This is a genomic window from Sphingomonas sp. QA11, assembly GCF_028473665.1.
GTDB classification, from domain to species: Bacteria; Pseudomonadota; Alphaproteobacteria; order Sphingomonadales; family Sphingomonadaceae; genus Sphingomonas; species Sphingomonas phytovorans.
Genome location: NZ_CP098774.1, coordinates 3,112,707 through 3,338,799 on the forward strand (window position 1 = coordinate 3,112,707; position 226,093 = coordinate 3,338,799).

The 226,093-nt window shown below is 65.1% G+C and carries 216 protein-coding genes, 3 tRNA genes and 4 pseudogenes (2 of these 223 only partly in view); 126 read left to right on the forward strand and 97 right to left on the reverse strand.

Annotated features, from left to right (window positions below):
- Positions 1–3,176, reverse strand: the 5' portion of a protein-coding gene (locus NDN01_RS14370; RefSeq protein ID WP_272622271.1) for a hypothetical protein. 244 nt of this gene lie to the left of the window's left edge; only the first 3,176 of its 3,420 coding nucleotides appear in the window; the start codon lies at positions 3,174–3,176; its stop codon lies off the left edge, out of view.
- Between the two features lie 210 nt (positions 3,177–3,386).
- The gene (locus tag NDN01_RS14375; protein ID WP_272622272.1) at positions 3,387–3,710 is read right to left on the reverse strand and encodes a hypothetical protein; all 324 of its coding nucleotides are present in this window, start codon (positions 3,708–3,710) and stop codon (positions 3,387–3,389) included.
- Between the two features lie 192 nt (positions 3,711–3,902).
- Here NDN01_RS14375 and NDN01_RS14380 point away from each other — a divergent pair, with 192 nt between their 5' ends.
- Both NDN01_RS14380 and NDN01_RS14385 read left to right on the forward strand, forming a co-directional pair.
- Positions 3,903–4,619 carry a class I SAM-dependent methyltransferase gene (locus NDN01_RS14380; RefSeq protein WP_272622273.1) on the forward strand — a complete coding sequence of 239 codons (717 nt, stop codon included), beginning with the start codon at positions 3,903–3,905 and terminating at the stop codon, positions 4,617–4,619.
- Positions 4,620–4,721: 102 nt separating this feature from the next.
- Positions 4,722–5,393: a DUF4893 domain-containing protein gene (locus tag NDN01_RS14385; RefSeq protein ID WP_272622274.1), complete on the forward strand. Its 672-nt coding sequence runs from the start codon at positions 4,722–4,724 to the stop codon at positions 5,391–5,393.
- 69 nt (positions 5,394–5,462) lie between these two features.
- On the opposite strand, the gene NDN01_RS14390 is transcribed toward NDN01_RS14385, so the two are convergent.
- A complete protein-coding gene (locus NDN01_RS14390) occupies positions 5,463–6,023 on the reverse strand; it encodes an outer membrane beta-barrel protein (RefSeq protein ID WP_272622275.1) in 561 nt (186 codons plus the stop codon).
- Between the two features lie 501 nt (positions 6,024–6,524).
- Between NDN01_RS14390 and rnk the strand changes: the two genes are divergently transcribed.
- Entirely contained in the window at positions 6,525–6,941 is a 417-nt protein-coding gene (gene rnk, locus NDN01_RS14395) for a nucleoside diphosphate kinase regulator (RefSeq protein WP_272622276.1), read from the forward strand.
- Between the two features lie 3 nt (positions 6,942–6,944).
- Positions 6,945–7,166, forward strand: coding sequence for a hypothetical protein (locus NDN01_RS14400; protein ID WP_272622277.1), 222 nt, complete (start codon positions 6,945–6,947; stop codon positions 7,164–7,166).
- Between the two features lie 29 nt (positions 7,167–7,195).
- On the opposite strand, the gene NDN01_RS14405 is transcribed toward NDN01_RS14400, so the two are convergent.
- The 3 genes from NDN01_RS14405 to dxs all read right to left on the reverse strand — a co-directional run bounded on the left by NDN01_RS14405 (position 7,196) and on the right by dxs (position 10,019).
- Positions 7,196–7,603 (reverse strand): CHRD domain-containing protein, encoded by a 408-nt coding sequence (locus tag NDN01_RS14405; RefSeq protein ID WP_272622278.1) that lies wholly within the window; start codon positions 7,601–7,603, stop codon positions 7,196–7,198.
- A gap of 123 nt (positions 7,604–7,726) precedes the next feature.
- Positions 7,727–7,978, reverse strand: coding sequence for a hypothetical protein (locus NDN01_RS14410; RefSeq protein ID WP_272622279.1), 252 nt, complete (start codon positions 7,976–7,978; stop codon positions 7,727–7,729).
- Between the two features lie 115 nt (positions 7,979–8,093).
- Positions 8,094–10,019 (reverse strand): 1-deoxy-D-xylulose-5-phosphate synthase, encoded by a 1,926-nt coding sequence (gene dxs, locus NDN01_RS14415; protein WP_272628220.1) that lies wholly within the window; start codon positions 10,017–10,019, stop codon positions 8,094–8,096.
- A gap of 96 nt (positions 10,020–10,115) precedes the next feature.
- Here dxs and NDN01_RS14420 point away from each other — a divergent pair, with 96 nt between their 5' ends.
- Positions 10,116–10,655 (forward strand): GNAT family N-acetyltransferase, encoded by a 540-nt coding sequence (locus NDN01_RS14420; protein ID WP_272622280.1) that lies wholly within the window; start codon positions 10,116–10,118, stop codon positions 10,653–10,655.
- 10 nt (positions 10,656–10,665) lie between these two features.
- On the opposite strand, the gene NDN01_RS14425 is transcribed toward NDN01_RS14420, so the two are convergent.
- Positions 10,666–11,127, reverse strand: coding sequence for a Fur family transcriptional regulator (locus NDN01_RS14425; protein ID WP_272622281.1), 462 nt, complete (start codon positions 11,125–11,127; stop codon positions 10,666–10,668).
- A gap of 57 nt (positions 11,128–11,184) precedes the next feature.
- Complete coding sequence (locus NDN01_RS14430) at positions 11,185–11,580, reverse strand: MerC domain-containing protein (RefSeq protein ID WP_272622282.1); 396 nt, start codon at positions 11,578–11,580, stop codon at positions 11,185–11,187.
- Positions 11,581–11,698: 118 nt separating this feature from the next.
- Here NDN01_RS14430 and NDN01_RS14435 point away from each other — a divergent pair, with 118 nt between their 5' ends.
- From NDN01_RS14435 to rpsI, 4 genes are all read left to right on the forward strand, one after another.
- A complete protein-coding gene (locus tag NDN01_RS14435) occupies positions 11,699–12,736 on the forward strand; it encodes a COX15/CtaA family protein (protein WP_272622283.1) in 1,038 nt (345 codons plus the stop codon).
- The gene (cutA, locus tag NDN01_RS14440; RefSeq protein WP_272622285.1) at positions 12,733–13,053 is read left to right on the forward strand and encodes a divalent-cation tolerance protein CutA; all 321 of its coding nucleotides are present in this window, start codon (positions 12,733–12,735) and stop codon (positions 13,051–13,053) included. Before NDN01_RS14435 ends, cutA begins: the two co-directional genes overlap by 4 nt.
- A gap of 118 nt (positions 13,054–13,171) precedes the next feature.
- Positions 13,172–13,648: a 50S ribosomal protein L13 gene (gene rplM, locus NDN01_RS14445; RefSeq protein ID WP_272622287.1), complete on the forward strand. Its 477-nt coding sequence runs from the start codon at positions 13,172–13,174 to the stop codon at positions 13,646–13,648.
- Between the two features lie 3 nt (positions 13,649–13,651).
- Positions 13,652–14,200, forward strand: coding sequence for a 30S ribosomal protein S9 (rpsI, locus tag NDN01_RS14450; protein ID WP_272622289.1), 549 nt, complete (start codon positions 13,652–13,654; stop codon positions 14,198–14,200).
- A 58-nt stretch (positions 14,201–14,258) separates the two neighbouring features.
- Here the strand turns inward: rpsI and NDN01_RS14455 are convergent, their stop codons facing one another.
- A complete protein-coding gene (locus NDN01_RS14455) occupies positions 14,259–15,524 on the reverse strand; it encodes a dipeptidase (RefSeq protein WP_443025123.1) in 1,266 nt (421 codons plus the stop codon).
- A 141-nt stretch (positions 15,525–15,665) separates the two neighbouring features.
- Between NDN01_RS14455 and NDN01_RS14460 the strand changes: the two genes are divergently transcribed.
- Positions 15,666–16,151: a hypothetical protein gene (locus NDN01_RS14460; protein ID WP_272622291.1), complete on the forward strand. Its 486-nt coding sequence runs from the start codon at positions 15,666–15,668 to the stop codon at positions 16,149–16,151.
- Positions 16,152–16,215: 64 nt separating this feature from the next.
- Here the strand turns inward: NDN01_RS14460 and NDN01_RS14465 are convergent, their stop codons facing one another.
- A complete protein-coding gene (locus NDN01_RS14465) occupies positions 16,216–17,718 on the reverse strand; it encodes a TIGR01777 family oxidoreductase (RefSeq protein WP_272622292.1) in 1,503 nt (500 codons plus the stop codon).
- Entirely contained in the window at positions 17,715–18,398 is a 684-nt protein-coding gene (locus NDN01_RS14470; protein ID WP_272622293.1) for a DUF4166 domain-containing protein, read from the reverse strand. Before NDN01_RS14470 ends, NDN01_RS14465 begins: the two co-directional genes overlap by 4 nt.
- 242 nt (positions 18,399–18,640) lie before the next feature.
- Here NDN01_RS14470 and NDN01_RS14475 point away from each other — a divergent pair, with 242 nt between their 5' ends.
- A complete protein-coding gene (locus NDN01_RS14475; protein WP_272622294.1) occupies positions 18,641–20,407 on the forward strand; it encodes a DUF885 domain-containing protein in 1,767 nt (588 codons plus the stop codon).
- 66 nt (positions 20,408–20,473) lie between these two features.
- On the opposite strand, the gene NDN01_RS14480 is transcribed toward NDN01_RS14475, so the two are convergent.
- Complete coding sequence (locus NDN01_RS14480) at positions 20,474–21,241, reverse strand: metallophosphoesterase family protein (protein ID WP_272622296.1); 768 nt, start codon at positions 21,239–21,241, stop codon at positions 20,474–20,476.
- The gene (locus NDN01_RS14485; protein WP_272622298.1) at positions 21,238–22,068 is read right to left on the reverse strand and encodes a diacylglycerol/lipid kinase family protein; all 831 of its coding nucleotides are present in this window, start codon (positions 22,066–22,068) and stop codon (positions 21,238–21,240) included. The genes NDN01_RS14480 and NDN01_RS14485 overlap by 4 nt, the downstream gene beginning before the upstream one ends.
- Positions 22,069–22,151: 83 nt before the next feature.
- Here NDN01_RS14485 and NDN01_RS14490 point away from each other — a divergent pair, with 83 nt between their 5' ends.
- The 4 genes from NDN01_RS14490 to NDN01_RS14505 all read left to right on the forward strand — a co-directional run bounded on the left by NDN01_RS14490 (position 22,152) and on the right by NDN01_RS14505 (position 25,583).
- Positions 22,152–23,669 carry a malonate--CoA ligase gene (locus NDN01_RS14490; protein ID WP_272622300.1) on the forward strand — a complete coding sequence of 506 codons (1,518 nt, stop codon included), beginning with the start codon at positions 22,152–22,154 and terminating at the stop codon, positions 23,667–23,669.
- Positions 23,670–23,675: 6 nt separating this feature from the next.
- A complete protein-coding gene (locus NDN01_RS14495) occupies positions 23,676–24,101 on the forward strand; it encodes a polyketide cyclase (RefSeq protein ID WP_272622301.1) in 426 nt (141 codons plus the stop codon).
- Between the two features lie 70 nt (positions 24,102–24,171).
- Positions 24,172–24,245: transfer RNA gene (locus tag NDN01_RS14500), tRNA-Gly, on the forward strand.
- A 90-nt stretch (positions 24,246–24,335) separates the two neighbouring features.
- Positions 24,336–25,583 (forward strand): NAD(P)/FAD-dependent oxidoreductase, encoded by a 1,248-nt coding sequence (locus tag NDN01_RS14505; protein ID WP_272622303.1) that lies wholly within the window; start codon positions 24,336–24,338, stop codon positions 25,581–25,583.
- Positions 25,584–25,640: 57 nt separating this feature from the next.
- Here the strand turns inward: NDN01_RS14505 and NDN01_RS14510 are convergent, their stop codons facing one another.
- Complete coding sequence (locus NDN01_RS14510) at positions 25,641–27,026, reverse strand: RNB domain-containing ribonuclease (RefSeq protein WP_272622305.1); 1,386 nt, start codon at positions 27,024–27,026, stop codon at positions 25,641–25,643.
- A gap of 144 nt (positions 27,027–27,170) precedes the next feature.
- Between NDN01_RS14510 and NDN01_RS14515 the strand changes: the two genes are divergently transcribed.
- The 9 genes from NDN01_RS14515 (at position 27,171) to NDN01_RS14555 (ending at position 37,248) form a co-directional block, all read left to right on the forward strand.
- The gene (locus NDN01_RS14515; protein ID WP_272622307.1) at positions 27,171–27,515 is read left to right on the forward strand and encodes a hypothetical protein; all 345 of its coding nucleotides are present in this window, start codon (positions 27,171–27,173) and stop codon (positions 27,513–27,515) included.
- Between the two features lie 62 nt (positions 27,516–27,577).
- Positions 27,578–28,009 carry a lysozyme inhibitor LprI family protein gene (locus NDN01_RS14520; RefSeq protein WP_272622308.1) on the forward strand — a complete coding sequence of 144 codons (432 nt, stop codon included), beginning with the start codon at positions 27,578–27,580 and terminating at the stop codon, positions 28,007–28,009.
- A 5-nt stretch (positions 28,010–28,014) separates the two neighbouring features.
- Positions 28,015–28,581, forward strand: a complete 567-nt coding sequence (locus tag NDN01_RS14525; RefSeq protein WP_272622310.1) for a hypothetical protein — start codon at positions 28,015–28,017, stop codon at positions 28,579–28,581.
- A gap of 9 nt (positions 28,582–28,590) precedes the next feature.
- Positions 28,591–29,637, forward strand: coding sequence for a polysaccharide deacetylase family protein (locus NDN01_RS14530; RefSeq protein WP_272622312.1), 1,047 nt, complete (start codon positions 28,591–28,593; stop codon positions 29,635–29,637).
- An 82-nt stretch (positions 29,638–29,719) separates the two neighbouring features.
- Positions 29,720–30,733 (forward strand): efflux RND transporter periplasmic adaptor subunit, encoded by a 1,014-nt coding sequence (locus tag NDN01_RS14535; RefSeq protein WP_272622314.1) that lies wholly within the window; start codon positions 29,720–29,722, stop codon positions 30,731–30,733.
- A 1-nt stretch (position 30,734) separates the two neighbouring features.
- Positions 30,735–33,836 (forward strand): efflux RND transporter permease subunit, encoded by a 3,102-nt coding sequence (locus NDN01_RS14540; protein ID WP_272622316.1) that lies wholly within the window; start codon positions 30,735–30,737, stop codon positions 33,834–33,836.
- Positions 33,833–35,227 carry an efflux transporter outer membrane subunit gene (locus NDN01_RS14545; protein ID WP_272622318.1) on the forward strand — a complete coding sequence of 465 codons (1,395 nt, stop codon included), beginning with the start codon at positions 33,833–33,835 and terminating at the stop codon, positions 35,225–35,227. Before NDN01_RS14540 ends, NDN01_RS14545 begins: the two co-directional genes overlap by 4 nt.
- A 9-nt stretch (positions 35,228–35,236) precedes the next feature.
- Positions 35,237–35,911 (forward strand): response regulator transcription factor, encoded by a 675-nt coding sequence (locus NDN01_RS14550; protein ID WP_272628223.1) that lies wholly within the window; start codon positions 35,237–35,239, stop codon positions 35,909–35,911.
- A complete protein-coding gene (locus NDN01_RS14555; protein ID WP_272622320.1) occupies positions 35,908–37,248 on the forward strand; it encodes a sensor histidine kinase in 1,341 nt (446 codons plus the stop codon). Before NDN01_RS14550 ends, NDN01_RS14555 begins: the two co-directional genes overlap by 4 nt.
- A gap of 3 nt (positions 37,249–37,251) precedes the next feature.
- Here NDN01_RS14555 and NDN01_RS14560 read toward each other — a convergent pair whose 3' ends face one another.
- The 3 genes from NDN01_RS14560 to NDN01_RS14570 form a co-directional block, all read right to left on the reverse strand.
- Positions 37,252–38,022, reverse strand: a complete 771-nt coding sequence (locus NDN01_RS14560; protein ID WP_272622322.1) for a hypothetical protein — start codon at positions 38,020–38,022, stop codon at positions 37,252–37,254.
- Between the two features lie 91 nt (positions 38,023–38,113).
- The gene (locus NDN01_RS14565; protein ID WP_272622324.1) at positions 38,114–39,592 is read right to left on the reverse strand and encodes a S41 family peptidase; all 1,479 of its coding nucleotides are present in this window, start codon (positions 39,590–39,592) and stop codon (positions 38,114–38,116) included.
- Positions 39,593–39,776: 184 nt separating this feature from the next.
- Positions 39,777–40,532 carry a competence/damage-inducible protein A gene (locus NDN01_RS14570; protein ID WP_272622326.1) on the reverse strand — a complete coding sequence of 252 codons (756 nt, stop codon included), beginning with the start codon at positions 40,530–40,532 and terminating at the stop codon, positions 39,777–39,779.
- 65 nt (positions 40,533–40,597) lie between these two features.
- Between NDN01_RS14570 and map (NDN01_RS14575) the strand changes: the two genes are divergently transcribed.
- A complete protein-coding gene (gene map, locus NDN01_RS14575) occupies positions 40,598–41,425 on the forward strand; it encodes a type I methionyl aminopeptidase (protein ID WP_272622327.1) in 828 nt (275 codons plus the stop codon).
- Here map (NDN01_RS14575) and NDN01_RS14580 read toward each other — a convergent pair.
- The 4 genes from NDN01_RS14580 to NDN01_RS14595 all read right to left on the reverse strand — a co-directional run bounded on the left by NDN01_RS14580 (position 41,416) and on the right by NDN01_RS14595 (position 48,331).
- Positions 41,416–41,949, reverse strand: coding sequence for a helix-turn-helix domain-containing protein (locus NDN01_RS14580; RefSeq protein WP_272622329.1), 534 nt, complete (start codon positions 41,947–41,949; stop codon positions 41,416–41,418). The two genes, map (NDN01_RS14575) and NDN01_RS14580, sit on opposite strands and share 10 nt — an antisense overlap.
- A 705-nt stretch (positions 41,950–42,654) precedes the next feature.
- Positions 42,655–46,734, reverse strand: coding sequence for an RHS repeat domain-containing protein (locus tag NDN01_RS14585; RefSeq protein WP_272622331.1), 4,080 nt, complete (start codon positions 46,732–46,734; stop codon positions 42,655–42,657).
- Positions 46,735–46,789: 55 nt separating this feature from the next.
- Entirely contained in the window at positions 46,790–47,002 is a 213-nt protein-coding gene (locus NDN01_RS14590; RefSeq protein WP_272622333.1) for a hypothetical protein, read from the reverse strand.
- Between the two features lie 123 nt (positions 47,003–47,125).
- The gene (locus NDN01_RS14595) at positions 47,126–48,331 is read right to left on the reverse strand and encodes a TCR/Tet family MFS transporter (RefSeq protein ID WP_272622335.1); all 1,206 of its coding nucleotides are present in this window, start codon (positions 48,329–48,331) and stop codon (positions 47,126–47,128) included.
- 180 nt (positions 48,332–48,511) lie between these two features.
- Between NDN01_RS14595 and NDN01_RS14600 the strand changes: the two genes are divergently transcribed.
- From NDN01_RS14600 to NDN01_RS14630, 7 genes are all read left to right on the forward strand, one after another.
- A complete protein-coding gene (locus tag NDN01_RS14600; RefSeq protein WP_272622337.1) occupies positions 48,512–48,910 on the forward strand; it encodes a hypothetical protein in 399 nt (132 codons plus the stop codon).
- A 298-nt stretch (positions 48,911–49,208) separates the two neighbouring features.
- A complete protein-coding gene (gene ybaL / locus NDN01_RS14605) occupies positions 49,209–50,870 on the forward strand; it encodes a YbaL family putative K(+) efflux transporter (RefSeq protein ID WP_272622339.1) in 1,662 nt (553 codons plus the stop codon).
- Positions 50,871–50,962: 92 nt separating this feature from the next.
- Positions 50,963–51,505, forward strand: coding sequence for an RNA 2'-phosphotransferase (locus NDN01_RS14610; protein ID WP_272622340.1), 543 nt, complete (start codon positions 50,963–50,965; stop codon positions 51,503–51,505).
- 215 nt (positions 51,506–51,720) lie between these two features.
- Positions 51,721–52,059: a P-II family nitrogen regulator gene (locus NDN01_RS14615; protein WP_260598561.1), complete on the forward strand. Its 339-nt coding sequence runs from the start codon at positions 51,721–51,723 to the stop codon at positions 52,057–52,059.
- A 94-nt stretch (positions 52,060–52,153) separates the two neighbouring features.
- Positions 52,154–53,566 carry a type I glutamate--ammonia ligase gene (glnA, locus tag NDN01_RS14620; protein ID WP_272628224.1) on the forward strand — a complete coding sequence of 471 codons (1,413 nt, stop codon included), beginning with the start codon at positions 52,154–52,156 and terminating at the stop codon, positions 53,564–53,566.
- Between the two features lie 360 nt (positions 53,567–53,926).
- Positions 53,927–54,730: a uroporphyrinogen-III synthase gene (locus NDN01_RS14625; protein ID WP_272622343.1), complete on the forward strand. Its 804-nt coding sequence runs from the start codon at positions 53,927–53,929 to the stop codon at positions 54,728–54,730.
- 11 nt (positions 54,731–54,741) lie between these two features.
- Entirely contained in the window at positions 54,742–56,649 is a 1,908-nt protein-coding gene (locus NDN01_RS14630) for an AsmA family protein (protein WP_272622345.1), read from the forward strand.
- An 11-nt stretch (positions 56,650–56,660) separates the two neighbouring features.
- Here the strand turns inward: NDN01_RS14630 and NDN01_RS14635 are convergent, their stop codons facing one another.
- Both NDN01_RS14635 and NDN01_RS14640 read right to left on the reverse strand, forming a co-directional pair.
- Positions 56,661–56,987: a hypothetical protein gene (locus NDN01_RS14635; RefSeq protein WP_272622346.1), complete on the reverse strand. Its 327-nt coding sequence runs from the start codon at positions 56,985–56,987 to the stop codon at positions 56,661–56,663.
- Positions 56,988–57,022: 35 nt separating this feature from the next.
- Positions 57,023–57,997, reverse strand: coding sequence for a quinone oxidoreductase family protein (locus NDN01_RS14640; RefSeq protein WP_272622347.1), 975 nt, complete (start codon positions 57,995–57,997; stop codon positions 57,023–57,025).
- Positions 57,998–58,117: 120 nt separating this feature from the next.
- Here NDN01_RS14640 and NDN01_RS14645 point away from each other — a divergent pair, with 120 nt between their 5' ends.
- On the forward strand, positions 58,118–59,542 hold the full coding sequence (locus NDN01_RS14645; protein WP_272622349.1) for an aldehyde dehydrogenase family protein: 1,425 nt from the start codon (positions 58,118–58,120) through the stop codon (positions 59,540–59,542).
- A gap of 5 nt (positions 59,543–59,547) precedes the next feature.
- Positions 59,548–60,462 carry an ATP-grasp domain-containing protein gene (locus NDN01_RS14650; protein WP_272622351.1) on the forward strand — a complete coding sequence of 305 codons (915 nt, stop codon included), beginning with the start codon at positions 59,548–59,550 and terminating at the stop codon, positions 60,460–60,462.
- On the opposite strand, the gene NDN01_RS14655 is transcribed toward NDN01_RS14650, so the two are convergent.
- The 5 genes from NDN01_RS14655 to NDN01_RS14675 all read right to left on the reverse strand — a co-directional run bounded on the left by NDN01_RS14655 (position 60,378) and on the right by NDN01_RS14675 (position 70,638).
- Entirely contained in the window at positions 60,378–62,153 is a 1,776-nt protein-coding gene (locus NDN01_RS14655; protein WP_272622353.1) for an SLC13 family permease, read from the reverse strand. The genes NDN01_RS14650 and NDN01_RS14655 overlap by 85 nt on opposite strands.
- Positions 62,154–62,231: 78 nt before the next feature.
- Positions 62,232–64,064 (reverse strand): RiPP maturation radical SAM C-methyltransferase, encoded by a 1,833-nt coding sequence (locus NDN01_RS14660; protein WP_272622355.1) that lies wholly within the window; start codon positions 64,062–64,064, stop codon positions 62,232–62,234.
- A 123-nt stretch (positions 64,065–64,187) separates the two neighbouring features.
- The gene (locus NDN01_RS14665; protein WP_272622357.1) at positions 64,188–68,342 is read right to left on the reverse strand and encodes a translocation/assembly module TamB domain-containing protein; all 4,155 of its coding nucleotides are present in this window, start codon (positions 68,340–68,342) and stop codon (positions 64,188–64,190) included.
- On the reverse strand, positions 68,339–70,372 hold the full coding sequence (locus tag NDN01_RS14670; RefSeq protein WP_443025124.1) for an autotransporter assembly complex protein TamA: 2,034 nt from the start codon (positions 70,370–70,372) through the stop codon (positions 68,339–68,341). Before NDN01_RS14670 ends, NDN01_RS14665 begins: the two co-directional genes overlap by 4 nt.
- 53 nt (positions 70,373–70,425) lie before the next feature.
- Positions 70,426–70,638, reverse strand: a complete 213-nt coding sequence (locus NDN01_RS14675; protein WP_272622361.1) for a hypothetical protein — start codon at positions 70,636–70,638, stop codon at positions 70,426–70,428.
- Between the two features lie 166 nt (positions 70,639–70,804).
- On the opposite strand from NDN01_RS14675, the gene NDN01_RS14680 reads away from it, so the two are divergent.
- Positions 70,805–70,984 carry a hypothetical protein gene (locus NDN01_RS14680; protein WP_272622363.1) on the forward strand — a complete coding sequence of 60 codons (180 nt, stop codon included), beginning with the start codon at positions 70,805–70,807 and terminating at the stop codon, positions 70,982–70,984.
- A 45-nt stretch (positions 70,985–71,029) separates the two neighbouring features.
- Here the strand turns inward: NDN01_RS14680 and NDN01_RS14685 are convergent, their stop codons facing one another.
- Positions 71,030–71,665 (reverse strand): S24 family peptidase, encoded by a 636-nt coding sequence (locus NDN01_RS14685; protein ID WP_272622365.1) that lies wholly within the window; start codon positions 71,663–71,665, stop codon positions 71,030–71,032.
- 136 nt (positions 71,666–71,801) lie between these two features.
- On the opposite strand from NDN01_RS14685, the gene NDN01_RS14690 reads away from it, so the two are divergent.
- Together NDN01_RS14690 and NDN01_RS14695 are read left to right on the forward strand one after the other, a co-directional pair.
- A complete protein-coding gene (locus tag NDN01_RS14690) occupies positions 71,802–71,936 on the forward strand; it encodes a hypothetical protein (RefSeq protein ID WP_443025125.1) in 135 nt (44 codons plus the stop codon).
- Complete coding sequence (locus NDN01_RS14695; protein WP_272622370.1) at positions 71,933–72,244, forward strand: hypothetical protein; 312 nt, start codon at positions 71,933–71,935, stop codon at positions 72,242–72,244. Before NDN01_RS14690 ends, NDN01_RS14695 begins: the two co-directional genes overlap by 4 nt.
- A gap of 3 nt (positions 72,245–72,247) precedes the next feature.
- Here NDN01_RS14695 and NDN01_RS14700 read toward each other — a convergent pair whose 3' ends face one another.
- Together NDN01_RS14700 and NDN01_RS14705 are read right to left on the reverse strand one after the other, a co-directional pair.
- Positions 72,248–73,447, reverse strand: a complete 1,200-nt coding sequence (locus NDN01_RS14700) for a hypothetical protein (RefSeq protein WP_272622372.1) — start codon at positions 73,445–73,447, stop codon at positions 72,248–72,250.
- Positions 73,417–74,658 carry a TIGR04063 family PEP-CTERM/XrtA system glycosyltransferase gene (locus NDN01_RS14705; protein ID WP_272622374.1) on the reverse strand — a complete coding sequence of 414 codons (1,242 nt, stop codon included), beginning with the start codon at positions 74,656–74,658 and terminating at the stop codon, positions 73,417–73,419. The genes NDN01_RS14700 and NDN01_RS14705 overlap by 31 nt, the downstream gene beginning before the upstream one ends.
- 102 nt (positions 74,659–74,760) lie before the next feature.
- Here NDN01_RS14705 and NDN01_RS14710 point away from each other — a divergent pair, with 102 nt between their 5' ends.
- Positions 74,761–74,922, forward strand: coding sequence for a hypothetical protein (locus tag NDN01_RS14710; protein WP_272622376.1), 162 nt, complete (start codon positions 74,761–74,763; stop codon positions 74,920–74,922).
- Complete coding sequence (locus tag NDN01_RS14715) at positions 74,915–76,282, forward strand: putative O-glycosylation ligase, exosortase A system-associated (protein WP_272622378.1); 1,368 nt, start codon at positions 74,915–74,917, stop codon at positions 76,280–76,282. Before NDN01_RS14710 ends, NDN01_RS14715 begins: the two co-directional genes overlap by 8 nt.
- 1,761 nt (positions 76,283–78,043) lie before the next feature.
- Here NDN01_RS14715 and NDN01_RS14720 read toward each other — a convergent pair.
- On the reverse strand, positions 78,044–79,051 hold the full coding sequence (locus tag NDN01_RS14720; RefSeq protein ID WP_272622380.1) for a right-handed parallel beta-helix repeat-containing protein: 1,008 nt from the start codon (positions 79,049–79,051) through the stop codon (positions 78,044–78,046).
- 98 nt (positions 79,052–79,149) lie between these two features.
- On the opposite strand from NDN01_RS14720, the gene NDN01_RS14725 reads away from it, so the two are divergent.
- Genes NDN01_RS14725 through NDN01_RS14735 form a run of 3 tightly spaced genes read left to right on the forward strand, consistent with a single transcriptional unit; the run spans position 79,150 to position 81,777 of the window.
- Positions 79,150–80,151, forward strand: coding sequence for a DNA topoisomerase IB (locus NDN01_RS14725; RefSeq protein ID WP_272622382.1), 1,002 nt, complete (start codon positions 79,150–79,152; stop codon positions 80,149–80,151).
- A 4-nt stretch (positions 80,152–80,155) separates the two neighbouring features.
- Positions 80,156–81,409: a mechanosensitive ion channel family protein gene (locus NDN01_RS14730; protein ID WP_272622384.1), complete on the forward strand. Its 1,254-nt coding sequence runs from the start codon at positions 80,156–80,158 to the stop codon at positions 81,407–81,409.
- Positions 81,406–81,777, forward strand: a complete 372-nt coding sequence (locus tag NDN01_RS14735) for a nuclear transport factor 2 family protein (RefSeq protein WP_272622386.1) — start codon at positions 81,406–81,408, stop codon at positions 81,775–81,777. Before NDN01_RS14730 ends, NDN01_RS14735 begins: the two co-directional genes overlap by 4 nt.
- A gap of 34 nt (positions 81,778–81,811) precedes the next feature.
- On the opposite strand, the gene NDN01_RS14740 is transcribed toward NDN01_RS14735, so the two are convergent.
- A complete protein-coding gene (locus NDN01_RS14740) occupies positions 81,812–82,306 on the reverse strand; it encodes a hypothetical protein (protein WP_272622388.1) in 495 nt (164 codons plus the stop codon).
- 298 nt (positions 82,307–82,604) lie between these two features.
- Between NDN01_RS14740 and NDN01_RS14745 the strand changes: the two genes are divergently transcribed.
- The 3 genes from NDN01_RS14745 to NDN01_RS14755 all read left to right on the forward strand — a co-directional run bounded on the left by NDN01_RS14745 (position 82,605) and on the right by NDN01_RS14755 (position 85,416).
- Positions 82,605–83,063, forward strand: a complete 459-nt coding sequence (locus tag NDN01_RS14745) for a MaoC family dehydratase (protein ID WP_272622390.1) — start codon at positions 82,605–82,607, stop codon at positions 83,061–83,063.
- Between the two features lie 53 nt (positions 83,064–83,116).
- Positions 83,117–84,295, forward strand: a complete 1,179-nt coding sequence (locus tag NDN01_RS14750; RefSeq protein ID WP_272622392.1) for an acetyl-CoA C-acyltransferase — start codon at positions 83,117–83,119, stop codon at positions 84,293–84,295.
- A gap of 164 nt (positions 84,296–84,459) precedes the next feature.
- On the forward strand, positions 84,460–85,416 hold the full coding sequence (locus tag NDN01_RS14755) for a glucokinase (protein WP_272622394.1): 957 nt from the start codon (positions 84,460–84,462) through the stop codon (positions 85,414–85,416).
- A gap of 6 nt (positions 85,417–85,422) precedes the next feature.
- On the opposite strand, the gene NDN01_RS14760 is transcribed toward NDN01_RS14755, so the two are convergent.
- Entirely contained in the window at positions 85,423–85,569 is a 147-nt protein-coding gene (locus NDN01_RS14760) for a hypothetical protein (RefSeq protein ID WP_272622396.1), read from the reverse strand.
- A 221-nt stretch (positions 85,570–85,790) separates the two neighbouring features.
- On the opposite strand from NDN01_RS14760, the gene NDN01_RS14765 reads away from it, so the two are divergent.
- Positions 85,791–86,570 carry a hypothetical protein gene (locus NDN01_RS14765; RefSeq protein WP_272622397.1) on the forward strand — a complete coding sequence of 260 codons (780 nt, stop codon included), beginning with the start codon at positions 85,791–85,793 and terminating at the stop codon, positions 86,568–86,570.
- A 125-nt stretch (positions 86,571–86,695) separates the two neighbouring features.
- On the opposite strand, the gene NDN01_RS14770 is transcribed toward NDN01_RS14765, so the two are convergent.
- Entirely contained in the window at positions 86,696–87,910 is a 1,215-nt protein-coding gene (locus NDN01_RS14770; RefSeq protein WP_272622398.1) for a polyhydroxyalkanoate depolymerase, read from the reverse strand.
- Positions 87,911–88,078: 168 nt separating this feature from the next.
- Here NDN01_RS14770 and NDN01_RS14775 point away from each other — a divergent pair, with 168 nt between their 5' ends.
- The 3 genes from NDN01_RS14775 to NDN01_RS14785 are packed head-to-tail and all read left to right on the forward strand — an operon-like array spanning position 88,079 to position 91,815.
- Positions 88,079–89,881: an ABC transporter transmembrane domain-containing protein gene (locus tag NDN01_RS14775; protein ID WP_272622400.1), complete on the forward strand. Its 1,803-nt coding sequence runs from the start codon at positions 88,079–88,081 to the stop codon at positions 89,879–89,881.
- A 1-nt stretch (position 89,882) separates the two neighbouring features.
- On the forward strand, positions 89,883–91,322 hold the full coding sequence (locus tag NDN01_RS14780; protein WP_272622403.1) for an FAD/NAD(P)-binding protein: 1,440 nt from the start codon (positions 89,883–89,885) through the stop codon (positions 91,320–91,322).
- Entirely contained in the window at positions 91,285–91,815 is a 531-nt protein-coding gene (locus NDN01_RS14785; protein WP_336298303.1) for a hypothetical protein, read from the forward strand. The genes NDN01_RS14780 and NDN01_RS14785 overlap by 38 nt, the downstream gene beginning before the upstream one ends.
- Positions 91,816–91,837: 22 nt before the next feature.
- Here NDN01_RS14785 and NDN01_RS14790 read toward each other — a convergent pair whose 3' ends face one another.
- On the reverse strand, positions 91,838–92,263 hold the full coding sequence (locus NDN01_RS14790) for a VOC family protein (RefSeq protein ID WP_272622405.1): 426 nt from the start codon (positions 92,261–92,263) through the stop codon (positions 91,838–91,840).
- Positions 92,264–92,300: 37 nt separating this feature from the next.
- Positions 92,301–92,753 (reverse strand): MarR family winged helix-turn-helix transcriptional regulator, encoded by a 453-nt coding sequence (locus NDN01_RS14795; protein WP_272622407.1) that lies wholly within the window; start codon positions 92,751–92,753, stop codon positions 92,301–92,303.
- Between the two features lie 58 nt (positions 92,754–92,811).
- Here NDN01_RS14795 and NDN01_RS14800 point away from each other — a divergent pair, with 58 nt between their 5' ends.
- Positions 92,812–93,483 (forward strand): glutathione S-transferase family protein, encoded by a 672-nt coding sequence (locus NDN01_RS14800; RefSeq protein ID WP_272622409.1) that lies wholly within the window; start codon positions 92,812–92,814, stop codon positions 93,481–93,483.
- Between the two features lie 81 nt (positions 93,484–93,564).
- Here NDN01_RS14800 and NDN01_RS14805 read toward each other — a convergent pair whose 3' ends face one another.
- On the reverse strand, positions 93,565–93,876 hold the full coding sequence (locus tag NDN01_RS14805; RefSeq protein WP_272622411.1) for a hypothetical protein: 312 nt from the start codon (positions 93,874–93,876) through the stop codon (positions 93,565–93,567).
- 344 nt (positions 93,877–94,220) lie between these two features.
- Here NDN01_RS14805 and NDN01_RS14810 point away from each other — a divergent pair, with 344 nt between their 5' ends.
- The 4 genes and pseudogenes from NDN01_RS14810 to NDN01_RS14825 all read left to right on the forward strand — a co-directional run bounded on the left by NDN01_RS14810 (position 94,221) and on the right by NDN01_RS14825 (position 97,739).
- Positions 94,221–95,384 (forward strand): saccharopine dehydrogenase family protein, encoded by a 1,164-nt coding sequence (locus tag NDN01_RS14810; protein ID WP_272622413.1) that lies wholly within the window; start codon positions 94,221–94,223, stop codon positions 95,382–95,384.
- Between the two features lie 395 nt (positions 95,385–95,779).
- Positions 95,780–95,944 (forward strand): annotated as a pseudogene (locus NDN01_RS14815) (transposase); the annotation flags it as partial.
- 156 nt (positions 95,945–96,100) lie between these two features.
- On the forward strand, positions 96,101–96,754 hold the full coding sequence (locus tag NDN01_RS14820) for a hypothetical protein (protein ID WP_272622415.1): 654 nt from the start codon (positions 96,101–96,103) through the stop codon (positions 96,752–96,754).
- Between the two features lie 160 nt (positions 96,755–96,914).
- Positions 96,915–97,739, forward strand: a pseudogene (locus tag NDN01_RS14825) (IS5 family transposase).
- Between the two features lie 675 nt (positions 97,740–98,414).
- Here NDN01_RS14825 and NDN01_RS14830 read toward each other — a convergent pair.
- The 7 genes from NDN01_RS14830 to NDN01_RS14860 form a co-directional block, all read right to left on the reverse strand.
- Positions 98,415–98,717, reverse strand: a complete 303-nt coding sequence (locus NDN01_RS14830) for a hypothetical protein (RefSeq protein ID WP_272622417.1) — start codon at positions 98,715–98,717, stop codon at positions 98,415–98,417.
- Positions 98,714–100,930 (reverse strand): ribonuclease R, encoded by a 2,217-nt coding sequence (gene rnr, locus NDN01_RS14835; protein ID WP_272622419.1) that lies wholly within the window; start codon positions 100,928–100,930, stop codon positions 98,714–98,716. Before rnr ends, NDN01_RS14830 begins: the two co-directional genes overlap by 4 nt.
- Positions 100,931–100,947: 17 nt before the next feature.
- Positions 100,948–102,267, reverse strand: coding sequence for a spinster family MFS transporter (locus tag NDN01_RS14840; protein WP_272622420.1), 1,320 nt, complete (start codon positions 102,265–102,267; stop codon positions 100,948–100,950).
- A gap of 83 nt (positions 102,268–102,350) precedes the next feature.
- The gene (locus tag NDN01_RS14845; protein ID WP_272622421.1) at positions 102,351–105,314 is read right to left on the reverse strand and encodes a TonB-dependent receptor domain-containing protein; all 2,964 of its coding nucleotides are present in this window, start codon (positions 105,312–105,314) and stop codon (positions 102,351–102,353) included.
- Between the two features lie 259 nt (positions 105,315–105,573).
- Positions 105,574–106,641 (reverse strand): acyl-CoA dehydrogenase family protein, encoded by a 1,068-nt coding sequence (locus NDN01_RS14850; protein ID WP_272622423.1) that lies wholly within the window; start codon positions 106,639–106,641, stop codon positions 105,574–105,576.
- A gap of 128 nt (positions 106,642–106,769) precedes the next feature.
- A complete protein-coding gene (locus NDN01_RS14855; RefSeq protein WP_272622425.1) occupies positions 106,770–107,987 on the reverse strand; it encodes an acyl-CoA dehydrogenase family protein in 1,218 nt (405 codons plus the stop codon).
- Positions 107,988–108,201: 214 nt separating this feature from the next.
- Entirely contained in the window at positions 108,202–109,011 is an 810-nt protein-coding gene (locus NDN01_RS14860; RefSeq protein ID WP_272622427.1) for a flagellin N-terminal helical domain-containing protein, read from the reverse strand.
- Positions 109,012–109,264: 253 nt separating this feature from the next.
- On the opposite strand from NDN01_RS14860, the gene NDN01_RS14865 reads away from it, so the two are divergent.
- Entirely contained in the window at positions 109,265–110,482 is a 1,218-nt protein-coding gene (locus NDN01_RS14865) for an MFS transporter (RefSeq protein ID WP_272622429.1), read from the forward strand.
- A 230-nt stretch (positions 110,483–110,712) separates the two neighbouring features.
- Positions 110,713–111,264, forward strand: a complete 552-nt coding sequence (locus NDN01_RS14870; protein WP_272622431.1) for a hypothetical protein — start codon at positions 110,713–110,715, stop codon at positions 111,262–111,264.
- A gap of 97 nt (positions 111,265–111,361) precedes the next feature.
- On the opposite strand, the gene NDN01_RS14875 is transcribed toward NDN01_RS14870, so the two are convergent.
- The 4 genes from NDN01_RS14875 to NDN01_RS14890 all read right to left on the reverse strand — a co-directional run bounded on the left by NDN01_RS14875 (position 111,362) and on the right by NDN01_RS14890 (position 113,697).
- Positions 111,362–111,694, reverse strand: coding sequence for a hypothetical protein (locus NDN01_RS14875; RefSeq protein WP_272622433.1), 333 nt, complete (start codon positions 111,692–111,694; stop codon positions 111,362–111,364).
- Positions 111,694–112,179 (reverse strand): hypothetical protein, encoded by a 486-nt coding sequence (locus NDN01_RS14880; RefSeq protein WP_272622435.1) that lies wholly within the window; start codon positions 112,177–112,179, stop codon positions 111,694–111,696. Before NDN01_RS14880 ends, NDN01_RS14875 begins: the two co-directional genes overlap by 1 nt.
- A gap of 100 nt (positions 112,180–112,279) precedes the next feature.
- Positions 112,280–113,074: an SDR family NAD(P)-dependent oxidoreductase gene (locus NDN01_RS14885; protein WP_272622437.1), complete on the reverse strand. Its 795-nt coding sequence runs from the start codon at positions 113,072–113,074 to the stop codon at positions 112,280–112,282.
- A gap of 8 nt (positions 113,075–113,082) precedes the next feature.
- The gene (locus NDN01_RS14890; protein WP_272622439.1) at positions 113,083–113,697 is read right to left on the reverse strand and encodes a glutathione S-transferase family protein; all 615 of its coding nucleotides are present in this window, start codon (positions 113,695–113,697) and stop codon (positions 113,083–113,085) included.
- 69 nt (positions 113,698–113,766) lie between these two features.
- On the opposite strand from NDN01_RS14890, the gene NDN01_RS14895 reads away from it, so the two are divergent.
- Both NDN01_RS14895 and NDN01_RS14900 read left to right on the forward strand, forming a co-directional pair.
- A complete protein-coding gene (locus tag NDN01_RS14895) occupies positions 113,767–115,299 on the forward strand; it encodes a class I adenylate-forming enzyme family protein (protein ID WP_272622441.1) in 1,533 nt (510 codons plus the stop codon).
- Entirely contained in the window at positions 115,296–116,072 is a 777-nt protein-coding gene (locus NDN01_RS14900; RefSeq protein WP_272622443.1) for a thioesterase family protein, read from the forward strand. The genes NDN01_RS14895 and NDN01_RS14900 overlap by 4 nt, the downstream gene beginning before the upstream one ends.
- 107 nt (positions 116,073–116,179) lie before the next feature.
- Here the strand turns inward: NDN01_RS14900 and map (NDN01_RS14905) are convergent, their stop codons facing one another.
- Together map (NDN01_RS14905) and NDN01_RS14910 are read right to left on the reverse strand one after the other, a co-directional pair.
- Positions 116,180–116,965, reverse strand: coding sequence for a type I methionyl aminopeptidase (gene map / locus NDN01_RS14905; RefSeq protein WP_272622445.1), 786 nt, complete (start codon positions 116,963–116,965; stop codon positions 116,180–116,182).
- Positions 116,962–117,174: a ParD-like family protein gene (locus tag NDN01_RS14910; protein WP_272622447.1), complete on the reverse strand. Its 213-nt coding sequence runs from the start codon at positions 117,172–117,174 to the stop codon at positions 116,962–116,964. Before NDN01_RS14910 ends, map (NDN01_RS14905) begins: the two co-directional genes overlap by 4 nt.
- Before the next feature lie 282 nt (positions 117,175–117,456).
- On the opposite strand from NDN01_RS14910, the gene NDN01_RS14915 reads away from it, so the two are divergent.
- The 5 genes from NDN01_RS14915 to NDN01_RS14935 all read left to right on the forward strand — a co-directional run bounded on the left by NDN01_RS14915 (position 117,457) and on the right by NDN01_RS14935 (position 123,221).
- A complete protein-coding gene (locus tag NDN01_RS14915; protein WP_272622449.1) occupies positions 117,457–118,170 on the forward strand; it encodes an EF-hand domain-containing protein in 714 nt (237 codons plus the stop codon).
- A gap of 93 nt (positions 118,171–118,263) precedes the next feature.
- Positions 118,264–118,983, forward strand: a complete 720-nt coding sequence (locus tag NDN01_RS14920; RefSeq protein ID WP_272628226.1) for a response regulator — start codon at positions 118,264–118,266, stop codon at positions 118,981–118,983.
- Between the two features lie 38 nt (positions 118,984–119,021).
- Positions 119,022–120,329, forward strand: coding sequence for a sensor histidine kinase (locus tag NDN01_RS14925; protein ID WP_272628229.1), 1,308 nt, complete (start codon positions 119,022–119,024; stop codon positions 120,327–120,329).
- A gap of 131 nt (positions 120,330–120,460) precedes the next feature.
- Positions 120,461–121,252, forward strand: coding sequence for an SDR family NAD(P)-dependent oxidoreductase (locus NDN01_RS14930; protein WP_272622451.1), 792 nt, complete (start codon positions 120,461–120,463; stop codon positions 121,250–121,252).
- A gap of 88 nt (positions 121,253–121,340) precedes the next feature.
- Entirely contained in the window at positions 121,341–123,221 is a 1,881-nt protein-coding gene (locus NDN01_RS14935; RefSeq protein ID WP_272622453.1) for an ABC-F family ATP-binding cassette domain-containing protein, read from the forward strand.
- Between the two features lie 242 nt (positions 123,222–123,463).
- Here the strand turns inward: NDN01_RS14935 and NDN01_RS14940 are convergent.
- Positions 123,464–123,548: transfer RNA gene (locus NDN01_RS14940), tRNA-Leu, on the reverse strand.
- A 522-nt stretch (positions 123,549–124,070) separates the two neighbouring features.
- Here NDN01_RS14940 and NDN01_RS14945 point away from each other — a divergent pair.
- Positions 124,071–124,574, forward strand: a complete 504-nt coding sequence (locus NDN01_RS14945) for a MucR family transcriptional regulator (RefSeq protein WP_272622455.1) — start codon at positions 124,071–124,073, stop codon at positions 124,572–124,574.
- A gap of 193 nt (positions 124,575–124,767) precedes the next feature.
- Here NDN01_RS14945 and NDN01_RS14950 read toward each other — a convergent pair whose 3' ends face one another.
- Positions 124,768–125,088 carry a DMT family transporter gene (locus NDN01_RS14950; protein WP_272628231.1) on the reverse strand — a complete coding sequence of 107 codons (321 nt, stop codon included), beginning with the start codon at positions 125,086–125,088 and terminating at the stop codon, positions 124,768–124,770.
- 343 nt (positions 125,089–125,431) lie between these two features.
- On the opposite strand from NDN01_RS14950, the gene NDN01_RS14955 reads away from it, so the two are divergent.
- Complete coding sequence (locus NDN01_RS14955; RefSeq protein WP_272622457.1) at positions 125,432–127,462, forward strand: hypothetical protein; 2,031 nt, start codon at positions 125,432–125,434, stop codon at positions 127,460–127,462.
- A 58-nt stretch (positions 127,463–127,520) separates the two neighbouring features.
- On the opposite strand, the gene NDN01_RS14960 is transcribed toward NDN01_RS14955, so the two are convergent.
- Complete coding sequence (locus NDN01_RS14960) at positions 127,521–129,029, reverse strand: YifB family Mg chelatase-like AAA ATPase (protein WP_272622459.1); 1,509 nt, start codon at positions 129,027–129,029, stop codon at positions 127,521–127,523.
- A 119-nt stretch (positions 129,030–129,148) separates the two neighbouring features.
- Between NDN01_RS14960 and NDN01_RS14965 the strand changes: the two genes are divergently transcribed.
- The 8 genes from NDN01_RS14965 (at position 129,149) to NDN01_RS15000 (ending at position 134,717) form a co-directional block, all read left to right on the forward strand.
- On the forward strand, positions 129,149–129,424 hold the full coding sequence (locus tag NDN01_RS14965) for a hypothetical protein (protein WP_272622461.1): 276 nt from the start codon (positions 129,149–129,151) through the stop codon (positions 129,422–129,424).
- A gap of 87 nt (positions 129,425–129,511) precedes the next feature.
- Complete coding sequence (gene rpmH / locus NDN01_RS14970) at positions 129,512–129,646, forward strand: 50S ribosomal protein L34 (RefSeq protein ID WP_010162954.1); 135 nt, start codon at positions 129,512–129,514, stop codon at positions 129,644–129,646.
- 83 nt (positions 129,647–129,729) lie between these two features.
- A complete protein-coding gene (rnpA, locus tag NDN01_RS14975; RefSeq protein WP_272622465.1) occupies positions 129,730–129,996 on the forward strand; it encodes a ribonuclease P protein component in 267 nt (88 codons plus the stop codon).
- Between the two features lie 139 nt (positions 129,997–130,135).
- Positions 130,136–130,348 carry a membrane protein insertion efficiency factor YidD gene (yidD, locus tag NDN01_RS14980; protein ID WP_272622467.1) on the forward strand — a complete coding sequence of 71 codons (213 nt, stop codon included), beginning with the start codon at positions 130,136–130,138 and terminating at the stop codon, positions 130,346–130,348.
- A 45-nt stretch (positions 130,349–130,393) separates the two neighbouring features.
- Positions 130,394–132,148, forward strand: coding sequence for a membrane protein insertase YidC (yidC, locus tag NDN01_RS14985; RefSeq protein ID WP_272622469.1), 1,755 nt, complete (start codon positions 130,394–130,396; stop codon positions 132,146–132,148).
- A 3-nt stretch (positions 132,149–132,151) separates the two neighbouring features.
- Positions 132,152–132,793 carry a ribosome biogenesis GTP-binding protein YihA/YsxC gene (yihA, locus tag NDN01_RS14990; protein ID WP_272622471.1) on the forward strand — a complete coding sequence of 214 codons (642 nt, stop codon included), beginning with the start codon at positions 132,152–132,154 and terminating at the stop codon, positions 132,791–132,793.
- A 72-nt stretch (positions 132,794–132,865) separates the two neighbouring features.
- On the forward strand, positions 132,866–133,996 hold the full coding sequence (locus NDN01_RS14995; RefSeq protein WP_272622473.1) for a zinc-binding dehydrogenase: 1,131 nt from the start codon (positions 132,866–132,868) through the stop codon (positions 133,994–133,996).
- Positions 133,997–134,051: 55 nt separating this feature from the next.
- Positions 134,052–134,717 (forward strand): glutathione S-transferase family protein, encoded by a 666-nt coding sequence (locus NDN01_RS15000; RefSeq protein WP_272622475.1) that lies wholly within the window; start codon positions 134,052–134,054, stop codon positions 134,715–134,717.
- Between the two features lie 33 nt (positions 134,718–134,750).
- Here the strand turns inward: NDN01_RS15000 and NDN01_RS15005 are convergent, their stop codons facing one another.
- Positions 134,751–135,197, reverse strand: coding sequence for a cupin domain-containing protein (locus NDN01_RS15005; protein WP_272622477.1), 447 nt, complete (start codon positions 135,195–135,197; stop codon positions 134,751–134,753).
- Positions 135,198–135,208: 11 nt separating this feature from the next.
- Here NDN01_RS15005 and dapE point away from each other — a divergent pair, with 11 nt between their 5' ends.
- Both dapE and NDN01_RS15015 read left to right on the forward strand, forming a co-directional pair.
- On the forward strand, positions 135,209–136,360 hold the full coding sequence (dapE, locus tag NDN01_RS15010; RefSeq protein WP_272622479.1) for a succinyl-diaminopimelate desuccinylase: 1,152 nt from the start codon (positions 135,209–135,211) through the stop codon (positions 136,358–136,360).
- A gap of 109 nt (positions 136,361–136,469) precedes the next feature.
- Positions 136,470–137,612 carry an SET domain-containing protein gene (locus NDN01_RS15015; protein WP_272622481.1) on the forward strand — a complete coding sequence of 381 codons (1,143 nt, stop codon included), beginning with the start codon at positions 136,470–136,472 and terminating at the stop codon, positions 137,610–137,612.
- A gap of 7 nt (positions 137,613–137,619) precedes the next feature.
- Here NDN01_RS15015 and NDN01_RS15020 read toward each other — a convergent pair whose 3' ends face one another.
- The 5 genes from NDN01_RS15020 to NDN01_RS15040 form a co-directional block, all read right to left on the reverse strand.
- Positions 137,620–140,976, reverse strand: coding sequence for a PAS domain-containing protein (locus NDN01_RS15020; RefSeq protein WP_272622482.1), 3,357 nt, complete (start codon positions 140,974–140,976; stop codon positions 137,620–137,622).
- 189 nt (positions 140,977–141,165) lie between these two features.
- Complete coding sequence (locus tag NDN01_RS15025) at positions 141,166–142,389, reverse strand: threonine synthase (protein ID WP_272622484.1); 1,224 nt, start codon at positions 142,387–142,389, stop codon at positions 141,166–141,168.
- 44 nt (positions 142,390–142,433) lie between these two features.
- A complete protein-coding gene (gene grpE, locus NDN01_RS15030; protein WP_272622486.1) occupies positions 142,434–142,985 on the reverse strand; it encodes a nucleotide exchange factor GrpE in 552 nt (183 codons plus the stop codon).
- A gap of 21 nt (positions 142,986–143,006) precedes the next feature.
- Positions 143,007–144,050: a heat-inducible transcriptional repressor HrcA gene (gene hrcA / locus NDN01_RS15035; protein ID WP_272628233.1), complete on the reverse strand. Its 1,044-nt coding sequence runs from the start codon at positions 144,048–144,050 to the stop codon at positions 143,007–143,009.
- Positions 144,051–144,109: 59 nt separating this feature from the next.
- The gene (locus NDN01_RS15040; RefSeq protein ID WP_272622488.1) at positions 144,110–144,661 is read right to left on the reverse strand and encodes a hypothetical protein; all 552 of its coding nucleotides are present in this window, start codon (positions 144,659–144,661) and stop codon (positions 144,110–144,112) included.
- 83 nt (positions 144,662–144,744) lie between these two features.
- Between NDN01_RS15040 and rph the strand changes: the two genes are divergently transcribed.
- On the forward strand, positions 144,745–145,461 hold the full coding sequence (gene rph / locus NDN01_RS15045; protein ID WP_272622490.1) for a ribonuclease PH: 717 nt from the start codon (positions 144,745–144,747) through the stop codon (positions 145,459–145,461).
- Positions 145,458–146,081, forward strand: coding sequence for an RdgB/HAM1 family non-canonical purine NTP pyrophosphatase (rdgB, locus tag NDN01_RS15050; RefSeq protein WP_272622492.1), 624 nt, complete (start codon positions 145,458–145,460; stop codon positions 146,079–146,081). The genes rph and rdgB overlap by 4 nt, the downstream gene beginning before the upstream one ends.
- A gap of 143 nt (positions 146,082–146,224) precedes the next feature.
- Here the strand turns inward: rdgB and NDN01_RS15055 are convergent, their stop codons facing one another.
- The gene (locus tag NDN01_RS15055; RefSeq protein WP_272622494.1) at positions 146,225–146,779 is read right to left on the reverse strand and encodes a CAP domain-containing protein; all 555 of its coding nucleotides are present in this window, start codon (positions 146,777–146,779) and stop codon (positions 146,225–146,227) included.
- Positions 146,780–146,817: 38 nt separating this feature from the next.
- Between NDN01_RS15055 and hemW the strand changes: the two genes are divergently transcribed.
- On the forward strand, positions 146,818–147,978 hold the full coding sequence (hemW, locus tag NDN01_RS15060; protein ID WP_272622496.1) for a radical SAM family heme chaperone HemW: 1,161 nt from the start codon (positions 146,818–146,820) through the stop codon (positions 147,976–147,978).
- Positions 147,979–148,436: 458 nt separating this feature from the next.
- On the opposite strand, the gene NDN01_RS15065 is transcribed toward hemW, so the two are convergent.
- Entirely contained in the window at positions 148,437–149,624 is a 1,188-nt protein-coding gene (locus NDN01_RS15065; protein WP_272622498.1) for a penicillin-binding protein activator, read from the reverse strand.
- 10 nt (positions 149,625–149,634) lie between these two features.
- On the opposite strand from NDN01_RS15065, the gene rsmI reads away from it, so the two are divergent.
- The 5 genes from rsmI (at position 149,635) to NDN01_RS15090 (ending at position 153,528) form a co-directional block, all read left to right on the forward strand.
- The gene (gene rsmI, locus NDN01_RS15070; protein WP_272628235.1) at positions 149,635–150,468 is read left to right on the forward strand and encodes a 16S rRNA (cytidine(1402)-2'-O)-methyltransferase; all 834 of its coding nucleotides are present in this window, start codon (positions 149,635–149,637) and stop codon (positions 150,466–150,468) included.
- 100 nt (positions 150,469–150,568) lie between these two features.
- Positions 150,569–150,973, forward strand: a complete 405-nt coding sequence (locus tag NDN01_RS15075; protein WP_272622499.1) for a YraN family protein — start codon at positions 150,569–150,571, stop codon at positions 150,971–150,973.
- Between the two features lie 58 nt (positions 150,974–151,031).
- Positions 151,032–151,982 (forward strand): glutathione synthase, encoded by a 951-nt coding sequence (gshB, locus tag NDN01_RS15080; protein WP_272622500.1) that lies wholly within the window; start codon positions 151,032–151,034, stop codon positions 151,980–151,982.
- Between the two features lie 31 nt (positions 151,983–152,013).
- On the forward strand, positions 152,014–152,613 hold the full coding sequence (locus NDN01_RS15085; RefSeq protein WP_272622502.1) for a DedA family protein: 600 nt from the start codon (positions 152,014–152,016) through the stop codon (positions 152,611–152,613).
- A 99-nt stretch (positions 152,614–152,712) separates the two neighbouring features.
- Entirely contained in the window at positions 152,713–153,528 is an 816-nt protein-coding gene (locus tag NDN01_RS15090; RefSeq protein ID WP_272622504.1) for a TonB family protein, read from the forward strand.
- A gap of 100 nt (positions 153,529–153,628) precedes the next feature.
- Here NDN01_RS15090 and NDN01_RS15095 read toward each other — a convergent pair whose 3' ends face one another.
- On the reverse strand, positions 153,629–154,507 hold the full coding sequence (locus tag NDN01_RS15095) for a tyrosine recombinase XerC (RefSeq protein WP_272622506.1): 879 nt from the start codon (positions 154,505–154,507) through the stop codon (positions 153,629–153,631).
- A gap of 64 nt (positions 154,508–154,571) precedes the next feature.
- Here NDN01_RS15095 and NDN01_RS15100 point away from each other — a divergent pair, with 64 nt between their 5' ends.
- Both NDN01_RS15100 and NDN01_RS15105 read left to right on the forward strand, forming a co-directional pair.
- Positions 154,572–156,749, forward strand: a complete 2,178-nt coding sequence (locus tag NDN01_RS15100) for a primosomal protein N' (RefSeq protein WP_272622508.1) — start codon at positions 154,572–154,574, stop codon at positions 156,747–156,749.
- Positions 156,750–156,862: 113 nt separating this feature from the next.
- Complete coding sequence (locus tag NDN01_RS15105) at positions 156,863–158,401, forward strand: S1C family serine protease (protein WP_272622510.1); 1,539 nt, start codon at positions 156,863–156,865, stop codon at positions 158,399–158,401.
- Positions 158,402–158,404: 3 nt separating this feature from the next.
- Here NDN01_RS15105 and NDN01_RS15110 read toward each other — a convergent pair whose 3' ends face one another.
- The 4 genes from NDN01_RS15110 to NDN01_RS15125 all read right to left on the reverse strand — a co-directional run bounded on the left by NDN01_RS15110 (position 158,405) and on the right by NDN01_RS15125 (position 161,719).
- A complete protein-coding gene (locus tag NDN01_RS15110) occupies positions 158,405–159,286 on the reverse strand; it encodes a CPBP family intramembrane glutamic endopeptidase (RefSeq protein WP_272622512.1) in 882 nt (293 codons plus the stop codon).
- Between the two features lie 55 nt (positions 159,287–159,341).
- Positions 159,342–159,812 carry a DUF1203 domain-containing protein gene (locus NDN01_RS15115; protein WP_272622514.1) on the reverse strand — a complete coding sequence of 157 codons (471 nt, stop codon included), beginning with the start codon at positions 159,810–159,812 and terminating at the stop codon, positions 159,342–159,344.
- Positions 159,809–160,846: a bifunctional DNA-binding transcriptional regulator/O6-methylguanine-DNA methyltransferase Ada gene (gene ada / locus NDN01_RS15120; RefSeq protein ID WP_272622516.1), complete on the reverse strand. Its 1,038-nt coding sequence runs from the start codon at positions 160,844–160,846 to the stop codon at positions 159,809–159,811. The genes NDN01_RS15115 and ada overlap by 4 nt, the downstream gene beginning before the upstream one ends.
- A gap of 69 nt (positions 160,847–160,915) precedes the next feature.
- Entirely contained in the window at positions 160,916–161,719 is an 804-nt protein-coding gene (locus NDN01_RS15125) for an alpha/beta hydrolase (protein ID WP_272622518.1), read from the reverse strand.
- Between the two features lie 224 nt (positions 161,720–161,943).
- Here NDN01_RS15125 and NDN01_RS15130 point away from each other — a divergent pair, with 224 nt between their 5' ends.
- Positions 161,944–162,450 carry a hypothetical protein gene (locus NDN01_RS15130; protein ID WP_272622520.1) on the forward strand — a complete coding sequence of 169 codons (507 nt, stop codon included), beginning with the start codon at positions 161,944–161,946 and terminating at the stop codon, positions 162,448–162,450.
- Positions 162,451–162,462: 12 nt separating this feature from the next.
- Here the strand turns inward: NDN01_RS15130 and NDN01_RS15135 are convergent, their stop codons facing one another.
- Positions 162,463–164,232 (reverse strand): methyl-accepting chemotaxis protein, encoded by a 1,770-nt coding sequence (locus NDN01_RS15135; RefSeq protein ID WP_272622522.1) that lies wholly within the window; start codon positions 164,230–164,232, stop codon positions 162,463–162,465.
- 176 nt (positions 164,233–164,408) lie between these two features.
- Between NDN01_RS15135 and NDN01_RS15140 the strand changes: the two genes are divergently transcribed.
- From NDN01_RS15140 to NDN01_RS15165, 6 genes are all read left to right on the forward strand, one after another.
- The gene (locus NDN01_RS15140) at positions 164,409–164,903 is read left to right on the forward strand and encodes a hypothetical protein (RefSeq protein ID WP_272622524.1); all 495 of its coding nucleotides are present in this window, start codon (positions 164,409–164,411) and stop codon (positions 164,901–164,903) included.
- Positions 164,904–165,053: 150 nt separating this feature from the next.
- Positions 165,054–165,608 carry a F0F1 ATP synthase subunit delta gene (locus NDN01_RS15145; protein ID WP_272622526.1) on the forward strand — a complete coding sequence of 185 codons (555 nt, stop codon included), beginning with the start codon at positions 165,054–165,056 and terminating at the stop codon, positions 165,606–165,608.
- A gap of 2 nt (positions 165,609–165,610) precedes the next feature.
- The gene (gene atpA / locus NDN01_RS15150; protein ID WP_272622528.1) at positions 165,611–167,140 is read left to right on the forward strand and encodes a F0F1 ATP synthase subunit alpha; all 1,530 of its coding nucleotides are present in this window, start codon (positions 165,611–165,613) and stop codon (positions 167,138–167,140) included.
- A gap of 132 nt (positions 167,141–167,272) precedes the next feature.
- Complete coding sequence (locus NDN01_RS15155; RefSeq protein ID WP_272622530.1) at positions 167,273–168,151, forward strand: F0F1 ATP synthase subunit gamma; 879 nt, start codon at positions 167,273–167,275, stop codon at positions 168,149–168,151.
- Between the two features lie 24 nt (positions 168,152–168,175).
- On the forward strand, positions 168,176–169,708 hold the full coding sequence (gene atpD, locus NDN01_RS15160; protein WP_272622532.1) for a F0F1 ATP synthase subunit beta: 1,533 nt from the start codon (positions 168,176–168,178) through the stop codon (positions 169,706–169,708).
- A gap of 116 nt (positions 169,709–169,824) precedes the next feature.
- Complete coding sequence (locus NDN01_RS15165) at positions 169,825–170,076, forward strand: ATP synthase F1 subunit epsilon (protein WP_272622534.1); 252 nt, start codon at positions 169,825–169,827, stop codon at positions 170,074–170,076.
- Positions 170,077–170,091: 15 nt separating this feature from the next.
- Here NDN01_RS15165 and NDN01_RS15170 read toward each other — a convergent pair whose 3' ends face one another.
- Positions 170,092–170,553 carry a DUF6265 family protein gene (locus tag NDN01_RS15170; protein WP_272622536.1) on the reverse strand — a complete coding sequence of 154 codons (462 nt, stop codon included), beginning with the start codon at positions 170,551–170,553 and terminating at the stop codon, positions 170,092–170,094.
- Between the two features lie 87 nt (positions 170,554–170,640).
- Here NDN01_RS15170 and NDN01_RS15175 point away from each other — a divergent pair, with 87 nt between their 5' ends.
- The 4 genes from NDN01_RS15175 to NDN01_RS15190 all read left to right on the forward strand — a co-directional run bounded on the left by NDN01_RS15175 (position 170,641) and on the right by NDN01_RS15190 (position 175,048).
- Positions 170,641–171,372 carry an AraC family transcriptional regulator gene (locus NDN01_RS15175; protein ID WP_272622538.1) on the forward strand — a complete coding sequence of 244 codons (732 nt, stop codon included), beginning with the start codon at positions 170,641–170,643 and terminating at the stop codon, positions 171,370–171,372.
- A 79-nt stretch (positions 171,373–171,451) separates the two neighbouring features.
- Positions 171,452–172,981: a CpaF family protein gene (locus tag NDN01_RS15180; protein WP_272622540.1), complete on the forward strand. Its 1,530-nt coding sequence runs from the start codon at positions 171,452–171,454 to the stop codon at positions 172,979–172,981.
- 319 nt (positions 172,982–173,300) lie between these two features.
- Complete coding sequence (locus NDN01_RS15185) at positions 173,301–173,816, forward strand: hypothetical protein (RefSeq protein ID WP_272622542.1); 516 nt, start codon at positions 173,301–173,303, stop codon at positions 173,814–173,816.
- A 71-nt stretch (positions 173,817–173,887) separates the two neighbouring features.
- The gene (locus NDN01_RS15190) at positions 173,888–175,048 is read left to right on the forward strand and encodes an aspartyl protease family protein (protein ID WP_272622544.1); all 1,161 of its coding nucleotides are present in this window, start codon (positions 173,888–173,890) and stop codon (positions 175,046–175,048) included.
- 4 nt (positions 175,049–175,052) lie between these two features.
- Here NDN01_RS15190 and NDN01_RS15195 read toward each other — a convergent pair whose 3' ends face one another.
- A complete protein-coding gene (locus tag NDN01_RS15195) occupies positions 175,053–175,238 on the reverse strand; it encodes a hypothetical protein (protein WP_272622546.1) in 186 nt (61 codons plus the stop codon).
- Positions 175,239–175,247: 9 nt separating this feature from the next.
- The gene (gene phaR / locus NDN01_RS15200; RefSeq protein ID WP_272622548.1) at positions 175,248–175,805 is read right to left on the reverse strand and encodes a polyhydroxyalkanoate synthesis repressor PhaR; all 558 of its coding nucleotides are present in this window, start codon (positions 175,803–175,805) and stop codon (positions 175,248–175,250) included.
- Positions 175,806–175,900: 95 nt separating this feature from the next.
- On the opposite strand from phaR, the gene NDN01_RS15205 reads away from it, so the two are divergent.
- The 5 genes from NDN01_RS15205 (at position 175,901) to NDN01_RS15225 (ending at position 179,994) form a co-directional block, all read left to right on the forward strand.
- Entirely contained in the window at positions 175,901–176,905 is a 1,005-nt protein-coding gene (locus tag NDN01_RS15205; RefSeq protein ID WP_272622550.1) for an alpha/beta hydrolase, read from the forward strand.
- Between the two features lie 32 nt (positions 176,906–176,937).
- Complete coding sequence (locus tag NDN01_RS15210; protein ID WP_272622552.1) at positions 176,938–178,110, forward strand: acetyl-CoA C-acetyltransferase; 1,173 nt, start codon at positions 176,938–176,940, stop codon at positions 178,108–178,110.
- 122 nt (positions 178,111–178,232) lie between these two features.
- Positions 178,233–178,841: a DUF2975 domain-containing protein gene (locus tag NDN01_RS15215; RefSeq protein WP_272622554.1), complete on the forward strand. Its 609-nt coding sequence runs from the start codon at positions 178,233–178,235 to the stop codon at positions 178,839–178,841.
- Positions 178,841–179,059, forward strand: coding sequence for a helix-turn-helix domain-containing protein (locus tag NDN01_RS15220; protein WP_272622557.1), 219 nt, complete (start codon positions 178,841–178,843; stop codon positions 179,057–179,059). Before NDN01_RS15215 ends, NDN01_RS15220 begins: the two co-directional genes overlap by 1 nt.
- Positions 179,060–179,109: 50 nt before the next feature.
- Complete coding sequence (locus NDN01_RS15225) at positions 179,110–179,994, forward strand: aspartyl protease family protein (protein WP_272622559.1); 885 nt, start codon at positions 179,110–179,112, stop codon at positions 179,992–179,994.
- A gap of 29 nt (positions 179,995–180,023) precedes the next feature.
- Here the strand turns inward: NDN01_RS15225 and alr are convergent, their stop codons facing one another.
- Positions 180,024–181,043 carry an alanine racemase gene (alr, locus tag NDN01_RS15230; RefSeq protein WP_272622561.1) on the reverse strand — a complete coding sequence of 340 codons (1,020 nt, stop codon included), beginning with the start codon at positions 181,041–181,043 and terminating at the stop codon, positions 180,024–180,026.
- Positions 181,044–181,512: 469 nt separating this feature from the next.
- Positions 181,513–182,265 carry a glycine zipper domain-containing protein gene (locus NDN01_RS15235; protein ID WP_272622563.1) on the reverse strand — a complete coding sequence of 251 codons (753 nt, stop codon included), beginning with the start codon at positions 182,263–182,265 and terminating at the stop codon, positions 181,513–181,515.
- Positions 182,266–182,484: 219 nt separating this feature from the next.
- Here NDN01_RS15235 and NDN01_RS15240 point away from each other — a divergent pair, with 219 nt between their 5' ends.
- Complete coding sequence (locus NDN01_RS15240; RefSeq protein ID WP_272622564.1) at positions 182,485–183,621, forward strand: pyridoxal phosphate-dependent aminotransferase; 1,137 nt, start codon at positions 182,485–182,487, stop codon at positions 183,619–183,621.
- A 264-nt stretch (positions 183,622–183,885) separates the two neighbouring features.
- A complete protein-coding gene (locus tag NDN01_RS15245) occupies positions 183,886–185,484 on the forward strand; it encodes an ABC-F family ATP-binding cassette domain-containing protein (protein WP_272622566.1) in 1,599 nt (532 codons plus the stop codon).
- A gap of 14 nt (positions 185,485–185,498) precedes the next feature.
- On the opposite strand, the gene NDN01_RS15250 is transcribed toward NDN01_RS15245, so the two are convergent.
- Genes NDN01_RS15250 through NDN01_RS15260 form a run of 3 tightly spaced genes read right to left on the reverse strand, consistent with a single transcriptional unit; the run spans position 185,499 to position 187,864 of the window.
- Positions 185,499–186,662, reverse strand: coding sequence for a glutathionylspermidine synthase family protein (locus NDN01_RS15250; RefSeq protein WP_272622568.1), 1,164 nt, complete (start codon positions 186,660–186,662; stop codon positions 185,499–185,501).
- A gap of 10 nt (positions 186,663–186,672) precedes the next feature.
- Positions 186,673–187,404: a PspA/IM30 family protein gene (locus NDN01_RS15255; RefSeq protein WP_272622570.1), complete on the reverse strand. Its 732-nt coding sequence runs from the start codon at positions 187,402–187,404 to the stop codon at positions 186,673–186,675.
- A gap of 16 nt (positions 187,405–187,420) precedes the next feature.
- Complete coding sequence (locus tag NDN01_RS15260) at positions 187,421–187,864, reverse strand: YjfI family protein (protein ID WP_272622572.1); 444 nt, start codon at positions 187,862–187,864, stop codon at positions 187,421–187,423.
- 155 nt (positions 187,865–188,019) lie between these two features.
- Between NDN01_RS15260 and NDN01_RS15265 the strand changes: the two genes are divergently transcribed.
- From NDN01_RS15265 to NDN01_RS15275, 3 genes are read left to right on the forward strand one after another with little or no spacing between them, the layout of a single operon-like run.
- A complete protein-coding gene (locus NDN01_RS15265; RefSeq protein ID WP_272622574.1) occupies positions 188,020–188,661 on the forward strand; it encodes a DUF2491 family protein in 642 nt (213 codons plus the stop codon).
- 11 nt (positions 188,662–188,672) lie between these two features.
- On the forward strand, positions 188,673–189,086 hold the full coding sequence (locus NDN01_RS15270; protein WP_272622575.1) for a DUF350 domain-containing protein: 414 nt from the start codon (positions 188,673–188,675) through the stop codon (positions 189,084–189,086).
- A gap of 11 nt (positions 189,087–189,097) precedes the next feature.
- Complete coding sequence (locus NDN01_RS15275; RefSeq protein WP_272622576.1) at positions 189,098–189,658, forward strand: DUF1190 domain-containing protein; 561 nt, start codon at positions 189,098–189,100, stop codon at positions 189,656–189,658.
- A 181-nt stretch (positions 189,659–189,839) separates the two neighbouring features.
- Here the strand turns inward: NDN01_RS15275 and NDN01_RS15280 are convergent, their stop codons facing one another.
- Complete coding sequence (locus tag NDN01_RS15280) at positions 189,840–191,462, reverse strand: MFS transporter (protein ID WP_272622577.1); 1,623 nt, start codon at positions 191,460–191,462, stop codon at positions 189,840–189,842.
- Positions 191,463–191,599: 137 nt separating this feature from the next.
- Here NDN01_RS15280 and NDN01_RS15285 point away from each other — a divergent pair, with 137 nt between their 5' ends.
- The 3 genes from NDN01_RS15285 (at position 191,600) to NDN01_RS15295 (ending at position 193,469) form a co-directional block, all read left to right on the forward strand.
- Entirely contained in the window at positions 191,600–192,184 is a 585-nt protein-coding gene (locus NDN01_RS15285) for an HD domain-containing protein (protein ID WP_272622579.1), read from the forward strand.
- A gap of 192 nt (positions 192,185–192,376) precedes the next feature.
- The gene (locus NDN01_RS15290) at positions 192,377–192,679 is read left to right on the forward strand and encodes a hypothetical protein (protein WP_272622581.1); all 303 of its coding nucleotides are present in this window, start codon (positions 192,377–192,379) and stop codon (positions 192,677–192,679) included.
- Positions 192,680–192,770: 91 nt separating this feature from the next.
- Positions 192,771–193,469, forward strand: a complete 699-nt coding sequence (locus NDN01_RS15295) for a hypothetical protein (RefSeq protein ID WP_272622583.1) — start codon at positions 192,771–192,773, stop codon at positions 193,467–193,469.
- 285 nt (positions 193,470–193,754) lie between these two features.
- Here NDN01_RS15295 and NDN01_RS15300 read toward each other — a convergent pair whose 3' ends face one another.
- Together NDN01_RS15300 and NDN01_RS15305 are read right to left on the reverse strand one after the other, a co-directional pair.
- Positions 193,755–196,034: a TonB-dependent receptor gene (locus tag NDN01_RS15300; protein ID WP_272622585.1), complete on the reverse strand. Its 2,280-nt coding sequence runs from the start codon at positions 196,032–196,034 to the stop codon at positions 193,755–193,757.
- Positions 196,035–196,238: 204 nt separating this feature from the next.
- Positions 196,239–196,559, reverse strand: a complete 321-nt coding sequence (locus NDN01_RS15305) for a hypothetical protein (protein ID WP_272622586.1) — start codon at positions 196,557–196,559, stop codon at positions 196,239–196,241.
- Positions 196,560–196,790: 231 nt separating this feature from the next.
- Between NDN01_RS15305 and NDN01_RS15310 the strand changes: the two genes are divergently transcribed.
- On the forward strand, positions 196,791–197,075 hold the full coding sequence (locus tag NDN01_RS15310) for a hypothetical protein (protein WP_272622587.1): 285 nt from the start codon (positions 196,791–196,793) through the stop codon (positions 197,073–197,075).
- Between the two features lie 42 nt (positions 197,076–197,117).
- Here NDN01_RS15310 and NDN01_RS15315 read toward each other — a convergent pair.
- Together NDN01_RS15315 and cpdR are read right to left on the reverse strand one after the other, a co-directional pair.
- Positions 197,118–197,192 (reverse strand) — tRNA-Val (locus tag NDN01_RS15315).
- A 69-nt stretch (positions 197,193–197,261) separates the two neighbouring features.
- A complete protein-coding gene (cpdR, locus tag NDN01_RS15320; RefSeq protein WP_272622588.1) occupies positions 197,262–197,639 on the reverse strand; it encodes a cell cycle two-component system response regulator CpdR in 378 nt (125 codons plus the stop codon).
- Between the two features lie 135 nt (positions 197,640–197,774).
- On the opposite strand from cpdR, the gene NDN01_RS15325 reads away from it, so the two are divergent.
- Complete coding sequence (locus tag NDN01_RS15325; protein WP_272622589.1) at positions 197,775–198,632, forward strand: N-formylglutamate amidohydrolase; 858 nt, start codon at positions 197,775–197,777, stop codon at positions 198,630–198,632.
- Between the two features lie 439 nt (positions 198,633–199,071).
- On the opposite strand, the gene NDN01_RS15330 is transcribed toward NDN01_RS15325, so the two are convergent.
- On the reverse strand, positions 199,072–199,845 hold the full coding sequence (locus tag NDN01_RS15330) for a SapC family protein (RefSeq protein ID WP_272622590.1): 774 nt from the start codon (positions 199,843–199,845) through the stop codon (positions 199,072–199,074).
- A 57-nt stretch (positions 199,846–199,902) separates the two neighbouring features.
- Complete coding sequence (locus tag NDN01_RS15335) at positions 199,903–201,366, reverse strand: FAD-binding oxidoreductase (RefSeq protein WP_272622591.1); 1,464 nt, start codon at positions 201,364–201,366, stop codon at positions 199,903–199,905.
- Between the two features lie 77 nt (positions 201,367–201,443).
- Between NDN01_RS15335 and NDN01_RS15340 the strand changes: the two genes are divergently transcribed.
- The 3 genes from NDN01_RS15340 (at position 201,444) to NDN01_RS15350 (ending at position 203,688) form a co-directional block, all read left to right on the forward strand.
- On the forward strand, positions 201,444–201,905 hold the full coding sequence (locus tag NDN01_RS15340) for a hypothetical protein (RefSeq protein WP_272622592.1): 462 nt from the start codon (positions 201,444–201,446) through the stop codon (positions 201,903–201,905).
- A gap of 121 nt (positions 201,906–202,026) precedes the next feature.
- Positions 202,027–203,481 carry a DEAD/DEAH box helicase gene (locus NDN01_RS15345; RefSeq protein WP_272622593.1) on the forward strand — a complete coding sequence of 485 codons (1,455 nt, stop codon included), beginning with the start codon at positions 202,027–202,029 and terminating at the stop codon, positions 203,479–203,481.
- A gap of 72 nt (positions 203,482–203,553) precedes the next feature.
- Complete coding sequence (locus tag NDN01_RS15350; RefSeq protein WP_443025251.1) at positions 203,554–203,688, forward strand: DUF1289 domain-containing protein; 135 nt, start codon at positions 203,554–203,556, stop codon at positions 203,686–203,688.
- A 34-nt stretch (positions 203,689–203,722) separates the two neighbouring features.
- Here the strand turns inward: NDN01_RS15350 and NDN01_RS15355 are convergent, their stop codons facing one another.
- The 8 genes from NDN01_RS15355 to NDN01_RS15390 form a co-directional block, all read right to left on the reverse strand.
- Positions 203,723–204,358 (reverse strand): glutathione S-transferase family protein, encoded by a 636-nt coding sequence (locus NDN01_RS15355; RefSeq protein WP_272622594.1) that lies wholly within the window; start codon positions 204,356–204,358, stop codon positions 203,723–203,725.
- Between the two features lie 113 nt (positions 204,359–204,471).
- Positions 204,472–204,963 carry a dienelactone hydrolase family protein gene (locus NDN01_RS15360; RefSeq protein WP_272622595.1) on the reverse strand — a complete coding sequence of 164 codons (492 nt, stop codon included), beginning with the start codon at positions 204,961–204,963 and terminating at the stop codon, positions 204,472–204,474.
- Between the two features lie 330 nt (positions 204,964–205,293).
- Positions 205,294–206,382 (reverse strand): MBL fold metallo-hydrolase, encoded by a 1,089-nt coding sequence (locus NDN01_RS15365; RefSeq protein WP_272622597.1) that lies wholly within the window; start codon positions 206,380–206,382, stop codon positions 205,294–205,296.
- 176 nt (positions 206,383–206,558) lie between these two features.
- The gene (locus NDN01_RS15370; RefSeq protein WP_272622599.1) at positions 206,559–207,239 is read right to left on the reverse strand and encodes a DUF1013 domain-containing protein; all 681 of its coding nucleotides are present in this window, start codon (positions 207,237–207,239) and stop codon (positions 206,559–206,561) included.
- Positions 207,240–207,330: 91 nt separating this feature from the next.
- On the reverse strand, positions 207,331–208,356 hold the full coding sequence (locus NDN01_RS15375) for a glycosyltransferase family 4 protein (protein ID WP_272622602.1): 1,026 nt from the start codon (positions 208,354–208,356) through the stop codon (positions 207,331–207,333).
- A gap of 5 nt (positions 208,357–208,361) precedes the next feature.
- Positions 208,362–209,237, reverse strand: coding sequence for a UDP-2,3-diacylglucosamine diphosphatase (locus NDN01_RS15380; RefSeq protein ID WP_272622604.1), 876 nt, complete (start codon positions 209,235–209,237; stop codon positions 208,362–208,364).
- A gap of 86 nt (positions 209,238–209,323) precedes the next feature.
- The gene (locus NDN01_RS15385; protein ID WP_272622606.1) at positions 209,324–209,941 is read right to left on the reverse strand and encodes a glutathione S-transferase family protein; all 618 of its coding nucleotides are present in this window, start codon (positions 209,939–209,941) and stop codon (positions 209,324–209,326) included.
- A 171-nt stretch (positions 209,942–210,112) separates the two neighbouring features.
- Positions 210,113–210,691 (reverse strand): hypothetical protein, encoded by a 579-nt coding sequence (locus NDN01_RS15390; protein WP_272622607.1) that lies wholly within the window; start codon positions 210,689–210,691, stop codon positions 210,113–210,115.
- Between NDN01_RS15390 and NDN01_RS15395 the strand changes: the two genes are divergently transcribed.
- The 5 genes from NDN01_RS15395 (at position 210,684) to NDN01_RS15415 (ending at position 214,412) form a co-directional block, all read left to right on the forward strand.
- Positions 210,684–211,025: a hypothetical protein gene (locus tag NDN01_RS15395; protein WP_272622609.1), complete on the forward strand. Its 342-nt coding sequence runs from the start codon at positions 210,684–210,686 to the stop codon at positions 211,023–211,025. The genes NDN01_RS15390 and NDN01_RS15395 overlap by 8 nt on opposite strands.
- Before the next feature lie 9 nt (positions 211,026–211,034).
- Positions 211,035–211,568 carry a hypothetical protein gene (locus NDN01_RS15400; protein WP_272622611.1) on the forward strand — a complete coding sequence of 178 codons (534 nt, stop codon included), beginning with the start codon at positions 211,035–211,037 and terminating at the stop codon, positions 211,566–211,568.
- Positions 211,569–211,771: 203 nt separating this feature from the next.
- Complete coding sequence (locus NDN01_RS15405; protein WP_272622612.1) at positions 211,772–212,650, forward strand: sigma-70 family RNA polymerase sigma factor; 879 nt, start codon at positions 211,772–211,774, stop codon at positions 212,648–212,650.
- 30 nt (positions 212,651–212,680) lie between these two features.
- On the forward strand, positions 212,681–213,289 hold the full coding sequence (locus tag NDN01_RS15410; protein WP_272622614.1) for a flavodoxin family protein: 609 nt from the start codon (positions 212,681–212,683) through the stop codon (positions 213,287–213,289).
- A 73-nt stretch (positions 213,290–213,362) separates the two neighbouring features.
- Complete coding sequence (locus NDN01_RS15415) at positions 213,363–214,412, forward strand: IS5 family transposase (protein ID WP_272622616.1); 1,050 nt, start codon at positions 213,363–213,365, stop codon at positions 214,410–214,412.
- A 159-nt stretch (positions 214,413–214,571) separates the two neighbouring features.
- On the opposite strand, the gene NDN01_RS15420 is transcribed toward NDN01_RS15415, so the two are convergent.
- Positions 214,572–215,243, reverse strand: coding sequence for a hypothetical protein (locus NDN01_RS15420; protein ID WP_272622618.1), 672 nt, complete (start codon positions 215,241–215,243; stop codon positions 214,572–214,574).
- 340 nt (positions 215,244–215,583) lie between these two features.
- On the opposite strand from NDN01_RS15420, the pseudogene NDN01_RS15425 reads away from it, so the two are divergent.
- A pseudogene (locus NDN01_RS15425) lies at positions 215,584–216,606 on the forward strand (IS256 family transposase); the annotation flags it as partial.
- Between the two features lie 131 nt (positions 216,607–216,737).
- Here NDN01_RS15425 and NDN01_RS15430 read toward each other — a convergent pair.
- On the reverse strand, positions 216,738–217,814 hold the full coding sequence (locus NDN01_RS15430) for an IS5 family transposase (RefSeq protein ID WP_272621981.1): 1,077 nt from the start codon (positions 217,812–217,814) through the stop codon (positions 216,738–216,740).
- A gap of 74 nt (positions 217,815–217,888) precedes the next feature.
- Between NDN01_RS15430 and NDN01_RS15435 the strand changes: the two are divergent.
- A pseudogene (locus NDN01_RS15435) lies at positions 217,889–218,071 on the forward strand (transposase); the annotation flags it as partial.
- Positions 218,072–218,313: 242 nt separating this feature from the next.
- Here the strand turns inward: NDN01_RS15435 and NDN01_RS15440 are convergent.
- Positions 218,314–219,018, reverse strand: a complete 705-nt coding sequence (locus tag NDN01_RS15440) for a hypothetical protein (protein WP_272622622.1) — start codon at positions 219,016–219,018, stop codon at positions 218,314–218,316.
- Between the two features lie 176 nt (positions 219,019–219,194).
- On the opposite strand from NDN01_RS15440, the gene NDN01_RS15445 reads away from it, so the two are divergent.
- Both NDN01_RS15445 and NDN01_RS15450 read left to right on the forward strand, forming a co-directional pair.
- Positions 219,195–219,527, forward strand: a complete 333-nt coding sequence (locus tag NDN01_RS15445) for a hypothetical protein (protein WP_272622624.1) — start codon at positions 219,195–219,197, stop codon at positions 219,525–219,527.
- A gap of 160 nt (positions 219,528–219,687) precedes the next feature.
- On the forward strand, positions 219,688–220,722 hold the full coding sequence (locus tag NDN01_RS15450; RefSeq protein WP_272622626.1) for a S66 peptidase family protein: 1,035 nt from the start codon (positions 219,688–219,690) through the stop codon (positions 220,720–220,722).
- 77 nt (positions 220,723–220,799) lie between these two features.
- Here the strand turns inward: NDN01_RS15450 and NDN01_RS15455 are convergent, their stop codons facing one another.
- Complete coding sequence (locus NDN01_RS15455) at positions 220,800–221,780, reverse strand: NAD(P)H-quinone oxidoreductase (RefSeq protein WP_272622628.1); 981 nt, start codon at positions 221,778–221,780, stop codon at positions 220,800–220,802.
- A 96-nt stretch (positions 221,781–221,876) separates the two neighbouring features.
- Here NDN01_RS15455 and NDN01_RS15460 point away from each other — a divergent pair, with 96 nt between their 5' ends.
- Positions 221,877–222,074, forward strand: coding sequence for a DUF1192 domain-containing protein (locus NDN01_RS15460; RefSeq protein WP_272622630.1), 198 nt, complete (start codon positions 221,877–221,879; stop codon positions 222,072–222,074).
- A 124-nt stretch (positions 222,075–222,198) separates the two neighbouring features.
- Positions 222,199–224,514 carry an ATP-dependent Clp protease ATP-binding subunit ClpA gene (clpA, locus tag NDN01_RS15465; protein WP_272622632.1) on the forward strand — a complete coding sequence of 772 codons (2,316 nt, stop codon included), beginning with the start codon at positions 222,199–222,201 and terminating at the stop codon, positions 224,512–224,514.
- Positions 224,515–224,570: 56 nt separating this feature from the next.
- On the opposite strand, the gene NDN01_RS15470 is transcribed toward clpA, so the two are convergent.
- Both NDN01_RS15470 and NDN01_RS15475 read right to left on the reverse strand, forming a co-directional pair.
- A complete protein-coding gene (locus tag NDN01_RS15470; RefSeq protein WP_272622633.1) occupies positions 224,571–225,005 on the reverse strand; it encodes a UrcA family protein in 435 nt (144 codons plus the stop codon).
- 93 nt (positions 225,006–225,098) lie between these two features.
- Entirely contained in the window at positions 225,099–225,626 is a 528-nt protein-coding gene (locus tag NDN01_RS15475) for a rhodanese-like domain-containing protein (protein ID WP_272622635.1), read from the reverse strand.
- Between the two features lie 179 nt (positions 225,627–225,805).
- On the opposite strand from NDN01_RS15475, the gene NDN01_RS15480 reads away from it, so the two are divergent.
- A protein-coding gene (locus tag NDN01_RS15480; RefSeq protein ID WP_272622637.1) for a GGDEF domain-containing protein crosses the window boundary here: on the forward strand, positions 225,806–226,093 show its 5' end (the start). 1,413 nt of this gene lie beyond the right edge of the window; the window shows 288 of its 1,701 coding nt (coding positions 1–288); its start codon is at positions 225,806–225,808; its stop codon lies off the right edge, out of view.

Consider the following 226,093-nt stretch of genomic DNA (forward strand, 5'->3'; position numbering starts at 1 on the left):
GTGGCAAGATCGAGCACTATCTGCTTCGATTTCGCCTTCACGCTGCTGACGACCATCGTCAGGTCGATCCGCTTTATCTTCGGCGCCGGTTTGTTGCCGCGCAGGTTAAACGCGGCCTTCAGGGTCAGCGTCGTCCAGGCCGAGGGCATCGCCATCTTCTGTTTGATCCGGTCGTCGGCGTCGTCGAGGATCAGGTTCATCAGGTCCTTGGCCAGCGCGCTTTGTTGCGCCTTGGTGATCGTGCCGTTGGAGAAATGATAGCGATAGGACTTCACCAGCGAGACCGGCAGCCTCAGGCCGTAAAGCTGGTCGTCGTTGCGCACGATCCCCAGCTCGCCGATCTCGATGATGATCTCGACGTCGCCCTTGTCGGGCAGGTCGGCCGGTGCCCCTTCGAACAGGATTCGGTTCAGCCTGATGTCAGCCATCATCTGCCGCTGCCAGTCGGGCTCGACCGCGCCGAGCCGGAGCGTGCTGATCTCGGCGCTCATACCCTCGTTCAGCAGCTCGATCGGATCGCCCGCGGTGTCGCCGTCGATGACCAGGTCGACATCGCGATCGACCATGTCCAGCTTTTCCACATCCTTGATCAGGCTGGCGCGAATCTCGGCCAGGTTGCTCTTGAACAGCGGCTTCAGCGTGGCGACCCGGTCGCGCACCTCCTTGTCGGTCCATTTGTGGAGCGGCTTGTCGCTGAGCAAGGTGTTGACCTGCTCGTACAGGGTATCGAGCGACCAGTTGACCTCGACCGATTTGAGCAGCGAGGATTCGAACGCCCGCACCAGATTGTACAGCGCCTCAGTCAGCGCGATCCGGGCGCGGTTGCGCATGCCAGCGATCGCGGTGAACGCATTGGCGTTGAGCATCCGGGTACGTGCCGACGCCTCCTTGTCGAACAGACCCGCCAGGCTGTCCATATTGTCGGCGAGGTCGGCATAGCCCTGCCCGACCTGCTGGCCGAGCTGGATCACTTCCTCCTGCACCGAAGCACGCTGTTCGATGACCTCCCTGATCTCCTTGGACAGCGCTTTCCACGCCTCGTCCTTGGCAGCGAGCCTGGCCAGTTGAGTCTCGATCTCCGCCTGGGGAAGCTGCATGCTTTCATAGGCTTTCTTGAGATGCGAGGCGGCGGGGGCGAGCCCCTTGCCGACCGTCGACCAGGCCGAAGGCTTGGTTTCGGACAGCTTCTTGATGTCATCGACGCTCAGCTTCTTGCCGCCTTCCGCGCCGGCCAGTTCCTTCGCCTCGTCCTTGGCCTTCTTGATGACCTCGTCGGCATCCTTCTTCGCTGCCTTATAGGCATCGACGGTATCGCCCAGCCTCGTCTTGAGCGAGGCCATCACATCCTTCGGATCCTTGTCGAGCAGGTCGGTGGCGTCCGCCGCCATCGACGCGACACCGCCCAGGATCGGCTGGCCCACCGGCACGACCTGGCACAGGGCGGCCGCGAGGTTCACGGCGAACTTGATCTGCCCCTTCTTCGCCATGTCGTTCGAGGCCTCGTTGTAGAGGCGGGTATAGGTGACGTTGAGCTTACCCTGGATCTCGTCCTGCGCCTTGGCGAGGGCAGTGATACGCTGAGTCAGCCCCGCCGACTTCGCTTCAGCGCCACCGATCTGCTCGACCAGCTTCGCATTCTCCTTGAGGATCAGCCGCGCGGCCGCCTCGCTGCTTTCGGCCCCTTCCGACTGGGAACGCTGCTTCTCCACCACCCAGCTGGTGAACATCAGCACTTCGAGCGCCATGTCGACCTCCATCCGATAGAGCTGGAAGGAGCTGGAGAGCGACAGCAGCGGCGTATAGCCCGCGGGCTTGCCGAAATAATCGAGACGGGACGCGAGACGCTGGGCGAGCGTCGCCAGTTCGGTCTGGATCGATCGCCAATAGACGCCGTCCTTGGCTTTCCAGGCCTTGTTGCCGGTCGGGAGCGGTGACAGGAACGCGTCGGCATAGAGATCGACCAGGCGCTTCGCCTCGTCGCGCTGCTCGGTCAGATAGCTTTCGCGGATATAGCCCATCGTTAGCGGCACCAGCGTCGGATGGAGCCAGATCGCGGCGTCGGCATCGATCAGTTGCTCGGCTACCGGGTCGGCATCGTTGCCGGCCTTTCCCTCGGCGTCTTTGCCGTCCTCGGTGCTGTATTCGGTGACGGAGACCTTCGCCGTCTTCGAATTGTCGTCGTCACCCCACAGATGGAATTCGTGATAATAGATGCAGTCGTAGAATACGGAAGCGCGTGGATATCCACCCTTGCCGCCCAAAGCCTTGGGCGCGCGCGGTCCCGCCTTGCCCGGCTTGCCCGACCATAGCTTCGCGATCGCCGGCTGGTTGGTGACCAGCTTCCCGGCCGCGCCACCATTGCCGGAATCGCCGGGGGCGATGCCCGGCTCGCCCTTGGTGGGCGGTACGGTCGTGCCCTCCACATTGTTGCTGCCATCGAAGAACTCGGCGACCTTCCAGATTCGCCGGATGCCCAGCACCTGCCGGTCCCCGTGCTTGTCTAGCTTGACGGCGACCGTCGTCTTCATGCCGCTGTCTGTGTAGGATCTCCTGTCGACATAGTTGTTCGAGAGATAGAGATAGCCCGAGGCGCTCTTGCCGTCCGCGCCATTCTGCCCCTTGCCACCGCCCTGGCCGTCCAGGCCATCGGTGATGATGCGTTTGCGGCTGGTGCCCTTCGGGGTGACTATTTCGTTCGCATAGATGCTGGCATCGCCGCCCGCATGGCCGTTGGCGCCGTTCGCACCGGGCGTCTTGCCGACCGAATCCTGCGCCTTGGGCGTCGCCCAGCCAGGCGGACTGGTATCGATCCGCCCGTCGCCCTCGAACTCGATCCTGCGGGCATAGATGGTGAGGTCGCATTCGGGGAGCCACCAGTCGCACCGGACGGTCAGCGTGTCGCAGATGACGGTCAGCTTCGCGACCTTCTGCCAGCCCTTTTCCCGTGCGTTGGCGGTAAGACGGGTTTCGCGCGGCACCGAGGTAATCCCGAACAGCGTCTGCTCCGGATCCTGGTCGTCCACGATGACATGCAGCCCGGTCGCGGTCTTGTGCTTCTCGTTCTGCGTGCTGTTCTGCACGGTGACGTCGTTGATCTTCGCGATCCCGCCAGATCCCGGCATCGAATGGAAAAATCGAAGCTGGTCCCGGATCGTTGACGGCGGCTTGAGACTCATGTTTCGCTTTCCCTCCCGTGGCCGGCAACATGATCGGATCAATGCGGTTCCCGCCGACAGCGATCAGCGCTGCGAGACCCGCGCCCCGTTGCCGGGCGGGAATATGCAGAAATTTGCCCGCCGGCTGGACGCTTTCGGCACCGGAATGGTGGCATTTGCCGCATCGTTTTGCCAGGTGCCTGCCGCACGAGGCGACGGCGCAGCGCTGCCTCATTCCTGTGCGCGGTCTCGCCGCTTGATCTTCCGCACTTCGGCGAGTTGCCCCTGCAGGATCGAGAGCGCATCCTGCTCGTCCGGGCTCAACCCTTTGAGCTCGACATGCTTCATCAGCACCTCAAGCGCGTCGCCGATCCGGCCGAGCTGGCGGCCATAGCTGCCGACCTCGTCGAGGATATCCTGCTCGACCTCCGGTTTCGGCGTCGCGCCGAGATCGATGTTGATGAAGCCATATTGCGCGCCCGGCTGATAGAAGGTCATCGGGTTGATCGCCTGCCACAGCTTCTCCGGCGCAAGAGAGAATTGGAACGATTTCATAGCTGCCTCCATCCCGGGGATTCGGGGCAAGGCTAGCCCGGATCCGCGCAGCGGCGACATGCCTTGCGACCAAAGACCGACCAGCGGGACCGGTGATCGATCCTGCCCGCCATTCTGGCGGCGCGAGGATAGCCCTGTGCAGCGCGCCGCACTAACGTCGCTCGCATCCGGGGGGATCGGGCAAGGAGGGGCATGATGTCCGACGGATGGACTGAATCAGCGAAAGCCTGGATCGCCGACATGGGCGAGGCCGGGGATTTCGGCCGGGCCTGGGTGCTCGACCGGCCGATGCTCGAGCGTGTGGCCGCGGGCAACTTCACGTCCGCGCTGGATGTCGGCTGCGGCGAGGGCCGCTTCTGCCGCATGCTCAGCGCGACGGGCGTTCAGACGATCGGCGTCGACCCGGTCACCGCCCTGATCGATCAGGCGCGGCGGAAAGACCCGGACGGCGACTATCGGATCGGCCGGGCCGAGATGCTCGACTTTCCCGAACGCTCGTTCGACCTGGTGGTAAGTTACCTGTCGCTGATCGATATTCCCGACATCGCCCGGGCCATATCGGAGATGGCGCGGGTGCTCCGGCCCGGCGGATCGCTGCTGATCGCAAACCTCACCAGCTTCAACACCGCCGGACAGCCGGAGGGATGGACGCGCGACGGCAAGGGGCGGCCGCGTTTCTCGATCGATCAATATCTCGAAGAACGGGTCGACTGGGTCGCCTGGCGCGGCATCCGCATCCGCAACTGGCACCGGCCGCTCGGCACCTACATGGCGTTGCTGCTGGAGCAGGGCCTGATCCTGCGACACTTCGCCGAACCCGTCCCCTATGGCGGCGACGCCGCGCACGTCGCCCGCTACCGCCGCGTCCCCTGGTTCCTGATCATGGAATGGCACAAGCCGGCCTGCTGAGAAGCACGCCGCAGCTTATTTTCCATCAACCATGGCCACGCACCCCTCCTTAAAGGCTCGGCAATCATATAAGGTGCCGGTGTTCCGTCCGGGGGAGAATTCATGCGCCGCGACGCTCGCCTTCCGATAGCGCTCCTGCTCGCCGCGGCTCTCGGCGGGTGTGCAGCCACACCCGCGCACCGCCCCTCGGCGATCGTCGAGGTGCCCGCCGTCCCCGACAAGCAATGGCAAAGGCTGATCGTGGCCGAGGATTCGGACCGGCTCGCCACGTTCGGCACGCTCTGGTCGACCGCGCTGGCCGCCGCGACACCGCGTTTCGCCGCCGCGCTGGCACGGGAGGGCGCTCTGCTCGATCCCGCCCGCGCGCTCGGCCATCCCGCGCTGCCGCCCGGTTCCTATCGTTGTCGCGTCGTGAAGCTCGGCGGGGAAGGCAGGCGCGTGCCCGCCTACCGCACCTTCCCGGCAACCTTCTGCTATATCGGCGGCGAGGGCACCGGCCAGTCCTTCACCAAGCAGACCGGCACGGAGCGCCCGTCGGGCTGGCTCTATCCGGACGACGATACCCGCTTCATCTTCCTCGGCGCCTATGCCGAGGGCAATGCCAAGGCGCCGATCTATGGCGCCGAGCGCGGCCGGAGCGCACTTGGCGTGGTCGTACGCATCGCCCCGTTCCGCTGGCGGCTGACCCTGGCGCCAGTCGACCGGTCAGCGCTGCTCACCGTTTATGAGATCACGCCGGTTCCGGCCGAACAGCAGCTCGCTGAACACGAATAGCGCCGGGCAGAAAAAGGGCGGGTGCGGCCCCTGCCGCACCCGCCCCCTTTCGTCATTGCCTCGCGTCGCTCAGAACGCCTTTACGAGGCCGGCCATCGGCCGCAGGCTGTGTGCCGCGCCGAAGGTATTCACCTCGCCGCGCACGCGGATGCCGCTCTTGGTGCCGACCTCCACGCCGGCGCCATAGGTCATGGCGTGATAGTCGCGGCTATTGTCGCCGAACTTGTCGAAATTGGCCCATTGATAGCCGACCTTGCCGTAGAACAGGCCGTTCTGGCCCGCGCGCACGCCGACCCGGCCCGCCGCGCCATATTCCCAGTCGATATCGCCCGAGACGCCCTTGATGACATTGCCTTCGATGCCGACGAACAGGGGACCCGCAACCGTTGCGTTCACGCCGACGACACCCTGCACGAGCGCGCCGTTCAAGCGGTCGTTGCGATTGGGCGATTGGGGAATGCCGGCATTGCGTTCGTTGTCGAACTGCTCCCAGCCGCCCATCACGCCGACATAGGGCTCAAGGCGGGAGGTCCGGGCGCCATCCGATGCCGCCGATCCATTGTCCTGCGCGACGGCGGGGATGGCGACGAACGCGGCCGCCGCGGCGGTCACGATGAAAAACTTGCGCATGGGTACACCTTTATCTGTTACTCCCCGGGTATCGGACGCCTCGCGCATCCCGACATCGCCGAGGTCCGTCCCAACCCATCAAGCCCCAAGCTGTTGCACTGCGGTGCAAATAAGCTCCACCGAGGCCGATATTGCGGCTTTCGGGCAACGGTTTCTGTCACCCCGATGAACGAAACATGGCCGAAATCAGCCATTTTCCGGCAACCACAGGGCGGATCTCGCCGGAACCGCTCACCCCGTTCCCGACACCGGGATATGGTGCGCAGCCGTTCCGCGATTTGACTTCCCGGCGATGGATGCCCACTCTGTCACCATGCCTGTTTCAGCGCGACAGCGGCAAAGCCGCCACCATTCGGGACAACTTCCCGCGCGTACCTAGCCCGGGCTGCCGGCGGCATTCGTCCGTCCCAGACCCGGGAAAAGCAAGCATCCCCAGGCGAGCCAGCCCGCGTCACGCGGCGAGGCCGCAGCATGATCTCCGCGAAACGAAAGCCTTTTCCCGTGACCAACCCTGCCCCTGCGCGGCCGCCCGAGCGGCCGCCGATCCATGTCATCGACAGCGAATATGACGCCATCGCAGCGCTGGCTCTCCAGGCCCGGCACCGCCAGCCCAAGGTTGCGGGATTGCTGCTGGCGGAACTCGATCGCGCCGAAGTCCATACCGCCCGCGAACTGCCGGCACGCATCGTCTCCATGCATTCGGTCGTGACCTTCCTCGACCGGGGCAGCGATGCGAGCCGCACCGTCGAGCTGGTCTATCCGCAGGAAGCCGATATCGACGCCGGCAAGGTCTCGATTCTTACACCGGTGGGCGCCGGGCTGATCGGCCTTGCGCAAGGCGATTCAATCCTGTGGCCGGATCGGGACGGCCATGAACGGTGGCTCGAAATCGTCGACGTTCGTGCGCCGGCCGCCTGAGCCATGGAGGAACTCGCACGCCACCGCTGCCATGGCGACGACGGTACGACCGTGACCGTCGTCGAATATCGCTACGTCCATATCGGCCAGTCGCAGGGCGGCACGCCACGGCGCTACCCCGGCGCGCGCCAGATTGCGCTCACCACAGGGCAAGCGGTACGCTATATCGACTCTGAAACCTTCGAGGTCGTCGGGAGTGGGGAACTGCTCGCACGAATCCGCTGAAGGATGCCGCCTCGCGCTCCCCTACCCTGTTATTTGCTGAGCTGACCGCGGATCGCACCCCGCGGAAAACTCGCGTTGTGGACATTGACATAATAATCGCCCGGGTTCGCGGCGATCGCGCCTGAAACCTCGGCCGTCACCGGCTTGCACCCTTCGGAACTGCCAGTCGTCGGCGGATCGAACGGCACCACCACAGGACCCGAGACCCCCGCCGCGCCCTTGTGGATATGCGCCATCGTCGCCGGCTCGATGCCAGAGACCTTGAGCGTGTAGCAGACTTCGTTCCTGTCAGTATCCACCGTCACGGTCGCGCTGCCCGTGCCGTCGGCGTCGGTCTCCGCACTGCCCGCAAGTGTCGCCTGAAGCTTGACGGGAACGGCGGCAAACGCGGGCGTCACCGCCATTGTCGCCGCGAGGGTGAGTAGGATCAGTCGCATCGCGTTCCTCCTAGGTCCGTGGCGCCGCCGGCATGGTGCCCACGCAGCCGCTATGACGGCCCGTTTGTGGGCTTGGCGCCATCGCGGGTCAATGAAGGAAGGCACCACCCGCATCGGCTCGTTTCACCCCTGCGGCGTGCCGGCGCCGCCTGGTGGCGCGATATCGACGCTGCTCAGCAGTCGATCATAACGGGATCGGTCGGTGGCACTCAGCCCTTCGGCGATCGCCAGGCCAGCGATCGCGCCGATCAAGGCCAGCACGCCGAGGCGCAGCCAGGGCCCATGGGAGCGCGGTGTCGGCACCGGGGGTTTGTCCCACCCCTGCCCACGCCCCTCGCGCGCCCGTGCCCGGTGCCACTGGTGATCGTACCGCATCGCCTCGCTCTTCGGGCACGCTTCTAGGCCGGATTGGTAACCCGAATGCTAAGACCGCGATATCCTCGCCAGGAAAAGCGGCCTAGCTCAATCAGTTCGTCCGATTTATCGCAGGTTACGCCCGCGCACCCTCGGCCACGCCCCCCGAGTTATGTCGGAGGGCCTTGAGGACGGTATCGACGATGGCATCGGCATCGAGACCGGCCTCGGCATATTGTTTCTCGGGCTTGTCCTGGTCCTGGAAGGTGTCGGGCAGGCGCAGGGTGCGGATCTTCAGTCCCGCATCGACCAGCCCGGTGTCGCTCGCCAGCGTCAGCACATGCGCGCCGAGCCCGCCGATGGCGCCCTCCTCGATCGTCACCGCAACCTCATGCGTGCTCAGCAGCTTGCGGATCAGCGCCTCGTCGAGCGGCTTCACGAACCGAAGATCGGCGACCGTCGTCGACAGCCCCCGCGCATCGAGCGCGTCAGCCGCCTTCAGCGCCTCGCCAAGCCGCGTGCCAAGCGACAGGATCGCCACCTTGTGCCCCGTGCGCACGATCCGCCCCTTGCCGATCTCCAGCAGTTCGGGAACCTCCGGCAGCGCCACCCCGGTCCCGTTGCCGCGCGGATAGCGCACCGCGATCGGCCCGCTGTCGTGATGGACGCAGGTATGCGTCATGTGCACCAGCTCCGCCTCGTCGGCCGCCGCCATCACCACGAAGTTCGGCAGGGTCGCCAGATAGGTCACGTCGAAGCTGCCCGCATGGGTCGCCCCGTCGGCGCCGACCAGGCCCGCACGGTCGATCGCGAACCTGACCGGCAGGTTCTGGATCGCCACGTCGTGCACCACCTGGTCGTATGCCCGCTGCAGGAACGTCGAGTAGATCGCGCAGAACGGCCGCATCCCCTGCGCGGCAAGACCCGCCGCGAACGTCACCGCATGCTGCTCGGCGATGCCGACATCGAAGAACCGGTCCGGATAGGCCGCCGCGAACTTGTCCAGCCCGGTCCCCGACGGCATCGCCGCCGTGATCGCGCAGATCCTGGCATCGCTCGCCGCTTCCGCGACCAGCGCCGCGCCGAACACATTCTGGTACGCCGGCGGCCCCGGCGGCGCCTTGGCCTGCGCGCCGGTGATCACGTCGAACTTCTGCACCCCGTGATATTTGTCCGCCGCGGCTTCCGCCGGCGCATAGCCCTTGCCCTTCTTGGTCACCACATGGACCAGGATCGGGCCTTCCTCGGCATCGCGCACATTCTCCAGCACCGGGATCAGCTGGTCCAGATTGTGCCCGTCGACCGGCCCCACATAATAAAAACCAAGCTCCTCGAACAAGGTCCCGCCCATCGCCATCCCGCGCGCGAACGAATCCGTCTTCTTCGCCGCCGAATGCAGCGGACGCGGCAGCTTGCGCGCAAAGCGACGCGCCAGCTCCCTCAGGCTCAGGAACTCACGGCTCGACACGATCCGCGACAGATACGCCGACAACCCGCCAACCGGCGGCGCGATCGACATGTCGTTGTCGTTCAGGATCACGACCAGACGGTTGCCCGCCCCTTCAGCGTTGTTCATCGCCTCATAGGCCATGCCGGCCGACATCGCCCCGTCCCCGATCACCGCGATCGCCTTGCCCGGCTCGCCCTTGATCTTGTTCGCGATCGCAAAGCCGAGCGCCGCCGAAATCGAGGTCGAGCTATGCGCCGCGCCGAACGGATCATACTCGCTCTCGCTGCGCTTCGTGAAACCGCTCAGGCCCCCGCCCGCCCGAAGCGTCCGGATCCGGTCGCGACGACCCGTCAGGATCTTGTGCGGATAGCATTGATGCCCGACATCCCAGATCAGCCGGTCACGCGGCGTCTCGAACACATAATGGATCGCCGTCGTCAGCTCCACCACGCCAAGACCAGACCCAAGGTGACCTCCCGTCACCCCCACCGCCGCTATCGTCTCCGCACGCAACTCGTCCGCCAGCTGCCGCAGCTTCGCCACAGGTAACCCGCGCAATTCCGCGGGCGTGCTCACCGTATCCAACAACGGCGTATCAGGAACGTCAGACATCATCCCCATTTAGCGAACGAGACGATGGGTGTCGATTGCTGCAACCGCTCAGATCGTTTCTTGACGAAGAGCGCACGGGATCGTGACAATAATGCAATGCATCCTCTCACCGGCCGACTCGCCATTCCGGCGGACATTCCCGCCATTCGCACCCTGATGGCGCGATCAATCGCGCAGTTGCAGCAGGGTTTTCTCAGCCCTTTGGAAATCGCCGCGAGTCGTGCCGTAATGGGCCTCGATACGCAGCTAATCGAGGACAGGACCTATTTCATCGTCGAATCCGGCGAGACGATCGCCGGTTGCGGCGGCTGGAGCGCGCGGGCGACACTCTATGGCGGAGACCACAGCGCGGCGTTGCGTGACCCGAAACCGCTCGATCCGGCGCAAGACGCGGCGCGAATCCGGGCGATGTTCACTGATCCCGATTTCGCGCGACGCGGAATCGGACGCCTGATCCTGTCCTTGTGCGAGGGGGCTGCGCGACAGGCCGGGTTCGCCCGGGCGGAAATGATGGCCACCCTGGCGGGCGAGCCGCTGTACCGGGCCTGTGGCTATGCCGAGATAGAACGCGTCACCGCACCGCCGATGGGCGGCATCGCCGTCCCACTCGTGCGCATGGGCAAACCGTTATTCTAGGGCCCTTATTCTAGTCGCAGTCGGCGCACTTACCGCGCACCTCGATCACCGGCCGCACCGGCGAGAAGCCGGCAGCCTCAGCGGCGGAGCGGACCCCGCTGGTGATTCGGTCATTGTCGAGATGAGTCGTCTGGCCGCAGGTGTCGCAGACCAGGAAGATGCAATCGTGCAGGCAATCGGGATGCGCGTTGGCGACATAGGCGTTCGAGCTTTCGACTCGCCGCGCCAGATTTGCCCCGACGAACAGGTCGAGGATACGGTACACGCTGTTGGCGGCAACCCGTCGCCCTTCAGTCTTCGATACCGCCTCGGCAATGTCATAGGCGGAGGCCGGCTTGTCGAAACCGGCAAGCGCCTCGAAGATATGGGCACGCATCGTCGTCCACTGCTCGCCCGATTTCTCGAGCGTCTCGCGCGCCACCCTGGAAAGGTCGGCGCCCTGGGGCTCGTGATGGTGATGATGTGCGGCCATGCGAGTCAATTTAGGCATTGCCGCCCTCGGCGGCAAGCACGGTGCCGGCAAATGGCGCTAGTAAGTGGCGCGGCGGTTCAGATCATGGCCCAGGGCGAGGATCGCCACGCCGATCAGCGTCCAGATCGTCTCCGTGCCGCCGTCATGCGGCATGGTAATCGCGCCCGCCATGATGCCGAGGCCAAGCGAGCCGACCACCGCCGGCATCATATAGCCATGCGCGAAGATCCCGCGCCCCAGGGCAAGCACGCCGAAGCCGATCGCGAACGTCAGGCCGATTTCGTGGAACAGCGGATTCAACAGCAACCCGCCAGCGGAAGCCGCCAGGGCAAGGAACACGGAACTGGCGAGGCAATGCACCGCACATAGCCCCGACAGTCCGATCGCGAACCGATCGAACCGCGACTCGAACCACGCAAAGGCGGGCGAGGAAGAATGGGCATGCGCTGTCATTGCGGGGCCCATGTGGCATAACCGCCCAAAAGTTACAATATATCATCGATATTTTTCGTCCGACCGCTCGTCACAATCCCGAATCGACGCGCGCGGGCGATGGGTCTAGGAGCGGGCCATGCTTCAGGCTTCCTCGCTCGCCCATCCGTCGCGGCCGCGCGCCCTCGCTGCGTGGCTCTTCTCGGTCGCCGGTCTTATCGTCCTGATGGTCGTGATCGGCGGCATTACCCGGCTTACCGAATCGGGGCTGTCGATCACTGAATGGAAGCCGATCAGCGGCATCATCCCTCCTCTCACCGATGCGGCGTGGCAGGCCGAGTTCGACAATTACAAGCGCATCCCTGAATATACCCAGATCAACCATGGCATGACGCTGGCCGGGTTCAAGTCGATCTTCTTCTGGGAATTCGTCCATCGCCTGCTCGGCCGACTGATCGGCCTTGCCTTCGCCCTGCCGCTGTTGTGGTTCGCCGTTCGGCGGCGGATTCCACCCGGCTATGGCTGGCGGCTGGTCGCCCTGCTCGCCCTTGGCGGGCTCCAGGGCGCGATCGGATGGTGGATGGTTGCCTCGGGCCTGTCGGTACGCACCGATGTCAGCCATGTCCGCCTCGCCGTCCATCTGATCACCGCGCTCGTGCTGCTGTCGGGTCTGGTGTGGACCGCGCTTGATCTGCGCGCGCTGGCGGAAAGCCGGCTCGCCGTGCCTGCCTCGCTTCGTCCGCTCGCCCTGGCCGCGCTGCTGCTGCTGTTCGGCCAGATCATGTTCGGCGCCTTCACCGCTGGACTCGACGCGGGCTATGCCTTTTCGAGCTGGCCATTGATGGGCAACACCCTCTTCCCCGCAGGGGTCGCGTTCATCGAGCCGATCTGGCGCAACGCGGTCGACAATCCGGTGGTAGTGCAATTCATCCACCGCTGGTTCGCCTTCGTCGCTGCCACCGCGCTGATCATGCTGGCGCTGCGGTCGATCAGGCAGGGTGCCGGCGTCGCCGGCCGAATGCTCATCTGGCTGGTGGTGCTGCAAATCGCGCTGGGCATCGCGACGTTGCTCAGCGGCGTGCAGATCGTGATCGCCATCGCGCACCAGGCGAACGCGGCGCTGACGCTGATCGCGGCGACGTTCGCCGCCCACAGGATAGGGCGCGCAACGCGGTGAGCAGGATCCGCCTCGTCCGCACCACCTTCGGCAACGCGGACGAGGCTGCGCGCGTCGCCCTGGCGATGATCGAGGACCGTCTCGCCGCCTGCGCGTCGCTTTCCCCGACCCACTCGATCTATCGCTGGCATGGCGAGGTAGAGGCAGGCGACGAAACGGCGGTCCTGTTCAAGACCACCCCGGATCGCGCCGCCGCGCTCGCCGCCGCGATCGAAGCGCGGCATTGCTACGATCAGCCCGTCATCGAGGCATGGGAGGCGGATGTCGACCCGGCGGTCGCGGACTGGGTCTATGCGGAAACAGCCAAGGTATCCTGATACCTGTCGTGAAAGCGGCCTTTCGCTTGACTTTTTTACCCCTTCCTCACATTAGCCCGCGATCAGCGCCGTCCCGTGGGGGCGGCGCATGTCGTTTGAACGAAAGAGGTCTGGCCCCATGAAGGCGCTGATGAAGACCACCAAGTCGGTAAAGCCGCACGAGGTGGAGAAGAAATGGCATATCGTCGATGCCGACGGCCTGGTGGTCGGTCGTGCAGCCTCGATCATCGCCAACGTCCTGCGCGGCAAGCACAAGCCGAGCTTCACCCCGCATGTCGACTGCGGTGACAATGTCATCGTCATCAACGCCGACAAGATCAAGTTCACGGGCAACAAGCTCAAGGACAAGGTCTATTACAAGCACACCGGTTATGCCGGCGGCATCAAGGGCGTGACCGCGGGCAAGGTGCTCGACGGCCGCTTCCCCGAGCGCGTGCTGGAAAAGGCCGTGGAACGCATGATCCCGCGCGGTCCGCTGGGTCGCGAGCAGATGCGCAACCTGCGCGTCTTCGCCGGTGCCGAGCATCCGCATGCAGCACAGAACCCTGAAGTCCTCGACATCGGTTCGATGAACCGCAAGAACAAGGTGGGCTAATTGATGTCCGACAATCGTCAGTCCCTTTCCGATCTCGCAAACCTGACCAGCCAGCCGGCGCCGGTCGCAGCCACCTCAACGGTTCTCGCCGGTGACGAATATGCACCTGCCGCTCCGGTCGTCGTGCGCGAGCCGATGCCGCTGCGCGAGCAGATCCTCGACAAGCAGGGCCGGGCCTATGCGACCGGCCGCCGCAAGGATGCCGTCGCCCGCGTCTGGATCAAGCCGGGTTCCGGCAAGATCACGATCAACGGTCGCGACCAGGAAGTGTATTTCGCCCGTCCGACGCTGCGCCTCGTCATCAACCAGGTGTTCGGCGTGACCGAGCGCGAGGGTGCGTATGACGTGGTCTGCACCGTCAAGGGTGGCGGGCTTTCGGGCCAGGCCGGCGCGGTCAAGCACGGCATCAGCCAGGCGCTGACCAAGTTCGAGCCGATCCTGCGCGCGCCCGTCAAGGCCGCCGGTTTCCTGACCCGCGACAGCCGCACGGTCGAGCGCAAGAAGTATGGCCGCGCCAAGGCTCGCCGCAGCTTCCAGTTCTCGAAGCGCTAAGCGTTTCTCGACTGCGCGAACAGGGGCGGTCCGGCAACGGGCCGCCCTTTTTCGTTGTCTATTTGCCTGAATCGAGCGCGGCCACGGTCCCGTTCGCGACCGCGGCATCCTTCATCGCGGCAGCGGCGCGCTCCGCACCCTCCATCGCTCGCAGGACGTTTCCGCCCGCCAGCTTGGCGATGTCGGCGTCACTCCAGCCGCGCCGCATCAGTTCGGCAAGCAGCGCCGGATAGGTAGCGACGCTTTCGAGCCCCTGGGGCAGATCCGGCACGCCGTCGAAATCCGATCCGATCCCGACATGATCGGGCCCTGCCACCTTCGCAATGTGATCGATATGGTCAGCGACCATCGCCAGCGTGACCACCGGCATGGGGTGCGCCTTGTCCCATTCGGCCAGCGCCGCCTTGGCCGCCGCCGGCTGGCCGAGATACAGGCCGCTGAACGGTGGGGCATTGTAGCTCGCGATCTCGCCCGCGCGCGCCGCATCCCAGCGCCGCCGCGCCTCGGAGATATAGCCGGGTGCGAAATTGACCATCACCACGCCGCCATTCGCCGCGACCTGGCGCAGCACGGCGTCGGAGACGTTACGCGAATGATCGCACAGGGCCCGAGCGCTGGAATGCGAGAAGATCACCGGTGCCTTCGACACGCGCAGCGCGTCGACCATCGTCGCCTCGCTGACATGGCTCAGATCGACCAGCATGCCAAGCCGGTTGAGCTCGCCCACCACTGCCTCGCCGAACTTGGTGAGACCGTCATGCTCCGGATTGTCGGTGGCCGAATCCGCCCAGGCGATCGTGCGCGAATGGGTCAGCGTCAGATAAGAGGCACCAAGCTTGCGATAGGCACGCAGCACGGCGAAGCTGCCGTCGATCTGCCCGCCGCCCTCCACGCCGAGCATCGAGGCGACCTTGCCCTGCGCCTGGATGCGCCGGACATCGGCCGCCGTGACGGCCGGCTCGAACACTTTCGGATAGCGCGCGAAGATCTGGTGCATCAGGTCGATCTGCTCAAGCGTCTCGACGACCTGCTGGGTTTCCGGCAGCCCGGCGGAGACATAGACCGACCAGAATTGGCCGCCGACATGCCCGGCACGCAGCCGGTCGATATCGGTATGATATTTCGTAGGATCGAGCCTGGTCAGGTCGATGCTCCAGCGCTCGTCCTTGGCCTGCCCCACCAATGTTTCAGCCCAGTCGTTATGACCATCGATCACCGGGCTCCGGGCGAGGACGCGGGCAATCCGCGCATCGATGTCATTGGTCTTGTCAGGAGCGGCGGCCATCAACAATGGCGCCAAGGCGAACAGAAGGGCTGGTCTCATACCGCGAGCATAGATCGCGATGCTGGCGGCGCAAGCCGCGCTTCGCAAGCTATCGCTCCATCAATCAACGCTCCCCTTTTTCGAAAGGGTCGATTAGCTTTCGAAGCAGGAAGGAGATGCGCATTGGCTTTGGAGGACCCCGTGACGGCTCGCATCGTGGCGTTCCTGGAGCGGATCGGCATCCCCGTCGAAACCGACACCGTGCCCGAAGGCTCGTTCCTTCCCGCAATGGCGATCAGGAACGGCGCCGTGGTCTATGATCCCGCACTGCTCGAATGGCCTGGCGATCTGCTGCACGAAGCGGGGCACGTCGCGGTGACCGATCCTGCGTTGCGCCCGACCCTCAGCGAGGTGCGCTCCGATCCTGCCGAGGAGATGGCCGCCATTGTCTGGTCCTATGCCGCGGCGCTCGAGATGGATCTGGATCCGGCGATCGTATTCCACGAGCATGGCTACAGAGGCGGCGGCGATTCGATCCTCGAGAATTTCACGGCCGGCCGTTATTTCGGCGTACCGATGCTGGAATATTACGGCATGACGCTGACCGAACGCTTCGCCGAGGAACGCGGGATGGCGCCCTACCCGTTCATGCTCTCCTGGCTACGCACCCGGACGAGCGCTGAATGACCGGCACGCCCGGACACCAATGGATCGCGTTGCGCATCTTCGGATCGGGGTTTCAAAACTAGCCTCAATGGAGCAGCCGGGCCTCGCGGAAGGGATGCAGCACCGCCGCTTTCCGAGGCGCCGGCCCGCCCAGGATCGCCGCCAGCGCATCGTCGATGCGGGGATAGTGGAAACGAAAGCCATGGAAGACCGCCTTCACCGGAAGCACCTTCTGTCCGCCAAGCATCAGCTCCCCGGCGAGATCGCCGAGCAACAGGCGAAGTGGCAGTGCCGGGAGCCGCAGGATCGCGGGACGCCCGAGCGCGCAACCGACAGCACGGGCGAAGTCGCCGTTGCTGACGGGATTGGGCGCGGTCGCATTGAGCGGGCCGCTGATCTCAGGATCGGCGGCCGCGGCGACGATGAGGCGCACCAGATCGTCACGATGGATCCAGCTCGTCACCTGCTTGCCTGTCCCGATCGGCCCGCCCAGCCCGAATTCGAAGATCGGCAGCAACCCGCCCAGCATCCCGCCGCTTGAAGCGAGCACCAGCCCGGTGCGCAGCAGCACGACGCGAGTACCGGCACTGGCTGCACGCATGGCCGCCGCTTCCCAGGTCGCGCAGACATCCGCCGCGAAGCCGCTGCCCCGCGCCACGGTTTCGTCCAGGATCGTGCCGTCATCGATGCCGTAGAAGCCGATCGCTGAACCGCTGACCAGAACCGCGGGACGCCGATCGAGCCGTTCGAACAACAGGCCGAGCGCTCGCGTCACCTCAAGCCGGGATTCGACGATCCGCCGCCGACGTATCGCGGTCCAGCGGCCGCCCGCAATCGGTTCTCCAGCGAGGTTGATCGCCACGTCGCAGCGAAAGTCGCCGGGCAGAGTGGCAAGATCGGCAACGATCCGCACCGGTGTCGCAAGCCCGAGCGCATTGCCCGGATTGCGGGTCAGGACAGTTACGTCGTGGCCGGCCTCGACCAGCGCGGCGACCAGACGGTTTCCGACGAAGCCGGTGCCGCCAGTCACGAGAACCGCCTGCCGCCCCGGCAAAGCGTGCGCCAGCTCAGCAGCGGGGCCATCGCCGAGCCGCTCGTTGCGGGTTGCGGCGAGCAGGTCCCGCACGCCCGAGACCGCGACGCCCGCCGCGGCGATGGTCAGCAGGATGGAGACAGCGCCATGGCCGTGGAGGACGATCGCGTCAGGCAGACTCGCCCGGCCAACCAGCACCGGCACGAGCATGGCGAGCAACACACCGTAGTTGAGCGTCAACAAGGTGTGAGTCACCCGTTCGCTCGCGGGTAGCGCGCGGATGCGATCCTCCTCGACGAAATCCCACAAGGTGATGCCCGTCTCGACCGCCAGTGCTGCCAGCAGTACCAGCGCCGGGACGCCGTGCAGTTCAGTCCAGCCCAAAGCCAGGAAGACCAGCGCGTAGATCAGGTTCCGCGCACCATGGAGTCGAAGTTCCGTCGCCTGGCCGGGTTTCCAGGGTAGCCGCAGGGTCAGTTCATGGTGATAGAGCGTGTCGAAACCGCCCATTGCGACCTGAAGCAGCAACAGTGCAACGAAGACCGGATCGTTCATCTCGCATCTCCCGGGCGGTATTCAGTGAACATGCCGCATTGATGGACCAGCGCGCCGAACCAGGGATGGTCGAGCGCCAGGGTGAAGGCGAACCAGCCATGGTCGCAATCCACATGGCCGATGCTGAGCCGGCCGGGATTGAGCCAGCGCGGCAGGCGCAATCGGAGCGGACCGAGGCGCCAGAAATAATGGTCGCTGTCGAAATACAGCGCCTCGTTCTCGACCCGAAGCCGGAGCGCGATGCCAAAACCCATGCCGAGATACTCCTCAAGCCCGGTGGGGCCGGCGAAGCGCTTGGAACTATGGATCACCTGCGGAAAGCCGGCGCGGCGGCTGTACTGGCGAGTCCAGAACTGGCCGCCCCCGCTCGCATCCTCGGTCACGCACACCGCCGCCGCGACGCTGGTGTCAGTGCTCAGCGGCAACGGCGCCCCGACCAGGCGGCAGGCCTGGGCGAACGCCCAGCCGAGACGGCTCATCCGGCATTCGACGATCTCGCCGACATAGCTGATCGTCTGCGTGGCCAGCGCCTTGCGCCCGAAGCGTGCCCGAACGGCCGGCGGCAGGTTGGCCCAGCCAGCCTCGCCAAGCAACTGGCGGAAGCGCGGATCGACCATGGTGACGCCGGTACGCGGGGCATGCTGCGGAATGGGGACCGGACGCGCTGCAAGGGTGGACATCTCTTCCTTCTGTTCCGGTTATTTCTGTTAAATCAGAAATTACAGATTTTACAAACAGAGTCAAGGACTGGTCGCACCGAGGGGTTGATTGCGAACCGATCGGCGGGTGCGTCCCAGAGAGGCCGACCATGGCGAAACCGGGCCGTTCCATCGGGCCGACCGGCCTTGCTTCGTATCGATATTGCCGTTGACGGGCGGATGATCGACAAGGTCGCATCACTTCTGATCAATGGGGGAATGCCATGCGCCGTCTGTTCCTGGCTGCTTTGATTGCCACGATACCGGTTTCGGCCGGAGCCACGCCGACGAGCGATCTCAGCTCGGTAATAACCGACCATTGGGCATGGTATCTGAAGTCCAATCCGATCTACGCGACCACGCTGGGCGTCCATGATTATGACGACCAGATCGGAGATTTCAGCCTGGCGGAAGCAGACCGCCAGGCGGCACAGGCTGGCGTCTTCCTCAAGCGGCTCGATGCGATACCGACCGCTCAGCTCTCTCTGGAGGACCAGACCAACAAGGCGATCCTGCACCGCATCCTCTCCGAGCAGATCGAAGCCAACAGCTTCGGCGAGCGGATGATCACCTTCTCGACGCTGGGAAGCTGGTTCCAGAGTTTCGCGGGACTCGCCGATGTCGTGCCGGTCCGCACCAAGGCAGATTTTGTGAGCTACACGACTCGCCTCGCCCTGTTCCCCAGGGCGAACGCCCAGGCGCTCGCGGTGACGCGGCAGGGTGTCGAGGGAGGCTATGTCCTTCCCTGCGCCGCGCTTGCCGGCTTCGAGAAGACGACCACCGGCGTCATCGCCGAGAACCCGGAGGATTCGCGGTTCTTCGCGCCGTTCAAGGGCAACCGGCCGATTGAAATGACCGAGGCCGAGTGGAATACGATGAAGGCGAAGACAAAGACGCTTATCAGCGGCACCCTCAACCCCGAATATCGCAAGATCGATGCTTATTTCCGCACCGGCTATCTGCCGAAATGCCGCGCGTCCTATGGCGTGTCGGCGCTTCCCCAGGGCCAGCAATATTACGCCTTCCAGGTTCGCCAGCAGACGACGACCGAGATGACGCCGGGCCAGATCCATGAGCTCGGCCTCGGCGAGGTGAAGCGCATCCGCGCCGAGATGGATAAGATCGCCCAAAAGGCCGGCTATGCCAGTCGCGAGGCATTCATCCAGGATCTTCGCACCAACCCGAAATACTACCCGAAGAGCGCGGGCGAACTGATGAGCGCGGCGGCGCTTCAGGCGAAGGCCAACGACGGCAAGATGCCGACGCTGTTCGCCACCCTCCCCCGCCTCCCCTATGGCGTGCGTGCCGTCCCGGCAGAAACGGCCGAAGGAACGACCACCGCTTATTATATGCCCGGCTCGCCGCAGGCCGGGATTTCCGGCACCTATTACGTCAACACCTCGAAGCTGGATCAGCGGCCCCTGTACGAACTACCGGCGCTGACCACCCATGAGGCCGTTCCCGGCCATCACAACCAGATCGCGCTCCAGCAGGAGATGAGTCTCCCCGACTTCCGCAAATATGTTGCGGGGTTCAATGCCTTTGTCGAAGGCTGGGGGCTCTATGCTGAACATCTCGGCATCGAGATGGGCATCTACGACACACCCGAAAAGGACATGGGCCGCCTGTCCTACGAAATGTGGCGCGCCTGTCGCCTGGTCGTGGATACGGGATTGCACGCGCAAGGCTGGACCAAGGAACAGGCGGTTGCCTTCATGAAGGCCAATACAGCGCTGACGGACGCGAATATCGATGCCGAGGTGAACCGCTACATCAGCAATCCTGGCCAGGCACTCGCGTACAAGCTCGGCGAGCTCAAGATCCTCGCGCTCCGGCACAAGGCGGAGTCGAAACTCGGCCCGAAATTCGACGTGCGGCGATTCCATGACGCCGTGCTTGGACAAGGCGCGGTTCCACTCGACATTCTCGAAACGCAGATCGATCGATGGATCGCAACCGAGCAGGTCGCCCCTTCAGCGCAGAAGCAATAGAGTGCCATTCCCGGTTGCCCCGGCTCGCAGAAGCGGGTCGGGGCAGCCCGTCTGGTTCGGGCAATCCTACTCAACCTTCTCCTTCGGCAGCACCATGTCGGGCTCGGGACCGAGCCGCCGGAGCACCACGTCGAAACGGCCGTTTTCGATGCGGATTTCATTGAACGACGGCGGTGTATCGCGAGTCCGTTCGGAGAGCGTCCCCGCCCCGATCATCCGGATCTTCCGGCCACCAGCTTCGCGCACCACGTCGAACGGGTCATGGACATGGCCGGTCAGCACCGCGCTCGCGCCGGCCACGGCCAGCGCCTTGAACGCCTCCGCTCCGTTACGGGTCGAGGAGCGCATCCGCTCATGCGCCCCGATCAGCGGGTGATGGCAGGCGACGAAGACCAGCGCATCCTTCGGCGCAGCCTCGACCAGCGCCAGCGCCCGTTGCAGCGCACGAGAACTTACATGCCCCTTCGACCAGTCGAGCCGCCACTGGGCGCGCGCCGTCGTGACCATCGGCACGATCGCCACGCCCGGCAGGTCGAGCGGCCGTTCGATCAGGCGCTCGATCGCCCCGATCCGGTCGTAGGGGCGAAAGAGCCGCGCCAAAGGGTTGAAATAGGGCAGGTCGTGGTTGCCGACTTCCACGGTGACCGGCACGCCCAGCCCCTGCAGCCAGGCGAGACCGGCGGCGAACTCACGACGCCGCGCATGCATCGTCAGGTCGCCGGTCATGACTACCGCATCGGGCTTCTCGGCCTGCACCAGACCATCGAACCAGGCGATCGCGGCGCGGTCCTCGCGACCGAAATGCACGTCGCTGACGTGGAACAGGCGGATCATCCCTGCGCCTTCGTCGCGATGAACATCTCCCGTCCCATGCCGCAGCGAATGACGATATCCGGATCGAGCATCACCGGCTCGCCATCGAACAGCGCCAGTGCCGGCCGGGTCCCGGCGATGCGGAACCGGGTTGCGCGGACTTGGGTCACCTCAGCCGCGGCGACCCAGTCGCCGGTCAGCCACTCCCAGCCGAGCGACGCGATCGCCCGCCAGTCGCGCGCGTCCACGGCCGCCACATCGAGATGGTCAACTTCGGGCCGCACGAACACAGCCTGCGCATGATGGCGGAACCCGGGCACGCCGGACAGGCGGATGCCCCCTGAAAAAGTGCGGCGCCACGCCGTCCTGATCGCACGGACCAAGCCGCGGACCCGGCCGGCACGCACCAGCTCGCGTGCACGTACCCAGGTCGCGGCGGGGCCCAGGATCAAGCCGACAAAGGCACGATGCGGACCGGCCTCGACCATCGGCAACGCGACGAGGCGTCCCTGCGCCCCGGCGGCACGGATGATCGCCACCGGGTCGGCCTCGCCATGCAGCAGCTTGGCCAACAGGTTCATCGTGCCGCCCGGCAGGATGAGGATCGCACCCTTCCATTCGGCCAGGGCGCAGGCAGCGGCGTTGATCGTCCCGTCCCCGGCGAACAGGACGACCGTATCGACTCCTGCCGCATCCAGTTCCGCGGCCTCTGGAAGATCGTCCGCCGGAAAGGCGGTTCGTCCGGCTAGCGCCAGATCATGCTCGGCAAACACGGCCTCGATCGCTGCCGCCTTTTCCGTCGTTGCCGTGCCGGAGGCGGTGTTGGTGATGAACCACAGTTTCTGCATGGCGATCCCAACGCGCGAGGGAGAGAATGGTGACGCATTGCCCGGGACGAGATAGGCAGCGCGCGAAAACAGCGGAGAGACTCGTGCCGAACCTGTATGACCGTTTCGTCGAATGCTTTACACCCCGGCTCGACGAGCCGTTCATCGTTCGACCCGACGGCACGTCGATCACCTACCGCGATCTCCATGCCGCGACGGGACGGATCGCTAGTTTGTTCCTGTCGCTCGGGATCGGACGGGGCGACCGGATCGCGATGCAGGTCGACAAGTCGGCTGAAGGGCTGCTGGTCTACTTAGCGACACTGCGGATCGGGGCGATCCACCTGCCGCTCAATCCGGCCTATACGCCCCGCGAGCTCGACTATTTCCTGCGCGACGCGGAGCCGACGCTGTTCGTTTGCAGCCCGGCGAACGAGCCGGTGCTCGGGCCGCTCTGCCGGGAGATCGGCGTTCCCAACGTGATGACCCTGGGCAAGGCAGGCGATGGCAGCCTGCCCGAAGCCGCCGAGGCGATGCCGACCGAGTTCGCGACCGTCGATGTGGCGAACGACGAACTGGCCGCGATCCTCTATACCTCCGGCACCACCGGGCGCTCTAAAGGCGCGATGCTGACTCACGACAATCTCGGCTCCAATGCCGAGACACTGGTAGAGCTCTGGCGCTTCACGCGCGACGACGTGCTGCTTCACGCGCTGCCGACCTTCCACACCCACGGCCTGTTCGTCGCGACCAACATCATCCTGCTCGCGGGCGCGCGGATGATCTTCCTGCCGGCGTTCGATCTCGACGCGATGATCCGGCTTCTGCCGCAGTGCACCGCGCTGATGGGCGTGCCGACCTTCTATTCGCGCCTGCTGTCCCGGCCCGATTTCACGCACGAACTGGTCAGGGATATGCGCCTGTTCGTCTCGGGTTCCGCGCCACTATCGGCCGAGGTCCACCGCGAGTTCAGCGCCCGCACCGGCCACGCCATCCTCGAACGCTATGGCATGACCGAGACCAACATGAACAGTTCCAACCCCTATGACGGAGACCGGGTGCCGGGAAGCGTCGGCTTCCCACTGCCGGGCGTGGAGATCCGCGTCACCGATGCGGAGACTGCGACGCCATTGGCGCAGGGCGCAATCGGCATGATCGAGGTACGCGGGCCAAACGTCTTCAAGGGCTATTGGCGGATGCCGGAGAAGACGGCGGAGGAGAAGCGCGCCGACGGATTCTTCATTACCGGCGATGTCGGCAGCGTCGACGAACGCGGCTATCTGTTCATCTCCGGCCGGCAGAAGGACCTGATCATCTCCGGCGGGCTCAACGTCTATCCCGCCGAGGTCGAGGCACTGATCGACGAGATGGCGGGCGTCGCCGAATGCGCGGTGATCGGGGTGCCGCATCCCGATCTTGGCGAGGGCGTGGTCGCTGTCGTCGCGGCCAAGGTGCCGGGCGCCGTGGACGCACAGGCAGTGAAGGCAGCACTGGCCGATACGCTGGCGGCGTTCAAACGACCGAAACAGATATATGTGGTCGACCAGCTGCCGCGTAATGCGATGGGCAAGATCCAGAAGGCCGAACTGCGCGGCACCTACGCTCGAACCTTTGCCGATTGAACCCAGATGACGAAGGAAACCAGGATGCTGCCGGCCCGTACCTATAGCGTTTCGATCGATCGCGACTGGCGGGCGCTGTACGACGAGATCTGGCAACCCGCCTTCTTCGCGAAATGGGCGTCGGGCCTTGCCGAATCCGATCTCCGGGCGGACGGCGATGCCTGGCTGGCCGATGGGCCGGAAGGCCCGATCCGCATCCGCTTCACCCCGCATAACGACTATGGCGTGATGGATCATTTCGTCGATCCGGGCACCGGCGGAGAAATCCACATCCCCTTGCGTGTCGTGCAGAATGGCGCGGGCGCCGAGGTGATGTTGACACTCTATCGCCAGCCGGACATGGACGACGAGCGGTTCGCGGCCGACGCGAAATGGATCAACCGCGATCTCAACACGCTGAAGGCGCTGTTCACGCCGCAGCGAGGTCGTTGACCGGGCGGGCACGAATGTGCCAGTGGGCGGCGGATCGGACGTAGGCGACGCCAGCCCCCGGACCGATCGCGCGGGTGTAGCTCAATGGCAGAGCAGAAGCTTCCCAAGCTTACGACGAGGGTTCGATTCCCTTCACCCGCTCCAGTTCTTCGGCTCTCCAGCCCGCATTCGGCACGCTGAGGCCAGGTCGACCGCGCCGTCAACGAACAGCGCAATGGGGGAGAAACGGGTTCCATGACGACGAACGCACCTCGAATCGTGATTCTCGGCGGCGGGCACGCCGGCGCAAATGCCGTCGCCTCGCTGCGCCAGGCCGGGCATGACGGCGAGATCGTGATGATCTCCGACGAATCGGTGCTGCCCTATCATCGCCCACCGCTTTCCAAGGCCTATCTCAAGGGCGGCTCGACGCTCGAGGCGCTCTATCTGCGCCCGGCCAAATTCTACGACACCAACAATATCGAAGTATTGCTCGACGCGCGCGCGACCGGGATCGACACGGCACGCAAAATCGTCACGCTGGCCGACGGGCGTGAGATCGCGTGGGAATTGCTGATCCTCGCCACAGGCTCGGTCGCGCGGCGGCTCGATGGGCCGGGCGCCGACCTTGATGGCGTGCATGTGCTGCGCGACATCAAGGACGCGGAGGCGCTTCACGCGCGGATCGGCGAAGGATCGCGGCTGGTGATCATCGGCGCTGGCTATATCGGGCTCGAGGTCGCTGCCTCAGCGCGCGACCTGGGCGCGGAGGTCACCATCCTTGAACGCGAGCCACGCATCCTCTCGCGCGTGGCGTGCGAGGAATTGTCGGGCTTCTTCCACCGCTTCCATGCCGATCGCGGCGTGGTGTTCCGCACCGGCGTGTCAGTCGCGGCGCTGCACGGGGAGAAGGGCGAGGTCTGCTCGGTCGAGCTTTCCGACGGCGAGGTGCTGCCCTGCGATGCCGTGCTGGTCGGTATCGGCGGATCGCCCTGCGACGCGCTGGCGATCGGCGCCGGCCTGAAATGCGACAATGGCGTGATCGTCGACCTGGCGGGACGCAGTTCGATCCCCGGCATCTACGCGATCGGCGACATGACTCGCCGGCCGATGCCGCATTATGGCGACCGCATGTTCAGGTTGGAAAGCGTGCCCAACGCGGTCGACCAGGCCAGAGCCGTGGCAGCCGACATCATGGGCAAGCCCCTGCCCGCGCCCGACCTGCCGTGGTTCTGGTCCGACCAGTACGAACTTAAGTTACAGATCGCGGGCGTGCCGTTCGACGCCGACCGCCAGATCGTGCGGCACACGCCGGACAAGGAGAACAGCTTCTCCATCTTCCACATGAGCGGCGACCGGGTCGTCGCGGTCGAGGCGGTGAACGCGGCCGGCGACTTCGTGGCCGGCAAGAAGCTGATCATGGCCGCGCAACCGGTGGATATCGCCAAGCTGTCCGATCCGTCGATCGCGGCGAAGACGTTGCTGGCGACGAGCGGCGACTGACGGCGGAAGGCCCGGCGCGATCACCCTTCTGCTTTACCAGCGTAGCGAGGGATCAGTTCACCCAACCCGCTCGAAGCTGACCGTCCGCTTGTCCGGATCAGCCGCGACCAGCTTGACCTGGAGCGCGTCGCCAGGCTCCACCTGATGCGCCACGACGCGTGCCACCACGGGCAGGTCGCGGAGCTGCATGCGGGCGCCGCGATCGTCCAGGTCGGTGACGACCGCCGGGAACACCTCGCCCTCGCGTCCCTGGAGCATCGTGGCCTCCGCCATGTCGATCACTGCCCGGTCGATCTGGCCGCCCAGCGCATCGGCGCGAGCCATGACGGACGGCAGTTGCGTGAACGCGGCCGTCACGACATCCGGCACCGGCTGCCCGTTGGCGATCGCCAGCGTGGCGCGCACGACATAGCGATCGGCGAGGCGACGAAGCGGCGCGGTGGCATGGGCATAGGTCGCGGCCATTGCGGCATGCCAGGGTACGACGCCTTCGCGATACGGCACATAGCTTGCCCCCTCCCCGGCGCGGCGGATCGCCAGCATGAAGGCAGCCTGTTTCGGATTTTTGGCGTCGAGCGTGCGGTCGAACTGGTCGAGCGTCGCATTCTCCGGCCATGTCAGCCCGAAGGCCCGCGCGGTGAGGCGCAACCGCTTGACCGCTCCCTCATTAGGCGCGGCCATCACGCGGAACAGGCCGGTGTGGTGGGCCTGGAGCGCATCGGCAATGGCAAGGTTGGTGGCAAGCGACATCGCCGCGTTGCGCATCTCCGATTCGAGCACCGGGCGGAACAGCAGCTTGAAGCGGCCGTCGCCGATCGAGTCGACCTCCTGCTCGGGCGGATCAACGCGCGCGGCGCCACGCCGGTCCTCGGCGGCCTGGATGCGCCGCGCGAGTTCGCCGAAATCGGCGGGGAGATCGCTGTCCCGCACGCTGTCATAGGCCAGCTTCGCCCTGCTGCGGATGACGGCACGCTCGGCACCGTCGAGATTCACCGCGCCGTCGGGCGCGACACGCACGGTGAAGATCACCGCCGGTCGGGGACCAGCCGGCAGCAGGCTGGCGGCGCCTTCGGCCAGCACGGGCGGATAGAGCCCGGCCTTTCCATCGGGAAGATATTGCGTCGCGCCGCGCCGCCATGCCTCGGCATCGAGCGGGTCGCCGTCATCGACGAACCAGGCCACATCGGCGATGGCATAATGGAGCAGCAGGTCGGCGCCGCTGCGATCGACGGCGAATGCCTGATCGAGATCAGTCGAACTGGCCGGGTCAAGCGTGACGAAGGGCTGGTCGGTACGGTCGACATGCCCGGTCGGCGCGCGCTTCGCCGCGGCCTCGGCGGCGGCAAGCACGGCGGGAGGAAAGGAGTCCGGCACCTGATACTGGGTGCGGATCGCGGCAAGGCCGGCGGCCAGCGCGTTGTTGGGATCGGCGAGCGCCTTCATCGATGCATGCGGTACACCGTGGACGGGGCGTGGGGAAGACGGATGCTGCCAGAACATCGCGAGGGAACAGGAGGCGCGCTGGTTCGCTTAGAGGAATTCCTGCCGGCCGTTCGTCCGGCTCCCCTTTGCACGGGAGCGCCGTCGTTGAAGAAGAATTCCCTTATTCTGATCATACTGGGCCTGTTGCTGCTGGCAGTGGGTACATCGATGCAGTTTGGCGGCACCGCGCCCAAGGCCGATCCCGCGCTGGTGCAGCGATGCCAGGAACAGGCCCGGGAGCGCGGCATGGATGCGGCGACGGCCGCTCAGTGCGAGAATACGGCGTTCGCGACAGCTCTTACCGCGACCGACGCCGATGCCGCGGCGCGGACGATCAGCACGGCGAACGGCAGCGAGATCGGCGGCACCATGCTCGCGATGTTCCTGATCGGTCTCGGGCTCATCCTGACGATCGGCGGCGTCATAGCGCGGCGCGCGCAGCGGCGCTGACACATCATTTCAACAGACCAGGGGCATCGGGTGGAAAGACCCGTCAACAGGAGAGGAAAAACATGCGCAATATTGCAGTGATCGGGGGCCTCGCGGCGACCATATTAGCGTTTTCCGGAGCGCCGCGCCTTACCGCGATGAGCGATGCCGCCGGTCTTCCCCAGGCGCGGAACGCAAGTTGCGACGACCCCAAGACCGCGTTCGACAATGTCTATTGCGAGCGCAAGGTCTATATGCAGGCCGACACTGACCTGAACGCCGCGTACAAGAAGCTTCGTACCCTGTTGAAGGTGGCGGATCGCACCACCTTGCTCCAGTCGCAACGGACCTGGATCAGGCAGCGGGATTCGCGCTGCGGCCTGACCGAAGGCGCTTCGATCAAGATCGACCTGGTCTGCGCCAAGGACATGACGATCGAACGCACCAACTGGCTGAACGACCGGTCGCGCGAATGCACGAGCTCCGGCTGCCGATCGAGCAAGCTGGACGAATAGGCGCGGTGCGACGCCTCCTGCCGGCGCTCAGCGCGCTGCTCCTGCTGGGCGGGTGCTGGACGGGGCTGCCATGGTTCGCCGCCTCGGAGTCGGTCACTGTCATTCCCGATGGCAGCTATCGCCTGGCAGAACCTGGCGCGCCGCCGGAGGGCGCCGATGTCCTGCACATATCCCGCCAGAAGGATCGCTCGCTGCTGATCGGCGGGGTGGATGCGCCGTTGCGCGCGATCATCGTGCCACTCGGCGGCGCCGCGGCCAATGCGAACCGCTATATCGTGCAGTTGCAGAAGCTCGATCCGCGCAGGCCACCCAAGGCGATGTTCCTGATGCTCGACAACGAGCAAGGGCGGTACCGGATCGCCGTGCTGCGATGCGGATCGGTCGCGGCGGCGGCGGCGGGAAGATCGGGAGGCTCCGTCGCGCGCGATCCGCAATCAGCATCGACCTGCATCTTCGGGGATCGGGGCACGCTCGTCACGACTCTCCGCGCAGCGGCGGAGGCTGAACCGGCGCTTGATCTAGAGCTGGTGCGGGTTGACGGGTCAGACGCGGAGAGAGCCATTCGTCGTTGAGCCAAGGCGATGAAGACCGCGCGGACCAGCATTGTCAGACCCATGCAGTCATGTAACACCAGAGCATATCGACACAGCCAGACGGGACAGGTGTCTGCCATGACCTCCAGGATTCCCGCCCTTTGCTGGCTCATCGCCATCGTCCTGCTGGCGGCGCCTGCCGAGGCGCGAACCGGCCGGGCGAAGATCGCGCTGACGTTCGACGATCTGCCCGCGCTCACCATCCTGAACGACCAGCCCTATGTGAACTACCTGAACGATACGATCCTGCGCGGATTGAAGCGGCACAGGATTCCGGCGACCGGGTTCGTGAACGAATCCAAACTCGACGAGATCGACCGGGTCCAGCAGATCGCGGTGCTCGGCAAATGGCTCGACGCATCGATGGATCTCGGAAATCACACCTTTTCGCACGAATCTCCCAATAGCCTGGGTGCGGCTGGCTATATCGCCGATATCGCCAAGGGGGAGCCGGTCACCCGCGGACTGCTGGCGGCCCGGAACCGTCGCATCGGCTGGTTCCGCCACCCCTATCTGGAAACCGGGACGCCAGAAGCGGTGAAACACGAAATCGACGACTGGTTGCGCGCGCACGGCTATCGCATCGCGCCGGTCACGATCGACGCCGATGACTGGGAATTCGCCGAACCCTATGACGATGCCATCGCCCATCGCGACGAAGCGCGTCGCAAACGGATTCGTAGCCAGTATCTCGACTATACGCACAAGATGATCCGCTGGTATCGTAGCGCTGCCCACGCGCTGTTCGGTCGGGACATCGCCTATGTCATGCTGCTGCACGCAACACGGCTTAACGCCGACTGCATCGATGACCTGGCCGCCATGCTCAGGCGCGAGAATTTGCAGCCTGTGAGTCTCGAAAACGCCATGAGGGACCCCGCCTACCGGACCCGTGACCCCTATGCCGGGAAGGACGGGATCGAATGGCTCGAACGATGGTCGATGGCGCTGCACAAGGACCTGCCCTGGGACAGTTTCACCGATATCCCCAAGGAGATCGAGGCCGATTACGACAAGGTCGATCGCGACCGCTGACGAGCGGATTTCGGCCCGACATTGGGATATGGTAATGTAGGCGACAGCGCGGCTCCAGCATCGCGGCGTACCGACCGGCGCCATGACCCGCCCGACCGCGCCCTTGCTTCGCCCGCTCCTGACCCTGTCGGGGCTTCTCTGCCTTGCCGCCTGCGGCGATCCGGCACCAAGCCCGACCGCGCCCAAGCCGGCCAAGGCGGAATCGGTCGCCCATGAATCCGAGCTGCTGAAACTGATCCTCGCCCCGGAGGCAGTGCGGCGACTGGGAATCGCGACCGAGAAAGTCGGAACGGGATCGGTAGCGCGAGTGCGGGCGACGGGCGGGGAGATCGTGGTGCCGTCCTTCGGCGCGGGCGGCGTGCCGACCAGCTCGGCCAGCAACCTTGCACAGATCGGCGCGCTACAGGCGGCGGCGGATGGGGAAATCGCGCGGACCCGGGCACAGGTGTCGATTGCGCGCATCACCTATGACCGCGCCGGCGCACTGGTCCGCGAGGAAGCCGGCAGCGTCCGTGCCCGCGACGAGGCGGCGGCCGCGCTGGCCACCGCGCAAGCGGCAGCCGGTGCCGCAACGGCGCAACGGCGATTGCTCGGGCCCTCGGTCCGGTCGATGAACAACCAGGATGCGCTCTGGGTACGTGTCCCCGTGTTCGGCACTGATGTCGGCGCGATCGCACGCAGCCGGGCTGCGATGATCAGTCCGCTGGGCGATAGCCATAGCCGCACCTCTCGCGCCGCGCATCCGGTGCAGGCCCCACCCTCCGCCAATGCGACTGCTGGCACGGTCGACCTGTTCTACGCGCTCGACAATCGCGACCGGCATTACCGCGTCGGCCAGCGTGTGTCGGTGACGTTGCCGCTCGGCGAGCACGAGGCGGGCCTTTCCATCCCCACGGCGGCGATCGTCCGCGACATCAATGGCGGCGAATGGGTCTATACCCGGATCGCGCCGCAAACCTTCCTGCGGCGCCGGATCGAGACGGTCTCGAGCGCTGACGGCCGGACGATCCTGTCGCGTGGGCTGGAGCCGGGTGCCGAGGTGGTGACCGACGGGGCCGCCGAACTGTTCGGTACCGAATTCGGGGCGGGCAAGTAGCATGCTCGCCTGGCTCGTTCGCGCCGCGCTGACCCAGCGCGTCCTGGTCCTCGCCATGGCGGGGCTGCTGATCGTCCTGGGGCTGCGCGCCTCAAGCGACGTGCCGCTCGACGTCTTCCCCGAATTCGCGCCACCGATGGTCGAGATCCAGACCGAAGCGCCCGGCCTGTCGACCGAGGAGGTCGAGAGCCTGGTGACCGTGCCGATCGAGACGGCGGTCAACGGCGTGCCCGACCTGGCGACGTTGCGCTCCAAATCGGTGCTCGGCCTGTCTTCCGTCGTCATCCTGTTCGATCGCGGCACGGACGTGATCCGCGCACGCCAGCTGGTGCAGGAACGCGTGACACAGGTGCAGGCGCGCCTGCCCGCCGCCGCGCGCCAGCCGGTGATGCTACCGCCGCTTTCCTCGACCAGCCGGGCGATGAAGATCGGCATCTCGTCGAAGAAACTCGATCAGATGCAGATTTCCGAGCTGGTGCGCTGGACGATCCGGCCACGGCTGATGGCGGTGCCCGGCGTCGCCAATGTCGCGGTATGGGGCCAGCGCGACCGGCAATTGCAGGTGCTGGTCGATCCCGACCGGCTGCGTGCGGCGGGCGTGACCCTGGCCGAGATACGCGCGGCGGCGGGCGATGCCGTGCTGGTCGGCGGGGGCGGCTTTGTCGATACGCCGACCCAGCGGCTCGCAGTGCAACAGGCCGGATCGGTGCAGACCGCCGCCGACCTGTCGGCCGCGATCGTCAAGCAGAGCGGCGATGCGCCGGTGCGGATCGGTGATGTCGCGCGCGTGATCGACGGCCATGCCGCGCCGATCGGCAATGCCATCATCGACGATGGCCCCGGCATCATGCTGATCGTCGAGAAACAGCCAACCGCCAACACGCTTGACCTGACGCGCCATGTCGAGGCGGCGATCGCCGAACTGAAGCCCGGCCTGAAGGACGTGAAGATCGACACGACGATCTTCCGCCCGGCGACCTTCATCGAACGGTCGATCGACAATCTGACGCGGGCATTGATGATCGGCTGTCTGCTGGTCGCGGTCGTGTTGTTCGTGTTCACCCGCGACTGGCGGCAAGCGACGATCAGCCTGGTCGCGATCCCACTGTCGCTGCTCGGCGCCTGGCTGACCCTGTTGTGGACGGGGGCCACGATCAACACGATGGTGATCGCGGGGCTGGTCATCGCGCTGGGCGAGGTGGTCGATGACGCGATCATCGACGTGGAGAATATCGCCCGGAGGCTGCGGCTCAACCGCGAGGCAGGCAATCCGAAATCGGCATTCGACGTGGTGTTCGGCGCCTCATTGGAGGTGCGGTCGGCGGTGGTGTTCGCCTCGCTGATCGTGATGCTGGTGTTCCTGCCGATCTTTTTCCTGGGTGGTGTCGCCGGCACCTTTTTCCGGCCGCTCGCCATCGCCTATGTGCTCGCGATCGGGGCCTCGTTGCTGGTCGCTTTGGTGGTGACGCCCGCCTTGTGCCTGTATCTGCTGCCCAACGCGCCCTTGAAAACGGAGCGCGACACACGGTTCGTCGCGGGGCTCAAGCGGCTCTATGCCGGTGCCTTGCCGGGGATCATCGCACGACCGCGACTGGCGCTGGGGGTGATTGCGGGCGGGCTGCTGTTCTCGGCGGTGGGCTATGCCGGCTTCAAGGACCAGTTCCTGCCCGATTTTCGCGAGACCGATTTCCTGATGCACTGGGTGGAGAAACCCGGCACCTCGATCGCGGCGATGGACCGGATCACCATCGCCGTCTCCAAGGAACTCCGCGCGATTCCCGGTGTACGCAATTTCGGCGCGCATATCGGCCGCGCCGAGGCCGCCGACGAGGTGGTCGGGCCGAACTTCACCGAACTGTGGATCAGCCTGGACGAGAAGGCGGGCTACGACGCCAGCGTGAAGAAGATCCAGGGGGTGATCGATGGCTATCCCGGCCTGTTCCGCGACGTGCTCACCTATCTGCGCGAGCGGATCAAGGAAGTGCTGACGGGTGCTGGCGCGACCGTGGTGGTCCGCATCTTCGGGCCTGACCAGATCGAACTGCGCGCGGCAGCGGAGCGAGTGAAGGCCAGGATCGCGCCGATCGCCAATGTCTCCGACCTGAAGGTCGAGCAGCAGGTGCTGGTGCCGCAGATCCTGATCCGTCCCCGCGCCGCCGATCTGGCGACGATGGGCCTGACCGCGGGCGAAGTGCGCCGCCAGGCACAGGCGCTCGTGGCGGGGCAAAAAGTTGGCGAGATTTATCGCGATCAGAAATCCTTCGATGTCGCGGTCTGGGGCGAACCCGGGGTGCGCGACGATCCGCATACGCTGGCTGATCTGATGATCCAGGCGCCAAGCGGGGCACCCGTGCGGCTGAAGGATGTCGCCGATATCCGGATCGTGCCCGCCCCCAACGAGATCAAGCGCGAGAATGGCCAGCGCCGCATCGACGTGACGATGAACGTCAAGGGCTCCGATCTGGGTGGTGTCGCCCGCGCGGTCGAGGCAGCGGTGGCCGGCGTGCCGTTCGCTCAGGGCTATCATCCGCAGATCCTCGGCGAATATGCCGCGCTGAAGGAATCGCGGCAGCGGCTGGCGGTCACCGGATTGCTCTGCATGATCGGCATCCTGTTGCTGGTGTGGATCGAGTTCCGCTCGCTGCGCATCACCGGGCTGGTCGCGGTTAGCCTGCCCTTCGCGCTGGTCGGCGGCGTGATCGGCGTGGCGATCACCGGGGGCGTGCTGTCGCTGGGGTCGCTGGTTGGCTTCGTGACGGTGATCGGCATCGCCGCGCGCAACGGCATCATGCTGCTGTCGCATTACAACCACCTGCGCGACGAGGAGGGCGAGGATTTCGGCCCGGCGCTGATCATCCGCGGCGCTGAGGAACGACTGGTGCCGATCCTGATGACCGCGGCCTGTGCCGCGCTCGCGCTGCTGCCGCTGGTGATCGCCGGCAACGCGCCGGGGCATGAGATCGAGCACCCGATGGCGATCGTCATCCTTGGCGGCCTCGTCTCCTCGACCGTGCTGACGCTGTTCCTGCTGCCGGCTTTGTACAGCCGCTTCGGGCGGGAGCGCCCGACCAAGGATGCGTCGATCGAAGGAGCAGTCGCATGATCCGCCGCCTGACGCCGTTCGCGCTGCTGGCGACATCGGCCTGCATGACCGCGCCGGCACCCCCGCCAACCATCGCCCCGGCGAGCGCCGCCGGGCCGTTCGAGACCCTATCGGTCGCAGCGATCTCGCCGGTGCCGGACGACTGGTGGCGGCTTTATGACGATCCGGCGCTCGACCGGCTGGTGCGCGCGAGCCTCGCCGCCAATGCCGATCTGCGCGTCGCTTTCGCCAATCTCGACGGCGCGCGCGCGGCCCTGGCCCAGGCGCGAGCCGCACGGTTGCCGCAGGTGACGATCGAGAGCAGCGCCGGCATCGACAATCCATCGGGCCAGCCGAGCGCGGCGAGCGTGGCGGCCACAGACTACGATATCGGCGCCGCCGTGAACTGGGACGTGGACCTGTTCGGGCGACTGCGCGCCGGATCGCTCGCCGCGCGGGCGGATGCCGGGGCGCAGGCGGCGGCGCTGGATGGGCTGCGCGTCGCGGTAGTGGCCGATACGGTCTCGGCCTATGTCGATTTGTGCGGGGCGAACCGCGCGATCGCGGTGGCGCGCGAGGTGCTCGCGGCGCAGGACCGGTCGACCGCACTGGTCCGCGAACAGCTTGCGGCAGGCGAGATCTCGCCGCTGGAAGTGTCGCAATCCGCGGCGCTGCTAGCCTCGGCGCGTGCCGTGTCGCCTCCCTTCGAGGCCACGCGGAAGAACGCGCTGTACCGTCTCGCCACATTGCAGGGCCTGCCGCCAGCCGAGGCGCGCGGCTTCGACCTCGGCTGCATCGCCCCGCCCCGCCTCACCCAACCGATTCCGGTCGGTGACGGCCAGGCGTTGTTGCTGCGGCGACCCGATATCCGCGAGGCGGAACGACGGCTTGCCGCCGCCGCTGCGCGGATCGGTGTGGCCCAGGCCGATCTCTATCCCAAGATCAATCTCGGCGGTGCGATCGGGCTGCTCTCGGGCGGCTTCGCCGCGACCGCCTCGCCCCTGATCTCCTGGGCATTCCCCAATCAGGGCCCCGCGCGGGCGAGGATCGCGCAGGCACGGGCGAGTGAACGCGCTGCGCTCGCGGGCTGGGATGTCACCGTGCTGCGCGCCTTGCGCGAGACCGAAGGGGCGCTGGCCGCGTACGATGCCGAGGCACGGCGCAATGCCGATCTGAAAACGGTGCTCGACCAGTCGGTGCTGTCCGCACGCCGCGCCGCCGCCCGTGTCCGGCTGGGCGATGCCGCCTATCTGGTGCAATATGATGCGGAGCGCACCCGTGCGACCGCCGCGTTGCAGCTCGCCCAGTCCGACCTTGCGCTTGCGCAGGCGCAGGTAACGCTGTTCCGCGCGCTTGGCGGCGGCTGGCGGAATGCGCCCGTTCCTCTCGCGCCCGGAGGCCCCGCGCGGTAGAGACGCATGATGCGGATTCTGATCATCGAAGATGACGCCGAAACCAGGCGCTTCGTGGCCAAGGGGCTGAGCGAGATCGGCCATCACGTCACCACCAGCGAGGATGGGCGCGACGGACTGTTCCAGGCCACCGACGGCGCCTTCGACGCAATCGTGGTCGATCGCATGATGCCCGGGCTCGACGGGCTGGCGCTGGTGCGCATGCTGCGTGCCGGCGGCACGACAACGCCGATCCTGATGCTGACCGCGATTGGCGGCATCGCTGACCGGGTCGAGGGGCTTGAGGGCGGCGCCGACGACTATCTGGTCAAGCCCTTCGCCTTTTCGGAGCTTGCCGCGCGCGTCCAGGCGCTCGGCCGGCGCCCGGCGGCGCAGGCCGAGCCCAACAGGCTCGCGGTCGGCGATATCGCGCTTAACCTCGACCGGCGCACCGTCGAGCGCGGCGGACGGCGCATCGCCTTGCAACCCCGCGAATTCGCCTTGCTCGCCGAGCTGATGCGCAACCCGCGGCGGGTGATGACCCGCACGATGCTGCTCGAACGCGTGTGGGACTTCGATTTCGACCCGAAGACCAACATCGTCGAGACTCATCTCAGCCGCCTCCGCGCCAAGCTCAACGCCGGGTTCGATACCGACGCGATCGAGACGGTGCGCGGGGCCGGCTACATGATCCGCGGCGGATGATGCGCGCGCCCTGGCGATCGACCTTCGGCCTTGCGGCCTGTGTCAGCCTCGTCTTCGCGATCATCACGCTCGGTATTGGCGGCGTGGTGTATGAGGTGACTCACGAAGCGCTCGAGGTGCAGCTCGACCATCGCATCGCGACCGAGACAGAAGCGTTGCTGGCCGAAAGCGGCCATGCCGGGATCGACCGGCTCGCCGCCGCGATCCGCCGGCGTGATGCCGCGTCGAGCACGGCGAGCCTCGGCTATATCCTCGTTGACCGGAACGGACGCCGCATAGCGGGCAAGCTCGATGCGGCCGCGCCGAAAGAAGCAGGGTTCCGCGAATTCCTCTATCACGAGCGCGGAACCAGGGTGGCACAGGCCCTGACGACATTGCTACCGGGCGGCTTTATCCTGGTGGTCGCGGCCGACCGGGCAGTGATCGACGAGATCGACGCGACCATCCTCAAGCTGTTCGGCATCGCCCTCGGCGCGATGCTGCTGCTGGGGGTGGGTGGCGCCTGGACGGTCGGCGCGGTGACGCGGGCAAGGCTGCGGCGGATCGATCGTACCGCGCTGGCGATCATCGGCGGGGACCTGACCCGGCGCATGCCCACGGACGGGTCGGGCAGCGAGTTCGACCAGGTCTCGGCCACGCTCAACCGCATGCTCGACCGGATCGCCGCGCTGCTGGAGAATCTGCGCCAGGTGTCAAGCGACGTGGCGCACGACCTCCGCACACCGCTGACCCGGCTGCACAACCGGCTGGACGAAGCGCTGGTGGACAGCGACGGTGCCACACGCCGCGAGGCAATCGAAGCGGCGGCGGCAGAATCGCGGGAGCTGCTGGAAATTTTCGCCGCACTGCTGCGCATCTCCGAAATCGAGGCGTTCGGCGTGCGTAGTGCCTTTGTCACCGTCGATATGAGCGCGCTCGTCACCGAGATGCTGGACACCTATCGTCCCGACGCGGAAACGAGCGGCCATCGCCTAAGGGGAGCGATCGAGCCGGGCCTGGCGGCACAGGGCGACCGCCGGTTGTTGCGCCAGCTGCTCGCCAACCTGCTCGACAATGCGCTCCGCCATACGCCGCGCGGTACGGAGATGGAGGTCCGGCTGACATCGACCGGTCGCACGATATCGCTATCCGTTGCCGACAATGGACCCGGCGTCGACCCGGCGGAGGCCGGTACGCTGTTCCAGCGCTTCGCGCGATCGGAGCGCAGCCGCTCAACACCCGGCCATGGCCTTGGCCTCTCCCTCGTCGAAGCGATCGCAGCGGCTCACCACGGCGAGGCGACGCTGGATATGACCGACGGCTTCCGCATCACCGTGACGCTGCCCCGGCCCGGCTGAGACCTATTTGGTCTCTTTCGCCCCGGCCTTGGTGAAATCGATCCTGATCCGCACCCAGGCGCCGATGAGCGGCTTGCCGCCGATCCGCGGCGGGCGGACGCGGAATTGCCACGCAGCAAGACGCATCGAGCGAGCCAGGCCGGAGCCCACCGGGGATTCACCGAGCTGGCGGCAATTCTCGACATGATAGTCGGCGATCGTCTTGCACGCGATCATCGCCCAGCTCCCGTACGGGACGCCGCTCGACGGGAGATAGGTCGAAAGCTCAGCATCGGTCGGCTCGCGATACCATTCAGCGTCATAGAGCCGTTCGCCGCCGGGCCCCTCGCCCGGCCCATAAGCCGAGCCGCTGTCCTTGCCGGCGCCGGTGTCGCCGGCGCCGGGCGCGTCATTGCCGCGCGTGGTCGGCAGTTTCGAGATGTCGGCGGCGTGGAACAGATCGCCTTCGTTCAGCCACGGATTGACCGGGGTCGGCTCCGGCGCGGCGGGAGGAGTCGGCGAGGGCGGTGCTGGCGAGGCGCCGCCCGCCGCCTGCTTCTTGCGCGAGACGGCGCGCGGGCTTGGGTTCTTTTTGGCCTCCAGGTTTGCGTCGGGCGCGATGCTGAAGGTCTTTTCCTTTTCCTTCGGCGCCGGTGGCGCGAGATGCGGCGAGAGAGTCAACAGGCCGATCACGACCAGTATCTCGAGCACGAGCGCCAGCAGGAAGGAGGTGGCGCGGCTGCGAATCGAAGCGCGACGCCGGTCCGGCAGATCGTGGTCGGATGCCGAATCCATCGGCGGGAACGCCTAGACGCCGTGGACGCGCGCCGCAACGACCCGGTATCGACATGACATTCTTTTTAATCGCGTGCCCGGCTTGCGCTGCTCAGAACAGCCCCGGCACCTCGCGTTGCGGCGTATCCGGCCGTTCGGGCATCAGCAGCTCGCGTTGCGGGCCGCCCCCGGCGACCGAGGTCCTGACCGATTGCGCAGCCTGCCCCGTCGATTGAGTGGCTTGTCCCACCGAAGCGACCGCGGAACAGCTACGCCCGGCAAGGAAATCGAGCGCGGAACGAGTCGAGGCCTCGAGCGGATCGCCGAGCTGGTGGTTGAGATCGTCGGTTGCCTGGCAGCTTGCCTCCATGAAGGGCGCGAGCCCATCGAAATAGGCGCCCTGGCGCGCGGCATTCTGCGTCGCGAAGGCGATCACGCGCAGCCGGTCGTCGCACGCGGTGCGATCAAGCGCGATCTGGCCGACCGGCTTGCCATAGGTGTTGGTGCCGATCAGCGCCGAGCGGTTGTGCAGGAAGGGCGTGAAGGCGTTGATGACGAGTTCGCTCGCCGAGGCGGTGCCCCCGGTGCCGATAAAGGCGAGCCGGGTCGGCGAGGTCGATTGCGGCTGCGGCGCGAACATGCGGGTCGCATTCTCGGAGGCTTTCTCCGGGCGGAAGGTGACGTAGTCGAACACCTCCGAGGTCGAACGGTTACCGCCGAGCAGATCGCCCATCAGCTCCGCGATCGAGATCAGCCCGCCGCCATTGTAGCGCAGATCGACGATGATCTCGGTGATCCCCTGCGCGCGGAACTGGGCGAAGGCGCTGCGCAGGGCCGGATCGGCGGTGGTGATGAAAGTGCGCAGATTGACATAACCGACCTTGCGCCCGCCATCGTCGATCACCCGGGCGCCGTAGCGCGACGAAACCGGCGTCAGCGTGAAATCGGCCTTTGCGACACTCACGTCGCGCGTGCCGGCCACATCAACGACCCGCAGCAGGCGAGTGGTGCCGACGGTGTTGGGGCCAAGCGCGTTGGTCACGCCCGCCGTACCCTCCGCCGCGATGATCGCGCTGACAGTACGCAGGTTCGAGCTATTGGTGCCGATCGCGAGGATCTCCGTGCCGCGATCGATGCCGGCGGCGAGGGCCGGCGCGCCTTCGAAGGATTCCGTGACGGCAATGCGGCGCGCAGCCGTATCAGCGGCCAGCCGGAAGCCGAAACCGGCGCTCGACCCGGAACTATAATAGGCACTCTCCTCGGCAATCGAGGTGAGATAGGTGAAATAGCGGTCGCGGCGCTGGCTCCGCGCGGTGGCGGTCAGGGCGTCGAGATAGTCGCTGGCGGTGGCATAGGGCGCGGGATCGAGACTGGCGGGGAGCGTCTCCGGGAAGAGATACCATTCGCGCAACTGCGCCGCGATCCAGTCCTGACGCTCGCGCAGCGAGCACCCGCTGGCCACCGGTGTCGGGGTGGGTGTCGGGGTGACGCCGACCGGCCCGCCGCCGCTGCTGGCGGTGGAGGAACCGCCCCCGCACGCGGAAAGCATCGCCACAATAGCCAGGAGCGCTGTCGCCGGCCGGTACTTCATGAGACTTCCCCCCTGACTCAAGCGAAGTACCGGGCCGAATCGGTCTTGTCAGCAGAAAGTCGAACCATCCGGCCGGGATCGTTGCACCGTGTTGGCACGGCGTTGCCCGTTCTGCCGCTCCGGGCAGCGATTGCCCGTGAGGCCGGACCGGCATGAGGAGGCGCCAGCCGCTATCGAGGACTGGCTAGATTCCGTCGGGCACCACCGCCCTGCTTTCCGCCTCGAGCCGGGCGGTGAGATCGGCGATGCACGCATCGACCACTCGCTGGTCGGTCGAGCGCACGACGAAATTGGCGCCGGTCTTCCCTTCGCGGAAAAAGGGATAGCTGCCGATCGCCACGCCTTCATGCGCGCGCTCGACCTCGCCGAGCAGCACCGCGACCTCGCTTTCCGCGACCCAGCAGCCGATCGTGCGCGAGATCACCGGCAGGCCGCCCTCGAGCGTCCCGGTCAGCGCGTCGAGCATGCCGGCGGTGATGTGCGGCACGCCCGCCATCACGAAGATGTTGGCGATGCGGATGCCCGGCGCGCCCGACATGCGGTTCTCGATCAGCTCGGCGCCCTCGGGCACGCGCGCCATGCGTTTGCGCGCCTCGGTCAGCCCGCCGCGCGTCTCGTAATAACGCTCCAGCACCGCCAGCGCCTTGGGATGATGCACCACGGGGACGCCAAGCGCCTCGGCGATCGCATCGACGGTGATGTCGTCATGAGTCGGGCCGATGCCGCCGGTGGTGAAGAGATAGTCGTTGCGGGTGCGCAGCACATTGACGGCCTCGACGATCGCCGCCGTGACGTCGGGCACCACGCGCACCTCGGCGAGGCGGATGCCCTGCACGTTGAGCCACGCCGCGACCTGCGCGACATTCTTATCCTGGGTTCGGCCGGACAGAATCTCGTCCCCGATCACCACCAGCCCGGCCGTCCAGATGCGCTCGCTCATATGGCAGCGCATAGACCCGTAACCGCGCCCTCGCAAAGTCCGCCGTTGCACGCTATATCGCCGGGATGACAGACTATGTAACCGTCACCCCGGATGCGCCCGCCGGCCGCACAGGCGCGATCAAGCTCCATGGGCGCGAGGCGTTCGATGGCATGCACAAGGCAGGCCGCCTCGCCGCCGAGACGCTCGACATGGTCGTGCCGCACATGGTGCCCGGCGTCACCACGGCCGATATCGACGACATGATCCGCCAGTTCATCGTCGATCGCGGCGGCGTGCCCGCGACGCTCGGCTATCGCGGCTATACCCATTCGAGCTGCATCTCGATCAACCATGTGGTGTGCCACGGCATTCCCAGCGAAAAGACGCTGAAGGCCGGCGACATCGTCAATGTCGACGTGACCCCGATCCTTGACGGCTGGCACGGCGATTCGAGCCGGATGTACTTGATCGGCGACGTGCCGATAAAGGCGAAGCGACTGGTCGACGTGACGTATGAATGCCTGATGCTCGGCATCGAGCAGGCCAGGCCCGGCAATCACCTGGGCGATGTCGCGAACGCGATCCAGGTCCATGCGGAGAAGCATCGGTACGGCGTGGTGCGGGATTTCTGCGGCCATGGCCTGGGCCAGCTGTTCCACGACGCGCCCGAGGTGGTGCATGTCGGCCGACCCGGCACCGGGCCGGAACTGAAGCCGGGCATGATCTTCACGATCGAGCCGATGATTAATATCGGCCGCCCCGACGTGAAGCTGCTCGACGACGGCTGGACCGCGGTGACGCGCGACCGATCGCTCTCGGCGCAGTTCGAGCATTCGATCGGCATCACCGAGGACGGCTGCGAAATCTTCACGACCAGCCCCAAGGGCCTTCACCAGCCGCCCTATTCCTGAAGGCCGCGCCGGGCGAGTTCCTCGGCGACGCGCTTTTCGACGCATTCGGCGAAGCGCGCGGCCTCCTTTGCCTCCCTTTGCGGCCGCTCTTCTTCCAGGCGCATGAACGCCTCCAGCCATCGCCGGGACATATCGGTCTCTTCCGGCTCCTTCTCGCCCGCCCAGGGACGGGGACGGCGACTGGCGAGCCATTGCTTCGCCGCGCCGACATCAGCCGGGACATGGATGGTGACGGGCACGACCACCGGCTCCTTCGCGCCGCCTGGGTTGAAGATCTTCACGTCCTGATACTCATAACCGCAGGCGCGCTCGTACAGCGCGCGTTCGACCCGGTCGTCGGCGAGTTCCTTGCCGGCCCTGAGCGCTTCGGCGAAGGCTTCGTGTTCGGCACGCCAGCGATAGAAAGTGCGCACGCAGACGCCGAGGATATCGGCGATCTCGCGATCGGTGGCGCCATTGCGACAGAGCTTGCGCGCCTGCTCGGCGAAGTCGGGGCGATAGACGCTGGGGCGGCCTTTGGACATGGCGGCGAGTTTAGCGGGGAGTGGGCGTTCATTGAATCAACCGCGCGCCGCTGGATGCCGCGAAGGGTGCGTGTGACAAAAGCCGGGGCGGATTTTCGGGCGTGGGCGAGAGGTTCACGAGGAGGAAAGCGCGAAAGAGCAGGTCGGGCGTTGGAGACTTTTGTCATGCCTGTCCGGCCGGGAGGCATGGACATCGGTAGCGACATAGTGAAAGTGCCGCGGGACAATTGCACGTGCCAAGCGTGCCATACCCTGAGGATAGCGAGATTCGATCAATTAGTAAATTGTCACCATTACTACCGATCAATCAATAAACTATCGCCGTTAGCCTATTCCATTTATTCTATTATCGGCAGCTTCCTTTTGCGACAAGATCTCAATGCGATTCTAAGGCAGCAGCGGCCACGTAGCTCACAGCCGTAAGCGCAAAATACGATAGCCAAATAATGACAGGACTTATATTCATATGTAAAATTAAATTTATTACCAGAAATATAATAAACACAATATTAATGAATAAGAATATATAAAAAGTATATGTACCACCCTTCCCTATTTTAGATCTTACCGCAGCTATAGATACAATTGCACAACATACCGTACCGATGATTAGATTAATCCAAGCAGAATCGAACTTCGTGCTAAATAATGTATATATTAGCAAAACCGGAAGCACGCCGATTAATAAATTTCTCATAAAAACCCTTAAAGGCCAAATGGAGAGTTGATCTTTAGAGCAGGAAGCACGCTAATTCCGCAGCTGGGATCGCTTAATGCTACAAGCGCAGCACCAGAAACCCCAGCGAACGCTCGGACTTGAGGTGACGCGGTTATCACTCTTCCTAATCCGATCCGAATTGCCGATCCCCAACTCCGTTGCAGCCTCGGTTCGTTGCTAGGTTTGAAGAGGCGATCTTCCGATGCGGACCGATTCTGCGCTCCCGTGATCGCGCCTCCAACGTCTATCGCGAGGTTGATCGGATTGAGCGCCCCCACTACACCTCCAAGCACTGAATTTGTAATACATTGTTTAAGATCAAATTTCGGCGCTTCTGGCGCTTTCTGTAACTTAGGTTTCGGCACGATAATTGCCGTAACTATAATATCAGGAGGATTACTGGCATCAATCTCACCACCAAGATCAAAATTTGGCTGAGCGCTACCATCGCCGCCATTTCCACCACTACCGCCACCCCCGCCTGGGCCGGAACTATTCCCGCAAACTACAGGCTCGCCCGCCGCTTCCCCCTCCTCTTTAGCACTCTCACAGCTCAACCCTGATGGATCAATTCCATTAACCGGGTCTCCGTGGACATAATTATACAAGTTCATGCCATCGTCATAGCCGATGGGATCAGTCTGCAGGAACCGGCCGAGCCGCGACGAGTAGATGCGCGCCTTGTAGTAATAAAGGCCCAGTTCCGGCAGATAGGCCTGCCCAGTGTACTGGAACCGTCCGATATTGCCGCTGCCAGGCACACCATATTCGTCATAGCTGTTGATGCCGATCGCGGCGCCCGAGGCGTTGGTCACTGCCACGACCGAACCACGCTCATCGGCATGTAGCCAGCGCCGGTCGCTCGTGCCCGAACCCTCGTACCAGACCACCGGCTCATCGGCGCCGGGGCCATAGACATAGCGCCGTTGCACCACCCCGGAACTGTTGAGCTCAGTCGCCATATGATTGCCATCATACACAAATCGAGTTTGTACCGTTCCGGTATATTCGACCAGACGCCCAAACCCGTCGTAACGCAGCGTGGTACCTCCCGATGCGCCGGTCAGCAAATTCTCGGCGCTGTAACTGTAGGTATTGCTGCCGGTGCTGGTGAGATTGCCGCGTGCGTCATAGCCAAGGCTGCCGCCGCCCACGGTCGTCATCTGGTTCAGCCCGTTCACCGCATAGGCGCGGTCGACATTGGCGCTGCCGCTCCAGGCATAGGCGTCGTTCGACCGCGTCATTGACACGATCTGCCCCGCCGGGTTGTAACCGAACCCAAGGCTCTGGTCATAGGCTACTCCCGACAGGTCCTGCCCGAGCGAGGTCAGCCGCGAAGCGTTGTCGAACCCGTAGCTGGTGGTCGTGCCGTTGCCGCGTGTGATGCCGGTACGGCGGCCGAGATTATCGTAGCCATAGGTTGCCAGCACCCCGACGCCCGAGGCAGCACCATTCTCCCGGATCGCTGTCATCTCGCCCGTCACGAGATAATCATAGGTGACGTAGAAGCCGTCATTCCATTGCTGGACGGTGCGGCGCCCGGCAAGGTCATATTGATAGGCGAACGTCCCGAAACCCTGGTTGTGACTGGTCAGCCTGCCAAGAGCATCATAGCCGAAGCCATCGGTTATCCCGTCGCTGCGGCTCGCAACCGTCATCCTGCCGAGCAGGTCATAGAGGTAGCTGACATCATATTCCGGCGATGGCAGGTCCTTGAACCCCACCCGGTTGAGATTGTCATAGCTATAGCCAATCGTCTGACCATCGCGCAGCCGGCGGCTAGTGACGTTGCTGGCGGCATCATAGCCGAGTTGTTCGTAGTCGGTCGCCGAGCTTGCCTGCGCGCCCGGCGTCATCACCGGATAGCGCGTGACCGTCAGCCGGTCATAGCCGTCATAGTCATAGCCAGTGCGGTTGTTTACCGCGTCCGTGACGCTCAGGACCTTGCCGTTGTCGGAATACCCATAGGTAACATCAACCGAAGCGTCGGCGGTGCCGAGGGCGCGGGTAACCTTCCAGATGCGGCCCAGCGTATCATATTCGGTCTTGCTGATACGGTCGGGACCTTGAGTCCCCGTGGTGGACAGGGTGCAGGCCACGGGCAGCGACCCGTAGGTCGCTGGATTCATCCGCTGCGTGGCGCAATCGACACGGCCGAGCGCATCGTAGCTGGCCTGCGCGAGCGCATAGATCGTCCCGCCCGAGGCAAGCGTGCGCACTATCGGCCGGGCGTTCGCGTCATAGCTCGTATCGATCGACTGGAGCGAGGCGAATGTGGCCCAATCACCGTCCGACTGGCTGTTGACAGTGCCGTTCTCGACCCTGGTCAGCAGGCCGTTGGTATAGGTGTTGCGCACTGCCCGATTCTTCAAGCTGCCGCCGCCGTCCGGGTCGGGCGAGACGGTCCCGATCAATTCCCGCGCTGCATTGTATCGGTAGCGCACGGTATCGGCAGTGCCGGCGAGCGGTCCATCCACGGTCAGCAGATTGCCGAGCCCGTCAGAGGTAATCGTGCGGGCGGCAATCAGGGTTCCCGCGCCATTTCCGTTTGAGGCGCTGATGACATTGCCATTCGCGTCGTAGCTCCGGGTGCTGACCACTTCATCAGTCGTTCCCGCGCAGGAACTGGTCGTTTGACAGGCAGAGGTGCCAGTCAGCTGATATACGTTGTTAACCAGCGTATAGCTGTACCGCGTCTGCGGTCGCACCGCGCCGGCACTCGGCGCGGGGAGCGTTACCGACGTGACGCCGCCGTGCGTCGCATCATAGGCGTAATTAGTGGCGTTTCCCCGCGCGTCGGTCGTGCTGTTGGGCTGGTTGCACGTCAGCGGATTGGCGCAGCCCGCGTCATAGCTCGCGCTGGTCGTGATCGACGACGCCCCCGCCTTCGCCACCATCTGCGTCTGGGTGACGTTCCCGCGACTGTCGTAGCTGTACGCGGTGTAGTTGCCTTCGGGTTGAGTCACGCGCGTCAGGCGCCGGCTGCCGTCATATTGATAGCTGGTGGTCTTGGCGAGCGCATTGGTCACCGAGGTGGGGCGACCGACCGTCAGATTGGAGACGACGGTGGTCGTCTGGCCGAGAGCGTTGGTCGCCGTCATCGTCGCCGTGTTGCCGCTCACGCTGCGGGCATAGCTGGTGGTGACGCCCTCCTTCACCACTGAGGTGACCTTGCCGGTATTGATCGTGGCGCTGGTCGTGTCCGACGCCGAGCCCGGCCGGCGAATGGCGTTGACGGTGGTTGTCTTGGTCACGCGCCAGACGCGACCGCCCATGTCAGTGACATCAGTCACGCCGGCCGTCGGATAGGCGTAGCTTACGGTGGCAAGAGGAGCACTCCCCGCCTGCGCATTGTAAAACGCCGCCCCCGTTCGTTGCGTGAAGGTCGCCGGTGGACCACCGGTGCCTCCGAAGCCGTCGGAGGCATAGGAAAACACGACTGAATAGCCATAGCTGTTCGAGACCCGCTCAAGGCGTGGGGCAAAGCTGCAACTGATCGGATCGTCGGGCTGCTGCTGGCGTGAACATTGCGTCCAGAAGCCATATTCGAGCGAGACCGTCTTGCCGTTGGGCGACGTGATCAATCCCGGCAGCAGGATGCAGGAGGGCTGGACGGTGCCGTTGCAGTAATTGGTGATATCGGCCCCCGGCGTCGGGTCTCCGAAGGTGATCGTGGTACCGTTGCCGTCGCCATAGACATAGGAGCTCCCCGACCCCGACAGCGTCTCTCCCCTCGCCTGCGCATCCGGAAACTTGGCGGTCCTGGTGCCGAAATCGATATAGGTGCCGCTGCTGACGACATTGAGGAGAATATGGTCCCACTGGCTCATGCCATTCGTGCCATTGAAGCCACTATTGCCGACCACCCGCAACAATTCGAGCGCTGCCTGTCCCGAGCCGATCGACCCTTCCGCGAAGCTGGTGAGGAAATCGCCCTGGACCAGATCCACGCCATTCTGGTCGGCCTGGCGGAACTCGGGCGCGGTCTGCGCCATCGCCGGCGCGCTCAGGAAGGTCGATGTCAGCAGCGCGCAAAAAGCCGCCGCCCGAAAACGGGAGGTGTGCATGGCAATTCTCCAATGTCAGCAGATCAGGTGTGCGGCTCTTCGCGAGCCGACGACGCTATGGCGCGCCCGTCACCTTGAGGTTCTTGCGGTTATCAGCCTTGTCGTGCGTGTATTCGGCCTTCACGCCGTTGTTGACGGTGCCCGAATGCTCCACCTTCACCAGGCGGCCCTTCGCGTCATAGGTGTAGGTGATCGTCTCCGCCGCCCAAGCCTGAAGCGGCGCCACGGCGCACAGAGTCAGAAGGGCTGCCGTACCGAATATCCGCATATTTCCCCCGGGGGCGGCGCTTACAAAACACTGACGCCACCCTTTTCGCTATCATGATGCGGGCCGACAAACCAAGGCGCAATATATCCGATATGGCGGGAATTATATTCCACACCCAATGCTTCAAAAATACCGCCGGATGGTGCGCGCCAACAACAGCCAGGCTGCGACGATCAGTCCGCTCGCCAGCACGAAAGGTGCCCCCGGGAAGTAAACCCCCTTCGCATCGGCGAAATGGCCGAATACCCAGGTCATCACCAAGGGCCCGATGATCGAGGTAAGGCCGACCGTGCTGGCGACCGCGCCCTGCAGTTCGCCCTGGGCATCCTCCTCGATCCGGGTGGTCATCATGCCCTGGATCGCGGGGAAGGCGACACCGGTCGCCGCGCCGATGACGATGGCCAGATAGATCATCCATCCCGTCGACGCGAAGGCGAGCAGGACATAGCTGGGCAGGCCGAACATCAGGCTGACCAGCGCGCAGCGACGTTCACCGAAGCGGGCGATGGCAGGACCGGTGACCAGCCCCTGCGCGATGGCGATGGCGATGCCGAACAGCGCGACCGAGAGGCCGATCTCGAGCGGCGACCAGCGGAGCCGCTCGATCAGGAAATAGCCCCAGGTCGAGAGTTGCGACTGGGCACCGAGCTGCATCAGGAAGATCGTCGCGAGGCAGCCAAGCACGAAGGGATAGCGCCCCATGCGGACCAGCGTGCCGAACGGGTTGGCGCGCGCCAGGGTGAAGGGGCGGCGGCGCTCCGGCGGCAGCGTCTCGGTGAAGATGACATAGCCGATCACCGCGCCGGCCAGAGCCAGCACGCTCGCCGCGACGAAGGGCAGCCGCAATCCGATCGTGCCGAGCACGCCGCCGATCGCCGGGCCGAGCACGAAGCCCGAGGCCCCTGCCCCGCCGAGCAGCCCGAACAGCCGCCCGCGCTGTTCAGGCGGATAGAGATCGGCGATGCAGCTGTTCGCCGCCGCCCAGGTCGCGCCCATCACGCCGGAGATGATCCGCCCGGCGAACAGCCAGCCGAGCGTCGGCGCCCAGGCCATCATCGCATAGTCGACCGCGAGCACGAGGAGCGTGCCGAGCAGCACCGGACGCCGCCCGAACCGGTCGCTCAGCCCCCCGATCACCGGGGCGAACAGGAACTGCATCGCGGCATAGGCGAACAGCAATTCGCCGCCGATCAGCGCGGCATGGGCGACGTCAGTGTCGCTCAGGCTTTCGACCAGCGACGGCAGGATCGGGATGATCAGCCCGATCCCTGCCATATCGATAAAGACGATAAACGCGATCAACGGCAGCCGATTGTCGGTTCGCGCCATTACCATCCCCCAGAAGCGTCACCCTCCGGACGCGCCGCCCTTATGCAGATTTCGGCACGAAAGCCCATCGAGGAAGATCGGCACGGTGATGGCGACACAGGGAAGAAGGCGGCGGTCGGGATCGTTTACGAAAACGGCCCGTTATGCTAGGAAGGCACCACGCCACAGTCTGGAGATACGGTGCAGATAGCGAAGCCAATAATCGTACCGGGCAACACCTTCACCGCCCTGCGCCTGTTTGCCGGGTCGGTGTGGCTGACGGTCGCGACGACGCTTCTCTGTGCCCTTCTACCGGTCGGCCTGCCGCAAACCAGCGCGGTCGGTTCGGCATTCAATCCATCGAACAGTGTCGTCGCGCTGCGCAGCGCCGAGCCGGCTTCCCTGCTCGCGCGGACCGACGCGGCGCGCGCGCAGGATCCCGACACCGGAAGCGCCTTGTTCGCGCCGGCCATCATGGCCGCCCTCCGGTTCGTTCCGCTAGCGGTAGTCGCCTTCCATAACCTGGGCCAGCAATCACTGGCTGCCCTAACACCGATCGGGTCCGCCTACCCCCGAGGTCCGCCTTCCCGGAAAACCTAAGCCCGGCACCGGCCTTGCCGGATGCCGAGCGTGTCATAGCGAGGCGCATGATGGACTACCCACACGCCTGTCGCGCCTTCCATCACATTTCCGGCGAGGAGAGAACGATGGCCAGAAAGACCAAACGACCACCCTGGTGGTTCGCAGCCGCCCTCTGGGCCGGCCTTGCGGCAAGCGTGGCGATGATCGCCGCCGTCGCAACGACCGCCCCCTAGCACATACCCAGCCGGCGGCCCCCCGTGGTCCGCCGGCACCGCCCCGCGCGGCGGAATCCCTATCGTCCCAGCGAGGAGAACCAATGCATCATACCCCCCTGATCGCCACCATCGTCGCCGCCCTGTTCACCGCGTTCATCACCGGATCGATCGCGCATCGGCTGAAGGTGTCGCCGATCGCCGGCTATCTGCTGGCGGGCGTGATCGTCGGCCCGTTCACGCCGGGCTATGTGGCCGACGGGAACCTGGCCAACGAGCTCGCCGAGATCGGCGTGATCCTGCTGATGTTCGGTGTCGGGCTGCACTTCTCGCTGCGCGACCTGCTGTCCGTCCGCAAGATCGCGGTACCGGGCGCGGTGGTGCAGATCGCCGTGGCGACGCTGCTCGGCATGGGGCTGGCCTGGCTGCTCGGCTGGGGGTTGTTCGCCGGGTTCGTGTTCGGCCTGGCCCTGTCAGTCGCCAGTACCGTGGTGCTGTTGCGCGCGCTTCAATCGCGCAAGCTGGTCGAGACGGAACGCGGACGGATCGCGATCGGGTGGCTGATCGTCGAGGACCTCGCGATGGTCCTCGCCCTTGTGCTGCTGCCGCCGCTCGCCGGCGTGATCAACGGCGCGAACGGCGCCGGGGCCTCGTCCCTGATGATGCCGCTGCTGATCACCTTCGCCAAGGTCGCCGGCTTCATCGCGCTGATGCTGGTGGTCGGGCGGCGGATCATCCCCGCAGCCCTGCACTGGGTGGTCCATACCGGCTCGCGCGAGCTGTTCCGGCTTGCGGTGCTGGCGATCGCGCTGGGTGTCGCGTTCGGTGCGGCGTATGTGTTCGACGTATCCTTCGCGCTCGGCGCGTTCTTCGCCGGCATGATCCTGGGCGAGACCCAGCTCAGCCGCCAGGCGGCGGAAGAGACACTGCCGCTGCGCGACGCATTCGCCGTGCTGTTCTTCGTCTCGGTCGGCATGCTGTTCGATCCGTCGGTGGTGGTGCGCCAGCCGCTGCCGCTGCTCGCCACCGTCGGCATCATCGTGTTCGGCAAGTCGATCGCCGCCTATCTGATCGTCCGCCTGTTCGGCCATTCAAACCGCACCGCGCTCACGGTGGCGGCCAGCCTGGCGCAGATCGGCGAGTTCTCGTTCATCCTTGCAAGCCTCGGTTCCAGCCTGAACATCTTGCCGCAGGCGGCGCGCGACCTGATCCTGGCCGGTGCGATCATCTCGATCTTCCTCAACCCGTTCATCTTCTCGCTGATCACGTCGCGATTGAGCAAGGCCGACGGGGAGAAGGACGACACCCCCCGGCCGCTGCCGCGCACGGGCCATGCCATCCTGGTCGGCTATGGCCGGGTCGGCGGCCTGATCGCCTGCGAGCTTGCCACGCGGGGCCGCGAGATCGTCGTGATCGAGGACCAGGACGTCCCGGCGAAACGCGCGGAGGCCGACGGCGTCACGGTCGTGCAAGGAAATGCCGTCGACCCGCAGACCCTGGAGGAGGCGGGAATCCACAACGCCGTGAAGCTGCTCATCACGATCCCCGAAGGCTTCGAGGCCGGGGCGGTCGTTGAGCGGGCGCGGGCGCTCAACCCGGCGATCCGCGTGATCGCGCGGGCCCATTCGGACGCCGAGGTGCAGCATCTGGAGAAGCTGAAGGTGGCGCATGTGGTGATGGGCGAGCGCGAGATCGCGGCGCGGATGCTCGAACTCGCGGCACAGGAAGTGGCCGAAGCTGATGGAGCCTCTTCGGCGTCCGCGTGAGGCACCGGCTTTCGTCTCGGCTGGCTGCGCCCGATTCAAGGTGCGCCCTGCCGTCCACGCCGCCGGTTGACCGACTATGCTATAGTCGAGCGATGATGACTGATGACAAGACCTTATCCAAAACCATGTCCCTCTGGCTGCGCCACCGCCCGGATGCAGCCGGACTGGCGCTCGACGACGCCGGCTGGACTGATGTCGACGCCGTGCTCGCCGGGCTCGCCCGCAAGCAGATCGCCTGTGGCCGGGAGCGCCTGCTCTCCATTGTGGAGAACAGCGACAAGCAGCGATTCGAGTTGTCCGCTGACGGCACCCGCATTCGCGCTCGGCAGGGGCATTCGGTTGACGTCGAACTGGGCTGGCCGCAGGTCGCGCCGCCGGAATTCCTCTACCACGGCACCGTCGAGCGCTTCCTGCCGGCAATCCGGACGGAGGGACTGCGACCAATGCAGCGGCATCATGTCCACCTGTCCCCCGACCAAGAGACCGCGACGATCGTCGGCAGCCGGCGCGGCGAGGCGGTGATCCTCACCATCCGCGCCGGGACGATGGCGGCGGCGGGCCACATCTTTTTCCTCACGGACAATGGAGTCTGGCTGACCGACCATGTCCCACCGGACTATCTGATCGGCATCTGAGCCGCGACAACGCGCGACACTGCCGCAAAATAGGGCAGCCCCTGCCCGTCTGCACGAGCGTTAGGCATCTGTTGATCCCAGAACCGTCACGCGCCCGGCGGCGTTCCTGGCTCGCGCGGCTGGCACGCTTGTTGTAAGGGTCGGCTACAGGCAGAGGCGCCCGCACGGATTTGGCGGCTCGGACTGGCCAACCATTTACCCGGGGGCGTACCGACGTGAAGAAGATCGAGGCTATCATCAAGCCGTTCAAGCTCGACGAGGTTAAGGAGGCGCTTCACGAGGTCGGCGTGTCCGGCATCACCGTCACCGAAGCCAAGGGTTTCGGTCGCCAGAAGGGACATACGGAACTGTACCGCGGCGCCGAATATGTCGTGGACTTCCTGCCCAAGGTGAAGCTCGAGGTCGTCGTAGAGGACGCGCTCGCTGAACGGGTGGTCGAGGCGATCGCAGCCGCCGCGCAGACCGGCCGGATCGGCGACGGCAAGATCTTCGTCATTCCGGTCGAGACGGCGCTTCGTATCCGCACCGGGGAAAGGAACGAAGACGCCATTTGACGCGGCGCAGCATGATGTGACAGCAGGCCTCCGGGCGAAACATGATTCCCGACAGAGTCGGGCAAACGACATTTCCAGAAAGGGCATGGGGTATATGGCGAATTCGGCGAGCGACGTCCTGAAGATGATCAAGGACCAGGAGATCGAGTGGGTCGACCTGCGATTCACCGATCCGAAGGGCAAGTGGCAGCATCTGACGATGGTTTCTTCCGTCGTCGGCGAGGACGAGCTGACCGACGGGTTCATGTTCGACGGATCGTCGATCGCCGGCTGGAAGGTCATCAACGAATCCGACATGATCCTGAAGCCGGATCTCGACGCGATCTGGACCGACCCCTTCTCGGCCACGCCGATGCTGATCCTGGTCTGCGACATCGTCGAGCCTTCGACCGGCGAGCTCTATGCCCGCGACCCGCGCTCGACCGCGAAGCGCTCCGAGGCGTATCTCAAGACCACCGGCATCGGCGACACGATCTATATCGGCCCGGAAGCCGAGTTCTTCATGTTCGACAATGTGCAGTTCGAGACGAGCTACGCGACGAGCTATTACAAGATCGATGATATCGAGCTGCCGACCAACACCGGCCGCGAATATGAGGGCGGCAATCTCGGCCATCGTCCCCGCGCCAAGGGTGGCTATTTCCCGGTCGGCCCGGTCGACAGCGCCGTGGACATCCGCGGCGAGATGGTCTCGACCATGCTCGAGATGGGCCTGCCCTGCGACAAGCACCATCATGAGGTCGCGGCCGCGCAGCACGAACTGGGCCTGACCTTCGGCACGCTGACGCTGACCGCCGACCGCATGCAGATCTACAAATATGTCTGCCACCAGGTCGCGCAGGCTTACGGCAAGACCGTCACCTTCATGCCGAAGCCGATCAAGGAAGATAACGGCTCGGGCATGCACACCCACCTTTCCATCTGGGAAGCGGGCAAGCCGCTGTTCGCGGGCAATGGCTATGCAGGCCTGAGCGATACCTGCCTCTATTTCATCGGCGGCATCATCAAGCATGCCAAGTCGCTGAACGCCTTCACCAACCCGTCGACCAACAGCTACAAGCGGCTGGTCCCGGGTTATGAGGCACCCGTGCTGCTCGCTTATTCGGCACGCAACCGTTCGGCATCGTGCCGCATCCCGTACGGCACGGGCGCCAAGGCGAAGCGTGTCGAAGTGCGCTTCCCCGATGCGATGGCCAATCCGTATCTCTGCTACGCGGCGCTGCTGATGGCCGGCCTGGACGGCATCCAGAACCGCACCCACCCGGGCGAGGCAATGGACAAGAACCTGTACGACCTGCCGCCGGCGGAGCTCGCCCAGGTTCCGACCGTCTGCGCGTCGCTGCGCGAGGCACTCGAGGCGCTGGCGGCCGACAATGACTATCTGCTCAAGGGCGGCGTGTTCACCCCCGACCAGATCGAATCCTATATCGAGCTGAAGATGGAAGACGTGGCGCGCTGGGAAATGACGCCGAGCCCCGTCGAGTACGACATGTATTATTCCTACTGATCGACCATGTTCGAGAGGGAGGGCGTCCGGAGCGATCCGGGCGCCCTTTTCTTTTGGCCCGCCTCCGCCCCGGCCGGCGTTTGACAGGCGACGGTTCGCGGACCATTCTCGCCCAATGCAGATTCCTGCTCGTCATCATCGCTTTCGCGACCATTCGGGGCAGCTCGCCGCACGCGGCTAGCCCGGGTCCCGCGCGGCATTTGCGCGGCGCCCGGGCGTTATCCCCCCAAGGACACCAGCGCCGCCGATCCGGCCGCCTGGACTTTCAGCGGATGGCCATATCGTGATTTTTCAGTCTTTACCGGCGCCCCAAAGGGCGCCTGCTCCTTCGACCAACCCGGCGCGCGGAAAGGGCGTCCCATGTCTGTCTGGGTGACGCGCGCCGCGCCCGACAATCTCGTGACGGCACGCCGCCTGAAAGGCATGGGCTATGGCTCGGTCGTCGTGCCGGTCATCCGCACCCGGCCCATCGACCACGAACCGGTCGAAGGCCGCCCGGACGCGATCGTCTTCACCAGCGCGCATGCGGTCCGCCATCATCAACGCCCCGCGGTCAACGACACGGTTCCGGTGTTCGCGGTATCCGAGGGCATCGCGCGCGTCGCGCTGTCGACGGGCTATGCCAACGTCACCTCCACCGGGGACGACGAGGATATCCTGCTCGGCCTTCTCGCCCATATCCTGCCGCCCGGCGGCAGAGTGGTGGAATTCTGCTCCCCCCGCACCGCGCACGGACTGAGCCGGTCCCTTGCCGCCCGGGGCTTTCGCGTCGATCACCTGCCGGTCTACGACACGGTGCCGGTCGATCCGACTGATATGGAAGGCGCGGCGGCGTTCGCCGCGGGCGTGGGCGGGATCGTCATCCATTCACGCGCGGGCGCGCGTTCCGTTCGCCGGATCATCGAGCTGAACGGCTGGCGCGGACGGATATGGTGTATTTCACCCGCGAGCGCAGCTTACCTGTCCGGTCTTGACGGGGTGCACCTGTCCTGCGCCACCCGGCCGACGGAAGCGGCACTGCTGGATCTGGTTCGGCGCGAGGCACTGCCGACACGGTGGCCGGCTGAAGCCACAGCGGATCGCAAGGCGCTTCTGCCCGTGCGCATGCCGATCAGCGGCACGACCAGGCCGCGGCCAGCCAATGATCCCGTACCGTCGGACTGATCGGGGCGACGATGGACGGAAGGCGGAACGAAACCGCCTGCCAGTTCGTCCTTTCCACGATGAACATCCGCATTGCCCTCGCCGACCGGCGGCTCCATCTCGTCGCCGGCGGTATCGCTGTATTTTGTGCCGTGGTCCCGATCGCGCTGGCGATGATGCCGTGGGGCATGTTCAAATCCACCATCGAAACCAAGCTGAGCGATCGGTTCGGGCGGCGGGTAACGATCGGCGCGGTCGATCGACTCGACGGCTTCTCCCTGTCGCCCACGATCGCGATCAGCGATCTGCGCGTGCCGCAGGCAGGCTGGGCCGGGCCGGGCAACCTGATCCGCATCGAGCGCGCGACGGTGCGCTTTCCGGTACTCCCCCTGCTGCTCGGCCGCTTCCGCCCAGGCACGATCGAGGTCGATGGCGCACATATCGTGCTGGTCCGCGACAAGGATCGACGCGTGAGCTGGGCAAAACCCGGCGCCGGCCGGGAAAGCGCCGGCGGATCGCTATCGCTGCGCAGCCTGCGGATCGCGAACAGCAGCCTCTCCTATCGCGACGCGTTCCAGGACAGAGCCTTCACCGCGAAAATCTCCGCTGACCCGAAAACCGGCGTGACGCTAAACGGTACCGGCACTGTCCGGGGCGAAGCGGTCACGCTCGCCGCGCACGGCCCCGCGATCGACCAGGCTCCAGACAAGCCCTGGCCGTTCCGCGCCACGATCGGCGGCGCAGCGCTCGACATGACAGCGGCCGGGACGATGGATATGCCACTCGATATCCGCCACATGGCGCTCGACGTGACCGCCCGAGCCACCGACCTGAAATTCATCGACGCGATCATCGAGGCGGGACTGTTCGGCACGCGTTCCGTCCACATGACGACGCATGTCCGACGCGACGACGGCGTGTGGAAGATCACCGGACTGAAAGGCACCATCGGCCGATCCGACATTGCGGGGCAGCTCGAAGTGCGCAAGGCCGAAGGCCGGACAAAGCTCAAGGGCACGCTTGCCTCCGACGCGCTTGACTTCGACGACCTCTCTTCCCCTGCCGGCCACGCCGCGGCGCTCGCCAGACGCCAGGCGATCGGGCCGCGACTCGTGCCCGATACCCGGATCAACCTCCGCAAGATCACTCGCACCGATGGTACGATCAGCTTCACGGTGAAGCGCCTGATCAGCGAGAAGCCTTCAGCACTGGCGGCAATGCGCGGCACGCTGACCATCGATCGCCAGCTGCTGACGATCTCTCCTTTCACCCTCGACCTGACGCGCGGAAAGATCGACGGGTCGGCGCTCGTCGACCAGCGCGGCGGCGGGCCCGTGCCCATGGTGACGATCGACCTGGCGCTACGCGGATCGAGTATCCCTACTCTGGCCGGCGGCGACGATGTCGTCGGACGCGTCGACGGCCGGGTGCGGCTCAAGGGACCTGGCAGCACGATCCGCGAGGCGGTCGGCAGTTCGGACGGCACGATCGGCCTGGTCGCCCGCGATGGCGCGCTGCCGGCGAAGATCGCCTCCCTGCTCGGCTTCGACGCGGCCCGCGGCCTCTTCACCGACAAGGACGAGCGCGCCGGGCTGCGCTGCGTCGTGATCCGGCTGGCGATGCGCCGGGGCGTCGGGACAGCCGATCCGTTCCTGATCGACACGACGCGCAGCCAGACCAGCGGTCGCGGCACGATCAGCTTCCCGTCGGAAGCGATCGCCCTGACCCTGACGGGAGCACCCAAGGAGAAGACGATCCTGCGCTTCCCCGCGTCGGTGACCGTCGCGGGCACGATCAAGGCGCCCGACGTGCATCTCCCCGAAGGCGCGAAATCCGCGGGCTCTTTCTTCAAGGCACTCGGTCGATCGATCGCCGGCAAGCAGGGCCCCCGCGCGACCGATGCTGATTGCGCCGGGCTGGCGACACGCGCGCTCGGGTAGGGACCGGTCCCTTATTCCGGATGCTTGATGACTGACTGACGGTGGCGTCGAACCTTGCCGAAGTGCAGGGATAGATAAAGACCAAGCGCGAGCCAGCCGATCGCAGCGGCCGCCAGACCGGCCATGAAGCCGCTGGCAGGTAGCCAGGCGATCATCAGCCCAGCACCGAGGAACAGGTTCGCCGATCCCCACAGAAAATTCACGAGCGGCGATGAATCGCCAACGCCACGCGGCGTCGCGAAAGGCGACGGAAACGGATCACCGCTCAGGCCGCTGGTTAGGTGGGGGATGGCATTGCAGAGCAGAGCCCCCGACAGGAATAGCAGAACCAACCCCATTCATTGTCTCCTTGACGGCTCGCGTTGTGCCACGACTACGGAATGAGTACCGTTGCCCCCCTGGTCTCGCCTGCTTCGAGCGCGCGGTGCGCTTCCGCTGCATCCCCGAGCGCGAAGGTCTGGCCGATCTCCGGCACGATCGCACCTTTCGCCAACATCTCGAACACGCGATCGGTGCCCTTCTGGCGCTCCTCATGGTCGACATAATAGTCGAACAGGGTCGGCCGGGTGACGAACAGCGACCCCTTCGCGGCCAGCACCCCAAGCGCGAGGCCACTGATCGCGCCGCTTGCATTGCCATAGCTGACGATCAGGCCACGCCGCGCCGTCGCGGCCAGCGAGACCTCCCAGGTCGCCTTGCCGACGCCGTCGAGAACGACGGGCACACCCTCGCCCCCGGTGATCGCGCGAACCTCCTTCGCGACATCGACCTGCGTGTGGACCAGCACATGGTCGGCGCCGGCCACCCGTGCCTGTTCAGCCTTGTCGGCGGTGCCGACGCTGCCGATCACGGTTGCACCGATATGCTTCAGCCAGCCGACCAGCAGATGCCCTACCCCGCCCGCGGCGGCGTGGACCAGCACGGTCTGGCCGGGCTGCACCCTGGCGCAACGCTCGATCAGGAATTCGGCCGTGCACCCCTTGAGCAGCAAGGCAGCGGCGGTACGATCGTCCACCGTATCGGGCAATGTGATCACCTGCGCCGCGGGAAGATTGCGTTCAGTGGCATAGGCACCGCGCGAGGGACCGAACGTGCCGACCCGGTCGCCGGCCGCAAAGCCCTCCACACCCGGGCCAATCGCCTCGATCACGCCCGCCGCCTCGCCACCAAGGCCGGCCGGCAGTTCGGACGGATAGAGGCCGCTGCGGAAATAAGTGTCGATATAGTTCAGGCCGACCGCAGTGTTGCGCATCCTGACCTCGCCGGGACCGGGATCGGGCAGGTCGATATCGGCCCATTTGATCACCTCGGGTCCGCCAGTCTGCTCGATCCGTGCAACGCGCGCCATATGTCGGTCTCCTGATGGGATCAGTTGCAAATAGTCATCGCGTTTCAGGTTGCAACGTTTCGCGTTGACCGCCATCTAGACGGCTCAACCGTACCGCAGGTTCAAAAATCGGAGGCGAGGATGAAGAGCTACCTCAAGCAGTATATCGACGGTTCCTGGGTCGAGAGCGAGGGCGGCAAGCGCCATGAGGTGATCGATCCGGCGACCGAACAGGCCTGCACCGAGATCACCCTCGGCACGGCCGCGGATGTCGACAAGGCAGTCGCCGCCGCCCGCCGCGCCTTCGAGAGCTGGTCGCAGACCAGCGTCGAGGAACGGGCCGCCCTGCTCGGCCGGATCATCGAGGAATACAAGGCGCGAATCCCCGATCTCGCCGCCGCGATCAGCCAGGAAATGGGCGCGCCGATCGGCTTCGCCACCGCCGCCCAGGCACCGAGCGGCCTCGGCCATTTCATGTCGACCCTGAAGGCGCTGAACGATTTCACGTTCGAGGAACGGCTCGGCCGCGCCCGCGTGGTACACGAGCCGCTTGGCGTCGTCGCGATGATCACGCCGTGGAACTGGCCGCTCAACCAGATCTGCGCGAAGGTCGCCCCCGCGCTCGCCGCCGGCGACACGATGGTGCTGAAGCCAAGCGAGGAATCGCCCGCCTGCGCGATAATCCTGGCTGAAGTGCTGGAAAAGGCGGGCGTGCCCGCGGGCGTGTTCAACCTGGTCAATGGCGACGGTCCGGGCGTCGGCGCCGCGCTGTCGAGCCACAAGGACGTCGACATGGTAAGCTTCACCGGATCGACCCGCGCCGGCATCGCCGTGGCGCAGGCGGCCGCCGCGACCGTCAAGCGAGTCCATCAGGAACTGGGCGGCAAGGCGCCCAATCTGGTGCTCGAGGGCGCCGATCTCGCCGCCGTCCTGCCGCCGACGGTCGCGGGCGTGCTCGCCAATTCGGGCCAGAGCTGCATCGCCCCGACCCGTCTGCTGGTCCATGCCTCGCAGGTCGGCGACGCGACCCGGATCGTGAAGACGATGATGGAGGCGACCCAGGTCGGCGATCCATCGGTGATGGGCGCGCATATCGGCCCCGTCGTCAACAAGGCGCAATATGAGAAGATCCAGGGACTGATCCAGTCGGCGATCGACGAAGGCGCGACCCTGGTCACCGGTGGTACGGGACGGCCCGACGGACGCAATGCCGGTTATTTCATCAGGCCGACGCTGTTCACCGGCGTGACCCCCGACATGCGCATCGCGCAGGAGGAAACGTTCGGTCCCGTGGCGACGATCACCTCCTACGACACGCAGGACGAGGCGATCCGAATCGCCAACGACACGCCCTATGGCCTGTCAGCGACGATCTCCGGCGATCCCGCCGCCGCCGCCAAGGTCGCGCCGCGGATGCGGGCGGGGCTGGTGACGATCAACTCCTGGGCGCCGGACGGTGCCGGGCCGTTCGGCGGATACAAGCAGTCGGGCAACGGACGCGAAGGCGGAAAATACGGCCTGACCGACTTCATGGAAGTGAAGACCGTCGTGGGCGAGCCCGCCTGACGCCCATGACCCTGACCATCGAGGTGCTGATGCCCGCCGCCGCCAGCGAATATGGCGCGGCGGCGGTGGAGATTCTCGACCGGTATCGCGACGCCTTTGCGGCGCACGGGATGACGCTGGCCACCCGGCCCTGGGATCAGGGACCGGGCGATGGGGCCGATGCAACGCTAGCGCTGTTCGCCTGGGGCTATCATCTCGACGTCGCCCGGTGGGAGGCGATCCTCGCAGCCTGGCCGGCGGAACGGCTGTTGCTCAACGCGCCTGCCCTGCTGGCGTGGAACACCCGGAAAACCTATCTGCTCGAGCTCGAGGCAGCAGGCGTCCCGATCGTGCCGAGCCGGTTCGGCCGGGCCGACGACGCAAGTCTCGCCGCCGCGTTCGACCATTTCGGCGCCGGGGAACTGGTGGTGAAACCGCAGGTATCGGGGGGCAGCTTCCGCACGGTGCGCGTCCGGCCGGGCGATCCGATCGAGCCGCTCGACGACGCGATCATCCAGCCGTTCGTGCCCGCGGTTTCAGACGAAGGCGAATTGTCCTTCCTGTTCATCGGCGGCACCTTCAGCCACGCGGTCCGCAAGGTGGCGAAGCAGGGCGATTTCCGCATCCAGCCGCAGTTCGGCGGCCAGTTCAGCCGTTTCGAACCTGAGCCGTCGCAACTCGCGCTCGCCGAGACGGTTGTGGCCGCGCTGCCCGAACCGTCGCTTTACGCCAGGGTGGACCTGCTGCGCCTCGCCGACGGCAGTCTGGCGCTGATGGAGCTGGAAGCGATCGAGCCCGATCTCTACCCGCACATGGCGCCGGAGCTTCCCGCCCGCCTCGCCAAGGCCGTCGCGTCTCAATGTAGTGGCCAGGTCCAGATCACCAGCGGCGTACCGACCAACACCACGAGGATCGACAGCGGCGCCCCAAGCCGGGCATAATCGCCGAACTGGTATCCGCCCGGCCCGAACACCAGCGTGTTGCACTGATGGCCGATCGGGGTGAGGAAATCACACCCCGCCCCCATCGCCGTCGCGATCAGGAACGCCTCGGGCCGGTAGCCGAGATCATGCGCGAACACAGCGGCGATCGGCGCCATCACCAGCACGGTCGCTGCATTGTTGAGGAACGGCGTCACCGCCATCGCCGCGACCAGGATCAGCGCCACCGCGCCCCAGGGCGGCAGGGTCGCGCCGAGATGGGCGAGCCATGTCGCGATCACGTCCGACGCGCCGGTGGTCCGCAGCGAATCGCTCACCGGGATCAGCGCGCCGAGCATGATCAGGATCGGCCATTCGACATTCTCATACGCCTCGCGCACCGGCAACGCGCCGGTGGCCATGACCAGTCCCGCCGCCGCGAAGAAGGCGACCGCGACCGGCACGTAGCCGCCGGCCGTCGCGCCCATCGCAACCGCCAGGATCAGGATCGGCAGCCAGCCGCGTCTGGAATTGCCCAGCCGGAGCGATCGCTCCGCCAGGGGCAACGCGCCGAGATCACGAAGCCGTTCCGGCAACAGGCCGAGCGGCCCCTGCAGCACGATCACGTCACCGGCGCTGAGCATCGTCTCCCCCAGCCTCTTGGTCAGCCGCTGGCCCGCGCGGGATACGGCGATCAGGTTGACGCCATAGCTTTGCTGGAGCCTGAGCCGGCCCGCCGTCTGCCCGATCAGCACCGATTCGGCATTGATCACTGCCTCGATCACACCGACCTGATCTTTTTCGCTGCCTTCCGGCACGTCTCGATCCTGTCCCTCCAGCTGGAGCTTGTCCCTGGCGATGACGCGTTCGAGCGAGTCCGGATCACCGCCAAGGATCAGCGTGTCGCCTTCCTGCAGGACCATGTCCGGAAGCGGCGGCGTGCGCAGCCCGGCGCGCAACAGGGTGGTGATGGTCACCTCGTGATCGTGACGCTCGACAAAGGCGGTGACCGTCTCGCCCGCCGCCGACGATCCCTCGGGAATCGACGCCTCGGTAACATAGCCCTTGATGTCGAGCGCCTCCCCCATGGTGGGTGCGGCATGGCGGTCACGCGGCAACAGGCGGTAGGCGAAGCGCAGGAAGACCAGGCCGACCAGCAGCAGCCCGAACCCGGTCGGGAAATAATCGAACATGCCGAACGGCTGCCCGGTCATGTCCTCCCGCACCCGGCTGACGATGATGTTGGGTGAGGTGCCGACCAGAGTCATCAGCCCGCCGAGCAGCGAGGCGAACGACATCGGCATCAGGAAGACCGACGGGCTGGTGTCGTTCTTCTTGGCCATCTGGAATGCGGCCGGCATCAGCATCGCCAGCGCGCCGACATTCTTGACCAGCGCCGAGGCGATGCCGACCGACGCCGTCAGCACCAGCAATTGCGAGCGCACCCGCTTCACCCGTTTCGAGACAAAGGCGAGCGCGATCTCGATCACCCCGGACCGCTGCACCGCCGCCGAGATGACCAGGGCCGAACCGACGATGATGACGATGTCGTCGGAAAAGCCGGTGAACGCTTCCTTCGGCTTGACGATGCCGAGCGCGAGCGCCGCGAGCAAGGCGAGGATCGCCGTCACGTCGTAGCGGAAACGGCCCCAGATGAAGAGCGCCATCATCCCGGCGAGCGTGGCGATCGATAGCATCTGGGGGAGAGTCATGCGGCCTCATTCATCCGGGATATGCCCGGTCAACTCCCGGCAGCGGATTTGGGCTCCCGGCAATCGCGGAGCAGACGCTCAGGCCGCCAGGTCCGCCGCCTTTTGTTGCTCCGGGCGCTGCAGCGCCGGGCTGGCGAGCGTACCGGCATGGGTCACCACGTTCAGCAGCTTGCCTTCATGCTCGATCAACATGTCGCGAGCCAGGAACCAGTCGGCATGCGCGGCCAGCGCAGGATTCAGATCGTCGCGCGCGACAGGCCGTTCGAAGGAACGCAGCGCCGCGACCCTGTCGGGCGCGATGATGGTCAGGGGCTGGCGCGCGACGCGGCGCGTATCGGCGATCATCGCCCCCGCCGCCGAGGATTTGACGATCGCGAGCACCGGCGGCGACCGGCGAGTCCATTGCTGTTTCCAGCGCTCGATCTCCTCCTCCAGCGCGCGCAGCAGGGCCGGGTCCTTGAGCAGTTCGGTCGAGTAGCGGCCCATGAAATGATAGGCGATTCGATCTAGCGCGGCGTCGTCGGGATAGAGCGCGCGATAGACGGGGATCGGCGTCAGATCAGCGATGCCGAAGGTCGCGGGTTCGTTGAAATAGGGGCTGAACCGGTCGATGACGATCCCGCTCATCCCGCTCGGCGCCTGAAGGTGCTCGATCCGCGGCATCAGGTCCAGCACGGCACGATAGGCCTCCGCCGTCTCGCCGGGCAGGCCGTAGAGATAATTCCACACCACTCGGATCGCGAAGGAACGGGAATCGCGCAGCAGCATGATGTTCTGCAGGCCCGACACGCCCTTTCGCATCAGCCGCAGGACGCTTGAAGAGAGCGATTCGATTCCAGGCTGGATCGCATCGATCCCGGCACGGGCCATCAGATCGAGTTGTTCGTGCGTGAGATTGGCCTTCACCTCATAGAACAGGTTCGGCCGCTCCTCGCGCTCGGCGAGCACCGGAAGCAAATCCTTAAGGTAGCGGAGCGGCATGATGTTGTCGGCGAGCATGAACCGTTTCACGCCCCACAAGTCGCCGACCGCGTCGAACTCCTCGAGGATCAGCGCCGCTGGCTTCTCGCGGAACGACATGGTCTCGCCGTTCAGGCCGCAAAAGGTGCAGTGGTTCTTCGCCCCCCACCAGCATCCGCGCGAGCTTTCCATCGGCAGCGAATAGGGCAGTTCGGGCGGGAGCTGCCGCCGGGCCTGGGCGGCGCGCAGATCGGCGAAGAAATCGGAGAAATCGGGGGTCGGCGTCACCCGCATGTCCCTGATCGGCTCGCAATGCACTACCCGCCCGGCGGGACGCTCGCCCTTCAGGACATAGCGCTCGCAGAAATCGGGAAAGGCGGTGTCGGCCTCGCCCGAGAAGAAATGGTCGACGCCGGTGAAGATGTCGGCCAGCGCTTCCCCCATCGGCGACGCGATATTGGCGCCGCCCAGGACGATGCAGATCTCCGGCGCGGCGGCCTTGACCCGCAGCGCCAGCGCGGCGGAAGCGAGATTCTGCTGGAAGACCGACGATATCCCGAGGATGCGCGGCGCCAGGGCGACGATCTGCGCGGTCAACGCATCGAGAAACGGCCCGACCATCGGCGCGATCGCATCATGCTCCGCTTTCAGCGCCTCCGGTATCGGACCAGGCTCGCCGAGCCGCGCGCGCATCGTGGATGGATAGGCGTGATCGCGGAACAGCCTTTCACCGACCATCTGCTTGATCGAGGAATCGCTCACCGCGCGATAGGCGTCATATCCGGACAGGCTCGCGAGCAGGATGTTGCCGTGCAATACGCGGACGCTCAGGCCCCGCGCCTTGCACGCCGCGGCAAGGATCGCCGATCCGAGCGGCGGCGTCGCGATATCCGCGAAGGGCGGCACGACGATGCAGATATCGACCTTCTGATCGTCCCGCCTGTCGTCCACGCCTGCTCCCCGCAATGCCTCGTCGGGCGGGAAAACACCCCGACGTCCGGCCGATCGTCGCTGGATACCCTGATATCGGCGCCTTGTCGCCTCAATGTCAGCCGGTCGTGCGGAAACGCGCTCTCAATAATCTTTCGACACACGCAGATTCCCGCTCTGCCGGCCGAGCGTGGAAATGCTCGAAAGGACCGACAGCCAACGCGTCACCCGGAATTCGACCTGAGTCGCCGAATAGCCCGCGCCGTCAGTGATGATCTCCGCGAACAGCCGCCGGGTGATGTATTTGCCCGCCGCGACTGACGTGCCCGCGCCGGTCTGCGGATCGGCGGGCAGGATCCGCAGCCGGTCCAGCCCGGCCGCGCGGCGCACCACGTTGATCGGGTTGAGTCCACCGCTGCCGTCACGCAGCGCCGCGACCGCTGCCGCGAGTTGCAAGGCCTCGGGTGCTGAGAGGTTGGTGATCGAGGTGCCGAACAACAGGCGCGAGAGCAGTTCATCCTCGGGTAGCGCGGGGATGCTCGTGAAGCTGATCTCCGGTTTCTGCGCATTGCCGGTCACGCGGATGCTCGCGCTCAGCCCGGTCGAATCCGCATTGGCGGCAATGTCGAGCGACGGGTTGGCCGGCACCTCGCCCACGAAGAGGATACGCCCACGCTCAAGCTCGAACTGGCGGCCGGCGAACTCGTAGTCGCCATGGACCAGGTCTGCCCGGCCGTTGATCGCCGGATTGTCCGGCGCACCGCCAAGCTGGAGATCAGCCGACCATTCGCTGTTGAGACCGAGGCCGCTGACGATGAGCTGGTTCGCCGCATGTGCCTTGATCGCGAGCCGCCAGGGCTTGCGCGGCACCTCATCCTCTTCACCCCCACCCGGCAGGTTGATCTCGCGAATGTTGAGCTGCGGCACCGCGCTTGCCGCGCTGGCCCGACCGAGCCGGTAACGGCTCTTGTTAAGCACCAGATCGCCGGCGATCACCCCGCCCTGCCCGTCCGACCTGATCGTCAGCGGCCCGGTGACGGTCGCGCCGATATCATCGCGGTTGATCATCACCGCATTGTCGGCGCGGATCGCGAGATCGATGCCGAAACCGTTGGCGGCGGCGAGATCGAAGGTTCCGGTCCCGGTGACCCGCCCACCCTTGCCAGCATCCGCGGCGAACTTGTCGATCACCAGCCGCGACCCACCGAACCGCCCGGACGCCTGCACATTGGTGAGCACGGTGCCGGTCACGCCGCCTTCGATCCGGGCATTCTTCGCCTCGACCACGCCGCGAATCTGCGGATCGTCGACCCGTCCACCCAGATCAGCGGCGATAGCGATCGGTCCGGTCAGGTCGAACAATTCCATGCCGGTGAGTCGCCACAGGGTATCAGCCGGCCCGTCATAGCGAAGCTGCGCGAACAGCCCTGCCTTGGCGAGTTGGCTCGCCAGGTCTCCCGAGCCGGACAAAGTGAGCTGCGCCTGCGCCCGGCCCACCATCTTCCCGCCGCTCTTGGCGACGGCACGCGCCGCCGCCTTGCCCGGCTGGAGGATACCGGCGATTCCCACGTCGACCGGCTGCGACGACAGGATCAGCCCCGACCGGGTCAACCCGCGCACCGTCATGTCGACCCGGCCTGTCGGGGCTGCGCCATGGCCTTGCGCGAAGGAGAGCTTGCCCGACGCCGTTCCGCCAAGCCCGAGCCCGGGATAGCCGATGTCGAGGATCGACAGCGGCATGCGCGACAAGGTCGCGTCGACCGCGCTCGACGCTTCAGTGAACCGCCCGGCGAGCTGGGCCTCCCCGCCGGCAAAGCTGAGCCTGGTCGAGGCGAGCCGCCATCCGTCGCCGTCGCGGGTGAACACCGCGGGAGTCGCCAGGCGTAGCGGGCGGCGGTCGAGCGTGCCCTGGGCCGAGACGGCGAAGCTGTCGGGCGTCACCTGGGTGACCGTCTGGATGTCGAAGGCGCGGCCACGTGCACCGGCGATCGAGGCGCGGATCTCGCCCCGCCCGCCGCGGAGCGACGCATTGGCGGCGAACCGCCCGAGCGACAGGGTGCCGCGACGCAGCCCGTTGCCCGTCGCCGTCGCGTCGATTGAGGTGCCGACAGGATCGAGCAGCATGACCGCGTCGAGCCGACCGCGCCGGAGGGTGATAACGTCGTCAAGCCTGGCCGCGTCAGCTGCCAGATGCGCCTCGATCCGCTGGATCGTGCCCACCGGCCGGAACAGCAATTCGCCCGAAATGCCGCCACCTGCGATGGCGAGACGGCCTTCGAACCCGCCGGTCACGATCTGCAACGCTCCGTTCGCCCTGGTGCCGATGACGTCGAGCTCGTCGACCTGGATGGTGCCTTCGGCACCGGACGGCAACAGGATCTCGCCCTTGCCGTCGAACGGCCCGAGCCTCGACCCGCCCCGCGCGGTGAAGGCGAAACCGCGTGTGGTCGGATCGAGATGCGCGACAACATTGCTCAGCCCCATCGTTTCATTGGGCCGTTCGAACACCAGGTCGAGCGTCGGCCGCTCGATCTTGCCGTCGAGCTTCAGGGTGAGCGGACCATAGGTCGCCTGGGTGCCGCGGCCTTCGAAATGGAACGTGCCGTCGCGCCGGCGGATGCCGTTTCCGGCAAGGCGCAGCGACGGCGATGTCAGGACGAGGTTGTTGAGGTGGAGGATGCCGTCGGGCGTTCGTTCGAGCCCGGTCGTGATTTTCGGCAAGCCGTCCGTCAACGATCGGAAAAAGGCATTGTCGAGCCGCACTATCTGCGCCGTGCCAGTGCCGATTACCCGTGCGCCTCGCCCTGCCGGGCCCGGGACCACGCGAAGGATGGATCTGACGTCGACAATGCCGAGACCGGGGATAAGATAGCGGCCGAGCACGCCGTTGACGCCCACTTCGAACTTGCCGGTCACCAGGTCGAGCGTCAGGTTGATCCGACCGGTCAGCTTGTCCGACTTGACGCGGAGGTCGTCGCCGATGACGAGCTTGCTGGTAACGCGAAGCATCCCGTCGAGGCTGAGATTCCTGAGGATGCCACCGGCGACGTCGCCGATGCCCGTCACCCGCGCCGCGGTGAAGCGGATCGGCACCCTGATCGGGGACTTCGAAAAGGTGCCGGCGCCGCCGGCGCGCGCGACCTCGAACCCGGTATCGTCGAAGGCGAAGCGGTCGGCCTTCAGGCGATAGTCGAAATGCGCGGTGGCGAAGGCGCCGTCCAGGATCGCGCGGAGTTCGATTCCCCGACCACTCATGTTCGGGAACAGCGCCTTGGGCTGGAGCAGCCGGGCATGAAGGCGCAGGTTGCGGTACGCGCCCTGCCCGAGATCGACCGTTCCCACCGTATCGATCGCAAGCGCGGCGGAACGCAGGGTGAGGGTTCCGTCAAGCCGCCGGTCGGCAAGGGTCGCGGCGCCGCTGACGGCGATGCGCGGTGTCGTCAGCCGCTGCAACTTGCCCTTGGCGAGCGGCGCCGGAGTAAGGGTGCCGGTCAGCGCGTAGGTGCCCGAGCGGTTGTTCAGCGCGAGATCCACTAGTCGTACCCGACCGACATCCGCGCGCGCCATGCCCTTCCACATGGCCCAGGTTCCGTCGCCGGCGATATCGATCGCGATCGGGCGGGCAAAACCGGCGAGCTTCGCCAGCACGCCGTTCGCCGTGCCCCGGGCATGAACGCCGACATCGAATTTGTTGCGATCCGGCTCGGCATCCAGCTTCAGCGCAAGCGTGTCGCTACCCTCCACCGTGGCCGAAAGATCGACCAGCGCGCGGCCGGCATGGATATCTGCGCGTCCGGCCAAGCGGCCGGTCCGCGCCACGCCCGTGATCTTCGGGGAAACCGCCAGCCGGTCGACGCGCAATTCACCGATGCGGATGTCGAACCCCGGCAGCAACGGCCCTCCCTTGCCGGTGCGGATCGTCTGCGGAAGTTTCGCCAGCGTCGCACGCGGAATGACCAGGCTGCGGATATGCAGCCTGTTGTCGAGCCAGGCGAAGGGCACCCAGCTCAGGTCGGCACGCGGCGCGTAGAAGATCAGGCCCTTGGGGTCGGAAATACGGACGTCGACCAGCCTCGCCCGGGAAAAGAGCGATCCCTCGATCCGCCCGACGCTGAAGCGCAGGCCATTGGACGGCCGCAGCCCCGCGATCTGGTCCGCCACCCAGCGATGGCCGATGCTGGTGTCGAGGATAGCCAGCGCCGCCCCCAGCAGAGCGACGATTCCGAGAATTCCGCCAGCCAGCCAGCGCCACCAGCGCCGGCGCGGCCGGGCTGCAGGCGGAGTCGCTTCCTCGCTCAAAACGCCTGCCCCAGAGAAACATAGACCGCGACGCGCGAATCCCCGGGCTGACGGTTGATCGGCGTACCCACATCGATGCGGATTGGCCCGAAGCTTGAATAATAGCGTAGGCCGATGCCGGTGCCGAAGCGGAACTGGGTGAATTTGGGCAGCGGCGTGGTGTAGATATTGCCGCCGTCGAGGAACGGCACCACGCCGAAATTGCCGAACGCCTTCACCCGCGCCTCGATCGAGAATTCAGTCAGGCTCCGCCCGCCGATCGGATCGTTGTTGGGATCGCGCGGGCCGATACTCTGATAGCTGTAGCCGCGCACCGAAGCGCCGCCGCCGGCATAGAAACGTCGCGACGGCGCGATCGCGTCTCGCGGCGCGCCTGCGATCGTGCCCAGCCGGATTCGCCCCGCCATCACCACGCTCGGCGTGACTGACTGATAGGCGCTTGCGTCGACCTGCATCCGCGCATAGCCGAACGCCGAGCCCTCGAGCGAGATTTCGGGCGACAGCCGCCCGCTCAGCCGGAATCCCTTGGTCGGATTGAGCAGGTCGTCGGATCCGTCATAGGACAGCGTCGTCGGCAGCGCCCCGATGAAGAAGGTCCGTCGCCGTGGCGCCCCGGTCGAGAGGATCACATCACGCTCGTCCGAGGCAGCCAGTTCGGCGCCGAGCGACCAGGTCCATTTCTTCTGGAAGAAGATATTGGTCTGCCGCTCCAGGCTGCCAGAGACCGAGAAGGTCCTCGCCTGATAAGCGTCGCGCGTCAGGTTGGACGCGACGATCTGGCCGGTCAGTACCCGGTCGCGACCCTCGAAATTGTTACGGCGGAACACGACGCTGGCCAGCTGCTCCTTGGTACCCAGCACACCGCGCAGGGTCAGCGCGCCTTCGGGCGGGAACAGGTTGCGATTCGTCCAGCTCACCTCGGCGCGCGCGCCTTCGCCGGTGCCGTAGCCGATTTCTCCCGCGATGGTGCGCGGGGGCGCGGGCGCGAGCGCGACATTGATATCGACGACATCGGGATCCGCGCTCTGGACCGGCTTGATCTCGACGGTCGAGACAAGGCTGGTCTGGATCAGCGCGCGGCGAAGGTCGTCAAGCGAGGCGGCATTATAGGGCTCGCCCGGCCTGAATCGCGCGATCTCGAGGATGTGCTTCGCGTTGAACACCTTGTTGTCGGCCGCCGTGGTGACCGTGCCGAAGCGCTTCTCGCCACCCGGTTGTATCGTCATCGAGAGCGTCGCCGTGTGGGTCGCGTGATCGACCACGATCTCCGGCTCGCCCACATCGGCGAAGGGAAAGCCCTGCTCGCCGATCCTGGTGCGCAGCGACGCCTCGCCCGCGACCACCCGATCGGCATTGACCGTGTCCTGCGCTTTCAGTCCAAAGGCGTCGCGCAGCCCCTTTTCCTTGTCGCCGGCGGCTGCGACACCGGCAAGCGTCACTCCCTCGAACTTGTAGATCAGGCCCGGTTCGGCATCGAGCACGACCAGCGCCCGCCCGCCATTCTGCTCGACCCGGGTGGAGACCCGTGCGTCATAATAGCCCTCGGCACGGAGGAGCCCGACCAGCAGCGTCGAATCCTCCCGCGCGCGGCGGTCGAGTTGCGCGGCATTGGCCGGATCGCCTTCATGCGCCTTGAGCGTGGAAAGGCCCAGGAAACGCTGATGAAGCAGGGGGCTGGTAACGGCGTCGATACCGTCGACCCTGTAACTGTAGCGGGATTCCCCGGTCATCTCGACCGGCGCGGCGGGATCGACCGGCTCGGGCGGCATCGCGTCGAGATCCGGCCATTCCACGCCCAGCCCCGGCATGGGCGCCAGCGGCGACTGCGGATCGAGGCCCGAGGATGCGGCAGTAGATGGAGATAGGGCGGATGGAGATAGGGGAGACGGAGACAATGGAGACGGGGTTAACGGAAGCAGTGGCCCGGTCGCCGCTCCGCCCTCCTGCGCATCGGCGCAGGGAACGGACCAGATGAAAAGACCCGCGGCGGCGCACCGAAGCGCGGCTCGCCGACCGACCGAAAGCAACATTCGCCCGGTCTAGCCGGTCAAATCCAGAAGTGACAGTGGCTTGGCGCGCGATCTCAGTGAACCGTGCCGATGGCGGTCTCAGCCGAAAGCAGCAGGATCAGCCGCTCGATCTGTCGCCAGCGGCAGAAATGGAGATAATTGCCGATGTCACGGCTCTCGTCAGCGCGCGCCGCCGCCTCGAGCCCGGCATCGTCGCCGAACATCGCGATCAGCGCGGTGGCATCGGCAACCTGGCCGCGGTCGGCGAGATACGGCAAATACGACATTGAGACTCCCCGGAATGGCCCGGGGAAAAGCCATCAAGTCACGTGCCACATCAGCAGAATCGCCAGCGCCCGCGGGGGCGAGTGGTAAACGCGCCTTCCGGGACAGCCCCACCGATCCCGTAGCGGGACGCTGGCGTCCTGCCGCGGGACATGGCAGAGGCCAGCCATGGCCAGCAAACCTCCCACTCGCACCCCGCTAGCCGGCGGCGTCCTGATCGCACTCGGCGCGATGGGCGGCGCCGTGACCGGTCTTTTCCTGTACGAACCGGTTCCGGGCTTCCTGATCGGTACCGGCATCGGCATCGCCCTGGCGGTCGCGATCTGGCTGCTCAACGTGCGGCGCTAGGCACCAGCGCAGCATCACCGGCAAGAGCACGCCGATACGGGACAATTAACGCAGCGCCCGTGACAGCCAGACGACGCGGCCGACCACCTCCACCTCCTCCGGCCCGCGCAACGGGATCGGCGGGAATGCCAGGTTGTCGCTCGTGACGGCGACACGGCCGCCGGTCTTCGCCACGCGCTTCACCATCAGAGCCCCGTCCAGGCGGATGACGAAGATGCCCCCGCGTGCCACGATCTGCCGGTCGCGTTCGTCGATCAGCATTCGGTCGCCATCCTCGATCGTCGGCGACATCGATTCGCCCTGGGCCCGCAGCACCGCGCTCTGATCTTCCCGCACGCCGAGCGAGGAGAGCAGCCGCGGATCGAACAGTTCGCCGCCCAGCAGCCGATCGTCCTCGGCAAGCCCGCCCGGCCCGGCCGAGGCAGCGACGTCAAGCCGGCGCACCTGCGCGACAGCCGGGATCGCTGGCCTCGAGGGCCCGCCCAGCAACGCCTCGTCCACGCGGAAATACCCGGCGAGCAGCTTGCGGTCGCGCTCCGCCAGCAGGCGCGGCGTGCCGCGTTTCACATATTGCTGGAGATAGGCCGGGTTGCGGTGAAGCATGCGCGACAGTGCCGCATAGCTCTCCCCGCTCGCCTCGACGAGACGGTCAAGAGCCGTGCGAGGATCGGGCACCTCCATTCCCGTTCCAATAGCATAGGAAAATTCCTAGACAAGTTGGAAATTACGGAACAGACAGTGAACACAATCAAGAGACTCGGAAAGGGCTGCGATGTCGGTGCTGGCAAAGATCGATCGGTATTTGAAGGAGACGGGAATGCCACCCACACGCTTCGGCCGCCTGTCGGTCAACGATCCGCGACTGGTGGGCGATCTGCGAAACGGACGCGAGCTAGGGCAGCGAGTCCGCGCGCGCGTCGAGGCATTCCTGACTCAAGGGCGCGACCGGTGAGCCGCGGTCCCGATGCCGCCACCCTGCTCGTCCGCAGCCTTGAGACCGACTCGCATCGCGCCGGCTGTCCGGCACGAGTGATGGAGTCGAACTGGACTCGCTGGGCGAGCGCGACCTTCTGCGGGGCACGGCACGAGCTGAGTCTCGACGCAGAGATGTCACCCGAACTCGACCTTTGGCTCGACGCGCTGCCTGAGGCGGACCTGCCGCTCCGAAGGCATCTCGTCGCCGATATCGTGGTTACTTCGGTACGCCGCGCGGAAGGTATCGCAACGATCGCGATCGAGGCGCTTACCGTGGAAGAATAAGCCTCAGCCGCGCGTGGCGAGGCGGCGCAGCGTGACCAGCGCCTCCTGCAGCGAATCCTCATTCTGCGGTGGCGCAGGCGGCATTATCGTCTCGCGACGCCCAACGCCACGCTCAAGCCGGTCAAGCAATGCGTGGATACTGGCGGACGGATCGGTCTCGACCCGTGCCGAGGCACGCGGTCGCGCCGGGGCGAAGGGACGTTCCTCCTCAACCGGCCGTTCGGGGCGAAGCGGGCGACTGGTCTTGAAGAATTGCGACGGCTCCCGCGCCGGGGTCGGCGCGAAGGCGGGCGTCGGCTCGGGCGCCACGATCGGCACCGGAGTATAGGCCGACTCGGGCTCGCGTGCCTCGGTCGGGGCAAATGCCGGCATGGGCTCAGGCGGCGCGATCGGCGCAGGCGCATAGACCGGCCCGGACGTCTGGATCGGTTCCGGTGCCTGGATCGGCTTGGCCACCGGCGGCGGGATGAGCGCTGGAGTCCGCTCAGGCTGCGCGACGGGTTCGGCCTCAGGCGTGAAGGCGGGAGCTGAAGTCGTGCTGCGAACCAGCGGCGTGAGCTCGAACGTCTCGAAGCGCTCGCCCGGATCGAACACCTGCTGCCGCGGCTTGCCCGGCAGCGGAGACGGTTGCGGAGACCAATCGACCGGCTCCTCGGGGATTGCATGGGGATCATAGGCCGCGAGGGGCATGTCCAGATTGGCGGGCAGATCGCGCTCGGCGAACGGCTCTTCCATCGACAGATCGTCGATCTCGTCCTCGCGCTCGTCGGCGCGCGCGTGGACCGGGCGTTGCGCGCGCACTTCGAGGAAGGGCGTGCCAAGCTCGCGATTGGCCGAGAGGGGCCGTCGCGCGGGTGCATCGGGATGGGCATCGGCACGGCGCAGCACCGGCGCTTTCCCGTCATCCGTCTCACCCGATTTCTGCACGACGATTGCCCGGTCGCCCAGCAGCAGGAACAGTCCGAACCAGGCGATCAGCGCGGTGCCGCCGCCGGCCGCCAGGATCAGCACCGCGCGCGCGGTCACACCAAGCGGCGGCGCCGCCGCGGGGATGACCGCGGCAAGGCCGCTGTCGATCACGAGATCCTCGAGCAGGCCGGTCGGGATCAGGGCGAAGGCGAGTGCGATAACGCCGCCGATCACCGCCGCGACAAGCGGCGCGACCGGCAGGTTCAGGCGTTGACGGCGGGTGGAGTCGACCATGCGTTACCGGATGGCATGGTTTTGGTAAGTTTTTGGTAAACGGGAGCATAACGACCGACATTTACGGACCAGTTTCGCTCCGTTTCGACAAAGGCCCGGCCGCGTTCACGACGTGCTTCCCAGACGTCGCGATCGGCGAGCAGGCCGGCGAGGCTCCGCGCCATCGCGTCAGGATCGCCGGGTGGGAACAGCGTGCCGGTCTCGCCATGGCGGATCAGCTCGCGGTGTCCGCCGACATCGGAGGCGGCGACGAGACGGCGCTGTGCCATCGCCTCAAGCGGCTTGAGCGGCGTGACGAGATCGGTCAGCCGCATGCGCTTGCGCGGATAGGCCAGCACATCGGTCAGGCTGTAATAGCGGTCGACCTCGCCGTGCGGCACGCGGCCGATGAAACGGATATGGCCGGAGACCGGCGATGCCGCCGCCTGCGCACGCAGCGCCTGCTCCATCGGTCCGCCGCCGACCATAAGCAGATGTGCCCTGGGGCGTGATGCGACCAGCATCGGCATCGCGGCGATCAGATCGTCCAACCCTTCGTAATCGTAGAAGCTGCCGATGAAACCAACGATCTCGGCGCCATCGAGTCCCAGCGAACGGGCAAGTTCGTGGTCATAGGGCAGAGGCGCGCCGAACATCTCCAGGTCGACGCCATTGGGCGAGACGAAGATCTTCGACTGGTCGATACCCCGAGCCACCAGATCGCGGCGCAGGCCCTCGCAGATCACCGCGACCGCGTCAGCCTTGCGCACTGCCCAGGTTTCCAGCGCGCGCGTGGCGCGATAGCGCAGCGATCCTTCGCGTCCGGTACCATTACCGACCGCAGCATCTTCCCAGAAAGCGCGAATCTCATAGACGAAAGGCAGCTTGCGCTTCTTCGCGACGCGCAGGCCGGCGACCGCGTCGAGCACCGGCGAATGGGCGTGAAGAATGTCCGGCCGGAAGGCATCGACCACCTCATCGATCCGCCGCGCGAAAGCGTCGATCTCGCGCAGCTCGCCGAACGGGCTCGGCAACCGGCGTGGCGCGACGGTGCGGAAGAAATCGATCCCGTCGACCGTCTCCTCCGCCATCTCGCTCTTGCCGTGACGCGGCCCGGTGACGGCGGCGACGTCCCAGCCACGCCGCATCTGGCTCTTGAGGATCGCGCGGGTACGGAACGTGTATCCGCTCTGCAGGGGCAGGCCATGGTCGAGGATATGGAGGATGCGCATGCCATTCTCCCTGCCACGCCACTGCTTAACGGAGCCTCAACCCGCGCCGGAGTAACCATCCCATGGTCCCCGGGATGGGCTGGGCAAAAAAAGGCGAAGGGCATGATCGACAATTTAGCGCTCGCCATCAGCCACGGCCTGATGCTGCTCGCCGCCTGGGTCCTGCTGCGCCGTCCCGATCTCGACAAGGAGCCCGATCCAGAGGATTCCACGCCGGCGCCCAAGGGCGTGACATCCAAGAGCGGGAACCGTCCGGGTGCGTGATCTCGTCTTCGTCGCCTTTCTTGCTGCGCTCTTCGCCGGCGGCTTTCGCAAGCCGTTCCTGTTCGTGCTGACCTATGTCTATATCGACATCGTCTCGCCGCAGCGACTGACCTACATGCTGCTCAATTCGGTGCCGATCTCGCTGATCGCGGTGGCATTGTGCGTGCTGTCCTGGATATTGGTCGACGACAAGAAGGACAGCCGGGTCGCGCCGCGCCAGTTCATGATCCTGCTGCTCCTGCTCTATTGCTACGTTACGACACTCAACGCCGATTTCCCGGTCGAGGCACGGGACAAATGGGACTGGGTCTGGAAGTCGCTTGCGTTCGCCGCCTTCCTGCCACTCACCCTGCGCACCCGGCTGCGGATCGAGGCGCTGTTGCTGTTCATGATCCTGGGCGCGTCGTCGATCATCATGGTCGGCGGGATCAAGACGCTTGCCAGCGGCGGGGGCTATGGCGAGCTCAACCTGATGGTCTCCAACAATAGCGGCCTTTACGAAGGCTCGATCATCTCGACGGTCGCGATCACGATCATTCCGCTGATCCTGTGGTTCTCGCGCTTCGGCACGATCTTTCCGCCCGACTGGAAGGTAAAGGTCTTCTGCTACGCGCTGGTCTTCGCCTGCCTGCTGATTCCGGTCGGCACCTCGGCCCGCACCGGGCTGCTCTGCATCGGCCTGTGCGCTGTGCTGCTGCTGCGCGATGCGCGGCGCAAGCTGCTGTATCTGGGGGTACTTGGCGCGATCGCTCTGGTCGCGGTCCCGTTCCTGCCCAGCGCCTTCACCGCGCGCATGGGAACGATCAAGACCTACAAGGCGGACGAATCCGCCTCGACTCGGGTCGCCGTGTGGAAATGGACCTGGGAGTACGCCAAGACCCATCCGTTCGGCGGGGGCTTCGAGACCTATCGCCAGAACGTGCTGCGCTACGACCTCGTCTCGGCGTCGGGTTCCGGCAGCAACGTCACGGTCGCGAGCAAGCTGACCACCGACAAGGCACGTGCCTATCACAGCTCCTATTTCGAGATGCTTGGCGAGCAAGGCTATCCCGGTCTCGCGCTGTGGCTAGCGATCAACCTGATCGGCATTTTCCGCATGGAGATATTGCGGCACCGTTATCGGCGCGCGCCGCCGGACCAGGCCTGGGTCGCGCCGCTGGCCAGCGCCCTGCAAAGTGGACATCTGATCTACCTGCTCGGCGCCGCCTTTGTCGGCATCGCGCTCAGCCCGTTCGTCTATATGCTGATCGGGGCGCAGATCGCGCTGGACACCTATCTGGCGCGCAAGCGCAGCGAGATGGTCTGGCGGCCCATGCGCGCCAGGCGTGCCACTGCCTCGCAAACCCCGGCAGCCATATGACGGCGGCTCCGCTCAACACCTGCGCCTCACATCCTTGCGAAAGATGAGATTCCGATGGCCGGATTGTTCCTAGTCCAGACGGCTGACCCTGATTTCGCCGATGCGGCGCTGGCCGGCGCGCGTGCGCAGTTCGCGCTGCACGGCTTCCGGATGGCGGGCGTGGAACGGCAACTGCCGGGCTGGCGATTGCTGCATCTGCCACATATCATCGGCGGCCCGGAGAACCTGCTCGCGCAGGGCGACGATCTCGTCGCGATTGCCGGCACCCTGACCTTCGACGGGCTGATGGGCGAAGCGGCGCTGCGCAAGCTGCTTGAATCGGCGGCGCTGCCGGCACTGGACTGGTCGCGCATCGGTGGCCATTTCGTCGCGTTCGTCCGCAAGGGCGGCCGCAACTTCCTGTTCACCGATTATTTCGCGGCCTTCCAGATTTTCCACGATCAGGGCCGAACGGTCTTCTCAACCTCGTTGCTGGCCGCAGCCAAGGCGCTGCCGCGACTGAGCTTCGATAGGCAGGGCATCTATGAATTCGCCTTCAATGTCGTGCCGATCGGCGACGACACGGTCTTTGCCGAACTCAAGACATTGGGGCCGCGCGAGATCATCGAACTGACGGAGCGGGGATGCGTGGCGCATGCCACGACCAAGCCGTTGCCGGGCCTGCTGCGCGACATGCCGCCGGAGGAACGGCTCCGCGACAACCGGGAACGCCTGGAGAACGTGATCGCCGCCCATGTCGGCCATTTCGGCGACCGGGTGCATTGCCCCCTGTCGGGCGGGCTCGATTCGCGCCTGTTGCTCGCGGCGCTGCGGGCGGCGGGGAGCCGCCCGGAGGTCTATGTCTATGGGCCGCCGGGCAGCCCGGACGTGGAGATCGCCCAGGCGATCGGCGCTGCCCAGGGCTTTCAGGTCCGCTGGACGGACAAGCATGCCGCCGATCTCGACCCTGCCGCGTTCGTCGAGCAGGTCGAGCGCAATTTCCATGAATTCGATGGACTGCCCAATTTCGGCAACATCTTCGACAATGGCGGCAATGCCATCGCGCGCGACGCGCGCCATGCCGGCGGCGGACTGGCCGCATCGGGCGGCTGCGGCGAGATCTATCGCGATTTCTTCTTCCTCCCGGATCGGCCGATCACCGCCACCACGGTCGCCAGCACGTTCTTCGCGCGCTTCATCCGGCGCGATGCGACCGCCTTGTTCGATCCGACCGAGTTCTTGCGCCGGATCAGCGACAAGATCCGCGACGCGCTCGAAATCCCCGGGGAGACTGGACCGATCCCGCGCGCGCAGGTCGAGCAGATCTATCCGCGGGTGCGGTGTCGCTCGCTGTTCGGGAGGGAGATCAGCATGGAGGCGCGCTATGGCGCCTATCTCATGCCATTCCTCGATCATCAGGTCGTCGCCGGCGCGATGGCGCTGCCGATGCGCCTCAAACAGGCGGGCCGCTTCGAAGCCCGGCTTCTCGCCGCGATCGACCCGGAACTGGCGCGCCAGCCCTCGGCCTATGGCCATGACTTTGCCGGTCCGCCCAGTCGCGCGCACCGCATGTCGGAATGGTCCTCCCGAATCCGTCCGGCATGGGTACGGCGCGAGAGCTACGGCATCCGGCGGCGCCTCCGCCCGATGTCGGACGAACATGGCGGCCTGCTCGGCCCGGCCTATATGAACCGGGTGCTCGACCCCGCCTTCCCGGCGATGCGGCGTTTCTTCCGGATGGACCAGATCACCGACAGCGGCCTGTGGCGGCGTATCGCGTGTCTAGAATATCTTGCCCATCACCTTGGCTCGCACCTTGTCGACGAGGCCGGCAGCGGCCGAAAGCTGCCCGCGCGACCCCACCGGCTCGATCCGGTCGGCGAGATCATTGTCGCGAACGACGATCCGGTCGCCGGACCAGTTGCCGACAAAGGTCGTGTTCCAGCTGAAGCCGGGCGAGAGCCGCGCGACATTGTGCTCCACGATCAATCCGGCTGAGCTGTTCTTGACGCCTTCGGGGGCGACGGTGATCATCGTCGAATGGTTTTCCTTGTCGGGACCGGCGACGAAGCTGTTGCCCGCAATCCGCCCGGTCGCGCCGTTCGACAGGTCGATCATGTAGTTGGTGGCGTGGCCCGCGCTGTCGTCGAAACTGTTGTCCAGGATCTCGACCCGAGGCGCGCGAATCTTGACATAATGGCCGCCGGTGCCGCGTTCGAAGCGCGACCGCGTGATCTTCACCGTGCCGAAGCCACCGATATAGACTGAATGAGCGCCGTGCCCGGTCGGGTCCTTGCCCAGCCCGGCAAAGGTCGAATGATCGATCGAGATGGTGCTGCCGGCGTCGTCGGCGGACAGGATGCCGCACTGATTGTCGACGAACATGGCGTTGGTGACGACGAGATCGCCTTTCTCGATCCGGATGCCCGCGCCGTTGCCGTCGTCGACCAGGACATGAGTGAAGACGATGCCGTCGACACGGGCCGAGGTGCCGCGCAGCACCAGCGTCGCCTTGCCCTCGCACACGCCGCGGTCGAACACCACGCTGCCCGGCACCTCGGCGACGAACGCCACCCGGCCCGCGTCCTGCACCGCGCACTGGTTGTAACGGCCCGGCGCGATGGTGATCGTGCCGTCAGCGCCCTTCAGCGCCGCCAGCGCCTCGTCGAGGCGGCCGAAGGACTGGCGTAGTTCCGTCACGGTGAACGGACCCCGGGCGGCAGCTTGCGGATATGCGGGGGCGGCAAGCGCGAACAGGCTCAGCGCGAGCAGGGAAACGGGACGGTGCATCGGTTTCTCCGGGGAAAAAGGCGTCGTCGAGGTTACTCCATGACCGATGACCGATCAGTTACCGGAACGAACGGGCGTCCTCGCGCATTTTTTGCCCCATGGCGAAGATCATCTATTGCGACGACAGCGAGCCCGGCATCACCCGCAGGAAGGTCCGGCATGGCTGGGGCTATTGGGATACGGAAGGCAAGCGCATCGCCGATCGCGAGGAGATCGACCGGCTGAACGCGGTCGGCCTGCCCCCGGCCTATCGCGACGCCTGGTATTGCCCGAAACCCAACGGCCACATCCAGGCGGTCGGCTGGGATGAGAAGGGGCGCAAGCAATATCGCTATCATCCCGAATTCCGCGAGGCGCAGGAATCCGCCAAATACGAACTGTGCGCGCCTTTCGGCCGTGCCCTGCCCAGATTGCGCGCCCGCGTTGACCAGGATTTGAAGCGCCGCGGACTCGACAAGGAGACCGCCGTCGCCGCCATCGTGCGGCTGCTCGATCTCGGCCATGTCCGCATCGGCAACGAAGGCTATGTGAAGGCGAACAAGAGCTTCGGCGCGACCACGCTCCGCAAGCGCCACGCCAATCTGCGCGGCAAGACGCTGAAGCTCCAGTACAAGGCGAAATCGGGCAAGCTGCGCGTGCTGACGATCACCGACGGATCGCTCAGCCGGTTCGTCAGGAAATGCCAGGACCTGCCCGGCCAGCACCTGTTCCGCTGGATCGACGCCGCGGGCGAGGCGCATCCAGTCACCTCGTCGGACGTCAACGCCTATATCCGCGAGGCGATGGGCGAGGATTATTCAGCCAAGCATTTCCGCACATGGGGGGCGAGCGTCCTCGCCTTCGAAACGCTGGCCGGCGCCCGTGGCGACATCAGCCTGAAGACGATGCTCGAACCCGTTACCGAGGCGCTGGGCAACACCCCCGCGATCGCCCGCAAATCCTATGTCCACCCTGCGCTGCTCGCCGCGGTGAAGGACGGGCAGGCAGCATTGCGCGGCAGGCCGCTGCCCCGTTCAACCCAGTATCTATCGCGCGCCGAACGCGGGCTGATCGATTTCCTAGAAAACCCTGGTGCCGCGGCGCCCGCCAAGGCAGCATAATTCCATGACCGTAACGAACAACAGCCAGGCAAAGGCGCCTGTCCTTTCAGCGTCCAACGTACAGGACCAGGCGGAGGATCTGTTCACCGCCAGCTCGATCTGGTTCCAGACCCATTGGCTGCAAATCATCATCGCCGTCGCCGCGGCAGCGGTAGTCGTCGCCGGGTTGATGTTCCTTCGACAGATGGGCAACAAGCTGTGCAACTTGCGGCCAGGTCAGGCCGGGTGGGGCACCGTGTTCGGCCGCGCCATCGTCAAGACCGGCAATTTCTTCATCATCATGGTCGCGGCCAAGCTGGTCGCCGGCTATGCCAATGCGCCACGCGAGGTGACGACGACGATCTCCTTCCTGTTCACCGTCTCGGCGGTATTCCAGGCGGCGATCTGGGCGCGCGAGATCATCCTCGGCGCGATCGAACATCGCACCCATTCCGAAAACTACTCGGGCGAAGCGATCGGCAGCGCGATGGGCATCATCCGCCTGCTCGTTACCTTCGCGCTGTTCGCCATCGCGCTGATCGTCGTGCTCGACAATCTCGGGGTGAACGTGACTGGTCTCGTTGCCGGTCTCGGCGTCGGCGGCATCGCGATCGGCCTGGCCGCGCAGGGCATCTTCGCTGACCTGTTCGCGGCACTGGCAATCCTGTTCGACCGGCCATTCCGGCGGGGCGACGCGATCACCTATGACAGCAGCTCGGGCACGGTCGAGGCAATCGGGCTGAAATCGACGCGCGTGCGCGCCGCGACGGGCGAAGAGCGGATCATCGCCAACAGGAAGCTGCTCGACAAGGAGATCCTCAACAACAGCCAGCGCGCCTATCGCCGTGGCCAGTTCAAGCTCGGCGTGGTGCGATGGACTCCGGTCGAGAAGATGGAGCGCCTGCCCGACATATTGCAGGAAGTGATCGAGAAATGCGGCCGGACCTTCGTTCGCGCCGGTTTCATCGGCTTCGGTCAGTCGAGCTATGATTTCGACGTGGAATTCGACTCGCCGACCGCAGCCTTCGGAGATTTCTTCGACGCCCGACACGCCATCGGCCTCGGCATCATCAGACGACTGAATGCTGAAGGAATCGAGTTGGCCTATTCGACCCAGGCCTCGTTCACCGCGGCAGCGCTGGGCGGCTTGATCGGGCCATATCCCGAGGCACCGCCTTATGGCGAGAACGCGGCACCCGTCGCCGAAGATCCGGAGACGGTCATCGAACTTAAGCCGTCCGCCGACCGTTCGGCCGTCGATCAGGATACAACGCCGTGATCGATGACCGTGAAACGATCGTACGGGCCCAGTTCGAGGCATTTCGCGATCGGCGCCGCGAGGACAGCCAGGCCTTGCTCGCGCCCGATTTCACCTTCACCAGCCCCTATGACGACGCGATATCCCGCGACGCCTTTTTCGAGCGTTGCTGGCCAAACGGCGATCACTTCGTCGATTTTCGGATCGAGCGCATGGCGTCGAACGATACCGGCGTTTTCGTGACCTATCTCGTCATAACCGAAACCGGCGACCAGTTTCGCAACACCGAATATCTGACCGTGTACGGCGGGCTGATCCGCAGCGTCGACGTCTATTTCGGCGCAAGCTATCGCGAAGGGACATTCGTCGCGAAACAGCCGGCGGGCTGACCTTTACTTCCCAAGCAAGCTTGGGAGGAAAAGCCTATGCCATCGCCGACACGCGCTGTTCCGTCTCCATCGAGACGAGCATCGCGTTCCAGTTCCCGACAGTCATCGCGCCGAGATATTCTCCCTGCATCACCGGGGTCAGCACCTCGATCATCCGGCTGCCCTCGACCCAGAACTCGATCACGCCGAACGCACCGCCGCGCTTGCGATATTTGGCCGGCCAGCCCTCGCGGTCCGCGATCGCGAACACCTCGGTCGCGCCCATGCGCGTCGCAATGGCAACATGAGTCGCGGAGCGGCGGTCGGGGGATCCGATCACGCCGTAGGAATCGGCGTCGCCATCGGCCGGCACAAGTTCGGTACCGCGCGGATAGACCTCGATGACGGTGTTGCGCTCGTCGCCGGCCATCGCGACCCAGCTTCCCGCGATCACCGGCGGGAAGGGAGTCGCCTGCCCATCCCACAGCTCGGCGATCACCTCCGCGACGTGCCGGGGATTATCGGCATCGATCGAAACGTGAAAGATCATGTACTGCTCCAGGAAAAACCAAATGCCCATATTTGGGCTCCTGCGGCGCCCCTATCGCGAGGATCCGGACAATCGATGGGGTGTTCGACGGGCTCGACGAAATTGCGACCGGCGCGATTCGCGAGTCGGCGCGTTTTAGAAGCTCGGGTTCGCTCTCACCATAGCGACTATCCACCGATTCACGAGCTATGGACGCTACGTCATCGCACCGGTTCAAGTTTACGGTCGGGCAAGGCTTGCGCGGGTACGGCCACCGTGCCTAGAGGAACCCGGAAACCCAACAGCCATCGAGGACATCATGCCAACCATCACCGTGCAGGAAATGGCGCAGCGGCTCGGCACCGAGACCGTCTCCGACTGGGTGGAGGTGAGCCAGGAGATGATCGACAAGTTCGCCGACGCGACCGGTGACCACCAGTTCATTCATGTGAACCCCCAGATGGCCGCCATGACGCCGTTCGGCGGCACCATCGCCCATGGTTTTCTCACGCTTTCCCTGATGCCGTTGCTTGCGTCCAAGGTCGCAGACGCACCGCAGATCGAGGGCGTGAAGATGGGGATCAACTATGGCGGCAACAAAGTTCGCTTCCTCCAGCCGGTACGCTCCGGCAAGCGCGTGCGCGGCCGCTTCAAGCTGATCGAGTTCGCCGAGAAGCGCCCCGGCCAGTGGCAGCAGACCAACGAATTCACCGTCGAGATCGAGGGCGAGGAAAAGCCTGCGATGATCGCCGAATGGATCAGCCAGATTTTCGTTTGAAACCCTAAAGCCCCCTCCCCGAAGGGAAGGGGCTTGAAGAAAGGACCTCTCCCATGCGTTCCGCCGTCATCGTTTCGACCGCCCGTACCCCGATCGGCCGCGCCTATCGCGGCGCGTTCAACAACACCCCCGCGCCCACCCTTGCCAGCCACTCGATCAAGGCAGCGGTCGAGCGCGCCGGGATCGATCCGGCCGAGGTCGACGATGTCGTGTTCGGCTGCGCCCTGCAGCAGGGCCATCAGGCCGGCAATATCGCGCGCACGTCGCTGCTCCGCGCCGGCCTGCCGGTCAGCGTCGCCGGCCAGTCGATCGACCGGCAATGCTCGTCGGGCCTGATGGCGATCGCTACCGCCGCGAAGCAGATCATCACCGATCAGATGGAGATCACCATCGGCGGCGGTGTCGAGAGCATCAGCCTCGTCCAGACCCCCAAGATGAACGTCGCGCCCGACCCCGAGCTCGTCGCGATGCACAAGGACATCTACATGCCGATGCTCGGCACCGCCGAGGTGGTCGCCAAGCGCTACGGCATCAGCCGCGACGTGATGGACGAATATGCGCTCCAGTCGCAGCAGCGGACCGCCGCCGCCCAGGCCGCCGGCTATTACGACAAGGAGATCGTTCCGGTCACCGCGACCATGGCGGTGGTCAACAAGGAAACCAAGGAGGTCACCTACAAGGAAGTGACTCTCTCGAAGGATGAGGGAAACCGCGCCGACACCACGCTGGAAGGCCTGAAGGCGCTCCAGCCGGTGATGGGCCCGGGCATGACGATCACCGCCGGCAATGCCAGCCAGCTGTCGGACGGCTCCTCCTCGTCGGTGCTGATGGAGGAGAAGCTGGCCGAGAAGCGCGGGCTCCAGCCGCTTGGCCGCTATATCGGCATCGCGGTGGGCGGCACCGAGCCGGACGAGATGGGCATCGGCCCGATCGTCGCCATCCCCAAGCTGCTTCAGCGTTTCAACCTGAAGATGGACGATATCGGCCTGTGGGAGCTGAACGAGGCTTTCGCGGTGCAGGTGCTCTATTGCCGCGACAAGCTCGGCATTCCCAACGACCTGCTCAACGTCTCGGGCGGCGCGATCTCGATAGGCCATCCGTACGGCATGACCGGCGCGCGCGCGACCGGCCACGCACTGATCGAAGGCAAGCGCCGCGGCGCCAAATATGTCGTCGTGACGATGTGCATCGGCGGCGGCCAGGGTGCCGCCGGGCTGTTCGAGGTCCTCTGATGTGATCGGAGGAGGGCGCCGAGCGGCGTCCTCCTCCTACCCGCGGACGGCGACGTGGACGGCATTCCGCCGGGTAAATTAGCGTCTAGGTAACCCCCGAACCCTATGGTACCGCTCACATGATCGACCTTCCCGCATAGGAGGGCGGCTTGAGAGGGTGGGCGATGACGGGCGAAGAGATTGGGCTGGTGGCCGATATCGGCCGCCAATCGGTACGGTTTGCACTCAGCGGCGGCGCGGCGGGCATTCTGCCGCGCGACGTACGCAGCTATCACACCGCCGAACATGCCACGTTCACCAGCGCTTTGCTCGCTTATCTCGGCGACGTGGGGATGCGGGATGCGACTCTGCCCAGCGTGCTCGCGGTCGCCGGTGCGGCGCGGGGCGACCTGATCAACCTCACCGGCAGCCGCTGGTACATCTCGCTCTCCGGCGTGGAGGCGGTACTCCGCGCCCGGCCCCGCGCGCTCAACGAATGCGCGGCCACGGCGCTTGCCCTCACCACGCTCAACCAGAGCGCCTTCACCCCGGTGGGCGCACAATCGACCCGGCTGGTCCAGCCCGGCGGCCACTATATCGTGGTCAGCATCGGCACCGGCCTTGGTGTCGCGGCGCTGATCGCCGGTTCGAACGGCAAGCTGCTGCCCATGGCGAGCGAGGCCGGCCATATGACCTTCTCCCCCGCCACCCCAGATGAGGAGAAATTCGCCGCCCATGTCCGCGTTCGCGGCCAGCCGAGCGCGGAATCCCTGCTTAGCGCGAATGGACTGGTCGCCGCCTATGCGGCTCTGGCCGAAGGAGGCAAGACCATCCGCAGTCCGGAGGAAGTTACCCGTTCAGCCGGGCGCGACCCGGTATCGACCGCCGTGGCGCGGATGGTCGCCGGCTATCTGGGCGCCTTCATCGGCGATCTCGTCCTAGCCTTCGGCGCCTGGGAGGGCGTATATCTGACGGGGCCGATCCCCCGTGCGTTGCACATGCATCTGAGCGATCCGCAATTCCGCAAGCGGCTTGAGGCCAAGGACGCGTTTCGCCGGCAACTCGGCGAGGTGCCTGTCGCGATCGTCAACCGGTCCGACCTCGAACTGACCGGCGCCGCCGCCGCGCTACGCGACGGTTAGCACGCCTCAACGATTGCCGTCGCGATCGCCATCGCCACGATGGTGGCCATGATGCCGGTCGCTGTCATGACCGGGATGACCATAGCGGCATCCCGAAACGGCTAGCCCCGCCAGCGCAAGGGCGGCAGCGAGCGCGATCTTGTTGCTACGCATCGATTCTCTCCAGAAGGATGCATATCAACGGATGGCGGAGAGTGCCTGTTCCAGCCTGCCCTGATCGGACCTATCAGACCGTGAACTCATAAACGACCGCTTTTGGCATGAAGGCTGAACGGCCGACATTGGGTGGAAAACGGACATAAAGTTTCCCGATCTGCCTTCCGAATGCTCGTGTCCACAATTCCATCTGGGTTGAGTCAATGCTACCAGGGCGCATGATCCGCCAGCCGTCAGGGCCAATTGAAGCAAAGGTCCCAGCCGACCACCCATTCTTCAACCTGATCGAAGAGGCATATCGTGTATTCGCATATCCAAAGCCGGGCAGCATTGGGGTTTGCGAAAGGTGCTGCATGGATCGAAAAATCGAAACCAGCTTCTTCAATCCAGATATAAGAGATCTTCCGCTAGCCTACATTCAAGATTGGTATGGCGCAGCTTGCGATGCGAAAGGGCTTTCGAAGGAGACTTGGGCCTACCTACTCCCCCGCATCCTCGAAATATTGGCTGCCGGTGAAGACGTGAGTAATACCGCAATGGAAGTCAGCTTGAATCGCTTCGACACCGGCGATCCAGAGAACTGGTCTGAGAGAGAGTGGCGCGTTCTCGACGGTTTTCAGAAAATGTTTCTGCGTGAGCAAATAGAGCAAAAGAGAGATCGTCTCGACGATGGCATCTGCATGTTCCGGCTTGCAGGATGGCCTCTCGACACCCTGCTAGATCAGGTTGCGTCTGCCCCCGATGCAACACTTGCGCTGCGCCTGTGGAACGATTGGTGCAGGTGGTCAGCCCCCGGGAAAGAGGGCGTTTGGATCACTGCGTTCTGGGAATATCCTGACAATGAGGCCATTTTTGATTTTTACGCGTCGCGAAGACTGTATGACAAAATGGAAGCGTTGGCGCTCGATGATGGTATGGACGGCGAACTTGCCGCAAAGGCGTCCGCCGTTGCGAGCGTCATCGAAGCAAACGCAGGTTGGTCGTTGAAGCTGCCTTGAGTCTGCTTCTGGGGCGGAACTGGACAGGCCGCTTTTTATAAGCCTACGGCCTAATCTTCGCCACGCTGAAACACGTTCGGCATGACGACTGAAGGGCGAGGCTAAATGACTGTCGACGCCTGGTTTCAGGCGTTCGACGCCATCCACTCTTCCAGCACCGGTGCGATCTGGTTGCGCCATTTGCTGCCGTTGAAAATGCCGTAATGGCCGGCATCGGCCACCAGATATTTCTTCTTCGCCTCGGGCAGCTCCGTTGCGAGCGTCAGCGCCGCCCTGGTCTGGCCCAAGCCCGAAATGTCGTCGCGCTTTCCCTCGATCGCCAGGATGCCGATATCGGTGATCGCCGCCGGATCGACGAGGCGACCGCGATGAGTCATCGTGCCCTTGGGCAGCGCGTGGTCCTGGAACACGACATCGATCGTCTGCAGGTAGAATTCAGCGGTCATGTCGCAGACCGAGCGATATTCCTCGTAGAAATCCTTCGTCGCGTTGGCGCTGTCGTCATCGCCCTGCACGAGGTGTTTGAACATCTCGTAATGCGACATCATGTGATTGCCCAAGTTCATCGTCATGAACCCGCTGAGCTGCAGGAAGCCCGGATACACCCGCCGCCCCGCGCCAGGATAGGTCGCCGGGATGGTCGCGATGACGTTGTTCTCGAACCAACTGTGCGGCCGCTCGGTCGCCAGCGTGTTGACCGCGGTCGGCGCTTCGCGCGTGTCGATCGGGCCGCCCATCATGGTCAGCGTCTTCGGCCGGCACGGATGCTTGTCGGCGCTCATCAGGCAGGCGGCGGCGTAGCAGGGCACCGACGGCTGGCAGACCGCCAGCATATGCGCGCCCGGGCCGATCAGCTCCATGAACTCGATCAGGTAATCGATATAATCGTCCAGGTCGAAGCTGCCGTCGCTCAGCGGCACCAGCTTCGCGTCGCGCCAGTCAGTGATGTAGACGTCGGCGACCGGGAGCATCCGCTCGACCGTGCCGCGGAGCAGCGTAGCATAATGGCCCGACATCGGCGCGACGATCAGCAACTTCGGGCCACCCTCGATGCCTTCGCGCACGAAACGCTTGAGCTGGCCGAACGGCTTGCGCAACACGATCTCCTCGACCACGCTGACATCCTTGCCGTCAACCACGGTGCGATCGAGCCCGAAGTCGGGCTTGCCGCGCGGGGCTGCGGCATGAGCGAACACTTCAAGCGCCGAGCTGATGATCGAGCCGCCGCCGAAATAGGCGAAGGGATTCGCCGGATTCGACAGCATCCCCGCGCCGAAATTGGCCATCGCGCTGGCCCCCGCCAGCATCGATTTCTGCATTTCATAAGCGTTATAGAGCATCGCGTACCCAATATCGGAAAACGGTTACCTTGGACCAAGGCATAGGTGTGCGTCGCAGCATAAGCAATCGAAACGGACATACTATTGGGCGCCCCTGCCCCATAGCGGGTTGCACGCTACCATCTCACGACCATTGCAGAGGCCGGGGACAGGCCCTACTCCCCGGCCATGGCTGAGCCCTCCCCCGCGTCGCCCATCGTTTCCGAAGCGAAACCCGTCGAATCGAGGCGTCAGCTCGGCAATCTCAGGATGGTCTGGGCCCATGCCGCGCGCTACCCCCGCCAGATCGCGACGGCGCTGACCGCGCTGGTCGTCACCTCTGCCGCGACCATCGCGATCCCCTATGGCTTCAAGAAGGTGATCGATCGCGGCTTCGGCCCCGGCGCCGATGGGTCGGTCACCAATTCCTTCCACTATCTGCTGATGATCGTGGTCGTGCTCGCCATCGCGACGGCGGTGCGCTTCTACTACGTGTCCTGGCTGGGCGAGCGCGTCGTCGCCGATATCCGCGCGGCCGTTCAGCGCCACCTCCTCACCCTGGCCCCGCGCTTCTTCGAGGAGAACCGCCCGTCGGAAATCTCATCGCGCCTGACCTCTGACACCACGCTGATCGAGCAGGTCGTCGGTACCACCGTCTCCGTCGCGCTCCGCAACAGCTTCACCGGTGTCGGTGGGATGATCTATCTCTTCGCGCTGTCGCCCAAGCTCGCCGGCATGCTGATGCTCGGCATTCCGGTCATCATCCTGCCGATCGCGCTGCTTGGCCGCCGGGTCCGCAATTTCTCGCGCACCAGCCAGGACCGCGTCGCCGATGTCGGTTCGATCGCGTCGGAGACATTGGGCGCGATGAAGGTCGTCCAGGCGTTCGGCCAGGAAGACCGCGAGGCTGCCCGCTTCGGTGCGGCGGTCAACGCCACCTTCACCGCCGCCAAGCGCCGTATCATCCTGCGCGCGTTCATGACCGCGATCGTCATCGGCCTGATCTTCGGATCGATCACCCTTGTGCTTTGGGAAGGCGCGGTCGATGTCGCCGCCGGCCGGATCAGCGGCGGATCGATCGCCGCCTTCGTGCTGACCGGCGGTCTCGTCGCCGGCGCGTTCGGCGCGCTTACCGAGGTCTATGGCGACCTGCTCCGCGGCGCGGGCGCCGCCGGGCGTCTCGCCGAGCTGCTCGACGAAGTCCCCGAGATCCGCGCACCGGCGAATCCGGTCGCTCTCCCGGAGACAGCGCGCGGCGCGATCGAGTTCGACAATGTCACCTTCCGCTATCCGACGCGGCCCGAAGTCTCCGCCCTGCAGGATTTCTCGCTTGCGATAGCGCCGGGTGAAACCGTCGCGGTGGTCGGCCCTTCCGGCGCCGGCAAGACGACCCTGTTCCAGCTGATCCAGCGCTTCTACGATCCCGATGCGGGCCGCGTATTGCTCGACGGTGTGCCGCTGCCCGATGCCGATCCGGCCGATATCCGCCGCCACATCGCGATGGTGCCGCAGGAAACGGTGATCTTCGGCGCTTCGGCCCGCGACAATCTGCGCTACGGCAAATGGGAGGCTGGCGACGACGAGCTATGGGCCGCCGCCGAAGTGGCCAATGCCGCCGAGTTCCTGCGCAAGCTGCCCCAGGGCCTCGACACCTTCATGGGCGAAGGTGGCGCGCGCCTGTCCGGCGGCCAGCGGCAGCGCGTCGCGATTGCCCGCGCCGTGCTGCGCAACGCACCGATCCTGCTGCTCGACGAGGCGACCAGCGCGCTCGACGCCGAGAGCGAACGGCTGGTGCAGGAAGCGCTCGAACGGCTGATGGAGGATCGCACCACGCTTGTCATCGCGCACCGCCTCGCCACGGTCCGCGCGGCCGAACGGATCATCGTGATGAGCGAGGGGCGCATCGTGGAAAGCGGCACGCACGGCTCGCTGATCGGCCAGAGCGGCCTCTATGCCCGCCTTGCCAGCCTTCAGTTCAGCGAGGCGGCGTAACATGAGCAAACCTGACATCCACACCGTCGCTGTCGTCGGCGCCGGCATGGCCGGCGCGCTGTTCGGCCTGAAGCTGGCCGCCGTCCGCCCTGATTTCCGGGTCATCGTGATCGAGGCGACGCGCCGTATAGGCCGCGGCCTTGCTTATGGCGCGTGCGGCCCACAACATCTGCTCAACGTGCCGATCAGCCGGATGGAAATCGGGCTGAAACCCGGCTTTGCCGACTGGCTTCAGGCCAATCCCGACGCGCAGGCGGCACTCTCCACCGGGCTTGCGGAAAGCGGCGGCGACCTGCCCGGCGTGTTCGTGCCCCGCGCCCTGTTCGGCGCCTATCTCGAGGAACGGCTCGAGGAGGCCCTTGTCACTGACGACGGCCCCGGCCTGTCGCTGGTGCGCGGTGAAGCGGTGCGGGTGCTCGCCCGCCCCGATCGCGCCGTCCGCCTGAGCGACGGCCGCGAGATCGCCGTCGATACGGTCGTGCTCGCCACCGGCAACCTCGCCCCGCGCGCACCGGGCGGGCCGGATCAATGGTTCTACGATACACCCGGCTTCGTCCCCGATCCCTGGGCGCCGGACGCGTTCGACGGCCTCACGCCCGACGATCCCCTGCTGCTGCTCGGCACCGGGCTGACGACGGTCGATATCGTACTGAAGCTCACTGCCGCTGGCCATCGCGGCCCGATCCTCGCCACTTCGCGTCGCGGCCTGCTGCCACAGGTCCATGCCGCCGGCGGCACCTGGCCGGCGTTTCTTGAGGCTGCCCTGCCCGCTTCGCCGCGCCGGCTCATGCGCCTGATCCGCGAGCAGGTCACCGCCGCTAAGGCGCGCGACATCCCGTGGCAGCGCGTGTTCGATGCCGCCCGCCCCGCCATCCCCGCCGTCTGGAGCAGCTGGTCCTCGCGCGAGAAGCGCCAGTTCCTCCGCCATCTCCGCACCCGCTGGGACGTCCATCGGCACCGCATGGCGCAGCGCATCCACGACGCGCTCGACGCGGAGACCGCGCGTGGCCGGCTGGAGATTCTCCCGGCGCGCCTGCGCGGCTATCGCCTTACCGAGAACAAAGTCGACGTCACCCTCGCCCCCCGCACCGGCGGCGAACGCCGGTTCACCGCCGCTCGGGTGGTCAACTGCACGGGCCCGCGCCGTGACGCCGGTTCCATCGCTATTCCGCTGCTCGCCGATCTGCGTGACCAGGGACTGGCCCTGCCGGACTCGCTTGGCCTCGGCCTCGAAACCGAGAATTGCGCGCTGCTCGACGTCGATCGCCGCGCGTCAGGCTGGCTGTACGCGCTTGGCGCCCTCACCTGCCCGCAATGGTGGGAGATCACCGCCGTCCCCGAAATCACGGTTCAGGTCGACCGGCTGGTGGGACAACTCGCCAATCCGGCGGCCGCACATCTGAGTGCTGGCGACTTTCTCGATCTGGGGGCTGGTATCTAGGCGGATCGATCAGATCGGCCGCGATGTTCTGGTCCAGTGGCCGGGCAGCATGAACATGCAGTTCTACTGGCACACCACCAAGCCTAGCTATGCGCCGCTCGCCACGATTCCGGAGAATCGCCTCTATCTGACCGCCGATGCCGCCGACTCGTTCGTCGCCGGCTGGATCGCCTTTTCACATGGTCGAATAGTCACCGACGACAGGACGGCACCCGCCATCGAGATCGGCCGGCCGGGCAAGACCTGCCGACGCATTCGCCTCAACTCGGGCTATGGCGAGATGGTGGTACTGGTGAGCAACGGCGCACCGCCCATGGCCCTATGGCCGCGAGTCGACCGGCTACGCAGTCACCGATCTGCCCGCGACGCTCGTCAGGCGACCGCAGCCGGCGCCGAAACGCTCGTTCCGGCATATGCCGGGCAGGATCGGGCATCGGCAATGGTTCGCTTCCCGGGCGGATATATCGCCGAGATTCACGCAGCTTCTCACTGACGAAGCCAGGCGACCGGGACCGTCAGGTCTTCTCCCGGAAGACCGCCTCGATATTGTTCCCGTCGGGATCAAGCACGAACGCCGCATAATAGCCGCGCGGATAGCCTCCGGATCGAAACCCGGGCGCGCCATTGTCTTTGCCGCCCGCATCGATCGCGGCGGCGTGAAAGGCAGCGACTTCTTCGCGGCTGATCGCCCTGAAGGCCATATGCTGTCTCACACCATGCGGATGAAAGACGTCGATCCAGAAGACAGGATAGGTCACGCCATATCCGATACCGCCGATGGTACTCTCCTGGTCGGACGCGAGGTCGCCGTCCATCGTGACGCGCATGACCCCTCGCATGCCCAGCGCGGACAGCGCCGCATCGTAGAACCGCGCCGAACGGGCGATGTCGGCGACGCCGATACCGCCATGGTCGATACGCCAGTCGTCGGTTTCACTCATGGGCTCTTCCCCGAGAAGCAGTGCGTGTCAGGACATCTCAGAGCAGCGCGGCGAGCCCCGAGCGGAGCGTGTCGCCGCTGGCAGGTCCGGATGCCAGATTCATGTCGATATCGCAGTGCACGCTGGTCCACACCGGCATCGCCTGCGCCAGCACCTGCTTTCCCAGGTCAGTGAGGGCCAGCCGCCTGATCCGCCGATCGACCGGATCAGCCTCCATGCGGACGAGACCGTCCCGTTGCAGCGGCTTGAGGTTGGCGGTCAGGCTCGTGCGGTCCATCGCCAGCAGGTTCGCGACCGAGCTGATCGACGGTGGCGCCGGTCGATTGAGCGCATTCAGCAGCGAGAACTGGCCGCTGGTAATGCCAAAGCCGCGAAAAGCGTCGTCGAATCGGCGCGACAGCGCCCGCGCTGCCCTCTGGGCAGCCAGGCACAGGCAATGATCCCGCACAAAATGCGTTTGCTCAGCTGAGACCAGGACGTGTTTTGACATCGAGTATTTATGTTGATATCAACCTATACTGTCAAGCAGTTCATGAAGGGTGCGCCACATGCCAATCGACCCAAACGCCGATATCGAGATCACGAGCTTTGCCTGGGTGCCCGATTTCGCACGCGGGTTCGTCCGGGATATTCGGCCACGCTGGGCGTGCGAGGAAGCTGACATCGGCTATCGCGAGCGGCTAATCGGTTTCGAGACCGCCAAAAGCGAGGACTACCGGCGCGAGCAGCCTTTCGGACAGGTGCCCGCCTATCGCGACGATGAAGTGCAGATGTTCGAGAGCGGCGCGATGGTCCTGCGCATCGCCGAGCGCTCCGAAAAACTCATGCCCGGCGACCCGGCGGGTCGGTCACGCGTGCTCACCTGGATCACCGCCGCGCTCAACAGCGTCGAGCCGTTCGTGTTCGACCTGGTGAATATCGATACGTTCAACAAGGACGCCGAATGGGGCAGGCTGCGCCGGCCGCAGGTGATCGACAATCTGCGCGGCCGGCTCGCGGGATTGTCGGGCTGGCTCGGTGAGAAGCCCTATCTCGAGGGCGATTTCAGCGCCGCCGATATCATCATGACGACGGTGCTGCGCGAGGTTTCGGACGATGCCCTGCTGGCCGAATTCCCCAATTTGGTCGCCTATCGCGACCGATGCATGCAACGACCTGCGTTCGAGCAGGCACTGAAGGCGCAACTGGCGTCATTTGCGCCCGACCCGGTAGCCGCATGAAGCGGCTGCATGGTTTCAGCCGGGCCGCACGCCAAGACAGCAGGCGACGCTCAAATCATGCCGGCCGAATATCCTGTCCGGCTATTGTCGGCCGGGATTTAAAAACTGCTTGAACTCTATACCGAAGGAATGCGGATTCGAGAGACTGGCATTTCTCCGTCCGGTGACAGTCCAATCGGTTTGTTTGGGCTTCGCCTTCACCAACGCGATTTCCCATTCTTGCCCGGTTCGGCACACTTGACCGCCCGCAAGCGCACCGCTCTTGTCGCGCAGCGGAACACAGATGACTCGATCCTGGTCAGCTTTCGCAAGCAGGCTTTCCTGGCCCAATGCCGGCATCGACAAAGCTCCTAGAAACGCTGAAGCGGTTACGAGCGAAACCAAACGACGCATCGGATATCTCCCGAAAAGATGCCTTCGTGCGTCGGTAATAGCACTTGCCCGCCCTACCCACAAACAGGAGCAGCGTGATCGTTTTGAACGAAGCGACTCACAGTTGCTTGTTTCGAGCGAATGTCAGCAACCGCTATGTCGGGGAGGGCAAGAAGATCGTAAAAGGCAGCATTGGGCGCGCGATGTGTCTCACCCAAAAGGCCGCGAAGGCACAGTCATCACGCGGGATCTTTCGACAGGCTCACGTCAGGCTTGTTCCGGCATCCGCCCTGCCCCACACTCTCGTCATCGCCTTCGGACAGGCGGCCCCCGGAACAGGCCCGGGGTGACGGAGGGAAAGCAAGATGCGCGACTTCGACATCATCGTATACGGTGCCACCGGCTTCACCGGACGCCTGGTCGCGGAATATCTGATCCAGGCCGATCCCGGTCCCGACAAGCGACGCTGGGCGATGGCCGGACGGTCGCTGTCCAAGCTGCAGGAGGTCCGCGACGAGATCGGGGCACCGGCGGACATCCCTTTGCTCACCGCCAATTCCGACGACCCCGCCAGCCTCAGGACCCTATGCGAGCGCACGACGGTGATGCTCACCACCGTCGGCCCGTACCAACTCTATGGCAGCGACCTCGTCGCCGCCTGCGCCGAGACAGGCACCGCCTATGTCGACCTGTGCGGCGAGCCCACCTGGATGCGCCACATGATCGACGCGCATCATGAGACCGCGAGGCGCACCGGTGCGCGCATCGTCTTTTCGTGCGGGTTCGATTCGATCCCGTTCGACCTCGGCGTCCTCACGCTCCAGGATGCGGCGAAACTGAAATACGGCAAGCCCGCCCCCCGCGTGAAATGCCGGGTGCGCAAGATGCAGGGCGGCTTTTCAGGCGGCACCGCGGCCAGCCTCAAGGCGACGCTCGCCGCTGCGGCGCGCGACCCCTCGATCCTCGGCCTGCTGACCAACCCCTTCGCGCTGACCCCGGGTTTCCAGGGCCCGAGCCAGCCCAGGGGCCTGTTGCCCGATTACGACAAGACGATCGAGGCCTGGGTCGCACCATTCATCATGGCGCCGATCAACACCAAGAATGTTCACCGCACCAACTTCCTGCTCGGCGAGGCCTATGGCGCCGACTTCGTCTATGACGAGATGATGGTCGCGGGCCTCGGCGATATCGGCAAGGCTGCGGCAGAGGCGATCGCGAAGATCAACCCGCTCGCCAGCGAGAAGGGCCCGAAGCCCGGCGAAGGCCCGTCGAAGGAGGAGCGCGAGAACGGCTATTACGACATCTTGTTCATCGGCGAGATGCCGGATGGGACCCGGGTTGACTCAGTCGTCACCGGGGACCGCGACCCGGGCTATGGCTCGACCAGCAAGATGATCGCTGAAACGGCCTTGTGCCTGGTGCAGGACGTAGCCGGAGAAGGCGGCATCTGGACGCCCGGCGCGCTGCTCGGCGAGGTGCTCGTCAAACGGCTCGAGGCGAAGGCAGGGCTGACGTTCCGGGCGGGGTAGTTTCGTCCCGACGCACGGGAGAAGCTCAGGGGCCCGTCCTGTCGCGGTTCCGTTAGGGTTGCGGGCGTACGAGATATCGTTCGTCGAATTCTTGGGCGCAAGAAATCCGACATAGGTTATTTCCAGAATGCCGGCGACCGATGTGCCGAGGCAATCGGCTCAAGCTGGGCCCGTAGCGGTCCGGCTGCTGCTTAGGGCGGATCTCGAAAAGCCGGCATCGGTAACTTATCGATTAGGGCGGATCGACATTCAGCGTAGCCATATCATGGCGGCGGCAAGATGGACGAAACCGGTGAAGTGGATGGTCCGCCGATCGTAGCGGGTGGCTAAGAGGCTGTTTGGAAAATGGTTGAAGGGGGCTTTGCGCGGGGGCGGGATTGTAATTCAGGGTCTGGATGTGGACAGAGCAGAGCCGGGGCCGGATGGCCAAGATCGTGAAGCAGACGAAGCGCTATCCGTCTGATCTGACGGATGAGGAGTGGGACCGGATGGCGCCTTTGATGCGTGAGCCGAGGCGTCGCGGTCGGCCACGGCCACAATCGGGGAATACGTTGCTCAACCACGGAAAGCTAAGGCGAACCGGCCTGATTATATCGATTCCGAAACTGATTCTCCTCAACAAAATTTCGAAGCACATTATTCGCATTTTTTTCGTTAGACTTCTATACGATTTAACGTGAAATCATAAGCCTCGTTTTAACCCAAGGTGCTTTACGATGCGTGTTGAAAAATCACTGATTATAACCGCCATGTTCTTGAATTATTTTTCAGCGAGCAATGCATCCGCCGCACAGCAGCCACCGAATTATAGACCAACGACAATTAAAGATATATTTAGCGATTCTGGAATGTCGATCCGCTCTCGCGTTGCCAGCGTTTTATCTCACGATTCACCAAAATCCCATTTCGAAGGTCAGAGGTTAAGATTTCTTGCCTTAGCTGAAACTTGTACACTTCCTACCTCTATGTCTTGGACTGGTTCCGCAAGCAACTTTGCGATCCCGCTCATGTTTGCTCCGTTTTACAATTTTCCAAAGAAACAGATTGAAGATAGTTACGTGCCAGCTCCGGCTTTCAGAGGGCGACTCGCGGTACTAACAAACTATCAATTTGGCCTATGGCCTAGAGAAATGCTCCATTTTTCACAAAGAAAATGTGAGAACGATGAAGCGAAAGCAGGATATTTTTCAAAGAAATTATATACCGTATATGGAACGTTAGTTCGAGTAAAAATAACTAAACAGAATGGAGAATATATGACGATCAATAACATTATGATTGATAATTTGAGATACGTGCGGCATGTCGGCTTTGGAGAGCAATTAACAGACTCAATGGCCCAATCAATCCCTGATATGATTACCGAATAATAGTATCGTCGCGGCCTGAAAATAGTATAGTTCTTGCGCAAGAAAAGGGAAGGAGGTCGCCTTCGATCTTCGACTCTATCCTTCTTATTTACTACAAGGCTGTTTGGAAAATGGTTGAAGGGGGCTTTGCGCGGGGGCGGGATTGTGATTCAGGGTCTGGATGTGGACAGAGCAGAGCCGGGGCCGGATGGCCAAGATCGTGAAGCAGACGAAGCGCTATCCGTCTGATCTGACGGATGAGGAGTGGGACCGGATGGCGCCTTTGATGCCTGAGCCGAGGCGTCGCGGTCGGCCACGGGAGGCGAACTTCCGCGAGGTGATCAATGCGGTGCGCTATCTGGTGCGATCGGGGTGTGGCTAGCGGATGCTGCCGATCCATTTCGGCCCATGGCAGACGGTCTATGGCTGGTTCCGCGAACTGGCCCGCCGTTTCCTGTTTCAAACAATCCACGACATCGAATTGATGCTCGACCGCAAACGGCAAGGCCGGGAGCAAAGCCCGAGCGCGGCGGTCATCGACAGCCAGTCCGTGAAAGCGCCGCATGCTGAAACAAGGGGTTACGACGCCGGCAAGAAGATCGTCGGGCGCAAGCGCCATATTGCTGTCGACACCGATGGCCGGCTGCTCATGGTCAATCTGACACCTGCCGACATTTCCGATAGTGCTGACGCCCAGGCCGTCCTCGACGCCATCCGCAAGCGTTGGCCGTGGGTGAAGCATCTCTTCGCCGATGGCGCCTACGACCGTTTGAAGCTCACGGACAAGGCCGCCTTTCTCGACTTCGTCGTCGAAATCATCAAGCGGTCCGACGATCAGAAGGGCTTCCAAGTCCTGCCCCGCCGCTGGGTCGTCGAGCGAACCTTCGGCTGGATAACCCGGTGGCGACGACTCGTGCGCGACTATGAAAAGCGCATTGATGTTTCCAAAGCCATGATCCTCGTCGCCATGGGCGGCAATATGCTACGCAGAAACGCTCATCCCTGATTGCCCAAACAGACTCTAACGTCATAGTAGACCTACTGCTCTTAACATACCACCATTGTTTTACTTAGGGCTCTATAGTGATGGATTCTTTGGCGTGGTGGCAGGGTACGCCATCTATCCGTTACTCATCGTTCCCGTGCTTTTGCTGATGATCCTATCCGGACTAGCCATAGGCCCGGAAATGATGGTCGCCTCCTTAGCGCGAGACGTCACCGTTGAACCGTGCCCTCACGGCACTTGGAATGTCGCGCTTTTAGGCGATCTGGAACCGCTGGCAGCGAATGATTTGCAGCATAGTGTGATCTATCGCTCGGAGGAAGCGATGGACACTATCGCTGAGTGGATTTCGCGCTATATCGTTCGCGCGTCACCAATGGCGACTTCCTTGAGAGCGTGACGGAAAGCTGACTGACTTCAGTCTCCAAAGCCAGTCGTCGGGATATGCTAGTCAATCAGATCAAGGAACGGGAGCTTTTTTGGGTTCCTAGTAAACAAACCCAACGACCGATTTTGAGGCCAATACCGGTCGAGCGCTCGGTTTGAGCCGATGTCATTTATCGCCATGATAGCATCCAGGGACGGGCAGACCGAAGTCGCCAGACGTTTGCATTGCGATGAGACCAGCCAGCACCACACCCAATCGCCACCGATTCGGATGCCGTGCCCGCCGCAATCTCACCCCCGATAGAAAAGCATCGCCACCGCCGCGATCACGACCGACACGGCGATGGCGATCGGCACCCAGCGCCGGCTGAACGCCTGCGCGTCGAGATGATAGGCGACCAGGTCGAACCAGTAGCGACCCGGTTCCGCCTCGCGCAGCGCGCCGATCCGGCGGAAGCGATCGAACCACCAGCGCTCTACACGGTCTTTCGGCACGAAATCGATCGCGTCTTCGGGCGACAGCGCATGCTGCGCCAGGAAATGCGCCGCCACCGGCCCGCGTACGCGCCGGACGGCGGCCGGAAGCTGGCTCACCGTTTGCGGCCCTGGTGACGGATATTGGCTGGCCGGCCGCGCCGCTTGATCACCCGTGCCGGTCGCTTGTCGCGCTCGGGCGCAGCGCCCCTGCCGTCGACCATCTCGAATCGAAGCGCCCCCGATACCGGATTGGCCTCGGCCAGTCGCAGCTGAAGCCGCTGGCCGCTCGCATATTCGGTACCGGACTCGTCCCCGACCAGCCGCCGCCCTGCCTCGTCATAGCGGAAATATTCGCCGCCGATGTCGCGTACCGGCATCAGACCGTCGCCGCCGATGCCCTCGACCGTCGCGAAGAAGCCGAAATTGGCCACGCCGGTGATCCGCACGTCGAGTACCTGCCCCACCCGTTCGGCGAGGAAGGCGGCGACATAACGGTCGATCGTGTCTCGCTCAGCCTCCATCGCGCGGCGTTCGAGCATCGAAATGCTTTCGCCGATCCGGTCCATCGACGCTGCCTCGCCCGCGGTCAGCCCGCCTGGCCCGAGCTTGTAGGCGTCGACCAGCGCGCGGTGGACGATCAGGTCGGCATAGCGCCTGATCGGCGAGGTGAAATGCGCATAGCTGCCCAGCGCGAGCCCGAAATGGCCGTGATTTTCCGGCCCATAATAGGCCTGGGTCTGGGTGCGCAGCACCTGTTCCATGATCTGCGGGCGGAAATCGACATCGCCGACCTTGTCGAGGATGTGGTTGAACGTCGCCGGACGCACCACCTGGCCAAGCGCGAACTCGACGCCGAAGGTCTTGAGATACTCCTTGAGCGCGACCAGCTTCTCGCGGCTCGGCTGTTCGTGCACCCGGTACATGACCGGCGCCTTCTTCGCCTCAAGCGCCTTGGCCGCTGCCACGTTCGCGGCGATCATGTAGTCCTCGATCAGCTTGTGCGCATCGAGCCGCTCGCGCGGTGCCACGGACAGGATACGCCCCTTCTCATCGAGCACCACGCGTCGCTCGGGCAGGTCGAGATCGAGCGGGTCACGCTTCTCGCGCGCCTTGTAGAGCGCCTTCCAGCATGCCCAGAGCGGCTTGAGCGCGACGTCGGTCAGCGGGTGCTCGATCGTTCCGTCGATCGCGGCCTGCGCATCCTCATAGGCAATGTTCGCCGCAATCCGCACGATCGCCCGCGTGAAGCGCCAGCTCTTCAGCGTGCCGTTCTTCGCGATCTGCAAATGACACGCCAAGGCAGCGCGATCGACGCCCTGCTTCAGCGAACACATGTCGGCCGACAATTCCTCGGGCAGCATCGGCACCACCCGGTCGGGGAAATAGACGCTGTTGCCGCGCCGCCTCGCCTCGCGATCGAGCTCCGACCCGGGACGGACATAGAAGCTGACATCGGCGATCGCGACGATCGCCTTCCACCCGCCGTCATTGGCGGGATCGTCGTCGGGCGCCGCCCAGACCGCATCATCATGGTCGCGCGCATCGGCCGGGTCGATCGCGACGATCGGCAGGCCGCGCAGGTCTTCGCGTGCCTCGCCTAGTGGCGTCTGCGCCATGCGCTCAGCTTCTTCCACCGTCTCGGGCGAAAAGACATTGGGGATGCCGAGCTTGTGGATCGCGATCAGCGAGAAGCTGCGCGGCGCGAACGGATCGCCGAGACGCTCAGTCACCCGCACCGTGATCCGCGGCGGGCGGCCAGCCTTCTCAGCGAGCACCAGGTCGCCGGTCTCGGCACCGCCGGCGTCTGAGACCATGAACTCGCGCCGTTCCTTCTTCTCGACGCCCTGCAGCCAGAGCTTGCCCCCCTCCTGGTGCAGCACGCCCAGCACAAGCTCCTCGCCGCGCGCAAGCTGCTTCATCGGATGGGCGATCCAGCCGTTGCCGGCTTCCTCGGTTCGCGCCAGCACCCGGTCACCTACGCCCAGCGCGCCGCGCTTGCGTTCGCGCACCCGCAGGCGCGGGGCTGGCGCATCCGAATCCCAGCGCTCGGGCACCGCCCACACATTGCCACCGTCGTCGACATCGGCGATGCGCAACACCGTTACCTTGGGTAGCCCGCCCAGTTTGTGAAAGGCACGGCCGGGGGCGCTGTCGATCAGCCCTTCGTCCGCCATGTCCTTGAGCAGCGCCTTCAGGCCGATCTTCTCCTGCGCGGTCAGGCCGAAGGCGCGCGCGATCTCGCGCTTGCCGGCAGGCGTGGCGGACGAGGTAATGAAGTCGAGGATCTGCTCGCGTGTGGGAAGGCCGGACGAACGCTTTGGCTTGGGCATCGATCGGAGATAGGGGTTTACGCGCTCCTCGTCACCTGCCCGCGCTGCTTCAGGATTACGCCGGCCCGCCAATAATGGAAGATCGCCCAGGGCGTCGCCACCGCGAAGACGAACATCGCCCAGCGCAGCGAATCCTCACCGAAGCTTGGCCGAAGCAGATCGCTGATCTGGCCGACCAGGGTCGGCCCCAGGCCCAAACCGATCAGGTTGATCACCAGCAGGGTGATCGCCGCCCATAGCGCCCGCAGCCGCATCGGCGCCAGGCCCTGCAGCAGCGCGAAGGTCGGGCCGAGATAGCTCGACGCGAACAGCAGCGCGAAGAAATAGGCGCCGACCGCGATGTTCGGCTCATCGAGGAAATAGAAGATCAGGCTGAACGGCAGCGCGATCGTCTTCAGGACAGCGACCATCCAGCTTTGCCAGTGCAGCCCCCGCTTCTTCGCCAGCCGGTCAGCCAGCATCCCGCCGGCCACGCCGGAAACGGTCGCGAAGATCGCGCCGATCGGGGCGATCACCCAGGAGATAGTCAGCAGCGGCAGGCCCAGCGACCGCTGGATGAAGCTCGGCCCCCATTGCGCATGGCCGTATCCGATCAGCGAGGTCAGCGTGACCGCGATCACCAGATGACGGGCCGCCCGGTCGCGCCAGATCGAGGCGAAGCCCGCGCCCAGGCTCGGCATTGCCTCGCGTTCCTGCTCGGCCTGGTTGCGGCCGTCGGACAGGCCGCGGCGCGGTTCGATCACGAAGAACCAGACGATCACCGCGAGCAGCAGCCCCGGCAGCCCGACCACGAACATCGCGTGGCGCCAGCCGTAGAAATGGCCGATCGTCCCGCCGATGATGGTGCCGAACGCGGCGCCCAGCACCACGCCCAGCGAATAGATCGCCATCGCGCTGGCGCGTTCGTGCGGAGCATAGAGATCGGCGATCATCGAATGGCTCGGCGGGCTGGATCCGGCCTCCCCCACCCCGACGCCGATCCGCGCGAACAGCAGTTGGAGGAAACTGGTGGCGAGCCCGCAGATCGCGGTCATCGCGCTCCACAACGCAAGCGACAGCACGATGATCTTCTTGCGACTGGTCCGGTCAGCGAGGCGCGCCACCGGAATGCCGAGCCCGGCATAGAAGACAGCGAAGGCGAAGCCCGAGAGGATGCCGAGCTGCGTGTCGGTCAGGAGCAGATCCTTGCGGATCAGCTCGAGCAGGATCGCAAGGATCTGCCGGTCCATATAGCTGAAGAAATAGACGAAGGTGAGCAAGGCAAGCGTCAGCCGGCGGCGCCTGATCGCCAGTGCGTCGGCAGTTTCAGAGGCGTTTTCTGGGGAGGAAAGAGCCATGTCGGGAAATACTCGGTTACAGGCGAAAAAAGGCCCGCCGTCCCCGCGAGCGGGACGGCGAGCCGAGGGGCGTCAAAGGAGCATCAGAACTTCTTCGATAGGCCGATCTTGAAGTTACGGCCCAGCGCGCTGCCGGTGAACGGATCGTAATTGTAATCGAGCCGCGCGAACGACGGGTCGCGATCGAAGATGTTGAGGACGGACAGGGTCGCGATCGTCTCCCAGGGCAGGCGGACGCGCAGGCTGAAATCGAACGTATAATATTTCTCGATATTGGCGCCCTGAGTCAGGATCGGCGAGCCTGCGATATCGACGCGCGGTGCGAACGGGCCCGAATTCGTGTCGGCGCGCTGGTCGTGATATCCGTCGATATAGGTCGCGGTCAGCCGTCCGTCGAAGATGCCTGCGCCAAGATCGATAAAGGCCTGGCCCTTCCATTTCGGCACCGGATAAGCGGTGGTCTGGAAATTGAGCTTGCCGCCGGCGTCGAACGCCTTCTGCACGACCACGCCGTCGACCGGCTGGTCGGCGGTCTTGTATTCGATCGTGTAGGTCGCGGTCACGCCGGCGCCGAAGCGCACGGCGCCGACATCCCCGCGATAATTGGCGGAGAAGTCGAGGCCCGAATTGGTGACGCTCGCGCCATTGATGACCTTGGTCGAGATGCGCGCCACATTGGTGATGTTGCACGCCCCGTTGAAAGTGAAGCGTGCCTGCAGTGCTGCAAAGGCGGCGTTGCCGCAGTTCGCCGCGCCGGTCGATCCGAACAGCGTATTGACCATGCCGGCGACCGGCTCGAACACGATCGAATCCCGCAGCTCATAGCGGAAATAATCGATACTGGCGGTGAAACCGCCGCCGTTGAGCAGCACGCCACCCGAATAATTGGTCGACTTCTCGGGCTTCAGTGCTGCGTTGCCGGCCACGTCGACCGGGCGGAAGCTGGTACCGACGAGCTGAAGCGAGGTGACCGAGCCCGGCAGGAGATTCTCGTTGCGCGGGCCGCGGAAGGTGGTGCCCACACCACCTCGGAAGGCTAGCCACGATGTCGCCTGGAAACGCAGGCGCGCCTGCGGATTGAAGGTTGATCCTACCTGGCCGCCATAATCCTCGTACCGTGCCGCGAGTTGCAGGTTGAGTGAATCGAAGACCGGTGCCTGAAGCTCGGCATAGGTCGCGATCACGTCCCCCGATGCCTTGGCGTTCGCGTTGGTGCCGAGAAAAGCCAGGGCACCGGTCGCCGGCGGGTTCACGCCGCCGACCGTGTTGGGCAGGCAGGAGCCCAGATTGCCCGTCACCGGCGTCTCGCGGCAGGGATTGTTCGCCAGGTTATTGTTGTTGCCATAGCGGATCGAATAGGTGTCGCGGCGATATTGCGCCCCGACGCCGAACTGGACGTCGCCGCCCGGCAGCGAAATCCCGGTCTTGCCGCTGATGCTCGCCTCCCCGACGAACAGCGACGTATCGGCCTGGCTGAACGACTTGACGAAGAACCAGCGCGCAAGCTCCGCCGAATTGGCCACCGACGAGACATAGTTGGGGTTGGTCGCGCCGGTCGCCAGGTTTGACTGGACAGCGTTGCCGAACGGGTTGAGCCACAGGCATCCGTTCGCGCCGGGCGTCGTCCCGGTACAGTTCGGCCCGCCAAGTCCGCGCAGCGCGAGCTGGACTCGGTCGCCGAACGCATCATAGCCGTCGATATAGCGGTAATAATGATGATAGGTCGCGTTGACGTTGAAATCGAGGCTGTCGGTCAGCTTGCCCGACAGCGTGGCGGTAAATCGCGCGGACTCTGACTTGCGCTCGCCGATCGAGGCGCCGGGATCATTCTCGTCGCCAGCGAACATCGGGTTGCCGCCCGTCAGGAACGGCCGGTAGAGCAGCGTCGGGAACAGCGCGCCGATCGCGCTCGCGGGAAGCGCGGTCGGGTTCTGCAGCCGGTACTGGATATAGCCGGGGTTGTTCGCCGGCACGAAGAAGCCGCTCTGCGTGATGCCCGTCGCGGCGGAAGGCGACTGGGTCAGCAGATAGGAGGGCGAGGTGCGGTAATGCGGCACCGTCGATCGGCCATACAGCGCGGTCACCTCGAGCTCGATAGTCGGGGCGACATCAACGCCCAGTTCGACATAGGCTTGGCCGCGCCGTTCGGTATCGACCAGCGCGTCATACACGCTGTACTGGGTCGCGCAGCGATTCTGCGCGGTGATCGTCCCGCCCAGCGGCACGCAACTCGCATCGGGGGTGAAGCCGGTGATCGGCGCCCCGGTCGGGCCGAGCGCGAGGAAGGTCGCCGGGTTGCCGCCGCCGGTGTAGCCGCCCTCCGGATTGACGGCGAACGGCTGCACCGCGAACTTGCGGTCCCGCGCCAGCAACTCGCCGCGCGTCTGATAGCCCGCGGCGATCAACACCCTGAAGCCATTGCCCTGATGGCCGAAGCTCGCCGAAATATCGTAGTCGCCGACGCTGTCATTGATGAACTTGTGGCTGCCCGCGACGAGAAAGCCCTTCTGGTCCGACTTGCTGATGAAGTTCACCACGCCGGCGACCGCGTCCGACCCATAGGTCGCCGCCGCGCCGTCCTTCAGCACCTCGATCCGGCCGATCGCCGCCTGCGGGATCATGTTGATATCGACTGACGGAATACCGTTGCCGGCCGATACGAGGCGCTTGTTGTTGAACAGCACCAGGGTGCGCTGCGGCCCGAGTCCGCGAAGGTTGACCGTGGCGATGCCCTCGGCGCCCTGCGAGCGGCTGTCGAACTGGTTGGAATCGCCCAGCACGCCGTTCGACGTCGGCAGCGCCTTGAGCATCTCGACCGCGCTCGGGTTGCCCTGCTTCGAAAGATCCGCGGCCGAAATCACGTTGACGGGCAGCGCCGCGTCCTCCGGGGTCCCGCGGATCAGCGATCCTGTGACGACGATATCGGGTGTGGTCTGGCCGGCATCATCCTGGTCCGCCGCGAGGGCGCTTTGAGCGAAGGCCGGCGATGCAAGGCCGAGCGCGAGGGCCGAAAAGGCGCACGCGGACAAATACTGCTTCCTGAGCATATCTCTCTCCCCTTTGGGTCGGGACATTCACGATCCCGTACCGCAAACTCGAATTGATAGAGAGATTGACGTTACGTCAAGCAAAAGACTCGTTTCGAAACAGTACCCGTTTCATGGACGATCCCGCGAAACCCACGCGAAAGCGCCGGATCGGCCAGAACCTATATTCTAACTGGCTGTATCTCTCCGCCCGACGCCCACAAAGAAACAGGCGCCGCCCGGGTGGGCGACGCCTGTCCGGAGCATCAGGATCGAAGGATCAGTAGCCGTTGAGCCGCGCGAAGCGCTCGCGGTGATAGGCGGCATTGCCCCACATCGTCTCCAGCACCCGCGCCCGCTTGATATAGAAACCCGCATCATGCTCGTCGGTCATGCCGATGCCGCCGTGGAGCTGGATCATCTCCCTGCTGACCAGATGAAGCGTATCGCCCGCGACCGCCTTGGCCAGGCTCACCGCCTGGTCGACATCCGACCGGTTGGCGTCGATCGCCTCGAGCGCTCCCTCCACCGCGGACCGCATCAGCTCAAGTTCGGTGAACATCTTCGCCATGCGGTGCTGGAGCGCCTGGAAGGTCGAGAGCTGCTGCCCGAACTGAACCCGCGTCTTGAGATAGTCGTTGGTGGTCGCGAAGGCCTGCTCAGCCATGCCGAGCATCTCGGCGCAAAGCCCGGCGGTGGCCCGGTCGATCACCTTTGCCGTCAGGTCGGCACCGCCCAGCTTCTCGGCCCTGGCACCGTCGAACCCGACCTGCGCGTGGCTGCGCGAATCCGCCATGTGCCGCGCCGAGCGCGACACGCCCTCATCGCCCGAAACGAGGTACAGCCCGTCCACGGCCGCGACGACGAACAGCGTTGCACTGTCGCCTTCGGCAACGAATTCCTTGGTGCCGCTTACCTTGCCGTCCGTCACGCTGGTCGTGATCCGTGCCGGGTCGTGAACCGGCCCCTCGTCGACGGCCAGCGTGGCGACCACCTCGCCCGAGGCGATCTTCGGCAACCACTCCGCCCTGGCGGCATCCGATCCGCCCAGCACGATCGCGGTCGCCGCGGCGGCGGTCGACGCAAGCGGCGACGCGGCAAGGTTGCGCCCGAGCTGTTCGAGCACCAGCCCAAGCGAGAGATAGCCGAATTCCGATCCGCCGAACGCTTCGGGCACCACGATTCCCGCCCAGCCCATCTGGCTCATCTCGGCCCAGGCGGCAGCGTCATACCCCGCCGCCGGCGCCGCATCCCGCATCCTGCGAAACGCGCCGACCGGGGCCTCGTTGTCAGCCCATTCGCGCGCCATGTCGCGCAGCATCGTCTGTTCGTCGTTGAGCACAGCCATTCTAAACTCCCTCTCCCCTTGGGGGAGAGGGCCGGGGAGAGGGGCAGTCTCTCGCGTCCGGCCCGATTGGTGAAATGTCTCGACTGCCCCTCTGCCAATCCCCCTCCCGCAAGGAGGGGCCTTGACGACTATTGGTGGTCGAGCATCCCCAGGATGCGCTTGGCGATCACGTTGTTCTGGATTTCGGTCGATCCGCCATAGATCGATACTGCCTTGCCCCACAGCCAGGTGCGGGTCTGGGTCAGTTCCGCCTCGCTGAAGCCCTCGCCTTCCCAGCCGAGTCCGTTCATGCCCATGATCTCGATCGACAGTTCGGCGCGGTCCTGGGTGATGCGCGCGCCGACATTCTTCATGATCGACGTCGCGGCCGAAGGCCCCTGGTTCGATTTCGCCTCCAGCGCGGCTCGACGCAGGGTCAGGGCAAAGGCCCTGCTGTCCATCTCATGGCGGACGATACGCATGCGCAGGTCGCTGTCGTTCACCCGCCCCTGATCGTCAGTCCCGCGATATTGCTTGGCGAGCGCGCCAATCGAGGTCCCGCCGAACAAGCGGCTGAGCGATCCGCCACCCGACAGATTCTGCCGCTCGTGCTGGAGCAGCCGCTTGCCGATCGTCCAGCCCTCGCCCTCGCGGCCGACCAGATTGCCCTTGGGCACCTTCACGTCAGTGAAGAAGGTCTCGCAGAAGGGCGACGCGCCCGAGATCATCTTGATCGGCTTCACTTCGACGCCCGGCGAGGTCATGTCGATCAGCAGGAAGCTGATGCCCTCATGCTTTTTCGATTTGTCGGTCCGCACCAGCGCGAAGCATTTGTCGGCCCATTGCCCGCCCGAGGTCCAGGTCTTCTGGCCATTGACCAGATAGTGATCCCCCTTGTCCTCTGCGAACATCTGAAGGCTGGCCAGATCCGATCCGGCGCCTGGCTCCGAATAGCCCTGGCACCACCGCACCTCGCCTTTCGCGATCGCGGGGATATGCTCCAGCTTCTGCGCTTCGCTGCCATATTCCAGCAGGGTCGGGCCAAACATCATGATGCCCATGCCGCCGATCGGATTCCAGGCACCGATCCGTGCCATTTCCTCGCCCAGCACACGCGCCTGCCCCCGGTCCAGCCCACCCCCGCCATAGGCAGCCGGCCAGGTCGGCACGCCCCACCCCTTTTCGCCAAACGCCTTTTTCCAGGCGGCCTCGTCGTCCGACAGGGCGGTCGGCCCTTCGACCGTCGCCATCGGGTTTTCCTTGCCCTTCAGCGATGGCGGGAAATGCGCATCGAGCCACGCGCGCGCCTCCTTGCGGAAGGCGTCGAGCGGGCTGACGCTTGCGTCGAGGTCGGCGGCGGTCGCCATATATGCTCTCCTTCGAAACCGAATCTGAATTTCGGGTATGGTCGAGCATGTGGCACAGATCGCAAGGCAAGCAAAGCGGGTAACGCCGCCCATGAGGCCGGACGCACTGCGCCGCGCACGGCCCTTGCAGGCCGGCGCGGTCGCACCGTGAATACCGCGGGGATACCACGGACGGCTCAGGCTCCTCGGGGGCGGCACCTGAACCGCGGGGAGATTATTTCAGCAGCGAGAGCACGCCTTGCTGGCTCTGGTTCGCCTGGGCGAGCAGCGCCGTCGATGCCTGGCTCAGGATCTGGGCCTTGGCGAGCGCGATCGTCTCGGTCGAGAAGTCGACATCCTCGATCCGGCTGCGCGCGTCGGTCAGGTTGCTGACATTGCTGGTCAGGCTGCTCACGACCGATTCAAGGCGGCTCTGGCCTGCGCCGATCGACGAGCGGGTCGTGTTGACCGACAGCAAGGCGGCATCCAGGGAATCGAGCGCGCTCTTGGCGCCGGTGACAGTGGAAATGTCGATGCTGCCGACACTGGAGAGGTTCAGCGCGGTGATCTTCAGCGCGACCTGGTCGGCCGAACCCGAACCGGTCTGGATGTTCACCGTGACGTCGCTCGCGCCGAACAGGGTAACGCCGTTGAAGTTGGTCTTCGACGTGATGTCCGAAAGTTGCGCCGCCAGCTCCTTGACTTCGACCTGCAGGTTCTTGCGGTCGTCGTCGGAATAGGTACCCGACGAGGACTGGACCGACAGTTCGCGGACGCGCTGCAGGATGTTGGTGACTTCACCCAGCGCGCCGTCGGCGGTCTGCGCAAGCGAAATGCCGTCGTTCGCGTTGCGGATCGCCTGGGTCTGGCCCTTGATCTGCGAGGTGAGCGAGGAAGCGATGGCGGACCCCGCCGCGTCGTCCTTCGCGCTGTTGATGCGCTTGCCGGTCGACAGGCGCTCGATGCTGGTCTGCAGCGCCTTCGACGCCGCGTTCGACGCGTTGGTCGCGCGCAGCGCGGCAACGTTGGTTCCGATAACAGTCATATTCAGTCTCCGGACGTCCTCCCGCCGCCCCCAAAGCGATGGTTCGAACCGTCCAACAGGAGAACGGCAGAGTAAATGCAGGATTAAGCAGTTTTTTCAATCGCCGCGAAATGATCCGGAAAACTGCGGGTTCCGGAGACAATTGTCCTCTTGTCCTTCGGCGCGACCTTGGGCATGTTCGGCGAATGTTCCGCCGGCGCCCGCGCCGTCAACAACGATACGTCGTGGCACGCGAACGATCCCGGGGGAGTGAATGCGTTTCGAACATCGAGCCGTACCGATCGTCCTTGCCGCGGTGCTGATCGACACGATCGGCTTCGGCATCGTCATGCCGGTCTTCCCGCATCTGATCACCAGCATCGGCCATGTCGATCTCGAACAGGCGACGCGGATCGCCGGCTATATGCTGGTCGTGTTCGCGCTGACTCAGTTCTTCGCCGGCCCGGTGCTGGGCAACCTCAGCGACCGGTTCGGCCGGCGACCCGTGCTCATCGCCTCGATGCTGGCGTTCGGCATGGATTACGCGCTGATGGCCTGGGCGCCGACGCTTGCCTGGCTGTTCCTCGGCCGCGCGATCGCCGGTATCGCGGGCGCGGTCTATAGCCCGGCCAGCTCGGTGCTGGCCGACGTTACCCCGCCCGAGAAGCGCAGCGGCGTATTCGGGCTGATCGGCGCGGCGTTCGGTATAGGTTTCATCATCGGCCCGGCGATCGGCGGCCTGCTCGCCGATTTCGGCCCCCGCGCGCCCTTCGTCGCGGCGGCGATCCTCGCGCTCGCCAATGCGACCGTGATGATCGTCGCGATGCCCGAAACGCTGGCGCCGGCGAACCGGCGCCCATTCAGGCTGCGCGATGCCCATATCGTCGGGGCTTTCCGCCCGTTGTTCCATGCCGGCAATGCGGCGCCCCTGCTTGCCGCCTGGTTCGTCTGGCAACTGGCGCACATGGTCTATCCCTCGACCTGGGCGTTCTGGGCCGCGATCCGGTTCAATTGGAATGCGAAGGCGATCGGCTGGTCGCTCGCCTTTGTCGGGCTGGTGATGGCGCTGGTTCAGGGCGGCCTGACCGGGAAGATCATTGCCCGGGTCGGCGAACGGTGGGCGCTCGTCATCGGGCTTGTCTCGGCCGGCATCGCCTTCCTCGCCTTCGCCTTCATCACGCAAAGCTGGCAGGCCTATGCCCTGTTCCTGGTGAGCGCGCTGTCCGGCATGATCTTTCCGGCGATGAACGGCCTGCTCTCGCGCATGGTCGACGCCTCACACCAGGGCGCGCTGCAAGGCGGGATCGGCAGCATGGGCAGCGTCTCCTCGATCCTCGGACCGTTGCTGCTCACCCAGGCGCTGGCGACGGGCGTCGACCATGGCTTCCCGGGCGCCGCCTTCCTGCTGGCGGGGATACTCGCCTTCGCCTCGCTCGGCATCATCGTCTGGAAAGTGCTGGACCGCGTTCCGCCGCCCAAGCCGACGGCCTAGAACGCCGGGCGTTCTGCCCGGCACGAACGGAAACAGACGGTACCGACTTCATGTGCGCCGCGCTGGAATTTACCCCGATCGGGCGAGGCCATCGATCGATTCCGGCATGCCGGGGCACCGGGCAAGCGTCCGGATTGGATCGATCTCTCCCGCCCGATCGATTGACCCCGTGCCCGTTCGCTCACTACCCTTGAGGATAGACGACCATATCGGTCAGGGGGAGCGGGACCATGGCCAGGATCATGTTCACACGGCATGCCGAAAAGCCCTTCGGGACGACCGCCGGCGTCGGCCTGGACGGCACGGCCAATCCGGACGATCTGATCGTGCTCGGCTGGCAGCGCGCGGGCGCATTGGTGCGATTCTTCGCGCCGCACGATCCGGCCAGCCTGTCGCCTGGCATCGCAACGCCGACCGCGATCTTCGCCTCGGACGCCGCCAGTCCCGGTGCCAGCCTTCGCCCGCAGCACACCGTGCTCCCGCTGTCCCAGGAACTGGGGATCACCATCGACACGAGCATCGCCAAGAAGGACAAGAAGGCGCTCGCCGCGGCCGCCATCGCCGCGGCGGCGGCTGGCCCGGTGCTGGTGGCATGGCAGCATGACGTCATTCCCGACCTGGTCGATCATGTCGCCGGATCGAAGATCGCGCCCAGGCCCTGGCCGGGCGACCGCTTCGACATGGTCTGGGTGCTCGACCAGGCGCCGGGCGCCACGACCTGGACCTTCTCGCAGGTTCCGCAGTTGCTGCTTGCCGGGGACAGCGCTCAGCCGATTACCTGATGATCCAGCGGACGTTGAAGCGTTGACCCGGCATCCACCGGCGGCAGGAACCGAAGTCTCCCGGTAGAATACCGATCGGCCCTGGCCCGCTCATCCGCTAGAGTAGCGCGAACCCCAGCGCGGTGTTGACCGCGCCGCATACCGTCGCCAGCCCTGCATTGATCGCCTGCTCGGCGGTCAGGATGCCGATCCCCTTCACGGCCAGCAGCATGGTGCGGGATGTGTTCTTCTGGATATCAAGCTTCAGCCGCGCTTCCTCCGCGTCGATGACGCCCGATGCGTAGAGCTCGCCGATCTGGCGGATCGAGATGGCGATCTTCTCCGCCTCGTTCTTCGCATAGATCTCGGCGGTCTTGCCGCCGCTCACCAGCACTCCGGTCATCGCGCCGGCAATCTCCCCGGTCAGCGCGCTTACATCGATCTGCGCCATCAATTGCCCCCCAGCGGCACGCCGCGTTGCTTGGCCTGTTCGAGCATCAGGATCGCGCCGGTCGATTGCGCCAGCCCGTTGAAGTCGGGCTCCATGATCTGGGCGCTCATGCACTGCTCGGGGCCCTGTCGCGTCTCCTCCCGCCTCTTATGCTGCGCCTCGAGCGCGCTGAGGCTGCTGTCGAGCAGGCCGACCATCTCGATCGTCTGCGCGTTCTTCGCGAACACGCCGACATGGACGCGCAGATCTTCGATATCGGCATGCGCCTTCTGGTAGAATCCGGTCTGGCGCGAATAGACGCAGTCGGGCGTGCCGTAGCTGTAGAGCAAGGCCTGGCGCTCCGCGGAGAAGCTGCTCTGCAAGGCCGAGACCATCTGCTCGGTCTTGCTGTCATAAGGCGCCATCAGGGTCACGGTGCAGGCGCCGAGCAGCAGCGCGGCCATGCTCGCCGCGACAGTGCCGGCAATATGGCGGCCATGAAGCATGAAGCGCCCTCCCCCGAAGATACCCTGCCGCGACTTTATGACGCTCCTGTCGCCCTGTCGATCCAGGCTATAGCCGATCAGGTGCCAATCAGCCGCGCCGTCACAGTTCCTTCCCGGGTCGGCGCGACAACCCGACATCGAGATGCGCGCCGGCATCGAGCAGCATTGTCTCGCCGGTCATCACCCGGTTGTCCGGATCGAGCAGCATCACGACCGGCCCGGCGATATCGTCGGCGCCGGCCGCCATCGCCATCGGTGTCTGCGCGGCGATGCGCGCGTTGAGCGCGGCGAAACCGGCCTCGCCCAGCCTCTTCTCGAACCAGCCGGTCCCGACATAGCCCGGCGCCACCGCATTGACCCGGATCGCCGGCGCCAGCGCGCGGGCAAGGCTCTTCGTCATCGTGACGAGCGCGCCCTTGGACGCGGCATAGGCGACCGACGATCCGTTGCCGAACACACCCGCCACCGAGGCGATGTTGACCACCGCGCCGATTCCGTTTTCGCGCATCGCCGGGGTGCAGGCGCGGATCATCTGGAAAGGCGCGATCGTGTTCAGTCGATAGATGTCGATGAAGTCGTCGGCCGACAGCGCGTCCAGATCCTCGTGATTGGCGAATTTGGTCCGCCCGGCATTGTTGACCAGGAAATCGATCCGCCCGAACGCCTCGACCGCTGCCGCGGCGAGCGACCGGCAGGCTGAATCCTCGGCAATATCGGCCTGCACCGCGATCGCGCCGTCCACCGCCGAGGCGAGCGCTTCGGCCTCGTCCCGGCTGCTCGCATAGTTGATCACGCAGCGCACGCCCCGCGCCGCCAGGCGCCGCACCACCGCCGCGCCGATCCCGGTCCCGCCGCCCGTGACGATCGCAACCGCGCCCTTCATGCCATCGCTCATGACGCCGCTCATGCCTGGGCACTCGGTCGGGCGGAGACACGGTCGTGCCACGCGCGCAGATGTTCCTGCTCCTCGGGAATCGCGATCCCCACGAATCCAGCGAAATCGATGATCGACAGCAGCACGATATCGGCCATCGAATAGCTCTTCCCGTCCAGATACTCCCGGTCGGCGAGCGCCCGGTCGAACTCCCGCATCGCGCCGGTCACTCGTGGCCGCTGGCTCTCCCCGAACTCGGTATATTGCGGCTTCACCACGCGCGCGGTGAAGGGATGGGTGTGGACCCAGACCATCGCCAGCGGCACCATCAGGCGCAGCTCCGCTCGCCGCATCCACATATCGACCTCGGCGATACCGCGCGGCCCCGTGCCGAACATCGGCGGTTCGGGATGCATCGCCTCGAACAGGCGGCAGATCGACACGCTTTCGGTCAGCACGCCGCCATCGTCGAGCTTCAGCGCCGGAATCTGCCCCAGCGGATTCACTTCGAGGAAAGCCGCTCCCTTATGCTCCCCCGCGACGATCGAGAGCGTCTCGCTGGGCACGCTCAGTCCCTTTTCGGCGAGATAGATGCGTACACGGCGCGGATTGGGCGCCGGATTCACCGCGTCGTAGAACAGCATCGGCAACCCTCTCCATTTTTTAGAAGATTGCGTATGGCATTTGCCGCGCGCCTCGCATAGCGGCGTATCATGACAGCCGCCGATATGCTCGCGACCGATTTCGCGACCCTGCCCGACCTGATCCATGCTCATGCAACTGAGCAAGGCAGCAAGACCGCCCTCGCCGCGCTGGAGGGCAGCATCGACTATGCGACACTCGACACGCTGATGGACCGTGTCGCCGCCGCGCTCCAGCGGGACGGCGTCGTACAGGGCCAGGCGGTCGCAATCGTGTCCGCTTCCCGAATCGAGTATGGCGTCGCCTTTCTGGGCATACTGCGCGCCGGCTGCGTCGCCGCGCCGCTCGCTCCCTCCTCGACGCCGGAATCGCTCGCGGCGATGATCGCCGATTGCGGCGCGCCGATCGTCTTTGTCGATGTCGAAGCTGAGGCCGCGCTGGCTAACCAGCCAGTCTCCGCGACCCTGGTTCGCCTTGATACCGACGCCTTCGCCGCATGGCTCGCCCCCGAAGGAAGAAGACCCGCGCCCGTTGCCATCGCACCCGGAGACGGCTTCAACATCATCTATTCCTCCGGTACCACCGGCACGCCCAAGGGCATCGTCCAGAGCCACGCGATGCGCTGGGCCCATATCAACCGCAACGCCTCGGCCGGCTTCGGCGAAGCGGTGACGATGATCGCGACGCCGCTCTATTCCAACACCACACTAGTCAGCTTCCTGCCAACCCTCGGCTGGGGAGGCACAGCGGTGCTGATGAAGAAGTTCGACGCTCGCGGCTTTCTCGAACTCGCCCAGGCCAACCGCGCGACTCACGCGATGCTCGTGCCGGTCCAGTACCAGCGGATCATGGCGCTCCCCGATTTCGACAGCTTCGACCTGTCGGCCTTCCGCCTGAAGACCTGCACCAGCGCGCCCTTCTCCGCCGCGCTCAAGGCCGATGTGCTGGCCCGCTGGCCCGGGCTGCTGGTCGAATATTACGGCATGACCGAAGGAGGCGGCACCTGCCTGCTGATCGCCAACCTCTTTCCCGACAAGCTCCACACCGTCGGCCGCCCGATCGAGGATCACGACATCCGCCTGATCGACGAGGATGGCAAAGAAGTATCGCAGGGCGAGATGGGCGAAGTCGTCGGCCGGTCGCCGGCGATGATGACCGGCTATCACGGCCGCAGCGAGGCAAGTGCCGCGGCCGAATGGTTCGATGCCGAGGGACGGCGCTATATCCGCCACGGCGATGTCGGACGCTTCGACGCCGACGGCTTCCTCACCCTGCTCGATCGCAAGAAGGACCTGATCATCTCAGGCGGGTTCAATATCTATCCGACCGATCTCGAGGCAGTATTGTCGCAGCATCCGGCAGTCGCCGATTGCAGCGTGATCGGGGTGCCGTCGGAGACATGGGGCGAAACGCCGGTCGGCTTCTACGTGCCGCACACCGGGATCGATGCCGGCAATGCCGATATCCTGGCATGGACCAATGCCCAGCTCGGCAAGACCCAGCGCCTCTCGGCGCTCCACGCCATCGACGAGCTGCCGCGCAGCGCGATCGGCAAGGTGCTGAAGCGCGAGCTGCGCGACCGTCTGGCGGAGACCGCGCTGTGACGCCCATCGCCGACATCCTCAGTGGCGCCACGGCGATCAAGGACGGCTTCCGTACGGCGATCCCGGCCGACTGGTTGCAGGGCCGCACCACCTATGGCGGCCTGTCCAGCGCCCTCGCGCTTCATGCAGCGCAGGGAATCGAGCTCGACCTGCCGCCGCTCCGCTCAGCGCAGGTCTCCTTCATCGGCCCGCTCTCGGGCGACGTTAGCGTCACCGCGACCAAGTTGCGCCGCGGGCGCAACGCGGCTTTCATCCAGGCCGACATCACCTCCGAAGCCGGGCTCGGCTACCGCGCGACCTTCGTCTTCATGTCGGACCAGCCCTCACGGATCGAGCTCGACGGCCGGTTGCGCAGCGATCGCCGCCCGCCCGCGCCCGACGCGAAGCTCTATACCGGGCCCGACGAATTCTTCACCGGCAACTTCAACTTCCTCGACCTGAAGGAAGAGGCGGCGGGCGAGGCTGAATGGCTGCGCTGGGCGCGGCTGCGCGCGCCCGACGGGCTCGACCCGATGGTCCATGTGCTGGCCGTCGCCGATGCGCTCCCCCCCGCCGCTTTCAAGCTGCTCGGCAAGCAACCCGCGCCGATCAGTTCGCTCACCTGGATCGTCAACCTGCTTGCCCCGGCACCCGCAACGACTGACGGCTGGTGGCTGCTTTCGGCCCAGTCGGATTATGCGAGGAACGGCTGCTCAAGCCAGGCAATGACGATCTGGAACGCCGACGGCCAGCCCATCGCCCAAGGCATGCAAAGCGTCGCGATCTTCGCCTGATCCAGGTTCGACGCTCATCGATAGTACCACTGTCAGGCGTCAACGGCAGTCAGTCCGCCCCCTGGCTGAGATCAGTCATGGCGGCGCCTCCTCGCACCGCCATTGAATCAAGCGGCGCGCTTGATAGGGCCCGGACCCGACTCGTCGGGACGTAACGTCAGCACCGACGCGCCGGAAGCCGTGACGGCGATCGTGTGCTCGAACTGTGCTGAAAGCGACCCATCCGTCGTCACGACAGTCCAGCCGTCAGCCTCGGTCCTCACGCTGCGCCGGCCCCGATTGAGCATCGGCTCGATCGTGAACACCATGCCTTCACGCAGGACAAGACCGGTTCCCGGCTTCCCGAAGTGGAGAATCTGCGGCTCCTCGTGCATCTCCCGGCCAATGCCGTGACCGCAATATTCACGCACCACGGAATAGCCATTTCGTTTGGCATGCCGTTCGATCGCCCAGCCGATATCTCCGAGCCGGGCGCCCGGGCGAACCGCCCGGATGCCCATCCACATGGCTTCGTAGGTGATCTGGACCAGTCTCCTGGCGGCAGGGTTTACCTCGCCAACCAGATAGGTCTTGCTTGAATCGGCGATATAGCCGTTCTTCTCGAGCGTGATGTCGAAATTGACGATGTCGCCGTCCCGAAGCACTGCCGATGACGATGGGACGCCGTGGCACACCACATCGTTCACCGAAGAGTTCAATACGAAGCCATACCCATATTGGCCCTTGCTCGCTGGCCTGGCATGAAGATTATTGACGATGAAGTGCTCGACCATTTCGTCGACCTGGAGTGTCGACATGCCGGCGAGCGTGGTTCGATCCAGCAGTTCGAATACAGACGCCAGCAGCCGGCCGGATTCAGCCAGCAGCGCCAGTTCCTGAGGCTGCTTCGTCATGCTTCGCTTAACGCCAGCGGCTGAGCCGAAAAGCCAGCGGAACTCAGCTCGCGCTCGATGATCTCGGTGAAGCTGAGCGTCGGATTCGTCTCGCACAGCATGCCCAGCTTTATCCAGTAGGCGGCCTGCGCATTGATCGAGCGAAACGACACCTTGCTCGCCCTGCGCACCTGATCGTGCAGATCGTCATCTATGTTCACAATGCCCATCGGGATTCCAATATACGTTTCATATATGTATCATATATGCTCTGCCCATTGGAAAGCCAAGGGCAGCGTGGAAGCGTCAGGGTCCGGGGCGCACCGCCTGGCGCCCGACGGGAAACGGAACACCGTCGGCAGAACGCCATGACCGTCGCGGCGCCGGGGAAACATGAAATATGCGACAAATTGCGACACTATTGGCCCGTCGCTGACATAGCTTCGCGACACCCTCGAGTGAAAACCCGCATCATGGCCGGCGGGACCGGGCACTCACTGGAGGAAAGTCGCATGCGGAAATATCTTCTCGCCATCGCCTTGGTCAGCACCGCGATCGGTGGTGCCGCGATGGCGGACCAGATGGGCGCAGGCCAGCCCCAGCGCGCCGATACCGACAGGGATGGCACGATCTCCCGTGCCGAATTCATGGCGCGGGCCGAACAGCGTTTCGCGAAGCTGGACGCCAATGGCGACGGCCAGCTCTCCGGCGACGAGCTCGGCGGGCGTGGCGGCGGCCGCCTCATGGCCGCTGACACCAACAAGGACGGCAAGATCAGCAAGGCAGAATATATGGCGCAGGCGGCCGAGCGTTTCGCCCGGCTCGACGCCAATGGCGACGGCAAGATCTCGCCCGACGAAATGAAGGCGACGATGGAGCGCATGCGCGAAGGCCGTGGCGGCTTCGGCGGGCGCCCCGGCGGTGGCGATGGCCCCGGCATGGCACCGCCCCCCGGTGCCGGGCGCCCGATGGGCGGCCATGGCGGCATGATCGCACGGCTCGACACGAACAAGGACGGCAAGATCAGCCGCGAGGAGATGCGCGCGAGCGCGGATGCGCGCTTCGACAAGCTGGACACCAACAAGGACGGCTTCATCGACCAGGCGGAAATCGATGCCGCCCGTGCACAAAGGAAGGATCACATGGGCAGGATGCGCGGCCATGGGCGACACGGCATGACGCCGCCGCCCGGCGCCGCGGCGCCCACACCAGACGCCGGCCAGTAACCCCCGACTGGCCAGGCTGCCGGGCGGGCTGTCCCCCCTCCTCGCCCGCCCGGCATATTCCAAAGGCGACCGATCATGGTAGACGTCGATGTCATGGGAGAAACACCGCATCTTCTGCTGGTCGATGACGAACGCTCGATTCGCGAGCCGCTGGCGCAATATCTCACCAAGCAGGGCTTCCGCGTGACCCAGACGGGCGACGCCGAGGCGGCTCGCACCCGGCTTGCCGCCTATGCGATCGATCTCATCATCCTCGACATCATGATGCCGGGCGAGGACGGACTGAGCCTGTGTCGCCATGTCCGCGAGACGAGCGAGACCCCCGTCATCCTGCTCACCGCGCGCAGCGAGGAGACCGACCGGATCGTCGGGCTTGAAATGGGCGCCGACGACTATGTCGTGAAGCCTTTCTCGCCGCGCGAGCTCGCCGCGCGGGTCAAGGTCATCCTGCGCCGCGCCGCCGCCGGCGGAACCCGCCAGCACGCGCCCGATACCGGCTCGTTCGTCTTTGCCGGCTGGGTGCTGAAATCGGGCGAGCGCGCGCTGGTCGACCGCGAAGGCGTGTCGGTGCCGCTCTCGACCGGTGAATATAATCTTCTCCATGCGCTGGTGACTCGTCCGCGCCAGGTGCTGACGCGCGACCAGCTGCTCGATCTGACCCAGGGTCGCGAGGCGGCTGCGTTCGACCGCGCGATCGACAACCAGGTCAGCCGGCTGCGGCGCAAGATCGAGACCGATCCGAAGAGCCCTGAACTGATCAAGACCGTCTGGGGCGGCGGCTATACGCTCGCATCGGAAGTCACCCGCCTGTGAGGCACATCCGGCTGTGGCCGCGCAATCTTTCCGGGCAGATGGTGTTGCTGATCGCTATCGCGCTGTTCGTGGCGCAGGCGATCAACTTCGCGATCCAGCTCCAGGATCGCCGCGCCTCGCGCTACGATCAGGCGACCGGGCCGGTCGTCACTCGAATCGTCGACGCGGTCGAGCGCGCCAATGCCGGCCGACCCGTCGACCATGACCGGGGCCATGTTCGTCTGGCCGTCATCTCGCCGGTCGATCCCGCCGGGGAGCATCAGCCCGCTGTCGAACAGGGGCTGCGGACCGCGCTCGAGGAAGCCGGCCTGAAGGTCGGCCGGATCGAGACCGAGGTGCGCGCGATCAACAAGGGCGACCGGCGCCTGCGCCGCTGGGGCCCGCGCGTGGCCGAGCGGGCTCTCAAGATGGGCGGGGAGCTGGTCATCGCGGTCGAGCAGCCCGGCCAGGGGTGGCTCGTGCTCAACGCGCCCTGGCCCCGGGCCGAGGCTTATCTGATCTGGCGGCTGATCTGGCAAACGCTGGTGCTCTACGCGATCGTGCTGGTCCCCGTGCTGTGGATCGGCCGGCGGATCTCGCAGCCGCTGCGCAGCCTCACCGCCGCAGCTCGCGCCTTCATGCCTGGCGAAGTCGACGTGCCCGTCGAGGAGCGCGGACCGCAGGATCTGCGCGACGTGATCGCGGCGTTCAACGGCCTACGCCTGCGCGTCTCGGCGATGCTCGACGAGAAGGACCGGATGCTCGGCGCGATCGGCCATGATCTGCGTACGCCGCTGGCCGCGCTCCGCGTCCGCATCGAATCGGTCGAGGACGATACCGATCGCACGAAGATGGCCGACACGATCGAGGAGATGAACCGCACCCTCGACGATATCCTTTCGCTCGCCCGGCTTGGCCGCCCGAGCGAGCCGCTCACCGAGGTCGATCTCGCGGCGCTGGTCGACGCGGTCGTCGAGGATTTCCGCGATCTCGACAATGACGTGACTTTCGAGGAAGCCGCGCGGCTCAGGATGCGCCTGCGCCCCTCGCTGATCCGGCGCGCCGTGCGCAACCTGATCGAGAACGCGATCAAATATGGCGAGTCGGCCGAAGTGCGGGTGGTGCCCGGCGAGCACGAGGTCGCCATCGTCGTCGCCGACAAGGGGCCTGGCATTCCGCCCGAGCATCTCGGCGACGTGTTCGATGCCTTCACCCGGCTCGAGACCTCGCGCAACAAGGAGACGGGCGGCATCGGCCTCGGCCTCGCGCTTGCCCGCGCGATCGTCCGCGAGGCGGGCGGCGACATCACGCTAGTCAACCAGCCCGAGGGCGGACTGGCCGCGACGATCACCCTGCCCAGGCGCTGACCGCGCTACCCGATTCTCCAACAGGAAGTGCGGCATTGATGCTTCCGACGCACAGATGCTGATCCGCTACGACCCATAGTTGCCGCCCCGCGCAATGCCCAACTGGTGTCCGGTTTTACTGGAGATTGAACATGGACCTCGCCCTCAACGACAAGACCGCGCTGGTGACCGGCGGCACCGGCGGCATCGGCCTGGAGATCGCCCGCGCCCTGTCGCGCGAAGGCGCCGCCGTCACCATCACCGGCCGCAGCAGCCGGACAATCGATGCCGCCATCGCCGACATCCGGGCCTCGGGTGGCCCGCCGGTGACAGGGATCGCCGCCGATGTCGCGACCGCGGAGGGCGCGGCGATCGTCACCGCGGCGCTTTCCCGCGTCGACATCCTCGTCAACAATCTCGGCATCTATGAAAGCAAGGCGTTCGGCGACATCAGCGATGCCGACTGGGCCAATCTGTTCGAAGTCAACGTGATGAGCGGTGTCCGCCTCGCGCGCGCCTATCTGCCCGCGATGCTCGAACGAAACTGGGGCCGGATCATCTTCATCTCGAGCGAATCCGCTCTCGCCATCCCGCATGACATGATCCACTATGCCACGACGAAGACCGCCCAGCTCTCCATCGCGCGCGGCCTCTCGCAACTCACGCGCGGCACCGGCGTCACGGTCAATTCGGTGCTTCCCGGGCCGACCCGCTCCGATGGCGTGGTCGAGTTCCTGCGCAGCCAGGCCGCCGATCCCGCAGCACCGATCGAACAGATCGAGGCCGAATTCTTCCGCGATGCCCGCCCCTCCTCGATCATCCAGCGCATGATCGAGGCAAAGGAAATCGGCGACCTCGTCGCCTATATCGCGAGCCCTCGCGCCTCCGCCACCAACGGTGCCGCGATCCGCGCGGAAGGCGGCCTGGTGAACACCATCGCGTGACCCTCACTCTATTCCCCTCGCGCTCGCGGGAGGGGAATAGACGCTGGCGCCCTTCTAATATGCTGCGCTGCATGATAGTGGCGCCCGCATGCTGAATATCAACGGTATCACGGTGCGCCTCGGCGGGCGCACGATCCTCGACCGCGCGACAGCCACGCTGCCGCCGAAGAGCCGCGTCGGCCTGATCGGTCGCAACGGCGCCGGCAAGTCGACCCTGATGAAGGTGATGATCGGATCGATCGAGGCCGATGAGGGCGAGATCGAGATGCCGCGCAAGACGCGCATCGGCTATATCGCGCAGGAAGCGCCGAACGGCACGACCACGCCGATCGAAGCCGTGCTCGCCGCCGATACCGAGCGCGCCGCGCTGATGCACGAAGCCGAGGACTGCCATGATCCCGACCGGGTCGGTGAGATCCACGACCGGCTGATCGCGATCGACGCCTATACCGCCGAGGCGCGTGCTGCGCGCATCCTGGTCGGTCTCGGCTTCGACGAGGAGATGCAGGGCCGTCCGCTCGACAGCTATTCGGGCGGCTGGAAGATGCGCGTCGCGCTCGCCGCCCTGCTCTTCTCCGAACCCGACCTGCTGCTGCTCGACGAGCCCTCGAACCATCTCGATCTCGAAGCGACCCTGTGGCTTGAGAATTTCCTGAAGAGCTATCCGGCGATGATGGTCGTCATCAGCCATGAGCGCGACCTGCTCAACAATGTCGTCGACACCATCCTCCATCTCGAGGGCGGCAAGACGGTGATGTACACCGGCGGCTATGACAGCTTCGAGCAGCAGCGCGCCGAACGCGCCGCGCAGCTCGCCGCGGCCAAGGCGTCGCAGGATGCGCAGCGCGCCAAGCTGCAGGACTATATCGCCCGCAACAGCGCCCGCGCCTCGACCGCGAAACAGGCCCAGTCGCGCCAGAAGATGCTGGCGAAGATGCAGCCGATCGCGGCGATGGCGGAAGATCCTACCCTGTCGTTCGACTTCCCCAGCCCCGACGAGTTGAAGCCGCCGCTCGTCACGCTCGACATGGCCGCGGTCGGCTATACCGAGGGCAAGCCGATCCTGCGCCGCCTCAACCTACGGCTCGACCCGGACGACCGCGTCGCGCTGCTCGGCCGCAACGGCAACGGCAAGACCACGCTCGCCCGTCTGCTTGCCGCCCAGCTCGCCCCGATGGAGGGCGAGATGACCGCGTCGGGCAAAATGCGCGTCGGCTATTTCACCCAGTATCAGGTGGAGGAGCTCGACACCGACGATACGCCACTCGAGCATATGACGCGGATGATGAAGGGCGCCTCGCCCGCCGCCGTCCGCGCGCAGCTCGGCCGCTTCGGCTTCTCGGGTGCCAAGGCGACCACCAAGGTCGGCAAGCTGTCAGGCGGCGAGCGCGCGCGGCTGGCGCTTGCGCTGATCACCCGCGACGCGCCGCACATGCTCATCCTCGACGAGCCGACCAACCATCTCGACGTCGATGCGCGCGAGGCTTTGGTCCAGGCGCTCAACGCCTATGACGGCGCCGTGGTGATCGTCAGCCATGACCGCCACATGATCGAGCTGACCGCCGACCGGCTGGTGCTGGTCGATGCCGGCGCCGCGACTGAATATAATGGCAGCATGGAGGATTATATCGCGTTCGTGCTCTCCAGCGACGGCGCGAGCGGCGGTGGCGGTGCGGCCAAGACCAAGGTCAACAAGAAGGACGAGCGCCGCGCCAATGCCGAGGCGCGCGAGAAAAGCGTGGCGTTGCGCAAGCGCGCCCATGAGGCGGAAGCGCTGGTCGCCAAGCTCTCCAAGCAGCGCAGCGCGATCGATCGCGCGATGTTCGATCTGTCGACCGCGGAGCCCTGGCTCGCCAGGATGAGCATGAGCGACCTGACGAAGCAGCGCGCCGATGTCGCGGCCAAGCTGGAAACCGCCGAGGCAGCCTGGCTTGAGATCAGCGAGGAGCTGGAAACCGTCGAGGCCTGATCCGCACCAGCGCGGATCGCACCATCCCGGGTACACCGGCCCCGGTTCTTTGGCGGGACAGTTCTGTCCGATACACGCGGATGGACGGTGACCGGTCTCGCGCGCCATGCTGGCGTGCCGCGATCCCCCCCTGTTGCCGCCCGGTTCTCCCAGGCCCTCGGCTGTGCCCGATGAATATCTCTCGCGCTCAACGAGCGGCGCTTGAGCGCACGGCGCCGAGGCAGCAGCTCAAGGATAGAAGATGGTGCGGGTGGTCGGAATCGAACCGACACTCCTTGCGGAACCGGATTTTGAGTCCGGCGCGTCTACCAGTTTCACCACACCCGCACGGTGCAGAACCCCACGTGCAGAGCGACTTGAGGTAGCAGGCAGCCCCCATACAACAGCAACGGCAGGATTTCCAAGTGCTCTCGTCACCTCGCTGGCACTCAGGCGAGGATCGGCATTTTTGCACGCCCCACTCCGATTCCGGATGTCTCTTCCAGCAGCGGCGGCGAGCCACCCCGGCGCGTTTTCAGCCCTTATCAAATCGTTGAAGCAGCCCATCCCTGTACGCTGTAATGAAGTTGCTTCGACTTCTCGACAGAAGGTGGACTCCACCTCGGTGGAGATCAGGTTAGCTGCGTCAGGCGATCGTGAAATGTCCTCACCGGACAGTCGAGAATATGGTTGCCGACGCGTTGTTGTCATTCGCATCTAAGCCGATGGGCACCGACGGACTCCGTGCAGTTATGTCTGTCCGCCGCTCTTGCAAAAAAGACAGCAGCAGATCGAAAAACAATTCATGCATTGCAGTTGACGGCACCGCCAATCGCGCTAATGGGCTATATATCCAGTTTGGAGGTAATTATGGCTGACGACACTTCAGATCTCAACGCAACCGAGCTCGCCACCGAGCTGACCATTGCGTGGCTCGGCAATCCCAATAACCGGGTGTCGGCTGAAGAAGTTCCGGCCTTCCTGCAGAAGATGCACGCGACGGTGACAGCACTCGCCAGCGCGACCACAGAGGAAACTGCACCGGAGGCAACCACGGAGCATGTTCCGGCCGTTACAGTGCGCAAGTCGCTCGCGTCGAAGGATCACATCATCTCGCTGATCGACGGCAAGCCTTACAAGACGCTGCGTCGTCATCTTTCGGGCCATGGCCTGACGCCTGACGAATATCGCGCACGCTACGGCCTGAAGTCCGATTATCCGATGGTCGCCGAGACCTATTCGGAGGCGCGCCGCGCCATGGCCAAGAAGATCGGCCTCGGCCGCAAGCCTGGCCCGCGCAAGGCTCCGGCCGCCGCATCGGACGCAACCGACGCGCCCAAGGCATCGCGCGGCCGGCCGAAAAAGACCGTCTGAGGCATTTTTCCTTTGCTGATGAAGGGCGGGCAACCAGGCGGTTGTCCGCCCTTCATCATTGTGGGCCGCCGGCGGCTATGCGCCGCATGGACGGCGCCCTTTTTGCCCTCGCTTCATTGACCGCCGAACGGGTCGGCAGATATCGCGCCATGCAGTCGATCCTGGCGCAAGAACAGGCGCGCGCCATCCGCCTTCATGCCGGCGACGCGTATTTCATCAATGCAAGGCCAATGATGATGAGGCATGCGGCGGCGATCCGCAGCGGATTTGCCTGCTCGCCCAAGATCGCGACACCCACCGCGAACGCGCCGATCGCGCCAATGCCGGTCCAGATAGTATAGGCCGTTCCAAGCGGCAGCGTCTTCATCGATATCGACAACAGGCCGAAGCTGGCGATCATCGTTACGATCGTGATGACGGATGGTATGATCCGGGTGAAGCCGTCCGACTGCTTCATGAAGAAGGCCCAGACGACCTCGAGAACACCAGCGATACCCAACAGAATCCAAGCCATGACGGCTCTCCTTTCAAAGAGCCGGGCCGTCCCGGACATGCTTCCCAACACGGGCGAGGGCGTGGCCTCCGTCCCGATATCGATATTTAGAGTGCCGAGGTCAAGTGACCCGCCATGGGTCGCGTTCCCATGCGGTTTTGGGAAGCCCATAAGCCACCATTTCGCCTCCAACTTCGTTTCGCATCCGTCCCCTGTCTGCCTATGCTGAGAGCGAGCGGAGGGACCTCGGCATGGATATGCTGACGGTTCCTGCGCCTCTCGGGATTGCGCGGGTGCCCCCCGTTCGCCCTTTCCGCAACCGCCGCCCGGAAGGGCGTCCGGTGCGATAGCCAGGAGGAAGATCATGGTCGCGACGACGCCTGCCCCCTTGCCGCCCCAGCAACCCGTCGGTTACTCCGGCCTCTACCCGACAGCCGACACCGCCTGGAGCATCGCGAACGGCCAGGTGATGGTCGCGCAGGTAACGTCCAGTGTTGCCGCGACGCCGCAACCCTTCGTCTTCAAGGGCGTCCGCTACCAGCCGACACCACTCGACATCAACGGCGGCGCGGCCGGCACGCCGATGGGCGATTTCTACTATATCGGGATGAACGGCACTGGTCCCGATGCCAAGACGATGATGATGTACCAGCCGATCTGGACCCGCGACGTCGGACCGAACGGGCTGATCCGTCAGCTCGGCGCCAACAATATCGGCGTATATGGCAGCTTCAACATGCCGCCCTTCACCCTGTCGAATTCGGACGGCTCCGGCACCGTGGTCTCATCGGCGGGCAACGCCGCGATCGACTGGACCGCGCTCGGGCCGATCCGCTACGTCGAGGCAGGCGGGGTGGAATATCCGACCTATATGCCACAGGGAGCGGACGCCAAGCAGGCGCCGCCCTATTGGTATCATTATTGCCATGACGGCTTTCTGGACATGTGCTGGAACGACGGGGTCGATCCGATCTACGTGTTCCTGTCGGTCGGCGTATCGACGGCGGCGTTCTTCTCGGCGAACACAGCCCCGGCCTCGGGGTATGAATATACCCAGGTCCAGCAATATTATCTCGATACGGCGACCTGGCTTGGCCAGAGCTATGGCCATCACCCGGCCCTTGCGGGATTCTACATCACCAACGAGACCAACCAGCCTGGACCCACCGGCACGTACCAATATCGTGAATATTGGGATTTTCTGAACCGGGTCGGCAAGGCATTGAAGGAGGGGGCGCCCAACAAGCTCACCCTCGCGGCGATGCAGGACGATATCAGCACGCTGACGACTCAGCTGATGCAATATACCACGCCCCCCGTTCCGGGTGGTGGCGTGCCCGACACTCAGTTGCTCTACGTCGATAGCACCGGGCAGATCACGACGACCGCCACGAACAACCAGCCCGCTTATTCCACCGATATCTACGACCTCGACCTGTGGGGCTGGAATCTCTACGCGGCACCCGGCCCGACCACGCCGATCATCTCTTATCTCAGCCAGCGCAAGGCCGCGAACCTGCCGATGGCGCCGGTGGTGCTCAGCGAGATCGGCATTCCGCAAGCCATGCGCTACACTCAGGTCGCGGGCACTAGCTTCGGCACGATGGGTGGAAACGACCCCTATGTCGTCAACCCCAATGGCTATCAGGCAGTCTGGGGGACGACAGTCGCCGATCCGACCACCGACACACTCACGCTGCAACCCTATCTTCCCGGTACGATCCTTGGCCAGGAAAGCCTCGCGGTCGTCACCACGACCAATGCCTTGCGGACATCGTCGAACTTCTTCACCGACAATCCGGACTATAATGCTGGCGGGCTGGTCGCCTATGAAAGCGACACCGGCAATTATTACCTTTTCCAGGGTGTCCCGCAAAATCCGGACAGCCCGGGGCTGCCGGCACCAAGCTGGGTCCTGCTCGACGCGACGATCTACGGGACGCTGCTTGCCGGCCTGATGGCATCCCCAACGCCGCTGGCGGCCGCGGGCCCCGCAGTGGCGCTCTATGCCTATCTCCAGGCGGCCAATGCCTATCAGGTAGGCAATAACGCGGTCGCTGCCGCAAACCAGCTGCTCCAGGGCGTCCAGGTCTTCGAATTCTCCGACGAATGGTACAAATGGATGGACCCGTCAGTCACCGACCCGACCACGATCCAGACCGCATCCGGCGTCCACGATTTCCGCGACACCGCGATCGCCCCCTGGGGCCCGGCGAACGCGCAATTCTACACGACGTGGGAAGAGGAATGGTTCGGCCTCTGCTCAGTGTTGCCGAACGGCCGCAGCTCTACCGACCCCGCGATCAACACCTATGGCTGGCTTGCGGGCAATGGCGCCGATCTGCTTACGCCTCGCGCCAGCTACATGGTCGTGCAGCAGTTCTTCGGCCAATAGATCAGACTGCCGGCGAGCGTTGATTCCCCGGGGACGGCTGACGCGGCCGCCCCGGGTTTCAATTCCGTGGCGCCTGCCGACGATAACTGAGCGCCTCACCGACATGGAGGCGCCCTATCCCCTCGCTCCCCGCGAGATCGGCGATCGTCCGCGCGACGCGCAGGATGCGGGTGTAGCCCCGCGCTGACAGGCGCATCGCCTCCGATGCCTGGGCCAGCAGCTTGCGACCGGCCTCGTCCGGCGTCGCGACTGCCTCCAGCAGCACGCCGTCCACTTCGGCGTTGGTGCGGATGGGATGGTCGGCATAGCGTTTCGCCTGGATCGCACGCGCCGCAGCGACTCTGGCGCCGACCTCCTTCGATCCTTCCGACGGCGGCGGCAGGACGAGATCGGCCGCGCTCACCGCCTGCACTTCTACATGCAGGTCGATCCGGTCGAGCAGCGGCCCCGATACCTTGGTCTGGTAGTCAGCCGCGCAGCGCGGCGCCCGCGAACAGGCAAGCGACGCGTCGCCGAGATGGCCACAGCGGCACGGGTTCATCGCTGCGATCAACTGAACTCGCGCCGGGAAGGTCACATGCGCATTGGCCCGCGCAACACTGACCGTGCCCGTCTCAAGCGGCTGACGCAGCGAATCGAGCACTACGCGCTGAAACTCCGGCAATTCGTCGAGGAACAGCACGCCGAGATGGGCAAGGCTCACTTCACCCGGCTTCACCTTCAGCCCGCCGCCGACCAGCGCCGCCATCGACGCCGAATGGTGCGGCGCGCGGAACGGCCGCGTGCGGGTCAACCGCCCGCCGCTGAGCGTGCCGGCAACGCTCGCCACCATCGACACCTCGAGCGCCTCGGCGGCGTCGAGCGGAGGCAGGATACCCGGCAGGCACGCCGCCATCAGCGATTTGCCCGCGCCCGGCGGGCCCACCATCACCATATTGTGGCCGCCCGCCGCCGCGATCTCCAGCGCGCGCTTGGCGGTTTCCTGCCCTTTCACCTGCGCCAGATCGGGGCCGACTCCGACCTCCTCCACCTCGCCCGGCTCCGGCGAAGACAGCAAGCCGTGGCCCTTGAAATGGTTGAGTAGCGCCAGGATGTCGGGCGCGGCCAGCACCTGCACGCCACTCGCCCAAGCGGCTTCCGGGCCTTGCGCCACGGGGCAGACGAGCCCCTTGCCGATCTCCGACGCATGCAGCGCCGCGAGCAGCACGCCGGGCGAGGACGCCACACGTGCGTCGAGGCCAAGCTCCCCCACCACGACATAATCGGCGAGCGTCTCGGCATCGACGACGCCCATCGCGCCAAGTAGCGCAAGCGCGATCGGCAGATCGAAATGCGACCCTTCCTTGGGCAGATCCGCCGGCGACAGATTCACGACGATTCGCTTGGGCGGCAGCGACAGGCCCATTGCCGCGATCGCGCCGCGCACACGCTCGCGACTCTCCGCCACGGCCTTGTCGGCCAGACCAACGACGTTGAAGGCGGGCAGGCCAGGGATCAGCTGGACCTGCACTTCGACGGCGCGCGCCTCGAGGCCGAGATACGCCACCGTCGATACGCTCGCGACCATATTGCCCCGTCTCCCCCGGAAGAGCGTTGTTCATACGCAGTTTTGTCCGGGAAGAAACCGGTCGCCGATCAGGAACAAGTGTCTTGCCAAACCAACACACCGAACCCACATCACACCCCATGCGCAGGACACGCCATCCGACGATCCGCTTCTGCCTGTTCTGGCTGGGCATCCTGCTGGTGATCGCGACGCCGCTGGTCGGCATACTCCCCGGACCGGGCGGTATCTTCGTCTTCGCAGGCGGGCTGGCGCTGATGCTGCAGAATTCGCGCTGGGCGAAACGGCAGTTCGTCCATGGCAAGCGCCGCTGGCCAAGGCTCGGCCGTTACGCCGACATGGGTCTCCGCCGTGCGAGCGCCCGCCGTCGCCGCGAGCGCGAGGCCCTCGAACGTTGACTAACCCGCACTCTTTGCCTAAGGGCACCCGCTACGAGGCCGTCCGCGTGGCGGCCCTTTTCTATTCAGACGACCAGGGAATGAACGATGAAGCGGACCTTTCAGCCGAGCAATCTGGTGCGCGCGCGCCGGCACGGTTTCCGGTCGCGGATGGCGACTCCGGGCGGCCGCAACGTGATTCGCGCTCGTCGCAATCGCGGCCGCAAGAAGCTGTCGGCCTGACGACCCCCGCCCGTAAGGGCGAGATTATCGGTCTTCGTATCCGCCGCGATTTTCTCGCGGCGAATGCGGGAAAACGCGCACCGATGCCGGGATTCGTCCTGCTCGTGCGTGATCGCGCCGATGGCGATCCATCGATGCGAATCGGGTACACCGTCACCAAGAAGATCGGCAATGCGGTCGTGCGCAACCGCATGAAGCGCCGGCTGCGTGCGCTCGCCCATGATCTGCTGCCCGAATCGGGCATTCGTGGCGCGGATCATGTGCTGATCGGGCGCAACGGTGGCATCGAACGCGATTTCGCGCAGCTTCGCGCCGATCTTTCCAAAGCATTGGCGAAGGTGGCGCGGTGACAGCCCTCCCACGCGTCATGCCGGACTTGTTCCGGCATCCATGTTTCCACCCGCGATGCGCCCCGTTTTCGGACGGTGCGCCCGCGGCAAAATGGACCCCGGAACAAGTCCGGGGTGACGGAAACGGGGCACGCGCCTCATGCTGACCCGCCTCCTCGTGGCCCTTGTCCGCTTCTGGCAGATCGGCCCGTCAGTCATCCTGCCACCGAGTTGCCGCTATCAGCCGACCTGTTCAAGCTATGCAATCGAGGCCCTTCGCCGCTATGGCGCGCTGAAGGGCGGGTGGCTGGCGGCAAGACGGATCGCGCGGTGCCATCCCTGGGGCGGGTTCGGTCACGATCCGGTTCCCTGAACAAATGCCGGATCAAACGCCTATCATGAGCGGGACATCACTCACGTGAATAACGACAATAAGAATTTCATCCTGTTCGCGGTGTTCGCCGCGCTGGTCCTGTTCGGCTGGCCGATCGTGACGGCGAAGTTCTTCCCGGCGGCCAACCCGCCCGTGACGAAGATCGAGCGCGGCAAGACCGAGATCGTCGCGAATCCCGGGGCAAGCCCGGCGGCAAACAGCAGCACCGCGACGCGTGATCGCAAGATCGTGCTGGCGGAATCCCCACGCGTGCTGGTCGAGACCTCGGAACTGAAGGGGTCGATTAACCTGAAGGGCGCGCGGATCGATGATCTGGTGCTGCTCAAATACAAGGAAACGATCGACAAGAACTCCCCGCCGATCCGGCTTCTGTCACCGTCCGGCACCAAGGACGCCTATTTTGCCGGCTTCGGCTGGTCCGGCGATGGCGTCGCCGTGCCCGGTCCCGATACGGTCTTCACTGCCAGCGCCCCGGTCCTGAGCCCGGGCAAGCCAGTAACGCTCAGCTGGGCCAATCCAACCGGCCAGAAGTTCGTGATTCGCCTCGCGGTCGACGAGCACTTCATGTTCACAGCCGATCAGGCAGTCATGAATAGCGGTACCGCCGCGGTGAAGGTTGCGCCCTATGCCCTGGTGTCGCGCGCCGGGCCGGGCGCCGATGTGGATACCTGGACCAACCATATCGGCCCGATCGGTACCTTCGGCAACGGCACGACCTACGACATCACCTATGACAATCTGCACGGCAAGGAACCGAGCTTCTTCGGCAAGATTTTCGGCAACAGCGGCCGGCCGGGCGACAATTATTACGATACCGTGGGTGGCTGGGCCGGGTTCGGCGACAAATACTGGCTGGCGGCGCTGATCCCCGATCAGAAGGCACCGGTACATTCCGGCTTCCGCGCCACGGCCCCCGGAACCAATTTCCAGGCCGATGTATCGCGGGCTGCCGCGACCGTCCCGTCCGGTTCGCAGATGATCACGACGACTCACCTGTTCACGGGTGCGAAGGAAGTGAACACGCTCGACCGCTATGAGGACACACTGAAAATCCCGCATTTCGGCAAGGCGATCGATTGGGGCTGGTTCGAGATCGTCGAAAAGCCGATCTTCAAATATCTCGACTGGCTGTTCCGCATGGTCGGCAATTTCGGCCTGGCAATCATCCTGCTCACGCTGACGATCCGCGGCCTGATGTTCCCGATCGCCCAGCGCCAGTTCGCCTCAATGGCCAATATGCGCGCGATACAGCCCAAGATGAAAGCGCTGCAGGAGAAGCACAAGGACGACAAGACGCGCCAGCAGCAGGAGATCATGGCGCTGTACAAGGCGGAGAAGGTCAATCCCCTCGCTGGCTGCCTGCCGACCTTCCTCCAGATCCCGATCTTCTACGCACTGTACAAGGTACTGCTGCTGACGATCGAAATGCGCCACCAGCCGTTCGTGCTGTGGATCAAGGATCTGTCTGCGCCCGATCCGGCGACGATCCTCAACCTGTTCGGCTACCTGCCCTTCACGGTGCCCCATTTCCTGGCGATCGGCGTCATTCCCGTCCTGCTCGGCATCTCGATGTATTTCCAGTTCAAGCTGAACCCGGCCCCAATGGACGAGGCGCAGAAGCAGGTCTTCGCGCTGATGCCCTGGGTGCTGATGTTCGTGATGGCCCCGTTCGCGGTCGGCCTGCAGATCTACTGGATCACCTCGAACACGCTGACCATCCTCCAGCAGCGCCTGCTCTATGCGCGGCATCCGGGGATGAAAGTGGCGATAGCGAAATGACCCATGGCTGATCCCTTCGAACCCGAGATGATCGAGGCCGCGCGAAAGACCTTCGCCGGCCCCGTCACTTTCCTGAAATCGGCGCCCAAGCTGGAATTCCTACCTGACGCGACCGTACCCGAGATCGCGTTCGCCGGTCGCTCCAACGTCGGCAAGTCGTCGCTGCTCAACGCGCTGACCGGTCGCAACGCGCTTGCCCGCACGTCGAACACGCCGGGCCGCACGCAGGAACTGAACTTCTTCGACGTGGGGGATCCCCTCGCCTTCCGGCTGGTCGACATGCCGGGCTATGGTTTCGCCAAGGCGCCCAAGGACATCGTCAAGAAATGGCGATTCCTGGTCAACGACTTCCTGCGTGGTCGGCAGGAGCTTAAGCGCGCCCTGGTATTGATCGACGCCCGCCACGGCATCAAGGATGTCGACCGCGAGATTCTCGAGATGCTCGACAAGGCCGCCGTCAGCTACCGCATCGTCCTGACCAAGGCCGACAAGATCAAGCCAAGCGAGCTTGCCGAGGTCGTCGCGAAGACCGCCGAGGAAGTCCGCAAGCGGCCTGCGGCGCATCCCGATATCCTCGAAACCTCAAGCGAGACTGGCCTCGGCATCCCCGAACTGCGCGCTGCGGTGATCGAGGCGATCGGCTGAACGGCATAATTCCCCCTCGCACTGACTCAAATTCCGTTGCATATCGCTACCCATAAATATGGGAGAAACGCGATGACCATCACGACAGGCCTGCAGATCAGTTCGCTGATCACCCCCGAAGGCGAGCTTCGCCTCTCGCTGGACGATGTCGCGATTCCCGCCCCGGGCGCCGACCAGATTGTCGTTCGCATGGAAGCAGCGCCGCTCAACCCGTCGGATCTTGGCCTGCTGCTCGGCCCGGCGGACCTGTCGACGATCGCGGCCAGCGGTACCGCCGAACGACCGCTCGTGACCGCGTCGGTCAACCCCGCTTTCCTCCCCTCGCTCCAGGCGCGGATCGGTGAGGCGATGGCGGTCGGCAATGAAGGCGCCGGCATCGTGGTCGACGCAGGCGACGATGCGAAGCATCTCATCGGCCGCACCGTCGCCGTGCTCGGCGGATCGATGTATTCGCAATATCGCGTCATGCGCGTCGGTGAGGCAATGGTCCTGCCGGAGGGCACGACTGCGGCTCAGGGCGCCTCCTGCTTCGTGAACCCGCTGACCGCGCTCGCCATGGTCGAGACGATGCGCGCGGAAGGGCACACCGCATTGGTCCACACCGCCGCCGCCTCCAACCTCGGCCAGATGCTCAACCGAATCTGCATCGCCGACGGCGTGCCGCTGGTGAACGTCGTCCGCAGCGAAGCCCAGGCCAAGATCCTGACTGATATCGGCGCGAAATATGTCGTCGACAGCACCACGCCGGATTTCCGTAACAAGCTTGTCGACGCACTGATGGAAACCGGCGCGACGCTCGCCTTCGACGCGGTCGGCGGTGGTCCGCTGGCGGGGCAGTTGATTGCCGCCATGGAGATTGCCGCGACTCGGAAAATGACCTCGTACAGCCGCTACGGCTCAACCACCCACAAGCAGGTCTATATCTACGGCGTGCTCGATACGCGCCCTACGGAGATCGGCCGCAACACCGGCATGGCCTGGGGCGTGGGCGGCTTCCTGCTCACCTATTTCCTGATGAAGGCCGGGCAGGAAACCGGCCAGCGCATGCGCGCCCGCGTCACCGCCGAACTGACCACCACCTTCGCCAGCCACTACACCTCGGAAATCTCGCTTGCCGAGACGCTGCAGCCCGAGACGATCGCCGCCTATGCGCGCAAGGCGACCGGCGAGAAATTCCTGATCAACCCGAACAAGGGCCTGTAACGACACGCCGGGCGCGGGAGTTGCCGCCCGCGCCCGGCCCGTCTATCCCCCGCGCATGCTCAAGCTCATCATCGGCAACAAGGCCTATTCCTCCTGGTCGCTGCGCGGCTGGCTCGCCTGCAAGCAGTCCGGGCTGCCCTTCGAGGAAGTGGTCGTGCCGCTCTACGATGCCGACTGGGACAAGCGCCGCGAAGGCGACGAATTCGCCCCCTCCTCGGGCAAGGTGCCGATCCTGTGGGACGGCGATGCCGTGGTATGGGACAGCCTGGCGATCATAGAATATCTCGCCGAAAAGACCGAACGGGCGAAATTCTGGCCCGAGGACGACAATGCCCGCGCCATGGCCCGCTCGATGGCAGCGGAGATGCACTCGAGCTTCACCGCGCTGCGCCGCAAGCATAGCATGAACATCCGCCAGGTCTTCCCGCCCAAGCGGCCCGACGAGGACGTGCTCGCCGATCTCGGCCGTATCATGGAGCTGTGGGCACAGGCACGCGCCCGTTTCGGCGGCGACGGCCAGTTCCTGTTCGGGGAGTTCGGCGCGGCGGACATGATGTTCGCGCCGGTCGTCACCCGAATCGTCACCTACAGCCTGCCGATCGCCCGCTTCGCCGCCGGCTATATGGACGCGGTACTGCAGCACCCCTTCATGCAGGACTGGATCGCCGGCGCGCAGGAAGAGGAATGGGTGATCGAGAAGTTCGAGGTGCCGGTCGCCTAATTCCACCCCAGGCAAGTCGGGGGTGGAATGACGTTAAAAATCGCCGCCGTCCTTCCGCCGGAATCCCTTTCCGGAAAACAGGTGCATGTCGATGTCCGGGTAGTGGCAATCGGTTTCCGACGGCCGCCCGACCGCGACGAACACGCACGCCGCGTCGCTGCGGTTCTGGAGCACATGACCGTTACCGTCGTCCTTCGGAAAGGCTGCGCAGTCGCCGGCGCGCATCACTGTCTCCCCATTGTCGTCGACCAGGACCGCCTCGCCGGCCAGCACCACGACGAACTCATCCTCGCCCTCGTGCCAATGCCGTTGCGAAGACCATGCGCCCGGCTCCAGCGTGACATGGCTCACCCCGAAATCGTTTAACCCCGATGCCGGCGCGAGGCGACGATACCAGCGGCCCTGGACCTTCTCGGAATGTGGCGACGGATAACCGGTCGCATTGGTCTGCGGGATTGTATCGAGATCGAGCTTGGGCAATGTCCCCTCCCATGGATGCAGTAACCACAATGCCCGATGTCGTCGCCCTGACCAAGGCGCTGATCGCCTGCGAAAGCGTGACGCCCGCCCAAGGCGGCGTGTTCGACGTACTGGAGGCCGCGCTCGTTCCGCTCGGATTCCATGTCGACCGCTTCGTCGTCGGCGAGGCGCCGGATGGTCCCGTCGAGAACCTGCTCGCGGTGCGAGGCAATGGCGGCCCGCATTTCGCCTTTGCCGGACATCTCGATGTCGTGCCCCCGGGCGCTGGCTGGACCAGCGACGCGTTCGAGCCAGAGGTGCGTGGTGGGCTGCTCCACGGGCGTGGTGCGGTCGACATGAAGGGCGCGATCGCCGCCTTCGTCGCTGCCCTGGGCCGAGCGCCTGCCACGGGCACGCAGAGCCTGATCATCACCGGCGACGAGGAAGGTCCCGCCATCTTCGGCACGCGGGCGCTGATCGACCGAATGACCGCACGCGGCCTGAAACCGGATTTCTGCCTGGTCGGGGAACCTACGTCGGTTTCGCGGCTGGGCGACATGATCAAGATCGGGCGGCGCGGCTCGGTCAACATCTGGATCGATGTGCCCGGGCGACAGGGGCATGTCGCCTATCCGCATCTCGCCGACAATCCGATCCCGAAACTGGTCGCTATCCTTGCCGAGATCGATGCCATCGTGCTGGACCAGGGCAATGACTGGTTCCAGCCGTCTAACATCGAGGCGACCGATATTACCGTCGGCAACCCGGCGACCAACGTCATCCCCGCCCACGCCTCGGCGCGGCTCAGCATCCGCTACAATGATCTGCACAAGGGTGAGGAACTCGCCGCACGGATCGAGGAGATCGTCCACCGCCATGCCCCGGAGGCGACAATGCTCGCCCGTGTCTCGGGTGACGCGTTCCTGACGGCGCCGGGTGCGCTTTCAACGCTGATCGGCAATGCGATCGAGGCACGGCAGGGCATCCGGCCGGAATTGTCCACCACCGGCGGGACTTCCGACGCCCGCTTTCTCTCCGCGCTCTGCCCCGTGGTCGAGTTCGGCCTGATCAACGCGACGATGCACAAGCTTGACGAGGCAGTGGCAATCGACGATCTCACCGCGCTGACTGATATCTATGCCGACATCATCGGCCATATCAGCGGGCTCGAATCCACCAGTTAAGCGATTCAGATGATTCAAGATTCGCCGCGACTCGCGGTGACTCCTGGCTTTTCGATGGACGAGAGTCACGCCTTGGCTTAAATACGGTTAACCAAAACGGTAACCGGACATGCCCATCGAACCCTGGTTCATTGTCGCGATCGTCTGCAGCCTGGGGGGGTATGCCGTTTATCTGACCGGCCTGCGCCGTCAGCTCGTGCAGCCCAATCGAGCCTCCTGGCTGATCTGGAGCGCGGCAACCGCGGTCGAGGCCGGCACCTATGCGGCGGTCAATCCGGGCGCGCTGCAAAGCTGGGTGTTCGGCCTTGCCTCGATCGCCTGCGTCATCGTCACCATCGGCATCTGGCGCCGCTCCAACTGGGCAGCGCCGTCGCGAGGCGAACTGATCTGCATGGCGGCCTGCCTTGCCGCGCTGGGTGTCTGGATCGTCTCGAGCAACGCCTTCTGGGCCCATATGCTCGTCGTCGCAGCAGTGCCGGTCAGTTTCTGGCCTACCTGGGAAAGCGTGTGGCAGGACCGTACCCGCGAACGCTCGCCCGCCTGGGGCCTGTGGACGGTCGGCGATCTCGCCACGCTTCTGGTCGCGACACGCAGTGGCGACCAGCATGTTGGCGAATATGCCTATCTGTTCGTCGAACTGGCCTGCCATGCCAGCGTCTGGTTCATGGTCGGCCTCGCGACGATCAACCCGCTGCGCTCGCTCGGCTTTCGCAACGGTCGATTCTACATACTCGATGCGTATGGCCCGACGGCCAACCTGTTCTCCGTCGGCGAGACTCATCTGGGCAAGACGGTCTATGCGGCACTCGGCTTCGCCGAGGGCGAGACGATCATCCGCTTTACCGGCCGCCGCTTTCGCGCAGATCGCATTCCCAGCCTGATGCGCGGATCGAGCGACCGCTTCGTGCAGGTGACACCCGATCACTATATGGGCCCGTCAGGCCGGATCGACGACCTGATCAACCATAGCTGCACACCCAATGCCGGCCTGCGTTTCGCGGCGGGTAGCGTGTTCCTGGTCGCGGTGCGCGACATCGCGCCGGGCGAGGAGATCGCCTGGGACTATTCGACCACGCTCAAGGAATCGAACTGGCACATGATCTGCCAGTGCCGCAGCCCCGAATGCCGCCGCGTGATCGGCAATTTCGAGACGCTCAGCCCCGAACGGCAGGAATGGTTCCGCGCCCGCAACTTGGTCGCCCCCTATCTGCGACGCAAGGATATGGTCGAGAAGCGGGATCGGGCGGCATAGCCCTTGTTCACGCTCGCGCGATCATATCCCTGATCCGCGCCGCCAGCGCCTCCATTGAGAACGGCTTGGTCACCAGTTCCATCCCCGCGTCGAGCGGGCCGTCGCCGACCACCGCATTCTCGGCGAACCCGGTAATGAACAGCACCGGGATGCCCGGCCGTGCCGCTCGCGCGGCATCCGCCACCTGCCGCCCATTCATCCCGCCGGGCAGGCCGACATCAGTGACGAGCAGGTCGATCCGCGCTTCGGACTGAAGCACGACCAGCGCCTCGGGCCCGTCGCCCGCCTCGATCGCGGCATAGCCCAGTTCGCCCAGGATCTCGGTCACCAGCATCCGCACCGCCGGCTCATCATCGACCACCAGCACCGCCTCGCCCTTGTCGCTGCGCGGCGCCTCACGCGCGCCGCCGGCCTGGCCGTCATCGTCGATTGGCCCCTCATGGCGGGGTAGATAAAGGCACATAGTCGTGCCCTGTCCGACCATCGATTGAATGCGCACCTGCCCGCCCGACTGGCGCGCGAAGCCGTAGATCATTGACAGGCCCAGGCCAGTCCCCTGCCCCATCGGCTTGGTCGTGAAGAACGGATCGAACGCCCGCGCGATCACCTCCGGCGTCATGCCGGTCCCGGTATCGCCCACGCACAGCGATAGATATTGCCCCGGCGCCAGGTCTCGGTCCTGACCTGTCTTCTCGTCGAGCAGGACGCTGCCGGTCTCGATCCTCAGCTTGCCCCCGTCCGGCATCGCATCACGCGCGTTGATGCACAGGTTGAGCAGCGCATTTTCGAGCTGGTTGGGGTCAACCAGGGTCGGCAGCGCCCCGACCCCGCTCACGACATCGACCTGGACCCCCGGCCCGGCCGTGCCGCGGATCAGGTCCTCCATACCGGCGACCAGCCGGTTGATGTCGATCGGCTTCGGATCGAGCGGCTGGCGCCGCGCAAAGGCAAGCAGGCGATGGGTCAGCGCCGCGGCACGCCCCGACGCCGTCTGCGCCGCGCCGATATAGCGAGACAGGTCGGCGATCCGGCCCTGCTTCAGCCGCATCTGCATCATCTCCATCGCGCCGGAAATGGCGGTCAGCAGGTTGTTGAAGTCGTGCGCCAGACCGCCGGTCAGCTGGCCGACCGCCTCCATCTTCTGCGCCTGGCGCAGCCGGTCCTCGAGCTCGCGTTGCCGGGTGACGTCGACACCCACCCCGATCGCCGTCTCCGGCATGCCGGCCGCGTCGCGCAGGAGATGATTGCGCGTCATGATCCAGCGGACCGATCCGTCGGGCCGCAACAGCCGATATTCGATCTCGCCGTCCCCGATCACGTCGCGCGCATCGGCAATCGATTTCAGCACCCTGGCGATATCGTCAGGGTGGATTCTTGCCAGCACCTCAGCCATCGTCACGCCGTTCGATTGCTGCGCGACATCGAACCCGTACAGCGCCGCAAAGCTCGTATCGCTGCTGAAGCGATCGGCGGCCACGTCATAGGTCCAGACACCGACCCCATCCATCGCCTCCAGCACGAGCCGGGTCCGCTCCTCCGCCGCGAGCAGCACCTCCTGCCGCCGCCGCTCGTCGGTCACATCACGCGCCGTCGCATAGATTTTCCGGTCGACGACATTCTCTCGCCAGGAGAGCGTGCGATATTCTCCAGCCCTGGTCCTGAACCGGTTCTCGAAACCCGCAATCGCTTCGCCCCGGGCAATCGCCGCAATCTGCTCCCGCGTGCGCTCGACATCGTCGGGATGAAGCATCCATGCCGAACGCTTGCCGACGATCTCGTCCGCAGACCAGCCGAGCACCCGGGTCCAGGCCGGATTGACGCTCTGCCAGACACCATCCGCGTCGGCGACGCCGAGAAGATCCTGGCTCACCTCCCAGATGCGGTCGCGCTCGGCAGTGCGCGCGACGACTTCCCCGACCAGGCTCTCGTTCATCGCGCGGAGTCCCGCGGTGGCCCGCACCCGCGCGACCGCGTCCCAGCAGAGCTGCGCGGTTTCCTCGACCAGCGCGATCTCCCCCGGAGTCCATGCCCTCGGCTCGGCATGGCTCAGATAAAAGCCTGCCTCCCATCGTCCGTTGCGCACCAGCGGCACACTGATCCCGGCCCGCGACCCGGTCGCATCGAGTGCAGCATCGCTCGGCCGGAGCGCATCCGTCGGCGCGCCGAACACGAGAGTCCGCCCCGCGCGGATCACCTCGCCCAGTTCCACCCCGAAACTGGCCGACGGTACCGACCCCGTCAGCGGGGGCAATCCGTCGGACCAGCACGCGCCGTAATGGATAACGGTGTCGTCGCTCACCTGGAAGAAACCGGCGCGGTTCACCTTCAGCTGGCGCCCGACCGCCTCCGCGGTAAGCTGCATCACGCCGTCCGGATCCTGCTGCGCGCGTTGCCGCTCGACCAGGGCGAGGATGAACTCGCGTTCGTCCTTCGCATGGCGCAGCGCCGCCTCGTTCAGCTTGGCCCCGGTGATGTCGAGCGTGACGCCGGAGAAACGCTCCGGTCGGCCGTCCGGGCCATTGCGGCTGCGCCCCTGAACCGCCAGCCAACGTTCCGTGCCATCGGGCAGCGCGAGGCGATATTCGGTCGAGACCGGGCTTTCCTGCGCAAAGGCGGCCTGCATCACCTTGCTGAACGGCAGGTAATCGTCAGGATGGATATGCGCGATATAGGCGGAGGCTGGCGCGCCTCCCCGCGCATATTTCGGGTCGATGCCGTAAAGTCGCGCCATCCGTTCGTCGCCGACGACCGTATCGCTGGCCAGATCCCATTCCCAGGTGCCGACATTGCCCGACGCGTCGAGCGCCATGGTCAGCCGCTCCTCGCTCGCACGCAACGATACTTCGGCGAGCGCCTTGGCCGTGGTGTCATGGCCCTGGCTCATCACCCCCAGAACCACGCCGTTCTCGTCGCGGATCGGTGAGATGCTGTAGGTCCACCATGTATCGGTCGGCACGCCGTGCAGCACCATCGGGATATGCTGATCAGCGGTCGAATAGCCTTCGCCTGTCGAGAAGACGGTTTCAAGCCTGGGGCCGATCAGGTGCCAGCTATCGTAGCGCACGTCCGCGCCTCGCTGACCAAGCGCCGAGGGATGTCGCTCAGCGATCACCGCCGCGGACGCATCGTTATAGAGCAGGCGTAGCTCCGGGCCCCAATAGAGCGCGATCGGGAAGCTCGAATGGAGGCAAAGGCTTACCGCGACCTTGATCGCCAGCGGCCAGTCTCGCGGAGGGCCGAAGGGGTGTCCCGACCAGTCGAACGCGCGAATCCGCTCGCCCATCTCGCCGCCGCCATCGAGAAAGCCGAGCGCCGGCTTCGTCGCCGGGGCAGGTTGCGCATCTTGAACAGAAGCCTTGGGCATCAGGTCTCGCAGCGATTAAGCACCGCGGCCGTGTCCGGCCGCTGTGACCGTGCGCACTGGTGCGGCACCTGTCAACAATCCCCGATGGCGTCGGCCGACCCGCATTCTTACATCGGCACCGGCGGCACCCCCGCCCTGAAGTATCTCAGGAAGCACCGGGACGAGAACCGCGCCCAGGTGACCTGCACCTCACAGCGCGGCGAGGTCGATCTCCGAATGACGGTCGAGCGTCGCGTTCGCCTCGGGCATCGGATATTTCAGGCCCGTCGCGCAGTTGAACAGCACTACACGCTCGTCCTCGTCGACCAGCCCGTTGCGCAACGCCTCCTTATAGGCAGCGAGCGTCGCTCCGCCTTCGGGGCAAATCAGCAGTCCGTCCTTCCTGGCTGCATCATCCACCGCCTTCAGGATCGCCGGATCGCCCACCGCGACGGCCTGCCCGCCGCTCTCGCGCACAGCCCGCAGGATCAGGAAATCGCCGACCGCCTTTGGCACGCGGATGCCGGCCGCGACCGTCGCAGCGTCCTCCCAGCGTTCCGCATGTTCCTCGCCCGCCTCGAACGCCCGGACGATCGGCGCGCAGCCCGAAGCCTGCACCGCGAACATCCGCGGCCGCTGCGACCCGATCCAACCGAGCTTCTCCAGCTCGTCGAACGCCTTCCACATGCCGATCAGCCCGGTACCGCCGCCGGTCGGGTAGAAGATCGCATCGGGCAGCTTCCAGCCGAACTGGGCAGCCAGTTCCAGCCCCATCGTCTTCTTGCCTTCGATCCGGTACGGCTCCTTGAGGGTCGAGAAATCCAACCACAGCCCTTCAGCCGCCCCCTTGCCGACGATCGCCCCGCAATCGTCGATCAGCCCGTTGACGCGATAGACCCGCGCGCCCTGCTGCGCGATCTCGCGCACGTTGATCTCGGGCGTGTCATCGGGACAGAAGACGATCGTCTCGATCCCGCACCGCGTCGCATAAGCGGCGAGCGCAGCGCCGGCATTGCCGTTGGTCGGCATCGCGATCTTCTTCACGCCCAGCGCCTTGGCCATCGACACCGCCATGACGAGCCCCCGCGCCTTGAACGATCCGGTCGGCAACCGCCCCTCATCCTTGACCAGCACATTCGGCCCGCCCGAACGCGGGATCGGCACGAGCGGCGTCTCGATCTCGCCCAGGCTGACCACGTCGCGCGTCGCGCGCACCGGCAGCAGTTCGCGCCAGCGCCACAGGTCGGTCGGGCGGGCGGCGATCATCGCCCGCGGGATCATCGCGCGGAGCATGTCCAGATCGTAACGCACGAGCAGCGGTCGCCCGACGCGCGACAGGCCGTGAAGCGTGTCGGCCTCGTAGCGCTCGCCGGTCATGGAGCATTCGAGGTGAGTGACGAAGCTGGCGCGGTCGGTGGTGAGATTGTCGTTCACATGCACCCCTTGCTCCTCCCCTTCGGGGGAGGAGCTGTAGAAATTCAGTCCGCCTTTTTCGCCACGCCGACCAGCGCCGGGCGCAGCAGGCGGTCCTTGATCATGTAGCCCGCCTGCATTTCCTGGACGATCGTGCCGACCGGCTTCTCGCTCGGCAGCTCGAACATCGCCTGGTGGAAATTGGGGTCGAGCGTCTCGCCCAGCGTGCTCATCTTCTTGATGCCATGGCGCTGGAACACCGATTCCAGCTCGCGGCCGGTCGCTTCGAGGCCGGTGACGAGGTTCTTCAGCTTCTCGTCCTCGCGCAGTTCGGCCGGGATCGCCTCGAGCCCGCGGGCGAGATTGTCGGCGACCGACAGCAGGTCGCGGGCGAATGCCGTGGCGGCATAGGTTCGGGCATCAGCCGCTTCCTTCTCGGCGCGGCGACGCACATTCTGCGCTTCGGCATGGGCGTAAAGCAGCCCCGATTTCGCCTCGGCCAGTTCAGCCTCGAGCTTTGCCACGCGATCATGGTCGGCAAGCTCCGGAGCAGCCTGGGCGGTTTCCTCGCGCAGGTCTTCAGCGGTGGGCGTTTCGATCTTTTCGTCTTCAATCATCTTGGGTCGCTTCGATCCTGTTTATGGCATGAGCCGCGCCAGTGTCGCGGCAGTGAAATCCACCATGGGCACGACGCGGGCATAGTTCAACCGAGTCGGGCCGATTACGCCGACCACGCCGACCACGCGTCCATCCAGCCCGCGAAAGGGTTTCGCAATGACGGATGATCCCGAAAGCGAGAATAATTTATTCTCGGCGCCGATGAAGATGCGGGTCGCATCGCCGGCGCCGGCACTGTCGAGCAGCTGTGCGATCTCCTGCTTACCCTCCAGATCGTCGAGCAGATCGCTGATCCGTTCGAGGTCGGCCGCGGCGGCCGCGTCGATCAGTCGGCCCTGCCCGCGCACGATCAGCACGGGGCGGCGATCGCCATCCTCGCTCCAGATCGCGAGCCCCCGTTCGATCAACGCGCGCGCCACACTGTCGACCAGCGCACGCTCCTCGCCGATCTCGTGCTCGATACGGGCGCGGGCCTGGGCAATGGTCAGGCCCGACAGCATCGCGGTCATGTAGTTGCCCGCCTCGACCAGCGCCGACGGGTTCACGCCGACAGGCAGATCGATCACGCGATTCTCGACCGCGCCCTCCTCGCTGACCAGTACCGCCAATGCCTTGTCGGCGGAGAGCGGGACGAAGCTCATCTGGCGCAACACCAGCTCGCGCTTGGGCACCATCACCAGCCCGGCACAGGCCGACAGGCCGGAAAGTGCGGCAGTCGTCGCTGCCAGCGCTTCCTCGACCGGCCCGACCTGCGACACGCGCGATTCGATCGCGGCGCGTTCCTCCGCCGAGGGTTCGAGCGCCTGCATCATGCCGTCGACGAACAGGCGAAGCCCTATCTCGGTCGGCAACCGCCCCGCACTGGTATGGGGCGAGGCGAGCAGGCCGAGCTCTTCCAGATCCTGCATCACGTTGCGGATCGAGGCGGGCGAGAGGTTAAGCCCCGAAAGATGCGCGATGGTGCGCGACCCGATCGGCGTGCCGGTATCGAGATAGCTTTCCACCACCACGCGGAAAACATCGCGTGCGCGGTCGTTGAGCTCGGTGATCGGCGGGGCGGACATAGGTGTCATGTAAGGAGCAAGGATGCGCATCTCAACGCGTCTTGTCACCCCGTCAGTCGTCACCATTCGGTAACGGAGGCGGTTTGACCCGCTCTGAGGCGCCTGCCGCCGATCGGGTTTATGCGCGCGACCGCCAGCGCGGCAAACAAGGCCTGGCGCACGCGCCCATCTTCGTAGCAGGCTCTCAATCGTGATGACGCTGCGCCACCGCGCCACTCGATGTCATAATGGCTTACGCCATGGCGAATCCCACCCGAGATCAGCGCTCCGTACCTGTTGACCCTTTGGTACGCGTCGCAGGGCCGCCCGAACTGACGATCCCCGATCGGCCTGATTTTGGCCAGCCGCCGCCTGAAGCCAGCGAGTTCGGAGATTCCGATAGTATATCGCTCAGTCTCAATGACTTGTTCCTCACCCGGTTCGAAAGCGCGCCGCGTGACACTACCGTCAGTCGCGATACTCACCGAAAAGTCAGGGCAAAGTCCCAGGCAGAGATTGTGGATTGTGCGAATGCGAACGGTGATCGTGTCTGAAGGCACCGGTGCCCGCGCCAATGCCGCCGTCGAACATATCAACGACGCCATCACCGCCAGGACCCAAATGCGCATCATATTGTCTCCATGACCACCACCAAGACTGGCGCGTTCTCCTTGTCGCGTCTAGGTGGCAGGGCCCAGTTCCAGGAGATTCCAGAATGCGCCCATCCGGCCGCACCCCCGATCAGATGCGCACGATCACGATCGAGCCGCGCTTCACCCGCCATGCCGAAGGTTCCGTGCTGATCGGCTTCGGCGATACCAAGGTGCTGGTGACCGCCTCGGTCGAGGAGAAGGTGCCTCCCTTCCTGCGCGGCAAGGGCGAGGGCTGGGTCACCGCCGAATATGGCATGCTGCCCCGCGCCACGCATACGCGCGGCCAGCGCGAGGCGGCCAAGGGCAAGCAGTCGGGCCGTACCCAGGAAATCCAGCGGCTGATCGGCCGCAGCCTTCGCGCCGTCACCGACATGAAGCTGCTCGGCGAACGCCAGATCGTGCTCGATTGCGACGTGATCCAGGCCGATGGCGGCACCCGCACCGCCTCGATCTCGGGCGCGTGGGTCGCGCTGCGGCTCGCGATCGACGGGCTGCTCGCCTCGGGCAAGCTGACGGTCGATCCGCTGAGCCAGAAGGTCGCGGCAATCTCCTGCGGCATCTATAACGGCACGCCGGTGCTCGACCTCGACTATGACGAGGATTCGAACGCCGACGCCGACGCGAACTTCGTGCTGCTCGAGAACGGCAACATCGCCGAGGCGCAGGCCACCGCCGAGGGCGCGACCTATGACGAGGAAGCGCTGCTCCGCCTGCTCCGCCTCGCCCGCATCGGCTGCGCGGACATCTTCGCGGCGCAGGCCCGGGCGGTCGCGAAATGACCGACGAGGTCCAGCCCCAGGCGATCCGCAAGCTTGTCCCCGGCAAGCTCGTCATCGCCAGCCACAACCCCGGCAAGGTGCGCGAAATCCTTGAGATGCTCGGCCCATACGGGATCGAGCCGGTGTCGGCCGCGGCGCTGGACCTGCCCGAGCCGGAGGAAACCGGCACCACCTTTCTCGCCAATGCCGAGTTGAAGGCGCTGCAAGCCGCAGACCTGACCGGCCTGCCGGCGCTGGCCGACGACAGCGGCCTGTGCGTCGATGCGCTGAACGGCGATCCGGGGATCTTCTCCGCGCGCTGGGCTGGCGAAGGCAAGGACTTCAAGGTTGCGATGCAGCGCGTCAACGACGCACTTGAGGCGGCCGGCCCCGACGCCAGCCGCGACGCGCATTTCATGTGCGTGCTCGCGCTCGCCTGGCCTGACGGGCATGTCGAGTGGTTCGAGGGGCGGGTCGATGGGAGCCTGACATGGCCACCGCGCGGGACCGGCGGGTTCGGGTACAACCCGATCTTCGTGCCCGAGGGCAGCGACCAGACCTTCGCCGAGATGCCTGATGCGAAGAAAGCGATCAGCCATCGTGCGCGGGCATTCGACGCGATGATGGCGGCGGTGCTTTAAAATTCCCTCTCCCAACGGGAGAGGGAGGGAGCAGCGAAGCTGCGGGAGGGTGAGGGTGATGCGCGCCTTGGCAACTGACGTCGCCCTCACCCTTCCCACGCCTTCGGCGCGGGCCCCTTCCCTCTCCCGCCGGGAGAGGGATTTCAGGTCGGCATCTGGCCGACGACGTTACCCGGTGGCGTGTAGCGGCAAACCAGATAATCGTCCTTCGCATTGCTCGCCGTCGCGCAGCCGAATTCCGTGGTGCCGCGCCAGATGATCTGGGTGTAGTGCGCGGCGTCCTCCCAGCGGCCGGTGGTGCTGAAATCCGGCGTCACCCCGCGACGGTAATAGCGGCGTTCGTCGACCCAGTGGCTCGCCATTTCCTCGTAACGATAGGCTCCACGGGTTCCGGTCCACAGATTCTCGCCCTGGCGCCCGGGACCCATGGGTTGTTCCGCATGCTCGAACTTACCGGTACGCGCCATCGTGCGGGCGTACCGCTCGGCATCGGCCGCCAAGGCCGGGTTCCACGCCAGCGCCGGCACGCCCGCCGCCGCGCGGGCGCTGTCATGCGCCTCGATCATTGCCTGACGCAGCAGCGCCTGTCCACGCGGCGCCACGCCGGAGAAGCTGCGTTCCTCGACCACGCGCTGCGGCGGGGCGGCGGCGGAACAGCCCGTCGCGAGCAACGCCAATGTCATCAGCAGAAACCGCATCTTCCCTCGCCTCGTTCGCGGCATCATATGGGGGGCGCATGAACGATCCCCAAACGCCGCCGCTCGCACTCTATGTCCATTGGCCGTTCTGCGTGTCGAAATGCCCCTATTGCGACTTCAACAGCCATGTCCGCGCCGAGGTTGACCAGGCCGCGTGGCGCGCCGCGCTGCTCGCCGACCTGCGCCATGAGGCCGAGCAATTGCCGGGCCGGACACTCGGTTCGATCTTCTTCGGCGGCGGCACCCCGTCGCTGATGCCCCCCGAAACGGTCGCGGTGGTGATCGAGACGGCGGAACGGGCCTGGGGCTTCGCTCCGGACATCGAGATCACGCTTGAGGCCAACCCCTCCTCGGTCGAGGCCGCGCGCTTCGCCGATATCGCCGCGGCGGGGGTGAACCGCGTGTCGCTCGGCCTCCAGGCGCTCGATGACGACGCGCTGAAGTTCCTCGGCCGCGCGCACGACCAGACCGAAGGACTGGCCGCGCTCGACACCGCGCAGCGTGCCTTCTCCCGGGTGAGTTTCGACCTGATCTATGCGCGGCCCGACCAAAGACTGGCCGACTGGGAGGCTGAACTCACCCGGGCGATCGGCTTCGGCACCGAACATCTGTCTCTCTACCAACTCACCATCGAGCCCGGCACGCGCTTCGCGACCGAAGCGGCGGCGGGGCGGATCGTCATTCCCGACGGGGACAGCGCTGCCGACCTGTTCGAGGCGACGCGCGCCATCACCGCGTCGGCCGGCATCCCGGCCTATGAGATCTCCAACCATGCCCGGGTGGGCGCGGAGAGCCGGCACAACCTGACCTATTGGCGTTACAGCGACTATGCCGGGATCGGGCCCGGTGCCCATGGCCGGCGCGGCGGGCTCGCCACGGTGCGCCGCAAGAAACCCGAGAACTGGATGAGCGCGATCGAGCGCAACCAGCACGGCACCGAAAGCGAGGAACCGCTCGCCCCGCATACCCGCGCGACCGAGGCCCTGCTGATGGGCTTGCGGCTGCGCGAAGGCGTCGACCTGGCCCGGATCGCGAGGCTGGGGGAGACGAGCGTCGATGCCCTGATCTACTGGCCCGCCGCGACCCTGCTCGAAGATCAAGGACTATTGCTGCGGGAAGGCGATCACCTGACCGTAACCGAGGCGGGCATGCTGCTGCTCGATGCGATCCTGCCCGAGATCGTCAACGACGCAGCCTGATTTTCCAACAACAGCGCCGTTTCAGCGAGTCCGATTTTTCTTTCCGCTGTTATGTTGGATTTCAGCGGCGAATTATCGCAGCATTCTCAACGGCGTAAGCACCGGTTTCCCTGTTACCGGATAACAGCGGAAAAAGGCCGGAATTTTCCGCTGCTCGTACCGGTTTTACCCCGCCCCGCCACAGGCATCCAGTCTATTTGACAGGGGCGCCGGGAACACGCCGTACCTATCCCCTCAAGGCATGTATTCTTTTTCTTCCCCGGCGAAAGCCGGGGAAGCTGACATATTCGAAGGATATCGTTGCCGAGCAAGGCTGGGGTAACGATGGCATTCCATTCGGCACGTGCGTTTCGTGCCCCGTCAACCGTCTGTCATTTCATCAACCGAGAGAAAGAACGGACCCGCACGCACGGCGCGCGGGTCCGTTCCATGCTGCACCGCCCGGCGGGCGGGTTGAATCAGAAGCCGGTCGGCGCAGGCGAAACCACCACGGTCGTCCCGCCACGAATCTCCTGCACCTCGAGCGCGCGCTCGGCGACGCTGTCGCGGCCGAAGCGGAACGGGCCATCGATCCCCGCGAATCCGCCCGCATCGCGCAGGCGCGCCTCGGGGAACGGGCTGCCGACCGGCCAGTCGCGCGCGATCCGCACCGTCAGCAGCACCGCGTCATAGCCAAGGCTCGACAGGCGATATGGCCCTGCCCCGAAGCGCGCGCGGTATTTGCTGGCATATTGGCGGTAGAGATTGTCCGATACGCTGGCGAACCAGGCACCGTTCAGTGTCGGCCGGGTTCCGATCGAGGTTTCCAGATTCCACTGGTCGGTGCCGAGAATATGGGCGGCGGCACCACCATTCTTGCGGATCAGCGGCGCGGCGGTGGCGGCGGTCGCCCCGCTGTCAGCGATCAGCACAGCGCCGAACGGCGCATTCTGCGCCATGCGCGTGATCGCCGAGGTGATCGATCCGGGGGCGCGATCATAGGTCTGCAGCGAGCGTACCTGCCCGCCCGCGCTCTCGACCGAACGCAGGAACGCGGTGGACGCGCGCTCGCCATAGGTGCCGTTGGGGACGAGCCCGGCGAAATCGGTGACGCCGCGACCCTTGGCATAGTCGACCACGCGCTCGATCGCCTGGGCGGGGGCATAGCCCATCAGATAAGCACCGTTCCCGGCCGCGGTCACGTCGTTGGAGAAGCTGATGACCGGAACGCCCGCGCGCCGTGCGATCGGCGTCACCACCCGGACATCCTCACCCAGCAGCGGTCCGAGGATCAGCCGATTGCCTTCGGCCAGGGCACGCTGCGCGGCGGCAGCGGCACCGCCATTGGTGTCGTAGGTGGTGATCCGCACCTTTTCGTTCCTGCTGTCGAGCAGGGCCAGTTGGGTCGCGTTGGCGAGGCTCTGGCCGACCCCGGCGTTAGTGCCGGTCAGCGGCACCAGCAGCGCCACGCGATGACGCGCGACATCGACCGGGATACCGGGCTGGACCTGTCCATTATCCTGCACCGGGCGAGGCGGCGGCGGTGCCACGGGACCGGGACCGCGTGGAACGACGGCTTGACAGCCGCTCAGGATCAGCGCCCCGGCAATGATTGCTGCACGAAGAAGCTTCGCTCCCCGTTGCGGTATCGATAGGGCCTCTGTCATGACTGCTCCAATGAACGCCGAACTTGCGCCCGGTCTCTATATCGTTGCCACCCCGATCGGCAATCTTGGCGATCTGAGCCCGCGCGCCGCGCATATACTCTCGAACGCCGCCGTAGTTGCGGTAGAAGACTCGCGTGTGACGGCGGGTCTGTTGCGTCATATCGGCGTCAAACGGCCAATGACACCCTATCATGATCACAATGCGGAGCATGTCCGGCCCGGCCTGATCGCGCGGATGGGCAGCGAGGCGGTCGCCCTGGTATCCGACGCGGGGACACCGCTGATCTCCGATCCCGGCTACAAGCTGGTGCGCGATGCGCGGGCGGCGGGGCATCTGGTGGTGACGATCCCCGGGCCGTGCGCCGCGATCGCCGCGCTGACACTGGCTGGGTTGCCCACCGACCGGTTCCTCTATTGCGGCTTCCTGCCGCCCAAGGCGCAGGCGCGCGCTGCGGCGATCGCCGAGATCGGATCGGTGCGGGCGACGCTGGTGCTGTACGAATCGGGCCCGCGCCTCGGCGCCACGCTCGCCGCGCTGGCGGAAGGGCTTGGCGACCGCGAGGCGGCGGTGACGCGGGAGATCACCAAGAAGTTCGAGGAAGCGGTGACGGGCACGCTGTCGTCGCTCGCCGCACGCTATGCCGATGCGCCGCCCAGGGGCGAGATCGTGATCGTGGTCGCCCCGCCGGGCGAGCCGGAGGCGGCGAGCGTGGACGATGCGGAGGCCGCGCTGACCGAGGCGTTGACCCGCTTGCCGATGGCGAAGGCGGTGAGCGAGGTGGCGAAGAAGCTCGGGGTGGATCGCAAGGAGCTTTATGCCCGGGCGCTCGAGATGAAGGGGTGATGGCCCCTCTTTCTTCAGCCCCTCCCTTTCAGGGTAAGGGGTGGGGCAGCGGCGGACGGGGCTCGATGCGCCGTTCGGTGCCACGACCAAGCGCCACCCTGTGACGAAACCGGAATCCCCCACCCCAACCCCTCCCCTGAAGGGGAGGGGCTTTAGAGACCGCCGTATCGCCGAAGCTTCGGGCCGTCGCGGCGAAAGGCTGGCCGGCTGGTGGCTCCGGCTCAAGGGCTGGCGGATCCTCGACCGGCGCGTGCGCACCCCGGCCGGCGAGGTCGATCTGGTTGCCCGGCGCGGCAACCTCATCGCCTTTGTCGAGGTAAAGATGCGCAAAACCTCCGCCGACCTCGATTTCGCGATCGACGAACGCCGCCTGTCGCGCGTAGCGGCGGCGGCGGAGTATCTGATGGCGCGCTATGCTGGGCCGGGCGACGATATCCGCGTCGACGTCATCCTGCTCGCGCCCGGCACACGGCCGCGTCACATCGAGAATGCGTGGATCGGGTGACTTCCGCGCGACGCCACCCTACATCGCCGCCTCCAGGGAACGAACAAGAGGTCCATCGATGCTCACCGTCGCCGTCCAGATGGACCCGCTCGATTCAATCAATATCGCGGGCGATTCGACCTTTGCGCTGATGCTGTCGGCGCAGGCGCGCGGTCACAGCCTGTTCCATTACACCGCCGAAGACCTGAACTATTCGGACGGACGGGTCTGGACCAGGGCGCATCCGGTGACGGTGCGGCGTGTCGCGGGCGACCATTTCACGTTCGGCGAGCCGGTCAGCCTCGATCTCGGCAAGCAGGCTGATGTCGTGCTGATGCGGCAGGACCCGCCCTTCGACCTTGGCTATATCACCGCGACCCATCTGCTCGAGCGGATCGCGCACGAGACATTGGTGGTGAACGACCCGGCCAATGTCCGCAACGCGCCGGAAAAGATGTTCGTGCTGGATTATGCGCGCTTCATGCCGCCGACGCTGGTGACGCGCTCACTCGATGAGGCACGCGCCTTCCTCGCCGTTCACGGCGAGATCGTGGTCAAGCCGCTACACGGCAATGGCGGCAAGGCGATCTTCAAGGTGGGCAGCGACGGCGCCAACCTCTCCGCGCTGATCGAGGTGTTCAACATCGCGTATCGCGAGCCGCACATGATCCAGGCGTTCCTTCCCGACGTGGCCAAGGGCGACAAGCGAATCGTGCTGGTCGACGGCGAAGTCGCGGGTGCGATCAACCGCGTGCCGGGGGCCGGCGAGATAAGGTCCAACCTCGCGGTAGGCGGATCGGCCGAGAAGACCGTGCTGACGCCCGAGGAGCAGGAGATCTGCGCGGTGCTCGGGCCGGAACTGAAGAAGCGCGAGCTGCTGTTCGTCGGCATCGACGTGATCGGCGGCAAGTGGCTGACCGAGATCAACGTCACCTCGCCCACCGGGATCGTCGCGATCGAGCGGTTCGACGGGACCGATGTGGCTGGCCTGATCTGGGAGGCGATCGAGGCGAAGGTCGGGCGTGCGTAGGGCTCCCCTCCGGTAGACGAGAAGGGGATCCTTGACCGAGTTCATCATCAACCTGACCGCCTGGGGCGGTTATTTCGGCATCTTCCTGCTGATGGTGCTTGAGAATGTCTTCCCGCCGATCCCGTCCGAGGTGATCATGGGGCTGGGCGGCATGGCGGTCGCGCGCGGGCAGATGGATATCCTGCCGCTGCTGGTGGCGGGCACCGCCGGCACCGTTCTGGGCAATTACTTCTGGTACGCGATCGGCCGGCGCTTCGGTTATCTCGGCCTGAGGCCCTGGGTCGAGCGCCATGGCCGCTGGCTGACGGTCGACTGGCATGATGTCGAGCGGCTCCACGCCTTCTTCAAGCGGCATGGCGAGTGGATCGTGTTCGTGTTCCGCTTCATGCCGACCTTCCGCACCATGGTGTCGCTGCCCGCCGGCATGACGTGCATGCCGCGCTGGCGCTTCCTGCTGTGGACGGCCGCGGGAAGCGCGATCTGGAATGCCTTCCTGACCTGGGGCGGCTATTATCTCGGCGCCAATTTCCGCGAGTTGGACCGGTTCATCGGGCCTGCGGCGGTAGCGTGCATGGCTGGCGTGGTGCTGTTCTACCTGTGGCGCGTGTGGACCTGGAAGCCGCGCCGCTAGCGAGCAATCCCGGACTGGTACCCCGGGAAAGAAGACAAAACCGATTGCTTGAAAATATCGGCGACGGACCCTGTCGCGCTATCATCGCAATAAATCAGCGTGATAAAGCACATCGCGAATCAAACGCCGATCGATGGGGGGATCATGATGATCTGGATACTAGGATTGCTTGCCACTCAAGCTCTCCCACTCGAGCCGGTTGGACCGTGGGAGGTTTCAACAAATCGGGTCGGGTGCCAGATAGTCAGAGTATATGGATCAGACAAACCTGTTCAAATTGGAATTAAAGCGAAGCTGACAGACAAGGCGCGATCTGTTTTAGTCACCGGGCCGAAAACCTTTCTGCCGGACGGCAAAGGGAATATCGGAGTCACCTTGGATGGCAAGGAATCCCTGCAGATCAACTATGGATCCTTCGACGTCAGGGATAATCGCCTAAGGCAGCTCGAGCTCTTTCCCAGCGAAGCAGAATTTCTTCGGTTGGCAAGCTCTACATCCATAACTTTCGGCGAGCGTTTCCCGCCCATTCACGCTGGTGGAATTGAGGCGGCGTTAAGAGCGCTTGATACATGCACGACTGACTTGCTTAAGTCCTGGGGTGTCGATCCGGCATTATATGTCGGAGACAAAATGGCGAGCTTTACGGGTAACCCCGGCGAATGGTTCTCCTATGAAGATTATCCCAGAGAGGCGCTGGCCAAAGGTATTTCGGGGCGGGTTACCTTGCTTCTGAAGACGAAACCGGACGGAAGCGTCGACGACTGCAAGGCCGTGGTAAGCGACGATTCAAGCCTGAATGTAGGATCGTGTGCGTTGGCCAAGAATATCCAGTTCAAGCCGCCTTTGGACGCTGCGGGTAAGGCGATGGCAAGCTATGCAGTGCTTCCGATTATCTGGGCCATGCCTAACCGATAGCCGCGTTTCGTACGAGCCGCATGATGCTTCTGGTTTCTCCGGGTTTTCGCCGCGCGCGATCAGGCGAGCCTGAGATATGCGTGCTGGATCTGCTGTTCGACTAAGCCCGTGGATGCGCGTTGCGGTAGACATCAAGCAAATGCGCCGCATCGACCGCGGTATAGATCTGGGTCGAACTCAGGCTGGCATGGCCGAGCAGTTCCTGCAGCGCGCGCAGATCCGCCCCGCGCCCAAGCAGATGAGTCGCGAAACTGTGGCGCAGCGCATGCGGCGTGGTCCGCTCGGACAGCCCCAGCCGGGTCCGCGCCGCCTGGACCGACCGACGGATGATCCCCGGCGCGAGCGGACCGCCCTTGGCGCCCCGGAACAGCGCCGCATCGCGCGCGATCGGCCAGGGACAGACCCCGACATAGGTCTCGATCGCCTCGCGCACCTGCGGCAGCAGCGGCACGATCCGCGTCTTGGCGCGCTTGCCGGTGACGCTGAGCGTCGGGCCGAGCGGAAGCGCGGCACCGGTCAGCCCGGTCGCCTCGCCGATGCGCAGTCCCGCACCGTAGAGCAGCATCAGCACCGCCCAGTCGCGTGCGCCGATCCACGGCTCGGCCGCATTCTCCTCGACATCCTCGGCCAGCGCGACCGCCTCGTCCGGAGAGACGGGGCGCGGCACGCCCTTCTTGACGCGCGGGCCCTTGAGCCGCGGCGTCTCGCCGCCGGCAAAGGCGAGGAAGCCGCGAACCGCCGACAATTCCCGCGCGGCCGAGGCATTGCCCAGCCCCTCGCCGCGCCGTTGCGCCAGATAGGCGCGCAGGTCAGCCGCGCTGACCTTGCCCAGCGCGGCACGATCGACCGGGCCGCCCCAATGACCTGCCAGGAAGTGCAGCAGCCGGTTGGCCGTCGCCTCATAGGCGCGGATCGTATGCACCGATCGCCGCCGGTCGCGGCGGAGATGATCGGCGAATTCGGGGACGAGACCGGACATCGCCTGTCCATACCGCCAAAACCCCCGCATGCGGAAGCTTTGCGCGAGGCCGCCAAGCCGCCATATGGACCCCGTGTCCCGCGCCCGCGTCCTTGTCATGAATTCAGCGCTCGGCCCGCTCGATTACCGAATCCCGCACGGGATGGCGGTCGAGCCGGGGTCGATCGTCGTCGCGCCACTTGGCCCGCGCCAGTTGATCGGCGTGGTCTGGGAGCCGGAGCATATGCCGTCCGACGCCGAGGTCGGGGACAACCGGCTGCGCAACCTGGTCGGCGTGCTGCCCGCGCCACCGCTTGGCGCACCCCTGCGCCGACTGATCGAGTGGACCGCCAATTATTATCTCGCCCCGCCCGCCTCGGTGGCGCGCATGGCGCTTGCCTCCACTTCGGCCCTCGAAGGCGGACGGACGGTTCTGGAATATCGCGCGACCGGAGAAATACCCGACCGGCTGACCCCGCAACGCCAGCAGGCGCTTGAGCGGATCGGCGAGCGTCAGGGGCTGATCCGCGAGCTGGCGCTGGCCGCCGACGTGTCCGATGCGGTGATCCGGGGGCTGGTGAAGACCGGGGCGCTGGAGGCGGTCGAGGTCGATATCGACAGCCCGTTCCCGGTGCCCGATCCGGAGCATGGCGTGCCCGCCCTGTCGCCGGACCAGCGCGCCGCGGCGCAGGCGCTGGTCGCCAATGTCGAGGCGAAGGCGTTCCAACCGACGCTGCTCGACGGCGTCACCGGATCGGGCAAGACCGAGGTCTATTTCGAGGCGGTCGCCGCCGCGATCCGGGCCGGGCGGCAAACGTTGGTGCTGCTGCCCGAGATCGCGCTGACCGAGCCGTTCCTGCAGCGCTTCGCCGCGCGCTTCGGCGTCACGCCGGTCGCCTGGCATTCCGGCCTTCGCCAGTCGCAGCGCCGCCGCGCGTGGCGAGCGATCGCCAGCGGACAGGCGCTGGTGACGGTGGGCGCCAGATCCTCGCTGTTCCTGCCCTATGCCAATCTCGGCCTGATCGTGGTCGACGAGGCGCACGAGACGAGCTTCAAGCAGGAAGAGGGCGTGCATTATCACGCCCGCGACGTGGCCGTGATGCGCGGGCTGTTCGAAAAATGCCCGGTGATTCTCGCTTCCGCCACGCCCGCGATCGAGACGCGCCAGCAAGTGGCACTCGGCCGCTATGCAGAGCTGAAGCTGCCGGGCCGCTGGGGCGCCGCCGAAATGCCGGCGATCGAGGCGATCGACCTGATCGCCAATCCGCCCGAGCGCGGGCGCTGGATCGCGTCAGCGATCGTCAAGGGAATCGAGGAACGGCTCGAGCGGGGCGAGCAGTCGCTGCTGTTCCTCAACCGGCGCGGCTATGCGCCGCTGACCCTGTGCCGGACCTGCGGGCACCGTTTCCAATGCCCCAATTGCACCGCCTGGATGGTCGAGCACCGGCTGGTCAGCCGGCTCGCCTGCCACCATTGCGGCCATGTCGAGCCGGTGCCGCGCGCCTGCCCGGAATGCGGCAACGAGGATACGCTGGTCGCGGTCGGCCCTGGCGTGGAACGAATCGCCGATGAGGTGCGGGCGCTGTTCCCGGCGGCGAAGACCGCCATTGTCACCTCCGACACGATCTGGTCGCCGGCGAAAGCAGCCGAATTCGTCCACCGCATGGAGGCTGGCGATATCGACATCGTGGTCGGCACGCAGCTCGTCACCAAGGGTTATCATTTCCCGAACCTGACGCTGGTCGGCGTGATCGATGCCGATCTGGGGCTAGCCGGCGGCGACCTGCGCGCGTCGGAGCGGACCTTCCAGCAGATCATGCAGGTATCCGGCCGGGCCGGGCGCGGCGAGAAGCCGGGGCATGTCTATATCCAGACTCACAGCCCCGATGCGCAGGTGATGCGCGCGCTGGTGACGGGCGATGCCGAGGCCTTCTACGACGCCGAGACCGAATCGCGCCGCGACGCGGGCGCCCCGCCCTTCGGCCGCTTCGCCGGCATCGTGGTGTCGAGCGAGGACCAGGCGGCGGCGCAGGAAATCGCGACGCTGATCGGCCGCACCGCGCCGAGGCTCGAGGCGATGGAGGTCTATGGGCCCGCCCCCGCCCCGCTGGCGATGCTGAGGGGACGCCACCGCTTCCGCCTGCTGATCCATGCCCGGCGCGCGCTCGACGTGCAGGACGTGATCCGCGACTGGCTTGGCAAGCTCGACTGGCCGTCCAAGGTGCGGGTCGTGGTCGACGTCGATCCGTACAGCTTCCTCTAGCTGGTGACCGGCGCTGCCCGGTGGGTCGGGCCGAGGGCCGGTTTTTGCGGATAGCGTCGCTCCGGCGCATATTCTCTCTGTCTTCCGCGCGGTCTTCCTGTCAGAATCCGGGCATGCCCAACGCCCCGCTTCCTCGCTCTTTCCGCTACCTGTTCGCGAGCCTTCTTCTTGCCCTGACCGTGCTTGCCGCACCGGCCCGCGCCGACGACATCTCAGCCACCGGGCGCGGGGTGGTGCGCATCGTCACGGTCGCGGTGGTCGACGACCAAGTGGTCGGATTCGGCCATGGCAGCGGCTTTGCCGTCGCGCCCAACCGGATCGTGACCAACGCGCATGTCGTCGACCTCGCCAAGCGCTATCCCGACAATGTCGTGATCGGCGTGGTGCCGTCCGAAGGCGCCAAGAGCTATGAGGGCAAGGTCATCGCGATCGACGCGGCGCGCGACCTGGCGCTGATCGAATTCACCGGCACGCGGCTGCCGACGGTCGCGCTCTATACCGGGCCGGTCGACGAGGGCGCGCCGGTCACGGCGCTCGGCTATCCCGGCAATGTCGATCTCGCGACCGCGCGCTCGGCGGTCGACTATATCCATCCGCTGTCGCCGATCAGGTCCGAAGGCGTATTCTCCGGGCGGCGGACGATGTCGGGCGTCGACGTGCTGCTCCACACCGCCAACATCGCGCGGGGCAATTCGGGCGGGCCGCTGCTCGATCCGTGCGGGCGGGTGATCGGGGTGAACTCCTCCTTCGCCAAGGGCGAGGAAGGCGATGCCAGTTTCGGCTTCGCCATCGCCGATTCCGAGCTCGCGACCTTCCTGCGCAACGCGAAGCAGGAATATCCGGCTGTCGGCACGCCCTGCACCAGCATCCTCGACCGGGTGAAACAGGACAGCGAGGCCGATGCGCGGGCGAGCGCCGCGGCGGAGGCGGCAAAGCGCGACGCCGCGGCAACGGCCGCCGCCGCCCGCGCGCAGGCGCTGGACAATGCACGCATCGCGGCCGAGCGGAACCGGGAGAACATCATGGCGCTCGCCGCGGTGCTGCTGGTGGCGGGGGCGCTGGCCATCGGCGGCGGCGGGCTGCTCGAAGTGCGCCGGCAGCGGCGCGAGGCGATCTGGGCGGCTTCGGCCGGGGGCGTGCTGATGGTCGCGGCGGCCGTCACCTTCTTCCTGCGGCCGAGCGGCGAGGTGACGCTTCCGCCCGAAACCGCGCCGACCCAGGCCCCGGCGGTGTCCTCGACCGCGGCGCTCGGCAAGATGGTGTGCACCGTGGTGCCGGATCGCAGCCGGGTCGTCTCTTCCTCCACCGAGGACCTGACGATCGACTGGGGCACAGCAGGCTGCATGAACGGGCGCACCCAATATGCCGAGAATGGCAGCAAATGGGACCGGATCCTGGTGCCGACCGAGGACCAGACGGTGTCGGTGCTTCAGTTCGATCCGGCGACGCGGACCTATTCGAACCAGCGTTATTTCCTGACGGCCGCGCAGATGGAGGCGCTGCGCAACATCAGGACTCAGGTGACGATCAAGACCTGCACGCCCGACGAGGCGGGACGCGCCAATCTCGCGACTCAGCAGAGCGCGATCCGCACCCTGCTGCCGCCCTATCCCAACGAGAAGATCGTCTATTCCTGCAAATCGGCTGGCTGAGCGTTACGCCCCGCGCGACCAGAAGGGCCTGACGAACCGGTCGCGGCGATGGGCCACGACCAGCAGCGCGATGCCGAAGGCAGTGCAGACGATGACCGCCGGAAGCGACGCCTCCGCGCCGAAGGAACCGCCGGTCAGCAGGTCGGGACCGCTGGTCTGCGGGATGAGCAGGCCGTCCTGCCGGAAGCCCGATACCGCGATCCCATAGATCCCGCCCTGCGACAGGTTCCACGCCGCATGCAGCCCGATCGCAGCCCATAGCCGGCGCGTCACCATGTAGAGCGCGGCGAGCATCACCCCCGCCTCGAGCGCGATGGCCGAACCGGCCAGCAGCGATGCATTGGGGTTTTTGAGGTGCAGCGCGCCGAACAACGCCGCGGACAGGATCAGGGCGATCCAGCTCCCAAGCCAGGATTCGACCAGCCGGAAGAAGATGCCGCGCAGCATGATCTCCTCGGTAACGCCCGAGGTGATCGAGATGGCGAGCACCGGCAGCAGCACGGCCGCGGGATGTTGACCGATCACCCGATAGCCGCCGAACGCAGCGATGATGCCGATGACGACCGAGAAGAGAAGCAGCCCGCCGAGCAGGCCCGCGCCGAGTTCCTTCGCCCAGCCAGCCAATTCGAATTCGGCGACGGTCGGCCGGCGTTCGACGAAGCGCGCGAATACATAATAGAAGACGACGAAGATCGCGGCGACCAGGATGGCGATCAACAGGGTGGACCAGTCGTTGTCGGGGTGGCGCAGAAGGTGCCGCACATAGCTTGAGGTCGTGAGCGCCCCGACCATGAACACGACCCCGATGACCAGCAGCACCGGCGGGAAGTGCACGATTCGCCACGTCTGGCTATTCGGCGGCGTGACCGGCTTGATCGGATTCATGGCTATCCCCTCGTCTGACGGGGGAATCTAGCCGGCATCATCGGACGACGCAAAATCAGGCGCGGTCGATCCTCGCCGCGAAACAGCCGGGCTTCGCATTGTGCGCGTGCAGGTACGCCACCGCCGGATCGGCGAAGAAACGGTCGATCAGAACGCTCAGGTCGCGACCCTCGGTGAGGTCCGCAACGGTCATCATGCCCCCCGCATCATAGGCGCGGACCGACAGGGTCCGGGTCGCGAGCTGTTCGGGCACCTCGTTCTCGAACCGCGCCGCTACGGTCATCCCCTCGCGCACGAAGATGGCGTGACGCTGACGATAGGGGGAGTCGACCGGGAGATGCTCGTAGTTGAGCAGCAGCACATGCTCCCCCGGCGCCGCATCCTCGAGCGAGATGCGGCAGGGAAAGCCCGGCCGCCCGGTGACGGCCATGCGGACCACGCCGAGGCCGGCCAGCGCGGCGGTGTCGAAGCCGTAAAGCGGCACGAACGGCGCCGGATCAAGGCCGGTAATGGCAAAGCCGCTCACGCCACGCCCTCCCGCTTGAGCAGCACGACCTTGCGATCCAGCCCATAGGCATAGCCGCCGAGCGTGCCGTCGCTGCGCTGGGCGCGGTGACAGGGAATGACCACCGCCACCTGGTTCTGGCCGCACGCGGTGCCCGCCGCCCGCACTGCCCCGGGGCTGCCGGCGATCGCGGCAAGCTCGCTGTAGCTGCGCGTCTCGCCCGCCGGAATGGCGCGGAGCGCCTGCCACACTGCTTCCTGGAAAGCCGTGCCCTGCACGTCCAGCGGCAGATCATGATGACGCTCCGGGGATTCGACGCTTGCCACCACCCGGGCGGCAAGGTCGGCGAGTGCAGCGCCGCCGGGTACGATCTCGGCCTTGGGAAAACGCAGCTTCAGCGCCTCCTCGCCTTCGTCGAACGACACGCGGCACAACCCCTTGTCTGTCGCCGCGACCAGCATCGGGCCGAGGCTGGTATCGGCGACGGTCCAGCGGATCGTCACGCCTGCCCCGCCCTTGCGCCACGCGCTCGGCGTCATGCCAAGCCGTCTCGCACCACCTTCATAGAAACGGCTGGGGGCCGAATAGCCAGCTTCGTAAATCGCCTGGGTGACGGTATCTTCCTCGATCAATGCCCTGGCCGCGCGCTGGGCCTTAAGGCCGCGAGCATAGGCGGCTGGCGTCACGCCGGTCGCGCGCTTGAACAGGCGGTGGAAATGGTGCGGAGCATAGCCGACCCGGGCAGCGAGTTCCTCAAGCCCCATGCCGTCCTCGTCCGCCTCGATCAACGCGACCGCCTCGGCCACCGCGATGCGGTCACGGCCGACCTCGTCGGGCTTGCAGCGCAGGCAGGCACGGAATCCTGCCGCCCGCGCCTCAACGCCGTCGCGGTAGAACCGGACATTCTCCCGCTTCGGATGCCGCGCCGGGCAGCTCGGCTTGCAATAGATGCCGGTCGAGGTGACCGCACCGACGAAACGCCCGTCATAGGCCCGGTCGCGGCGCTCGAAAGCGGACCAAGCGGTATCGGCGTCGATGGCTAGTTGCTGTGTCATGATGGCGATATAGGCGCCGCGGCCGGCCGCCACATCCCGAGGCTTGCGGTCAAAACGAAGGCGCCCTCTTCAGGCACCAGCGCTGAGCCACTCCAGTATCTTCGACTGCGACGTGGCCAGGAACGCCAGCTCATGCCCCGCGCCGGGGACGAGCTTGAGCATGGCCGCGGGTTGCGCCCTGGCCAGCGCCTGGCTGTTGGCGACTGAAACGACGTCATCCGCCGTGCCGTGCAGCAGCAGGATCGGGCAGGTGACGGCGGGAAGCTTCGCGAGATTGTCGTATCGATCGCGCACCAGCAATCGGGCGGGAAAGACGGAGAAATGTTCCTGCGCAACCCGGTCCAGGCTCGCGAACCCGGAAATCAGCACCAGTCCGGCGAGCCGGTGGCGCGACGCCATCTCGGTCGCGACGCCAGAGCCAAGCGAATTGCCGACGGCGACGACCCGTCCCTGCGGCACCTCTTTCGCGGCGAGCCATGCCATCGCGGCCTCTCCGTCGCGATAGAGGCCCTGCTCGTCCGGCGCCCCGGGATTGCCGCCATAGCCGCGATATTCGGGCAGCATCAGGCCATAGCCCCGAGCGGCGAGCGCGCGCGTCGCATGGACGCTCGCTTCGAGATCGCTGCCATTGCCGTGAAAGAAGAGCAAGGTCGGCAAGCCGGTCCGGGCGGGGCGATAAAAGGCGCGCAGCGTCAGGCCTTCGGCGGTCCTGATCCGGACATCCTCATATCCAGCCTCGGGCCCAGCAACGACCGTCTTCGGCGCGGGATAGAAGAAGTCGCGCTGGAACCAGAAGAGCAGCGCGAGCAGCACCAGATAGACAAGGAGTGCCACACCGCCGACCCAGAGGGCGATCTTGCCAACAGAGATCAACGGCCGCTCGCTCGAAAACGTGTGAACGATGCCTGATTGGCGACACTGATATTTTGCTGGGCCAGTTCCATCCCATCATCCTCGCCAGGCGTCGGCAGGAATGCCATCTTACCATGGAAGGGAAGGCGATCCAGGGACCCAACCCACGCCATGCACTTGATCAGCGGACGTCTCACGTTCATCATCAACCTCCCCGGGGGGCCATTATCATGCATTCGCGGAGATTGAAGATCGCTGCCCTGACGCTCACCGCATTCGGGTTGGCGGCGTCAGGCGGCTGCGAAAGCCGGGAAGCCACCGCTCGGCGAACTGCCTCGGGAATCGCGTCGGAGACAGCGAAGTTGCAGCGCGATGCGGAAACGGCGTGCCTGTGCGAGCGCCGACGCGGAGCGGCGGGAAAAGGGACATGTTGGACCAGCTTCGAAAACGCGATGGCAGCAAAGCACGCCGAAGAAACAGGAGCCTCCCTTTGCGCGCCCATTTCCACCGAATCGCGGGAATGGTCGGATAACGAGGGCCAGCATTCGGTCATCTTGCGATATTACACTGTCGGGACAAGCACGCAGATGACCCTCTGCACCGTTTCCGAAGCCAGAACCTTCGAACACGCAATGAACAATGCCTGGAGCAAAAGGTCCGAGGCTGCGGTGAAGGACGCAGAAAAGCTCGCGCGTGCAATGGTCAGTGGCCAGCAATTCACTGCCGTTCCCGGCAAGCCGACCTGCGGATAACGCCCCGGCCAATCACGCCACCCTCACGTCATCCATCAGGCGATTGATCCGGGTGCGCAGCGTTTCGACGCCGCCGGCGACTGCCTCCGCCGTGCGCGCCACATTCTCGGCGCCGCGGCGCGAGCGTTCGGCGCGCTCGTACAAAAGCTGCATGTTGGTCGCCGCGTCGGCCGTGCCGCCCTCCACCTCGGCGATGGCGGCGGCGATGCGACGGGTCATGTCGCGCTGCTGCTCCACCGCGCCGGCGACATTGGCGGCGGAGCGATCGAGATCCGCCGCGAGCGAATCGACTGACTGGATCGTCTCAAGCACGGTATCGCTCGCGTGCGAAACGGCGGCGAGACGGGATTCAATCCGGCCCGCAGCGGCCTGGGTCTGGCGCGCGAGGCCCTTCACCTCGTCCGCGACCACGGCGAAGCCGCGCCCGGCGTCGCCAGCGCGCGCCGCCTCGATCGTCGCGTTCAGCGCGAGCAGGTTGGTCTGTCCGGCAACGGCGGAGATCAGGTCGAGTACCCCGGCGATCTCGCCGACCAGCACGCCAAGCGATTCGGCATGCGCCCGGCCTTCGAGGGTGCGCGCCCGGACATGGGCAGCGCCGGTCTTCGATTCATGCGCCTCATCGCTGATTCGCTCGATCGCCTCCGCCAGTGCCGCGCCCGACTGGGCAATGGTGCGTGCGCTCGACGCGCTCTGTTCTGCCAGCGCGGCGGTCGCGAGCGCGTGATGCTCGGTCGTTCCCGCTTCGTCGGACATCGCGTTCGCCGTCTCGCGCAAGGCAGGACCGGCCGAGATGAGCTCATGAACGACCAGGCTCGCCTCGCGCTCGAACACCGCGAACAGCGCATCGAGATCAGCCGCGCGTTTCGCACGCGCCTCATGTTCAGCAACCTGGCGGCGGTGGAGCGCTTCATTGGCGCGGTGCGATTCCTCGCTCAGGCGCCGCGCATCGCCGGATCGCGTGCGCGCAAAGGCTAAGGCGCGGGCGATCTCGCCGATCTCGTCAGCGCGGTCGAGGCCGGGGATCGGCGTATCGTCGCGCTCCAGCGTGATATCGCTGGTCGCCACCGCGATCCGCGCGAGCGGCTGCTCGATCCTAAGGGTCAGCATGCGCATGCCCCACCAGCCGATCAGCGCGGCGAGCAGCGTCACGAAGGCGACCATGAGATACGCCGTCGCGAACCCCCGTTCGAGCGTCGCCCGCTCGCGCGCGGCATCAGTGCGCAGATCGTCGACCAGGCCGTTACTGGCGACGGTCAGCGGATCGATCGCCGCATAGAGCGCGCCGCTGACGAAGAAATCGAGCTGATCGAGGTGACGGCCGCGCAGCAGATCCAGCAACCGCTCGATCGCCGCATCGGCGCCGCGGCGTGCATCGGAAACCTGCGCGATGGCGATACTGCGCCGTTGATCGGGCGCGTGGCTGGCGAAGGACTGCCAACTCGTTCGAATGGTGGCGCGCGCAGCCTCGATCACGCTGATCGCGCTTTCCGGCGAGAGATTGCCGCTCTGCACTTTCTGCGCGGTGAGCAGGGCAGTGATATAGCTGTCGTTAACCCGTTGAAGCTCGCCGATCGGATAAAGCCGGTCGAGCACCAGCGAGCGAACGCCGTGACTGGTGCTGAGCGTCGTGCCGATCAGCGCGACGGCGAGCAGCGCCTGGATGCCGAGCAGGCTCCAGACGATACGGCGAAGCTGGGAGCGGATGCTGCCACCACCCGGCCCTCGCCGCGCGATGCGGTGTTTAAAAGCCGAAAGGGCGGCGGCGATATCTGGGCGAGGCATGGCCGGGCTATGAGGACCAAGACGCAAACGCGTGGTTAACCGATTGTTACGGTTATATGAAATCGGAAAAGAAACATCGGCGGAACGTGGTTGCGAGCCCGGCTTGCGCACGCCTCTACCCATCTGCACAATCCATACGCTGCAGCGATGGCCTGCGGACGGGGGAAAACGTCAAAATGCGGAAAGTCCTGATCTGGGGCGCTCTGATCGCTATTGTCCTCCTGACGGCCATTACCTGGTACGGGACCGCAGGCTGGTTCGAGCGCAGGGCACTTCGTAAACAGGCGGTTGCATCCTGTTTATGCGAACGACGCGCGGGCTCGAACGGTAAGCAGGCATGCTGGTCAGCGTTCGAAAAGGCGATCGCGCCAAAACATGCAAAGAGTACGGCCGGCAACAAGACGTTCTGCGGCTTCGTATCCCCGGGCTATCGCTTCTGGAAGGAAGGCGACGCCGACTATGAGGTGATCACGCACTATCGTGCCGCCGGTCCGAACGGGAAAATCGTGACGCTGTGCACAAGGACAGAAGCGGACAAGGTCGAAGAAGCAATGGAAAAGGACCTTGATGGCCCCGCAGGCCGCGTCAGCGCAGCTACACTCAAAATGGCTGAAGATATCTCGCTTGGACGACCGATCGGCGAAAGTTCCGCCTGGTCGTCCTGCCTGTAATCCGGAAGTCGTCGTTCAGGCACGCTCGACGGACTCGGGTTGCATCCCGTGCAACCCGATGCTAACCGCGCGGCGACCCATCAGGGGGGCCGATTCCGGCCTCCCTTTTCGTATGGGTCGCAAACAGTTTCAAACGAGGATTTCGATCGCGTGGAGACATCCGGCGGTATTCAAGCAAGCTTAAGCGGTCGCTACGCCACCGCGCTCTTCGAGCTTGCCCGCGATTCAAAGACGATCGACGCCGTCGAGGCGAGCCTGGCAGAGGTGCGCGCAGCGCTGGAGCAGTCGGACGAGTTCGCCCGGCTGGTCGCCAGCCCGCTGGTGAGCCGCCAGGATGCGGCCAAAGCAGTTGCCGCAACGGCAACCGTGCTTGGCGTCGACGGCACGACGAAGAACTTCCTCGGCGTGCTGGCGGAGAATCGCCGCCTGCCGCAATTGCCCGCGATCATCCGCGCGTTCCGCGCGCTCGCCGCCAGCCATCGGGGCGAGACCACCGCCGAGATCATCTCGGCGCATCCGCTTTCCGCACCCCAGGTCGACGCGCTGAAGCAGCAGCTTCGCACCCGGATCGGCCGTGACGTTTCCGTCGACCTGTCGGTCGATCCCACGCTGCTTGGCGGGCTGGTCGTCAAGATCGGCTCGCAGATGATCGATTCGTCGATCAAGACCCGTCTCAATACGCTCGCGCACGCGATGAAAGGCTGACAATGGATATCCGCGCCGCTGAAATTTCGAAGGTCATCAAGGACCAGATCGCTTCGTTCGGTACCGAGGCCCAGGTCTCCGAAACCGGCCAGGTGCTCTCGGTCGGCGACGGCATCGCGCGCATCCACGGGCTGGACAACGTCCAGGCCGGCGAGATGGTCGAATTCTCGAACGGCGTGCAGGGCATGGCGCTCAACCTCGAGGCCGATAATGTCGGCGTCGTGATTTTCGGCTCTGACGCCGAGATCAAGGAAGGCGACGTCGTCAAGCGGACCGGCACGATCGTCGACGTCCCCGTCGGCAAGGGCCTGCTCGGCCGCGTGGTCGACGGCCTGGGCAACCCGATCGACGGCAAGGGCCCGATCGTTTCCGACAAGCGCAGCCGCGTCGAAGTGAAGGCACCGGGCATCATCCCGCGTACCTCGGTCCACGAGCCAGTGCAGACCGGCCTGAAGGCGATCGACGCCCTCGTCCCCGTCGGCCGTGGCCAGCGCGAGCTGATCATCGGCGATCGCCAGACCGGTAAGTCAGCCGTCGCGATCGACACCTTCATCAACCAGAAGACGGTCAACGCCGGCGATGACGAGAGCAAGAAGCTCTATTGCATCTATGTCGCGGTCGGCCAGAAGCGCTCGACCGTCGCGCAGCTCGTCCGCACGCTGACCGAGCAGGGCGCGATGGAATATTCCATCGTCGTCGCCGCCACCGCGTCCGACCCCGCCCCGCTTCAGTTCCTCGCGCCGTACACCGGCACCGCGATGGGCGAGTATTTCCGTGACAACGGCATGCACGCGCTGATCGTGTTCGACGATCTGTCGAAGCAGGCAGTCGCCTATCGCCAGATGTCGCTGCTGCTGCGCCGCCCGCCGGGCCGCGAAGCCTATCCGGGCGACGTGTTCTATCTCCACTCGCGCCTGCTCGAGCGCGCGGCGAAGATGAACAAGGACAATGGCTCGGGCTCGCTCACCGCGCTGCCGATCATCGAGACCCAGGCCGGCGACGTGTCGGCGTACATCCCGACCAACGTGATTTCGATCACCGACGGCCAGATCTTCCTTGAAACCGACCTGTTCTTCGCCGGCATCCGCCCGGCGATCAACGTCGGCCTCTCGGTCAGCCGCGTCGGTTCCGCCGCGCAGACCAAGGCGATGAAGAAGGTGTCGGGCTCGATCAAGCTCGAGCTCGCCCAGTATCGCGAGATGGCCGCCTTCGCCCAGTTCGGTTCGGACCTCGACGCCTCGACCCAGAAGCTGCTCAACCGCGGCGCACGCCTGACCGAGCTGCTCAAGCAGGCCCAGTTCAGCCCGCTGCCCTTCGAGGAGCAGACCGCGTCGATCTTCGCCGGCACCAATGGTTATCTGGACGCCGTCGCCGTTCAGGATGTCGTCCGCTACGAAGCCGCGATGCTCGCCGACCTGCGCGCGAACCATGCCGATGTGCTCGGCCTGATCCGCGATACCAAGGATCTGGGTGACGAGGCCAAGGGCAAGCTCAAGGCTGCGCTCGACGCTTTTGCCAAGACGTTTGCGTAATAACGGACACACATATCCGTCACCCCGGACTTGTTCCGGGGTCCACCGGGCAACAGACCTGAGCGCTGGTGGATGAGTGGATGCCGGAACAAGTCCGGCATGACGGAAGAAGGGAAGCGGTAACGGACTGACATGGCATCTCTGAAGGCCCTCAAGATCCGCATCGGCTCGGTGAAGTCGACGCAGAAGATCACCAAGGCGATGAAGATGGTCGCCGCCGCGAAGCTGCGCCGTGCGCAGGAAGCGGCCGTCGCCGGCCGCCCCTATGCCGAGCGGCTGGAAAAGGTGATGGCGAGCCTCGCCGCCAAGGTGAGCCTCAGCGAATCATCGCCGAAGCTGCTTGCCGGCACCGGCAAGGACCAGGTCCACCTGCTGATCGTCGCGACTTCCGAGCGCGGTCTCGCGGGCGCGTTCAACTCCAACATCGTCCGTGCGGCCCGCCGCAAGGCCGAGGAGCTGATCGCCGCTGGCAAGACGGTGAAGATCTACATCGCCGGCAAGAAGGGCCGCGTGCTGCGCCGCTTCTACCCGAAGCTGATCGTCGCCGATCATGAGATGGGCCATATCAAGAAGGTCTCCTTCACTGACGCGCGCGAAGTCGCCGATGACGTGATCGCCCGCTTCGAGGCCGGCGAGTTCGACATCGCCCATCTGTTCTATGCCCGCTTCCAGTCGGCGCTGGTCCAGGAACCGGTTGGCCGCCAGATCATTCCGGTCGCGATTGACGTCAATGCCGCCCCGGTGGCCGATGGCGGTGCCGCGGTCGAGTATGAGCCTGACGAGGAATCGATCCTGGCCGACCTGTTGCCGCGCAACGTGGCGATCCAGATATTCCGTGCGCTGCTCGAGAACGCAGCATCGGAACAGGGCAGCCGCATGACCGCGATGGACAACGCCACGCGCAATGCGGGCGACATGATCAACAAGCTGACGATCCAGTATAACCGCACCCGCCAGGCCGCGATCACCACGGAACTGGTCGAAATCATCTCTGGCGCCGAAGCGCTCTAAGCAGTTCGAAGCAAGGAAAGAACGATGGCAACCGCAGCCCCGACCACCAAGAAGCCTGCCGCCAAGCGCGCGCCCAAGGCAGCCGCTCCGGAGACGACGGCCACCGCGACTGTCGCGACGACCAACAATGTCGGCCGCATCAGCCAGGTGATCGGCGCCGTCGTCGACGTCGCCTTCCCGCAGGGCAGCCTGCCGGCGATCCTTTCGGCGCTCGAAACCGATAACAACGGCAACCGCCTCGTCCTTGAGGTTGCGCAGCATCTCGGCGAGAACACGGTTCGCACCATCGCGATGGACGCGACCGAGGGCCTGACCCGCGGCCAGACCGTGACCGACACCGGCTCGCAGATTCGCGTGCCGGTCGGCCCGAAGACGCTCGGCCGCATCCTCAACGTGATCGGTGAGCCGATCGACGAGCGTGGCCCGGTCGGCCACACCGAAACCGCCCCGATCCATGCTTCGGCGCCTTTGTTCGTCGACCAGTCGACCGAGAGCGCCATTCTGGTGACCGGCATCAAGGTCATCGACCTGCTCGCCCCGTACGCGAAGGGCGGCAAGATCGGCCTGTTCGGCGGCGCCGGCGTGGGCAAGACCGTGCTCATCCAGGAACTGATCAACAACATCGCCAAGGGGCATGGCGGCACCTCGGTGTTCGCTGGCGTCGGCGAGCGTACCCGTGAGGGCAACGATCTCTATCACGAGTTCCTCGACGCGGGCGTCATCGCCAAGGATGCCGACGGCAATCCGCAGTCCGAGGGTTCGAAGGTCGCGCTGGTCTATGGCCAGATGAACGAGCCGCCGGGCGCCCGCGCCCGCGTCGCGCTGTCGGGCCTGACCATCGCCGAATATTTCCGCGACGTCGAAGGCCAGGACGTGCTGTTCTTCGTCGACAACATCTTCCGCTTCACCCAGGCGGGTTCGGAAGTGTCGGCGCTGCTCGGCCGTATTCCTTCGGCAGTGGGTTATCAGCCGACCCTGTCGACCGACATGGGCGCGCTGCAGGAGCGAATCACCTCGACCAACAAGGGCTCGATCACCTCGGTGCAGGCCATCTACGTGCCTGCCGACGATCTTACCGATCCGGCACCGGCAACCTCCTTCGCCCATCTCGACGCGACGACCGTGCTCAACCGCGCGATCTCGGAGCTGGGCATCTACCCGGCGGTCGATCCGCTCGACTCCACCAGCCGCGTGCTCGAACCGCGCGTCGTCGGCCAGGAGCATTACGAGACCGCCCGCGCCGTTCAGTCGACCCTGCAGAAGTACAAGTCGCTTCAGGACATCATCGCCATTCTCGGCATGGACGAACTGTCGGAAGACGACCGCCTGACCGTGTCGCGCGCCCGGAAAATCCAGAAGTTCCTGTCGCAGCCGTTCCACGTCGCCGAGGTCTTCACCGGCATTTCGGGCAAGTTCGTGCAGCTCGAGGATACCGTGAAGAGCTTCAAGGCAGTGGTCGATGGTGAGTATGATCACCTGCCCGAGAGCGCTTTCTACATGGTCGGCGGCATCGAGGAAGCGATCGCCAAGGCCGAGAAGATGGCGCAGGAAGCGTAAGGACTAAAAGCCCCTCCCCTTCAGGGGAGGGGTTGGGGTGGGGCCTGACCCGCGAAGGGTCGCTACCACTCCCCCACCCCCTGCCCCTCCCCTGAAGGGGAGGGGGGAGAGATAGAATGCTGCACTTCGAACTCGTCACTCCCGAAAAGCTCGTCCGTTCCGAGGACGTGTACATGGTCGTCGTCCCCGGCTCCGAGGGCGATTTCGGCGTGCTCGAAGGGCATGCGCCGGTCATGTCGACGATCCGCGACGGCGCGCTGTCGATCTATCGCACTGAGAAGGGCGAGCCCGAGACGATCGCGATCGAGGGCGGCTTCGCCGAAGTCAGCGCCGCCGGCCTGACCGTGCTTGCCGAGCGCGCTGCCTGAGCCCATCGCCGCGGCTCATCGCATCGCGCTGTAATGCCAGCGTACTGCCCTGCTGCCGTCCAACAGCGAAATTTCCGCGTTAAGCGCAGCGCCGTCGCGCCAGTATCGGATGCGCTGCGGATAATCATGCGCCGGGTTGGCGAACACGATCTCCGTCGCGCCGCGCGATGCCATCGGGAAGGCGACACGCATCCCGCCATGCGGTGACGCCCAATAGACCAGCTTGCCGGACGAATCCGGCAGCATCTGATTGGCTTCCCAGGATGTGATGGTCGCCCCGCCGCCGCTGCGGCCGGAACCCAGCATCGTGCCGGCACGCGGCGCCGTCCAGCATTCCTCGGTCCATTTCGCTCCGTCCTGCTGGATCCAGCAACCCGCCATCCATTCGGGAGGCCCTTCCGACGGAGCGGATTGCTGCGCCACCGCAACGCCTCCGCAGAGGGTAATCGCCGTCATCAGCATTGTCGTCCGGCGCATCTCTTCCTCCCTTATTCACTCGATGGCTGACGATATCCGGAAAGCCTGGTGCTGGCTTGAACCGACGCGACATGGAATAACAGGGTCGTGGACTATGCCGAGCAGCCCTTGCCACCGGAGCTTGACAGGCTTGTCGCCGCGATCTGGACGATCGCAGCAAACGGCCATCGCGACGACTGGATCGAGCAGGACGCCACGCCCGACGGCTGTATCGAGCTCATCCGGCGGACCGAAGGCCGATCGGTCTGGGGCGAGGAACAGCCACCGCTGTTCGCGACCGGATTGAACTTGGCGCCGGTACGGTTCCGCATGAGCGGCGACGCGCGATTCATAGGGATCAGGCTCTGGCCCTGGGCCTGGGCGATGCTGAGCGGCCTGCCCTGCCCCGATTTTGCCGGGAGATGGATCGCCATCGACCATGACCGCGTGCCAGGATCGCTGCTCGCCGATCCCGACAAGATCGTGTCCCGACTGATCCAGGCTCTTGCCGGGACGGAACCGCACCCGATCGCGACGCACATACTCGCGGCGATCAGCGTCGCGGACATCGCCCGGGCCAGCGGCCGCACGCATCGCACCGTGCAGCGCTGGTTCGAGCGCGAGGTCGGCCTGCCGCCGCGCAGCTATCTCCGGCTGATCCGTTTCCGCCGAACGATGGCCGATCTCGCCGGACCGACGGACAGCCTGGCGGACCAGGCGGCGCGACACGGCTTTGCCGACCAGTCGCATATGGCGCGCGATTTCCGCCTGCTCGCGCGGACGGCGCCGCGTACCGCGCGCGCAACGGCGAAGGGCCCTTTCCTCGCCGGCAAGGACTGACGCCCGGGGCATCATTTGGTTAGTCAATTATCAAGCCTTGGGCGGTACGCCTGTCCCCGAGCATGAGGGATCTATCGGCATGAGTGCATTTGGGCGTCGTCCGGGAGTGGCCAACGGGCCCGGGGCCCGTCCCGCGTTCGGCGTTGCCCGCCCGATGCAGGGTGGCGGCGCGGCACCGCGCGAGATCGAAACCGGCGGCGAGCAGTTTCCGCCCCTGACCAACTTCCCGATTCCCGGCGAACCCGAATCGCCACCGGCCGGCAACCCGAACAATGCGGAAGCGCTCGCGCGGCTCGCCGATCGGCAGAACGCCTCGGGCGAGGCAGGCAGCAGCAAGGTCGAGGGTTTCGAGGCGTCGATCCACAAGATCAAAGAGCAGGTGCTGCCGCGCCTGCTCGAACGAGTCGATCCCGAAGCGGCCGCGACGCTCAACAAGGACGAACTGGCCGAGGAATTCCGCCCGATCATCGGCGAGGTGCTTGCCGAGCTGAAGCTGACGCTCAACCGCCGCGAGCAGTTCGCGCTGGAAAAGGTGCTGGTCGACGAATTGCTCGGTCTCGGGCCGCTCGAGGAGCTGCTGGCCGATCCGAACATCTCGGACATCATGGTCAACGGACCGGAACAAACCTTCGTCGAGCGCAAGGGCCGGCTGGAACTGGCACATATCCAGTTCCGCGACGAGGAACACCTGTTCCAGATCGCGCAGCGAATCTGCAACTCGGTCGGCCGCCGCGTCGACCAGACCACGCCATTGGCCGACGCGCGCCTCAAGGACGGGTCCCGCGTCAACGTGATCGTGCCGCCGTTGTCGCTTCGCGGCACCGCGATCTCGATTCGTAAATTCTCCGCCAAGCCGATCACGCTCGACATGATGGCCGGCTTCGGATCGATGAGCCCGAAGATGGCGACCGCGCTGAAGATCGCGGGTGCCTGCCGGTTCAACGTCGTGATCTCCGGCGGCACCGGTTCGGGCAAGACGACGATGCTCAACGCCCTGTCGAAGATGATCGACCCGGGCGAGCGCGTGCTGACGATCGAGGACGCGGCCGAACTTCGCCTGCAACAGCCGCACTGGCTGCCGCTCGAAACCCGCCCGGCCAACCTGGAAGGCCAGGGCGAAATCAGCATCCGCGATCTCGTGAAGAACGCGCTGCGTATGCGCCCGGATCGAATCATCCTCGGCGAAATCCGCGGCAGCGAGTGTTTCGACATGCTCGCCGCCATGAACACGGGTCACGACGGCTCGATGTGTACGCTCCACGCCAACTCCCCACGCGAGGCACTCGCCCGTATGGAGAACATGGTGATGATGTCCGACATCAAGGTGCCGAAGGAAGCGATCAGCCGCCAGATCGCTGATTCGGTCGAGATGATCATCCAGGTGAAGCGCCTCCGCGACGGTTCGCGCCGCGTGACCAACGTGACCGAGGTGATCGGCATGGAAGGCCCGGTGATCGTCACCCAGGAGCTGTTCAAGTTCGAATATCTCGACGAGAGCGCCGACGGAAAGATCATCGGCGAGTATCGCTCGATGGGCCTGCGGCCGTACACGCTGGAAAAGGCCCGGCAGTTCGGATTCGACCAGGCCTATCTCGAGGCGTGCCTCTGACTTGCCCCGTTTCCCGCCGGGAGCAGGCCATTCAATGCGTCGATCGCGATAGCTGAAAGCGGCATTCCATTTTGATGTCGCCTGTCGGCCTCTGCTAATCGAGCATGGACACCAGCCGCGAAACCGGATGCTGCCCGGAGACCCATGTCCACATGGACCGAACGGATCTTCCGGAAGCGTATGGACATTCCTCACCTGCTTGGATATCGGGCACTCACTTCGCCGCGCCCGGGCGCGGCCGGACAATTTCCTTACCGCAGATCAATGAGCGCAGTCGTCGTGACATGCGCAATCCGAGCCTGTGGCGTGGGAATCCGACATGAAGAAGATCAACCTTCGCGCAGATTGCGCAAGCTGCTCCGCGCTATGCTGCATGGCTCTCGCCTTCGACCGATCAAGCCTGTTCGCCATCGATAAGGCCGCCGGCGAGGCATGTCCTCATCTCGACGAATGCGGAGCATGCCTCATCCACCGCGAGCGCGCCGAGCGCGGGTTTGCCGGTTGCGTCACCTTTGACTGCCTGGGCGCAGGGCAGCGGGCGACACAGTTTTTCTCCGGGGGCAGCAACTGGCGGAAGGATCCGTCGCTTGTCGAGCCCATGTCCCGGGCATTCGGCCAGCTGCTACGCGCGCACGAATATCTCTCCCTCCTCGATCTGGCGGAGGCCCTCGACATCTCTGCGGCTGAGCGAGATGTTCTGGCGGAGCTGCGCACGGCTCTCGAAGATGCAGGGATCAACGGCCGGGAAATTGCGGCAGTCCAGTCGCGGATCGACACGTTCCTGAAGAGCCTCAACGGCTATGTCAGCGAAGGAACGGCGTGCCTTCCCCATTGAGTGAATAGCGGGGCGCCGTTCACTCAATGCTCCTCTCCCGCCGGGAGCGGAGTTTTGGTATCGCCGAGCCGATGCGCTGTCTGGCCGGTCTCCTCCTGTCGCTCCTGGCCGTGCCGGCGGTCGCGCAGAAGGCTGCGCCCCAGCCGATCCTCACCCTCGCCGCCGACACCGAGGCGCGGTGGGTGCCGTTCGAGCTGACGCCACAGGACCAGATCCGCTTCACGCTGAGCCTCGACGGCAGGCCAGTGACGGCGATCCTCGACACGGCGGTCAGCGTCACCGCGGTTTCGCGCGCCTATGCCGGCCGGACGAAGCTCAGGACCCGTGGCGACGGCAGCGCGGCGGCGATCGGTGGCAGCGTCGGGATCGGATGGGCCGACATCGGCTCCATCCTCCTTGGCGGGCTTCGCCGCACCGGCGGCAGCGTGGCGGTGCTCGATCTGGCGCAGCCGGCGATCGGTGGCGACGCCGACGTCGAGATGCTCGTCGGCATCGACATGGTCGGCGGCTATGCGCTCGATATCGACTATCCCGCGCGGCGGTTCCGCCTGCTGCAATCCGGACGCCAGCCCTTCCAGGGGGCCAGCGCCCCGCTGCGCGTCGGGACCGACCTCAGCTTCTACCTGACAGAAATGTGGCTCGACGGGCTGCGCCTCCGCCCCATGGTGATCGACACCGGCGACGGCGGCACAGTCACCCTGTCGAGCGAGGCCTGGAGGGTCAGGGGCCGGCCCGAGACCCGGATGACCTCGACGATGAGCCATGGCCTGGCCGGCCCCGTCGTCACCGACCTGACGATACTGCCCGAACTCCGGCTTGGCGCGCTCGCCGCGCGGGACGTGCCGCTGAACGTCGAGCGGGCGGATGGCTATTCGAGCAGGATCGGGGTGGCGGGACGGATCGGGTCGGGCCTGCTCAAACGGTACCACCTGCTGCTCGACCCCAAAGCGGGGCATATGATCCTCGCTCCCGGTCCGGAGGCGGCGATGGTGCCCCTGCGCTCGACCAGCGGCCTGCTGGTCGAGGCGCGCGACGGGGTGCTGGTCGTGTTGCATGTCATGAAGGGCGGGCCGGGCGAATCGGCCGGCTGGCGCGCGGGGGAGCGAATCTGCTCGGTCGACGGCGAATCCTCGCCGACGGGCGACTGGCTGGCGGGAGAGCCGGGACGGACGGTGACGCTTGGACTGTGCGGCGGCGGCATTCGGCGACTGACGCTGGCGGCCTTCTACTGAAACCTCAGATATTGACGGCGACGCTGACCAGAATCGCGGTGGCGATCAGCGCGAGCACCTGGACGGTCGGCCAGTCGATGACGCCGATTGAATCGAGATTGACGCGCCGCTTGCGCCGGCGGTCGCCAAGGCCGGCGGCAATCGCCAGGGCGAGCGTTCCGCCCGCGCCGATCCAGAACCCTGTCGCCATCGCGAAGGATCAGTCGCCGAGCTTCTCGATCTTCTCGTGAAGGCGGCTGAGCTCGGCCTTGAGCGCGGCGATCTCCTCGTCCTTGGTCGCGGCCGGGGCTGAAGCCTCGCCGGCTTTCGTCGCGGCGGGCTTGAACGCCTGGGTCGCCGCCTCGAACATCGCCATGTTGCGCTTGGCGAGATCAGCGAAGGGCGAGTTGGCGAAGGCGCCCTCGACCGCCGACTTGAACTGTTCCTGGTTGCGGCGGAAGCTGTCCATCGACGCCTCAAGATAGCCGGGCACCATCTGCTGCATCGAATCGCCATACATGGCGATGAGCTGGCGCAAGAAGTTCACCGGGAGCATGGTCTGCCCGCGCGATTCCTCCTCCATGATGATCTGGGTGAGGATATTGTGCGTAATGTCCTCTTCGCTCTTGGCGTCGACGACCTTGAAATCGCGGCCTTCGCGAGTCATCGCGGCAAGGTGCTCAAGCGTGATGTAGGACGAGGTCTCGGTGTTATAGAGACGCCGGTTAGCGTATTTCTTGATGATAACCGGGCCGTCGCCCACATTCTGCTTCTTCATGAAGAAGGCTCCCGACCCCTGTGTTTGACCCTTCTGTATCACCCTTTCATACCGCACCGCAACACGGTCCGCGCCCCCTGCCGCTGTTCCTCGACATGCTGCGCAACGAGACCGCAGCATCGCCCGAACGGCGCGCGGCGGCGCTGGCCGGGCTGCGCGCCTATCAGGAGGCACCGCGCGGCCGGGCGCGGCGGCTGGCGCCCGCACGCTTCCGCAAGGGGCGCGTGCGCCTGCGCGACTATGGCGCGAAGGGAAGCACCGGGCGGGCGGTGATCGTCATCCCCTCGCTGATCAATCCGCCCTTCATCCTCGACCTGATGCCGGAGACGTCGCTGATGCGATGGCTCGCGCTTCAGGGCTTCAGGCCGTTCCTGCTCGACTGGGGCAATCCCGGGCCGGCGGAGCGGGCCATGGACGTGACAGCCCATGTCGAGCGGCTACTTCTCCCCCTGATCGCCAGGTTCGAGCAGCCGCCGGTGCTTGCCGGCTATTGCCTGGGCGGGACGATCGCGATGGCGGCCGCCTGCACGGTGCCCGTCGCCGGGCTGGCGATGATCGCCGCCCCGTGGCGCTTCTCCGGCTTCGGCGCTGCAGCACGGGGCGATATCGCCGAGCTGTGGCGCGCCGCACAACCGGCCTGCGAGGCGATGGGACTGGTGCCGATGGAGGTGTTGCAGGCCGGATTCTGGCGGCTCGACCCGGCGCGCACGATCGCCAAGTACGAAGCCTTCGCCGCGATGGAGCCCGGCAGCGCCGCCGCGCGATCCTTCGTCGCGATGGAGGACTGGGCGAATGCTGGAGCCCCCCTGCCCTATGCCGCCGGACGACAGATGTTCGATGACTTCATCGACGCCGACCTGCCCGGAACCGGCCGCTGGTCGGTCGCGGGCGGCATCGTCGATCCGGCGCGCCTCGCCTGCCCCGCGGTCGACTTCGTCTCGATGACCGACCGGATCGTGCCGGCCCGAAGCGCGGCCGACCTGCCCGACCGGCGCGACCTGGGCGCGGGCCATGTCGGCATGATCGTCGGGCGCGGCGGGCGGACTCAATTATGGGAACCGCTGGCGGACTGGCTAAGCGCGATTCCCGGCACTAGATAGCCCCAAACCATTCCCAGAGGAGCGTCTACGTCATGCAGGACATCGTCATCACCGCCGCCAAGCGCACGCCGGTCGGCAGCTTCCTCGGTGCGTTCGGATCGACGCCTGCGCACGAACTCGGCCGCATCGCGATCGAAGCGGCGCTCGAACAGGCCGGTGTCGAGGCGGGCGACGTGTCCGAGGTGATCCTTGGCCAGGTGCTGACTGCGGCGCAGGGCCAGAATCCGGCGCGCCAGGCGTCGATGGCGGCGGGGGTGCCCAAGGAGATCCCGGCCTGGGGCGTCAACCAGGTCTGCGGATCCGGCCTGCGCGCGGTGGCGCTGGCGGCACAGGCGATCCAGACCGGCGATTCGCGGATCGTCGTCGCGGGCGGACAGGAATCCATGTCGCTCTCGACTCATGCGCAGAACCTGCGCGGCGGGACGAAGATGGGCAACCTCGCGCTGGTCGACACGATGATCAGCGACGGCCTGACCGATGCGTTCAATAACTATCACATGGGAATCACCGCCGAGAACCTGGCCGAGCAATATCAGGTGACGCGCGAGATGCAGGACGTGTTCGCGGTCCGCTCGCAGAACCTCGCCGACGCGGCGCGCTCTTCCGGCCGGTTCAAGGACGAGATCGTTCCGGTCACCGTGAAGGGCCGCAAGGGCGACACGATCGTGGCCGATGATGAGTATATTCGCGCCGGCGTGACTCTGGAGAGCCTGTCAGGTCTTCGCCCGGCGTTCAAGAAGGACGGCACCGTCACCGCCGCCAACGCCTCCGGCCTGAACGACGGCGCAGCGGCACTGGTGGTCATGAGCCGCGAGGAGGCCGAGAAGCGCGGCAGCCCGATCCTGGCGCGGATCGCGAGCTGGGCATCGGCCGGCGTCGATCCGTCGATCATGGGCATCGGCCCGGTGCCGGCGACTCGCCGCGCGCTGGAAAAGGCTGGCTGGACCCTCGCCGATCTCGACCTGATCGAAGCAAACGAAGCCTTCGCGGCGCAGGCGCTGTCGGTCGGCAAGGAGCTCGGCTGGGACGCCGACAAGGTCAACGTCAATGGCGGCGCGATCGCGATCGGCCACCCGATCGGCGCGAGCGGGGCGCGCGTGCTGACCACCCTGCTCTACGAGATGGCCAAGCGCGACACGAAGAAGGGCCTCGCCACCCTCTGCATCGGCGGGGGCATGGGCATCGCCCTCTGCGTGGAACGGTAGGAGATACGCGCCGGCCGATATGATCTCGGCCGGCGCTTTCGTGCTGGCGCCTCATCGAATATCGGCAATTAATTATTGCCATACGATAATTATCGTCTTATATTACCTTCAACGGAGGTGGTATGAGTCGGATGAGCAACGGCAATGATCCCGCCAGCGATGGCCTGACGCCAAGCATGAAGCTCGCGCGACGCGGGCGAATCTTCTTCGCGATCGCCTGCGCCTGCATGATGGTCATGGCAGCCGCGGCAACCGTGCAGATTCTCCTGCTTCTCCTGCGGGACGGGCAATATGCGGGACTGTTGAATGGCGGTTTCGCCTTTGTCCTCCCCGGTGACGACGCGTCGAACCTACCGTCCGATTTCGTCCCGATCTCCCATTTCGCCGTCTGGCAGTCGGTGCTTGCCGCTGGCCTGCTGACCCTTCGCCTCGTTCCCAGCCTGGTCATCCTCGCCAGCCTGATCGGGCTGTTCCGCCTCTATGCGCGGCAACTGGTCTTCACCGCCCGGAACGAAGCCCATCTCCATCGCATCGCATGGGCGCTCATAGGATATGCCGTCGTTCCCCTGGTCACTCATGCCGCCCTGTACGTGGCGGGCATGAGCGCGGTGGCGATAAAGCTGGAACTGCGACAGCTCGACGCGGCGGTGCTCGGCATTCTTCTCTTCGCGTTCGTTCACGTCGTCGCCTTCGGCTCGGAAATCGATCGCGATCGGGCCGGCTTCGTCTGATGCCGATCGTGGTCCGCCTCGACGTGATGCTCGCGAAACGCAAGATGCGGTCGAACGAACTTGCCCGGGCGATCGGCGTCACGGAAGCGAACTTGTCCCTGCTGAAATCGGGCAAGGTAAAGGGCGTTCGCTTCGAAACGCTCGAGGCAATCTGCCATCATCTCGAGTGCCAGCCCGGCGACCTGCTGGAATTCGATCCGGGCGCGGCGGAGACGTAGATTTCCGGCAAGGTCGCCGCGCCAGCCATCATCACTATTGGAGAAAATCAATGCGTCCGATTTCGGCGATTGCCGCGTCATGCCTGCTGTTCAGCGCCCATGCCAGTTCAACCGTCCCGCTCACGCCGGCGGGCAACGGCCACCTCGTCGTCCCGGCCTTCGTCAACGGCAAGGGTACCGTGCCTTTCATCCTCGACACCGGCGCCGACGGCTCACACGTCTATGACTGGTTCGCGAAGCAGCAGGGCCTCCCGCCCGGCGAGGCGATCAGCGTGGAGGGAATGACCGGGGCGACGATGATGACGACCTATCGCCTGGACAGTATCGCGGTCGACGGGCGTGTCATGCGGAATGTTCGGGTCTCCGGTCTCCCGGACCGGAAGGATGCGGAGATCGTGGCCGGCGTCACGGGCAACGACCTGATGGACGGGTCGATCGCGACGTTCGATTTTCCCTGCCGGACCGTCACATTGATACCCAAGCCTGCATCGATGCGCACGATTCTGCAGTCGCGAGCAGCCGTCATCCATGGGGGATCGGTCGTCGACGGGACTCAGCTTACATTCCCGGTCACCATCAACGGGGTCGCGGGAACGGCTGTGCTCGATACCGGGTCGCGCGGCACGCAGATCAACCCGCTATTCGCCCGCGCGGCTGGCCTGGGCGCCGGCTTCGGTCCCGGCGAAACGCTCTACGGCGCGGCATCGAGCGCGATCGAGACCCGCGAAGGCAAGGTGGACATATCCTTCGACAACCGCACGGCCAAGGACGTCACGGTGCGGATTGCCGACCTGTCCGTATTCGGGAGCTTCGGTATAGGCGACAGGCCAGCGATGATTTTCGGCATCAACGCGATGCGGGATCTGCGGCTGGTCTATGACCATCAGGACAAGCGGTTCTGGTTCGATCGCTCGCGTTGCAAACGGACGGGATAGGTATCAGTCACGCCCGGACGCAAAATGCCTCAGCCGGTCCACACCCGCTCGAAGCGGTCGCCCAGGCTGGTCAGCAACTCATATTGCGACATGCCCGACTGCGCGGCCGCCTCGGGCAGGGCATAATCGAGCGCGAGCCAGTCGCCTTCCGCCAGGTGCGGCGCGGCGCTGACGTCGATAGCGACCAGGTCCATCGAGACACGCCCCAGCAAGGGCAGGCGTTTGCCGTCGTGAAGAGCCGCGCCCGTATTCGAGAAGCCACGGAAATAACCGTCGGCATAGCCGAGGTTGAGGATCGCGACCTGGGTCTCGGCAGGCGCGGTCCAGGTGGCATTGTAGCCGATCGTCTGCCCCGCGGCGACGGTACGGCGCTGGAGAATCTGTGCCTCGGGCGCCACGACCTGTCGGATCGCGCCGAGTTCGGCCCGTGGAATGCCGCCGTATAAAGCGAGACCGGGCCGGGTCAGGTCGAAGGCATAGTCCGGTCCGAGCGCCACACCGGCTGAATTGGCAAGGCTCATCCGCTTCGCCTGCGTCCGCCCGGCGAGCGCGGCGAAAGCGACGCGCTGGCGCTCGTTCATCGCGACATCTTCATCAGCGCAGGCGAGATGGCTCATCAGCGTCTCGATCTCGAGACCATGGAGCAGCGGCAGATCATCGAGCGACAGGCCGAGCCGGTTCATGCCGGTATCGATCATCACGTCGCACGGGCCACCCCCAGCCGCCTTCCAGCGCGCGACCTGGCGGGCGCTGTTGAGGATGGGTCGCGCGATCCCCTGCCCCGCCATCACCATATCCTCGTCGCGCACCCCGTGCAGGACCGACACCTGCACACCAAGGGGAGCGAGCGCCGCCGCCTCCGACCAGATCGCGACGAAGAAGTCCCGGCAGCCCGCTGCCGCGAGACGCTTCACGATCTCGACCGCGCCGACACCATAACCGTCGGCCTTCACCGCGGCCCCGCATGCCGCACTCCCGCTCATCGTGGCGAGGGTGCGCCAATTGTCGGTGAGGGCAGTGCTGTCGAGGCGGAGGCGAAGGGGAGTCATGCCCCGGCGGTTAGCGGGCTGACTCGCGCTACGCCAGCGCGGATCGCGATCCCGGAACAGCCCTCGGGCTGACAGTCACTCCAGCGCGAGCGATATCTCGACGGAACGCCCGGGTACCGAGCGATAAATCAGCCTCCCTTCGTCCCGAGTAGACATCGAGCCTTTCGACGACGCTCGAGACAGGCCTGTCGAAAGGGTGTCTCAAGGAGCAGGCGTTCCGCGCGTCACCCGTACCTCAATGCGGCTTCGCCACTTGGTCCCTACTCGACACGAACGGAAACAGGGTAGGACGATTTCCAGCGCGATACTTGTCAGGTGAAGATGAGATGCCCGGACCGAAGCGACCGACTCGGCCCGGGCGAAAGGGAATTGATTGAGCATCGACGCAGACCACCCGAATCCGGTCAGCGCTGGATCGCCGCCGGGCGAATGTCACCTCGCCTGAACTGACTGTCCGATCAGCCAGCCCTTACCAGCGGCGGTGGCGATAGCCCCCGCCATAGCCGCGATAGCCGCCATAGGGCCGTCCATAGCCGTAGTGGCGATAATACCAGGCATGATAGGGATAGGGACGATAGGTCCAGCGGCCGCCATAGAAAACCCAGGGCCGGTACCACACTGGCGCGGCATAATAATAGGACGAGCCATAGCCGTCATAATAAAAGGCCGGCGCGCCGTTGCGAACGACGAAGCCAGGAGGACAGCCAGGGCTGGTTTCGTTGCGGCTCGAATCACCGATCGCCGCGCCGCCCGCGGCGCCAGCGACGCCACCGATAAAGGCGCCCGCGCCGCGATCGTGGCGACCGGCGACGCTTGAACCGAGCAAGGCGCCGAACAGGCCGCCGATCACGGCGCCGGCGGCGGCGTTGCTCCGCGCCTTGACGCAGTATCGCTGCGACCAGTCCTCGGCATAGGCCTCGTAGCGCTGATCCTGCGCGTATTGCGCGGCGTCCTCCTGGTCGGCCAGATAGCCCACCGGGGGCGGGGGCGGCCGGGACCCGTCATAGCCGGGAGGCGGCGCGTCATCCTGGTAATAGCCCTGCTGCGACGGAGGCGGCGGCTGATAGCCCTGTTGCGGAGGAGGAGCCTCCCGATAGCCCTGGGGTTCCTGATAGGTCGCCTGCGGAGCAGGAGGCTCCTGATACTGATAACCCTGCTGCGGCGGCGCCGGCGGCGGATCCCGATAGCCTTGGCCGGGAGGATAATCCTGGGCCGATGCCATGGAGGCAGAGATGGGGGAGATCGCCGTCACCACAGCGACCAGAGCGCAGGCAGTTCGCCGAAACGACCGGGACATCAAACACATCCTTTTACCGCATTACCCGCACCGATACGCCTTCATGCGTGAACCGTTGCTGACCGGACCGCATTCGGCCGTCCCACCCCCCAAAATAACGTCGCGGGCGATTGTACCCGCCGCCGCGGACGCTAAGCGGGCATCATGCCAGCCGAGATCGATCCCTTCCACGCCATCGCCATCAGCCGCGCCGCACACCGGATGTCGGCCGAAGGGCGTTCCATCATCCATATGGAGTTCGGCCAGCCCTCCACCGGCGCACCGGCGGCGGCGATCGCCACGGCGCATCATGTGCTCGACAGCGACGGCATGGGCTATTGGGAGAGCATGCCGCTCAAGGCCCGGATCGCGCGGCATTATGGCGAGGCCTATGGCGTCGCGGTCGACCCCGAGCAGGTGGTGCTCACCTGCGGCGCCTCGCCCGCCTTCGTGCTCGCGCTGTCGTGCCTGTTCGCACCGGGCGACAGGGTGGCGTTCGCCCGGCCGGGCTATGTCGCCTATCGCAACACGGTGAAGGCGCTTCATCTCGAGCCGGTCGAGATCGGCTGCGGCGCGGCGGAGCGGTTCCAGATCACGGCGGCGGCGGTCGAACTGCTCGATCCGGCACCGCAGGGGCTGATCCTCGCCAGCCCGGCCAATCCCACCGGCACGATCATCGCGCCGGAAGAACTGGCCGCGATCGTCCGGATATGCCGCGAACGGGGAATCCGGATCATCTCCGACGAGATCTATCACGGGCTGAGCTATATCGGGGCGGTGCGATCGGTGCTGCAGGACGAACCCGACGCGCTGATCGTCAACAGCTTCTCCAAATATTTCAGCATGGCGGCGTGGCGGCTCGGCTGGCTGGTGGTGCCGCCCGCGCTGATCGACGCCGCGCGGGCGCGGATGGGCAACCTCTTCCTGACGCCGCCCTCGCTGGCGCAGCATGCCGGGCTGGTCGCGTTCGATTGCCGCGCGGAACTGGGAGGGCATGTCGATACCTATGCGCGCAACCGCGACCTGGTGCTGGCGGCGCTGCCCGCGCTCGGGCTGCGCCGGATCGCGCCGCCTGACGGCGCCTTCTATATCTGGGCCGATATCGGGCACCTGACCGATGACAGCATGGCGTTCTGCATGAAGCTGCTCGAGGATACCGGCGTGGCGACGGCGCCGGGGATCGATTTCGATCCGGTGGAAGGCCACCGCTTCATGCGGTTCAGCTTCGCCGTCTCGACTGACCGGGTGGAGGAAGCGCTGCGCCGGATCACCCCATGGTTCGCGGCGCAGACCCGGAACTAGCCGGCGGGCAGCCGAGTGCTGCCGATATCGTCAGCCCCATCGGCATTGCGGGGATGACCGAGACCGGCCAGCACCATCACCTCATATCCCGAGTCCCGACCGACCGCGAAAGGCGGTGCCGGCTCGCGCCAACTTGCAACCCGCCCCCCGCGCCTCTACCTCGATCTTCATCAGGCCGCTGACAACGGCCCTCCGACCGGACGTGTACCATGACCTTCTCTCCGACCGCATCGCCAGCCCGCCTTGCCTTCAGGGAAGTTCATCATGCCCGCCATTTCCGTTTCCCAACTATCCTGGTCAACGCCTGACCATCGCCCGGTCCTTGTCGACCTCTCACTGAGCTTCGGCGCAGAGCGCGCCGGCCTGGTCGGGCGCAACGGCGTCGGCAAATCAACGCTGCTCAAGCTGATCGCGGGCCAGTTGCCGGTCCAGTCGGGCCGGATTTCCGCGAGCGGTACGATCGGTGTGCTGCACCAGGTCGTGCAGGTTCGCCCCGACGAGACAGTCGCCGACCTGTTCGGCGCGACGGGGGCGCTCGCCCTGCTGCGCCGCGCGGAGGAAGGTGTCGCCAGCCTAGAGGAACTTGGCGAGGCGGACTGGACGCTGGAAGATCGTATCGCCTCCGCGCTCGGGAGGGTTGGGCTCGATGCCGGCCCCGATACGCTGCTGACCGCGCTTTCCGGCGGACAGCGGACGCGCGCGCGCCTGGCAGGCATGGTCTTCGCCGAACCGGATTTCCTGCTGCTCGACGAGCCGACCAACGATCTCGACCGGGCCGGCCGCGATGCGGTGATCGCGTTGCTCGCCGGGTGGCGGGCGGGCGCGATCGTCGTCAGCCATGATCGCGAGCTGCTCGATACGATGGACTCGATCGTCGAGATGACCAGCCTCGGCACGACCCGCTATGGCGGCAACTGGACTCACTATCGCGAGCGCAAGGCGATCGAGCTCACGGCGGCCGAACGCGACCTGACCGAGGCCGAACGGCAGATGACCGAGGTCGCGCGCGGCATACAGGAAACCGCCGAACGAAAGGCCCGCAAGGACGGTGCCGGCAAGCGCAAGGGCGCCAGGGGCGACATGCCGCGCATCCTGATCGGCGCGCGCAAGGACCGGGCCGAGGACAGCGGCGGCGAGAACCGGCGCCTCGCCGAGCGGCAGCGGACCCAGGCGGCCGAGGCAGCAGCGGCAGCGCGGGAGCGGGTCGAGGTGCTCCAGCCCTTTGCGGTGACGCTGGCACCGACCGGGCTGCCGGCGAATCGTGTCGTGCTCGAGATCAAGGACGTGACCGCCGGCCATGAGACGGGCACGCCGGTACTGCGCAACCTTTCGCTGACGATCAGCGGGCCGGAACGGGTCGCGGTGACGGGGCCGAACGGATCGGGCAAGACGACCCTGCTCGGCCTGATCACCGGCGCGCTGGCGCCGTGGAGCGGCACGGTGCGGGTCCAGGTCGATCTTGCCATGCTCGACCAGCGGGTGAGCCTGCTCGACCCGCACGGCTCGATCCGCGACAATTATGCGCGGATCAACGGCACGACCGACGAGAATGCGTGCCGGGCGGCGCTGGCGCGCTTCATGTTCCGCGCCGACGCCGCCCTGCAGATCGTCTCGACGCTCAGCGGTGGGCAGATGCTGCGCGCCGGGCTGGCCTGTGTGCTGGGCGGAGAGCGCCCCCCTTCGCTGCTGATCCTGGACGAGCCGACCAACCATCTCGACCTTGACTCGATCGAGGCGGTCGAGGCCGGACTAGCCGCCTATGACGGGGCGCTGCTTGTGGTCAGCCACGACGAAGCGTTCCTTGACGCGATCGGGGTTGAGCGACGGGTGGCGCTGGGCGGGACGCAGCGGGACGACCCATAACCGGGCAACGAGCCCTACCCCTCGATAAAATGCGGCACGAACCGGGCGAGGTTGCGCGTCACCACGCCATCATCCTCGCGCACGCCGATGCCGGCAGGCTCATCCCCGACGATCCACGCGCCGATCACCGGATAGCGGCCATCGAACATCGCGGGCGGGTGATAGGCCTGGCGGATATGGCCTTCAGCGCCATAGCCCTCATCGAGCACGGTTTCCGCCTTACCATTGCGCGAGACCAGGATGTTGGCGCCTTCACGGCTAAAGAGCGGCTTGCGCACATACTCCTCGCCGAGCGACCTGGCGGCCGGATCGTCATCGAAAAAGGCGGGAAGCAGATTGGGGTGGCCGGGATGCCGCTCCCACAGCAACGGCAGGATGCCCTTGTTGGAGAGGATCGCCTTCCACGCCGGCTCGATCCAGCGCACGCCGGCCTTTGCCAGCCTGGGCGCATATTCCTCGCGGAACATGAATTCCCAGGGGTAGAGCTTGAACGCGGCCTGGAGCTCGAAGCCATCGGCGTCGACGAACCTGCCGTCGGCGTTGAGGCCGATATCGCCCATCCTGACGAATTTCGGCTCGATCCCCGCCTGGGTCGCAAGGTCCTCGAAGAAGCGGACAGTCTGGCGATCCTCCACCGCGTCACCATCAGCGGAGAAATGGACAAAGCCGCCGGTCGGAAAGATCGTCGCGAAACGATCGCGCAGGCGGTCGAACAGGCTGTTGAACTGGTCGGTGTTCACCGGCAGCGTGCCGGCCTCGAGCAGTTCCTCAAGCCAGAGCCACTGGAAGGTCGCGCACTCGAACACCGAGGTCGGCGTGTCGGCGTTGTATTCGTAGAGCTTCGCCGGACCGGCGCCGTCATAAGCGAGATCGAAGCGGCCGTAGAGCGAGGGCTGCCGGGTACGCCAGGATTCCGCGACGAGCTCATGCTGTTCCGCCGGGATGGCCAGCCGGGCAAGCAGCGCCTCATCGCGCACCACCTGCTCGACCAGATCGAGGCAGAGCGCGTGAAGGTGCTCGGCGGCGGGCTCGATCCGCTCCTCGATCTCCTCCAGCGTGAAGGCATAGGCGGCACTCTCGTCCCAATAGGGCGCGCCGCCGGTGTCGTGATAGACGAAGCCGATCGCATCAGCCTTGGCGCGCCAGTCGGCGCGGGGCTCGAGCGTGATGCGCCGCATGGTTTTCGCCTTAGCTCTCGGTTGAATCAGTGTCGCGACGCTGCTCGATCTGCAGCGTCGGCTTCGGCGGTGCGAGGCGCGCGAGCACGTCGTCGGCCGAGGACTGGCCGGGCAGGATGCCGGCAAGGCGGAGTTTTTCATCGAGATCGGCACCGGTGCGGCGATCCTCGAGCTCGCCGGCGGCGCGGAGCTTCTCACCGCGGATCATCTGGCGCTCGCGGATTCGCGCGAGGCTGTCGGCGGCCGAGCCAAGCGAAGTGCCCGCACCGCTGGCGGCGACGGTGGCCTGGGCCTTCTGCACTGATTCATTGACCTTCACGACGTCGACCTCGCGGCGGAGCTGCTCGATCTTGCGGTCGGTCGCGGCGATGGCGGTGTGAATCTGCTCCTCCGCCTGGCGCATATCGGCGACCTGCGGCGCCTTCATCGAGATATCCTGTTCGAGATCGGCGATGCGCTGGGCCACCTGGCGGGCGAGATCCATATTGCCCTTCTCGACCGCGGTGCGCGCCGAGCCTTCATATTTGGCGACCTGGGACTGGAAGCTATCGACCTCCGCCTCAAGGATGCGGCGGCGGGCGACCAGGCCGGCGAGATCGTCGCGCGCCTTGCCCTGCGCCTTGTCGGCGTCGCGGATCTCCTGATCGAGGATGCGTAGCGCATTGGCGTCGACCACCGCGGCGGCGGCGTCGTTCCCGGCGGCGCGGCCGAGGGTGAAAAGCTTGCTCCAGATGGCCATCATTCTCTCTCCGGACAGGTTATCGGGCGGTGGTCGGGGCGAAGGCGGCGCGCAGATCCCTGGCCGCATCGATCGCGTTTTCCGCCAGCGTGTGCAGTTCGATCACGATCGTATCGAGCGGCGAGGTGGTGGCGAGTTCGCCGAACAATTCATAGAAATCGCGGCCATCGACGGTAGCGATGCCGAAGTTGGAGAGCGGCACCAGCTTCTGCGTCTTCAGGAGGAATTCGTTGAAGGCGGGGCGATCGGGCTGTTCGTCGCACGGCCAGAGCAGCACCGAGGCGGCGATCTGCGCCTCGCTGACATTGACGAACACCTCAAGGTCGCCCTGGCCGTGCATCGTCGCGAGCAGGACGGGATCGGCCCCTTCGACGACGCGCAGGCTGAACTCCCCGGCGGCGACGGCCGCGGTGCCGTCCAGCGCCGCTTTCAGTGTGCGAACGGTCCAGGCAGTGTCGGTCATGGTTTTCTCCCGGGCGTCGTCATGTGGTGGTGAGATAGGCGCTCATAGAAGATTTGCCACGCCGTGCCAGCACTCCCGTCGCATCGGATCGTCGCATCCGGTCCTTCCACGATGGCGCGCGCGCGTCTATGGCGGGCTTCGCACTATTCGAGGCCATGATGTTCGACCGTCTGTTCGGCCGCAAGCAGGCGCTTGCGGACTCCGCGATCCCCACCATCCGCAACGTGACGATCGGCCGTACCGTCATGCTCGATCCGCTGGCCTGGCGGCGATTCGGGTCGGAACTGACGTTCCCGTTCGACGGCGATACATTGCAGATCGTGGCGCAGGGGCTGGTGAAGCTCGACGACGGAGGCTTTGTCCATCGTTTCTATACTGACGACGATGTGATGTTCCAGGCGGTATCGAGCGACCGCGCCGGGCAGGAAGTGACCGACGTCACCCTGTTCGTGCCGTGGCAGAGCTATTATCCGGGATCGGCGGCGGAGCGCGCGGCATGGCGCGAACGGCTGACGGCGCGCACCTTCACCGACACGGGGCTGCCCGACTATCGCCGCTTCTGGTTCGGCGAAGAGTCCCCGCGGCAGGAGCCGGTGACATTCTGGGAAGAGCTGCACGACGACCGCGACGGGATCGTCGACCGGCGCATCTTCCAGACCAGCATGTTGTTCGCGCGCGAGCTGGCCGGCGACGGGATCGAGCTGCTGCTGGCGATCGACCAGGAGAACCAGAACGGTGACGTATCGTTCGAGATCATGCTAGGCGTCGTGCTCGAACTGGGCGAATTCCGGGCCTGAGAGGACATGCGATGATCGATCCCCACAGCTTCAAGGCGAACGCGCTCGCCTTCCTCATCGCCTTCGTCGCGGCGGGCGTCTTCACGATGCTATTCAAGGTCATCTACCAGGCGGCGACACCCTATAACGAGCACAAGCTGATCCGGGACGGCAACGTCGCGGCGGCGGTCACGTTGGGCGCGGCGCTGCTCGGTTATATCCTGCCGCTCGCGTCAGCACTGGAAAACACCGTGAGCCTGATCGAGTTCGCCGCATGGGCGGTGCTGGCGGGCGTGATCCAGATCGTGACCTTCACCGTCGTCCGCCGGGTCGTGATGCGCGACCTGAGCGACCGGGTGGAGCGCGGCGAGCTTGCCGCGGCGATCTATATGGGAAGCATCTCGATCGGCGTGGGGCTGCTCAACGCCGCCTGCATGACCTCCTGAAGGGACTGGCGATGAAGCGATCCAGATCCATCGTCCTGACCGGCCTGATGGCCGGAACGGGCTTCTCGCTAAGCGCGTGCGAGGTCTCCGACACGGGCAAGCAGGTCGACGCGGTCAGCTATACCTCGGTGGCTGAATGCCGCGCGGCGGGCACCGTCCCGGCGGCACAGTGCGAGACCGCCTATGCCGAAGCGGCCAAGGCCGATGCGAAGACAGCGCCGCGTTTCGAAGATCGCAAGACCTGCGAGGAGCAGTTCGGCGCCGCCCAGTGCGTGCCGCGCAACGAGAATGGCGGCAGCTTCTTCACGCCACTGCTGACCGGATTCATCATCGGCCAAGCGCTGAACAATGTCGGCGGCGGCTATCGCGGGGCGCCGATGTATCGCGACCGCGACGGCGGCTATTATGGCGGCGCGGGCGGGATGGTGAGCCGGGACTATGTGACCGGGCGGACGCGCGTGGGATCGGAAGCGTTCAATCCGGCGGCGCGTGCGCCGACTCGGGTACAATCGCGTAGTTCGGTAATCTCGCGCGGCGGGTTCGGCGGCGGCGGGCGCGGGTTCGGGGGTTAGGCCGGGCTCCCTGGAGCGGCTAGCGTTGAGTATAGGCGCCCCGTTCGTCCCGAACAGCCATCGAACCCCTCCATGACGCTCGGGCAAGGCCTGTCGAGATCGCGTATCGGGGGACAAGCGTCACGCGCTCAATCGGGCCCCATTGTACCCACGGAACGAACTGGCGCCCAAGAAACCCCATTCAATCGGCATTCGCCGTGCCCGGCTTGGTCTCGTGCAGGCCGACCGCCGTCACCACCAGCGCCATCGCCACCACCGCGAAGGTGTACCACAGTCCGGCATAGGGATCGCCGGTCTTGGCGACGATATACTGGCCGATGAACGGCAGGAATCCGCCGAAATAGCCGGTACCGATATGATAGGGGATCGACATCGAGCTGTAGCGGATGCGCGGCGGGAACATCTCCGCCAGCAGCGCGGCGACCGGGCCATAGGTCATCCCCGAAAGAGCACCCATGACGATGATCGCGAGCATGATGACGATGATGCTGCGGACGCCCGGCACGACCTTGTCCAGATTGTAGCCGGCCTCGGTCAGCGCCTTGTCCAGGCCGGCCGGGCTGGTATCCGCCACCGGCACCTGGCCGATCATGACCAGAGTTACCGGCGTATGGGCCTTGGTATAGGCGACGCCCTTTTTCGAGAAATAGTCGAGCAGCTCGCCGCATTTGTCGACCTGCTTCGCGGCGAAGGGATTGTAGTTGCAGGTCGGGCCGGAGACGACGACCGGCGCATGGCGAGCGGCGCGCGCCAGATCCGGGTTGGCGGCGCTGCCCAGCATCCAGAACATCGGGAAGAGCAGGCACAGCGTCATCGCGTAGCCGAGAATGATCGGCGTCTTGCGGCCGACCCGGTCCGACAGGCGGCCGAAGAACACGAACCAGAACAGGCTGAGCGTTGCGCCGAAACCGACGATGAGCTGGGCGGTGGTCGATTCGACCCGCATGGTCGTCTGAAGGAAGGAAAGCACGGTGAAGGTCGCGGTGTACCAGATCACCGTCAGCCCGGCCGAGATGCCGAACAACGCGACGAACAGCCGCCTGAGATTGCCGGGATAGGTGAAGCTCTCCGTAAAGGGGTTCTTGGCCGTCTCGCCCGAGGCCTTCATCGCCTTGAACACCGGACTCTCGTTGAGCTTCAGCCGCATCCACAGTGACACGGCGAGCAGCAGCAGCGAAAAGACGAAGGGGAAGCGCCAGCCCCAGCTTTCCCAGATGGCGGGCGGCATCAGCCCCTTCGACAGGAGCACGACGATCAGGCTGAGGATGAAGCCGCCGACCACGCTCGCCTGGATGAAACTGGTGTAGAAGCCGCTTTTCCCCTTGCCGCTATGCTCGGCGACGTAGATCGCCGCCCCGCCATATTCGCCACCGAGCGCCAGCCCCTGCAGGATGCGCAGGCCGATGACGATGAACGGCGCGGCGAGCCCGATCGAGGCGGCCGACGGCACCAGCCCCACGCCCGCGGTGGCGACGCCCATCAACGTGATGGTGACGAGGAAGGTGTATTTACGGCCCCATTTGTCGCCAAGAAAACCGAACAGCACCGCACCAAGCGGACGGAAGCCGAAGCCGACCGCGAACACCGCCCAGGCGGCAAGCGTCTGGACCAGCTCATTGCCGGCAGGGAAGAAGACACGGCCGATGATGCCGGACGCGGCGAGCGTGCCGTAGATGAAGAAATCATACCATTCGAAGATCGTGCCGAGCGACGACGCGGTGATGACGAGCTGGATGTCCTTCCGGCTCGGCTCGGGCGGTACGCCCTGTTCGGGCGCCATGTCGGCTGCCGCGGTCGTGGCCATGCTTGCTTCTCCCCTTGGGAGAGACGTTTAGCGGGATATGTGAGAGCGGCAAGATGGGGTTTGGAAGGCGATCGAAACGGATCGCCAGACCCGCGGGGCTTTGCCATAACTGACGGACCGCCATGCGAGGGAATGCCATGCTGAGCGATGCCTTGCTTGACGAGATCCGAGCGCTGCATTCGGGGCCGGACCGCGGCTATCATGGCTGGAGCCATCCGCTCGCGCTGCTCAAACTGTACGGCGAGGTCGAAGACCGGCTGCACGATCCGCTCGCCGTGCGATGCGCCATCCTGCTGCATGATGCGATCTACGAGCCGCGACGGAGCGACAATGAGCGCCGCAGTGCGGAACTGGCGAAGAAGATGCTGAACGGGGTGGTGCCTGACAGGACGCTGGGCCGCGTGCTCCGGCTGATCGAGGCGACGGCGCGCCACGCGATTCCGGTCGGACTTCCCGAAGATGAAGTAGCGGACATGGTAATGTTCCTCGACATGGACCTGTCCATTCTCGGGGCCGCACCGGACGTTTTCGATGCCTATGAAGCTGGCGTTCGGCATGAGTATCGCGAGGTGCCGGAGGCAGCCTTCCGCGCTGGGCGCGCCGCCATATTGGAGGGATTTGTGGCGCGTGACGCGCTGTATTTTTCCGATTGGGGACGAATCCGCTTCGGCGCCGCCGCCCGCCGGAATCTGGTACGATCGATCGCGACGCTACGCGCATAGCACCAGCGAGGTGCTGCTTTCCTGATGTTGCTTGATAGTGTCCTCGGGCACGCCCGCACGAAACGCTGAATTTGCAGGATGATGACATCGGCGCATCCATTCACCTGACCAGATGCACAGCCGGACAGAATCGATGGAACCGGCACGCGCGGCTTCAGTTGCGAGCAGGTCGTAAACCATAGGAAGAACGCGATGTCGCCATCTGTGACGAAATTTGCCCCCGCAGTCTTGATTTTGGCTGGTGCGCTGGGCCTGGGTGGCTGCGCCACAAAAGGGTATGTGAGGGACCAGATCGCTCCCGTGAGCCAGCGGGTCGATGCGCTCGAGACAAGGCTGCAGGCAACCGACGGCACGGCGAAGTCCGCTCTGGCGGAAGCACAGGCCGCGTCCGGGCAGGCGCAGAATAATGGCCAGCGCCTGGATCAGCTCAATTCCCGCGTGGATGGCATCGAGCAACGGATGCAGGAAAATCAACGGAAGAAGCCACGCAATTGATGCCGCAAGGCAGCGAATGCTAAGCAGACCGTGATTTCCAGCGTCGGTCGCTCCTCTGGGAGCGGCCGTTTCATGTCGAGCGCCTCGATCGATGATCAATACTCTTCTGGCGCTCGCCGGATTTGCCCTGACTGATCCCGCACCCGCACAGCATGCGAAACGCGTTCAGGCGTCAGGATCAACGGTGCCGCAGCCGGTGGTTACGGAAGATGAGGGCGTAGCGGGCCAATCGGCGGCGACCATGCGCGTTGCCGATTGGATCGCCGCGTCGGCGGACAACGGCGCTCTGCCCTATCTCATCATCGACAAAAACGCTGCTTCCCTCCTTCTGTTCGATGCGAAGGGTAAAGCGCTCGCCAAGGTCCCGGTGTTGATCGGCGTCGCCGTCGGGGACGATGCCAGCCCCGGCATCGGCAGCAAGAATCTCGCCGAGATCGGCCCCGCCGAGAAGACCACGCCTGCAGGACGCTTCCTTGCGAAATACGGACTGGCGGCCGGACGGCAAAAAGTGCTCTGGGTCGATTACGCCACGTCAGTGGCGCTTCATCCGATCCCCAAGGGGGCGAGCCCGAAGGAACGGCGCCGCCAGCGGATGCTGTCGCCGACCCCGGACGACAACCGCATCACATTCGGCTGCATCAACGTGCCCATGGCCTTCTACAACAAGAGCCTGCGCCCGCTTTTCCAGAAGAAGGGCGGATATGTCTATATACTGCCCGATACCAAGCCGCTTGAGGCGGTTTTCCCCCGCTTGCGGGTTCAGGCTCTCCTGAACGGCAGTTCGCGCTGACAGCGGGGCGCGAGTCTGAAATCAGTCGATCTGCCTGTTCGACGGGAAGCGTCGAGTTCCGGACCGTCTTCGTCCCTCTTCAGCCAGAGCGGGTTCACACGGCGCGCAGAGATCGGGGCAAAGTCGGCGCATGCCAAGCGCGGCAGGGGACGCCTTCCAAGCATCGCCAGGCCGAAGATCGTTGAACGCCGGTCGATCGAGAGCCGATCACGGCGCCGGGTAATGGCCTCTTCCCCACCCGGCAAGGGCGGGGAAGATTCCCGGATCGGCGCCGCGCCGAGGTGCTTAAAAGGCGGCGCTGATCGTGCCGAAGACCTGCCGCGGCGCCGACGAGTGGAACACGAGGACGGTGCCGGTCGCGTCGTCCGGCGCGAACACGCTGCTGTCCAGGTTCGCCGCATAGCGCTTGTTGGTTAGGTTAGTGACGTTGAGCGCCACCTTCGCCCCCTTCAGCAAGCCGAGGGTGCCGAAGTCGTAGCCGAGGCCAAGATCGAACGTGGTGTAGCCGGCGAAGCTCTGGTCGTTGGTGTAGGTATAGTAGCGCCGGCCGGTGTACTTGCCCTGCAGCGACGCCGAGAAGCCGCCCTGCTTCACGGTCACCACGCTCGACAGCATCTCCTTCGGCGTGTCCACCTGCTGCTTGCCGGCCGTGGCCTTGATCACACAGGTGGTGGTGCACCAGTTGAGGTCCTGGTCATAGGTGGACTTGTTGTACGAGGCCGAGTTGTACCAGTTCAGCCACGGCGCCGGCTTCCACAGCACGCCGAGCTCAACGCCCTTGCTCGTGACGCTCCCGGCATTGTGGAAGGAATTGCCGCAGCCCGGGTTCTGCTGCTGGTTCGTCGGGCAGGGATTGTACTGCAGCAGGCGGTTATTGAATTTCACATAATAGCCCGTCAGCGACGCCTGCAGCGTGCGGCTCACATAGCGATAGCCGCCTTCGACACTCTTCGACGTCTCAGGCTTCAACGTCTTGCCCTGCACATCCCAGACGGCCTGCGATACCGACTGCGGGCCGAGCTTGAAGCCCCCCTGGTACATCGCCATGTTTTCGGCATAGCTGGCGAACACCTCGTGCCCGGACGCGATCTTCCACCGCACGCCTACCTCGGGCAGGAAATTGTCCTTCGCCACCAGCGTGCCGCTCGCGAACTGGCTTGACGCAGGCGGCCCTGCCTTGGCGATACCGCGCATGGCCTGAGCATCCGACTTCGCATAGGTGCTCTTGAATCCGAAATCGACGCTCAGCGCATCGTCGAACAGCTTCACCGTGTCCTGGATGTAGAATTGTTCCGTCTTCCAGGTGGTCCGCTGAACCCACTGGGCGGTATCCGGCTGCCCCTTCAGAAATTGCGCAAGGCTGAACGGACCGGTGACATTGGTCCAGATGTAACGCGCGGCGCTACTGACATTGTCCTCCACCCAGAAGCCCGCCTCGAGGTGGTTGAAGCCGAGCTGCCAGCTCAGGCTTCCGAGCACGCCCGTGCGGTCGATGGTGTAGCGCGTGTCGCGGATCTGGACCGGAATGTCGTCAGCGGTGGATGGTGTTCCCTGAGTCGACCAGCCGGTGATGAAGTTGTTGCCGGCGCCCTTGTCCGTATGATGATAGATTTGTCCGCGTACGCTGAGGTTTTTGGTGAGGCTGAAATCTCCGGCGATGTAATAGAGATTGTCGTTGCGGAGGATCTGGCCGTTGGTGAAGGTGACGTCGGCGCGCTTCTCCGGCAGCGTCGAATCGACGCATTTGGTCGGGGCGGTCGGCGCGGTCACCGAGCAATAGGCACGGTCGAGATAGGCCTGCCAGTTCGGCGCATAGCCACCCCAGTCCCAGCCGAGCCGTCCGAGCATGTCCTTCGACAGATAGGCGTCATCGGCCTGGTTGGTGCGCGAAAGGTCGACAAAGGCAGTGATCGTGCCGCCGTCGAACTGGTATTTCAGCTTGGCGTTGAGTTGCTTGCCGGTGGACTTGTTATAGGCAGGCTGGTTCACGAACAGCTTCTGTTCGCTATACTGGCCGGAGATATAGGCGGAGAAACCGCCATGTTCGCCGGTATCGACGCGTACGAAGGTGCGCCTGCTGTCCGCGCTGCCGATCGTCCCGTTGACGGCGAGCCCCATATTCTTGTGCGGATCGCTGCTGAAATAGGTCAGCGCGCCGCCAAGGTTGCTGGTTGAGGGGATGGCAAGACCGGCGATGCCGGTCGCGAGATCGGCGCGGCCGAGATTCTCGGAGATCAGCGCGCGGCTGATGGTGAGGCCGTTATAGTTGTTGTAGGCGCCGTCGCCGAGCGGCATGCCGTCAAGCGTGTAGCCGAGGTGCGTGGTGTTGAAGCCGCGCACCTGAAGCGACAGCGACTGCTCGTTGACGCCCAGCGCGTCGATCGACTGAGCGCTCACGCCCGGCAGGAAGTTCAGCGCCTTCTGCACGCTGGTGCCGGGCGGCAGCACGTCGAGGTTCGACGGGACCAGGGTCAGGACCGAGCGGGTCTCACCGCTGCCGACGACGATGATGTCCTGAGCCTCGCCGTTGCCTGCCTCTCCGGGAAGAACATCGGCCGCCGTCACCGAAAGGGCCTCCTGTGCATTCGCCTGCGTGGCCACCGTAAAACAGGCAGCAGCCGTCAACGCGAAAACCGACTTTTGTAACATTTAGGCCCCCGTTTATAGAAAGCGCCGCAGGGACGTTTGTCCGCGGCGCCAAATCTTGTCAGGAGCGCGCCTATTCCACGCGTTGATGACATTCTCGCTACAGTCAGGGGCCTCCGCCCACTACGCCGTACCTGCCCCCCGCGCCGGGCAGGTCGGCGTCGCCCCGGTCAGGCCGCGTCTGGCCCGGAACCCGCTCTCGCCGACCCGACCATAGTCCCGCCACCGGGCGATCATGATCCGGTCGCCCGTCACCGAGCGAGGGAGGTAGTTCGCCAGGCCGGCAATGGCGGCAGGGGCACGGCGGCCATGGGTTTCGTCACGAGCCCCTCCCCGTGCCGCAAGCCCGATCGAAATCCGCCCGTCGTCCGGCAATGGCCGGCCCGACTGGTTACGGCGGCGGTTACGTTGAAAAACGTCGCCCGCGCAATGTTTGTTACGCAAAACTGCGGAATGGGCAGGGGCGACGTCGCCGCCGATCCTGGATTTGACTGACATGACATACCCCGACGCGTTGGGGCCCCGGTCCCGGACGCGCCGCTGGCAGCCTCCGGCAGAGATGGCCCGGTTCATATCGCCCTCGCGGCGCAATATGGCCGTGTGCCCGCGTCACGGCGTGGCCAGCGGAACCGTGCTCCCACCCGGACCGTTGGTTCCGACCAAGGCGGTACTGACATGACCGGTTCCCCGGCCCGAACCGACTTCACTTCCCGCAGCCTTACCGTGCAGGAGCAGCGCGATCGCTTCGAGGAAGTGTCGATCGAGTTCGCGAGCGGCGACGCCGAGGCAAGCGACGCCATGCTCGACCTGCTGACCGGCGATGCGATCAAGGAATGGCGGATGCAGGACGCGACCTTCTGGCAGCGGGTGAAGTTCCGCTCGCGCATGCTCCGCGCGATCGATCTCGGCGAGCAGCGCAAGGCGCCGGGAGCAGGCGAGAAGAACGCCGGCGGGCGATAAAAAAGCCCGTGAGGTCGTTTCCGACTTCACGGGCTTTTTAAATGGTGGGCGTGGCAAGGATTGAACTTGCGACCCCTGCGATGTCAACACAGTGCTCTACCACTGAGCTACACGCCCACGCGAGTTGGGGGCTCTAGCGAGGGTTATCGGCCCGCGCAAGCCGCCACGCGCTAAATCGTACCGGGATCAGATTCCCCGGGTCGCATTCTCCATTTCGAACATGCGATCGACCTCCATCACGAGGTCGCGAAGGTGAAACGGCTTGGAGAGGACACGGGCCTGCGGCACCGTCTTTCCGGCCTTCAGCGTGACGGCGGCGAAACCGGTGATGAACATGACGCGCAGGTCGGGGCACATCTCGCCCGCGCGCTGCGCCAGTTCGATACCGTCCATCTCCGGCATGACGATATCGGTGAGCAGCAGGTCGAAGGGTTCCGATTCGAGCAGCGGAATCGCCGCGGTGCCGCGATCGACCGCGCTGACCGCATAGCCCGAACGTTCGAGCGCACGCGTCAGATACTCGCGCATCACCCGGTCGTCCTCGGCCAACAATATCCTGATCATCACTGTCCCGCTCAGTCTGTGGCCCCGGTTTATGCGCGAAGCTCTTAAGATTTTCCAGCATCGCCACCACCAACGGCACCTTTCCGGAGCAAACCCCGATTGCGGCAACGGGAGGCGCATCCTAGGTTGGCCGCAATGGCCGACAGCGCCCTTTCCTTCGATCGATACGGTCCGCACGACCCGACCAGCCCGATCATCCTTTCCGTGCCGCACGCCGGGCGCGACTATCCGCTGGCGTTGCGGGCAGCGCTGCGGGTGCCGGTCGCGGCACTGACACCATTGGAGGATCGGCATATCGACGCCGTCGCCATCCTGGCGCGCGGCAACGAGACCATGCTGGTGCAACGGGTCGCGCGGGCATGGATCGACCTGAACCGCAGCGAGCAGGAGCGCGATCCGGGCATCGACGACGGCGCCGACCGGCAGGCGATGCCGCAGCAATCAGCCCGGATGCGCGGTGGGCTCGGCCTGGTGCCGCGCCGGGTTTCGGGCGCTGGCGACATCTGGCGGCGACGGCTCGACGGCGACGAGGTGATGGCGCGAATCGAGATGGATCACCGGCCCTATCATGCCGCCCTGACCGAGGCGCTGAAGCGCGCGCGCTCCCGCTTCGGCATCGCGATCCTGCTCGACCTCCATTCAATGCCGCCCCTCACGCCTGCGCAAGGCGCGGCGCGAATCGTGCTGGGCGATCGTTTCGGGCGATCGGCCGCCGCTCGATTCGTTCGCCGGCTTGAAAGCGAGGCCCGATCAGCCGGGATCGCGACCGCGCTGAACGCGCCCTATGCCGGCGGCCATATCCTCGACGCGCAGGCGCGGCCCAGAGCGGGCATCCATGCGATCCAGATCGAGTTCGACCGGTCGCTCTATCTCGATCCAGCGCTTGACGGCCCGGGGGATGGCATGACGGCGATCGCGACATTGCTGCGGCGGATGATCGACGCGGTGACGGACGAGGCGCTCGCATTGCCTGGCGCGATCGCCGCGGAATAGGCGTAGCTCAAAAAAAACCACCGCGTGCAATGCAGCACGCGGTGGCCAAGGTTCAGGGAGGAGACACACCCGAAGGTGTGCCGCACGGCCCCGCGAAAGGGGGGACACGGCGCCGCGCAACACCGATATAGGAGGGCGGTTTTCGCGCTTCAAGGGCGAAAAGAGCCGCTTTGATTATGCTTAGCCGATCATCCGGGATCGCTGGCCGATGCCGAAGGCCTATCGCAGGCCATCAGGGCACCCTGGAGTGCGAGCATCCGATCGGGCGGCGGGAAACGATGCCGCAGCGCCACAATGCAGCGCAGTGCCGTCAGGCGCACGGAAAGACTGGCGGCGGCGGGATTCCGCCGGCCGCGCAGCGAGTCCCGCGCCTGCCCTGCGGACCGGATCGCACCGCAAGGGAGCGATCCGCCCGGCGGGCGCGGGACCAGCGACGGTGTCAGACGGCCGGGAGCTGGGCCGGCACGAGGCCGAGCTGCATCTGACGGCTGAAGATGTCGCGCATCAGCGACAGCGAGAAGAGGTGAGCGTAGAGCAACGGCAGCATGCCGTTCTTGTGGATCTTGCGAAGCTGGTCGCCACGCAGATCGTTCAGCTTCTCTTCGTTCACGATGCGGAAACCGCGATAGATGAACGGCTGCTCGATGCCGTCCGCCTGGATGGTCGTCTCGCCGTCCATCAGCAGGTCCATCTCCTTCAGGTCGCGCATGAACTGAGCGGTGCGGGCACCGGCCTGTTCGAACGATTCGTTGAACTGCATGATGTTCTTGGTGATCTCTGAGGGCTGGCCGCCGTCGAACAGGGGCTCTCCTTCGAGATCGGCGCCGATGCCTTCGGAGGTCGGATCGAAGCAGAGCGACAATTCGTCAGCGCCGGGGCGCAGGCGCGCGAGCATGAACGGATAGCGCCGGATATAGGCGGGCACGTACATCATCGGCTCGGTCAGCAAGCCCTCGGCATCGACGAACACGTTGGTGCCTTCGTTGAGGCCCATCAGCGCGAGCGGGACGGCATCGTCGCCCTCCGTGAAGACGATCGGGAAATGACGCTGGACGAGCGGGAATTCGTCGACCGTCACGGGAATGGCATGCTGCCCGACGAGGAACTTCGCCTGAGTGAGCTGGCGCATCTTGAAGTTGACGTGAGTCTCGCTCGAAAGCGGCTCGAGCGCATTGTAGAATAGCGGAAGTTGCGATTGCGGCGCGCTGGCCATGAAAACTCTCCATCGGGACTGAATTAAGCGGCTTGTGCGTGCCGACGGTGCCCGGCTCTATGGTGCCCGCGATCCCGGCGCAAGCGCCACGAGCTTGCCGGGGTTCATAAGTGCTTCCGGATCGAACGCAGACTTGATCGCCCGCAGCGTGGCCATCCGGGCCGGCGAGGACAAGCGTTCCAGTTCGGCGACCTTCATCTGGCCGATGCCGTGCTCCGCCGAGATCGAGCCGCCGGCCGCCACGACCAGATCATTGACGAAGCGCGTCACCACCGGCGCTTCCTCAGCATACCAGTGCGCGGGATCGGCGCCGCGGGGCGCGCGCACATGGAAATGGACATTACCGTCGCCGAGATGGCCGAAAGCCATCGCCTCAGTCCCCGGGAAGCGCGCCTCGCAGGCAGCGCCGCCCTCGATCATGAAGCGCGGCATGCCCGACACCGGCACCGAGATATCGTGCTGAACAGCCGGACCGTTGGCGCGCTCCGCCTCGGAGATCGAATCGCGGATGTGCCAGAAGGCGTCAGCCTGCGCCTCGCTCGCCGCGATCACCGCGTCGGCGACCTGACTGTCCGCAAGCGCCGGTGCGAGCAGTCGCTCGAGCAGGTCGGCGGGCGGCTCGGCCGCCAGATCGGTGGCCACCGCCTCGATCAGCACGTGCCATTTGTGCACGCCGGCGAGCGGTGGCCGGGTGCCGGGGATATGCCGCAGCACCAAAGCCAGCGTGTCGTCGGGCACGATCTCGAAACTCTCGATCCGGTCGGTGCCCGCCTCAAGCCGCCGCAGCAGCGCGAGCGCCGTCACCGGATCGGCCAGCCCCGCCCAGGCCACCGCTCGCGCGGCGATAGCGGGCACAAGGCGCAGGGTCGCCGCGGTGATGACACCGAGCGTCCCCTCAGCCCCGATCAGCAACTGGTTGAGATCATAGCCGCGATTGTCCTTCTTGAGCGCGGCCAGCCCGTCATGGATACTGCCGTCGGGCAGCACAGCCTCTACGCCGGCGACGAGGCTGCGCATCGTGCCGAACCGCAGCACCTGGGTGCCGCCGGCGTTAGTCGAGGCGAGCCCGCCGATCGTCGCGCTGCCGCGCGCGCCGAGCGTCAGCGGAAAGCGCATGCCCCGATCGACGGCAGCGGCATGGAGATCCGCGAGGATCACCCCGGCTTCGGCAACGGCCAGGCCGTTCTCCGGCTCGATCGAGCGGATGCGGTTCATCCGCCGCAACGACAGGATCAGCGCCGAGCCGTCGGCGGGCGGCGTCGCGCCGCCGACCATCCCGGTATTGCCGCCTTGCGGCACCAGCGGCACGCGCAGATCGTGCGCGAGCGCCAGGATCGTCGCGACGCCGTCGCGGCTGTCCGGGGAAAGGATCGCGGGCGCCGCGCCATGATAACGACCGCGCCAATCCCGAAGCCAGGGCGCGATCGCTGCCTCGTCAGTGACGACCGCCTTCGGGCCAAGTCTTTCGCGAACCGAATCGGTCAGGCGGCGTTGAGCGGAAGTCATCAAGGCAGGCGTCATGGCCCGGCTCCTACCATGCGCGCCTTGATGCGCCAATTCATGCACTGTTCAAGCATTTCGGTTAACGCCGCGAAACGATGTCGCAGCCGGTGATTCTCGCGTTGATTCTGCTTGCCCTCGCGCCGGGTGCTTCGGTCGATGAATCGCGCCTCGACAAGGTCGAGGTCGCCCAGCTCACTGTGCACCAGCGGATCATCATCCGCATTCCTCGCCTGCCCTTCACCTCTCGCGAGCCGATCCAGGATCAGCAGTCAGTGAGCTGGTCCGAGAAGAAGGGGCCCAAATGCGTGGCGATGAGCGATCTGGTCGGCGCCGCCATTTCAGCGCCGGACAGCATCGACCTGATGATCGAGGACGGATCGAGGGTACGGGCCCGGCTCAACGATGATTGTCCGCCGCTCGATTATTATTCAGGCTATTATTTGAAACCGACCCAGGACGGCATGGTCTGCGCCGACCGCGACGCGATCCGTTCCCGCTCGGGCGGCTCCTGCCGGATCAAGGAATTCAAGCGGCTCGTGGCCAAAACCAGACGCTAAAATCGCCGCCACGCCGCCCCGGCGGGCCGCAAACACCCCTTTTTCTTGACAATCGCCCCCTTATCGGCAAGCGCTCAGGGGCTGGCCGGGCGTGATGACCGGGCCTTTTTCCGGACACCGCATGACCTTCGCCGACCTCGGCCTATCCGACCAACTTCTGAAAGCCGTCAACGAGTCCGGCTATACCGAGCCGACTCCGATCCAGGCGAGCGCGATCCCGAGCGTGCTGATGATGCGCGACATCATCGGCATCGCCCAGACGGGCACAGGCAAGACCGCAGCGTTCGTGCTGCCCATGATCGACATATTGGGCGAGGGCCGAAGCCGTGCGCGCATGCCGCGATCGCTGATTCTCGAACCGACGCGCGAACTCGCCGCGCAGGTGGCGGAGAATTTCGAGAAATACGGCAAATACCACAAGCTTTCGATGGCGTTGCTGATCGGCGGCGTGTCCATGGGCGACCAGCAAAAGGCGCTTGAAAAGGGCGTCGACGTGCTGATCGCCACGCCGGGCCGGCTGATGGACCTGTTCGGACGCGGCAAGATCCTGCTCACCGGCTGCGACCTGCTGGTGATCGACGAGGCAGACCGGATGCTCGACATGGGGTTCATCCCCGACATCGAGGAAATCTGCACCAAGCTGCCCAAGCAGCGCCAGACCCTGCTCTTCTCCGCGACCATGCCGCCGCCGATCAAGAAGCTGGCCGACAAATTCCTGAGCAATCCCAAGACGATAGAAGTTGCGCGCCCTGCGACCGCCAACACCAACATCAAGCAGTGGCTGGTCCCGGTCTCGGCCTCGAAGAAGCGCGAGAAGCTCGTCGCGCTGCTCGAGCATGAGGATGTGAAGACGGCGATCATCTTCTCGAACCGCAAGACGACGGTGCGCGACCTGAACAAGGCGCTGCAACGCCAGGGTTTCCGATCGAGCGAGATCCATGGCGACATGGAACAATCGCAGCGCATCGCCGAGCTCGACCGGTTCAAGGCCGGCGACGTCAACATCCTGGTCGCGTCGGACGTCGCGGCGCGCGGCCTCGACATCAAGGGCGTTAGCCACGTCTTCAATTTCGATGCACCCTGGCACCCCGACGATTATGTCCACCGGATCGGCCGCACCGGCCGCGCCGGCGCGACCGGCGTCGCCTTCACGCTGGTGACGGCTGACGACGCCGAGAACGTCGCCAATATCGAGAAGCTGACGGGCATGAAGATCGAGCGCTACGAAGGCGCCGAGGACGAGCCCGCATCCGCCACCACATCCCGCGGCCGGGGCGGCCGGACCAAGCCAGCCGCCAAGGCGCCGAAGGCAGCCCCCGAGAAGGCCAGGAGCGCAAAGCCGGAACCAGCCAGCGCGGATGCGGCGACCGAGACCGAGCGTCCAGCCCGGCCACCACGCACGCCGCGCGACTCACGTCCGCCTCGCGAAGAGCGGCCGGCGCGCGAAAGCCGCCCGCCGCGCCAGGAGCGACCCGCCGGCGACGACCGCCCCACGCGCGGCACGCAGGATGACGGCCCCGACGAGGGCTGGAACGGCCCGCTGCCCGACTTCCTGATGGCGAAGCTGACTTACTGACCGTTCGTGGACGGGATCGTCGAGACGGTACCAGTGAAGCGAATCGAAAGCCCCTGCGTCAACATCTGCGAGATGGACGCGGCCTCTGGCCTGTGCACGGGATGCGCACGGACCATCGATGAGATCGCCGGGTGGAGCAGCGGCAGTGCCGCGTGGCGGGACGCGGTGATGGCAGCGCTGCCTGGGCGAAGGGCCATCCTGCCTTAGCCCTACCTGGAAGCGGCAGGGCCAAGGCCGGGCGTCACCCCGCCTTTTCAGGCTCCGGCGCCGGCATCAGGGCGTTGTCCTTGTCATTCGCACGCCGATAAGCGTCGCGCGACATGATACGCTCAAGATAGGCGTCGAAGGCATCGCGTTTCGGCAGGGTGTCGAACTGGGTGCCCCACGCGACCTGCGATCCGACATAGACGTCAGCCGCGGTGAAGCTGTCGCCCGCGATATAGGGATGCGCCGACACCGCCTTTTCCAGCGTGTCGACCGCCAGATCGTAGTTGCCGTATCCGACCATGCGCTGCTGCTGGTCGCTGGGGATGAAGTTCATCGACTTGTTGGTTACCGCCTGCTCCATCGGGCCCGCCGTATAGAAGAGCCAGCGATAATAATCGGCGCGATCCGTGGTCGGCGGAGCAAGGCCAGCCTCCGGGAAACTGTCAGCAAGATAGGCGCAGATCGCCGCGCATTCAGTGATGATCCGTCCATTATGGACGATCGCCGGCACCTTCCCCATCGGATTGATCGACAGATAGGGCTCCTGCTTCATCGTCGAGGCATAGTCGAGCACCACCGTCTCATAATCGGCGCCGGTTTCCTCGAGCATCCAGCGCGCGATCCGCCCGCGCGACATCGGATTGGTGTATAGAACCAGGTCAGCAGCCATCTCGTCCTCTCCGAATCACGTTCGCAGAACATAAATGGAACACGACAAGGCGCCGGCGTCAAGGTCGCACCCTGACGCCGCGGGGAAATCACGCCAGTCGCGAAGTCGAACCCTCAGGCAGCGACGACGCTGATCCTGCTCACCTTGCTGTTGCTGTGCGCGAGGCTCTTCAGATCAGGCACTATCTTCATCATGTCGGCGACCATCGCGTCGCGGCTGCCGCCCTTGAAGGTCGCGCGAAGATCGGGGGCGACGGCCATATAGCCGGCGAGCGCATAGCGACGAGCAGTCTCCTCGGCCTTCGCGTCGAGCCCTGCCTCGTCGGGCATCACCACGACCACGCCGAGATTGGCCTTGCCGCGCGGCGCGGCAAAATAGCCCTCGAGCACCTTGCCACCGCGAAGCGCATAGCTGAGCTTGCGGGCATTGAGGCGGGAATCATCAGTCGCGGCGAGGGCGGAGCCGGCAAAGCCAAGCAAGCCAGACCCGACAACGGCGGGCGCGACCGAGAGCGCGGCCATTCGGCGCACGACACTGCGGCGGCCGATAGGCGCACGGCCCAATGCCTCGAAACCCTCAACGGGTTGCTCGTTGCTGTCTGACATGGATATTTTCCCCTGACACCGCCCTGCGCGGTTAAGAAAAGCGTAATCCTAATATATCCAAGATACAACCAAAACGAATGTAATCCGCGAGCGTGAATGCTGCATCCTTTGCTGCGGGCCGGACAGGCTATCCATGGATATGCCCGGGGAAACGCAGGAGCATGCTTTGTCACACAAGCATCGCCGCGGCCCGACCCAGCGTTCCGCGCACTGTCCCATTGTCGAACGCATGGGCAACGTCTTCAAAAGAAAACTGAATCCAGCGAAAGAACGGCGACCGGACGCCCCAGCTCTTCGAATCGCCCGTGGGGCGAGCGCGCAGCAGACGGGTCAGGCCGCGCGGTACCACCAGACGCCGTCACTGACCTGCTTGACCGCCCTGCCCTCGATCTCAAGCCGGCGGAGATGCGCCAGCGCCTCGCCCGTCGCCATGCCGAGCATGTCGGGGCCGATGGCGCGACGGAACAGCCGGCCGAAGCAGTCGACCGCACGCCGTGGCTCGGCAAGGAAGATTTCGAGCTCATCGAGGCGCTCCCGGTGTTCACGGTCCATCGCGTCGAGCCGGGTATGGAGACCAGTGAACGGATCGCCATGTCCGGGCAGGACGAGCAGATCGTGCGGAAGCAGGCGGAGCTTCGCGATCGAGGCGAACCATTCGCCAAGCGGGTCGGCCTCGGGCTCGGTGACGCCGAGCGAGACATTGGGGCTGATGCGCGGCAGGACCTGATCGCCCGCGATGAGGATGCCGGCGGATTCGTTCAACAGGCAGGCATGTTCCGGGCTGTGCCCCGAACCGACCACGATCCGCCACTCGCCACCGCCGATCGCCAGCGTGTCGCCGTCCTTGATACGGCGATAGCTGAGCGGCATCGGCGTCACGACCCGGCGGAAGCCCGCCCAGCCACGCTCGCTCGCATGGGCAACCTGCTCCTCATCCCAACCCGCGCCGCGCCAGAAGGCGATCATCTCCTCGGGCACAGCGTCGCGCGCATCGAGCATGACCGATCGCAAGGTGAGCCATTCCCCGCGTGTCATGACCAGCGGCGCCGAATGGTGCGCGCACATCCAGCCGGCAAGGCCGACATGATCGGGATGGAAATGCGTGCCGATCATCCGCGTGACGCGCGTGCCCGCCAGCGGACCGCGAAATACCGTCTTCCACGCATCCCGCGCATCAGGCAGGTTCATGCCCGCGTCGACCAGCGCGACGCCGTCCTCATCGTCGATCAGCCAGCAATTGACGTGCTTGAGTGGTCCCGGAACGGTCAGTCGCACCCAGCGGATGCCAGGCGCCACCGCCATGACGTCACCCGCCGCGGTCTCCCGGCCACCAAAGGGATAAGTGAGACCCTTGTGGCTGGTGGGGACGAAGCTTTCGTCAGCGACGAACGCGGCATCGGAGCGGGAAGCAGTGGCCATAGGTTGCGACTAGCAACGGAACTATGGGCAAGTCACGCGACAAATATATGGGCCGAGAGAGCCCCCCTCATCCGCTCGTTTCGAGCGACGCCGAGAAACATTGATGGAGCGCGGGCTTCGGTTTCTCGACGTCGCTCGAAACGAACGGAGAAAAGGACCGCTTGCCCGCTCTCACCTCAACGGCGGAACAGGCTTTCAGCGGTCGGCTCGGCCGATGCCGGGGCCTCGCCCGCTTCCGCCGCTTCGGCGTCGCGTGCAAGCTGCTCGCGCTGGGCGCGCAGTTCGACGATCAGTGCCTCGCGATCACCCTCGAGGCGCGTATCGACCGGCGCCTCGATACCGGCCGCCTTGGCCGCCTTCGCCACCGCCGCGTCAAGCTCGCGCTGAGTCGTCAGGCCGAGCGTCACGGGATCCTTCGGGGTGATGTTCGCGATGTTCCAGTGGCTGCGATCGCGGATCGCGGCGATGGTGGTGCGGGTCGTGCCGATCAGGTTGCCGATCGCGCCGTCGCTGATCTCCGGATGGTTGCGGATGATCCAGGCGATGCCGTCGGGCTTGTCCGACCGCTTCGACACGGGGGTGTAGCGCGGGCCCTTGGTGCGACGAACCTGTTCAGGGCCCTTCAGCATGATCAGGCGGTAATCCGGATTTGCCTGGCCCTTGTCGATCTCGTCCTGGGTCAGCTCGTGCGCGCGAACAGGATCGCGGCCGGTGAGCTTGGTCGCCGCAGTATCGTCGGCGATCGCCTGGACTTCGAGGATATGCAGGCCGCAGAATTCGGCAATCTGCTCGAAGCTGAGCGATGTATTGTCAACCAGCCAGGAGGCGGTCGCGTGGGGCATGAGCGGCTGGGCCACCGGAAACTCCTTAGAAACAATAAGGGCCGCCCCTTTCGGAGCGGCCGCACAATGACGTTGACTTAGTCCCCCTTGCGCGGTGAGGCAAGGCTCAGGCCGCAATCGCTTCGTCGGCATCGACCGGGACGAGCGCGTTCAGGAACTGACGGGCACTTGCTTCCCAGGTGAAGGTCCGGCCGTAAGCGGCGCAGGCGCCGCGATCCCTGGTGAGCGCCGCCCCGATCGCGACGGACAAATCATCGTCCATCGCGCCGACCGCATCGGTCAATATGTCGACCGGGCCGGTGACGGGATAGGCGGCGACCGGCACGCCGCAGGCCAGCGCCTCGATCATCACCAGCCCGAACGTATCGGTGCGGCTGGGGAACACGAACACGTCGGCGCTGGCATAGGCAGCCGCCAGATCGGCACCGAAGCGAGGGCCGAGGAACATCGCCTCCGGATAGCGCGCTTCGAGCGACGCGCGCGCCGGACCGTCCCCGACGATCACCTTGGTGCCCGGGTGATCGTTGGTCAGGAAGGCCTCGATATTCTTCTCCACGGCGACGCGGCCGACATAGAGCTGGATCGGCCGCGCCAGCCTGGCAAGGGCCGGATCCGGCGTGACGGCGGCCGAGAAGGTCGAAAGATCGACGCCCCGGCCCCAATGCCGCACATTCTCCAGCCCATGCTGCTTGAGCGTCGCGGCGATCGACGGAGTCGACGCAAGGATCGACTGCGCGGGCGCATGGAACCAGCGGATATAACGCCAGATCCATTCCGGGTTCACGCCGGTCCGTGCCGAGACATAGTCGGGGAACTGCGTGTGGTAAGCGGTGGTGAACGGGAAATCGTTCATCAGGCACCAGCGCCGCGCCGCGAGGCATACCGGCCCCTCGGTCGCGAGATGGATCGCCTGCGGATTGAAATCGGCAAGCATCCTGCCGACCGCATTGGTCCTGGCAAAGGCGAGGCGGATTTCGGGGTAGGTAGGACAGGGCATGGAGTAGAACAGGTCGGGCGAGACGACCATCACCACATGCCCCTGGCGCTCGAGCTCGGCGCGCACGGCTTGCAGCGTCCGCACCACGCCGTTCACCTGGGGGGCCCACGCATCAGTGGCGATCGCGATGCGCACGCTCGTCAGGCCGCCAGCGTCTCGATCTTCGCCGCTTCCCGTTCGGCGATCTCGTCGGCCCAGTGCAGCAACTCCATCCGCCCGTCGAAATGCTCGACAAGAGCGGTACAGCCCTCCACCCAGTCACCATCGTTATAATATTCGATGCCGCCGATGTTACGGAATTCAGCGGTATGGATGTGCCCGCAGACGACGCCGTCGACGCCCCGCGCGCCGGCTGCCTGAGCGATCACTTCCTCATAGTTGGAGATGAACTCCACCGCGTTCTTCACCTTGGCCTTGGCGTGTTTCGACAGCGACCAATAGGGCAACTGGAAAAAGCGGCGATACGCGTTCACCAACCTGTTGAGCGCCATCATGAATTCATACGCCGCATCACCGACATGCGCGAGCCATTTGTGCGTGAGCGTGATCATGTCGAACTCGTCGCCATGGAGCACCAACAACCGGCGGCCGTCGGCGGTTTCATGGATCGCCTTGCGGCGGATCGAGACGCCGCCAAAATCAAGCCCGGTGAACTGGCGCATCACCTCGTCATGATTGCCGGGGATATAGATCACCTCGGTGCCGCGCTTGGCCCGCTTCAGGATTCGCCACACCACGTCGTTGTGCGAGGCCGGCCAGTAGAATTTCTTCTTGAGCCGCCAGCCGTCGATGATGTCGCCGACAAGGTACATCCGCTCGCTGTCGACATGGTCGAGAAAGTCGATCAGCATGTCGGCATTGCAACCGCGAGTACCGAGATGGATATCCGAAATCCAGATCGTGCGATATTTGCAGCGATCCGTGACCTCGCGTTCCGGAATCGATGGTTTGGAATTGGCGAAATCGGCGAAATCGGCGATGCTATTGTCCATCGCGATCCTGGTTACAGCGTCCATCCCGGCATCGTCCCGCGCAGCCCTTGATGGGCCTGCGCTATGGCCGATTTTTGTTACAGCTTGATTCCACTGATGTGAAAGGCGGGTTACGCTTTCATCGCAATATGATGCGGCTCGGCCTCGACCCGGGCGAGCCAGGCGCCGACCGCCGGATAGCGCCCGAGTTCGAAACCGCCATCGTCGGCGACATGGGTATAGGGGTAGAGCGTGATGTCGGCGAGAGTCAGCCGGTCGCCGACGAAAAACGGCGAGCGGGACAAATGGTCGTCCATCAGCTCAAGCGCGGCCTCTCCCGCCGCCTGCTTGGCGGGTATTTGCGCCCGCCGCAGATCGTCCAGCCCGGCCTCGCCGATGACATGCCGCCAGAAACGCAGCGTCGCGACATTGGGCTCGTGATTATACTGCTCCCAGAACATCCAGCGGAACATGTCGGCGCGGTCGAAGCGGTCGTGCGGAATCAGGCCGGACCCGTCGGCCAGATAGATGCAGGCGGCATTGCTTTCCGGCAGATAGTCGTCCCCGACCTGGAGCACCGGGATGCGGCCATTGGCGTTGACGCCGCCGAGGAACGCCTCCGACCGGGTCTCGCCCTTCATGATGTCATATTCGCGCCGTTCGAGCGGAATGCCGAGATGCGCGGCGGTGAGCCGGATCTTGTAACAGTTTCCCGACGCGGCATATTCGTGAAGGATCAGGCTGGACATGTGGCGCTCCCTTGATCGCCCTTGTCATCACGCGACCGCATGGCCCGTCAAATCAAATGCAATGGGCGATCAACAAGCGGACCTTGTCGGACACCAGGGTGAACGATGATCCTTTGCGTCAAGCCAGGTCACGAACCCGCCAATCGCGAACCTTCGCCAACGGCGAATGGCTCAGGGACGAGGAACGGATATGGGCCTGGTGCACGAATATGCCTCTTTGTAGGGCCGACCCCAGCAGCTCAGGAATCCATCCAGTACGTTGAGGTTTGGCGGCCAGGCAACCATCATCGGTTTTCCATCCGGTCCGACCGGCGAAAAGGCCGGCGGACGCGGCAACCTTGCCAGTCGGTCGCGAGCCGTCTCCGCGGCTTGGCGGTCATTGCGCAGGAAAGCGATGGTCCCGTCAACGTAAAGGTTCCAACCAAATCCTGCGTCTTCGGCCGGCGTTCTTCTCGAACGCTCGAAGAGGGAGATTGCAGCCTTCGTCTGCCCGGACTTCGCGCGCAACTGCCCTTCGTGCCAGTACAAGATACCAGCCGTGTTCTCGTGCGCCTCCCTCCAAAGCTTGATCAGGTCGGCCCCTTCAACATCACAGCCCGAACTGGCCAATAGTCGCCATCCACCCGTGATATCCTGATCGAACTGCTTCTCGTCCAGCGCAAGCATCGCTGCCCTGTCATATGCACAACGCTCAGTCGGCGGCTGCTGTATCAGACCTCCAAGTGCGAGAAGCGCGCCGAGCATGATCATGCTTGCTGAATGTCAGCTTCCAGGCCAGTTCGCAACACATCGGGGCGTGGCCTTTCGCCTGGCATTGAAGGCCGAGCATTTTCCATCATCTATCGCCGACAACCGGGTGAAACCAGCCAACGGGGCCGGAATGACGGGCAGCCCACCCCTTGCGGTCCCGTGGTTGCCGCGACATTCTCCCGTGATGGGGTGGATTGCAGATTTCATCATTCAGGGCTTTTGGGAGGGCGTTGTTGAGGCGGCCTATCGCAAATGGGGCTGGACGGGCGGCATCATTGCGTTCCTTGCGCCTTTCGCCGTTGGAGCTTTCATACTCTGGCTTTTGATAAGATAAGGGAAAGCCGTGCGCCTGTTCGTGACTGGCCCGACTGGTAGCGGCAAGACGACGTTCGCGGCCAGAGTAGCGAGGGAGGCGGCGCTGCCGTTATATTCGCTCGACGACCTTCATTGGATTCGACATCCCGATGGAGATCGGCGGCGTGCACCCGAGGAGCGTCTGGCTTTGTTGCGACCACTGGCTCGACAGACCCGCTGGGTCATTGAAGGCGTTCAATTCAAATGGGCGGACGCGGCGCTGGACAACGCCGACAAGATCGTCGTCCTGGATCTTCCCCGCTGGCGCAATACCCTGCGCATCGTACGCCGCTTTCTCAGTCGGGGTCGTTTTTCAAGCCACGACCCCCGCGCCACATGGGCGGCGCTCGGACAGGAGATGCGCTGGTCCAAGGACTATTATGATCACGAACGCGCGCTGCTGTTCGAAAAGCTTGGCCGGCACGAGGAGAAGGTCGTCAAGGTTCGTGACGATCATGTCCTGCGCGAAACGCTCGAAGATATCATCTCGACGACCGCGATCGAACGAGACGTGCGTGCATGATCGAGAATGGCACGCAGGCGGGCGTCTGAACTGATCGGTCGGGATAAAGACCGAAGCGTGACATCCGGTCAGCGGGTAGGACGTCCCGCCGCCGAATAAAATGATATGACAGCTCGCTCGTGTCACACATCGTTGAGCTGCCTCGTCATCGTATATGAGGGATGGCGATGCTCGGTGAAACGATGATTGATGAGGCGACGAGTATGGATGACGGGGCTTCCGAATCGGTTGCCGCGTTCAATCGGCTTCGGCCGACGCTCCTGCGGGTCGCCTATCGCATGCTCGGCTCGGTCACGGATGCCGAAGATATGGTCCAGGAGGCCTTCATCCGCTGGACGAGGCTCGATCGTTCCGACATTCGCGAGCCGGCCGCCTTTCTCCGCAACGTCGTGACACGCCTTTGCCTCGATCAGATGAAGTCAGCACGCAGCCGGCGCGAGGAATATGTCGGCCTCTGGCTGCCCGAACCTGAAATCGAGGATGCGTTCGATGAGATGGACGACATCACGCTGCCGTTGATGCTGGCGCTGGAGCGACTGACCCCGCTGGAGCGAGCCGCATTCCTTCTTCACGACGTCTTCGGCGTCAGTTTCGCCGAGGTAGCGGAGACGATCGGGCGAGACCCGGCGACATGCCGGCAGCTCGCCAGCCGGGGTCGGGTTCATGTTCGCTCCGAACGCGCTCGTTTCCACCTGCCGCAGCAACGCGGCTTCGAGCTCGCCGAGGCGTTCTTCGCCGCCTCGCGCGATGGCGACATAGGACGTTTGCGGACGATGCTCGCCGCCGATGTCGCTATTCAGGCCGACGGTGGAGGCAGGGTGGCGACAAGCCAGGCTGTTATCGGCCTCGATAATGCGATTTCCCTGTTTGTAGGGCTGAGGAAACTCTTTGAGCGCAGTCCGTCGCGATTGCTGCGCTATGCACTCATCAACGGCCTTCCCGGCTTCGTCACGATCGAGGAAGGTTTTACGCTCCAGACGACCGCGATCGAGCCGGGGCCTGACGGCATCACTGCCATCTATGTCACCCGCAATCCGGACAAGCTTCAGCATCTGGCCGACCGAGCCGGGGCGGCAAACTGAACCATTTCATCACCACATCAGGAGGCAGAATTGCGCGTCGCGATCATCTATCACAGCGGCTATGGGCACACCGAACGACAGGCTATTGCGGTCCGCCAGGGCGTCGAGGAGGTCGACGGGGCCGAGGCGCTCTTCCTTAGGGTAGAGGACGCCGAGAGACGCTGGAGCGATCTCGATACGGCGGACGCCATTATCTTCGGCACCCCGACCTATTGCGGCGGCGTGTCTGCCAGGTTCAAGGCATTTGCCGAGGCAAGTTCGAACGCGGTGATGCGTCACGCGGGGTGGCAGGATAAACTGGCGGCGGGCTTCACCAACTCCGGATCGCACGCGGGCGACAAGCTGGGAACGCTGGTCCAGCTTGCGATGTTCGCCGCGCAGCATGGAATGCACTGGATCAACCTGGCGCTCCCGCCAGCCAATAATTCAGCCACCGGGTCCGAACATGACCTTAACCGGCTTGGATTCTGGCTCGGCGCTGGCGCGCAATCGAACGTCGATGCCAGCGCCGATGTGACACCGCCCGAAGCCGATCTCGCCACCGCCCGCCATCTCGGACGACGCGTCGCCCAAACCGCGCAGCAGTTCGCGCGCGGCGCCGCCAAGGCTTGTTATACTCTTCCTGGAAACGGCCAATAGGACGCCTCTAAAAACCTATGGCGATTGAGGGCGTGAGATGATTCACTGCATCCCGTGAGAACGGGAGGCAGCGATGGTACAACGCGGTTTCTTCGATGTTGATGATCGGCTTGCGGCACTGTCGGCGGCGGGGGATCCACTGGAACGGCTGAGCGCGGTGGTTGATTTCGCGTTGTTCCGGCCGGTGCTGGATGCGGCGCTTGCGCGGTCGGATCGCAGTCGCGGCGGGAGGCCACCCTATGACGCGGTACTGATGTTCAAGGTGCTGGTGCTGCAGGCGCTGTACAGCCTGTCGGACGATGCGTGCGAGTTCCAGATCCGCGACCGGCTGTCGTTCATGCGCTTCCTGGGGCTTGGGCTTGGCGACCGGGTGCCCGATGCCAAGACGATCTGGTTGTTCCGCGAGCAACTCGTCCAGGCGAAGGCGATCGAGAAGCTGTTCGCGGGCTTCGACGATGCGCTGCACGGGTCGGGTTATCTGGCGATGGGAGGGCAGATCATCGACGCGACCGTCGTGGCGGCACCACGCCAGAAGCTGAGCGACGAGGAGAAGGTCACGATCAAGGGCGGCGGCACGCCGGGACATTGGTCGCCAGCCAAGCGCCGGCAGAAGGACACCGACGCGCGTTGGACGATAAAGCGCGGCCGCCGCAAGCGCAGCGAGGCGAGCGAGATGAAGGCCAAAGGTGTCGAGATCGCGGTGCCGGTTTTCGGCTACAAGAACCACGCCGGGATCGACCGCCGCCATGGCCTGATCCGACGATGGGAGGTGACCAGTGCCGCCGCGCACGACAGCCGGCCGTTCGAGGGGCTGCTCGATCCGAGGAACACCGCATCGCCGGTATGGGCCGACACCGCCTATCGCTCGAAGCGCAACGAAGCCGCGATGGCGAAGCGCGGGCTTGTCTCGAAGGTCCATTTCCGCAAGCCGAAGAACAAGGACCTGCCGGCGCATCATGCCCGCGCCAACGCCGCAAGGTCACCAGTCCGCTCGGCCGTCGAGCACGTCTTTGCCGGGCAAAAGCACCGCATGAAGCTGTTCGTGCGCACCATCGGCATCGCCCGCGCCAAGGTAAAGATCGGCATGGTCAACCTCGCCTACAACTTCAGCCGCCTCGCCTGACTCGAAGCCCGAGTTGCGCCTGCTTGACCGGATTTGCGCCCGATCAGGCACCCTCAGGGGCAGCGAACCGGCCAATACGCCCTTGTCGATGCCGGCAAACCCGCCATCCAGACCATGCCGACGCCGTCATCACCGTTCAAAGGCATTCTTCGAGGTGTCCTAGTGCATCACTGGATTTATTGCAGGGCGAATTGTCTTCACATCGATTGTGTTGGCCGATGACAAAACGTCGCCCGCCATAATATTTATTTCCAGCTGCACTCCATCGGATTTATCGGCCGTTGTTCCAAGATTGGTGACGGACGCAGCTATACCGTAGTTAGGATAACGAGGTTGCGGCAATGACTTCACAAAACTGACGCGGCCCGGTGGAGTGGTATGTGTCGCCGTGCCCTTTAGGGCCGGACGCCAGCCTGCATTATCGGCGAATGCATTGGTAGCGCCATCGCCAACCGATCGATCTTCTAAACCACTGACGATGATGTCACATCTGTCGACCCACGACCTCAAGACAGCCCAAACACCGCCTGTTGAAGTTTTAAACTGATATACGAACTGCGGCGGCACGCCAGCAGCGGAAGTTGCGATATAACGCCGCACAATGTCGGGAGTATCATTGATGCTTTGCACGCGGCCCATGGAACGCGGCATGTTCATGTAGATCGCCACAGGCGATGTTGTCTCGAACCTTCCCGTAGCCGCCGCCACCGAGCAGGCAGATATTGCAGAGGTTAACGCGTTGGACGCGGAAGGAATATCAGCTGCGGAAGCGGCGCTAGACGGCAACATCACGCACAATGTTGCAAGGCTTCCAACAACAGTTTTAAGCATGATGTGACCTCATTTGATATTTCCCCTCCTATGAGATTTCCCGCTAACGAACGATTAAGTTTCGATATCGGGCCAGATCGGAATGTCCCCAATTCTGAGCCGCTTCGGACGTGCCGAATGGCGACTAAAAGGCATTTTCTGCCGCGCACCTTTAGCCTATCGTGCATCCTTTGACTTCGATGAGTAGCCATGACTGACATTCCGTCCTCAGCTACGGCCCTACCCGGCATCAGCGCGGCCGAGGGTCGTGTCCCGGTGAGTGGTGTAGCTGGTGTGGGTGGTCACCGATGATCTTCGGATAAGGTTGGGTTGCGAGCTCAACTTGAACGAGGACACACCGATGACCGACGACACGATGGACCTGCGCGCGCTGGTGGGAAAGAGCCCGGACGCGGATTTCCTGCGAGAGATGATCGGCTTTGCGGCAAAGCGGCTGATGGAACTGGAGGTGGGTGGCCTGACGGGTGCCGCCTACGGCGAGAAGGATGCCGAGCGTGTCGTGCAGCGCAACGGCTATCGCGAGCGCGACTGGGAGACCCGGGCGGGCACGGTCGAGCTGCGCATCCCCAAGCTACGCAAGGGCAGCTACTTTCCGGGCTTCCTCGAGCCACGCCGGCTTGCCGAGAAGGCGCTGACCGCGGTGATCCAGGAAGCCTATATCCAGGGCATCTCGACCCGCTCGGTCGATGATCTGGTGCAGGCCATGGGCGGGGCCGGCATCTCGAAGAGCCAGGTGAGCCGGCTTTGCGAGGAGATCGACGAACGGGTCCACACCTTCCTCGACCGGCCGATCGAGGGCGACTGGCCGTATATCTGGATCGACGCCACCTATCTAAAGGTCCGCCAGGCCGGCCGGATCGTCTCGGTCGCGGTCATCATCGCCGTCGGCGTCAACAGCGACGGCCGGCGCGAAGTGCTCGGCATGGATATCGGCGCATCGGAGGCGGCGACCTTCTGGACCGCGTTCCTGCGCAAGCTCACCCGGCGCGGCCTCAGGGGCGTCAAGCTGGTGATCTCGGATGCGCATGAGGGCATCAAGGCCGCCGTGTCCCAGGTGCTTTGTGCAAGCTGGCAACGCTGCCGGGTGCACTTCATGCGTAACGCGCTCGCTCATGCCGGAAAGACCCAGCGCCGCGTCGTCTCAGCCTTTGTCGGCACCGCCTTCGCGCAGGACGACGAAGCTGCCGCCAAGGCGCAGTGGCGACAGGTCGCCGATCAACTGCGGCCTCGTGTCCCCAAGCTCACCGCCTTCATGGACGATGCGGAAACCGAGGTGCTGACCTACATGTCCTTCCCCAAGGACCATCGTACCAAGATCCACTCGAACAATCCCATCGAGCGCCTCAATGGCGAGATCAATCGGACACCTCGAAGAACGCCTTTGAACGGTGATGACGGCGTCGGCATGGTCTGGATGGCGGGTTTGCCGGCATCGACAAGGGCGTATTGGCCGGTTCGCTGCCCCTGAGGGTGCCTGATCGGGCGCAAATCCGGTCAAGCAGGCGCAACTCGGGCTTCGAGCCAGGCGAGGCGGCTGAAGTTGTAGGCGAGGTTGACCATGCCGATCTTTACCTTGGCGCGGGCGATGCCGATGGTGCGCACGAACAGCTTCATGCGGTGCTTTTGCCCGGCAAAGACGTGCTCGACGGCCGAGCGGACTGGTGACCTTGCGGCGTTGGCGCGGGCATGATGCGCCGGCAGGTCCTTGTTCTTCGGCTTGCGGAAATGGACCTTCGAGACAAGCCCGCGCTTCGCCATCGCGGCTTCGTTGCGCTTCGAGCGATAAGCGGTGTCGGCCCATACCGGCGATGCGGTGTTCCTCGGATCGAGCAGCCCCTCGAACGGCCGGCTGTCGTGCGCGGCGGCACTGGTCACCTCCCATCGTCGGATCAGGCCATGGCGGCGGTCGATCCCGGCGTGGTTCTTGTAGCCGAAAACCGGCACCGCGATCTCGACACCTTTGGCCTTCATCTCGCTCGCCTCGCTGCGCTTGCGGCGGCCGCGCTTTATCGTCCAACGCGCGTCGGTGTCCTTCTGCCGGCGCTTGGCTGGCGACCAATGTCCCGGCGTGCCGCCGCCCTTGATCGTGACCTTCTCCTCGTCGCTCAGCTTCTGGCGTGGTGCCGCCACGACGGTCGCGTCGATGATCTGCCCTCCCATCGCCAGATAACCCGACCCGTGCAGCGCATCGTCGAAGCCCGCGAACAGCTTCTCGATCGCCTTCGCCTGGACGAGTTGCTCGCGGAACAACCAGATCGTCTTGGCATCGGGCACCCGGTCGCCAAGCCCAAGCCCCAGGAAGCGCATGAACGACAGCCGGTCGCGGATCTGGAACTCGCACGCATCGTCCGACAGGCTGTACAGCGCCTGCAGCACCAGCACCTTGAACATCAGTACCGCGTCATAGGGTGGCCTCCCGCCGCGACTGCGATCCGACCGCGCAAGCGCTGCATCCAGCACCGGCCGGAACAACGCGAAATCAACCACCGCGCTCAGCCGTTCCAGTGGATCCCCCGCCGCCGACAGTGCCGCAAGCCGATCATCAACATCGAAGAAACCGCGTTGTACCATCGCTGCCTCCCGTTCTCACGGGATGCAGTGAATCATCTCACGCCCTCAATCGCCATAGGTTTTTAGAGGCGTCCAAGCGACGCACCGGTGTCGTCGGCATCTTCCCCAACGAGGCCGCGATCACCCGCCTCGTCGGCGCTATCCTGCTCGAACAAAACGACGAATGGGCTGTCCAGCGCGCCCGCTACATGACGCTGGAAACCCTCGCTCCGTTGAGCGATAATCAAACCATCGGACTGCCCGCCATGGCAGCCTGATTATCCGGCCAAAGCCGGAAGATCGTCGGGCCCGCGCCGACGAAGTTACACCACTCACCGGGACACGACCAACCTCTGTTGTCATGGCACTCCCGTGGAGAATTTGGTCCGTAAAGAAGCCCTCCAGCTTGGCTGGCAAAGTCGTACTATCAAACTCCGGGGTCAAACATCTAGCGAACATCTTCGAATGGTAGACCGGCTGCCCGCGACTCCTGCTCAAGTGACGATAACATCAGCATACGTCAGCTTGATGGTGATCGAGCGTTTGTTCGCGCTCCAGTCCGAACGGATGGAGAATTGATGCCGGTCCGAAAAAATACATAGCAATCTCGGGGCTGATCGTCGCAGCGGCTGAAGCCATTTATTATGGCTGCCGCCGCAACGAATTCAGATGGGCAGTTCGGCTGCTTCGGCGGCTTGTCCAGATCGGTGCAATCGATATTGATCTCCTGGCCTTTTTTTACGGCTTCGACAGCGATCTCGAGCGTCCCCAAGGCATCATAAGCGCGGCTGTCGTCATTGTCGCCGAACGCCCAATACACCTCATCGCCCGACAATTGGGCGCAGGCTTTCTCCCAACTCTCCCTGCTCTGCTTGGCCTCTTCACCGAGGAAGTGATATTGAGGAACGATGGAGCGTATGCCGTTAGGCTTGAGCGGGCCATTCCAGTCCGCACGTTTCCCAGCTGGCGCATAAATCAGCTTGATCACGTCGCGCCGGCAGAGCCCACCCGTGTCCGACAGATAGGGCCGCGTCGCTATGGTGTCAGGCTCGGCCGGACCTGTCAGGATCGCATTCAGGTCAGCGAGCACCGCCTCCCGCCGGTTGGCAGGCGACAGCTTCAGCCGCTCCGGCAAGATCTGGATGATACGGGTCGCCGCCATAACGGAACAGGGCACGGCCAGCGCGATGATCGACACGATCATATAATGACGGAAACCCGGCACCCTTCTCTCCCCGCATCAGAAGCCCAATGGCAACCTAGCCTGGGGTCGGTGGCAGGCAAGCGAGGGGCATGGTTAGCGCGGCCATTCCCCCAATAATTTAGGTCGCAAACCTATAAACTCGGCCTGTTTCTCATTCGGCATATCATGAGTATGCTACCTTAAGCCAGGGGGGCAGGATGGCGGCACGTGAGTTTGTAAAGGCATGCAAAGAAGAGCGTGACACTTTGCTGGCGCTGTACGCGGATCAGAATTTGGGATCGGCGGTTGGCGCTCATCTCGATGCAGCCAAGTTGACGCAGCAACAAAGGGCTGAGGTCATTGCGGCACTCGACACTGCCCTCACCGATACGTTCTACACATTGTTAATGGGCCTTGCTGGTGCTGGTACGCTTGGCGGTTCACAGCAAGTCTATCGCCTGTCCGACGAGCACTCGCGGCCGATCACTCTGTCTGGGAATGATGATCTGGAAGCGCTGGCCTTTGAGATTTTCCAATCAGAGGGCCGGTAGTCCACTTCTCGCGACAGGCCGGTTACGATTCAGCAGACTGGATGGCAAACGACGCTTTAGCAGAGGTTTGGGCCGAGAAATCCGTCTATGGGAAGGAAAGATTCATTCTGGATTCGAACATTCCGGCGGGCGTAGCGCCAATCGCTGCTATGAGCAGGCCATGTTCAGCAGACGCGAGACAATCGGCGGCATCAGCGGGCTTCTGGGTGCCCTGGCACTTCCCGGCCCGGCCTTTGCGCGCTCGTCATCCAAACCCCCGCGCCTCCGTTCGGGAGACGTTGTCGGCCTGATCGAGCCAGCGGGATTCAGCGATGGCCTGCCCCAGGTCGACGCGGTGAAGACCGTGATATCGGGAATGGGGCTGGTGCCGAAGCCGGGCCGGCATGTTGCCTCCCGCTACGGCTATCTCGCCGGTACGGATCAGGATCGTGCCGCCGACCTCAACGGGATGTTTGCCGACGACAGCGTGCGCGCCGTGTTCGCCGTGCGCGGCGGATGGGGATGCGCGCGGATTCTGCCCCTGCTTGATTGGGATGTCATCCGCGCCAATCCGAAACTGCTCATCGGCTTCAGCGACATCACCGCGCTTCACCTCGCCTTCGCGGCGCGGGCTGGCTTCCCGACGATTCACGGGCCAAATGCCGGGAACAGCTGGGGGAAGATCAGCTGGGACAGTTTCTGGAGGCTCGCCTTCTCCGGCGAGACGGCGACCTTCCCCCAGCCGGACGCGCGCACGATGGACGCCCTGGCGCCTGAGCGCTGGACCATCCGGACGATCCGGCCGGGCAAGGCGCGCGGACGCCTGATCGGCGGCAATCTGTCGGTCCTCACGGCGCTGGTCGGGACGCCCTGGCTGCCGGATTTCGACGGGGCGATCCTGTTCCTGGAGGAGGTCGGCGAGGCGGAATATCGCGTCGACCGCATGCTCAGCCAGCTCGCGCTCGCCGGGGTGCTGAAGAAGGTCGCGGGCGTGATCTTCGGACAATGCACGCGCTGCACCACCGCCGTGCCCGACTATATCGGCTTCACGATTCCCCAACTACTCGACCAGTATCTCGCGCCGCTCGGCATACCGGTCTTTCAGGGGGCCAATATCGGCCATGTCAGCAACCAGCTCAGCCTGCCGGTCGGTATAGATGTGGAGATGGATGCCGATACGGGAAGCATTCGGATGCTCGAACCCGTCGCGATCTGAGAAGTGAGCGCCAGGCGTCACGTCCCAACCAGCCCCGCCTGGTCAGGGCGCGTGCGCCCACGCACTTCTCCCAGGCCCTACTCCATCGTCAGCACGATCTTCCCGACATGGTCGCCCGATTCCATCCGCTCGTGCGCGGCCGGTGCCTCGGCAAGCGGATAGGTACGATCGATCACCGGCTTCAGCGACCCTTCCTCGACATGCGGCCAGACGGTGCGGGCCAGCTCATCCGCCACCAGGCTCTTGAACGCGGTGTCGCGCGGGCGGAGCGTCGAACCGGTCAGGGTCAGGCGCCGGCGCATGATCTCGAAGAGCGGGATCGTCGCCGTCAGCCCGCCCTGCACCGCGATCGAGACGTGGCGACCGTCATCGGCGAGGCATTGCAGGTTGCGCGGCACATAATCCCCGCCGACCATGTCGAGCACCACCGCGACACCCTTGCCGCCGGTGATCGCCTTCACCTCGGCGACGAAATCCTGAGTCTTGTAGTTGATCGCGTGATCGGCGCCCAACGCCTTTGCCGCCGCGCATTTCCCGTCCGATCCGGCGGTGACGATGATGATCAGCCCGAACAGGTTGGCGAGGCCGATCGCCATGGTGCCGATGCCGCTGGTGCCGCCATGGACAAGCACGGTGTCGCCTTCGCTGGCGTAACCGCGCTCGAACAAATTGGTCCAGACGGTGAAGAGAGTTTCCGGCATCGCCGCCGCCTCGACCATCGACAGCGCATCGGGCACGTGAAGGCACTGGCCATAAGGCGCGACGGCATATTGGGCATAGGCGCCGCCCGAGATCAGCGCGCAGACCGGCTGGCCGATCAGCTCGGGCTGGACGCCCTCGCCGACAGCGGCGATCGTGCCCGACACTTCCATGCCCAGGATCGAGGGTGCCCCAGGCGGCGGCGGGTAAAGGCCCTTGCGCTGCATCACCTCCGGCCGGTTGACCCCCGCCGCGGCGACGCGGATCAGCACTTCGCCCTCGCCGGGCGCCGGCACCGGGCGCTCGACCAGGCGCATCACTTCAGGACCGCCGGGAGCCTCCGGGTCGATCGCCTGCATCACCGTCGGAATATTAACCATAGAATCCGCCGCCCCCACTCGCGGAATAGTCCGGCCTTATTGACATCGTGGCCTGCCGGGTCAACGTTCCATGACATGGACCCGGACGAGATTCTCGCACGAAAAGCGGGCGATCCGCTCACCGAGCTTGCGCGGCAAGACCTTGACCCCCTGTCGGTCGAGGAATGCCAGGCACGTATCGGGGCACTTGAGGCGGAAATCACCCGCACCAAGGCCCGGTTGACGCGCGCCGTTAACCATAGGGCAAGTGCCAACGACCTATTCAAGCGATGAGCAGGAACGCTCCGGCACGGCGATCGGGCCAGAGCGTTCGTCAAGTGCTTGATGCGGGCGCCTTGCCTTCCGACATAAGGGGAAAGGGCCGCGCGTATCGTTGCGGCCCGCATGGAGTAGAATAATGCCTTCTTTCGCATCCGCGCTGGAAACGACCCTCCACAAGGCGCTCGAAGCCGCGTCGTCGCGGCGCCACGAATATGCGACGCTCGAGCATCTGCTGCTCGCGCTGATCGATGACGAGCATGCTTCCAAGGTGATGACCTCGTGCGGGGTCGAGCTGGAAGAGCTCAAGGCGACCGTCGCCCATTATCTCGATACCGAGCTCGAGGCGCTGAAGGTCGATGCGGCGACCGATCCCTCGCCCACCTCCGGCTTCCAGCGAGTCGTCCAGCGCGCGATCCTCCACGTCCAGTCGTCGGGCCGCGACGAGGTGACCGGCGCCAACGTGCTGGTCGCGCTGTTCAGCGAGCGCGAAAGCTATGCCGTCTATTTTCTTCAGCAGCAGGATATGAGCCGTCTCGATGCCGTCAGCTTCATCTCGCATGGCGTCGGCAAGGGTGGCGCCGCCCCGGAACCCCGCGAAGTGAAGGGCGCCGAGGAGGAGAAGACGCAGAAGCCCGACGGCAAGGGCAAGAGCGAAAGCGCGCTGAAGCAGTTCACCGTCGATCTCAACGAGAAGGCGAAGAACGGCAAGGTCGATCCGCTGATCGGCCGTGGCCCGGAGGTCGACCGTACCGTGCAGATCCTGTGCCGCCGGTCGAAGAACAACCCGCTCTATGTGGGCGATCCCGGCGTGGGCAAGACGGCCATCGCCGAAGGCCTGGCGCGGAAGATCGTCGAGGGCGATGTGCCCGAGGTGCTGCTGCCGGCGGTCATCTATTCGCTCGACATGGGGGCGCTGCTCGCCGGCACCCGCTATCGCGGCGATTTCGAGGAGCGGCTGAAAGCGGTCGTCAACGAGCTCGAGAAGCTGCCCCACGCCATCCTGTTCATCGACGAGATCCACACGGTGATCGGCGCTGGCGCGACCAGCGGCGGCGCGATGGACGCGTCCAACCTGCTCAAGCCGGCCTTGTCGGGCGGTACGATCCGCTGCATCGGATCGACCACCTACAAGGAGTTCCGCAACCATTTCGAGAAGGACCGCGCGCTGCTGCGGCGCTTCCAGAAGATCGACGTGAACGAGCCGACGGTCGAGGACACGATCAAGATCCTGACCGGCCTGCGCACCGCGTTCGAGGCGCATCATTCAGTGAAGTACACGCCCGATGCGATCAAGTCGGCGGTCGAGCTGTCGGCGCGCTACATCAACGACCGCAAGCTGCCCGACAAGGCGATCGACGTGATCGACGAGGTCGGCGCGATGCAGATGCTGGTGCCGCCGAACAAGCGCAAGAAGACGATCACCACACGCGAGATCGAGGCAGTGATCGCGACGATGGCGCGCATCCCGCCGAAATCGGTATCGGCCGACGATACCAAGGCGCTCGAGAGCCTCGACACCGATCTGAAGCGGGTGGTGTTCGGGCAGAATGCGGCGATCGAGAAGCTCAGTTCGGCGATCAAGCTGAGCCGCGCTGGCCTGCGCGATCCCGACAAGCCGATCGGCAACTATCTGTTCACCGGCCCGACCGGCGTGGGCAAGACCGAGGTCGCCCGCCAGCTGGCGGCGATCATGGGCATCCCGCTCCAGCGCTTCGACATGTCGGAATATATGGAGCGCCATTCGGTCAGCCGGCTGATCGGTGCCCCTCCGGGCTATGTCGGCTATGACCAGGGTGGCCTGTTGACCGACGCGGTCGACCAGCAGCCGCATTCGGTGCTGCTGCTCGACGAGATCGAGAAGGCGCATCCCGACCTGTTCAACATCCTGCTGCAGGTGATGGACAACGGCAAGCTGACCGACCACCACGGCAAGACCGTCGATTTCAGGAACGTCATCCTGATCATGACGACCAATGCCGGCGCGTCCGACATGGCGCGCGAGACGCTGGGCTTCGGCAACCTCTCCCGCGAGGGCGAGGACGAGCAGGCGGTGCAGAAGATGTTCACGCCGGAGTTCCGCAACCGGCTCGATGCGATCGTGCCGTTCGGATATCTGCCGCCTGAAGTCGTGGCGCGGGTGGTGGAGAAGTTCATCCTCCAGCTCGAGCTTCAGCTTGCCGACCGGCATGTCCACATCAGCCTGGACGACGAATCCAAGGCATGGCTGACCACCAAGGGCTATGACAAGCTCTATGGCGCTCGGCCGATGGGCCGGCTGATCCAGGAGAAGATCAAGCAGCCGCTGGCCGAGGAGCTGCTGTTCGGCAAGCTCGTCCATGGCGGCGAGGTGAGCGTGAAGCTGAAGGACGGCGCGCTGGCGTTCGAGATCGTCTCCGCGCCGCCGAAGAAGCCCAAGAAAAAGGGCAAGGCGGAAAGCGTCGACGCCAAATAAGGCGTTACCCAAAACATCGAACAGGCCGCGGCGGCAACGCCGCGGCCTTTTCCATCTCAGGGAATGTAATAGCCGGGCCAGCCCGTCTGGATGGTGACCGTCACCCTGGTGCCGCCCTGCACCACCAATGGCATAGGCGGCGCGGGTTGATAATGAACCGGCGCGGACGGGGCGCATCCATATCTGCCGCAGGCCCGCAATTCCGCCGCGCGTTCGCGGGCCAGGCGACGCATCCAGCGGTCGCGCGCGATCGCGGCGGAGGCCTGTTCCTCAGTGCTTGCCCAAGCCTCGTCGCGGCAGTCCCGGTCGCCCTCGCAAATCCGGTTCACGGCGCGCTCCACCCGGCGATAGAGTTCGGCGACGCCGGCGCTGGTCGACAGGTCGAGATCGGCCGCCGCGACCGGGATCGACCGTATCTCATAGCGATCATAGGCATTCGCCGTCGTCGCCAGCCCCGCCACGGCGGTGAACAACAGCAATCCGCGGATCATGGTCCATCTCCTGCCATCGAAGATGGTTAACAATAAAGGCCCGGGCTGGCGGAAAGACAAGCGGCAACCCCGTCCCGCGTTCGGACAGCATGCCTATCCGCGAACCCAGCCAATCGCCGGATCGTTCATGTCGACCGCCTCGCCAAGTTCCCACACCTCGGGGTAGCCATAGCCGACTAGGTTGACGAAGGTCTGGATGTTGAGCGCGAGCTGGATCGACTTGGTCATCACCGGCGCGACATTGTTGCGGAAATTATTGTTGCAATAGATGTAGATCGGGCGCGTGCGGTCAGGCCCTATCACCTGGGCGAGGCTCTCCGCGGTGAAATCCGAAAAGGGCAGGTTCACCGCCCCGTCGATATGTCCACGCCGGAACGCCTCGGCCGAGCGCGCGTCGAGCAGCAGCGCACCGGAACTGGCGGCCCGTCGGCGGAAATCGGCGGCTCGCAGGAGCCTCCCTGCACGATAGGGGCCGACTTTCTGCGTCAGCGCGACATAGCCCGAATAGTCGATCAACGGATTGGCGCCCGGCGCGACCGGCCCGGCATCCTGCGCGGCAGCCGGCGGTGCAAGGGCAATGCACGAAAGGCAGAAGACAGCGGCAGGCAGGCATAGACGCATGGCGATCGCTCCCGAGATCGGATCAGGTGCTCGGCTATGCGCAACCCCGCCTTGATCGGCGCTGAACGTGCCTCCACCAGCCGCATAGGCACCGACCCGGCAGGAAAATCGGTCGAAAGGGGTGTGGCGGGCATTATCCTTTACCTTCTGTTCGGCATCTGCGGCTTACAGCGCCCGCCATGCTCAAGGGGTGGGTTTTCAATCTGTTGGCGCTGACCGGCGCGCTACTATGGATCGTGCTGGCCGGCGCTGCGCCAGCCGCGGCGCAGACCGGGCTTGCCGGACAGCCAGTCCCGGTGTGCGTGGCCCGGGCGGCCCCGGGCATGACCCCGCGAACCTTGTTCGCGGAGCCAGCCCGTTTCGATTGCGGCGTCAGGCAGACCGCGCTCGGATCCGGTGACTATTGGGTATTGTCCGCACCGGTACACGCCGCCGGCCCCGCCGATATTCGTATCGGCAGCCTGTGG

What these genes read in the sequence shown, in the direction of transcription:
- NDN01_RS14540 (WP_272622316.1), top strand. Translation starts at nt 30,735, where the DNA reads ATGCTCGCCTGGCTCGTTCGCGCCGCGCTGACCCAGCGCGTCCTGGTC.
- rdgB (WP_272622492.1), top strand. Translation starts at nt 145,458, where the DNA reads ATGACCGACGAGGTCCAGCCCCAGGCGATCCGCAAGCTTGTCCCCGGC.
- NDN01_RS15310 (WP_272622587.1), top strand. Translation starts at nt 196,791, where the DNA reads ATGACCGGTTCCCCGGCCCGAACCGACTTCACTTCCCGCAGCCTTACC.
- NDN01_RS15210 (WP_272622552.1), top strand. Translation starts at nt 176,938, where the DNA reads ATGCAGGACATCGTCATCACCGCCGCCAAGCGCACGCCGGTCGGCAGC.
- NDN01_RS15295 (WP_272622583.1), top strand. Translation starts at nt 192,771, where the DNA reads ATGATCAATACTCTTCTGGCGCTCGCCGGATTTGCCCTGACTGATCCC.
- NDN01_RS14725 (WP_272622382.1), top strand. Translation starts at nt 79,150, where the DNA reads ATGGCGAAGATCATCTATTGCGACGACAGCGAGCCCGGCATCACCCGC.
- NDN01_RS14895 (WP_272622441.1), top strand. Translation starts at nt 113,767, where the DNA reads ATGACAGCCGCCGATATGCTCGCGACCGATTTCGCGACCCTGCCCGAC.
- NDN01_RS15000 (WP_272622475.1), top strand. Translation starts at nt 134,052, where the DNA reads ATGCTCAAGCTCATCATCGGCAACAAGGCCTATTCCTCCTGGTCGCTG.
- NDN01_RS14485 (WP_272622298.1), bottom strand. Translation starts at nt 22,068, where the DNA reads ATGCAGAAACTGTGGTTCATCACCAACACCGCCTCCGGCACGGCAACG.
- NDN01_RS14705 (WP_272622374.1), bottom strand. Translation starts at nt 74,658, where the DNA reads ATGCGCATCCTCCATATCCTCGACCATGGCCTGCCCCTGCAGAGCGGA.
- NDN01_RS15275 (WP_272622576.1), top strand. Translation starts at nt 189,098, where the DNA reads ATGAAGCGATCCAGATCCATCGTCCTGACCGGCCTGATGGCCGGAACG.
- NDN01_RS14880 (WP_272622435.1), bottom strand. Translation starts at nt 112,179, where the DNA reads ATGCTTCATGGCCGCCATATTGCCGGCACTGTCGCGGCGAGCATGGCC.
- NDN01_RS14635 (WP_272622346.1), bottom strand. Translation starts at nt 56,987, where the DNA reads ATGGGGTTGGTTCTGCTATTCCTGTCGGGGGCTCTGCTCTGCAATGCC.
- NDN01_RS14750 (WP_272622392.1), top strand. Translation starts at nt 83,117, where the DNA reads ATGCGTTCCGCCGTCATCGTTTCGACCGCCCGTACCCCGATCGGCCGC.
- NDN01_RS14690 (WP_443025125.1), top strand. Translation starts at nt 71,802, where the DNA reads ATGCCACCCACACGCTTCGGCCGCCTGTCGGTCAACGATCCGCGACTG.
- NDN01_RS14630 (WP_272622345.1), top strand. Translation starts at nt 54,742, where the DNA reads ATGGACGGAAGGCGGAACGAAACCGCCTGCCAGTTCGTCCTTTCCACG.
- NDN01_RS15365 (WP_272622597.1), bottom strand. Translation starts at nt 206,382, where the DNA reads ATGGCCACTGCTTCCCGCTCCGATGCCGCGTTCGTCGCTGACGAAAGC.
- NDN01_RS14710 (WP_272622376.1), top strand. Translation starts at nt 74,761, where the DNA reads ATGATCGACAATTTAGCGCTCGCCATCAGCCACGGCCTGATGCTGCTC.
- NDN01_RS15445 (WP_272622624.1), top strand. Translation starts at nt 219,195, where the DNA reads ATGGCGGCACGTGAGTTTGTAAAGGCATGCAAAGAAGAGCGTGACACT.
- NDN01_RS15055 (WP_272622494.1), bottom strand. Translation starts at nt 146,779, where the DNA reads ATGCGGTTTCTGCTGATGACATTGGCGTTGCTCGCGACGGGCTGTTCC.
- NDN01_RS15355 (WP_272622594.1), bottom strand. Translation starts at nt 204,358, where the DNA reads ATGGCTGCTGACCTGGTTCTATACACCAATCCGATGTCGCGCGGGCGG.
- rpsI (WP_272622289.1), top strand. Translation starts at nt 13,652, where the DNA reads ATGTCCGACAATCGTCAGTCCCTTTCCGATCTCGCAAACCTGACCAGC.
- NDN01_RS15360 (WP_272622595.1), bottom strand. Translation starts at nt 204,963, where the DNA reads ATGTCAGACAGCAACGAGCAACCCGTTGAGGGTTTCGAGGCATTGGGC.
- NDN01_RS15095 (WP_272622506.1), bottom strand. Translation starts at nt 154,507, where the DNA reads ATGTCCGGTCTCGTCCCCGAATTCGCCGATCATCTCCGCCGCGACCGG.
- dapE (WP_272622479.1), top strand. Translation starts at nt 135,209, where the DNA reads ATGGATGCAGTAACCACAATGCCCGATGTCGTCGCCCTGACCAAGGCG.
- NDN01_RS15470 (WP_272622633.1), bottom strand. Translation starts at nt 225,005, where the DNA reads ATGATCCGCGGATTGCTGTTGTTCACCGCCGTGGCGGGGCTGGCGACG.
- NDN01_RS15270 (WP_272622575.1), top strand. Translation starts at nt 188,673, where the DNA reads ATGATCGATCCCCACAGCTTCAAGGCGAACGCGCTCGCCTTCCTCATC.
- NDN01_RS14740 (WP_272622388.1), bottom strand. Translation starts at nt 82,306, where the DNA reads ATGATCTTTCACGTTTCGATCGATGCCGATAATCCCCGGCACGTCGCG.
- NDN01_RS15455 (WP_272622628.1), bottom strand. Translation starts at nt 221,780, where the DNA reads ATGCAGGCGATCGACCCGGAGGCTCCCGGCGGTCCTGAAGTGATGCGC.
- NDN01_RS15190 (WP_272622544.1), top strand. Translation starts at nt 173,888, where the DNA reads ATGCGCTGTCTGGCCGGTCTCCTCCTGTCGCTCCTGGCCGTGCCGGCG.
- NDN01_RS14480 (WP_272622296.1), bottom strand. Translation starts at nt 21,241, where the DNA reads ATGATCCGCCTGTTCCACGTCAGCGACGTGCATTTCGGTCGCGAGGAC.
- NDN01_RS15260 (WP_272622572.1), bottom strand. Translation starts at nt 187,864, where the DNA reads ATGACCGACACTGCCTGGACCGTTCGCACACTGAAAGCGGCGCTGGAC.
- NDN01_RS14425 (WP_272622281.1), bottom strand. Translation starts at nt 11,127, where the DNA reads ATGGCCGCACATCATCACCATCACGAGCCCCAGGGCGCCGACCTTTCC.
- NDN01_RS15155 (WP_272622530.1), top strand. Translation starts at nt 167,273, where the DNA reads ATGGCATCTCTGAAGGCCCTCAAGATCCGCATCGGCTCGGTGAAGTCG.
- NDN01_RS14820 (WP_272622415.1), top strand. Translation starts at nt 96,101, where the DNA reads ATGCGTGTTGAAAAATCACTGATTATAACCGCCATGTTCTTGAATTAT.
- NDN01_RS14430 (WP_272622282.1), bottom strand. Translation starts at nt 11,580, where the DNA reads ATGACAGCGCATGCCCATTCTTCCTCGCCCGCCTTTGCGTGGTTCGAG.
- NDN01_RS15040 (WP_272622488.1), bottom strand. Translation starts at nt 144,661, where the DNA reads ATGATGCGCATTTGGGTCCTGGCGGTGATGGCGTCGTTGATATGTTCG.
- rnr (WP_272622419.1), bottom strand. Translation starts at nt 100,930, where the DNA reads ATGCCCAAGCCAAAGCGTTCGTCCGGCCTTCCCACACGCGAGCAGATC.
- NDN01_RS15255 (WP_272622570.1), bottom strand. Translation starts at nt 187,404, where the DNA reads ATGATGGCCATCTGGAGCAAGCTTTTCACCCTCGGCCGCGCCGCCGGG.
- NDN01_RS14505 (WP_272622303.1), top strand. Translation starts at nt 24,336, where the DNA reads ATGACGACGAACGCACCTCGAATCGTGATTCTCGGCGGCGGGCACGCC.
- NDN01_RS14435 (WP_272622283.1), top strand. Translation starts at nt 11,699, where the DNA reads ATGCTTCAGGCTTCCTCGCTCGCCCATCCGTCGCGGCCGCGCGCCCTC.
- NDN01_RS14590 (WP_272622333.1), bottom strand. Translation starts at nt 47,002, where the DNA reads ATGCGGATATTCGGTACGGCAGCCCTTCTGACTCTGTGCGCCGTGGCG.
- NDN01_RS14610 (WP_272622340.1), top strand. Translation starts at nt 50,963, where the DNA reads ATGATGACTGATGACAAGACCTTATCCAAAACCATGTCCCTCTGGCTG.
- NDN01_RS15290 (WP_272622581.1), top strand. Translation starts at nt 192,377, where the DNA reads ATGTCGCCATCTGTGACGAAATTTGCCCCCGCAGTCTTGATTTTGGCT.
- NDN01_RS14570 (WP_272622326.1), bottom strand. Translation starts at nt 40,532, where the DNA reads ATGAGCGAGCGCATCTGGACGGCCGGGCTGGTGGTGATCGGGGACGAG.
- NDN01_RS14385 (WP_272622274.1), top strand. Translation starts at nt 4,722, where the DNA reads ATGCGCCGCGACGCTCGCCTTCCGATAGCGCTCCTGCTCGCCGCGGCT.
- NDN01_RS15240 (WP_272622564.1), top strand. Translation starts at nt 182,485, where the DNA reads ATGCCAGCCGAGATCGATCCCTTCCACGCCATCGCCATCAGCCGCGCC.
- NDN01_RS15335 (WP_272622591.1), bottom strand. Translation starts at nt 201,366, where the DNA reads ATGACGCCTGCCTTGATGACTTCCGCTCAACGCCGCCTGACCGATTCG.
- NDN01_RS14420 (WP_272622280.1), top strand. Translation starts at nt 10,116, where the DNA reads ATGCATCCTCTCACCGGCCGACTCGCCATTCCGGCGGACATTCCCGCC.
- ada (WP_272622516.1), bottom strand. Translation starts at nt 160,846, where the DNA reads ATGACACAGCAACTAGCCATCGACGCCGATACCGCTTGGTCCGCTTTC.
- NDN01_RS15285 (WP_272622579.1), top strand. Translation starts at nt 191,600, where the DNA reads ATGCTGAGCGATGCCTTGCTTGACGAGATCCGAGCGCTGCATTCGGGG.
- NDN01_RS14805 (WP_272622411.1), bottom strand. Translation starts at nt 93,876, where the DNA reads ATGCGTCGTTTGGTTTCGCTCGTAACCGCTTCAGCGTTTCTAGGAGCT.
- NDN01_RS14530 (WP_272622312.1), top strand. Translation starts at nt 28,591, where the DNA reads ATGAAGACCGCGCGGACCAGCATTGTCAGACCCATGCAGTCATGTAAC.
- NDN01_RS14510 (WP_272622305.1), bottom strand. Translation starts at nt 27,026, where the DNA reads ATGAAGGCGCTCGCCGATCCCAACAACGCGCTGGCCGCCGGCCTTGCC.
- NDN01_RS14845 (WP_272622421.1), bottom strand. Translation starts at nt 105,314, where the DNA reads ATGCTCAGGAAGCAGTATTTGTCCGCGTGCGCCTTTTCGGCCCTCGCG.
- NDN01_RS15100 (WP_272622508.1), top strand. Translation starts at nt 154,572, where the DNA reads ATGGACCCCGTGTCCCGCGCCCGCGTCCTTGTCATGAATTCAGCGCTC.
- NDN01_RS14375 (WP_272622272.1), bottom strand. Translation starts at nt 3,710, where the DNA reads ATGAAATCGTTCCAATTCTCTCTTGCGCCGGAGAAGCTGTGGCAGGCG.
- NDN01_RS14840 (WP_272622420.1), bottom strand. Translation starts at nt 102,267, where the DNA reads ATGGCTCTTTCCTCCCCAGAAAACGCCTCTGAAACTGCCGACGCACTG.
- NDN01_RS15390 (WP_272622607.1), bottom strand. Translation starts at nt 210,691, where the DNA reads ATGATCATGCTCGGCGCGCTTCTCGCACTTGGAGGTCTGATACAGCAG.
- NDN01_RS14870 (WP_272622431.1), top strand. Translation starts at nt 110,713, where the DNA reads ATGGCCAGGATCATGTTCACACGGCATGCCGAAAAGCCCTTCGGGACG.
- NDN01_RS14655 (WP_272622353.1), bottom strand. Translation starts at nt 62,153, where the DNA reads ATGACTCTCCCCCAGATGCTATCGATCGCCACGCTCGCCGGGATGATG.
- NDN01_RS14560 (WP_272622322.1), bottom strand. Translation starts at nt 38,022, where the DNA reads ATGGATTCGGCATCCGACCACGATCTGCCGGACCGGCGTCGCGCTTCG.
- ybaL (WP_272622339.1), top strand. Translation starts at nt 49,209, where the DNA reads ATGCATCATACCCCCCTGATCGCCACCATCGTCGCCGCCCTGTTCACC.
- NDN01_RS14670 (WP_443025124.1), bottom strand. Translation starts at nt 70,372, where the DNA reads ATGTTGCTTTCGGTCGGTCGGCGAGCCGCGCTTCGGTGCGCCGCCGCG.
- NDN01_RS15165 (WP_272622534.1), top strand. Translation starts at nt 169,825, where the DNA reads ATGCTGCACTTCGAACTCGTCACTCCCGAAAAGCTCGTCCGTTCCGAG.
- NDN01_RS15135 (WP_272622522.1), bottom strand. Translation starts at nt 164,232, where the DNA reads ATGCCTCGCCCAGATATCGCCGCCGCCCTTTCGGCTTTTAAACACCGC.
- NDN01_RS14765 (WP_272622397.1), top strand. Translation starts at nt 85,791, where the DNA reads ATGATCCGCCAGCCGTCAGGGCCAATTGAAGCAAAGGTCCCAGCCGAC.
- hemW (WP_272622496.1), top strand. Translation starts at nt 146,818, where the DNA reads ATGAACGATCCCCAAACGCCGCCGCTCGCACTCTATGTCCATTGGCCG.
- NDN01_RS14700 (WP_272622372.1), bottom strand. Translation starts at nt 73,447, where the DNA reads ATGGTCGACTCCACCCGCCGTCAACGCCTGAACCTGCCGGTCGCGCCG.
- NDN01_RS14400 (WP_272622277.1), top strand. Translation starts at nt 6,945, where the DNA reads ATGGAGGAACTCGCACGCCACCGCTGCCATGGCGACGACGGTACGACC.
- NDN01_RS14850 (WP_272622423.1), bottom strand. Translation starts at nt 106,641, where the DNA reads ATGGCTGTGCTCAACGACGAACAGACGATGCTGCGCGACATGGCGCGC.
- NDN01_RS14855 (WP_272622425.1), bottom strand. Translation starts at nt 107,987, where the DNA reads ATGGCGACCGCCGCCGACCTCGACGCAAGCGTCAGCCCGCTCGACGCC.
- rnpA (WP_272622465.1), top strand. Translation starts at nt 129,730, where the DNA reads ATGCCGGGATTCGTCCTGCTCGTGCGTGATCGCGCCGATGGCGATCCA.
- NDN01_RS14780 (WP_272622403.1), top strand. Translation starts at nt 89,883, where the DNA reads ATGAGCAAACCTGACATCCACACCGTCGCTGTCGTCGGCGCCGGCATG.
- NDN01_RS14945 (WP_272622455.1), top strand. Translation starts at nt 124,071, where the DNA reads ATGGCTGACGACACTTCAGATCTCAACGCAACCGAGCTCGCCACCGAG.
- atpA (WP_272622528.1), top strand. Translation starts at nt 165,611, where the DNA reads ATGGATATCCGCGCCGCTGAAATTTCGAAGGTCATCAAGGACCAGATC.
- NDN01_RS14535 (WP_272622314.1), top strand. Translation starts at nt 29,720, where the DNA reads ATGACCCGCCCGACCGCGCCCTTGCTTCGCCCGCTCCTGACCCTGTCG.
- NDN01_RS15215 (WP_272622554.1), top strand. Translation starts at nt 178,233, where the DNA reads ATGAGTCGGATGAGCAACGGCAATGATCCCGCCAGCGATGGCCTGACG.
- NDN01_RS15105 (WP_272622510.1), top strand. Translation starts at nt 156,863, where the DNA reads ATGCCCAACGCCCCGCTTCCTCGCTCTTTCCGCTACCTGTTCGCGAGC.
- NDN01_RS14910 (WP_272622447.1), bottom strand. Translation starts at nt 117,174, where the DNA reads ATGGGCATTGTGAACATAGATGACGATCTGCACGATCAGGTGCGCAGG.
- NDN01_RS14410 (WP_272622279.1), bottom strand. Translation starts at nt 7,978, where the DNA reads ATGCGGTACGATCACCAGTGGCACCGGGCACGGGCGCGCGAGGGGCGT.
- NDN01_RS14495 (WP_272622301.1), top strand. Translation starts at nt 23,676, where the DNA reads ATGACGAAGGAAACCAGGATGCTGCCGGCCCGTACCTATAGCGTTTCG.
- yidD (WP_272622467.1), top strand. Translation starts at nt 130,136, where the DNA reads ATGCTGACCCGCCTCCTCGTGGCCCTTGTCCGCTTCTGGCAGATCGGC.
- NDN01_RS14860 (WP_272622427.1), bottom strand. Translation starts at nt 109,011, where the DNA reads ATGACTGTTATCGGAACCAACGTTGCCGCGCTGCGCGCGACCAACGCG.
- NDN01_RS15475 (WP_272622635.1), bottom strand. Translation starts at nt 225,626, where the DNA reads ATGCGTCTATGCCTGCCTGCCGCTGTCTTCTGCCTTTCGTGCATTGCC.
- NDN01_RS15405 (WP_272622612.1), top strand. Translation starts at nt 211,772, where the DNA reads ATGGATGACGGGGCTTCCGAATCGGTTGCCGCGTTCAATCGGCTTCGG.
- map (WP_272622445.1), bottom strand. Translation starts at nt 116,965, where the DNA reads ATGACGAAGCAGCCTCAGGAACTGGCGCTGCTGGCTGAATCCGGCCGG.
- NDN01_RS14920 (WP_272628226.1), top strand. Translation starts at nt 118,264, where the DNA reads ATGGGAGAAACACCGCATCTTCTGCTGGTCGATGACGAACGCTCGATT.
- yihA (WP_272622471.1), top strand. Translation starts at nt 132,152, where the DNA reads ATGGCTGATCCCTTCGAACCCGAGATGATCGAGGCCGCGCGAAAGACC.
- NDN01_RS15330 (WP_272622590.1), bottom strand. Translation starts at nt 199,845, where the DNA reads ATGGCCAGCGCGCCGCAATCGCAACTTCCGCTATTCTACAATGCGCTC.
- NDN01_RS15385 (WP_272622606.1), bottom strand. Translation starts at nt 209,941, where the DNA reads ATGTCCAGCCTGATCCTTCACGAATATGCCGCGTCGGGAAACTGTTAC.
- NDN01_RS15265 (WP_272622574.1), top strand. Translation starts at nt 188,020, where the DNA reads ATGATGTTCGACCGTCTGTTCGGCCGCAAGCAGGCGCTTGCGGACTCC.
- NDN01_RS14915 (WP_272622449.1), top strand. Translation starts at nt 117,457, where the DNA reads ATGCGGAAATATCTTCTCGCCATCGCCTTGGTCAGCACCGCGATCGGT.
- map (WP_272622327.1), top strand. Translation starts at nt 40,598, where the DNA reads ATGACAGACTATGTAACCGTCACCCCGGATGCGCCCGCCGGCCGCACA.
- NDN01_RS15235 (WP_272622563.1), bottom strand. Translation starts at nt 182,265, where the DNA reads ATGGCATCGGCCCAGGATTATCCTCCCGGCCAAGGCTATCGGGATCCG.
- NDN01_RS15250 (WP_272622568.1), bottom strand. Translation starts at nt 186,662, where the DNA reads ATGCGGCGCATCACGCTCGAGCCCCGCGCCGACTGGCGCGCCAAGGCT.
- NDN01_RS14745 (WP_272622390.1), top strand. Translation starts at nt 82,605, where the DNA reads ATGCCAACCATCACCGTGCAGGAAATGGCGCAGCGGCTCGGCACCGAG.
- NDN01_RS15180 (WP_272622540.1), top strand. Translation starts at nt 171,452, where the DNA reads ATGAGTGCATTTGGGCGTCGTCCGGGAGTGGCCAACGGGCCCGGGGCC.
- NDN01_RS14680 (WP_272622363.1), top strand. Translation starts at nt 70,805, where the DNA reads ATGGCCAGCAAACCTCCCACTCGCACCCCGCTAGCCGGCGGCGTCCTG.
- hrcA (WP_272628233.1), bottom strand. Translation starts at nt 144,050, where the DNA reads ATGTCCGCCCCGCCGATCACCGAGCTCAACGACCGCGCACGCGATGTT.
- NDN01_RS14455 (WP_443025123.1), bottom strand. Translation starts at nt 15,524, where the DNA reads ATGAGACCAGCCCTTCTGTTCGCCTTGGCGCCATTGTTGATGGCCGCC.
- NDN01_RS15015 (WP_272622481.1), top strand. Translation starts at nt 136,470, where the DNA reads ATGCCCATCGAACCCTGGTTCATTGTCGCGATCGTCTGCAGCCTGGGG.
- NDN01_RS15185 (WP_272622542.1), top strand. Translation starts at nt 173,301, where the DNA reads ATGAAGAAGATCAACCTTCGCGCAGATTGCGCAAGCTGCTCCGCGCTA.
- NDN01_RS15380 (WP_272622604.1), bottom strand. Translation starts at nt 209,237, where the DNA reads ATGGACGCTGTAACCAGGATCGCGATGGACAATAGCATCGCCGATTTC.
- NDN01_RS15430 (WP_272621981.1), bottom strand. Translation starts at nt 217,814, where the DNA reads ATGGTACAACGCGGTTTCTTCGATGTTGATGATCGGCTTGCGGCACTG.
- NDN01_RS14800 (WP_272622409.1), top strand. Translation starts at nt 92,812, where the DNA reads ATGCCAATCGACCCAAACGCCGATATCGAGATCACGAGCTTTGCCTGG.
- NDN01_RS14760 (WP_272622396.1), bottom strand. Translation starts at nt 85,569, where the DNA reads ATGCGTAGCAACAAGATCGCGCTCGCTGCCGCCCTTGCGCTGGCGGGG.
- NDN01_RS14380 (WP_272622273.1), top strand. Translation starts at nt 3,903, where the DNA reads ATGATGTCCGACGGATGGACTGAATCAGCGAAAGCCTGGATCGCCGAC.
- NDN01_RS14645 (WP_272622349.1), top strand. Translation starts at nt 58,118, where the DNA reads ATGAAGAGCTACCTCAAGCAGTATATCGACGGTTCCTGGGTCGAGAGC.
- NDN01_RS15345 (WP_272622593.1), top strand. Translation starts at nt 202,027, where the DNA reads ATGACCTTCGCCGACCTCGGCCTATCCGACCAACTTCTGAAAGCCGTC.
- NDN01_RS15220 (WP_272622557.1), top strand. Translation starts at nt 178,841, where the DNA reads ATGCCGATCGTGGTCCGCCTCGACGTGATGCTCGCGAAACGCAAGATG.
- NDN01_RS14405 (WP_272622278.1), bottom strand. Translation starts at nt 7,603, where the DNA reads ATGCGACTGATCCTACTCACCCTCGCGGCGACAATGGCGGTGACGCCC.
- NDN01_RS14640 (WP_272622347.1), bottom strand. Translation starts at nt 57,997, where the DNA reads ATGGCGCGCGTTGCACGGATCGAGCAGACTGGCGGACCCGAGGTGATC.
- NDN01_RS15325 (WP_272622589.1), top strand. Translation starts at nt 197,775, where the DNA reads ATGGCCGACAGCGCCCTTTCCTTCGATCGATACGGTCCGCACGACCCG.
- rph (WP_272622490.1), top strand. Translation starts at nt 144,745, where the DNA reads ATGCGCCCATCCGGCCGCACCCCCGATCAGATGCGCACGATCACGATC.
- dxs (WP_272628220.1), bottom strand. Translation starts at nt 10,019, where the DNA reads ATGTCTGACGTTCCTGATACGCCGTTGTTGGATACGGTGAGCACGCCC.
- NDN01_RS14475 (WP_272622294.1), top strand. Translation starts at nt 18,641, where the DNA reads ATGCGCCGTCTGTTCCTGGCTGCTTTGATTGCCACGATACCGGTTTCG.
- NDN01_RS15395 (WP_272622609.1), top strand. Translation starts at nt 210,684, where the DNA reads ATGATCATGCTTGCTGAATGTCAGCTTCCAGGCCAGTTCGCAACACAT.
- NDN01_RS14965 (WP_272622461.1), top strand. Translation starts at nt 129,149, where the DNA reads ATGCGCAGGACACGCCATCCGACGATCCGCTTCTGCCTGTTCTGGCTG.
- NDN01_RS15205 (WP_272622550.1), top strand. Translation starts at nt 175,901, where the DNA reads ATGCTGCGCAACGAGACCGCAGCATCGCCCGAACGGCGCGCGGCGGCG.
- rsmI (WP_272628235.1), top strand. Translation starts at nt 149,635, where the DNA reads ATGAACGCCGAACTTGCGCCCGGTCTCTATATCGTTGCCACCCCGATC.
- NDN01_RS15065 (WP_272622498.1), bottom strand. Translation starts at nt 149,624, where the DNA reads ATGACAGAGGCCCTATCGATACCGCAACGGGGAGCGAAGCTTCTTCGT.
- NDN01_RS14565 (WP_272622324.1), bottom strand. Translation starts at nt 39,592, where the DNA reads ATGAAGTACCGGCCGGCGACAGCGCTCCTGGCTATTGTGGCGATGCTT.
- NDN01_RS14950 (WP_272628231.1), bottom strand. Translation starts at nt 125,088, where the DNA reads ATGGCTTGGATTCTGTTGGGTATCGCTGGTGTTCTCGAGGTCGTCTGG.
- NDN01_RS14865 (WP_272622429.1), top strand. Translation starts at nt 109,265, where the DNA reads ATGCGTTTCGAACATCGAGCCGTACCGATCGTCCTTGCCGCGGTGCTG.
- atpD (WP_272622532.1), top strand. Translation starts at nt 168,176, where the DNA reads ATGGCAACCGCAGCCCCGACCACCAAGAAGCCTGCCGCCAAGCGCGCG.
- NDN01_RS14625 (WP_272622343.1), top strand. Translation starts at nt 53,927, where the DNA reads ATGTCTGTCTGGGTGACGCGCGCCGCGCCCGACAATCTCGTGACGGCA.
- grpE (WP_272622486.1), bottom strand. Translation starts at nt 142,985, where the DNA reads ATGATTGAAGACGAAAAGATCGAAACGCCCACCGCTGAAGACCTGCGC.
- NDN01_RS15280 (WP_272622577.1), bottom strand. Translation starts at nt 191,462, where the DNA reads ATGGCCACGACCGCGGCAGCCGACATGGCGCCCGAACAGGGCGTACCG.
- NDN01_RS14650 (WP_272622351.1), top strand. Translation starts at nt 59,548, where the DNA reads ATGACCCTGACCATCGAGGTGCTGATGCCCGCCGCCGCCAGCGAATAT.
- NDN01_RS14770 (WP_272622398.1), bottom strand. Translation starts at nt 87,910, where the DNA reads ATGCTCTATAACGCTTATGAAATGCAGAAATCGATGCTGGCGGGGGCC.
- NDN01_RS15450 (WP_272622626.1), top strand. Translation starts at nt 219,688, where the DNA reads ATGTTCAGCAGACGCGAGACAATCGGCGGCATCAGCGGGCTTCTGGGT.
- NDN01_RS14935 (WP_272622453.1), top strand. Translation starts at nt 121,341, where the DNA reads ATGCTGAATATCAACGGTATCACGGTGCGCCTCGGCGGGCGCACGATC.
- NDN01_RS15340 (WP_272622592.1), top strand. Translation starts at nt 201,444, where the DNA reads ATGTCGCAGCCGGTGATTCTCGCGTTGATTCTGCTTGCCCTCGCGCCG.
- NDN01_RS15020 (WP_272622482.1), bottom strand. Translation starts at nt 140,976, where the DNA reads ATGCCCAAGGCTTCTGTTCAAGATGCGCAACCTGCCCCGGCGACGAAG.
- cpdR (WP_272622588.1), bottom strand. Translation starts at nt 197,639, where the DNA reads ATGATCAGGATATTGTTGGCCGAGGACGACCGGGTGATGCGCGAGTAT.
- NDN01_RS14890 (WP_272622439.1), bottom strand. Translation starts at nt 113,697, where the DNA reads ATGCTGTTCTACGACGCGGTGAATCCGGCGCCCAATCCGCGCCGTGTA.
- NDN01_RS14790 (WP_272622405.1), bottom strand. Translation starts at nt 92,263, where the DNA reads ATGAGTGAAACCGACGACTGGCGTATCGACCATGGCGGTATCGGCGTC.
- NDN01_RS14755 (WP_272622394.1), top strand. Translation starts at nt 84,460, where the DNA reads ATGACGGGCGAAGAGATTGGGCTGGTGGCCGATATCGGCCGCCAATCG.
- NDN01_RS14885 (WP_272622437.1), bottom strand. Translation starts at nt 113,074, where the DNA reads ATGAGCGATGGCATGAAGGGCGCGGTTGCGATCGTCACGGGCGGCGGG.
- NDN01_RS14925 (WP_272628229.1), top strand. Translation starts at nt 119,022, where the DNA reads ATGGTGTTGCTGATCGCTATCGCGCTGTTCGTGGCGCAGGCGATCAAC.
- rpmH (WP_010162954.1), top strand. Translation starts at nt 129,512, where the DNA reads ATGAAGCGGACCTTTCAGCCGAGCAATCTGGTGCGCGCGCGCCGGCAC.
- NDN01_RS15420 (WP_272622618.1), bottom strand. Translation starts at nt 215,243, where the DNA reads ATGCTTAAAACTGTTGTTGGAAGCCTTGCAACATTGTGCGTGATGTTG.
- phaR (WP_272622548.1), bottom strand. Translation starts at nt 175,805, where the DNA reads ATGAAGAAGCAGAATGTGGGCGACGGCCCGGTTATCATCAAGAAATAC.
- NDN01_RS15245 (WP_272622566.1), top strand. Translation starts at nt 183,886, where the DNA reads ATGCCCGCCATTTCCGTTTCCCAACTATCCTGGTCAACGCCTGACCAT.
- NDN01_RS15140 (WP_272622524.1), top strand. Translation starts at nt 164,409, where the DNA reads ATGCGGAAAGTCCTGATCTGGGGCGCTCTGATCGCTATTGTCCTCCTG.
- NDN01_RS14470 (WP_272622293.1), bottom strand. Translation starts at nt 18,398, where the DNA reads ATGTCCACCCTTGCAGCGCGTCCGGTCCCCATTCCGCAGCATGCCCCG.
- NDN01_RS14390 (WP_272622275.1), bottom strand. Translation starts at nt 6,023, where the DNA reads ATGCGCAAGTTTTTCATCGTGACCGCCGCGGCGGCCGCGTTCGTCGCC.
- rplM (WP_272622287.1), top strand. Translation starts at nt 13,172, where the DNA reads ATGAAGGCGCTGATGAAGACCACCAAGTCGGTAAAGCCGCACGAGGTG.
- NDN01_RS14775 (WP_272622400.1), top strand. Translation starts at nt 88,079, where the DNA reads ATGGCTGAGCCCTCCCCCGCGTCGCCCATCGTTTCCGAAGCGAAACCC.
- NDN01_RS15225 (WP_272622559.1), top strand. Translation starts at nt 179,110, where the DNA reads ATGCGTCCGATTTCGGCGATTGCCGCGTCATGCCTGCTGTTCAGCGCC.
- NDN01_RS14550 (WP_272628223.1), top strand. Translation starts at nt 35,237, where the DNA reads ATGCGGATTCTGATCATCGAAGATGACGCCGAAACCAGGCGCTTCGTG.
- NDN01_RS14595 (WP_272622335.1), bottom strand. Translation starts at nt 48,331, where the DNA reads ATGGCGCGAACCGACAATCGGCTGCCGTTGATCGCGTTTATCGTCTTT.
- NDN01_RS15195 (WP_272622546.1), bottom strand. Translation starts at nt 175,238, where the DNA reads ATGGCGACAGGGTTCTGGATCGGCGCGGGCGGAACGCTCGCCCTGGCG.
- NDN01_RS14810 (WP_272622413.1), top strand. Translation starts at nt 94,221, where the DNA reads ATGCGCGACTTCGACATCATCGTATACGGTGCCACCGGCTTCACCGGA.
- NDN01_RS15170 (WP_272622536.1), bottom strand. Translation starts at nt 170,553, where the DNA reads ATGCGCCGGACGACAATGCTGATGACGGCGATTACCCTCTGCGGAGGC.
- NDN01_RS14585 (WP_272622331.1), bottom strand. Translation starts at nt 46,734, where the DNA reads ATGCACACCTCCCGTTTTCGGGCGGCGGCTTTTTGCGCGCTGCTGACA.
- clpA (WP_272622632.1), top strand. Translation starts at nt 222,199, where the DNA reads ATGCCTTCTTTCGCATCCGCGCTGGAAACGACCCTCCACAAGGCGCTC.
- NDN01_RS14955 (WP_272622457.1), top strand. Translation starts at nt 125,432, where the DNA reads ATGGTCGCGACGACGCCTGCCCCCTTGCCGCCCCAGCAACCCGTCGGT.
- NDN01_RS14685 (WP_272622365.1), bottom strand. Translation starts at nt 71,665, where the DNA reads ATGGAGGTGCCCGATCCTCGCACGGCTCTTGACCGTCTCGTCGAGGCG.
- NDN01_RS14875 (WP_272622433.1), bottom strand. Translation starts at nt 111,694, where the DNA reads ATGGCGCAGATCGATGTAAGCGCGCTGACCGGGGAGATTGCCGGCGCG.
- NDN01_RS15110 (WP_272622512.1), bottom strand. Translation starts at nt 159,286, where the DNA reads ATGAATCCGATCAAGCCGGTCACGCCGCCGAATAGCCAGACGTGGCGA.
- NDN01_RS14675 (WP_272622361.1), bottom strand. Translation starts at nt 70,638, where the DNA reads ATGTCGTATTTGCCGTATCTCGCCGACCGCGGCCAGGTTGCCGATGCC.
- NDN01_RS14555 (WP_272622320.1), top strand. Translation starts at nt 35,908, where the DNA reads ATGATGCGCGCGCCCTGGCGATCGACCTTCGGCCTTGCGGCCTGTGTC.
- NDN01_RS14795 (WP_272622407.1), bottom strand. Translation starts at nt 92,753, where the DNA reads ATGTCAAAACACGTCCTGGTCTCAGCTGAGCAAACGCATTTTGTGCGG.
- NDN01_RS14995 (WP_272622473.1), top strand. Translation starts at nt 132,866, where the DNA reads ATGACCATCACGACAGGCCTGCAGATCAGTTCGCTGATCACCCCCGAA.
- NDN01_RS15415 (WP_272622616.1), top strand. Translation starts at nt 213,363, where the DNA reads ATGGTACAACGCGGTTTCTTCGATGTTGATGATCGGCTTGCGGCACTG.
- NDN01_RS14730 (WP_272622384.1), top strand. Translation starts at nt 80,156, where the DNA reads ATGACCGTAACGAACAACAGCCAGGCAAAGGCGCCTGTCCTTTCAGCG.
- alr (WP_272622561.1), bottom strand. Translation starts at nt 181,043, where the DNA reads ATGACTCCCCTTCGCCTCCGCCTCGACAGCACTGCCCTCACCGACAAT.
- NDN01_RS14580 (WP_272622329.1), bottom strand. Translation starts at nt 41,949, where the DNA reads ATGTCCAAAGGCCGCCCCAGCGTCTATCGCCCCGACTTCGCCGAGCAG.
- NDN01_RS14960 (WP_272622459.1), bottom strand. Translation starts at nt 129,029, where the DNA reads ATGGTCGCGAGCGTATCGACGGTGGCGTATCTCGGCCTCGAGGCGCGC.
- NDN01_RS14545 (WP_272622318.1), top strand. Translation starts at nt 33,833, where the DNA reads ATGATCCGCCGCCTGACGCCGTTCGCGCTGCTGGCGACATCGGCCTGC.
- NDN01_RS15460 (WP_272622630.1), top strand. Translation starts at nt 221,877, where the DNA reads ATGGACCCGGACGAGATTCTCGCACGAAAAGCGGGCGATCCGCTCACC.
- NDN01_RS14520 (WP_272622308.1), top strand. Translation starts at nt 27,578, where the DNA reads ATGCGCAATATTGCAGTGATCGGGGGCCTCGCGGCGACCATATTAGCG.
- gshB (WP_272622500.1), top strand. Translation starts at nt 151,032, where the DNA reads ATGCTCACCGTCGCCGTCCAGATGGACCCGCTCGATTCAATCAATATC.
- NDN01_RS15350 (WP_443025251.1), top strand. Translation starts at nt 203,554, where the DNA reads ATGGACGCGGCCTCTGGCCTGTGCACGGGATGCGCACGGACCATCGAT.
- NDN01_RS14465 (WP_272622292.1), bottom strand. Translation starts at nt 17,718, where the DNA reads ATGAACGATCCGGTCTTCGTTGCACTGTTGCTGCTTCAGGTCGCAATG.
- NDN01_RS14720 (WP_272622380.1), bottom strand. Translation starts at nt 79,051, where the DNA reads ATGCACCGTCCCGTTTCCCTGCTCGCGCTGAGCCTGTTCGCGCTTGCC.
- NDN01_RS14930 (WP_272622451.1), top strand. Translation starts at nt 120,461, where the DNA reads ATGGACCTCGCCCTCAACGACAAGACCGCGCTGGTGACCGGCGGCACC.
- glnA (WP_272628224.1), top strand. Translation starts at nt 52,154, where the DNA reads ATGGCGAATTCGGCGAGCGACGTCCTGAAGATGATCAAGGACCAGGAG.